210 protein-coding genes, 6 tRNA genes, 1 pseudogene, 1 riboswitch and 2 other annotated features (2 of these 220 cut by a window edge) are annotated in these 230686 nt (G+C 47.7%); of the genes and pseudogenes, 169 read left to right on the forward strand and 48 right to left on the reverse strand.

Annotated features, from left to right (window positions below; all coding sequences use genetic code 11):
• The 3 genes from AAIH57_RS10910 to AAIH57_RS10920 all read right to left on the reverse strand — a co-directional run.
• Nucleotides 1-440, reverse strand: partial view of a 5'-nucleotidase C-terminal domain-containing protein gene (locus AAIH57_RS10910; protein ID WP_430021633.1) — the 5' end (the start) only. It extends 1375 nt beyond the left edge of the window; 440 of the gene's 1815 nt are visible here — the first part of the coding sequence; the start codon lies at nt 438-440; the stop codon falls past the left edge of the window.
• Between the two features lie 179 nt (nt 441-619).
• Nucleotides 620-1036, reverse strand: coding sequence for an ImmA/IrrE family metallo-endopeptidase (locus AAIH57_RS10915; RefSeq protein ID WP_175398129.1), 417 nt, complete (start codon nt 1034-1036; stop codon nt 620-622).
• 42 nt (nt 1037-1078) lie between these two features.
• Nucleotides 1079-1525 carry a helix-turn-helix domain-containing protein gene (locus tag AAIH57_RS10920; protein ID WP_175398413.1) on the reverse strand — a complete coding sequence of 149 codons (447 nt, stop codon included), beginning with the start codon at nt 1523-1525 and terminating at the stop codon, nt 1079-1081.
• Between the two features lie 684 nt (nt 1526-2209).
• On the opposite strand from AAIH57_RS10920, the gene AAIH57_RS10925 reads away from it, so the two are divergent.
• The 7 genes from AAIH57_RS10925 to AAIH57_RS10955 all read left to right on the forward strand — a co-directional run bounded on the left by AAIH57_RS10925 (nt 2210) and on the right by AAIH57_RS10955 (nt 8211).
• Entirely contained in the window at nt 2210-2716 is a 507-nt protein-coding gene (locus AAIH57_RS10925) for an ArpU family phage packaging/lysis transcriptional regulator (protein ID WP_430021634.1), read from the forward strand.
• A gap of 65 nt (nt 2717-2781) precedes the next feature.
• Entirely contained in the window at nt 2782-4452 is a 1671-nt protein-coding gene (locus AAIH57_RS10930; RefSeq protein ID WP_430021635.1) for a GAF domain-containing sensor histidine kinase, read from the forward strand.
• A 17-nt stretch (nt 4453-4469) separates the two neighbouring features.
• Nucleotides 4470-5201: a response regulator gene (locus AAIH57_RS10935; RefSeq protein WP_430021636.1), complete on the forward strand. Its 732-nt coding sequence runs from the start codon at nt 4470-4472 to the stop codon at nt 5199-5201.
• Between the two features lie 183 nt (nt 5202-5384).
• Nucleotides 5385-5960, forward strand: coding sequence for an NADPH-dependent FMN reductase (locus tag AAIH57_RS10940; protein ID WP_430021637.1), 576 nt, complete (start codon nt 5385-5387; stop codon nt 5958-5960).
• A gap of 71 nt (nt 5961-6031) precedes the next feature.
• The gene (locus tag AAIH57_RS10945) at nt 6032-6487 is read left to right on the forward strand and encodes a VOC family protein (RefSeq protein ID WP_430021638.1); all 456 of its coding nucleotides are present in this window, start codon (nt 6032-6034) and stop codon (nt 6485-6487) included.
• A 19-nt stretch (nt 6488-6506) separates the two neighbouring features.
• Nucleotides 6507-7142, forward strand: coding sequence for a VOC family protein (locus tag AAIH57_RS10950; protein WP_430021639.1), 636 nt, complete (start codon nt 6507-6509; stop codon nt 7140-7142).
• A gap of 118 nt (nt 7143-7260) precedes the next feature.
• Nucleotides 7261-8211, forward strand: coding sequence for a hypothetical protein (locus tag AAIH57_RS10955; protein ID WP_175398135.1), 951 nt, complete (start codon nt 7261-7263; stop codon nt 8209-8211).
• A 114-nt stretch (nt 8212-8325) separates the two neighbouring features.
• Here the strand turns inward: AAIH57_RS10955 and AAIH57_RS10960 are convergent, their stop codons facing one another.
• A complete protein-coding gene (locus AAIH57_RS10960) occupies nt 8326-8808 on the reverse strand; it encodes a hypothetical protein (protein WP_175398136.1) in 483 nt (160 codons plus the stop codon).
• A 332-nt stretch (nt 8809-9140) separates the two neighbouring features.
• On the opposite strand from AAIH57_RS10960, the gene AAIH57_RS10965 reads away from it, so the two are divergent.
• The 39 genes from AAIH57_RS10965 (at nt 9141) to AAIH57_RS11155 (ending at nt 51632) form a co-directional block, all read left to right on the forward strand.
• Nucleotides 9141-10934: a DUF4127 family protein gene (locus AAIH57_RS10965; protein WP_430021640.1), complete on the forward strand. Its 1794-nt coding sequence runs from the start codon at nt 9141-9143 to the stop codon at nt 10932-10934.
• Nucleotides 10935-11667: 733 nt separating this feature from the next.
• Nucleotides 11668-12579, forward strand: coding sequence for a hypothetical protein (locus AAIH57_RS10970; RefSeq protein ID WP_430021641.1), 912 nt, complete (start codon nt 11668-11670; stop codon nt 12577-12579).
• 69 nt (nt 12580-12648) lie between these two features.
• Nucleotides 12649-12849 carry a hypothetical protein gene (locus AAIH57_RS10975; RefSeq protein ID WP_430021642.1) on the forward strand — a complete coding sequence of 67 codons (201 nt, stop codon included), beginning with the start codon at nt 12649-12651 and terminating at the stop codon, nt 12847-12849.
• On the forward strand, nt 12849-14312 hold the full coding sequence (locus AAIH57_RS10980) for a phage tail sheath subtilisin-like domain-containing protein (RefSeq protein ID WP_430021643.1): 1464 nt from the start codon (nt 12849-12851) through the stop codon (nt 14310-14312). The genes AAIH57_RS10975 and AAIH57_RS10980 overlap by 1 nt, the downstream gene beginning before the upstream one ends.
• A gap of 130 nt (nt 14313-14442) precedes the next feature.
• Nucleotides 14443-14850, forward strand: a complete 408-nt coding sequence (locus AAIH57_RS10985; protein WP_110897169.1) for a phage tail tube protein — start codon at nt 14443-14445, stop codon at nt 14848-14850.
• A 179-nt stretch (nt 14851-15029) separates the two neighbouring features.
• A complete protein-coding gene (locus tag AAIH57_RS10990) occupies nt 15030-15464 on the forward strand; it encodes a phage tail assembly chaperone (RefSeq protein WP_095288941.1) in 435 nt (144 codons plus the stop codon).
• Between the two features lie 243 nt (nt 15465-15707).
• Nucleotides 15708-17204, forward strand: coding sequence for a hypothetical protein (locus AAIH57_RS10995; RefSeq protein WP_430021644.1), 1497 nt, complete (start codon nt 15708-15710; stop codon nt 17202-17204).
• Between the two features lie 54 nt (nt 17205-17258).
• Entirely contained in the window at nt 17259-17888 is a 630-nt protein-coding gene (locus AAIH57_RS11000; RefSeq protein ID WP_430022123.1) for a LysM peptidoglycan-binding domain-containing protein, read from the forward strand.
• The gene (locus AAIH57_RS11005; protein WP_430021645.1) at nt 17885-18871 is read left to right on the forward strand and encodes an XkdQ/YqbQ family protein; all 987 of its coding nucleotides are present in this window, start codon (nt 17885-17887) and stop codon (nt 18869-18871) included. The genes AAIH57_RS11000 and AAIH57_RS11005 overlap by 4 nt, the downstream gene beginning before the upstream one ends.
• Nucleotides 18864-19274, forward strand: a complete 411-nt coding sequence (locus tag AAIH57_RS11010) for a hypothetical protein (protein ID WP_175398143.1) — start codon at nt 18864-18866, stop codon at nt 19272-19274. Before AAIH57_RS11005 ends, AAIH57_RS11010 begins: the two co-directional genes overlap by 8 nt.
• Complete coding sequence (locus AAIH57_RS11015) at nt 19267-19722, forward strand: DUF2634 domain-containing protein (protein ID WP_175398144.1); 456 nt, start codon at nt 19267-19269, stop codon at nt 19720-19722. Before AAIH57_RS11010 ends, AAIH57_RS11015 begins: the two co-directional genes overlap by 8 nt.
• A 4-nt stretch (nt 19723-19726) precedes the next feature.
• Nucleotides 19727-20866, forward strand: a complete 1140-nt coding sequence (locus tag AAIH57_RS11020; RefSeq protein ID WP_175398145.1) for a baseplate J/gp47 family protein — start codon at nt 19727-19729, stop codon at nt 20864-20866.
• A complete protein-coding gene (locus tag AAIH57_RS11025; RefSeq protein ID WP_175398146.1) occupies nt 20859-21452 on the forward strand; it encodes a YmfQ family protein in 594 nt (197 codons plus the stop codon). The genes AAIH57_RS11020 and AAIH57_RS11025 overlap by 8 nt, the downstream gene beginning before the upstream one ends.
• Nucleotides 21452-22675 carry a tail fiber protein gene (locus AAIH57_RS11030; RefSeq protein WP_175398147.1) on the forward strand — a complete coding sequence of 408 codons (1224 nt, stop codon included), beginning with the start codon at nt 21452-21454 and terminating at the stop codon, nt 22673-22675. Before AAIH57_RS11025 ends, AAIH57_RS11030 begins: the two co-directional genes overlap by 1 nt.
• A 143-nt stretch (nt 22676-22818) precedes the next feature.
• Nucleotides 22819-23250: a phage tail terminator family protein gene (locus AAIH57_RS11035; RefSeq protein WP_175398148.1), complete on the forward strand. Its 432-nt coding sequence runs from the start codon at nt 22819-22821 to the stop codon at nt 23248-23250.
• A gap of 21 nt (nt 23251-23271) precedes the next feature.
• On the forward strand, nt 23272-23508 hold the full coding sequence (locus AAIH57_RS11040) for a hypothetical protein (RefSeq protein ID WP_175398149.1): 237 nt from the start codon (nt 23272-23274) through the stop codon (nt 23506-23508).
• Nucleotides 23508-24824, forward strand: coding sequence for a phage tail sheath family protein (locus tag AAIH57_RS11045; protein WP_430021646.1), 1317 nt, complete (start codon nt 23508-23510; stop codon nt 24822-24824). Before AAIH57_RS11040 ends, AAIH57_RS11045 begins: the two co-directional genes overlap by 1 nt.
• Nucleotide 24825: 1 nt before the next feature.
• Nucleotides 24826-25284, forward strand: a complete 459-nt coding sequence (locus AAIH57_RS11050; RefSeq protein WP_017690162.1) for a phage tail tube protein — start codon at nt 24826-24828, stop codon at nt 25282-25284.
• Nucleotides 25285-25507: 223 nt separating this feature from the next.
• The gene (locus AAIH57_RS11055) at nt 25508-25930 is read left to right on the forward strand and encodes a phage tail assembly chaperone (RefSeq protein WP_430021647.1); all 423 of its coding nucleotides are present in this window, start codon (nt 25508-25510) and stop codon (nt 25928-25930) included.
• A 201-nt stretch (nt 25931-26131) separates the two neighbouring features.
• Complete coding sequence (locus AAIH57_RS11060) at nt 26132-28228, forward strand: hypothetical protein (RefSeq protein WP_430021648.1); 2097 nt, start codon at nt 26132-26134, stop codon at nt 28226-28228.
• Nucleotides 28229-28924, forward strand: coding sequence for a LysM peptidoglycan-binding domain-containing protein (locus AAIH57_RS11065; protein WP_430021649.1), 696 nt, complete (start codon nt 28229-28231; stop codon nt 28922-28924).
• 13 nt (nt 28925-28937) lie between these two features.
• A complete protein-coding gene (locus AAIH57_RS11070; protein ID WP_430021650.1) occupies nt 28938-29948 on the forward strand; it encodes an XkdQ/YqbQ family protein in 1011 nt (336 codons plus the stop codon).
• Nucleotides 29949-29954: 6 nt separating this feature from the next.
• On the forward strand, nt 29955-30212 hold the full coding sequence (locus tag AAIH57_RS11075; RefSeq protein WP_430021651.1) for a DUF2577 family protein: 258 nt from the start codon (nt 29955-29957) through the stop codon (nt 30210-30212).
• Nucleotides 30209-30622 (forward strand): DUF2634 domain-containing protein, encoded by a 414-nt coding sequence (locus AAIH57_RS11080; RefSeq protein WP_430021652.1) that lies wholly within the window; start codon nt 30209-30211, stop codon nt 30620-30622. Before AAIH57_RS11075 ends, AAIH57_RS11080 begins: the two co-directional genes overlap by 4 nt.
• A complete protein-coding gene (locus AAIH57_RS11085) occupies nt 30615-31673 on the forward strand; it encodes a baseplate J/gp47 family protein (RefSeq protein ID WP_430021653.1) in 1059 nt (352 codons plus the stop codon). Before AAIH57_RS11080 ends, AAIH57_RS11085 begins: the two co-directional genes overlap by 8 nt.
• Complete coding sequence (locus tag AAIH57_RS11090; protein WP_430021654.1) at nt 31670-32215, forward strand: putative phage tail protein; 546 nt, start codon at nt 31670-31672, stop codon at nt 32213-32215. The genes AAIH57_RS11085 and AAIH57_RS11090 overlap by 4 nt, the downstream gene beginning before the upstream one ends.
• A 1-nt stretch (nt 32216) precedes the next feature.
• Nucleotides 32217-35564, forward strand: coding sequence for a hypothetical protein (locus AAIH57_RS11095; RefSeq protein WP_430021655.1), 3348 nt, complete (start codon nt 32217-32219; stop codon nt 35562-35564).
• 18 nt (nt 35565-35582) lie between these two features.
• Nucleotides 35583-35987, forward strand: coding sequence for a hypothetical protein (locus AAIH57_RS11100; RefSeq protein ID WP_430021656.1), 405 nt, complete (start codon nt 35583-35585; stop codon nt 35985-35987).
• A gap of 138 nt (nt 35988-36125) precedes the next feature.
• Nucleotides 36126-36257 carry a CD1375 family protein gene (locus tag AAIH57_RS11105; protein ID WP_430021657.1) on the forward strand — a complete coding sequence of 44 codons (132 nt, stop codon included), beginning with the start codon at nt 36126-36128 and terminating at the stop codon, nt 36255-36257.
• Nucleotides 36258-36327: 70 nt separating this feature from the next.
• Nucleotides 36328-36825 (forward strand): phage holin family protein, encoded by a 498-nt coding sequence (locus tag AAIH57_RS11110; RefSeq protein WP_430021658.1) that lies wholly within the window; start codon nt 36328-36330, stop codon nt 36823-36825.
• 372 nt (nt 36826-37197) lie between these two features.
• Nucleotides 37198-38136: a glycoside hydrolase family 25 protein gene (locus tag AAIH57_RS11115; protein WP_430021659.1), complete on the forward strand. Its 939-nt coding sequence runs from the start codon at nt 37198-37200 to the stop codon at nt 38134-38136.
• Nucleotides 38137-38941: 805 nt separating this feature from the next.
• The gene (locus tag AAIH57_RS11120) at nt 38942-40591 is read left to right on the forward strand and encodes an ABC transporter substrate-binding protein (protein ID WP_430022124.1); all 1650 of its coding nucleotides are present in this window, start codon (nt 38942-38944) and stop codon (nt 40589-40591) included.
• A gap of 162 nt (nt 40592-40753) precedes the next feature.
• Nucleotides 40754-41758, forward strand: coding sequence for an ABC transporter permease (locus AAIH57_RS11125; RefSeq protein ID WP_175398161.1), 1005 nt, complete (start codon nt 40754-40756; stop codon nt 41756-41758).
• 48 nt (nt 41759-41806) lie between these two features.
• The gene (gene nikC, locus AAIH57_RS11130) at nt 41807-42703 is read left to right on the forward strand and encodes a nickel transporter permease (RefSeq protein ID WP_430021660.1); all 897 of its coding nucleotides are present in this window, start codon (nt 41807-41809) and stop codon (nt 42701-42703) included.
• Between the two features lie 561 nt (nt 42704-43264).
• The gene (gene htpG, locus AAIH57_RS11135) at nt 43265-45145 is read left to right on the forward strand and encodes a molecular chaperone HtpG (RefSeq protein WP_175398163.1); all 1881 of its coding nucleotides are present in this window, start codon (nt 43265-43267) and stop codon (nt 45143-45145) included.
• A 923-nt stretch (nt 45146-46068) separates the two neighbouring features.
• Nucleotides 46069-47484, forward strand: a complete 1416-nt coding sequence (locus tag AAIH57_RS11140) for a deoxyguanosinetriphosphate triphosphohydrolase family protein (RefSeq protein ID WP_430021661.1) — start codon at nt 46069-46071, stop codon at nt 47482-47484.
• 18 nt (nt 47485-47502) lie between these two features.
• The gene (locus tag AAIH57_RS11145) at nt 47503-48558 is read left to right on the forward strand and encodes an MsnO8 family LLM class oxidoreductase (protein WP_430021662.1); all 1056 of its coding nucleotides are present in this window, start codon (nt 47503-47505) and stop codon (nt 48556-48558) included.
• A gap of 345 nt (nt 48559-48903) precedes the next feature.
• Nucleotides 48904-50616 carry a methyl-accepting chemotaxis protein gene (locus AAIH57_RS11150; protein WP_430021663.1) on the forward strand — a complete coding sequence of 571 codons (1713 nt, stop codon included), beginning with the start codon at nt 48904-48906 and terminating at the stop codon, nt 50614-50616.
• A 44-nt stretch (nt 50617-50660) separates the two neighbouring features.
• Nucleotides 50661-51632, forward strand: a complete 972-nt coding sequence (locus AAIH57_RS11155) for a TRM11 family SAM-dependent methyltransferase (RefSeq protein ID WP_430021664.1) — start codon at nt 50661-50663, stop codon at nt 51630-51632.
• 125 nt (nt 51633-51757) lie between these two features.
• On the opposite strand, the gene AAIH57_RS11160 is transcribed toward AAIH57_RS11155, so the two are convergent.
• Nucleotides 51758-52714, reverse strand: a complete 957-nt coding sequence (locus AAIH57_RS11160; protein WP_430021665.1) for a D-2-hydroxyacid dehydrogenase — start codon at nt 52712-52714, stop codon at nt 51758-51760.
• Between the two features lie 188 nt (nt 52715-52902).
• Here AAIH57_RS11160 and thpR point away from each other — a divergent pair, with 188 nt between their 5' ends.
• Both thpR and AAIH57_RS11170 read left to right on the forward strand, forming a co-directional pair.
• Nucleotides 52903-53508: an RNA 2',3'-cyclic phosphodiesterase gene (gene thpR, locus AAIH57_RS11165; RefSeq protein WP_430021666.1), complete on the forward strand. Its 606-nt coding sequence runs from the start codon at nt 52903-52905 to the stop codon at nt 53506-53508.
• Between the two features lie 130 nt (nt 53509-53638).
• Entirely contained in the window at nt 53639-54499 is an 861-nt protein-coding gene (locus AAIH57_RS11170; protein WP_430021667.1) for a cell wall hydrolase, read from the forward strand.
• A gap of 298 nt (nt 54500-54797) precedes the next feature.
• On the opposite strand, the gene AAIH57_RS11175 is transcribed toward AAIH57_RS11170, so the two are convergent.
• Nucleotides 54798-56018 carry an MGDG synthase family glycosyltransferase gene (locus AAIH57_RS11175; RefSeq protein ID WP_175398172.1) on the reverse strand — a complete coding sequence of 407 codons (1221 nt, stop codon included), beginning with the start codon at nt 56016-56018 and terminating at the stop codon, nt 54798-54800.
• A 356-nt stretch (nt 56019-56374) separates the two neighbouring features.
• Between AAIH57_RS11175 and AAIH57_RS11180 the strand changes: the two genes are divergently transcribed.
• Together AAIH57_RS11180 and AAIH57_RS11185 are read left to right on the forward strand one after the other, a co-directional pair.
• The gene (locus AAIH57_RS11180; RefSeq protein ID WP_175398418.1) at nt 56375-56956 is read left to right on the forward strand and encodes a TetR/AcrR family transcriptional regulator; all 582 of its coding nucleotides are present in this window, start codon (nt 56375-56377) and stop codon (nt 56954-56956) included.
• A gap of 203 nt (nt 56957-57159) precedes the next feature.
• Entirely contained in the window at nt 57160-59442 is a 2283-nt protein-coding gene (locus AAIH57_RS11185; RefSeq protein ID WP_430021668.1) for a YhgE/Pip family protein, read from the forward strand.
• A gap of 459 nt (nt 59443-59901) precedes the next feature.
• Here AAIH57_RS11185 and AAIH57_RS11190 read toward each other — a convergent pair whose 3' ends face one another.
• Complete coding sequence (locus tag AAIH57_RS11190) at nt 59902-60123, reverse strand: hypothetical protein (protein ID WP_175398174.1); 222 nt, start codon at nt 60121-60123, stop codon at nt 59902-59904.
• Between AAIH57_RS11190 and gltB the strand changes: the two genes are divergently transcribed.
• Both gltB and AAIH57_RS11200 read left to right on the forward strand, forming a co-directional pair.
• Entirely contained in the window at nt 60115-64713 is a 4599-nt protein-coding gene (gene gltB / locus AAIH57_RS11195) for a glutamate synthase large subunit (protein WP_175398175.1), read from the forward strand. The genes AAIH57_RS11190 and gltB overlap by 9 nt on opposite strands.
• A gap of 224 nt (nt 64714-64937) precedes the next feature.
• The gene (locus tag AAIH57_RS11200) at nt 64938-65093 is read left to right on the forward strand and encodes a hypothetical protein (protein ID WP_175398176.1); all 156 of its coding nucleotides are present in this window, start codon (nt 64938-64940) and stop codon (nt 65091-65093) included.
• A gap of 104 nt (nt 65094-65197) precedes the next feature.
• On the opposite strand, the gene AAIH57_RS11205 is transcribed toward AAIH57_RS11200, so the two are convergent.
• Nucleotides 65198-65566, reverse strand: a complete 369-nt coding sequence (locus tag AAIH57_RS11205) for a helix-turn-helix domain-containing protein (RefSeq protein WP_175398177.1) — start codon at nt 65564-65566, stop codon at nt 65198-65200.
• A 335-nt stretch (nt 65567-65901) separates the two neighbouring features.
• On the opposite strand from AAIH57_RS11205, the gene AAIH57_RS11210 reads away from it, so the two are divergent.
• The 24 genes from AAIH57_RS11210 to AAIH57_RS11325 all read left to right on the forward strand — a co-directional run bounded on the left by AAIH57_RS11210 (nt 65902) and on the right by AAIH57_RS11325 (nt 90421).
• Complete coding sequence (locus tag AAIH57_RS11210) at nt 65902-66336, forward strand: hypothetical protein (RefSeq protein ID WP_175398178.1); 435 nt, start codon at nt 65902-65904, stop codon at nt 66334-66336.
• 153 nt (nt 66337-66489) lie between these two features.
• On the forward strand, nt 66490-67254 hold the full coding sequence (locus AAIH57_RS11215; RefSeq protein ID WP_430021669.1) for a tyrosine-protein phosphatase: 765 nt from the start codon (nt 66490-66492) through the stop codon (nt 67252-67254).
• 58 nt (nt 67255-67312) lie between these two features.
• A complete protein-coding gene (locus tag AAIH57_RS11220) occupies nt 67313-68062 on the forward strand; it encodes a YveK family protein (RefSeq protein WP_413034713.1) in 750 nt (249 codons plus the stop codon).
• Nucleotides 68043-68726, forward strand: a complete 684-nt coding sequence (locus AAIH57_RS11225; protein ID WP_430021670.1) for a CpsD/CapB family tyrosine-protein kinase — start codon at nt 68043-68045, stop codon at nt 68724-68726. Before AAIH57_RS11220 ends, AAIH57_RS11225 begins: the two co-directional genes overlap by 20 nt.
• A gap of 265 nt (nt 68727-68991) precedes the next feature.
• Nucleotides 68992-69900, forward strand: a complete 909-nt coding sequence (gene galU / locus AAIH57_RS11230) for a UTP--glucose-1-phosphate uridylyltransferase GalU (protein WP_127538123.1) — start codon at nt 68992-68994, stop codon at nt 69898-69900.
• Entirely contained in the window at nt 69897-70568 is a 672-nt protein-coding gene (locus AAIH57_RS11235) for a sugar transferase (RefSeq protein ID WP_413034711.1), read from the forward strand. Before galU ends, AAIH57_RS11235 begins: the two co-directional genes overlap by 4 nt.
• Nucleotides 70569-70587: 19 nt before the next feature.
• Nucleotides 70588-71550, forward strand: coding sequence for an NAD-dependent epimerase/dehydratase family protein (locus AAIH57_RS11240; protein ID WP_430021671.1), 963 nt, complete (start codon nt 70588-70590; stop codon nt 71548-71550).
• A gap of 25 nt (nt 71551-71575) precedes the next feature.
• Nucleotides 71576-72769 (forward strand): glycosyltransferase family 4 protein, encoded by a 1194-nt coding sequence (locus AAIH57_RS11245; RefSeq protein WP_430021672.1) that lies wholly within the window; start codon nt 71576-71578, stop codon nt 72767-72769.
• Nucleotide 72770: 1 nt separating this feature from the next.
• Nucleotides 72771-74075, forward strand: coding sequence for an O-antigen ligase family protein (locus AAIH57_RS11250; protein ID WP_430021673.1), 1305 nt, complete (start codon nt 72771-72773; stop codon nt 74073-74075).
• Nucleotides 74072-75235, forward strand: coding sequence for a glycosyltransferase (locus AAIH57_RS11255; protein ID WP_430021674.1), 1164 nt, complete (start codon nt 74072-74074; stop codon nt 75233-75235). Before AAIH57_RS11250 ends, AAIH57_RS11255 begins: the two co-directional genes overlap by 4 nt.
• A complete protein-coding gene (locus AAIH57_RS11260) occupies nt 75228-76310 on the forward strand; it encodes a glycosyltransferase family 4 protein (protein WP_430021675.1) in 1083 nt (360 codons plus the stop codon). Before AAIH57_RS11255 ends, AAIH57_RS11260 begins: the two co-directional genes overlap by 8 nt.
• 39 nt (nt 76311-76349) lie before the next feature.
• A complete protein-coding gene (locus AAIH57_RS11265) occupies nt 76350-77495 on the forward strand; it encodes a glycosyltransferase family 4 protein (RefSeq protein ID WP_430021676.1) in 1146 nt (381 codons plus the stop codon).
• A 42-nt stretch (nt 77496-77537) separates the two neighbouring features.
• Nucleotides 77538-78740, forward strand: a complete 1203-nt coding sequence (locus tag AAIH57_RS11270; protein WP_430021677.1) for a glycosyltransferase family 4 protein — start codon at nt 77538-77540, stop codon at nt 78738-78740.
• Nucleotides 78737-79633: a glycosyltransferase gene (locus AAIH57_RS11275; RefSeq protein WP_430021678.1), complete on the forward strand. Its 897-nt coding sequence runs from the start codon at nt 78737-78739 to the stop codon at nt 79631-79633. Before AAIH57_RS11270 ends, AAIH57_RS11275 begins: the two co-directional genes overlap by 4 nt.
• The gene (locus AAIH57_RS11280; protein WP_430021679.1) at nt 79633-81018 is read left to right on the forward strand and encodes an oligosaccharide flippase family protein; all 1386 of its coding nucleotides are present in this window, start codon (nt 79633-79635) and stop codon (nt 81016-81018) included. Before AAIH57_RS11275 ends, AAIH57_RS11280 begins: the two co-directional genes overlap by 1 nt.
• On the forward strand, nt 80984-81982 hold the full coding sequence (locus AAIH57_RS11285) for a polysaccharide pyruvyl transferase family protein (protein WP_430021680.1): 999 nt from the start codon (nt 80984-80986) through the stop codon (nt 81980-81982). The genes AAIH57_RS11280 and AAIH57_RS11285 overlap by 35 nt, the downstream gene beginning before the upstream one ends.
• Before the next feature lie 60 nt (nt 81983-82042).
• Nucleotides 82043-83437 carry a sugar phosphate nucleotidyltransferase gene (locus AAIH57_RS11290; RefSeq protein ID WP_175398189.1) on the forward strand — a complete coding sequence of 465 codons (1395 nt, stop codon included), beginning with the start codon at nt 82043-82045 and terminating at the stop codon, nt 83435-83437.
• Nucleotides 83434-84765 carry a UDP-glucose dehydrogenase family protein gene (locus tag AAIH57_RS11295; RefSeq protein WP_430021681.1) on the forward strand — a complete coding sequence of 444 codons (1332 nt, stop codon included), beginning with the start codon at nt 83434-83436 and terminating at the stop codon, nt 84763-84765. The genes AAIH57_RS11290 and AAIH57_RS11295 overlap by 4 nt, the downstream gene beginning before the upstream one ends.
• A 36-nt stretch (nt 84766-84801) precedes the next feature.
• On the forward strand, nt 84802-85719 hold the full coding sequence (locus AAIH57_RS11300) for an LCP family protein (protein ID WP_175398191.1): 918 nt from the start codon (nt 84802-84804) through the stop codon (nt 85717-85719).
• Between the two features lie 28 nt (nt 85720-85747).
• Nucleotides 85748-86320 (forward strand): VanZ family protein, encoded by a 573-nt coding sequence (locus AAIH57_RS11305; protein WP_246311071.1) that lies wholly within the window; start codon nt 85748-85750, stop codon nt 86318-86320.
• Between the two features lie 83 nt (nt 86321-86403).
• Nucleotides 86404-86922 carry a hypothetical protein gene (locus AAIH57_RS11310; protein WP_430021682.1) on the forward strand — a complete coding sequence of 173 codons (519 nt, stop codon included), beginning with the start codon at nt 86404-86406 and terminating at the stop codon, nt 86920-86922.
• 549 nt (nt 86923-87471) lie between these two features.
• Nucleotides 87472-88380, forward strand: a complete 909-nt coding sequence (locus tag AAIH57_RS11315; RefSeq protein WP_430021683.1) for an ABC transporter ATP-binding protein — start codon at nt 87472-87474, stop codon at nt 88378-88380.
• Nucleotides 88373-89167, forward strand: coding sequence for an ABC transporter permease (locus AAIH57_RS11320; protein WP_430021684.1), 795 nt, complete (start codon nt 88373-88375; stop codon nt 89165-89167). The genes AAIH57_RS11315 and AAIH57_RS11320 overlap by 8 nt, the downstream gene beginning before the upstream one ends.
• A 177-nt stretch (nt 89168-89344) precedes the next feature.
• Nucleotides 89345-90421, forward strand: coding sequence for an AI-2E family transporter (locus AAIH57_RS11325; protein ID WP_175398196.1), 1077 nt, complete (start codon nt 89345-89347; stop codon nt 90419-90421).
• Nucleotides 90422-90524: 103 nt separating this feature from the next.
• On the opposite strand, the gene AAIH57_RS11330 is transcribed toward AAIH57_RS11325, so the two are convergent.
• On the reverse strand, nt 90525-91874 hold the full coding sequence (locus AAIH57_RS11330; RefSeq protein ID WP_175398197.1) for a hemolysin family protein: 1350 nt from the start codon (nt 91872-91874) through the stop codon (nt 90525-90527).
• A gap of 367 nt (nt 91875-92241) precedes the next feature.
• Here AAIH57_RS11330 and cls point away from each other — a divergent pair, with 367 nt between their 5' ends.
• Complete coding sequence (gene cls / locus AAIH57_RS11335; RefSeq protein ID WP_430021685.1) at nt 92242-93681, forward strand: cardiolipin synthase; 1440 nt, start codon at nt 92242-92244, stop codon at nt 93679-93681.
• 345 nt (nt 93682-94026) lie between these two features.
• On the forward strand, nt 94027-94935 hold the full coding sequence (locus tag AAIH57_RS11340) for a YitT family protein (protein WP_347382332.1): 909 nt from the start codon (nt 94027-94029) through the stop codon (nt 94933-94935).
• 70 nt (nt 94936-95005) lie between these two features.
• Here the strand turns inward: AAIH57_RS11340 and ligD are convergent, their stop codons facing one another.
• From ligD to AAIH57_RS11365, 5 genes are all read right to left on the reverse strand, one after another.
• Nucleotides 95006-95896, reverse strand: a complete 891-nt coding sequence (gene ligD, locus AAIH57_RS11345) for a non-homologous end-joining DNA ligase (RefSeq protein WP_430021686.1) — start codon at nt 95894-95896, stop codon at nt 95006-95008.
• A 40-nt stretch (nt 95897-95936) separates the two neighbouring features.
• A complete protein-coding gene (locus AAIH57_RS11350; RefSeq protein WP_430021687.1) occupies nt 95937-96893 on the reverse strand; it encodes an RNA ligase family protein in 957 nt (318 codons plus the stop codon).
• Between the two features lie 43 nt (nt 96894-96936).
• Complete coding sequence (locus AAIH57_RS11355; protein ID WP_430021688.1) at nt 96937-98034, reverse strand: GerAB/ArcD/ProY family transporter; 1098 nt, start codon at nt 98032-98034, stop codon at nt 96937-96939.
• A 178-nt stretch (nt 98035-98212) separates the two neighbouring features.
• Nucleotides 98213-99082, reverse strand: a complete 870-nt coding sequence (locus tag AAIH57_RS11360) for a VOC family protein (RefSeq protein ID WP_175398202.1) — start codon at nt 99080-99082, stop codon at nt 98213-98215.
• A 274-nt stretch (nt 99083-99356) separates the two neighbouring features.
• Nucleotides 99357-100259, reverse strand: coding sequence for a Ku protein (locus AAIH57_RS11365; RefSeq protein WP_175398203.1), 903 nt, complete (start codon nt 100257-100259; stop codon nt 99357-99359).
• A gap of 193 nt (nt 100260-100452) precedes the next feature.
• On the opposite strand from AAIH57_RS11365, the gene AAIH57_RS11370 reads away from it, so the two are divergent.
• The 7 genes from AAIH57_RS11370 (at nt 100453) to AAIH57_RS11400 (ending at nt 106597) form a co-directional block, all read left to right on the forward strand.
• Complete coding sequence (locus tag AAIH57_RS11370) at nt 100453-100749, forward strand: hypothetical protein (RefSeq protein WP_217506571.1); 297 nt, start codon at nt 100453-100455, stop codon at nt 100747-100749.
• 4 nt (nt 100750-100753) lie between these two features.
• On the forward strand, nt 100754-100930 hold the full coding sequence (locus AAIH57_RS11375) for an H-type small acid-soluble spore protein (protein WP_127538296.1): 177 nt from the start codon (nt 100754-100756) through the stop codon (nt 100928-100930).
• 187 nt (nt 100931-101117) lie between these two features.
• Entirely contained in the window at nt 101118-101600 is a 483-nt protein-coding gene (gene tsaE, locus AAIH57_RS11380; RefSeq protein ID WP_175398204.1) for a tRNA (adenosine(37)-N6)-threonylcarbamoyltransferase complex ATPase subunit type 1 TsaE, read from the forward strand.
• A gap of 2 nt (nt 101601-101602) precedes the next feature.
• Complete coding sequence (gene tsaB / locus AAIH57_RS11385) at nt 101603-102451, forward strand: tRNA (adenosine(37)-N6)-threonylcarbamoyltransferase complex dimerization subunit type 1 TsaB (RefSeq protein ID WP_430022125.1); 849 nt, start codon at nt 101603-101605, stop codon at nt 102449-102451.
• 28 nt (nt 102452-102479) lie between these two features.
• Nucleotides 102480-102992, forward strand: a complete 513-nt coding sequence (gene rimI, locus AAIH57_RS11390) for a ribosomal protein S18-alanine N-acetyltransferase (protein WP_376768991.1) — start codon at nt 102480-102482, stop codon at nt 102990-102992.
• Nucleotides 102989-104044, forward strand: coding sequence for a tRNA (adenosine(37)-N6)-threonylcarbamoyltransferase complex transferase subunit TsaD (gene tsaD, locus AAIH57_RS11395; RefSeq protein WP_175398422.1), 1056 nt, complete (start codon nt 102989-102991; stop codon nt 104042-104044). The genes rimI and tsaD overlap by 4 nt, the downstream gene beginning before the upstream one ends.
• A gap of 87 nt (nt 104045-104131) precedes the next feature.
• Nucleotides 104132-104472 (forward strand) — a binding site (T-box leader).
• Nucleotides 104473-104526: 54 nt separating this feature from the next.
• Nucleotides 104527-104828: a binding site (T-box leader), on the forward strand.
• A gap of 212 nt (nt 104829-105040) precedes the next feature.
• Nucleotides 105041-106597: a 2-isopropylmalate synthase gene (locus tag AAIH57_RS11400; RefSeq protein ID WP_175398206.1), complete on the forward strand. Its 1557-nt coding sequence runs from the start codon at nt 105041-105043 to the stop codon at nt 106595-106597.
• Nucleotides 106598-107165: 568 nt separating this feature from the next.
• On the opposite strand, the gene AAIH57_RS11405 is transcribed toward AAIH57_RS11400, so the two are convergent.
• Complete coding sequence (locus AAIH57_RS11405) at nt 107166-109121, reverse strand: ATP-binding cassette domain-containing protein (protein ID WP_430021689.1); 1956 nt, start codon at nt 109119-109121, stop codon at nt 107166-107168.
• A 282-nt stretch (nt 109122-109403) separates the two neighbouring features.
• Here AAIH57_RS11405 and AAIH57_RS11410 point away from each other — a divergent pair, with 282 nt between their 5' ends.
• From AAIH57_RS11410 to AAIH57_RS11510, 21 genes are all read left to right on the forward strand, one after another.
• Entirely contained in the window at nt 109404-110027 is a 624-nt protein-coding gene (locus AAIH57_RS11410; RefSeq protein ID WP_430021690.1) for a 5-formyltetrahydrofolate cyclo-ligase, read from the forward strand.
• A 29-nt stretch (nt 110028-110056) separates the two neighbouring features.
• On the forward strand, nt 110057-110548 hold the full coding sequence (gene moaC, locus AAIH57_RS11415; protein ID WP_175398423.1) for a cyclic pyranopterin monophosphate synthase MoaC: 492 nt from the start codon (nt 110057-110059) through the stop codon (nt 110546-110548).
• A 37-nt stretch (nt 110549-110585) separates the two neighbouring features.
• A complete protein-coding gene (locus AAIH57_RS11420) occupies nt 110586-111071 on the forward strand; it encodes a MogA/MoaB family molybdenum cofactor biosynthesis protein (protein WP_024630749.1) in 486 nt (161 codons plus the stop codon).
• Between the two features lie 185 nt (nt 111072-111256).
• Nucleotides 111257-111505, forward strand: a complete 249-nt coding sequence (locus AAIH57_RS11425) for a twin-arginine translocase TatA/TatE family subunit (protein WP_175398209.1) — start codon at nt 111257-111259, stop codon at nt 111503-111505.
• 78 nt (nt 111506-111583) lie between these two features.
• Nucleotides 111584-112366: a twin-arginine translocase subunit TatC gene (tatC, locus tag AAIH57_RS11430; RefSeq protein WP_175398210.1), complete on the forward strand. Its 783-nt coding sequence runs from the start codon at nt 111584-111586 to the stop codon at nt 112364-112366.
• Nucleotides 112367-112763: 397 nt separating this feature from the next.
• Nucleotides 112764-113045: a co-chaperone GroES gene (groES, locus tag AAIH57_RS11435; RefSeq protein ID WP_090918205.1), complete on the forward strand. Its 282-nt coding sequence runs from the start codon at nt 112764-112766 to the stop codon at nt 113043-113045.
• 73 nt (nt 113046-113118) lie between these two features.
• The gene (gene groL / locus AAIH57_RS11440; protein WP_175398211.1) at nt 113119-114750 is read left to right on the forward strand and encodes a chaperonin GroEL; all 1632 of its coding nucleotides are present in this window, start codon (nt 113119-113121) and stop codon (nt 114748-114750) included.
• 421 nt (nt 114751-115171) lie between these two features.
• Nucleotides 115172-115522, forward strand: coding sequence for a DUF6597 domain-containing transcriptional factor (locus AAIH57_RS11445; protein ID WP_430021691.1), 351 nt, complete (start codon nt 115172-115174; stop codon nt 115520-115522).
• 3 nt (nt 115523-115525) lie between these two features.
• Nucleotides 115526-116014, forward strand: coding sequence for a DinB family protein (locus AAIH57_RS11450; RefSeq protein ID WP_430021692.1), 489 nt, complete (start codon nt 115526-115528; stop codon nt 116012-116014).
• Nucleotides 116015-116195: 181 nt separating this feature from the next.
• A complete protein-coding gene (locus AAIH57_RS11455) occupies nt 116196-116483 on the forward strand; it encodes a hypothetical protein (RefSeq protein ID WP_175398213.1) in 288 nt (95 codons plus the stop codon).
• A 211-nt stretch (nt 116484-116694) separates the two neighbouring features.
• Nucleotides 116695-117270 carry a GNAT family N-acetyltransferase gene (locus tag AAIH57_RS11460; protein ID WP_175398214.1) on the forward strand — a complete coding sequence of 192 codons (576 nt, stop codon included), beginning with the start codon at nt 116695-116697 and terminating at the stop codon, nt 117268-117270.
• Between the two features lie 310 nt (nt 117271-117580).
• Nucleotides 117581-118432 (forward strand): rhamnulose-1-phosphate aldolase, encoded by an 852-nt coding sequence (gene rhaD, locus AAIH57_RS11465; protein WP_430021693.1) that lies wholly within the window; start codon nt 117581-117583, stop codon nt 118430-118432.
• 307 nt (nt 118433-118739) lie between these two features.
• Nucleotides 118740-120179, forward strand: a complete 1440-nt coding sequence (locus AAIH57_RS11470; RefSeq protein WP_430021694.1) for a 6-phospho-beta-glucosidase — start codon at nt 118740-118742, stop codon at nt 120177-120179.
• Nucleotides 120180-120544: 365 nt separating this feature from the next.
• Nucleotides 120545-121375: a BglG family transcription antiterminator LicT gene (gene licT / locus AAIH57_RS11475; protein WP_430022126.1), complete on the forward strand. Its 831-nt coding sequence runs from the start codon at nt 120545-120547 to the stop codon at nt 121373-121375.
• A 208-nt stretch (nt 121376-121583) separates the two neighbouring features.
• Nucleotides 121584-123464, forward strand: coding sequence for a beta-glucoside-specific PTS transporter subunit IIABC (locus tag AAIH57_RS11480; RefSeq protein ID WP_430021695.1), 1881 nt, complete (start codon nt 121584-121586; stop codon nt 123462-123464).
• A gap of 298 nt (nt 123465-123762) precedes the next feature.
• Nucleotides 123763-125580, forward strand: a complete 1818-nt coding sequence (locus tag AAIH57_RS11485; protein ID WP_175398425.1) for an APC family permease — start codon at nt 123763-123765, stop codon at nt 125578-125580.
• Between the two features lie 345 nt (nt 125581-125925).
• Complete coding sequence (locus AAIH57_RS11490; protein WP_430021696.1) at nt 125926-126888, forward strand: carbohydrate ABC transporter permease; 963 nt, start codon at nt 125926-125928, stop codon at nt 126886-126888.
• On the forward strand, nt 126885-127706 hold the full coding sequence (locus AAIH57_RS11495; protein WP_430021697.1) for a carbohydrate ABC transporter permease: 822 nt from the start codon (nt 126885-126887) through the stop codon (nt 127704-127706). The genes AAIH57_RS11490 and AAIH57_RS11495 overlap by 4 nt, the downstream gene beginning before the upstream one ends.
• Before the next feature lie 276 nt (nt 127707-127982).
• Nucleotides 127983-129347, forward strand: coding sequence for an ABC transporter substrate-binding protein (locus AAIH57_RS11500; RefSeq protein WP_175398220.1), 1365 nt, complete (start codon nt 127983-127985; stop codon nt 129345-129347).
• Between the two features lie 470 nt (nt 129348-129817).
• Nucleotides 129818-135391: an S-layer homology domain-containing protein gene (locus AAIH57_RS11505; protein WP_430021698.1), complete on the forward strand. Its 5574-nt coding sequence runs from the start codon at nt 129818-129820 to the stop codon at nt 135389-135391.
• Between the two features lie 211 nt (nt 135392-135602).
• The gene (locus AAIH57_RS11510) at nt 135603-135815 is read left to right on the forward strand and encodes an immunity 17 family protein (RefSeq protein ID WP_095289042.1); all 213 of its coding nucleotides are present in this window, start codon (nt 135603-135605) and stop codon (nt 135813-135815) included.
• A gap of 178 nt (nt 135816-135993) precedes the next feature.
• Here the strand turns inward: AAIH57_RS11510 and AAIH57_RS11515 are convergent, their stop codons facing one another.
• Both AAIH57_RS11515 and AAIH57_RS11520 read right to left on the reverse strand, forming a co-directional pair.
• Nucleotides 135994-138582, reverse strand: coding sequence for a glycine betaine ABC transporter substrate-binding protein (locus AAIH57_RS11515; protein ID WP_430021699.1), 2589 nt, complete (start codon nt 138580-138582; stop codon nt 135994-135996).
• A complete protein-coding gene (locus AAIH57_RS11520; protein ID WP_175398223.1) occupies nt 138548-139777 on the reverse strand; it encodes a quaternary amine ABC transporter ATP-binding protein in 1230 nt (409 codons plus the stop codon). The genes AAIH57_RS11515 and AAIH57_RS11520 overlap by 35 nt, the downstream gene beginning before the upstream one ends.
• A gap of 493 nt (nt 139778-140270) precedes the next feature.
• On the opposite strand from AAIH57_RS11520, the gene AAIH57_RS11525 reads away from it, so the two are divergent.
• Nucleotides 140271-140846, forward strand: a complete 576-nt coding sequence (locus AAIH57_RS11525) for a GbsR/MarR family transcriptional regulator (protein ID WP_175398224.1) — start codon at nt 140271-140273, stop codon at nt 140844-140846.
• Nucleotides 140847-140943: 97 nt separating this feature from the next.
• On the opposite strand, the gene AAIH57_RS11530 is transcribed toward AAIH57_RS11525, so the two are convergent.
• The 5 genes from AAIH57_RS11530 to AAIH57_RS11550 all read right to left on the reverse strand — a co-directional run bounded on the left by AAIH57_RS11530 (nt 140944) and on the right by AAIH57_RS11550 (nt 146141).
• Nucleotides 140944-142572 carry a helix-turn-helix domain-containing protein gene (locus tag AAIH57_RS11530; RefSeq protein WP_430021700.1) on the reverse strand — a complete coding sequence of 543 codons (1629 nt, stop codon included), beginning with the start codon at nt 142570-142572 and terminating at the stop codon, nt 140944-140946.
• Between the two features lie 149 nt (nt 142573-142721).
• On the reverse strand, nt 142722-144008 hold the full coding sequence (locus AAIH57_RS11535) for a DUF5050 domain-containing protein (RefSeq protein WP_430021701.1): 1287 nt from the start codon (nt 144006-144008) through the stop codon (nt 142722-142724).
• A gap of 20 nt (nt 144009-144028) precedes the next feature.
• Nucleotides 144029-144388, reverse strand: coding sequence for a MurR/RpiR family transcriptional regulator (locus AAIH57_RS11540; RefSeq protein WP_430022127.1), 360 nt, complete (start codon nt 144386-144388; stop codon nt 144029-144031).
• A gap of 21 nt (nt 144389-144409) precedes the next feature.
• Nucleotides 144410-145243 carry an ABC transporter permease gene (locus AAIH57_RS11545; RefSeq protein WP_430021702.1) on the reverse strand — a complete coding sequence of 278 codons (834 nt, stop codon included), beginning with the start codon at nt 145241-145243 and terminating at the stop codon, nt 144410-144412.
• A complete protein-coding gene (locus tag AAIH57_RS11550) occupies nt 145236-146141 on the reverse strand; it encodes an ABC transporter ATP-binding protein (protein WP_430021703.1) in 906 nt (301 codons plus the stop codon). The genes AAIH57_RS11545 and AAIH57_RS11550 overlap by 8 nt, the downstream gene beginning before the upstream one ends.
• Before the next feature lie 459 nt (nt 146142-146600).
• On the opposite strand from AAIH57_RS11550, the gene AAIH57_RS11555 reads away from it, so the two are divergent.
• Both AAIH57_RS11555 and AAIH57_RS11560 read left to right on the forward strand, forming a co-directional pair.
• Complete coding sequence (locus AAIH57_RS11555; protein WP_430021704.1) at nt 146601-148436, forward strand: HSP90 family protein; 1836 nt, start codon at nt 146601-146603, stop codon at nt 148434-148436.
• Nucleotides 148433-149491 carry a hypothetical protein gene (locus AAIH57_RS11560; protein WP_430021705.1) on the forward strand — a complete coding sequence of 353 codons (1059 nt, stop codon included), beginning with the start codon at nt 148433-148435 and terminating at the stop codon, nt 149489-149491. Before AAIH57_RS11555 ends, AAIH57_RS11560 begins: the two co-directional genes overlap by 4 nt.
• 96 nt (nt 149492-149587) lie before the next feature.
• Here the strand turns inward: AAIH57_RS11560 and AAIH57_RS11565 are convergent, their stop codons facing one another.
• Nucleotides 149588-151702, reverse strand: coding sequence for a beta-lactamase family protein (locus AAIH57_RS11565; RefSeq protein ID WP_246311050.1), 2115 nt, complete (start codon nt 151700-151702; stop codon nt 149588-149590).
• A 256-nt stretch (nt 151703-151958) separates the two neighbouring features.
• A complete protein-coding gene (locus AAIH57_RS11570; RefSeq protein ID WP_430021706.1) occupies nt 151959-153209 on the reverse strand; it encodes an MDR family MFS transporter in 1251 nt (416 codons plus the stop codon).
• A 132-nt stretch (nt 153210-153341) separates the two neighbouring features.
• On the opposite strand from AAIH57_RS11570, the gene AAIH57_RS11575 reads away from it, so the two are divergent.
• Nucleotides 153342-155201 (forward strand): ABC transporter substrate-binding protein, encoded by a 1860-nt coding sequence (locus tag AAIH57_RS11575; protein WP_430021707.1) that lies wholly within the window; start codon nt 153342-153344, stop codon nt 155199-155201.
• A 39-nt stretch (nt 155202-155240) separates the two neighbouring features.
• On the opposite strand, the gene AAIH57_RS11580 is transcribed toward AAIH57_RS11575, so the two are convergent.
• Complete coding sequence (locus tag AAIH57_RS11580; protein ID WP_430021708.1) at nt 155241-156743, reverse strand: serine hydrolase; 1503 nt, start codon at nt 156741-156743, stop codon at nt 155241-155243.
• Between the two features lie 288 nt (nt 156744-157031).
• On the opposite strand from AAIH57_RS11580, the gene AAIH57_RS11585 reads away from it, so the two are divergent.
• The 6 genes from AAIH57_RS11585 (at nt 157032) to AAIH57_RS11610 (ending at nt 165688) form a co-directional block, all read left to right on the forward strand.
• On the forward strand, nt 157032-158246 hold the full coding sequence (locus AAIH57_RS11585; protein ID WP_175398234.1) for an outer membrane lipoprotein-sorting protein: 1215 nt from the start codon (nt 157032-157034) through the stop codon (nt 158244-158246).
• A gap of 437 nt (nt 158247-158683) precedes the next feature.
• Nucleotides 158684-159871, forward strand: coding sequence for an alanine racemase (gene alr, locus AAIH57_RS11590; protein ID WP_430021709.1), 1188 nt, complete (start codon nt 158684-158686; stop codon nt 159869-159871).
• Between the two features lie 262 nt (nt 159872-160133).
• The gene (locus AAIH57_RS11595) at nt 160134-160415 is read left to right on the forward strand and encodes a CopG family ribbon-helix-helix protein (protein WP_056699650.1); all 282 of its coding nucleotides are present in this window, start codon (nt 160134-160136) and stop codon (nt 160413-160415) included.
• Between the two features lie 3 nt (nt 160416-160418).
• Nucleotides 160419-160769 carry a type II toxin-antitoxin system PemK/MazF family toxin gene (locus tag AAIH57_RS11600; RefSeq protein WP_024630714.1) on the forward strand — a complete coding sequence of 117 codons (351 nt, stop codon included), beginning with the start codon at nt 160419-160421 and terminating at the stop codon, nt 160767-160769.
• 232 nt (nt 160770-161001) lie between these two features.
• Nucleotides 161002-163191 (forward strand): alpha-galactosidase, encoded by a 2190-nt coding sequence (locus AAIH57_RS11605; RefSeq protein ID WP_430021710.1) that lies wholly within the window; start codon nt 161002-161004, stop codon nt 163189-163191.
• A gap of 235 nt (nt 163192-163426) precedes the next feature.
• Nucleotides 163427-165688, forward strand: coding sequence for a Tex family protein (locus tag AAIH57_RS11610; RefSeq protein WP_430022128.1), 2262 nt, complete (start codon nt 163427-163429; stop codon nt 165686-165688).
• 145 nt (nt 165689-165833) lie between these two features.
• On the opposite strand, the gene cmpA is transcribed toward AAIH57_RS11610, so the two are convergent.
• Both cmpA and AAIH57_RS11620 read right to left on the reverse strand, forming a co-directional pair.
• On the reverse strand, nt 165834-165977 hold the full coding sequence (cmpA, locus tag AAIH57_RS11615) for a cortex morphogenetic protein CmpA (protein ID WP_095289070.1): 144 nt from the start codon (nt 165975-165977) through the stop codon (nt 165834-165836).
• Between the two features lie 216 nt (nt 165978-166193).
• Complete coding sequence (locus AAIH57_RS11620; RefSeq protein ID WP_175398237.1) at nt 166194-166550, reverse strand: hydrolase/acyltransferase; 357 nt, start codon at nt 166548-166550, stop codon at nt 166194-166196.
• Between the two features lie 120 nt (nt 166551-166670).
• On the opposite strand from AAIH57_RS11620, the gene AAIH57_RS11625 reads away from it, so the two are divergent.
• The 3 genes from AAIH57_RS11625 to AAIH57_RS11635 all read left to right on the forward strand — a co-directional run bounded on the left by AAIH57_RS11625 (nt 166671) and on the right by AAIH57_RS11635 (nt 167461).
• Nucleotides 166671-167141, forward strand: a complete 471-nt coding sequence (locus AAIH57_RS11625; RefSeq protein ID WP_175398238.1) for a SprT family protein — start codon at nt 166671-166673, stop codon at nt 167139-167141.
• Nucleotides 167142-167290: 149 nt separating this feature from the next.
• Nucleotides 167291-167366, forward strand: a tRNA-Asn gene (locus AAIH57_RS11630).
• A gap of 6 nt (nt 167367-167372) precedes the next feature.
• Nucleotides 167373-167461, forward strand: a tRNA-Ser gene (locus AAIH57_RS11635).
• Nucleotides 167462-167565: 104 nt separating this feature from the next.
• Here the strand turns inward: AAIH57_RS11635 and AAIH57_RS11640 are convergent.
• A complete protein-coding gene (locus tag AAIH57_RS11640) occupies nt 167566-168264 on the reverse strand; it encodes an ArsR/SmtB family transcription factor (protein ID WP_430021711.1) in 699 nt (232 codons plus the stop codon).
• 157 nt (nt 168265-168421) lie between these two features.
• Between AAIH57_RS11640 and AAIH57_RS11645 the strand changes: the two genes are divergently transcribed.
• Nucleotides 168422-169021: a flavin reductase family protein gene (locus AAIH57_RS11645; RefSeq protein WP_175398429.1), complete on the forward strand. Its 600-nt coding sequence runs from the start codon at nt 168422-168424 to the stop codon at nt 169019-169021.
• Nucleotides 169022-169217: 196 nt separating this feature from the next.
• The gene (locus tag AAIH57_RS11650) at nt 169218-169889 is read left to right on the forward strand and encodes an MgtC/SapB family protein (RefSeq protein WP_175398240.1); all 672 of its coding nucleotides are present in this window, start codon (nt 169218-169220) and stop codon (nt 169887-169889) included.
• A 31-nt stretch (nt 169890-169920) separates the two neighbouring features.
• On the opposite strand, the gene AAIH57_RS11655 is transcribed toward AAIH57_RS11650, so the two are convergent.
• Together AAIH57_RS11655 and AAIH57_RS11660 are read right to left on the reverse strand one after the other, a co-directional pair.
• Nucleotides 169921-170817, reverse strand: a complete 897-nt coding sequence (locus AAIH57_RS11655) for a Cof-type HAD-IIB family hydrolase (RefSeq protein ID WP_175398241.1) — start codon at nt 170815-170817, stop codon at nt 169921-169923.
• Between the two features lie 27 nt (nt 170818-170844).
• Nucleotides 170845-171597 (reverse strand): annotated as a pseudogene (locus AAIH57_RS11660) (DeoR/GlpR family DNA-binding transcription regulator); the annotation flags it as partial.
• Nucleotides 171598-171909: 312 nt separating this feature from the next.
• On the opposite strand from AAIH57_RS11660, the gene AAIH57_RS11665 reads away from it, so the two are divergent.
• From AAIH57_RS11665 to AAIH57_RS11680, 4 genes are all read left to right on the forward strand, one after another.
• Nucleotides 171910-171981: transfer RNA gene (locus AAIH57_RS11665), tRNA-Glu, on the forward strand.
• Between the two features lie 88 nt (nt 171982-172069).
• Nucleotides 172070-172145, forward strand: a tRNA-Lys gene (locus tag AAIH57_RS11670).
• 17 nt (nt 172146-172162) lie between these two features.
• Nucleotides 172163-172245 (forward strand) — tRNA-Leu (locus AAIH57_RS11675).
• Between the two features lie 209 nt (nt 172246-172454).
• Nucleotides 172455-172871, forward strand: a complete 417-nt coding sequence (locus AAIH57_RS11680) for a helix-turn-helix domain-containing protein (RefSeq protein WP_430021712.1) — start codon at nt 172455-172457, stop codon at nt 172869-172871.
• 90 nt (nt 172872-172961) lie between these two features.
• Here the strand turns inward: AAIH57_RS11680 and AAIH57_RS11685 are convergent, their stop codons facing one another.
• The 6 genes from AAIH57_RS11685 to AAIH57_RS11710 all read right to left on the reverse strand — a co-directional run bounded on the left by AAIH57_RS11685 (nt 172962) and on the right by AAIH57_RS11710 (nt 178063).
• A complete protein-coding gene (locus tag AAIH57_RS11685) occupies nt 172962-173924 on the reverse strand; it encodes an urease accessory protein UreD (protein WP_430021713.1) in 963 nt (320 codons plus the stop codon).
• Nucleotides 173839-174561 (reverse strand): urease accessory protein UreG, encoded by a 723-nt coding sequence (gene ureG / locus AAIH57_RS11690; RefSeq protein ID WP_175398244.1) that lies wholly within the window; start codon nt 174559-174561, stop codon nt 173839-173841. Before ureG ends, AAIH57_RS11685 begins: the two co-directional genes overlap by 86 nt.
• Before the next feature lie 64 nt (nt 174562-174625).
• Entirely contained in the window at nt 174626-175321 is a 696-nt protein-coding gene (locus AAIH57_RS11695) for an urease accessory protein UreF (RefSeq protein ID WP_430021714.1), read from the reverse strand.
• A gap of 316 nt (nt 175322-175637) precedes the next feature.
• Nucleotides 175638-177356, reverse strand: coding sequence for an urease subunit alpha (gene ureC / locus AAIH57_RS11700; protein WP_430021715.1), 1719 nt, complete (start codon nt 177354-177356; stop codon nt 175638-175640).
• Nucleotides 177353-177742, reverse strand: a complete 390-nt coding sequence (locus tag AAIH57_RS11705) for an urease subunit beta (protein WP_430021716.1) — start codon at nt 177740-177742, stop codon at nt 177353-177355. Before AAIH57_RS11705 ends, ureC begins: the two co-directional genes overlap by 4 nt.
• A gap of 18 nt (nt 177743-177760) precedes the next feature.
• Nucleotides 177761-178063, reverse strand: a complete 303-nt coding sequence (locus AAIH57_RS11710; RefSeq protein ID WP_430022129.1) for an urease subunit gamma — start codon at nt 178061-178063, stop codon at nt 177761-177763.
• Nucleotides 178064-178323: 260 nt separating this feature from the next.
• Here AAIH57_RS11710 and urtA point away from each other — a divergent pair, with 260 nt between their 5' ends.
• The 5 genes from urtA (at nt 178324) to urtE (ending at nt 183187) form a co-directional block, all read left to right on the forward strand.
• On the forward strand, nt 178324-179574 hold the full coding sequence (gene urtA / locus AAIH57_RS11715) for an urea ABC transporter substrate-binding protein (protein WP_430021717.1): 1251 nt from the start codon (nt 178324-178326) through the stop codon (nt 179572-179574).
• Between the two features lie 148 nt (nt 179575-179722).
• Nucleotides 179723-180628 (forward strand): urea ABC transporter permease subunit UrtB, encoded by a 906-nt coding sequence (gene urtB / locus AAIH57_RS11720; RefSeq protein ID WP_430021718.1) that lies wholly within the window; start codon nt 179723-179725, stop codon nt 180626-180628.
• A 22-nt stretch (nt 180629-180650) separates the two neighbouring features.
• Nucleotides 180651-181742, forward strand: coding sequence for an urea ABC transporter permease subunit UrtC (gene urtC / locus AAIH57_RS11725; protein ID WP_430021719.1), 1092 nt, complete (start codon nt 180651-180653; stop codon nt 181740-181742).
• Nucleotides 181705-182514 (forward strand): urea ABC transporter ATP-binding protein UrtD, encoded by an 810-nt coding sequence (urtD, locus tag AAIH57_RS11730; RefSeq protein WP_430021720.1) that lies wholly within the window; start codon nt 181705-181707, stop codon nt 182512-182514. The genes urtC and urtD overlap by 38 nt, the downstream gene beginning before the upstream one ends.
• A complete protein-coding gene (gene urtE / locus AAIH57_RS11735; RefSeq protein ID WP_430021721.1) occupies nt 182492-183187 on the forward strand; it encodes an urea ABC transporter ATP-binding subunit UrtE in 696 nt (231 codons plus the stop codon). The genes urtD and urtE overlap by 23 nt, the downstream gene beginning before the upstream one ends.
• Nucleotides 183188-183209: 22 nt before the next feature.
• On the opposite strand, the gene AAIH57_RS11740 is transcribed toward urtE, so the two are convergent.
• From AAIH57_RS11740 to AAIH57_RS11750, 3 genes are all read right to left on the reverse strand, one after another.
• On the reverse strand, nt 183210-183863 hold the full coding sequence (locus tag AAIH57_RS11740; protein ID WP_430021722.1) for a hypothetical protein: 654 nt from the start codon (nt 183861-183863) through the stop codon (nt 183210-183212).
• Nucleotides 183864-183919: 56 nt separating this feature from the next.
• On the reverse strand, nt 183920-184123 hold the full coding sequence (locus AAIH57_RS11745) for an XRE family transcriptional regulator (protein WP_430021723.1): 204 nt from the start codon (nt 184121-184123) through the stop codon (nt 183920-183922).
• Between the two features lie 268 nt (nt 184124-184391).
• The gene (locus AAIH57_RS11750; RefSeq protein WP_175398255.1) at nt 184392-185093 is read right to left on the reverse strand and encodes an urease accessory protein UreF; all 702 of its coding nucleotides are present in this window, start codon (nt 185091-185093) and stop codon (nt 184392-184394) included.
• 424 nt (nt 185094-185517) lie between these two features.
• On the opposite strand from AAIH57_RS11750, the gene AAIH57_RS11755 reads away from it, so the two are divergent.
• Nucleotides 185518-185600, forward strand: a tRNA-Leu gene (locus AAIH57_RS11755).
• Nucleotides 185601-185741: 141 nt separating this feature from the next.
• On the opposite strand, the gene AAIH57_RS11760 is transcribed toward AAIH57_RS11755, so the two are convergent.
• The gene (locus AAIH57_RS11760) at nt 185742-186218 is read right to left on the reverse strand and encodes a glutathione peroxidase (protein ID WP_430022130.1); all 477 of its coding nucleotides are present in this window, start codon (nt 186216-186218) and stop codon (nt 185742-185744) included.
• Nucleotides 186219-186595: 377 nt separating this feature from the next.
• A riboswitch (cyclic di-AMP (ydaO/yuaA leader) is annotated at nt 186596-186769 on the forward strand.
• A gap of 116 nt (nt 186770-186885) precedes the next feature.
• Between AAIH57_RS11760 and AAIH57_RS11765 the strand changes: the two genes are divergently transcribed.
• Nucleotides 186886-187284, forward strand: a complete 399-nt coding sequence (locus AAIH57_RS11765; protein WP_430021724.1) for a hypothetical protein — start codon at nt 186886-186888, stop codon at nt 187282-187284.
• A 147-nt stretch (nt 187285-187431) separates the two neighbouring features.
• A complete protein-coding gene (locus AAIH57_RS11770) occupies nt 187432-188115 on the forward strand; it encodes an HAD family hydrolase (RefSeq protein WP_430021725.1) in 684 nt (227 codons plus the stop codon).
• A gap of 159 nt (nt 188116-188274) precedes the next feature.
• Here the strand turns inward: AAIH57_RS11770 and AAIH57_RS11775 are convergent, their stop codons facing one another.
• Entirely contained in the window at nt 188275-189570 is a 1296-nt protein-coding gene (locus AAIH57_RS11775; protein ID WP_430022131.1) for an Nramp family divalent metal transporter, read from the reverse strand.
• Nucleotides 189571-190003: 433 nt separating this feature from the next.
• On the opposite strand from AAIH57_RS11775, the gene AAIH57_RS11780 reads away from it, so the two are divergent.
• The 16 genes from AAIH57_RS11780 to AAIH57_RS11855 all read left to right on the forward strand — a co-directional run bounded on the left by AAIH57_RS11780 (nt 190004) and on the right by AAIH57_RS11855 (nt 204343).
• Complete coding sequence (locus tag AAIH57_RS11780) at nt 190004-190423, forward strand: organic hydroperoxide resistance protein (RefSeq protein WP_175398258.1); 420 nt, start codon at nt 190004-190006, stop codon at nt 190421-190423.
• Nucleotides 190424-190628: 205 nt separating this feature from the next.
• The gene (locus AAIH57_RS11785) at nt 190629-190874 is read left to right on the forward strand and encodes a zinc ribbon domain-containing protein (RefSeq protein WP_024629326.1); all 246 of its coding nucleotides are present in this window, start codon (nt 190629-190631) and stop codon (nt 190872-190874) included.
• Nucleotides 190875-191024: 150 nt separating this feature from the next.
• Nucleotides 191025-191303 carry a hypothetical protein gene (locus tag AAIH57_RS11790; RefSeq protein WP_175398259.1) on the forward strand — a complete coding sequence of 93 codons (279 nt, stop codon included), beginning with the start codon at nt 191025-191027 and terminating at the stop codon, nt 191301-191303.
• 151 nt (nt 191304-191454) lie between these two features.
• A complete protein-coding gene (locus tag AAIH57_RS11795) occupies nt 191455-191877 on the forward strand; it encodes a thiol-disulfide oxidoreductase DCC family protein (RefSeq protein WP_175398260.1) in 423 nt (140 codons plus the stop codon).
• A gap of 97 nt (nt 191878-191974) precedes the next feature.
• Nucleotides 191975-192838, forward strand: coding sequence for a DUF6612 family protein (locus AAIH57_RS11800; protein WP_430021726.1), 864 nt, complete (start codon nt 191975-191977; stop codon nt 192836-192838).
• Between the two features lie 224 nt (nt 192839-193062).
• Nucleotides 193063-193446, forward strand: coding sequence for a VOC family protein (locus tag AAIH57_RS11805; protein ID WP_430021727.1), 384 nt, complete (start codon nt 193063-193065; stop codon nt 193444-193446).
• 169 nt (nt 193447-193615) lie between these two features.
• Nucleotides 193616-194839: a ParA family protein gene (locus AAIH57_RS11810; protein ID WP_430021728.1), complete on the forward strand. Its 1224-nt coding sequence runs from the start codon at nt 193616-193618 to the stop codon at nt 194837-194839.
• Nucleotides 194836-196140, forward strand: coding sequence for a CpaF family protein (locus AAIH57_RS11815; RefSeq protein ID WP_430021729.1), 1305 nt, complete (start codon nt 194836-194838; stop codon nt 196138-196140). The genes AAIH57_RS11810 and AAIH57_RS11815 overlap by 4 nt, the downstream gene beginning before the upstream one ends.
• 18 nt (nt 196141-196158) lie before the next feature.
• A complete protein-coding gene (locus AAIH57_RS11820; RefSeq protein WP_430021730.1) occupies nt 196159-196923 on the forward strand; it encodes a type II secretion system F family protein in 765 nt (254 codons plus the stop codon).
• Nucleotides 196924-196935: 12 nt separating this feature from the next.
• A complete protein-coding gene (locus tag AAIH57_RS11825; protein WP_175398266.1) occupies nt 196936-197805 on the forward strand; it encodes a type II secretion system F family protein in 870 nt (289 codons plus the stop codon).
• Nucleotides 197806-197816: 11 nt separating this feature from the next.
• A complete protein-coding gene (locus tag AAIH57_RS11830; protein WP_175398267.1) occupies nt 197817-198005 on the forward strand; it encodes a Flp1 family type IVb pilin in 189 nt (62 codons plus the stop codon).
• Nucleotides 197989-198660 (forward strand): TadE/TadG family type IV pilus assembly protein, encoded by a 672-nt coding sequence (locus AAIH57_RS11835; protein ID WP_430021731.1) that lies wholly within the window; start codon nt 197989-197991, stop codon nt 198658-198660. The genes AAIH57_RS11830 and AAIH57_RS11835 overlap by 17 nt, the downstream gene beginning before the upstream one ends.
• Nucleotides 198661-198728: 68 nt before the next feature.
• Nucleotides 198729-200873, forward strand: a complete 2145-nt coding sequence (locus AAIH57_RS11840; RefSeq protein WP_430021732.1) for a hypothetical protein — start codon at nt 198729-198731, stop codon at nt 200871-200873.
• A gap of 28 nt (nt 200874-200901) precedes the next feature.
• Complete coding sequence (locus AAIH57_RS11845; protein WP_175398270.1) at nt 200902-201933, forward strand: TadE/TadG family type IV pilus assembly protein; 1032 nt, start codon at nt 200902-200904, stop codon at nt 201931-201933.
• Between the two features lie 16 nt (nt 201934-201949).
• On the forward strand, nt 201950-202459 hold the full coding sequence (locus tag AAIH57_RS11850) for an A24 family peptidase (RefSeq protein ID WP_430022132.1): 510 nt from the start codon (nt 201950-201952) through the stop codon (nt 202457-202459).
• 99 nt (nt 202460-202558) lie between these two features.
• Entirely contained in the window at nt 202559-204343 is a 1785-nt protein-coding gene (locus AAIH57_RS11855) for a DUF6382 domain-containing protein (protein WP_430021733.1), read from the forward strand.
• On the opposite strand, the gene AAIH57_RS11860 is transcribed toward AAIH57_RS11855, so the two are convergent.
• Both AAIH57_RS11860 and AAIH57_RS11865 read right to left on the reverse strand, forming a co-directional pair.
• A complete protein-coding gene (locus AAIH57_RS11860) occupies nt 204332-205243 on the reverse strand; it encodes a TIGR01777 family oxidoreductase (protein WP_430021734.1) in 912 nt (303 codons plus the stop codon). The two genes, AAIH57_RS11855 and AAIH57_RS11860, sit on opposite strands and share 12 nt — an antisense overlap.
• 150 nt (nt 205244-205393) lie before the next feature.
• Nucleotides 205394-205864 (reverse strand): DUF2621 domain-containing protein, encoded by a 471-nt coding sequence (locus AAIH57_RS11865; protein WP_175398273.1) that lies wholly within the window; start codon nt 205862-205864, stop codon nt 205394-205396.
• A gap of 167 nt (nt 205865-206031) precedes the next feature.
• On the opposite strand from AAIH57_RS11865, the gene AAIH57_RS11870 reads away from it, so the two are divergent.
• On the forward strand, nt 206032-207159 hold the full coding sequence (locus AAIH57_RS11870) for a deoxyribonuclease IV (RefSeq protein WP_413034615.1): 1128 nt from the start codon (nt 206032-206034) through the stop codon (nt 207157-207159).
• A 22-nt stretch (nt 207160-207181) separates the two neighbouring features.
• The gene (gene purU / locus AAIH57_RS11875) at nt 207182-208075 is read left to right on the forward strand and encodes a formyltetrahydrofolate deformylase (RefSeq protein WP_430021735.1); all 894 of its coding nucleotides are present in this window, start codon (nt 207182-207184) and stop codon (nt 208073-208075) included.
• Nucleotides 208076-208152: 77 nt separating this feature from the next.
• Here the strand turns inward: purU and AAIH57_RS11880 are convergent, their stop codons facing one another.
• Nucleotides 208153-208638 (reverse strand): hypothetical protein, encoded by a 486-nt coding sequence (locus tag AAIH57_RS11880; RefSeq protein WP_430021736.1) that lies wholly within the window; start codon nt 208636-208638, stop codon nt 208153-208155.
• 433 nt (nt 208639-209071) lie between these two features.
• Here AAIH57_RS11880 and tkt point away from each other — a divergent pair, with 433 nt between their 5' ends.
• From tkt to AAIH57_RS11905, 5 genes are all read left to right on the forward strand, one after another.
• Nucleotides 209072-211114, forward strand: a complete 2043-nt coding sequence (tkt, locus tag AAIH57_RS11885; protein ID WP_175398276.1) for a transketolase — start codon at nt 209072-209074, stop codon at nt 211112-211114.
• 145 nt (nt 211115-211259) lie between these two features.
• The gene (locus tag AAIH57_RS11890; RefSeq protein WP_175398277.1) at nt 211260-211577 is read left to right on the forward strand and encodes a pyrimidine/purine nucleoside phosphorylase; all 318 of its coding nucleotides are present in this window, start codon (nt 211260-211262) and stop codon (nt 211575-211577) included.
• 182 nt (nt 211578-211759) lie between these two features.
• Nucleotides 211760-213115: a glucose-6-phosphate isomerase gene (locus tag AAIH57_RS11895; RefSeq protein ID WP_175398278.1), complete on the forward strand. Its 1356-nt coding sequence runs from the start codon at nt 211760-211762 to the stop codon at nt 213113-213115.
• A gap of 168 nt (nt 213116-213283) precedes the next feature.
• Nucleotides 213284-213916, forward strand: coding sequence for a YigZ family protein (locus tag AAIH57_RS11900; RefSeq protein WP_095289361.1), 633 nt, complete (start codon nt 213284-213286; stop codon nt 213914-213916).
• Nucleotides 213917-213921: 5 nt separating this feature from the next.
• Nucleotides 213922-214524, forward strand: a complete 603-nt coding sequence (locus AAIH57_RS11905) for a TetR/AcrR family transcriptional regulator (RefSeq protein WP_430021737.1) — start codon at nt 213922-213924, stop codon at nt 214522-214524.
• A 158-nt stretch (nt 214525-214682) separates the two neighbouring features.
• On the opposite strand, the gene AAIH57_RS11910 is transcribed toward AAIH57_RS11905, so the two are convergent.
• Entirely contained in the window at nt 214683-215084 is a 402-nt protein-coding gene (locus AAIH57_RS11910; RefSeq protein ID WP_175398280.1) for a secondary thiamine-phosphate synthase enzyme YjbQ, read from the reverse strand.
• Between the two features lie 404 nt (nt 215085-215488).
• Here AAIH57_RS11910 and cysT point away from each other — a divergent pair, with 404 nt between their 5' ends.
• The 8 genes from cysT (at nt 215489) to clpP (ending at nt 222425) form a co-directional block, all read left to right on the forward strand.
• Complete coding sequence (gene cysT, locus AAIH57_RS11915) at nt 215489-216304, forward strand: sulfate ABC transporter permease subunit CysT (protein ID WP_175398281.1); 816 nt, start codon at nt 215489-215491, stop codon at nt 216302-216304.
• Complete coding sequence (locus AAIH57_RS11920; protein WP_430021738.1) at nt 216301-217098, forward strand: sulfate ABC transporter permease subunit; 798 nt, start codon at nt 216301-216303, stop codon at nt 217096-217098. Before cysT ends, AAIH57_RS11920 begins: the two co-directional genes overlap by 4 nt.
• A 1-nt stretch (nt 217099) precedes the next feature.
• Nucleotides 217100-218164, forward strand: a complete 1065-nt coding sequence (locus AAIH57_RS11925) for a sulfate/molybdate ABC transporter ATP-binding protein (protein ID WP_175398283.1) — start codon at nt 217100-217102, stop codon at nt 218162-218164.
• Between the two features lie 25 nt (nt 218165-218189).
• Entirely contained in the window at nt 218190-219254 is a 1065-nt protein-coding gene (locus AAIH57_RS11930; RefSeq protein ID WP_430021739.1) for a sulfate ABC transporter substrate-binding protein, read from the forward strand.
• A gap of 143 nt (nt 219255-219397) precedes the next feature.
• Nucleotides 219398-219844: a hypothetical protein gene (locus tag AAIH57_RS11935; protein ID WP_430021740.1), complete on the forward strand. Its 447-nt coding sequence runs from the start codon at nt 219398-219400 to the stop codon at nt 219842-219844.
• Between the two features lie 170 nt (nt 219845-220014).
• Nucleotides 220015-220797, forward strand: coding sequence for an MBL fold metallo-hydrolase (locus AAIH57_RS11940; RefSeq protein ID WP_430021741.1), 783 nt, complete (start codon nt 220015-220017; stop codon nt 220795-220797).
• A gap of 159 nt (nt 220798-220956) precedes the next feature.
• The gene (locus AAIH57_RS11945) at nt 220957-221826 is read left to right on the forward strand and encodes an RNA polymerase sigma factor (RefSeq protein ID WP_430021742.1); all 870 of its coding nucleotides are present in this window, start codon (nt 220957-220959) and stop codon (nt 221824-221826) included.
• 17 nt (nt 221827-221843) lie between these two features.
• Nucleotides 221844-222425: an ATP-dependent Clp endopeptidase proteolytic subunit ClpP gene (gene clpP, locus AAIH57_RS11950; RefSeq protein WP_175398288.1), complete on the forward strand. Its 582-nt coding sequence runs from the start codon at nt 221844-221846 to the stop codon at nt 222423-222425.
• A gap of 133 nt (nt 222426-222558) precedes the next feature.
• Here the strand turns inward: clpP and AAIH57_RS11955 are convergent, their stop codons facing one another.
• The gene (locus tag AAIH57_RS11955) at nt 222559-223983 is read right to left on the reverse strand and encodes a PLP-dependent aminotransferase family protein (protein ID WP_430021743.1); all 1425 of its coding nucleotides are present in this window, start codon (nt 223981-223983) and stop codon (nt 222559-222561) included.
• Between the two features lie 120 nt (nt 223984-224103).
• Between AAIH57_RS11955 and AAIH57_RS11960 the strand changes: the two genes are divergently transcribed.
• Both AAIH57_RS11960 and AAIH57_RS11965 read left to right on the forward strand, forming a co-directional pair.
• Nucleotides 224104-225042: a DMT family transporter gene (locus tag AAIH57_RS11960; protein WP_175398289.1), complete on the forward strand. Its 939-nt coding sequence runs from the start codon at nt 224104-224106 to the stop codon at nt 225040-225042.
• Between the two features lie 40 nt (nt 225043-225082).
• Nucleotides 225083-225397 carry a hypothetical protein gene (locus AAIH57_RS11965; protein WP_175398290.1) on the forward strand — a complete coding sequence of 105 codons (315 nt, stop codon included), beginning with the start codon at nt 225083-225085 and terminating at the stop codon, nt 225395-225397.
• Nucleotides 225398-225554: 157 nt separating this feature from the next.
• On the opposite strand, the gene AAIH57_RS11970 is transcribed toward AAIH57_RS11965, so the two are convergent.
• Nucleotides 225555-226358, reverse strand: coding sequence for a Cof-type HAD-IIB family hydrolase (locus AAIH57_RS11970; protein WP_175398291.1), 804 nt, complete (start codon nt 226356-226358; stop codon nt 225555-225557).
• A 238-nt stretch (nt 226359-226596) separates the two neighbouring features.
• Nucleotides 226597-227598 carry a lipoate--protein ligase gene (locus tag AAIH57_RS11975; RefSeq protein WP_175398292.1) on the reverse strand — a complete coding sequence of 334 codons (1002 nt, stop codon included), beginning with the start codon at nt 227596-227598 and terminating at the stop codon, nt 226597-226599.
• Nucleotides 227599-227810: 212 nt separating this feature from the next.
• Between AAIH57_RS11975 and cobD the strand changes: the two genes are divergently transcribed.
• The 3 genes in view from cobD to cbiB are tightly spaced (at most 41 nt apart) and all read left to right on the forward strand, a layout consistent with a single transcriptional unit that may run on beyond the window.
• Nucleotides 227811-228941 carry a threonine-phosphate decarboxylase CobD gene (gene cobD, locus AAIH57_RS11980; protein ID WP_430021744.1) on the forward strand — a complete coding sequence of 377 codons (1131 nt, stop codon included), beginning with the start codon at nt 227811-227813 and terminating at the stop codon, nt 228939-228941.
• On the forward strand, nt 228938-229732 hold the full coding sequence (locus AAIH57_RS11985) for an adenosylcobinamide amidohydrolase (RefSeq protein ID WP_430021745.1): 795 nt from the start codon (nt 228938-228940) through the stop codon (nt 229730-229732). The genes cobD and AAIH57_RS11985 overlap by 4 nt, the downstream gene beginning before the upstream one ends.
• Nucleotides 229733-229773: 41 nt before the next feature.
• On the forward strand, nt 229774-230686 hold the 5' portion of the coding sequence (cbiB, locus tag AAIH57_RS11990) for an adenosylcobinamide-phosphate synthase CbiB (RefSeq protein WP_430022134.1). Its footprint extends 68 nt past the window's final position; only the first 913 of its 981 coding nucleotides appear in the window; it begins with the start codon at nt 229774-229776; its stop codon lies off the right edge, out of view.

Genomic DNA, 230686 nt, shown 5'->3' on the forward strand with positions numbered 1-230686 from the left:
GTTCCGTCTTTTTTCTTCACATTGGCACTGAGCATTGGAAAGTTCATCATATCTGCAAGTTCGATGAGGTGTTCGGAGCCGTAGTTGAATTCATGGTTACCCGGAACGATGGCCTGATAGCCCATTTCGTTCATGACTTTGACGATACTCTCGCCGTTCACGAGTGTTGCAAAGGTTGTGCCATGCACCGCATCTCCTGCATCAAGCAAAAGGGTGTTGGGGTTCTCGCTGCGGTATTTGTCCGCAATCCCGGCCACTTTGGCATAGCCCATCGCAGGCGAAGCTTCGACTGCGCGTGCATGTGTGTCATTCGTATGTAGAATCGTAATGTGTTTACCTGTGCCCGGAGTCGTGTCCGTTGCAGCAGCCGCAATTCCTACACTGCCAAACAGTAAGCAAACCGTTAGCAGAAGTGAAACGTATGTCTTCCAGAGTTTCATATGAATCGGTAACCTCCCCAAAATATGATCTGCTTGAGCTCGCACAGCTCAAATTGTATTTTAGCAGACTATGTTTCGGAAATCTCGTGATTTACGTAAAAATAGGTAACCTGAAAGTAACATCTAATCTGTCAGATGGGAAATAAAGTTTAAATTCTACAAGAAAGAAACATATGTTCTTATATGGAGTAAAAAAAATGCTGCGCTTCACGCGGCAGTCCTGTACGCAAACAGAATTTCTCCAGGGATTCATCCGGTTCCGGCTTGACCCCTGAGGTCAGTAATTGAATGGCAAAGCGATTGGCCTGTCTTTCCAGCTTGCCGGGAGCAAAATAGGAGTGCTCTTCCAAAAAGAAACGGTTGATGCCTTTGTGCAATCGGTCGTGTCCAAGTTCATGAGCACATACAAACCGCTGCCATTCCGGCGGCAGTTCACTGTGAATCACAATAAACCTGCGACGGAGCTTGCGGAAATACAGCCCTTTGGTGGACTTGCCCAAATTGGTGAAACGGATCTGTATTCCAACGGCTCTGGCAATGCTGAAGGGGCAGTTTGTCCGATGTTTGCGAATCAGCTTTGTTACAATGTCATCCATATCATCTCACCTGCTGCTTCATTTTGATCAGCTTGCTCTGCCTCATGGGCGCTTGTCCGGTTCATCTGTTTTTTTGCGCTTGTTCATCTGTTTGGCTTCCCAGAACAGACCTGTCAGCACATCCTTGATGCGTTTTTTGTCCTCATCATCCAGTGGAATTCCGTCAAACATCAGGTCATCCTCGTCCTCCAGCATTTTCTTGAAATCGCGGCGGTCCTTATAGGTCGCCCATTCCGGGATATCCTGAGGTTCGTTTACTGCGCTTGCTGCTTCAATGTATCCAGCCTGCTTCATCATGTCGGCATAGGAAACGGAGAGGGCATCTGCCAATTTGCGGATCGTGGCGGGTTTCGGAACACCGCGGACTCCATTTTCAATGCGTGAAATTTGTGAGTTGCTTATTCCTGCTGCTTCGGCGAGCTGATTGATGCTATAGCTCTGCTGTTCCCGCAGTTGTTTCAGATAAGGGCCAAAAGCGTGCTCCACAATTCATGCCAACTCCTTCAATTTGTATAAGTGTATTTCATTAGATACTAAGAAACCCTTGATGCTGTGTTAACGCTCTAATATCTGCTGGTACCCCGTTTCGGATACGGATCGTTCTTCCAATCGCCGTTATCCCCAGATTTCCTTGATCCCTTGTTGAAGGGAGAAATCCGGTGATAAATGCGAACGCTATCGCTTTTTCAGAATCGATTCCGTCTCCTCCACTACTTTAGCACTTATACGAGAATTCGTGTTCGCATTAACATTCAAGTACCTTCTTAATATTAAAAATGGAAATTCGCTTATACGAGGATCTGTGATTATCTGTACTATAACGTATATATACCATTAGGTAAAGGGAATTGAAACATTTATGCCAAAAGGTATAGGAAATGAGAGCGAGGGTTTTATTTTATCGTCAAAATGACCCGAAATGAAGGTTTACTCCAATCTCCAATAAGTGGTATCCTCAAATAGAAATACGAACAAAATACGAACACAACATTAAAATGAAACCATCTGTATGTACTGGAAACCGGAATCTTCATGGTTGCTAGCCCTTCGGAAGTGATTCCAAAAGGCAACAAAAGAAACCTGGACAATGGCCGTTACTATTTTAGCAAAATGCACAACCCTAATAAAAGAAGAGATGTTTAAGGAAACCAAACCTTAAGGAGGAGAACGAATATGGAATTATTGCTGCCCGAACTGGATCGACGCAAAACACAAACTGCCGTGGAAGCGGCGCTGGAAAAATACCGGATTTACAAGACGATTGCTTTTGAAGAACGCGAGGTGATGGTCACGGCGAGTTATACGGAGCGTTTCCATGGTCCCACCAACGTCACTGGGGATTCAACGGCCAGAACGGCGATCTACAATGTCGATGTACAGCGTGCACGTCAGGCGTATTGCGATACGATTGATTTTATCGTGTCTCGTCTCAGTGAGAAGGAACGGGTGCTGGTTTGTGAACGGTACCTGAAAGATGATGATGTGTTTGATTACAAAGTGTACAACCATGTATTTGATCCGCCTGTGAGCAAGGATACGTATACCAAAATCAGAACCCGTGCCTTCTATAAAATGGCGCTTGCCTTATCCGACCGGGGATTGATCAATGTGGAGCCATTGTCTGTATCCCGAAAGAGCCGTCAGAAACTTGGCAAAGACGAGCGCAAGTTCATCCTTTAAACTCCCCTGATGATTGTATACAATAATTGAACAACAACAAGCGCAATCGAAGGAGTGGAATCTGCATGTCGCAAGAAGCCGGAATGCAGGAAATGTACACGCTGAAGACCATTGCGGAGACGCTGAATACGTCCAATGACCTGAGTCCGATGCTGGATACAGTGGTAGGCAAGCTGCTTGAGCTGACCGGATTAACGACAGGTTGGGTGTTTCTGATTGGTGAGCGAGGAGACTATTCCTGCGTTTCTGACCATAACCTGCCACCAGCCCTGCTGCATAAAGAGAAGGAGCCCATGCGCTGTGGTACATGCTGGTGCGTAAACCGTTTCTGGGATGGAAGACTCGATAATGCTGTCAATATCATAAATTGCAAACGGATTGAGGATGCGACAGAGCATCAGTGGGGAGATACCCATGATATCACCCATCATGCAACGGTTCCGCTGCGTTCAGGCGATAAGATGATGGGACTGTTGAATGTTGCGGCACCGGGGAAAGAGCATTTCAGCGACAGCGAGCTGGCGCTGCTGCAGGCTGTAGCCTATCAGATCGGCAGTGCCATGGAACGGATGCGATTGTACAGTGCGGAGCAGAGACGAGCAGATCTGTATGCCAGGCTGGGAGAGTTCAGCAGATCGCTGGGCCTGAAAATGAACGAGTGCAGCAATGCTGACGACATGGCCAGAACAGTTGTAAAACTGCTTGTGCAGCACTACGATTGGCCTTTTGTCGCACTGTTAGCTCAAAAGAATGGAACTTTATCCGTACAGGCTGCGCATGCCAATGGCTTGGGGGAGACGAAAACACTCTGCGAGATTCCTCCAGAGGTGGGACGCCGGCTGCATCGTGTGATTGATTCTCATCGCGCTGCACAATTATCATCAGCGGAGATTGGGGAGTTGGCTGCGCTTTGCGATACATCGCTCCCCGTATCCGCGATGTCTTCGGGCCTCGCCGCTGCCATTCCATTAAGTCCTCCTGGGGAAACGGCTGTGCTGGTTGTGGGGCTCGGATCAGCGAGTGATCTGCTTCAGGCAGATCGGGAGGTCATGGATGCACTGGCAGAACATATTACAGCTTCCTGGGAAAGTCTGAGACTGGTGGATAAACGCCGGGAGTTAACCCGTCTGGAGGAACGAAACCGGCTCGCTCGGGATCTGCATGATTCCGTAAACCAAATGTTGTTCTCTCTTTCATTGACCGCCAAGGGAGCGGAGCGCATGTTATCCGGTTCAGCGGAGCTGCATCCGGCAGCTGAAGCCATGAGAGATATCCGTTCGTTATCCCAGGAGGCGTTGAAGGAAATGCGTGCCTTAATCATGCAGCTTCGCCCGGCGGGATTGGAATCCGGTCTGCTGAGTGCACTGCAAGAATATGGTACAGGGCAGGGTTTGCAGGTCATTGTAAACCGAACGGGTATGCGTACCTTGCCTCGCAGTATTGAAGAGGGACTCTGGCGAATTGGACAGGAAGCCCTGAATAATGTACGCAAACATGCGGGAGTAACCGCAGCAGATATTACCCTCCAGTTAACCGATACCGAAGCGGTACTAGTGGTTGCGGATCGGGGAAAAGGTGGAGCCAAAAAGCGGCAAGCCATGCCTGCCAGCTCGCTGGGTCTGTCCATTATGAGAGAGCGTGCCCAATCGCTGGGAGGCAGGCTCGAACTTGCAAGTTCATCCCGTAAGGGAACATCGGTAACGGTAGTTATTCCACTCCCGTCCGAATTGGGTTAAAGTCAGGGGGAGAAGACATGCCGATTACGATTTTACTGGCGGATGATCATGCCATGGTGAGACGCGGACTGCACGTATTTTTGTCCACGCAGACGGATATGAAAGTGGTGGGCGAAGCCTCCAACGGGCAGGAGGCGCTTGAGCAGGCGGAAAAGCTGCAGCCTGATGTGGTGCTGATGGATCTGCATATGCCTGTGCTGGATGGGATTGAGACTGCCAGACGCCTGCGCACGCTTTTGCCTGGAATCCGCATTATTGTACTAACGTCGTTTGCCGATCAGGATCATGTTATTCCTGCCGTACGGGCTGGGGTAAAAGGGTATCTGATGAAGGATATTGAACCGGAAGATCTTGCCGTTGCTATAAGGAATGTGTATGCAGGGCAGGCTGAACTTCATCCTGTCGCAGCCGGACAGTTGATGCATGTGATGGCATCATCTGACGTGTCGCTGCAAGAACAGCAAAGTGTAAGTGCGGATCCATCAGCAACCGGGCAAATTCAGGAACAGCAGAAGCTTAAGCAGCCTCTGCAAATGAACGGAACATCGCCAGGTCCGGATATGCTGACGCGCCGTGAACAAGAGGTATTGGGCCTTATTGCACGGGGATTGAGCAACAAAGAAATTGCGGTGCAGCTCGTAATTACGGAGAAAACTGTAAAGACACATGTCAGTCATTTACTCGACAAATTGGGGCTGGCTGATCGTACTCAAGCAGCCATTCATGCCGTGAAAAACGGCTGGGTCTGACCCATTTGGGCTCCATTCTCAGCCTAAAGTCGTAGAAACTCAACCGAAAGGTTGAGTTTTTTTGTGCTGCAAGTTAAGTCTATCTGCTGACGAATTGGAAGATAAAGCAAGGTAAGATAAGAACAGAAGAAATGAAGGTTGATGATGGAAGATCTCACAAAAACAAGAAGGAGTGTGGCATAGATGAAGATTATCATATTGGCAGGCAGCAACCGCAAGAATGCAACCAGTACACGTTTAGGAGAATATGCGGTGGAGGTCATCCGCAGTCAGAGACATGAAGCCAGCCTGTTTGATCTGTACCAAACACCGGTTCCATTCTACGCACCGGATGAAAAGCAGGCGGATGATGACAATCTGGCAGAGCTGAACTCGCGCATGCTCGAGGCGGATGCCATTATTTTATCCACACCAGAGTATCACGGCAGCATCAGTGGGGTACTCAAAAATGCGCTGGATCACCTGAGCCAGGCTCACTTTAGCGGCAAACCGGTGTTGTCCATCAGCTCTGCGGGGGGAGCGGTAGGTGTGAGTTCCCTTTTGCAGCTGCAAGCCATCGTTCGCAATCTGCATGGTATTAACGCACAGGAGTGGATATCCATTGGTGGTGCACAGCGCAGACGGTTCGAGGCTACCTTTGACGGATACGAGGAGTACGAAGGCAGCCAGGACATTGAGGATCGAATTCAGCGGGTAATCGGTTCATTCCTGAGTCTGGCCCAGACATTAACAACTGCACGGAACTCATCCGGAAGCTGAGAATTGTTGATTTTCACCTTAAAAGCTAAAGAGATAGTAACAGAAATAGAGAGAGAAAAGAGGTCATCCACTTGATAAAAGGCATATTTGAAACGCATTTGAACGTGACAGATTTGGAGAAATCACATCATTTCTATGAACAGATTGTTGGATTGCCGCATGCCTATGGGCAGAAGGAACGCGGGAGCTCATTTTACTGGATCGGTGGAAAAGGTAACGCCATGCTGGGATTATGGCAAAAGGACCCCTCGCAGGTGCAGCGGCAGCATTTTGCTTTTCACGTATCACTGGAGGACATGAAGCATGCTGTCACGTTTCTGGAGGATAAAGGGATCGAGACACACAACTTCCTTAATGATGATATTGGGGAGCTGTACGTATTTGGCTGGATGCCGGCTGTGTCGGTTTATTTTACCGATCCGGATGGTCATTCCCTCGAATTCATATCCATGCTTCCGGATGAAGCGAAGCCGGAGTTGGGTATGGTGCCATGGAGTCAATGGGAGAAGATGCACGGACGGGCGTGATTGAGCAGGAGGTAGTCAGATGATATTTGAAGAAGTGAAGCTGTATACCGCTCGTTTGGCAGAGACCAAACATTTCTATAAAGAAACGCTCGGACTGAACGTGGTTACTGAATCCGATTCTTCATTCACCCTGCAGATCGGTTGGACGAACATGATATTTGTACACAGCGAAATGGAACAAGAGCCCTTTTACCACATTGCCTGGATGATCCCGACGAACCGTTTTCAGGAGGCCAAGGCCTGGGCAGCGGCACGTGTAGAGCTCAGCACGCAGGAGGGGGAGAACGAGACCTATTCTGAGAACTGGAATTCCCATTCCCTCTATTTTGAAGATCCGGCTGGCAACATTCTGGAACTGATTGCTCATCACAGTGCGCATAATGAGAGTGACCGTCCTTTCACGACGGAAGATGTTTTGCACGTTTGTGAGGTGGGGCTTGTATCAGAAGATGTATTGTCCACGGTAGGAGAATTGGAGCAAATGGGACTGAAGCGGTGGGGAGCGATCAGCAATACCTTTGCCCCGGTAGGGGACGTAAACGGTTTGTTTATCGTGGTGAAGAAGGAAAGGGTTTGGTTCTTTTCGGAACAAAAGGCGCAGATCTTTCCGCTGGAAGTTGTCATTCAAGGTGTCGGCAGGCTGCAGATTGGGTAAATGATTGAATCTGGAAGCGAAACGGGCATATATGCACGATTTGATTCATTTTATAGAAGTAAACACAATGTAAACATGATGTGATGAAGTTCATTTTCGGTGAAGGAGTGATGACGTTATGGATCGACGTTTGTTGGAGGAGGGCCTGATGGTCATCGTTTCGAGTCGGGAGCGTACAGGTGATCTGTGGCATGCCCATTACGGAGCAGGAGCGATAGCAGCCTATTTCTGGGTTCGGGAAAACCGTCTGTCTGCCCTCGCGGCGGGCAGCGTTACCGCAGAAGCGAAAGCGATGCTTCGCAAACACGGAAGTGATCAGCGGCAAAATTCCTCAAGTGGTGAAATGCTCGAAAGGGAAGAAGCCGAGGCGCGGATCACGGAAGCGCTGGATCGTACGATCGGCGAACTTCACTGGGTTGGACACCAGGCGATCTATGGCGCACTCACCTTGAAATCTATCCGTGAACTGGATGGATGGGGAACGGAGCAGGATATCGAACGGATGGTTGAACTGATCGATTCGTTTGAGAAAACCATACCGGGAAGATCGTGGCTGAACACAACGGTTAAGGAAATCCGCAATCTGCAGATTGATGAGACAGACGAATTTCCTGATATCGAAGGACCAGAGCAGCTGTCCCGGTTGATTCTGGATGAGCTGGGAGCCTTCCCTGCCATCTATCAGGCAGAAGCCCATCATGATCTGATCGGCCATATGCTGACCTATGGACATGCGCTCAACATCTTGCATGAGCTGGGCTATCCGGCACTGTTCCACAAAGGAATTCCACCGTTCCTGACGATGGTGAAGGCCCTGCGCTTGAGCCGGGAAGCAGTCGGTGAGAACGGACAGTGGACACTGCAATCTCCGGTAGATGTGCTGCCATTGGTTCCTGCCGAACGCTCGGTGGCTCTGCCGCATGAGCTGGAATACTGGCATACTGACCGTCGCTCCCGCGATTGGAACGAGGGCCATGTATTCAAATTTCCGTTCAGCTTCTATCATCATGCGAGAAATGGGAACTCGTTCCCGGAGAGCTGGGAAAATTTCCGATATATTATTGCATAGGGATATAACATTAAGGTGCTCACTTATGGCAATGAAGGATGCCTAGTAAGCAATGGCAAACATATAATTAATAAAGAGTTACTGCCTGAACTGGCCAGTGCTCTTTATTTGTTTTTAATGGGACCAGAGCTCAAGGATGAATAGGATCAGAATCACTCTGGACACGAGTAGGAATGGTTGTTTAATGGAAGGTTTGTGAGCAGCCCAGACTCCCCAGGAACTCATAAGCGCAATACTTTCCCAGAACACCAATAATGGAACGCCTTCGGGTGACAATGGAAAGGATAGCTCTGGAAGCCCGGAGTTTCGGGATCCCATAAGAACAGTGGTCATATATACGGGTATGAGGGAGAGGACCATATAGAGCAGCGTTTGCAGCCAGAAGAAATAGATCTTTAAAACGCGCAGCAGAATGACAGCGAGCAGGAAAAACAGTACAACGACTGAGGCGAATGTTGCAGCAGTCCATCCAAGGAGTACTTCTGTCACAACGTCCGTTTCTTTATAGAGGATGTACATCGTCACGGCATACATGACAGGTCCTGACAAATAACTGGGTATGGCTATCCACAAATAAAACCAATCCGATTTTTTCATGAGATCCATCCTTTATAAGGGTCTAATGTATATGTATTAGAACGTAATATATGAGGAGAACGTTTGATGACTACATAGCGAACACATGGAACCGACTTTTAACCTCCCGGAAGGCGGCGACAATCAGGCGTAAACCGTACGGATTACCGTCAGCACAAGCGAAAAAAGGGTGTAAGATTGTATTATCGGATTAGCAGCAAGGAACACATGCCGATAGCACATACGCTAATGTACAGCCGGCCTGGTGGCCGGTTTTTTGATGCGGTGATGGTGTGCCTGCTCTAATCGGGTATTTATGTAAGACGAATTTAATAAACAGGAGGTTACGTGATATGAAAACCGTTTTGTATGTTCCACTGGATGATCGGCCAGCTAACTTGGATGACGTCATTGTTCAAGGGAGGGCAGCAGGCATCCATATCGTTACGCCGAACCTGGGTGATATTCAAAACCGTCTTGATTCGGAAAAAACGACAGAAGGCACAACGCTGCTCGGCACGTCTGCACCTACGTATGGCATTCCGACCAACATTTATGCGTTTATTCTGAAGCATGCTGCCCAAGTCGATGGATTCATTATTTCATCCGATATGCTGGCCTATGGGGGCCTGATTGGCAGTCGTCAGCTTCGGGAGGACGGAGGAGGCACCTATCCGGAATATGACGAAGAAACGACTCGGTTGCTAAATGTGATCCAAGTGATCAAAGAAAAATATCCGCGTAAACCGGTGTATGTCATGGATACGGTTATGCGGTTAGCGACCACTTCATTTGCAGACGGTCTTGCTTTGGATGCTTACAACGAGTCCCGTGCACTCATGCAGCAGCCGCGTCAAACGTATACCGAATTTGAAGACATTATAAACGGCTACAACCTGTCTCCGGATGGAGTGGAGTATGGCGAAACGACTTATTTCAATAAAGAGCAATATTACAATACCAGACAGCATAAATTCAAAACGAACCTGTACATTCTGGATCAGCTCGCCCGCAAAGGGTACATTGATTTCCTCGCTGTAGGTGTCGACGATGCCAATACACAGGGGGTTCAGATTAATGAAATTAATTATGTAGAGGCACGGATTAACGAATGGCTGGGGGGAAATGAAGGACAAAATCCGGAGCGGGCCATCATCCTACCGGATGCGGATGGTCTCGGTCATGCGCTGGTCGCGCGGATGGCGAATCAGCTGCTGCGAGGAGGTACGAAAACACGTTACGCTGTGAATTATTACGGGCCGCACGGTTCAACGATTATAAATACCTACGAATATATGAATGTGCATGAGAATGTCTCTCGTCACATTGATATTGTAGGTGGAGTGCTGGTGGCGGATGCAGCTTATCCGGTAGATGATGAGGAAACTACTTCGTTTGACATCTCTTCGGAACTGGATCGCATGACAAGCCGACCTCCAGGGAAGCCGGATAAACAGCATGGTGTGGATATCGAGATTATTGCGATTACGGCACTGGATCAAGTCCAAGCGGCAGTTGAACGGCTCACAAGTATTAGCGAGCAAGGATTGCCAGCGGTACTGATTGATTTTGTCGGAAAAGGACCTGCCAATGTGGATGTCGCGGAAGCACTGCTAAACAGTCCCTATACCGGCCGGGTTCTGGGGTACAGCGCATGGAATACACCAGGGAATAAAATTGGCCTTGCCGTGGGCATGGGACAATCCAGATATGCTTTTATCACGACAGAAGGTCGTGCTTCTGCTCTTCGCGATGCTGTGACTGCACATGGATCCTTGCTGTTTAAACGTTTCCTGAAAGATTACTATTATAAAGCTGTAGCGATTGCAGATATCCGCACGTACTCCAGGGCTCATACACTCTATACCAATGTGGCTACTCTGGCCGATCAGAATATGGTGCTGTTCAATTCCGAGGAAGATTATGCTCACCTGCAAACCTTGCTTCGGGATCTGATGCAGACCTATACTGCGGGGCTGGCCAACAAAACAGCCTTTGCTCCGGGTAATGTGGCCATCAAACAAATCCACGATTGCGATGTGTCGTATGCGAAATACTGCAATGCAGCACTCGCATATGCAAATCCGGATTTCATCTGGGGACGTGCGTTTGAGATTACCTTGAATCCGCAGGTTACCCTGAAATAATGTGATCCTATAAACTTTACACTAGACTACTACGATTGCAGAACCATCTTACGATCACTGTTATACCCGGCTTTTTGTGATTCCCTTCTCTAAAGGGAAAAATCCGGTGATAAACGCGACCGCTCTGCTTCTCCAGATTGATTCTGCACTCTTCGTTCTCGTGTAAATGTTTCAGTTCATCTTATGTTGTGAGAAACGTGGACTCGTCTTTTTTCCACCCAAGACACGCCTTAAACCACACGGAAGTCATACGATTCACCATCCGCGCTAGGGAGAAAAGGGTGTAAGATTGTATTATCGGATCAATCGCAAACGGACACACACCGAAAGCACATACGCTAATGTACAGACCGGCCAAGGGGCCGGTCTTTTTGATGCGGTGAATCGTGTCCGGCATTGATTTCGATATTCACTCAGTCCATAAAGGGGGAGTCCTTTGCTGCCGTATTGAAAGTTAAATTCAAGATGTACACCGTTACGGAGATAGCAGAAAAAACCTAAAGAAGCGAAGCTAAAAGCTTTTTGAAAAAAAAGCTACTTCGGAAGCATATGCTTCGCCTTTATCACCGGATTTCACCTTTGTAAAAGGGAACCAAAGAAAACTGGGGATAAGAGCGATCGGAAGGTTGTTCTGGCTAGCGGAGTTTAAGAGTGTAGTATTTTTTTATTTAACTTATTGGCTGCATCATGCGAGCAGATGACAAACTTGCAGCTGAAGGGGGCGAAAATGAATGTGTCTATGAAAAGTGAGACGAGCTTAACAGCTACAGGGACAAGTCAAATGAGTGTGGCTGTGAGACAGACACTGAAGCAAAAGCTTGCGGCACTTGTTCCGGCATGGAATGGCCGGGTGCTGGATGTACTTTCACAGGGGGAGGTGCTGACTGGACCTTGCGCTGTGATTGCTTTTGCCGAAGAAGTGCCGAAGTCTGCCTGGGCGGGATATCGACGGATTATTAAAATTTCCCCATATGTACGCCCGGAAGATGGAGGAGCAGAACAGCTTGAAAAGTGGTCCGCGGAGCTGGTAAAGGGCCTGCATCAGGTGCGGCTGGAGGATGAGGAGGGTGCAGCTTTTACCTGTATCTATTTCGGTTCATCTGACTGCGACCGGGTGGACGCTGGATCAGGCATGATGACGCGAAGTCTGCGGTTCGGGATGTATATTCCTGAATCCACCGATAACCATACTGCTCCAGGTACACCGGATTCCTGGATGGCTGCGCTTCAGGACTGGACACAGTCAGCGCTTGGTTCCGAATGGTCCGTGTATGCTAACGTCTGGCCCGGAGGTTATGAGACACCTTCCGTGCTGTGGAGATTGACGGGTTACAGCTCAGCTGCAGCGGGCACTTCGGCGCTGGAGATACGAAAGCAGTGGACGGGACATGTTGTGGCTTCCGATGAAGGGGTCACCCGTCATACCGTTACACGTCTGGTCGAACAACTGGCTGTACAGCCCCGTATTGCTCTGGCGAATACAGAGGATACCCGGTACCTGACTGTGGAGGAAGCTTTAGCTGATTTGCAGGCAGATGCCTACCTGAATGGGCAGATTCGTCTGACGCTGCAGCAGCGAATTCGTCGTCCGGGGACGGATGTGCCATTGATCCGCGAGATTCATCACAGTAAGGGAATCGAATAGTCAGGAATGGCAAGGAACTGTCCCTAGGTTGGAAAAGAATTTGTAATTTAAAGATGAGGTGAAGTGGCAATGGCAAGCACCGCGAAGAAAAGTAAACAGGCTGACCCGCAGTATACGCGGGCGGAAATGATGAATCATGCGGAAGCCCTCTTTGCCGTTAAGGCAGAGGTGCTGCATGGTGCGCTGTACGAAGCAGCGCAGCAGACGTTTTCCATTGAAGAAACACAAGTAAGAATCAACCAATTTATGAAAGCGAAGGTGAAGGGATAATGGCAGGTGGAACATGGGAGCAAACGAATCGTCCGGTCCTTCCGGGCTTATATATGAATTTTCAGGCGGCAGCATCTTCAGCCATTCAGGCAGGGAATCGGGGAACCGTTGTTGTTCCGATCAAGGCAAACTGGGGTCCGGTGGGCACATTTGTGGAAATCGGCAGTGAAGCGGCTATTGAACGCATTTTCTCGGCGCATGCGCTGGATAATGGTACAGCCTATACGTCCTTGAAGCTTGCACTGCTGGGTGGACCTAAGAAGCTGCTCGCCTATCGGGTAACGGGAGCCACGGCAAAGGCTGCCAGCCTTACGTTGAAGGACAGCAGTGATGCGGACGTACTGCAGCTGGATGCCAAGTATCCGGGAGATCGTGCGAACGGATTCTATGTCACCATTCAACCGGGTGTGATTGATAACACGAAGCATGAAGTGCGCCTGTTTGAAGGGAACCGGATGCTGTACGCACTCCTGACTGCGGATATTTCGTCAGCTTCTTTGGCCAAACAGATGAATGAGGATGAGTCCAATGAGTGGGTGAATGCTCAGGCGATTGGCGATGGTACGGGCGTGGTTGCGACCGTTTCGGGTGCGGCATTCAAAGGCGGTGTCAGTGGCAACGATGATCTGACGAACGCGGAATATATTGCAGTACAAGGTGCGCTGGAAGGCGAGCAATTCGATGTATTGGCACTGGATCAGGCGGCGGATGCGCCTTTGCTGGCAAGCTTTGCGGCTTGGGTGAAACGTGTACGCAGCGAAGGCAAACCGGTGATGGCTGTATTTGGCGGGACTACCGCAGACGATACGTCTACAGCAGCTGCACAGAAGGCTGCCGCACGTTCACTAACGTTGAATCACGAAGGCGTGATTAATGTCGGTACTGGTGTGCGTCTTGGCGATACTTACTACAGTTCAGCGGAGACATCTGCATATGTCGCCGGTCTGATCGCCGGACAACGTCTGAACGAATCGACAACGTATGCTGCGACTCCATTCGATGACGTGACACGACGCTGGACTCGTATGGAACAGGAGCAGGCCGTACAAAATGGCGTGTTTATTTTCTTCCATGATGGACGTCAGGTGAAGGCGCTACGCGGTGTGAACACGCTCGTGACCCCTGCTGCAGGACAAAACAACGCATGGAAAAAAATCCGTTCCATTCGTGTCATGGATGCGATTAACACGGATTTGCAGCGCTCTGCAGAAGATGCGTATATCGGTAAGGTGAATAACACTGAAGAAGGCCGCCAGGCACTGATTGGTGCGATGAAGGCCTATCTTGTGCTGCTCGCACAGAGCAATGTGATTGAGGCTGAGGGATATGATGTCATTCTCGACCCAGCCTATTATGGTTCTGCACCGATTCTGAAGCCGGAGGCTGATCAGGTATTCCTGCAGTGGAATGTGAAGCTGACCGATGTGATGGAGCAGTTGTTTGGTACATTTTACGTGCAATAAGTCGAGTGTAGGGAAAGGTCCGGGGCTAAGCGTAATCGAAAGATTGTTCTTACCACGGAGTTAATCTGTGTAACCATGAATTAGATCAAATTATAGATACATTTCAAATGATCCCAAGGAGGAATTAACCATGTTGGATGCATCAAGAGTTATTCTCGGTACCCATGGTCAGCTGCATATCGATGGTGTGTGGCAGACGAACATTAACAAGTTGGAGGCCAGTGTGGAAATTGAAAAGCGTGAGCTGAACCTGGTCGGAAACGACTGGAAAGTTCACAAAAATGGTGCGAAAAAGGGAACAGGCACGATGACAGGTTACAAGGTCACGTCGGACATGATCCAGCGCGGTTTCACCAAGTTCCAAATTATCTCGAAGCTGGACGATCCAGAGTCGTACGGACATGAAAGTGTCCTGCTTAAGGGCTGCATGGTGGACAAAATCCAGCTCGCAAACTGGACAGCGGGTGAGGAAGTGCCGGAGGAAACAGGCTTTACGTTTGAAGGATTTGAACTGTTGAATCCGATTGTTGCCAACTAAGATCAAGGATGGCCTTATAAGGATGACCTTGTAATGGAATTTGTCTGATCAAGCATATGAGCAGGTTGATATAACAAGATAGGGACACACATGCTGGCTGAGAGAATCTCGGTCTATTTGTTGTCCCTAATTGTTGAAATGAGTTATCCAATTGTGAGATGAGAAGGAGATTTCGCCCTATGAGTATGAATGAAAACATGTCCGAAGAACAGATTTTGGACCAGCTGTTTGAAGCAGCAGAACGTTTGCCGGAGGAGAATGTGCGCATTCAGCGTCTGGATCTGCTGCTGACCCTGCGTGGACTGACGTCCTCCAAAGTGGATCAGATCCGTGAGCGCTGCACGATTCGCAAAACGACGAAAGGCCGCACCGAGGAAAAGGTGGACACCGAAACGTTTAACGCACTGCTGATTTCCGAAGCAACGGTAAAAATGAATGTCCGCGGCCTAGAACTATCTGGTTGGGGAGATAACCGTATCACCGGCCGCATGAAGCTGTCCGGTGGGGAACAGGCTGTTCGCCGTATGTTGCTTGCAGGTGAATTGGATGCCGTAGGCGACAAGGTGCTGGAGCTGTCCGGCTTCGGTGTGGAGATTGAAGACCTAAAAAACTGATTCACTCCGGCGGGATGACCACGTTCCTGTATCACATGTGGGTTCGTCACCATCTTCGTCCCGGAGAGTTTTGGTCTTTGCCGCGAGGCGAGCGCTCGCTGTTGATTGCGTTCTCGGAAGAGGAACTTGAAAACAGTTTAGAAGAGTAATTTAGATGTTTGATTGATAGGGGGGGTATGATTGATAAGTAAATTTATGGATAAGGCCCTTAGAGCGTTTAATTCTAATAGGATGAATGTCTATTTGAACAAAACTAAAAAGAAACAGAAACATTCTTTTAGTTCACCAGCAATAAAATTGATTCAAAATATTGTTTCGAAAAATAAAAAAGTTAATTCTAATAATAATTTTAGACAACCTAACTTGTTGAAACGTAATAAAAATTTAAATAACTACATCCAGCGAATCGGTTCCTTGGTGATGACCGCAGCAAACCAGAAGTCCTATCACAAAGGTTACAATTCTTTTGATTCTCCCAAGGAGAAATGGACAGAAAAACTTAAAAAAAATACATCCGATAAATTAAATCAAATAGGGGATGGCTTCCTCTCAAGTTTAAAAGGCTTCAACTCATGGACAGCAGATAAGTACAACTGGGCAAAAGACGGTACAGCTTCATGGGTTTCCAACAATTATAAATGGGCCAAGAACGCAACATGGTCAAAGATGCAGGGAGCTGGATCGTGGACAGCGGATAAGTATAACGGAGCAGTTTCATGGACCTCTAACAATTACAAATGGATCAAGAACGCAGCATGGTCGAAGATGCAGGGAGCTAAATCGTGGACAACGGATAAGTATAACGGAGCAGTTTCATGGACCTCTAACAATTACAAATGGATTAAGAACGCAGCGTGGTCGAAGATGCAGGGAGCTAAATTATGGACAGCGGATAAGTATACCCAAGCAAAAAAGGGTGTTGCTTCTATGTACTATGGCGCAATTAATGGTGGGCGGAGTATACTCAACAATTCTAAAAGTTGGATAAATTCTAAAGGCGTGGCAGTTAAAGAGTGGTATGAAAATTCTAAAGAAAAAATCAAACAATTCTTTGAGATATCTGATTGGATTATCAAAGGTAAAGAGTATGGCCAAAAAGTAATGGAGGGTCTTAAAAATTTTGGCTATGGATTAAGTTACAAAATGCAGGATATGTGGGATCATCCATGGACTAAGCGTGTGAGAAAAGTAGGAAATAACGCATTTAAGATTTTAGATTTTGTAGGAAGTATAAATAAGGTTGTACAGGCTCCTACACCAGAAGAGAAAATGATCGAAGTAAGTAAATTTATTGGGAGTAAAGTAGGATCTGCAGCCTTAGGTACTCTATTTGGTTGGGCAGGAGGGCTCATTCCAGGTGCGCAGCCAGCTATCCCTATATTTGTTGGTACTGGAGCATTCTTGGGAGATAAGGGGGGAGAAAAACTAGGAGAATGGGGCGGCAAGGCTTTAACTAATATCTGGCCTAAAAGTTGGTGGCCCATTAAAAAGGAAAAAACTAGCAGCGTAAAACCAACCCCAAATATGGACCTTGATAAAGCCAAAATGAAAAGTATGGTATCTTCCTCAACAAAGAAATCCTTATCCAATCAAATTCATGTTAGTTTGCCAAATGGTGCAATTCAGATATCTAATAGTAATCATAAGATGGATTATAACGATCTGGTAAATCAAATCAGTAACCAGTTTGTGAAGGAATTACGAAAAGCCATGGAAAACCGTAAAACCATTATGGCCTAAACAGAAAGGAGGCCTGTTATGAGTGTAATTAAAGACAACGTGGAAGGAATCCAAATGGAATTCACCCTGAAGGACGGGACGACATCGTTCAAATTCCCGGTGAAGCCGGAGGAGCTGACAATTTCAAGGTCCAAAGGATTTGAAACGATCAATATGCTAGAGTATGGCGAGTTTGATTTTGCACAGGGAGAGAAGGTGAAGGAGATCACCTTCTCTTCTTTTTTTCCAAAAGAATATGACGCGTCCTATTGCATGTACGAGCCTGTACCCGATCCGCGGGTGGCGATGAATATCCTGAATACGTTTCTGGTATCCAAAAAACCACTTCGTTTCATCATTTCCAACACAGGGGTGAACGTACCGGTGTATCTCATCTCGCACAATACGACCTTTCGGGGCGGCGAGAGTGGGGACATTTATTTTGACATTACGCTGCGCACCTGGCGGGATTCCAAAGTGGAGAAGGTTGGTGCGGCAACATCAGGAAGCAAGTCGGGTTCTCGTACCGATCTGAAAAAAAGCAGTAAGACGTACACTGTTAAATCCGGTGATTCGCTGTCCAAAATTGCAAAGCTTGAGCTGGGCAGCAGTTCCAAATGGAACGAGATCTACAAGCTCAATATGAAAACCATCGGCAGTGATCCAAACCGGATCAAACCCGGGCAAAAGCTGGTGATGCCATGACCTACAAGGTCATTGTGGACGACAAATATGACATCACCAAGCTGGTGGAGACGATTACGCTGAAGGACTCGATGGACCAGATTGCGTATCAGGCCAACATCCGGCTGGCGGTGTCTGCATCTTCCGGTTTGCCTGCGATAACACCAGGGATGGCGGTGCGGATCAGCGGGGTTCCTTTTGGCGAAAAAACCATGGTTCATCTGCTGCATCCTGCGGTCATCTGGGAGGTGGAGAGCTCGAATAGCGGCACCAAACGGTTGTCTCTCACGGTGTACGACCGGATGATCTATCTGGAAAAATCGGAAGACGAGTTTCTCCTGCCCAAAGACCAAACGGCCACGCAGCGGCTCAAAACGTACGCCAAGGAGTGGAAGATTCCATATGGAACCTTGCCAGACACCAAAACGAAGCTGGGCAAAGCGGTGTACCGGTCGCAGACCATCTTTTCGATGATGTTTGCCGATCTGAAGGAAACCGCGAAGTCTGGCGGAGACATGTATCATCCCCGGATGACGCCGGGAGGGCTGCAGCTCTTCAAGATAGGCAGTAATGCGAAGGTGTACGAGCTGGATCGGCTGATCGATCTGACCCAGATGCGTACGCTGGAAGGCGCGGTCACCAAAGTAAAAGTCATGGCTGCGTCAGAATCCAGTAGCGGCAAGGAAGTTCCATCGAAAGTGCTGGCGATTGAGCAGGAGGGCGTGGAGGAACTGGGAACATTGCAGAAGCTGATCGAGGACGATCAGGTGAAAACGGCGACAGCGGCCAAGAAGCTGGCGAAGAGCCGTCTGACAGGCATTCAGGAGACCTTTACCGTTTCGGCACCGGATGTGAATACGATTCGTGCTGGAGATGCGGTACTGCTCAAAGGCCTGAAGCTGATCGTCATGTCCGTCAGCCGAGACCTATCGGCCGGGCCTGGTACGATGACGCTGGAGCTGGGCACGGCGGAGCTGGTGAAAAGGAGGTATTACCTTGAATAAGGAAGATCCGTATGGGCATTTTGCCGAGGTCATGCGGGGTGCGATGAGTACGCATACCCGTCAGGCCGTAAGCGGCATGGGAGCGGTGCTGGGTACAATGACATCGTCCGGCGTGAAGCTGGATGATTTTAAGCACGAAGTGAAGGATTATCTCGTGGCCGAGCTGCCGGGCACGCTTGGATTGCCGGAGCGCGAGGCTGCTGGCGCGATCTCCGGAATATCTGACGTGGCGAATGGCGGAACGACTGGCACGGGAAGGTTTCTTTTGCAAGAAGGGGAAGTGGAAGAAGCGGTGTGGTCTCTGGGGAAAGGCCTGAAGGCTGGGGACCGTGTGCTGGCGATGCGGGTGAATGGCGGTAACGACATTGTGGTGCTGTGTAAGGTGGTGAGTGCGAATGCCTAGTTTGTTCCCGGAAACGGGTGTGGTCTGGGGAGATGAAGAGGACCTGTCGGGTGCGACTTCGGAAGAGGTACGCTTTGGACGGAGCTGGCGATTCGATTACGATGCGGGGGATTTTGTGGTGACCCCAAGTGGCAAAGTGGCTGCGGCAGGTCCGCAGGAAGCCTGGGTGCAGTGGTGCATCAAGGCGGTGAAAACGCCGCGGTACAGACATGTGATTTACTCCCGGAACTATGGCTCGGAGCTGGAAGAGTTGGTGGGTCAAGGGGACAGCCGGGGTGTGATGGAAAGTGAGATTACCCGAATGGTGACGGAGACGCTGCTGGCTGATCCACGCACGGATTCGGTAGACCAGTTCACGTTCGATTGGAATCGGGAGCAGTGCATGTTCTCGTGCTGGGTGGCGAGTGTGCAGGAAGAGATGTTTATTCTGGAAAGTGAGGTGATCTGACGGGATGGCTGAGATTCCGCGTTATTTGGAGGACCAGACGGAGGAACAGATTATGCAGCGCATGCTGGATCGTCTGCCCGCGGATCTGGATAAGTCGGAGGGATCGTTTCTGTGGGATGCGGAGGCTCCGGTTGCGTTTATGCTATCCGAGGCGGCGTTATGGGCGCAGGAGCTGCTTCGGCGAGGGTTTGCCAGTACGGCTGCGAGCAGCGATCCTAATTTTCGTTCGGAAGAGCTGGATCTGCGGGCGGGAGAGCATGGTATTACGCGGCGGGCCGCGGTAGCGGCACAAGGCACGGTGAGGTTCACGGGTACACCGGGGAAAGTGGTGCCAGAGGGTACAGTTGTGGCTACGCTCGCGGATGAGGTATCTGGCGAAGCTTCGCTCGAATACGAGACCGTTGGGAGCGTAGAGCTTGGTGAAGATGGATTCGGTGTGGTTGGTGTGCGGGCGCTCGTTGCCGGAAAAGAAAGCAATGTGCCGGCAGGCACGTTAACCGTGCTGTCTACACCGGTAAGTGGCGTGACGTCTGTGGTGAACGCGGACGTTATCAAAGGCGGTGCGGATATCGAGGCAGATACGGCGCTGCTGGAACGCTTTTATGCCAAAGTCCGCAACCAGGGGACAAGCGGCAACAAGGCACAGTATGTGCAGTGGGCCAGCGAAGTGCCAGGTGTTGGCGCGACACGTGTAATTCCGTTATGGAAGGGGCCGGGCACGGTAGGACTGTATCTGCTGGATACGGACAAACGTGCTGCAGGCAGCGATCTGGTGGCGGCCGTGCAGAAGTATGTGGACCCGACGCAGGATGGTCAAGGTGAAGGCGTTGCTCCGGCAGGTCCGGTGGTGTCGGTCATGCCAGCCGAGGAAGTGCCCATGAACATTGAGGTGAAGTTGACGCTGGCGAGTGATGCAACCTTGGCGGATGTCCGAGCATTGATCGAACGCGGGGTGATCGCGTATTTGAAGCAGCTCGCTTTTGCCGATCCGCTCGTGCGATACACCCGTATTGCCGCGATCCTGCTGGACATTCCCCCGATTATCGACTATTCGGAGCTAACCGTAAACGGCGTAAGCGACCAGAATATCGAGATGACCGCGAGTCAGGTGGCGGTACTGGGGACGGTGGATGTCCATGAGTAGTCTGCCGGGGGTTGTGGCTTCTACAATCTCAAGCCCGAAGGGGAAAGAGCTGTTCTCGTATTTGCCGAGTTATTATGAGACTTCACGTGTTATGCAGGCCGATATGCAGTCCAAAGGTACTGAGATGGATCTGCTGTATCAGGCGCTGGATGAGACATTGGATCAGTTTTTTGTCCGTACGGCGACGTGGGGATTGGATTTCTGGGAGCAGGAACTTGGCCTTGAGACGGATCGACTCAAACCCGTGGAGCAACGACGTGCCGTGGTGGAGTCGAAGCTACGCGGTGCCGGGACATTTTCCGGCAGGCTGGTTGCAAATGTGGCTGAGGCATATGCTGGAGGCAAGGTGGACGTGACGTTTCAACCGGAGGCGTGGAGCTTTACGGTGAGCTTTGTGGATACGATGGGTATCCCGCCCAATATCGATGATCTCAAACGCGCGATTGATGAACTGAAACCGGCTCATATGGCTGTGGAGTATGAATATCGCTATCTGGTGTGGGACGATTTGGATAGGAAACAGGTAACTTGGGATGAACTAGACGCTGCGTCCTTGACGTGGAATGAACTGGAGGTGTGGGCGTAATGCCACAAGAAACGGATCGACTGAAATTGCCTCTTCCCTTGGGGAACGAGACCGTAACCCGGGAGAGTATTAATGGGATTTTTGAGAAAATTGATAGAGGTGTTGCGACACAGGCAGATTTGGATACGCTTCGCGAAGCAGTCAGCCAGATGGATATTCCTGATGCGTCTTTGACGCAGAAAGGGAAGGTGCAGTTGTCTAGCAAGACGGATGGCACGTCCGAGACGGTGGCGGCAACTGAGAAGGCGGTAAGGGATGCGAGGGTGGCGGCTGAGACGAATGCGAAGAATTCGAGTTTGCCAATAGCAGGTGGGGATGTTGGTTCTGGATTAGCAGGACCGCTCAACCTTGTATCAACTCCTACTACTAATCATGTCTACATGGGTTACTATCCTGAAGGGAAAACGGCTGGAAGAAAGGCTTATATAGGATTTGGCAGCGGCACAGCCCCAGCAGCTTCAGATTTTACAATCTCTAACGAACGTGGTGGAAATATTATCTTTCGGGATGTGAATGGGGTCACGAGTGTCGCTGATTTAAAGCAATCTGTCAGTAACGGGAAAGCATCAATTGCCGCTGCGATTACTGGCAAGGGAGTACCAACAGCGGCAGACGCACAATTTGCAACGATGGCGAGTAATGTAGCGAAGATACAACAAGGACGATACCAAAACTTAAATATCACCAACAGTCAGAGCGATGTAACGATAGGAACATCTTATGAGGGGACTAAATGGACTTCATTTGCGAAATTTCCTGCCGGAACAAAGCTGATTACAATGATTACAGGTTCAATCAATTTCGGAAACAGCTATACTCCAACGAGAGTAAATCAATATGCAGCAAGTATGGATATATGCCTATTCGATACTAATGCTAACAGAATCAGTCTTCTGAGTATATCAGGTGGTAATATAAACAACGACAATTATAGCTGGTACAATTTTGATATAGGTGCAACTTTGACTAGTTTATTTTTGGATTCGACGAGAAAGAACGTTGGTTGTAGCGGTTCTATTAAATATGTATCTTACCAAAACGGCAACTCAACTAGAAACAAACCATACACTGCTATTAATATCCCACCAGGCTTCAACGTGGACGGTGAGTTGGAACTGGCACTGTATATCACAAAATCTAATATAACTGACGGTGCCTGGGCAGGAGGTCAAGGTACTGGAATTCACTATTATAGTAGTAGTACTACTATAGTGTCAGTATAAAGAAAGTGCTTTAAATTTTACCTGGTGGAGCTGATTATATCTTTTATAAGACATGCTTAAACGTATATATTCTTCTTCAGAAGCAGTCTCTGTTTGACCGGATAGTCTAGCTTAGATTTCACCACTAAAAAAGGAGGTGAACCATGACCACAAACCAACTAACCACAGCCATCGCAACTACATTAGCGCAGCATTTCCCTAACATCCCAATCCATCCGGCAACTGGCAGCATCAGCCCCAACCCAGACTCCAAAGGCATCACCTACCGCCTACTGTCAGCCCAACTTACTCGGGAACGCAGCGATCGCTTCGTGCAATCCCATGCATATGAAATCCGCTGGCTCGAAGCAGACAATATCCCAGCAACCCTGCCGGACGAGTTATTTGAAGCACTGGAAACGATCAGTGTAGAGGGAACACCCTATCGCGCAACGGAACTGCGGTGGGAGACGGAGAACGACAATCCGCGATTACTGGTGTACTATACCATGCGAACCACCAAAGTATCAGAGTCCGGTACTACCATGCAACATCTGGAACAGCGACATACCGCACTTAAAGCAGCTAACGAATAACAACCAAACGAGGAGATATCCATGAAAGGAATGGGAGGCGTATTTGCGATGTTTACGAAGAAAGAACCTGAAAGTAAGCTCTCGGAAACCAAACAGAAAAACAACCAGAAATACAGCAAAGCACAGTTCGCTGAATCCCGGCAGTTGAGCCGGATAGAGAAAGACATTCTGGCAGCCGTACTGCGGGAGAATGTGACATACACAGTAGAAGAAGCGCAGCAACACATCCAACAATTTATGAATGAGGAGGCACAATAATGGCTGGAGGAACATGGACAACACAAAACAAGGTACGCCCCGGCGTATATATGAATTTTGCATCGGAGGGCTCGCTGCCGGGTACGGTAGGAGAGCGAGGAACAGTGGCTTTGGCGCTTCCATTGTCATGGGGAGAAGCAGGTACGATCCTGACCATACAGGCAGGTGAAGATGTACAAGCCAAATTGGGCTATGACTGGACGGCACCTCAACTGCTGCTGATTCGAGAGGCATTGAAACGGGCACAAACATTATTACTATATCGTTTAAATGCAGGGACACAGGCTAAGGCCACGCTGGAAGAACTAACGGTTACAGCCCAACACGGCGGCGTGCGGGGTAATGATCTGGCAGTTGTGATCTCAGCCAATATCAATGAACCGGACCAGTTCGATGTTACGACGCTACTTTCAACTAAAGAAGTGGATAAACAAATGGTGTCCACCATTGAAGAGTTGAAACCCAATGCATACGTTACATTTACTGGCGAAGGTGCCCTTACAACAACAGCTTCACTTCCACTAACAGGCGGATTGGATGGCACAGCAACGAACCAGGAGCATGCAGATTTCCTAACCAAGCTGGAAGTGCTGGATTTCAACACTGTGGGTCTGATCTCAGACGATGCTACCCTCAAATCTGTGTACACTGCATACATCAAGCGGCTGCGCGATACCGAGGGCAAGAAGGTACAGCTAGTGCTGGCAGATTATCTAGCTGCGGATCACGAAGGTGTAATTAGCGTCAAAAATGGCGTTGTGCTCGCAGACGGTACCGTCCTAACTCCTAAACAAACCGTAGCATGGACAGCTGGCGCAACAGCTGGAGCTAATCTAAATGAATCTCTTACGTTCCGTGCCTATGACGATGCCGTTGATGTTAACGGCCGATTGACACACAGCGAGACAGAAGCAGCCTTGCGTAATGGTGAGTTTGTCTTTACAGCGAGCAGTAACCGGGCAGTTGTAGAGCAGGATGTGAACACGTTCCGTTCGGTAACGCCGGATAAAGCACGTCATTTTGCCAAAAACCGTGTTGTCCGTGTACTCGATGGCATTGCCAATGACATGAAACGCATCTTTGAGTCCTATTACATCGGCAAAGTGAACAACAACGAAGATGGGCGCAGCCTGTTTCGTTCCCAATGTGTTACCTACCTGAAGCAGTTACAGGATATCGGGGCAATTCAAAATTTTGACTCCAACACAGATATCACTGTGACTCCAGGGAATGAAACCGACAGCATCCTGATCGAGGTTCAGGTCCAACCAGTAGATTCCGTTGAAAAAGTATACATGAAAGTGAAGGTGGTTTAAGATGGCATTTTTGAAAGCAAGCGATACGATCTCCGGCCAGGAAGGCCGCGCATATGCAACCATTAACGGACAGACGGAAGAAATGTTCTACGTGAAGACACTCGAAGCAACCGTGGAGAAACAAAAGGCAGAGGTCAAAACACTGGGCCGCCGCGGTGTACAGCACAAAGCAACCGGTTGGTCCGGCTCAGGTTCCATGACAATCTTTTATACGACATCCCGTTTTCGCGAGCTGATGCTCCAGTACATGCAGAATGGTGTGGACACCTACTTCGACATTGAAGTGACGAACGAAGACCCTTCGTCTACCATTGGCAAACAAACCGTGACTCTCAAAGGCGTCAACCTCGACAGTGTGATCATGGCATCTTTGGACACCGAGGCAGAGGCACTGGAGGAAGAAGTGAGCTTTACCTTTGAAGATGTCGATATGCCTGTGTCATTTAATCTTCCGAAGTAATCATGAAATGGCAAAGATATTAGCCGTAGATCTAAAACGAGTTCAACTTTAGCGGCGGGTTTGTAAAAGAAACCTGTTCAACTTGCCTGTGTTACGGGCTATTTGGCGTTTCCAAATTCTTATGCAATCTCTCTTCGGAGGAGCATTACATCAACAGTACATTACACATGCTCTTCGCTGCTTCTTGCGGTGGGGAGCCTAACTTTAAGAGGAGGAACGAACAATGAGTGGATTGAGTATGTTTTTTGCACAAAATGCAGCGTCGGATACAACAGAGGAGTTTATCGTATCTCCCCGTTTTAAGGATGAGAAGGGTCAACCGGTTGCCTGGAAACTGCGCAGCATGACCGAGGACGAGAACCAGGAATGCCGCAAGGCTGCAACTCGCAAAATCAAGGGCAAGAACGGTGTCTACACCCCCGACATTGATGCCAACGATTATATGGCTCGCCTGATGAGCGCCAGCGTAGTCTATCCCGATTTGAAAAATGCCGAGCTTCAGCGCTCATATGGCGTGATGGGGGCTGAGTCGCTTTTGCGAAAAATGCTGCTACCTGGGGAATTTGCTGCACTCGGCGAACAGGTCCAGAAGCTGAACGGCTTCAATCAGGATATGAACGAACTGGTGGATGACGTAAAAAACTAATTAAAGAGGGCGATTCGGAAGCCAATCTGGCTTATTACGCTCTCCATGAATTGAACATTCTCCCGCATGAGCTGATGGCACTCTCTATGCGTGAACGTGCGGCGATATATGCCATGATCTCCATCCGCGTGGAAGAAGAGAAGAAAGAGCGGTCCAAGAACCGTGCGAGGAAAAAATAAAGGGGAAAGGAGGGAGAAATGAATGTCCGAAACAAGGATCGATGTAATCAATCCTCCATCCATGAATAATCTGATCAACAACTTGAATCTGGTCCAGGTAAAAACAACCGAAATTTTAAACAATTTCAACCAGATTAACCGGATTAGTATGAATCAATTTAACCAGACGAACATATCCAATCACTTTAATCAAGTCAACCAGCAGCTGAATGTAACCATTAATTTGATGGAAGAGCTGGAGGATGCAGCTGATGATACGAGCGATGCTCTGGGAGATAATCTGAGCAAGCTCTCCAAATGGCTGCAAATGTTAAAGTCGGCTGGAAGCGTTGTGTTAAAAGCGGCTGCTGAGGAAGAAGACTTCAAGCACCGTTACATGGTTGCTGCTGAAGATCCGGTGCTCGGGGAAGGAATATACAATAAGTTTCGAGATCAAGCCTCTAAAAGCGGCCAAGATGTCAATGATTCACTCAAATCTTCTCTAGGCTTCTTGCCTTTGGCGCAGAACACAGGGCAGGTAGATCAGCTCAATGAGTTGACCCAACGTTTAACCATGTTGTCACCGGATGGTAAAAGCCTATCAGATGCGTCAAAAGCAATTGTTAGTGCCATGAACGGGAAAAACACAGATCTGGCGAATCAATTTAACATTCCAGAAGGTGCATTGAACGGAGCGGGATTGGGTGAATTTATTCAAGCCAAAGATCTCGACGGCTTCATTCAGGGTTTGCAAACGGTTCTTGAAATGCAAGGTTATACCCAACAGGCCTTTGATACGATGCTTGATTCTCCATTACAGAAATGGACGGCTCTTGTGAACCAGTTCAATGGGATATTATCTGAAATCGGCACGAAAGCGTTGGAAGCACTATCTCCGGTACTTGATCGGCTAAATGAAGCAATAAGCTCAGGTCAGTTCAGTGGTCTTATTGAATGGATTAGTGGGGCATTTGCAATCATCGCTCAGGTGGTCGCTTTTATTGTGGATGGGTTCATCAATTTTGCTACAGTCGTGCAAGAAAACTGGAATATCATTGCCCCTATATTGACCGCTATCGCGATGGTGCTGCTCTACAATATAATTGTTTCGCTTGGCATTGTGATAGCCGAAGTATATTCGCTCGCAGCAGCATGGCTGGTAGCTAACTGGCCTGTTTTACTTGTGATTGCTGCAATTGCATTGCTCATCTATATACTACAATTATGCGGTGTTACAGCTGGAGATATGGTTGGGGCAATTGTCGGTTATTTCTATATGGTGTATGAACACGTGAAATCGATTTTCGCATCTATTCTCAACGTTGTTATGTCATGGGCTGAATTTTTCGTTAATTTAGTCAGAGATCCGGTCTATGCAATTCGAAAATTATTCGTCGACATGGGGTTAATTGCATTACAGATTCTATTTAATATCACAAAGGGCATTGAAGACTTTGCAGCAGGATTCAAAGATCAGATTAACTGGGTCATTGAGGGTATAAACAAACTGATACCTTACCTGAATAAGATTTTTGGTACAGATTGGGGAGGTATTGAGCTCGTCACAAACTCTAATGTTCATTCCATGAGCAACAAAATACAAGGTTTGATGAATGATCTGCAGGCGAGTGCACCTGAAAGTCAAAAGGATGTCGTAGATTTGTGGAGGGCGGATGCCTCAGCGGACTATAAAGGCGCATTTGATATGGGCTTTGATGAAGGACATGATTTGGTAGATAAAACAACAAATAAATTCTCCAGTAGTTCAGAAAAATTACCTGGGAAATTTGGTCAGGGTTATACACCCAAAACACCTTCCATGCCAACCATTCCAACTACACCTGCTCCCGCTATGGTCCCCAATAACAACATGAGCAACATTAACAAAATCAACAATATCGGACAGGTAGATAAAATTGGTGACGTGGATGGTACGGTGGATGTAACCAGTGAAGATCTGAAATTGATGCGTGAGCTTGCTGAGATGCAGGCTATTCAGCGATTCGTCAGTCTGACACCAACCGTTCAGGTTACCACAGGAGATATCAACAGCGGACATGACGTTGACAGCATCATTAGCAAAATCACCGATGGACTGAACAGTCAGATCGTCTCCAGTGCTCAGGGGGTGTATGGATAAGTGGAATATTATATTCAACTAAGCTTTAATAACCGCTCTGAATACATGTTTTTCCCGGTGACACCAGAGAGCATTGAGTTTTCGGATTCGGGAGACGGTAGTACGTTTAACGTGAGCGCTTTGGGTGAAATTAACGTGATCAAGTCGCCCAAGCTGCGTGAAGTTAGTTTCAGCGGAATTTTTCCGGCAGACTACAGCCCGTATCATCTGAATTACGATGCAAGTCATCCAGCAGTACAGAAGGAATATTACCGTGATCCGTATGAATATGTGAAAAAGATTATTCGCTGGATGCAGACAGGCAGACCCGTCAGGCTTTTCTTTTCCAGTGCAAGGTACACCATTAATATGGCCGTTTCCATTGAGAGCTTCGACTGGAAGGAGTCAGCGGGTACGGTAGGCGATATCCAGTATGATATCAAGCTGAAGCAGTTCGTTTTCTATGCCGCCAAAAAAGTAGTGCCACTCAAGGACAATAAGGACACTGCTGTTTCGAAAACAAAAACTAAATCCTCCCGGCCCAATGAAAAAATCCAGGCCAAGACCGTCACACTCAAAGCAGGAGATTCCTTGTGGTCTGTTGCCAAAGCCCATTTGGGAGATGGATCTCGCTGGAAAGAGCTGCAGAAACTGAACGGCATCAAAGATGCACAACTGAAGAAGCTCCCCATTGGACTGGTGATCAAGCTACCGTGAAAGGAGAGGGAACATGCAGCAGCAGATCAGTTTGGATAACAAGCAGGGAAAGTTGAAGGAGCAATTATGGCTGGATGATAAGCTGGGTAACATCTGGGATATTAGTGAGATTGCTGGCGAAATTACCTACAAAACCTCCCGCATTGGCAAGCCATCCTCTCTGGAATTCACGCTGATCAAGGGGAGCTTGTTCCAGAATTCGAAGTTCACATATGAGAATGGATACGTCGTGAAGTATGTCAGTAACGAAGTGGGGATATTTTACGGGTATATCTTCTCGGTGGACAGCGGCAAGGATGAAAGTGTCAAAATCAAAGCCTACGACCAGACTCGCTATCTGACCGCGAACCAGACGTACCAGTTCGTTAACGCAACCGCTGCGGATGTGATCAGACGAATTGCAACAGACTTCCAGTTGAAGATGGGTGATCTGATTCAGCCGAAATACGTCATTCCGCGTATGTTATTTGATAACAAGAAGCTGATCGACATGATCTGTGAGGCACTGGATAGGACGCTGATTTATGGCGGGAAAAACTATATCTTTTACGACGACTTTGGCAAGTTGGTGCTTCGGGATGTGGAAGAGATGCCGTACGGCTTTGTTATTGGAGATAGCAGTCTGCTTACGGATTACAGCTATACCCGGTCGATTGACGACCAGACGTATAACAAGATCAAGCTGTATCGGGACAACAAGGATACGGGAAAAAGAGAAACGTTCGTCCATCAGGACTCAGGCAGCATCCGTCAATGGGGGCTGCTTTTTTTGTACCAAAAAGCGGACGATGGCCTGAATGAAGGCCAGATTGACGCCATGCTGAAAACCCTGATGACGCTGCGTAACCGCGAGACGCAGACGTTGAAAGTGGATGCGTTAGGCGATTTCAAAGTCAGGGCAGGCAGTTATGTCAATATTCAGATTGAGGAACTGAAGATTAATCAATATTTCCTGGTAGACGAATGTACGCACAAGGTACAGGGAGGCGTGCACACGATGTCGCTGGATTTGAAGGTGGTGTAACAATTAATGATGCTGGATGTAATTAAAAAGGCGGCTGTAGCCGCCGTGGATGCCAAAGCCCCCGTTCAGGTCATGTACGGAACAGTGACGAGGACACAGCCCTTGGAGATTACCGTTGAACAACGGCTGACATTGGCTGAGCCTTTTCTGGTGGTTCCGGAATCCGCAGCGAGGAAGAATTGGACTGTTGGTGATCATGTCCTGCTGCTCCGGGTGCAAGGTGGGGACAGCTTTGTTGTGCTGGATAGACTGGTGAAGCCATGATTCCACAAGGCGCACAAATGAGAGCGGAAGATCAAGAAGAAGCGGCTGTGCTTCCAAGTCTGACTTATGTGCTTCAACCTTTTGGGGAGCGCATTGGAAGGCTGCAACTGGACGGTAAAGAGGCAGTAAAGCAAGCCGTGTACAAGGCATTGTCCACTCGTCGCTATGAGCATCTGATCTACTCATCGGATTACGGCATGGAATGGTACTGGGAGGGTATGGCCGGAAGATCCATGGTGGAATCGGAACTGGAACGCTGGATTCGGGAAGCGCTGCTTCCGGATGATCGTATTTCAGATGTAACGGAGTTTGATTTTGTCCACGAGGCAGATGGGGTACGGGTGTCTTTTACCGTAGAAACGGATTTTGGTAGCTTCAGGGGAGAGACGGAGGTGAATATGAATGTATGAAGAGCAGACGTTTGAAGTCATTTTAGATCGAATGCTGGACAGGGTGCCGGATGATGTGGATAAACGTGAAGGCAGCATTATCTATGATGCGCTTGCTCCAGCCGCTGTGGAAATGGCTCAGATGTATATTGAGCTGGATATTAACGCCAATCTGAAATTTGCGGACACCGCTTCCGGGGAGTATTTGGATCGCGCGGTGGCCTGGTCTGGCATTACTAGGAAAGCGGCGACGAAGGCGCGTTGGGTCGGCAGCTTCAAAGATAACGCGGGTAAACCCGTTGAAGTTCCTTTGGAGAGTCGTTTTTCCACAGGAGATCGGGTGTACTGGGCTATCGAACGAATAGCGGCAGGGCAATATGTGCTGGAATGTGAAGTCGCTGGAGCGGAAGGTAATGAATATACTGGCGCGCTGCTGCCCATCGATTATATAGCTGGCCTGACATCAGCGGAACTGACCCAGCTGCTTGTTCCTGGTGAAGATGAGGAAACAGATCAGGCTCTCTATGACCGATATCAGGACAAAGTCTCCCGTCCGGTAACGAGTGCCAATAAATATCAATATGAATTGTGGGCACGGGAAAACTCAGGCGTTGGCAAAGCGAAGGCTTTTCCACTGTGGGACGGTCCGGGCACGGTAAAAGTGGCGCTGTTAAACAATGAGATGCATGCACCCGCCGAGGCGGTGATTCACGCGGTACAGGAATATATCGATCCAACCCAGGATGGGATGGGCGAAGGTGCGGCTCCAATTGGACCCGTTGTTACGGTGGTGGGGGCTGAAGAAGTACCCATTGATGTGGAGGTGCAGGTCACACTAGCCTCAGGCTCAACGTATGAGGGTGTTAAAACGCTCATTGAAGAGGGCGTTACTACCTATCTGAAAGAGCTGGCATTTGCAGATCCATTGGTTCGATGGACACGAATTGCCAATGTCATTCTGGATATACCGCCTGTGATCGATTATAGCGATCTGTTGGTGAATGGCGGCATGTCCAATCTGGAGATTGCACCCGGTGCAGTAGCCGTTCTCGGGACGGTGAAGGTCACATGAGTAAAGCTGAGGTGTTGATGTCCCTTTTACCCCCGTTGTATGAAAATGTGCTGGAAATGCAGTTGCTTACGGAGATCGAAGGCGAAGAGTTGGATAAGCTTGCGGCGGGATTGGAAGGCGTATTGGACCAGTTCTACCCGGAGTCTGCAACATGGGCATTGGAACGGTATGAGCGCGACTTGCAAATTCCAACGAATCCAGCCAAGCCGGAAGATCAGCGCAGATCTGTGATTATTTCCAAAATGAGAGGGAGCGGTAAAGTTTCCGGCTCCATGCTCAAAAATGTGGCACAGGCGTATGAAAGTGGCGGAATTGATGTGTCCGTATCACCCGAGGAATATCTGATTCGAATTCGCTTCATAGACACATGGGGATTGCCGCCCAACTTGGACGATCTGAAGGCAGCGATTGAGGATATCAAACCGGCACATATGACTGTGGAATATCGACTCCGGTATTTGACGATTGACGAAGTGGAGAGCATGACGTTGGCTGAGATCGAACAGACCCGGCAGGATAAATTTTCAGGAGGTGGAGCTTAGAATGAATGAACCGAAAACCCCAAATCTCGGGCTAAATAAAATTGACCGCAGCTCGCCATCGACAACCTATTTCGATCTGGACAAATATTTGGACCAGAACTGGGAGAAGGTTGATGGTTTTGCAGAGCAGGTAAGGGAGAAGGCCGAAGAGACGGCTGCGCAGGTTAGTAACATCCAAGAGCGACTTGATACGGAAAAGCGTAGATCCGTGACACTGGAGCCAGGATTACAAGTTATTAATGCTGAACGTACCTCGGCGTTTAAGTTGGAAGGTTTAAAGGGCCGTACGCTGGTGAACTTGTTGGGGCGTGCAGGTGGCATGGAGAGTTTAACAGGTATCGCTTCTAGTCGCGTCACAACCTTGTTGGATACTGCGAATAAGACGTCAGGCTCTAGTGGGCTTAAAGTTACGAATGGTTCCAGTGCCTCAAGTGAGTCTGCTGGAATCGCTTATGTGCCTAAACTGGATCTTAAAGCAGGCAGCTATTACGTTTTGATAGCAGAAGCAAAAAATGGGAATGCGGTAGAAGGTCTCCAAATCGGATTTGGCGGCGAATTTGCTGGTCCATATTCTCCAGCAGTCAAGGCCTCAGATAAATTTACGACGTTATGGACAAAGAAACAGCTTTCAAGTGTAACGTCCGGGAATATGGATATGGCGGTAGTGGGTCCCGAGAGCCAATACGGGTATTTTGACGATTTACGTCTCTATGAAATCAGCGCCACCGAATACGCTGCACTCGACAACTTGACGCCGGAACAAGTTAGCGCTAAGTATCCATACGTTGATAGCGATCAACCCGTGCGAAATCCGTATGCGATTCGTTACGGAGAGAATTTGTTACCTCCGGTTTACGAGTGGGCGGATCAAACTGGCAGTGCTGCATACTCGACAATAAATGGGCCATATGATGTAACGATTATTTCACCTGATCCAGTAGCTCGATTTTATTCATACGTATTGAACGTTATTCCGGGGAAAACGTATTCCCTTAATGCTGAAACAGACGCGAATAAAATTCAATGGGATTACTATAAAACATGGGATTCCGCGACCTCGACAGGTGAAATGATTGGTAGTCGGGATAAATTTACCGGATCAGAAACTACTTTCGTCGTTCCGTCTGGTGTAACCATTATCCGCATTTACTTGTTTAACGATTCAGTGGCTGGAACGTTCAACATTAAAAATTGGATGCTCACGCTCGGCACGACAGCCAAAACGTTCAAACCACGTGAGGACGCTATGCTCGCATTGCAAACGGATCTATACGCTGATCCATTAACCGGGGCGAATGCTGACGAAGTGTTCAAGAAAGACGGGCAATATTTCAAGCTGGCGAAATGGAAGAAGGTTGTTTTGGACGGCGGCATTAATTGGTCTTATAGTGCTTCATCCTCCTCTGCTGGGTACAAGGGAATAGCCTGCTTAAATTTAACAACCAATTTCGTTGCTCGTAGTGCGATCATCACTAAATACAACGGTTCATTAACTCTTACAAAGCAAGACGGACAAATAGACGGCGCAGATCAAAATAACGGCATCGGTGGGGGGAATCTTTACTTATCCGTTCCTAACGCAGACAGCGGATGGGGAGACGCATACACACCGACAGCTGACGAGATTAAGGCGTATTTCATGGGATGGAAAATGTATGCTTCCGATAGATCAACCACATATGACGGTACTGGAACAAAGTATTGGTATCCAATCTCTCGCTTGTTGGATACCTTTGATGCGGCATACAGAGTCACCGCGACAGTGCCGACTACTACAGCCAACAAAGATACGTATACGCCATACCAACTCATATATCAACTTGCAACGCCAACTGTCGAGCCGATCACGTCAGAAGGACAATTAACGTTAATTGAAGGCAATAACCAAGTTGAAGTCGGAACGGGTATCGTGTTGCGTGAAAAGGTTAATCCTTACGCCAATTCTGGTATTGATCAAGCGGGTATTAATGCCCCGAGTTCGCCAAACTATCCGGGGACAGGGCTAAAAGCTAAGGTGAGGAAACTCCGAACAATATACAAGAATGGTATAGAGGATAATAATTGGGCCATTAAACCGAGCGCGGGCATTAATGGCGGCGGCGAAGAATACGCGGATATTAAACTATCTCAATATGATCGATCAGCCACTTACACGGTAACGTACTTTATGCTGGACACGTCTCCGATTGCTTCATTCATCGGAACGATAGATGAGACGGAAAAGGCATTACTCGATTCTTTGATTAAAGATTTGAAGGACGTTAATACCGCAGTACCTTCTGTTATCGGAAAAGCTAACGTGTTGGTTGCTCAAGGACTCAACGATGCTAAGAATTACGCAGATTCCAATTTCCGTAAACCGTCTGAAATCGTTAATGCAAACCTCGTTAAAAATTCCACCGGACAAATGGGTCTTACGTATTGGACTAATCATGGTGATGTGCCGTTCTTGTCATACGAAGGTAATCCAACGGTTGGTAGTTTTTTTGGCGTAGTAAACGCGATAAGCGCGCAACAATACGCCGTTTTGGACAGTGAAAATATCGGAGTTACGCCGGGAGGAACATATTTATTGCAAGGAATGTTCCATACCGCAGGGTCGAATTCAAATGCATCCGTGCGCATTGAAGTTAAGGACGGCAACCCGGCGGTTGACGTGAATATCGCATATTTAAGCGCTGACCCAGCGAAATGGTGGCATAGAAAATCAATGTTTATCGCAATCCCCGCAGGAGTGACGTCCGTTAAATTACGGCTTGTACTATCTAACGTCAACTATGCAACGAAAGGATTCTCTCGAATCAGCTTAACAGAAACGATTCAGGATGTCCCTTATTCTATGGATAGAGATATCAGAGCGCTTTACGAACAAAACGAATTGGTAAAGCAATCTGGCGTTGATGCGAAAAATCGTATCGTGGGTGCCATTAACGCCAAGGGTGGAAGTGCATCCGCGAATGATACGTGGCCTACGCTTGAAACAAAGGTAAGGGGAATTGAAACAGGGCCAAAATATGCAACAGGTTTGGTGACGACGGGAGCAGGCGTCTTTACGATTAATGCTTATGACGGACAAACTTACTCCACAGCCATTGTAATCGTAACAGGATTGGGGTTTAAGCCGAATAGAATTGTTATAGAATCTGTGGCTAATCAGTCTTATGGGTTCGTGACAACATTCCCGTCATCCAGTGGTCTAAGCCCTGATGGAAAACAAACCTATTTTATAGGCGGCTTGAATTACGCTAACTCTAAAGTCGATGGAGTTAACTCTTATGTGGTTGACGGTGGATTTAGGTTGGGCGTATACGGGACGAATAGGGAATTCCGCTGGCACGCTTACGGATAAAAGGAGATGAGAGCAGTTATGGAGATTGGCGCAAGAATTTATTATGGCAAAGAGACAGGCATCGTCATCCAAGAAGTTGGAGAACGTTCGGGAGTAGTCGTAGAAACGACTACAGAGCAAGACTTTGCTGCGTATATTGCACTTGCTGAGCGCGTTCCTGATACCGTAGGTATGATTCAATTTGAATACAAGGAACATGAGCAAGATCGAGAAATAGGTGGACGTATTGCTCGTATTGATTTGGAAACGTTAGAACCTTTGTTTATGTACCCGGATTCTAACGAACCAGAGGTACCGCAAGAACCGCGTCCGGCCAAAAGTACACAAGTGAAACAAAGAAGCGAACAACTGGCTAAGAAAGTACACTCAATCAAACGCGCTCATGGAGCTACATGCTATGATGCTGAGTTTGATGCCACCTGAAGAAGTGGCACCTACGTTAGAAGCTCCTGCCGAAGATGTCTAAGTGGAACAAGCACTAGAAGAAACGGCAAATGAAAGAATAAGCTTGCGAAGCTGCCAATCAGGTGGGGAATTGCACTCATGAGAGGGGGTGAGACTATGTTAGCAGTTTACGTTGCATTGATCCAAAAAGGTGTAATAACTATTGATGCTGTTCCTGCATCGAGTCGGTCGAAGGTAGCCGAAGCTATTGCAGCAGCAGAAACCGAACGAAGCAAAAACAATGTCTGATAAGCGTTCCAAATATGGAGCGCTATTTTTATGCCTTCCCTGCATTACCAAAATCGAAGGAGGTGAAACCATGGAAAAATGGGACACCATATGGAAATCTTTTATCGCTCTGCTAAGCAGCTCAGCAACCTACTTCTTCGGCGGATGGTCAGGCGTGCTCGGGGTACTACTCGTATTCGTCATCTTGGACTACCTAACCGGCATAGCTGCCGCGGGGGCGAGTGGTAAGCTTGAAAGCAATGTCGGGATGTTCGGCATCGCGCGAAAGGTATTTATATTTGCAATGGTATCGGTGGCTCATCTGGTGGACGGTGTTCTGGGAGACGGACATTTGTTCAGGGATGCGGTCGCCTTTTTTTATATCGCAAATGAGCTGTTATCCATTATTGAAAATGGGGGCAAACTGGGAGCACCGATTCCTCCTGCGATCCGGCAGGCGATTGAGGTGCTCAAGGGCAAGGGAGGAGACGGGGGGATTCCCGGTAACTATACTCCTGATTCCAGAAATTCTTTTGTACAGTCAGAGCATAAGGACGTGGATCAACATATTAGGGATGACACGAAGTAAGGACTCAGCATTCATTCCAATGCGCCCTGTGACAAGAGATAGAGCACTACTGAGTCGAAAGTATGTGCCACTAGCTACAAGTAGTGAAAGAGACGGAATCGATTCTGAAGAAGCGGTAGCGGTCGCCTTTGTCTCTGAATTTTACCCTTTAAATAATGAATCATAAAAATTTGGAGACAACAGCGATCGGAAGAACGATCCGGATCTGGAACGGTCACGTGCCGACTAGGTATGTTTCCCCTTAGTGGGTTAATAGATAGCCAGCAGACCTTTGCTTTTACCATCAACAAGGGACACGCACACAAGCAACCCCAAGCCTCCCGGCATCAACTATATACAAACGGCAATTGCCGCATAAAGGGTGTGAGAAACATGCAAACCAGAAGCTCAGGCAACACGCAGGGCATTGACGTCTCACGTTACCAGGGCAACATTGACTGGGCCAAAGTGAAGGCAAGCGGCATGACGTTTGTGTTCATCAAGGCAACCGAGGGACAGACGTATACCGATCCGAACTTTCAGAAAAATGTAAGCGGCGCACTAGCGGCAGGCATGCTGGTCGGAACGTACCACTTCTTCCGCGCAACCTCCACGGATGGGGCCAAGGCGGAAGCGGCGCATTATGCCAATACACTGAAAAAAGTCGGAGGCGCCAAGGCACTGCAGCTGCCACCGGTCATGGATTACGAGAATAACCCGGGCAATCTGAGCAAAGCACAGATCAACACGGTAGCCAAAGCCTTTTTAACTGAATTGGAGCGTCTTACGGGTGTAAAACCAATCATATATACGGGCAATTCATTTGCCAGCAATTTTGACGCCTCGCTTGGCACATATGATCTGTGGATTGCGCGTTACAGCAGCACACGTGTGCCGGATGATCAGCCTGCCTGGAAACGTTGGACGTTCTGGCAGTATACGGACTCGGGTAAGGTGAATGGAATTGGCGGCAATGTGGATATGAATGAGTTCGAGGGATCGGCAGCCGAGCTGCGGGCCAGATATGCAGCAGCAGCACCGAAGCCAACAGAACCATCCGAGCCGACAAAGCCAATAAAACCGACTGAACCACCGAAAGGGGGCGAACCGATGACAGCCGAAGAGAAAGCAGCGTTTGATGCGCTGAAGGCTCAGGTAGACAAACTGCAGGCACGTCAGCAGATGGAAGTTCCGGTGTGGGCCAAAGCAGCTGTAGATGCAGCCCTGGCTTATGACACCAAAAATCCGCTGTTTAGCATCGACAACGGGGCAAGTTATGATTTTTACCGTTTTCTCACGGTCATGTACCGCAGAGGTTTGTTCAAGAAGTAAGTTAACTCAGATCTGATAGAGATATGATAGACGTTAACAGTACGTGGGATCGAGGGGACACATCGGCATTTTTCTGTCGAATGGTGTTCCTTTTTTGTGTTTTATGTAACTAAAATTAACGCGTGAATAAAGTTAAAGACTTATGTCCGTAAAACTCTTGTCTAATTGATGAATGTGATGTAAAGTAAGTTACACGAAATTGTTTTCAACCACTGTTTATTTACATAAACCTCCTCACCATGACAGAACCATAACATAACAAGTTATTGTAATGTCTCCCTGTTGTACAATCCTGCATCTGTGAACACTCACATCCATGCGCAACTCAAAAACTGCCTTCATGATAAACCACTGACGTGCTTCATCCTTATAGGAATTAACCATTCATTATTAGATGCTGCCCGATCCTTCCAATCGCAATTACAAACTCAATTATCAAACAAACAAATTTTCACTAAAGACGTTCCTTATCCCATACTTTTTGTTTGCTATCCATCATTTTTGCTCTCATCAAGAGTAGAAGACTACTATTGCTAATTGACCTCAGTTCAATTTTTGAGCAACTAGGCTATTTTCCCGACTCTATACATCTCGTTCTTCATTATTTGATCCATATATTACATCTGTAAATTCGTCAAAACAAACTTTTAATCCTATTCTACTACAACCACTATCACTGGTATCACAGGCATTTAAAGCCTTTTACAGATACAAGCAAGCACCGAACCAATGGCTATCATTGAAGTTTTTTTCACGCCAGCATCACACACATTATGAGACAGGGAAGGGTGTTGTACGTATGCGAATGAGAAAAAAATGGATGTCCGGAATCATGGCGATGGCCATGAGTACAGTCTTGATCCTATCGGGCTGCTCCAGCAATGAGGGGGCTGGGAATTCACCTGCTCCGGCCGAAGGCAGCGAACCTCCAGCAGAAGTGACCGAGGCTCAGGATACGATGATCATGGGCCGCGGTGGCGATTCCGTGGCGCTCGACCCGGCAATTGTAACAGATGGAGAGTCGCTCAAAATTGGACATCAGGTATTCGACTCATTGCTGGACTACAAGGAAGGCGAGACAGAAGTGGTGCCTGGTTTGGCAGAGAGCTGGGAGATTTCGGCGGATGGCCTGAAGTATACGTTTAAGCTGAAGTCCGGTGTGAAGTTCCATGATGGAACGGATTTTAATGCCGAAGCTGTTGTCTTTAACTTCAACCGTTGGAGTGATCCGGCGAGTGAATATAAATTCGAAGGGGATTCCTTCGACTATTATGATTCCATGTTTGGGCCAGAGGATGGCCGTGTCATCAAGGAAGTTAAGGCGATTGACGAGACGACTGTTGAGTTCACACTGAACCAGCCGCAGGCGCCTTTCTTGCAGAACATCGCGATGACACCATTCGGTATTGCCAGTCCAACAGCGATTCAGGAGAAAAAAGAGAATTTCAAAAGCGAGCCCGTGGGCACAGGACCATTTGTATTCAAAGAGTGGAAGCGGAACGACTCCATCACCTTGGAGAAAAACCCGAATTACTGGAAAGAAGGATTGCCGAAGCTGAACAAAGTCATTGTTCGTTCGATTCCAGACAACACGGCACGCTTCAATGCGCTGCAAAATGGCGAGATTGATGTCATGGAAGACCTGAACCCGGATGACCTGTCCATCCTTGAAGGCAACAGTGAGTTGCAAAAGATCGAGCGTCCACCGTTCAACGTGGCATATATCGGCTTTAACTTTAAGAAGAAACCTTTTGACGATGTAAAAGTAAGACAAGCCCTCAACCACGCCGTGAACAAGCAGGGCATTATTGATGCTTTCTTTGCTGGACAGGCTCAGCCTGCGGTGAACCCAATGCCGCCAACGCTGTGGGGTTACAACGATTCCATTGAAGATTACCCGTATGATCTGGAAAAAGCTAAAGCATTACTGGCCGAAGCCGGCTTCCCGGACGGATTGCCTGACCCGGTGACATTCTATGCAATGCCTGTGTCGCGTCCTTATATGCCTGACGGCAAGAAGGTGGCCGAAGCGATCCAAGCCGATTTTGAGAAAATCGGAGTGACCGTCAACATCGAATCGCCGGAGTGGGCGACATATCTCGATGATGCGAAAGCCGGGGAGAAGGACGACATCTACATGCTCGGCTGGACCGGAGACAACGGAGACCCGGATAACTTCCTGTACACGCTACTCGATAAAGACGCGATTCCGGGCAATAACCGCAGCTTCTACGTGAACGAAGAATTGCATGTGCTGCTGACCGATGCACAGAAAGAAACGGACCAGGACAAACGCGCCGAGCTGTACAAACAGGCTCAAGTCATTATCAAGGAAGATGCACCGTGGATTCCACTTGTGCACACGACACCTATTCTGGCAGGTAAAGCCAACCTGAAAGGTTTTGTACCTTCCCCACTGGGAAGTGAATCGTATGCAAATGCCTACTTTGAATAAGTCCTTGTAAGTTGACTGACTACATTTATTCATTCATAGCGCTGGTGGACATGTAATGCTTGGCAGAACCCACATCTGGTTGTAACTATCTAAAGCATTCTTGTCTGTCGGCGCTTTTATGATTACATTTTGCATGATACGTCAAAGGCAGGTGAATGTGAAATGAACAGCTATATTGTCAAACGCATCCTTGTGCTTCTGCCCGTTTTGCTGGGCATGACCCTGATCGTCTTTTCTATTATCCACGCCATTCCGGGTGATCCTGCAGAGACCATACTTGGGCAAAAGGCAACCGAGCAGTCCAAGCAGGCCCTTCGTGACCAGCTCGGACTTGATAAACCGTGGTTTCAGCAGTATTTCGCCTACCTTGGCGATTTGCTTCAGGGAGACCTGGGCACATCCATCCGCACCAAGGTGCCTATTGCCCAGGAAATCGTGCCTTATCTGACAGCCACCCTCGAATTAACGATGGCGAGTATGTTATTTGCGGTCATTATAGGCGTTAATGCGGGGATCGTCAGTGCATGGAAGCATAACTCCTGGTTTGATTACTGCTGTATGGTCATTGCGCTCGTTGGCGTGTCGATGCCGATTTTCTGGCTGGGTCTGATGGAACAATGGCTGTTTGCCAACAAGCTGCACTGGCTGCCTTCCATTGGACGAATGAATGCGCGTGATCCCGTTGAAGCCATTACGGGTCTATATGTACTTGATACGATGATTGCCGGGCGTTGGGACCAGTTGTGGACCGTAACCAAACATCTGATTCTGCCAAGTGTAGCACTTGGAACGATTCCGATGGCCGTTATTGCCCGGATGACTCGCTCCAGCATGCTTGAGGTCATGAGCTCGGATTATATCCGCACCGCGAAGGCGAAGGGACTCGGTCCGTTTTTTGTCGTATATGGACATGCCCTCAAAAATGCCTTTATCCCAGTCCTGACCGTTATCGGCATACAGACGGGTTCTTTGCTCGGTGGTGCGGTGTTGACCGAAACCATCTTCGCCTGGCCGGGTGTGGGACGCTATATATATGAAGCCATTAGTTCGCGGGACTACCCCGTGATTCAGAGCGGCATTCTGATCGTGGCCTTTTTCTTCGTGGTGATTAATCTGATTGTCGACTTGCTCTACGCTGTGTTTGATCCGCGGATTAGCTATAAGTAGGAATGGTCCATCTCATCTTTCATTCATATCCAAGAAGGGAGACGCCGCATGGCCAAATTATCAACCAACACCGGACAAACTATTGACGCCGCATCGGCACGTACATCCAGTCCATGGAGGGAAGCCTGGAGAACATTTCGCCGCAATCGGCTGGCGCTCGCTGGACTGATCATTATCGTGTTTTTCATCCTACTGGCCTTCCTTGCTCCATACATTGCCCCTTACGATTACAAGGAACAGGTGCTGACAGACCGGCTGCAGGCCCCTTCGGCAGAGCATTGGTTTGGCACTGATGATCTGGGGCGTGACGTGTTTTCCCGTGTATTGCATGGTGCACGCATCTCGTTATGGGTGGGATTCTTCTCGGTCATCGGTTCCATTATTGCGGGAGCATTGCTTGGTTTGATTGCCGGGTTTTACGGAAAATGGGCGGATATGCTCATCTCACGTCTATTCGATATACTTCTGGCGTTCCCGGGCATTCTACTCGCCATCGCCATTGTCGCGATTCTTGGCCCATCTCTGCAAAACGCATTACTTGCCATAGCCATCGTGAACATTCCGACCTACGGACGGTTGGTGCGTTCACGTGTACTTAGCTTGAGACAGGAGGAATTCATAACATCTGCCCGCACACTGGGTGCGAATAATATGCGGATATTGTTCCGTCATATCCTGCCGAACAGCCTTACTCCGCTGATTGTTCAGGGTACGCTGGGCATTGGGACAGCCATTATTGAGGCAGCAGCACTGGGGTTTCTCGGCATGGGAGCACAACCGCCTGATCCCGAATGGGGCAAAATGCTCTCGGATTCCCGTCAGTTTCTGCAAAAAGCACCGTGGACGCTTATCTTTCCCGGGCTTTCAATCATGTTGACCGTACTCGGCTTCAACCTGCTCGGGGATGGGCTGCGTGATACCCTTGATCCAAAGATGGTGAAATGAGGATGAGCACCGGCCTTTCAACGACCTGATCTTTCATTCTTTTTATAAGGTTTATTCTGTCATTGAGCTCAGTAAGCCCTGAAAGCCGGTTCGAGTTTGATTCGAACTGGCTTTTTGTATTGTCTGATTGATTACGTTAAAATCAAATGAGCGCGTACAAATGAAGTGTTAATCACCCATTTTGTTAAAATAACGCCCAGCGTATTGACACCCAATTTTGCCATATGTTATATAAAAGAAAGGGTTTAGCACTCCAGTCTTCTGAGTGCTAACAAATGATGGTTTTTACTACAGGACTACATATGGAATGATTAATTTATTTCATAGAACGAACTTAGATATTATACGGGAACGAAGCGTGCAGAAACAATCTGGAGAAGCGAAGCGTTCGCCCTTATCCCCGGATTTTTCCATCTAAAATATGGAATCAAAAAAAATGGGGATAACAGCGATCGGAAGATGGTTCTGTTTAGCGAAGTGGTATGGTGTAATATTAAGGAGTTTGTTCTATAACTCCAATTCAATCATTCTATATCCAAATTGAAAGGAGAACACCCATTCATGGCCAAGAAACAGTTCCAGGCAGAATCCAAACGTTTGCTGGATATGATGATCAACTCCATCTATACCCAAAGAGAAATCTTTTTGAGAGAATTGATCTCCAACTCCAGTGACGCCATTGACAAAATATATTACAAAGCTCTCACCGACGATACTCTCGTCTTCAACAAAGAGGATTACTACATCAAGCTGACCATCGACAAAGAGAACCGTACGCTCACGCTGACCGATACCGGAATCGGGATGAGCCAGGAAGAGCTGGAGAACAATCTCGGGGTTATCGCGAAGAGTGGTTCCCTGGCATTCAAGAAGGAAAACGAAGCCAAAGACGGCCATAACATTATCGGACAGTTCGGGGTTGGCTTCTACTCCGCGTTCATGGTGGCGGACAAGCTGACTGTAACGAGTAAAACACTGGGCAGTGACGAAGCGTGGAAATGGGAATCCGAAGGTGCGGACGGATATACGATCTCACCAGCCGAGAAAGATTCCGTAGGTACGGAGATCGTCCTGACGATTAAACCGAATACCGAAGAGGATTCGTATGATGAGTTTTTGGAAGAGTATCGCCTGAGATCCATCATCAAGAAATATTCCGACTTCATTCGTTACCCGATCAAGATGGATGTGACAAGTCAGCGTCCGAAGGAAGGTACGGAGAACGAATTTGAGGAGTACAAGGAAGAGCAAACCGTCAACAGCATGGTGCCGATCTGGCGCAAAAACAAAAGCGAGCTGACCGAAGAAGACTACAACAACTTCTATATGGAAAAACGCTACGGTTTTGACAAACCGCTCAAACACCTGCACATCAGCGCAGATGGCGCAGTTGTTTATAATGCAATCCTGTTTATTCCGGAGAACACGCCGTTTGACTACTATACAAAAGAGTATGAAAAAGGCCTTGAATTGTACTCCAACGGTGTCCTAATCATGGACAAATGCGGTGATTTGCTGCCGGACTACTTTGGTTTTGTGAAGGGTATGGTGGATTCGGAAGACCTGTCCCTGAACATCTCCCGTGAAATGCTGCAGCATGACCGTCAGCTCAGCCTGATCGCGAAGAATATCAAAAACAAAATCAAGAGCCAACTGCAAAGCTTGCTGAAGGATGATCGTGAAAGCTACGAGAAGTTCTATCAAGCGTTTGGACGTCAGTTGAAATATGGCGTATACAGCGACTATGGCGTAAACAAGGATACGCTGCAGGATCTGCTGCTGTTCTCTTCTTCCAAAGAGAAAAAGCTGGTGAGCCTGGACGAATACGTCTCCAGAATGCCTGAAGACCAAAAGTATATCTACTATGCATCCGGTGAATCCATTGAGCGGATCGAGAAGCTGCCTCAGATCGAGGGCGTACTCGATAAAGGATATGAAGTGCTGTACTTCACCGAGGACATTGATGAATTCGCGATCAAAATGATCATGAACTACAAGGAGAAAGAATTCAAATCCATCTCAAGCGGTGACCTGGGTATCGAAGACAGCGAAGACAAAGAGAAAAATGAAGCAGAGGACAACGACAATAAAGAGTTGTTTGAAGCAATGCAAGCACAGCTCGCAGGGAAAGTAAAAGCCGTGAAAGCTTCCAAACGCCTCAGAAGCCATCCGGTATGCTTGTCCACCGAAGGTGAATTGACCATCGAGATGGAGAAAATCCTGAAAGCCATGCCGAACAGCGAGAATGTACAAGCGGATAAAGTGCTGGAGATCAACGTGAATCACGATGTCTTCAAGTCCCTGAAAGACGCATTTGCACAGGATAAGGAAAAACTGAGCCTGTACACTAGCCTGTTGTATCATCAAGCATTGCTGATCGAAGGCTTGCCAATTCAGGATCCGGTAGAGTTCACAAACGACATCTGCAAAGTGATGGTATAACCGCCTCGCCGAGCATTGAGCATTAAATTACGCGCGCAGCTTAACGCTGTCAGCATTTCCTATGAATAGGGCAGCAGGCGCAGCGCTGACCATCTCCACCCGACAGGGCAATTCCGTCCCTGTCGGTTTTTTATTTTCTCCCCCACTAAGGACAAAAATGGGAGACGGTGGGTCATGGGAGCGCTGACTGCAATGTGCGATTGTCTAATCAAAGAATAGGGTTTTATCTTTTCAAACAAATAATGAACCAACGGAGTAGTGAAGGGGACGGAATCGATTCTGGAGAAGCGAAGCGTTCGCGTTTGTCTCCGGGTTTTTCCCTTGCAAAGGGAAATTCAGAAAACCTGGAGACAACAGCGATCGAAAGAACGATCCGTAACCGGAACGGCCACCGATACACATTAGTACTTATTTTCTCTCCACCACCAATAGAACGAATGAAAGACAGAGGAGCAGGGGAGCGATGACTGCAAAGTACAATGAAGAATCATAAGAAAAAAGGTTGTGAGCTTTTTAGACTATTTAGTTGGAATACAGCGAAAGTAGTGAAGGGGACGGAATCGATTCTGGAGAAGCGAAGCGTTCGCGTTTGTCTCCGGGTTTTTCCCTTGTAAAGGGAAATTCAGAAAACCTGGAGACAACAGCGATCGAAAGAACGATCCGTAACCGGAACGGCCACCGATGCTCATAAGCTCGTATTTCTTCCTATCTTTAGATTCTCTAGAAGGTTTCTCATTTTCATGTATATCATTATTCATTTAGGTGCACGGACGATAGTCTGTCAGGGTATAATAAAAGAAGAAGACTGTACATCACAGTTTGATGTGAGAAGAGATGACAATCGCAGACAGGTTTTGCTTTTCGAAACGACTGATGTTGTGTATAATCACTCAAAATAGAGACAGTCGGCTAGGAGTGATCACATGCAATGGAACGATCTGAGAGAACATAGACAATACCCTGAACTTACGAAACTGGATGGGGCACGTGCAGCATATGAGCGAGACTATTCCAGACTGATTCATTCACCGACCTTCCGTCGGTTGCAGGGCAAATCCCAGGTGTTTGGTGCCGGGACAGGCGATTATTACCGCACCCGGTTGACCCACTCGCTTGAGGTGGCGCAGATCGCCCGAGAGGCGGCACGAAGCCTGCTTCGTCGTTATCCCCAAGTGGATTGGAGCCAGGCGGACAGCCCGGGACTTATTATTGATTCGGAAGTGGTGGAATGTGCCGCGATCGCGCATGATTTCGGACACCCGCCTTTTGGACATAAAGGAGAAGAAGTGCTGGACGGCATTTTGGATGATCTGATCAACTCCGAGGTCAAGAAGATCATGAAGAAGAGTCGGGGAGCCAAGTCACCCCAACAGGAGCCGGAGATTCGCGCGGAACTGAAGCGGAAATACGAGCATTTTGAAGGCAATGCGCATAACTTCCGTCTCATCATGTTCCTAGAGAAGCGCGAAGATATTGATGGACTGAATCTATCCGATGCCGTGCTCCTCGGAATTAACAAGTATCCTTATCCTGGGACCGAGAGCAAGAAGGGCATGTACCATCATGAGTGGCAATATATCCATGAGATCCGTAATCGGTGGAACATGCCGGTAGGCAAAAAGACGCTGGAAGCCCAGCTCATGGACCTTTGCGACGATATTGCCTATTCCGCGCATGATCTGGAGGATGGGATCAAGGCAGGCAAAATCGAAGTGCATGAACATTTCCTGCAGGATCCGCATATCCATCGATTGATTGTGGATAAGATCACGACGCTGGAGGACCTGTTCTGGAACGGATGGACAAGAGAGGCGATTGGGCAAAAAGTAGAAGAAGTGCTCGCTTCGTTCCTGCGTGTCTGGAATGAGAAGATGCCATTCTGCGAGCATGATTACTCCCGTACTCGCCGCGAGGTCAAAGCCTACTGGGTCAGCCTGTTTGTAGGCAGTCTGGGCGTAATTGACGACGGAGACTGGAAAAAGGTCACGTTTGTCCGTGAAGGTGCCGAGGATCTTGATATGCTGCGTACGGTGAGTGTGCTCAAAAGCTTTGCCTGGGTAACCATGATTCGCGACCTGCGTGTGCAGCGCCTGCAAAAACGCAGCGAATGGATGATTAAGCGGCTGTGGGATGCGTTCCTTGATCCGGAAACGTCCAAATCGATTATTCCATCCGACTGGCTGCAACGATATGAGAAAGATCAGGCCAAGGCGCATCCAATCTGGACCTGGGAGCATATGGTGATTGATTATATTGCGGGTATGACCGATGCGTTTGCCGAGAAAATATACAATGAATTATATGGCCTGAAGGTGGGTTCCATCTACGATTTGGACTAGGGATAAGGAGTGAAACGCTTGGATACAAACACAGGCGAAGGCGCAAACAACACATTAAGCCAGGCATTCAGTCTGGGCGTGCTCGACCTGGTACCAAGGTTGAATGGCGCATCTGCGGAACAGGCTTTGCAGCAGTCCGTAACATTGGCCCAACAAGCCGAAGCCTGGGGTTATACCCGGTACTGGACGTCTGAACATCATGATATGGATGAGCTGGCATCAGCATCACCTGAAGTGCTGCTCGCGCATATCGGGGCGAGGACCAATTCGATCCAGCTTGGTTCTGGTGCCGTTTTGCTACCACACTACAGTCCGCTTAAGGTGGCTGAGTCCTTTCGGCTGCTGGGCGCACTCTATCCGGGGCGGATTGAACTGGGTCTTGGGAGGGCTCCGGGTGGTGGGCCGCATGCAACTATGGCACTCAGCGGCAATTACTTGCAGCATGTGTCCAAATTACCGGAATCACTGGCCGCACTGACCGAACTGCTCGAAGACCGATACACCTATGAGGAGCATCCGGTATCGGCCCGGCCAATCCCGGAACGTCCCATCTCCCTGTGGATGCTGGGCACAAATGTCAAAAGTGCTGAATTTGCAGCACAGTTTGGGATGGGATATGTATTCGGTCAATTCATGAGCGATGCCGATGGTACGGAGGCTGTAAGGCGGTATCGGGAGGGTTTCAAACCTAGCAAAACCATGCATGAACCAAGAGTTATGGTTGCGGTTAGTGCATTGTGTGCGGAGACAGAGGCAGAAGCTCAAGCTTGGAGTCGAGAAATGACAGATCGGCGCAAAAGGAGTGGACAAGCTGTATCAGCTCTGCCGTCCACCAAGAGAGAGTATGACAATAACACGAATAACAATACCCCCAACAGCGAAGCGAGAGGCATGGATGATGGCGAGGCGCGCAAACACTTTGCTGGAACAGCACCGAAGATCTGGGAACAATTAAGCCAGGTAAGTGAGCGACTGGAGACGAAGCGCTTCCTCGTTGTTACGGCTGGTCCGGATTACGAACGGAGACTTAAGTCTTATCGATTGTTGGCTGAGGCGGGGAAGGTATTCGTTTGAGTGAGTGACGGTTGCTCGGTTCGTTAGTATCTGCCCTGCCAACGGTCAACCTTGCACATCTGAAGGGCTGCAGATCGGGTTTACCCGTATGCTGCAGCTCTTTTCTTATTTCACTTTTGTGCACGTTACATAATGTATCATTGTTGAAATGTGGTGTGTACGAGGCACAAGATTTTACAAAACAGATCATGTTCTAAACAAAATAATGTTATAATACTTTACGTCAGTTTACCTATGGATATATGATGAAATAGTATTTTACAAGATGCCAAAAGAAGGGTAAAACCGAGACCAAAGTACCGGAAATTCGGATCGGTTCCGAATAAGGCATAAGGGGGAAATCACATGTTCAGCAGATTCAAGATCAGGAGTATCGGTCTGCGTATCAGCATCGCGTTCTATTTGTTAATCCTCTGTTTAATTCTCCTTAGCGTCACCGTCATTTCCCGGTTGAATGCAATGGAAGCCAACACCAATGAGATTACGGGCAACTGGATGCCTTCGATTCAGCAGATTAACCGGTTGAACTATACTACGGAGCATATTTTGTCGTTGAGTTACCGCCACTTTGATGCTCAGGACGAAGACAAGGCTGGGCTCGCTGAAGAGCGTACCAACTATATTCGCGAAACGGTGCAGACCATTAAAATATACGATCAGCAGGAGAAAGCAGCAGATGAACAGGAGCATTGGGATGCATTCAAGACGAAGTGGGCAGCTTACCTCAAGCTGAATACCCAAGCGATCAATTTGAGTGATGAAGGACAATCCCAACTGGCCAAGGAAGTATCGGAAAAAGGAGCTGATTCCTTCGATGCTATGCAGGTCGATCTGGATTATCTGGTGGAATACAATCAGAATCAGTCGGATCTCTCTGCTGCGCAAACGATCAGGTCTGTGCAGGATGGAAGAATGATCATTATTGTTGGGGTACTGATTATGATTGCGATTACGGCTATTGCGATTCCTATTATCCGTTCCCAGGTTGTTAAACCGCTGCTGCGGGTCATCAGTGCGGTGAAGCTGATTGCAGAAGGTCAATTGAATGTGCAGGATGTACATACCAAACATGAAGACGAAGTAGGGCTTCTGGCCAAAGCGGTAAATATGATGAAAGGTAATCTGACTTCCATGGTATTGAATGTCAGACGTATTGCAGAAGCGGTGAATCGTCAGAGCAATGAGCTGGCCATTTCTTCGGAGGAGGTCAAGATCGGCAGTCGCCAGATTGCGATAACGATGGAAGAGTCCGCCAAGGCAGCGGAGAGTCAGGCGGTAACCGCAGTGGAATCGGCACGTACCGTTGAGGGGCTGAACGAGCACATTCAAAAGCATGCTGATCAGGGAAACCAGCTAAGTCTGATGTCAGATCGTGTGCTGGAGCAGGGGTTGAACGGAAGCAAGGCCATGGAGCAATCGGTGCAGCAAATGCAGCAGATCGCTGGTGCTGTCTCGGCTTCCATGAACCGGATGGAACAGCTAAACCGTAAAAACGAGGATATTTCCAAGCTGGTTCAGGTCATTCGTGACATTGCTCGCCAAACCAACCTGCTGGCATTAAATGCTTCCATTGAGGCGGCTCGTGCGGGAGAGAGCGGACGCGGGTTCGCCGTTGTAGCAGCAGAAGTTCGGAAGCTGTCTGAGGCTGTCCAGACTTCAGTGGAGGAGATTACGGTGATTACCGAGGATATCCAGCAGGATTCCCAAGGCGTAGTTGCAGAATTACGTACGGGCGTTCGGGAGACTGAGCTGGGACAAGAGCATGTGCGTACTTCGGGCAATCTGTTCCAAACTATTAACGAATCGGTAGAGGGAATGGTTCAGGTCATAGGTACAATGACCGCTGGCCTGGAAGGCATGCAGGAAGCGAGCGGGCGCATGAATGATTTTAGCCAACAAATCTCTGCTGTATCGGAACAATCCGCAGCCAGTGTGGAGGAAGTTTCTGCCTCGGCGGAAGAACAAGTAAGCTCCATGGAAACGATCGGCGGCAGCATTCAAACGCTGAAGGAACTGTCTGACGACCTGCTTGCTTCCATCGAGAAATTAAAAATATAAACCTTCTTCTTATAATAGAAGAAACATGAAGGACGGCTATGGTTTTGACTGATTCAGAAAGAAGTTTAACCCACAAAAAATATGTGTATACTTTTGCCTGTCATGAAAATGAACGTGAATTATGTACGCTTGAGCTTAGTACAATGTTTGGTTTGGATTCGGCGGCACATTTGGATTCCAGGTCATATGTCCGGTCCAATATTAACGTTCCACCAGGCAGAAGTCCATTTATCCATGGGAGGCTGGATGTGTTATCGGAAGCTGACACGGTGAATGACCTGCTTCCAGCTGCTGCGCGTATCCACTTGCTTCCGGAACAAACGTTCAAGGTAGTTTGTCTGAAAGAAGGAGATCATATGCCTGACTATGACCGTTCCCGCCAGTTGGAGCGAGAAGTGGGGATGTGCATCAGAGGCAAGGCACAGATGAAACAGCCGAAAGTGACTTTTGGACTAATAAAGACAGGTAAAAAATGGATCTTGGGTCAGTGGACAGTTGCGGATCGCTCGTGGCAAAGTCATCAGCAAAAGCCGCAAAATTATTCAACCGGTCTCGGCGTTACACTAGCGAGAGCGCTCGTCAATATAGCCATACCGAAAGTGGAAAACCACCGGCTGCTTGATCCATGCTGCGGCATGGGTACGGTAGTCATTGAAGCTCTGTCCATGGGCATCGAAACAAGAGGAAACGATCTGAATCCTTTGGCGGTTCAGGGAGCGCGAATCAATCTTCCGCACTATGGCTATGATCCGGCTTGCATCACGCTTCGGGACATGAATGAATTAGACGGTACTTACGACGCGGCAATTTTGGACATGCCCTACAATCTGTGCTCCGTTCTCCCGGATGAAGAACAGCGGCGCATGCTGACAAGTCTGCGTAGGCTGACGAAACGAGCCATAGTTGTATCCACCGAATGGGTGGAAGAGCATCTGCTCGCAGCGGGATGGGAAGTGAATCAGTATTGCACCGTTCGTAAAGGAACGTTTATACGTCACATTTGGTTATGCACATAGTTATATAATAGAAGAAACCTCCATGCCGGAATGAAACAATTTCCGATGTGGAGGTTTTTTTATTTCGATTTTTAGAAATAATAGTAAAGCATTTGTACAATTATGCATGGAAAATAGCGGATGAATTAGTATTTATGACTATAGTCAACCAAGTTGCGTGGGAGTGTTTTGCCAGCCAGATGAGCTTCCAGATTTTCTACAAAAATATCCAGCGCACGATCGGTATATTGCTCCGTACTTCCTGCGATATGGGGAGTAATTAACACATTGTCCATTTTCCATAACGGGTGTTCTGCAGGAAGGGGCTCTTCCTCAAATACATCGAGTGCAGCAAAGGCAATATGCCCACTGTCCAGGGCATGAAGCAGCGCTTCCGTGTTCACGCTTGGACCTCGTCCTACATTTACGAAGCAGGAACCTGGTTTGAAATGTTCGAATGCAGTCTGATCATATAAATGGTGGGTTTCGTCAGTAAGGGGCAGTATGTTAATGACATAATCACCTTTTCCCAAAGCTTCATGCAGTCCGGACATGTCGTACATGTGGTCCACATTAGAGACGTCCTTGCCGGAACGGCGAACCCCAATCACATTCAGGCCAAAGGCCTTGAGAATACGGGCTGTCTCGGTGCCGATTTCTCCTACACCTACAATAACGGCTGTTTTGCCGTGCAGTTCTGGCAGAGGTTTGCCGGGAGCTTTCCACTCGGCTTCTTGTTGATGAAGCATGGCTTGTCTCAGCCAGCGGCTATGCGATAACATCATGCCTATAATAATTTCGGTGATTGGAATGGCATGTACGCCATTTGCACTGGTCACCTGAATGTTTTTTTGTTCCAAATCCGAAAATGGGAGGTTATCCACACCAGCGGACCAGACCTGGATCCACTTCAGTGAACTGTCTTCATTTAGTGCATGTTCAGTGACAAGGGGAGACCAGCCTACAATGATTTCAGCTTCCTTTAACTCTGCTGGGTCAATTTCCTTGGCTTTGCCAACGGTCAGTGAATAGCCTGGTGCGGCATCTAAAATGCGCTGCTTCTGCTCCGTAGATAAAGATGGAAAACATACAATTTTACCCATAGTGTGTAACCTCCTGAATTCAATTGATTTTGTGAGTTAAGTGTAGCAGATTTGAGAAGATTATGCAGAAAGGCAGGAATACAGCCTCATGTGCAAGTGCCGACACTTGTGTCAATCTATAATTACCCAGCTTGAAACAATACATAGGAATATGAAATAATAGAACGAACTTTAGAGAGGTGTATACGATGATGAATAACTATTCATATACGGATCTACCATCACGGCGGGAAAGATTGTTTACAGCGATTCGCCTTCCGGCAGCTGTTCAGGAGTCCATCCAATTTGATGCAGGGCTGGTGAAGAACAAGCTCGACTTTCGCAAATGGACGGATCATCGGGATTATCACATTACCTTGCAATTTCTGGGTGATACACTCGTGAGTGATATCGGGCATCTGCGCAAAGCGCTGCGCACAGCCAGCAGTGGATTTCAGCCGTTTGAACTGCAAACTTCCGGGTGGGGGACTTTTGGTCTCAAGGATGCACCGAAGGTTTTGTGGAAGGGTGTGGACGGAGAACTGGAGTCATTGAATCGACTGCACAATAAGATTGTGGAGGCCACATCGGCTCTTGGGTATGTATCAGAATTAAGACCGTATTCGCCACACATTACAATTGCGCGAAAATTTCTGGGTTTGCTTCCAGGAAATGAAGATAAAGGGATTAATGGAGTGCTTCCGGAACATTCCTTGGGTGCTAAATCATGGCTGGTAGAGGACTTTGTACTTTATGTGACAAGGCTGGGACAATCGCCAATGTATGAGGTTGTGGATACGTTTTCATTTTCCTGAAACTCGTTTTTATGACATAAAATCACATTGACATTACGTTTATCCCTATGTAATATTAGCCATCGTTATTCAAATTCTTTTTTTTGGGTTACTTAGTTAAGGGAATTGTTGCGACAGGAGGAATCTTCGAATGGATATCATAAGCAAGAATCGTTGGGTAGCACCGATGTTATCTGTGCTGCTTGTATGTATAGTGGGGGTTAATGTAGTTCAGGCAACTGGAAAGTGGAACGAGGCAAGTGATAGTAGACAGATGACTGAACTTGCGTCTTCTGTGCAAAATAACGGATCAACTTCTTCTGAAGGGGACAGGCGAATGATGGTAGACGGGACAAGTCTGTCTGCTGAACCATCGGTTCATTCTGCAAACTGGACAGTTTCACTGCCAGCCAAGGACTGGCTTACGGCTGCTCAGGAAGAGCAGGAACTGAACGAAGCCAAGGCCAAACAGAAGGCCAAAGCTGCGGCTGCGGCGAAAGCCAAAAAAGAAGCTGCCTTGAAATTGGCCAAAATAGAGAAGGCCAAAGCGGCTGCTGCATTAACAACTCCCCCCCAAAAACTTTACTTTACGCGGACCAAACTTCTGACGCAGGAAGAATCGAAACTTGCAACCTGGTCATACAGTGTGTCCGATAAAGAGCTGCTTCTGCTGCAAAAAATTGTCATGGCAGAGGCGGAAGGTGAACCGTACGAAGGCAAAGTGGCAGTTGCCAATGTTGTCTTAAACCGGCTGCGGTCAGCCAATTTTCCCGATTCCATTTACAAGGTAATCTATCAGAAATCCCAATTCAGTCCAGTAGCCAACGGGCGTCTGAAGCGTATGGTTCCCAATGAGGACAGCGTAAAGGCAGTCAATGCTGCATTGAACGGGCAGAAGGAAGTCGCCGATGATACGTATTATTTCCTTTCATTGACGCTTGCCGATGATCTGACAGTTGCCCATTCCAAGAAAAAAGTAAAAACGATTGGTCATCATACTTTTTACAAGTAATTGACCTGTAAATTCTGCAAACAGGCGGGGTAGTTAACTGTGTTTACATTACACTAGCCCTGAAATGTCCTGAAACGGAGTTTTATTTCAATATTTGAAATGATCTTTATATTCTAAATTACCCTTTTTTCTGGTAAATCATACGTCATATGAAATGAAATTGAAGAAGGTTCCCTTCCAAAATGCGGAGGGGAACCTTTTTGTGTGCTTTTATATTTATGGTATCAGATCTTAGACCAGGACTTGCTTATCCTCAACCAACACCCTCGTAGAGACGTTACAAGGGCCCTTAGAAGCCTTAGAATGGAATTCGGGTACCTGACAGCGTCGTGGCAGGAATTCCGGCTTTGAAGCGTTCCTTGGACGTGGAGGAGAACTCGGCTGTAGCCGGGAACAATAATTCATGTACAGCCTGTGCACAAGACGTAGGATCATAGGATTGTCGGTTCCATGGTTTGCGCACAACTTTCAGCTGGCTTTCAGCTTCATGCGGTGTCTCGGCCCGCTCGCATAATTGTCTGAAGCGCTTGGTAATCACGTCTGATGAATGTATAACCTGACCATATCCGGCTTGTACAAAATACTCACAGTTTTCTTCTTCCTGGCCTGGGAGCGGTGGAATGAATAACATGGGCAGCCCTTTGGCCAAGGCTTCGGTGCAAGTCATGCCGCCTGGTTTTGTAATGAGTACATCGGAAACGTCCATCAGCTTGCTTACTTCACGGGTGTAACCGAGAATGCGGATGTTCGGATGCTGGAAGCAGGACATCTCCTTCATTTTGGCGATCATTTTCTCGTTGCTTCCGAGACAGAACACGAGCTGTATCCGATCCGCCCAGGAGGTTAATAGTTTCATATGCTCTTCGTCAAAAGAAAGTCCCCAGCCACCGCCCATCAGCAGTGCCGTTGGCATGTTTTGCAAACCCATTTCCTGACGGAGGCGCACTTTGTCACCTGCTTCCCAAAAATCAGGATGCACGGGAATTCCCGTCACCTGGATTCGGGACGGATCGACTCCGCGGATTTCGAGCAGTGCTTTCACCTGAGGGGTAGAGACGAGATACTGGTTTACTTCCGGGTTGATCCATGTGCCATGTACATCGTAGTCAGTGATAACGGTATACAGTGGGATGTTAAGCCCCTGACGTTTCAGCCGGGAAATAACCGCATTCGGAAACGGATGGGTGCAAATTACGGCATCCGGCTTCAATTGGGATACAACCTGTGCGGTCTGAGTATAAAAAATCCGATGCAGAGCGAGTTTGGTGAGTCCGTTCAACGATTTATTATATTGTGTCCGATACAGCATGCTGACGAGTTTGGGCTGGACGGATAATGTTTTTCGATAAGCGGAAAAAATAAGCGGAGCCACCGTCGGATTCAAAAATTTGCCGAGTTCGATGACACGACTATGGACATGTGGACTGACCTTTTTGATGCCGCTTGCCAGTGCATGGGCGGCTTGGGTGTGACCGGTGCCGAAACCTTCGGATAATAAGAGCACTCTTGGTTTTCGCATGAGTTCACCTTTATTCATAAATTTAAATTTGATAAGTTCCCCGTTATGCCGTACCCTTCATTACTACATGAATATACAGCGAAACGGAAAATGATGTTCATTCCATAAATATTTACACGGAACTCGATGTTCTGAGACAGTCCATCTTCGTTCTATCCGTATTATTGGAACCATCATACACTATAGACGACGATTGAATCACTTTCCACTGCATTTCGGTTAAAATAAATTAACACAAATTTGTAATGTTAGGGTTGCAATCTGTTGACGAAGGTGATAATGTAAGTTTTGACCGAATGACCAGATTGTATTTTTGGTCATTTCATGAGGTGAATTCAATTAAAGGAGGGGATATGATGGCTCCGATTGACCGGAGGCAGCAGGTCATCCATGCAGCAGCTCAGTCGTTCGCCATGTTTGGATACAAAGCTACCACGATGGATCAGGTAGCCAAGATTGCGAATGTTGGCAAAGGAACAATTTACACCTTTTTTACGAACAAGGAGCAGTTGTTTGATCAGATTCTGGTAGAAGTGATCCAGGAGATGAAGAACATTGCTCACCGTGAAGTTCATCAGGAAAGTGCCTTTTTTGATAACCTGTTTCGTGTGCTGGATTCATTGCTGGAATTCCGTCGTGACCATGACTTACTGATTAAGTTGTCCCAGGAGCTCAAGGATTTTGGAACAGTTCAGGCCAAGGAAGGACTGGACAAGGTGGAGAAGGTCATTTCCGATTTCTTGTCCAAGGAGCTGGAGAAAGCCAGAGACAGCGGTGAGATCCGGGATTGTGATCCGCAAGTAGTGGCCTTCATGATGATCCGGTTGTACACCGCGCTCACCTCCGATTGGAACAAGCAGCATGAACCGCTCAGCAAAGAGGAAATCAAAAATTACTTTCGCCTTTTCTTAATGGAAGGAATTGCTGCCATCACTTAATTTGAAAATTCCCTACTATAATATGGGTTATTTACTAACGAGAGGGCAGTGAGGCTTGTCGAGAGACAGGTTTGTTTTTTTGTCTTGAATTGACCGTTTGAGGAAAATGGTCATTTCGTATTTCAGCAATTTGCTGAATTGATTCATTTTTTTACATGAAGTTATTCCTGCTCACGGAGCAGAGAGTTAGGGGAGAAAATGACATGAAATCTTTATCCGTGTTTTTCAAGGATGTGGGATCGGCCGTGAGAAACCCGAAGGTGTTGATCCCCGTCATTGCAGTTATGTTTATCCCGATCCTGTACAGCGGCATCTATCTGGCTGCCTATTGGGACCCATATGGTCATGTTGACCAGATGCCGGTGGCTGTAGTCAATCTCGACAAGGGTGCAGAACTCGAAGGCAAATCCTTGCAAGTGGGCGACGATCTGGTAGATGAGTTGAAGAAGAATGGGGATTTTGAATGGGAGTTTGTCAATGCGTCGCAGGCCAAAGAAGGCATGCAGAACGACAAGTACTACATGCAAATCACGATTCCTGAGAATTTCTCCTCCCAGGCAACGACGCTGCTTGATGATAAACCGCAGCCAGCTGAACTGATCTACGAACCAAATGGCAATTATAGCTTCGTAGGTGCACAGATTGGCAAGACGGCGATCAAGGATCTGAAAGCGAAAGTATCTGCCAAGGTGACTGAGGCTTATGCGGAAACGCTGCTCGACAAGTTTACCGAAGTGTCTGACGGACTGGCGGAAGCCGGTGATGGTGCGGGTGAACTGAATACGGGAGCAGGCAAGCTGGATGATGGTGCGGTCAAGCTGAAGGACAATTTGGCCAAACTGGCATCCGGAACGCTGGAACTTCAGGATGGTTTATCACCATTGAGCGACGGAGTTAACGCATTGCATACCGGGGCGGCCAAGTTAGAAAGCGGAACAAGCAGTCTGGTATCCGGTCTGCAGCAGCTCCAGACGGCAGCCTCGGATCAACTTCAAAGCGGGGCAGACCAATTAAAGGATGGCAGTGACAAACTGGCAGCAGGCCTCCAGTCGTCTCTTGATGGCACTGGCAAGCTGCAGACAGGACTGCAGTCATCCGAACAGGGCAGCGCGAAGCTGTCCGAAGGTCTGCAAAGCGCAGTGCAGGGTAGTGGCACTTTGGCGGCAGGTTTGCAGTCAGCCGTAGATGGCAGCGGCAAGGTGGCAGACGGCGCCCAAGGTGTGGCAGACGGATTGAAGCAGCTGGCTGCATCCAATCCGGAGCTGGCTGCGAGCGAGGACGTACAGAAGCTGCTCGCAGCAAGTGAGGCCGTAGCAGAAGGCAGTGCGCAGCTGCATGAGAGCGAACAGAAGCTGGCACAAGGTGCTGATCAGCTTCACCAAGGCAACCAGCAGCTCGCTGCAGGTGCGACAGAGCTGCATAGTGGCCAGCAGCAGCTTCTGACTGGTGCAGACCAGCTCGCCGATGGGCAGCAGCAGCTGCTGGCTGGAGCCAACCAGCTCAGCGAAGGCGGAGCACAGCTCTCCGACGGACTGAAGCAGTTTAGCGGCAAGCTGGGCGAAGCGGCAAGCGGCGGTACTCAGCTGGTGGACGGAGCCAAGCAACTTGGCACAGGTACAAGTGCCCTGCAAACAGGTGTAGGCAAGCTGAGCGGTGGTGTGAGTTCCCTGACTGACGGTTCCAAACAACTTGGAGATGGAGCTGGTGAACTGGCTGACGGTTTGACCGAGCTCAAAGATGGCTCAAGTGAACTGGCGACCAAGCTGAATGATGCCGCTCAGAAAACGTCTGAAGTGAAGAAAACCGATGACGTGGTCAATATGTTTGCTGAACCGATCAACTCAGCTGAGAACGAAGCGGAAGCCGTGTCCAACTATGGTACAGGATTAACACCGTTCTTCCTGTCCATTGGATTGTTTGTCGGATCCCTGATCTCGACCATTATTTTGAAAATGCGTGATACGTCCGTACCCGGCGCATCCGGCTGGAGCCGTTTTGTAAGCCGTACGCTCGTATTTGGTTCCATGAGCATTTTCCAATCGGTTATCGTTGCAAGCTTCATGCTCTATGGTCTTGGTTTGGAGACACACAGCGTACCGCTGTTCTATCTGTTCACGATCATTACAGGACTGACATTTATGCTGATTGTTCAGGCGCTGGTAACCTGGCTTGATCTGCCTGGACGTTACGTGGTCATTCTGCTGCTGGTATTCCAGCTTGCGGCAAGCGCAGGTACTTTCCCGGTAGAATTGATTCCATCCTGGCTTCAGGCGTTTACCCCATGGCTGCCGATGACTCACAGCATTATGGGCTTCAAAGCAGTCGTATCCAGTGGGAATATCGATGTGATGTGGCATCAGGCAGGAATCCTGGCGATCTACGCAGGAGTATCCGTTCTGTTGACACTGGCATTCTTCCTCTGGAACGGCCGGCGTCCGAAAAAAGAAGCCGAAAAGGCCGAATCAGGTCAAGTGGTGACAGCATAGTTCTGAAGTATTGCGGAGTATTAGCTCGTATCCAAAAATAAACTTTGTTGCACAGTATCAAAATTATGCAATATAGTAGTCAAAAAGTGCAAAGAGCTTGTGACCCCAAAAAGGGTCGCAGGCTCTTTTTGTATACAAATGCATGTTCGGGCAGCACTTTGCTCGAAAATGAATGGAGATTTTGGTGATAGGAAGCAGAAACACAGGCTGTATATGGAATGATTTTCTTTTGTCAGCAGATAAATTCAGTTGTACTCTAACATAAAATGTGTATAATTATTCGAAAAAGAGATGATTTTAAACGTCATTACACTAAAGCTGTACTGCAAAACATTTCTTATCAGAGGTATTAAAAAGTTTAAATTGCGCTGATGTTAGGTCAGTGTTAAAATAATAGAACTATATCAAAAAACGTCGCTCCATTTCAGCAGTCGTGCCAGCGATTGCGAGTAATTATATTCAGTGCTTTCTACCCGGCTTGCCCGGAAGCACTTCTATCAATGACTTCTTCTCCTGCAGCAGAAGTACTTTTAACTTGATGACCTGATTGCGGTCACCCCGTTCATTCCAGCAGGCTCTTATCCAAAAGGCCCGCTCCTCCCGTTTCATTGTTGCTTGTTGCCTATGTTCTTGATCTTTCCGAAATACTTCATTATAGAAAGGTTGCGTTCCATGAGACACATCGGATTACCTCCTAAACAGGGTTTGTATGACCCGCAGTTCGAAAAAGATGCATGCGGTATGGGTTTTGTTGCCAACATCAAAGGAGTACCTTCACACGATATCGTAAGTCAGGCACTGACCATGCTCAGTAATATGGAGCACCGCGGAGGACAGGGCAGTGAGCCGAATTCCGGTGACGGAGCCGGTATTTTGATTCAGATTCCACATCGTTACTTTGCACAGGAAGCAGAGCGTCTCGGTTTTGCGCTGCCAGAGCAGGGAGCATATGGTGTGGGGATGCTGTTCCTTTCTCAGGATCCTGAGATTCGTAACGCACACCAGGAGAGCCTGAAGAAGATCATTGAAGAAGAAGGACAGACGTTCCTCGGTTTCCGGGATGTGCCGACCTTTGATGAGATGCTCGGTCGTTCTGCACTGGCTGCGAAGCCTTATGTTCGTCAGGTGTTCATTGGCAGATCAGCAGATCTGAACGATGAGCTGGCGTTCGAGCGCAAGCTGTATGTGATTCGCAGACGGGCTGAGCTGGCTATTCGTTATTCCGCGGATGAGAAAGAAGGCAGTTCGTTCTACCTGCCGAGCTTGTCTTGTCGCAAAATTGTTTACAAAGGCATGTTGACCACTGAACAGGTTGGACAGTTCTATCTTGATTTGCAGGAAGATCTGGTTGAGTCGGCGATTGCACTCGTACACTCCCGTTTTAGCACGAATACATTCCCGAGCTGGGAACGTGCCCACCCGTACCGTTTCATGATCCACAACGGTGAGATCAACACGATGCGTGGTAACGTGAACTGGATGCATGCACGTCAATCGCTGTTTGAGAGCGAAGTGTTCGGCAACGATATCTCCAAAGTGAAGCCGATTATCAATCCGGACGGTTCGGATACCGCGATGTTTGATAATACACTCGAATTTTTGTATTTGAGTGGACGTTCATTGCCACACGTGGCCATGATGATGGTTCCTGAGCCTTGGAGCACGGACGAGGGAATGGATCCGGCCAAAAAGGCATTCTACGAATATCACAGCACAATGATGGAGCCTTGGGATGGACCGGCAGCGATGGCCTTTACCGATGGTTTGCAGATTGGTGCAACACTGGACCGTAACGGTCTTCGTCCGGCGCGTTACTATGTAACCAAAGACGACCGCATTATTTTGTCCTCCGAGGTTGGAGTGCTTGATATTGCTCCGGAAGACATTCTTTACAAAGACCGTCTGCGTCCAGGTCGTATGCTTCTCGTGGATACACAGGAAGGCCGCATCATCTCGGATGAGGAAGTAAAAGCTCTCATTGCAGCCGAAAATCCGTATCAGGATTGGCTCGATGAGCACTTGATGGATCTGAATGAATTGCCGGAAGCACCGGAACTTCCCGATCCAAAACATGATAACGTGACCCAGCTTCAGCTGGCCTATGGATATACATTTGAAGAACTGCGTAAAGTGCTGGAGCCAATGGCCTCCACAGGTATGGAAGCTACAGGTTCCATGGGTTATGATGCACCGCTGGCAGTGCTGTCGGATCGTCCGCAGCGTTTGTATAACTACTTCAAACAAATGTTTGCACAGGTAACCAATCCGCCGATTGATGCGATCCGTGAAGAGATCGTAACGTCTACGGCAACAACGATTGGACCGGAGCGCAACCTGCTCAATCCTGAACCGGAAAGCTGTCGTCAGATACGCCTGGATACGCCGGTTTTGTCCAACGAAGATTTCGCTAAGATTCGTCACGTGCGTCGTCCAGGATTCCGCTCGATGACCATCCCGATTTTCTTCACGGCCAAAGAAGGAGCAGAAGGACTTCGCAAAGCGATGGATTTGCTCTTCGAAGCAGCTGACCGTGTCATTGATAAAGGGCATAATATCCTGATCCTGTCTGACCGTGGCGTGGATGCTGAGAATGCAGCCATTCCGGCACTGCTCGCAGTTGCAGGTCTGCATCACCACCTGATCCGTCAGGGTACAAGAACCAAAGTCAGCATTTTGCTGGAATCGGCAGAGCCGCGTGATATTCATCACTATGCATTGCTGCTGGGCTACGGTGTAAGTGCCGTGAACCCTTATCTGGCGTTTGAAACGCTGGATGACATGATCCAGCAAGGGCTGCTTCGCGGCATCTCGCACGAGAAGGCTGTCAAAAACTACATTAAAGCCGCAACCAAAGGTGTTATTAAAATATTGTCCAAAATGGGAATCTCGACGATCCAGTCCTATCGCGGCGCACAAATTTTTGAAGCGGTTGGCCTGAAGTCTGATTTCGTTGATCGTTACTTTACATGGACACCTTCCCGTATCGGCGGTATTGGTCTGGAAGAAGTGGCTGCTGAGGTATTGACCCATCACAATCGGGCCTTTACGGACAAAGACGGCAATGACAAAGTACTGGATTCCGGCGGTGAATATCAGTGGCGTAATGATGGGGAAGAACATCTGTTCAATCCTCAAACGATTCATACGCTTCAGCATGCAGTTCGTACAGGGGATTACAACCTGTACAAAAAGTATGCCAAACTGGTACAGGGTGAAAATGATCAATTGCTGACCATCCGCTCCATGCTGAAACTGAAACCGGTGGGACCTGCAGTTCCTCTGGAAGAAGTGGAATCCGTGGAAAACATCATGCGCCGTTTCAAAACGGGTGCGATGTCCTTCGGTTCGATCAGTAAGGAAGCACATGAGGATTTGGCAATCGCCATGAACCGTGTTGGCGGTAAATCCAACACAGGTGAGGGCGGGGAAGATCCGGCTCGCTTCATTAAAGATAGCAACGGCGATTCACGTCGCAGTGCAATCAAACAGGTTGCATCAGGACGTTTCGGTGTTACCTCAAACTATCTCGTGAATGCTGACGAGATCCAGATTAAAATGGCACAAGGCGCGAAACCGGGTGAAGGTGGACAGCTGCCAGGACGTAAAGTATATCCTTGGGTCGCTGAGGTTCGTGGATCGACACCAGGTGTTGGTCTGATCTCACCTCCACCGCATCACGATATTTACTCCATTGAGGATCTGGCTGAGTTGATCTATGATCTGAAGAACGCCAATCCGCGTGCGGACATCAACGTGAAGCTGGTTTCCGAAGTCGGCGTGGGTACCATCGCAGCGGGTGTAGCCAAAGGACGTGCCGACATTATCCTCGTAAGTGGATATGATGGTGGTACGGGTGCATCGCCACAAGGTTCGATCCGTCATGCCGGTATGCCATGGGAACTGGGCCTTGCCGAGACACATCAAACGCTGATGCTGAACAATCTGCGTGACCGCGTTGTTTTGGAGACAGACGGTAAAATGCTGAATGGCCGCGACCTGGCGATTGCTGCATTGCTTGGAGCGGAGGAGTATGGTTTCTCCACAGCACCACTCGTGGCACTGGGATGTATCATGATGCGGGTTTGCCAGATGGATACATGTCCGGTAGGTGTGGCAACGCAAAATCCGGAGCTGCGCAAAAATTATATGGGTGATCCGGCTCACGTCGTTAACTTCATGCGTTTTGTCGCTGAAGATGTACGCGAAATTATGGCTGAACTCGGATTCCGGACCATTCAGGAAATGGTTGGTCGCACGGATTGTCTCGAGACGGTTGAAGCTGTAGATCACTGGAAGAAAAAAGGTGTGGATCTGTCTGTGCTGCTGCATGTGCCTGAGATGCCGGAAGGCTCTGCACGTTACCGCACACAGCATCAGAATCACCAATTGGAAGAGACGCTGGATATGCAGCAGTTGCTGACGCTGGCTCAGCCTGCAATCGAATCCGGTCAGCCGGTTGAAGCGGTACTTCCAATTACCAACGTTAACCGTGCAGTCGGTACGATCCTGGGTAGTGAAATTACCCGGAAATACGGTCTTGCCGGATTGCCTGAAGATACGGTTCAATTCAAATTTGTCGGCTCTGCCGGACAAAGCTTCGGGGCCTTTGTACCTAAAGGTATGACCCTGACGGTTGAAGGGGACTCCAATGACTATGTAGGTAAAGGATTATCCGGAGGTAAACTGATTGTTATGCCTTCGCCTAAAGCAACGTTTGAAGCAGAGGATAATATCATCATTGGTAACACGGCTCTGTACGGGGCAACCAGTGGTGAAGCCTATATCCGCGGTATCGCCGGTGAGCGGTTTGCGGTGCGGAATTCCGGTGCCAAGGTGGTTGTTGAGGGTGTAGGTGACCACGGTTGTGAATATATGACCGGTGGACGCGTTGTCGTTCTCGGTGATACAGGTCGTAACTTTGCAGCCGGGATGTCCGGAGGTATTGCTTATGTCTATGATCCGGAAGGCACATTCCTGCAACGTTGTAACCTGGAAATGGTACTTTTGGAGCGGATTGAAGATGTAGCGGAAAGTGCAGATCTGCGTGGCATGATTCAACGTCACGTGGCGTATACAGGCAGTGCTGCAGGTCAGCGCATCCTGGATCACTGGCAGGATTCCGTGAACCAGTTCGTTCGGGTTATTCCGAAAGACTTCAAACGGATGACAGAGCAGATCGAACGTGTTCAGGCGACTGGATTGACAGGAGAAGAGGCTTTGCTGGCTGCATTTGAAGCCAATATGCGTGAGCTTGCACGTGCAGGTGGTTAATCTTCTCCTTTAGCAGGAGTGCATGAACAGGTTGTATGAAGAATAATAGGAGCTTTATGGCTGCCAATCAGGCGCTGTAGAGCTCCTATTTGTGTTTCGACAAAATTAGAACCCGAACCAAAAACGCTATCGCCATGAGACGACAACATTGAGGAACATTCTCAAGTATAATAAGGCTAGTTTTGGAGTGCAGGGAAAGTATATAGATAAGAGAGGTTAGCGGAATGAATATGAAGAATCCAAACAGGGGCGAACGTAAGCCGACGAGTAAACAAGTTGAAGCAACCCAGATGGACATCAAGAAGGTTTTACTGCAATGCGGAATCGACCCGGAGCGTTGGAACGATTTCATATCCTCCGTCAACAATGAGCACCAATGACAAAAATACTACATAAAGACGAAGAACTGGAGGGAGTTCAAGACACAAAAAAACCCAGGAACCGAAGAGATGACTACTCGGGACTGGGTCTTCCTTTATTGGCATTAATCCATGCTGCGCTCCATTCGGACAAAAGCAATAAAACGACGTGCCTCTTCTTCTGTTAAGGGTTTACCATCAATCATCAGGTCAAAGCGCTCCAGCACTTCCTTATCCGATAATTCAAGGGAGTCCACAAATTCCCGGACGTCTTCATCCATAACCACATCGCTCTGCTTTGTACGCCCAATGAGATAATCAATGGATACGCCAAAAATGTCAGCAAGCCTGGTTAATACTTCAAAATCCGGCTTACGTCGATTTTTCTCATAATGGGAGAGAGCAGCCCTGGTAATATGAATGGAGCTCGCAAGTTCTTCTTGAGTAAGTCCCCGCTGTTCCCTTAATTCAGCAATGCGATTTCCGTAGTTCATACGCTTTTTCCCCCTGAACGCCATGTCAAATATATATTATAACAATCCTGAGCTATTTTTTGATCAGGGCAGCTTTCCTGCAAAATGATGACATCTGGACAGACCTATATCCAAAATAGGTCTGTCTAAGTACATCTCATATTGTCGTAAATCAAAAGAACCATGTCCAAATACTGCTTGACATGATACAATTTGTATCGTAAATTGAACGTATGGAAGTTACAAAATGTATCATTTGGAATAATTTAAGTGTCTCCAAGTTGCCTATGCAATATACCCGTGAGAAGGAATAATGGCAACACTTGAAGGCTAATCCATTCTAAAGGAATGAAACCATGAATTCAATGATTCAGGAATGGGCCGATCTAGATTTAAATGTCCATATGTACATTCAGGAGTTTCAGGGTAAGACAGTAGATCGCAAACGACGTCCCGTTCTCTTACTTGGGATGGATACAAGAGCGATTACCTTCCTGAGTGACCTGGTTTTACCGGTATCGTCAACCATGTTGATTGGTTTGGATGTAGAAGATCGCCAAGTATGTTTAAGGCTTCAGGCAAGCTTGCAATGGAAACAGCCCTTTGGGGAGCTCACATTGTATCATTCAAGCCTGCATATTCAGCAAGAGCAGACACTATATATAACTGGACAGTTAAATAACATGCTTCGCGAAGTGCAGTTTCCTTCGGTATCCCGATTTGCATATGAAAAAGCAGCGGAGCAACCAAATTTGCAGGAAACCTATCATTATATCGATTTTACCATATGAAGCCTGGCAAATTCTAAACATTTTCTGAACAAGCATGTACTTAACGCCATTTTACTATATTTCATAGCGTTGTGCATTAGTTCTTTAACACCAAAAGCATTTTGCGCGATGAATAAAAGGGCGAGGGGGATCATACATTGAGGAAGTTTGGATATGGTTGAAATACACTGCCACATTTTATCAGGTCTTGATGATGGTCCTGTTCATATGGAACAGTCCATCGACATGGCTGAAAAGGCGGCAGCCTCGGGAGTTACCTCGATCATTGCAACTCCGCATCACCTGAACGGGCATTACAATAATGAACCGATTGTGGTCAATCAGGCAGTGGATCTGCTTCGAGCAGAGCTTCACAAACGCAATATCCGCTTGGAGATCCGCCCCGGACAGGAGATCAGGGTACATGAGACTCTAATTCGAGACTTACACGCAGGAAGATGCTGCACACTCGCCGGGAGTCGCTACATGTTGCTGGAATTGCCCTTTGGCTACATTCCCTCGCAGTTCACCGGAATACTCCATGAACTTAGGGTAGCCGGTATTGTCCCTATTATTGCTCATCCGGAAAGAAACATTCCAATCCAGAACAATCCTGGCTTATTGGTTGAATATCTCCATCAGGGCGCATTGATTCAGATCACAGCCCAGTCCATCATAGGACTTTTCGGTCGAAAAGTTCAGAAATGGTGTTTTCATTTTTGCAAAGAAAACCCGTTTCATTTCATTTCATCAGATGCTCATGACATACAAAATCGGTCATTTGCCATGAATGCTGCATATGAGCAGCTTGAACGACGATTTGGGCGTGACTTGGTTGAGCGATTGAAGAATAATGCTTGGTCGTTATGGCACAACCAATGTATAGAGAGAGAGCATGAAAGACCCCTGGTCCTAAAACGCAGGTTGTTGTTCTGGTAATCAGTCAGATCAAAAGAACGACCATCATAATTGCCGAGTTGAATGGGAGGAATAAAAGGTGGAACTGAAAGGGTATATGCAAATTTTACGAAAACGCATTTGGATCATCGTAGCCTTTGTTGCTGTTGCCTGCATTGGAGCAGGTGTCAAAAACTACTTTTTTACCGTACCAATTTATGAAGCGAACGCGAAATTGATTGTCAATCAGGCTTATAACGCAGAAGGTATCCCTAGTCTGGATATCGGTTCAATACAAACGAACATTAAAGTCATCAATTCTTATATGGAGATCATTAAATCATCAGCAATCCTCGATAAAGTAGCTGCTACATACCCCGATCTTGGCATGAACGGCAACCAATTGGCACAAAGAATCTCGGTGGCGACCGCGAATGAATCTCAGGTTATGAGTTTAACAGCCACCGGTTTATCTTCTGAAAAAGCAGCCAAAACAGTTAACGCCGTTGCCAAAGTGTTTGAATCACAAATCCCCGTAATTATGAAAGTGGATAATGTAACCATCCTGAGTGAAGCCAAGCCCACGGAATCGTCACGACCCATTAATGTAAATCCAATCGTTAACATCCTAATCAGCTTCCTGGTAGGGCTTCTACTGGCTATAGGTTTTGTATTCCTCTTGGAATACTTGGATGACACTTTGAAAACGGAAGACGAATTGGAAAAAGAACTGGGTATCCCGGCTCTCGCTGTCATATCCAAAATCAAGAAGGAAGAAGCTCGCAGTTCTAAGCAGACAACATCTCATAAACAGGTAGGTGATGGCCAGTATGCCACGGTTAACCAATGATAAAGGGAGCCTAGTTACCATGGCTAACCCCAAGTCCAGTTCATCTGAGGCTTATCGGAAATTGAGAACCAACATCCAATTTTCATCCATTGATAGCCAGATCCAAACGATTATGATTGCTTCTGCTTTGTCCGGTGAAGGTAAAACCACAACAATAGGTAATCTGGCTGTAACCTACGCGCAGGAAGGAAAAAAGGTTCTGCTTATGGATACTGACCTGCGTAAACCTGCCGTGCATCGCATATTTAATGTTCCCAACCATGTAGGGCTGACCAGTGTATTGTCTAGTCAATATAAAGTTACGGAAGTTTTGAGAGAAACGGATGTGGAAGGATTACATGTTCTCTCTTCCGGCCCGATTCCCCCTAATCCTTCCGAAATGCTAGGTTCTCGTAAAATGACAGCTCTGCTTGAGAGTCTGAAGGAAGAATATGATGTCATTCTGTTTGACACTCCTCCTGTTCTGGCCGTAACTGACGCTTTAATCATCAGTTCATTGTGCGATGGCGTAATTCTTGTAGTCAGTGCGGGCAAGGTGAAGAAGGATCTGGTCAAAAAGGCAAAGGCACATCTTGAACATGTAAATGCACGGATACTCGGAGCTGTACTGAATAATGTGCAGGTACCCAAAAGTCGGAATGCCGACTATATCGAGAATGTATAAATGATGCATGTTTTAAATAAAAAATAGGATTGTTAAGGTCATGTCTACTACACCTTTATCAAGGTAGGCACTCGGTCACACTGTGGGTAGTGTACCTTAGACGTAAATCGTCAAGGGTGTGACGTGAGGTTGGGTTGAATGCCCCTTTATGAAATTGAAAGTAAGAATTGCATCAATTTATTTCAAGGTTTCATGGATTAATTGGATTAATTGGTTCAACTCATACTTTTAAACTATAAAAAAAAATTAGGATAGGGTGGTATTTATGACTAAAGTGAGGAAAGCAATCATTCCCGCAGCCGGTTTGGGGACCCGATTTTTACCCGCTACAAAGGCAATGCCTAAAGAAATGCTCCCTATCGTAGATAAACCGACGATTCAATACATTGTGGAGGAAGCAGTAGCTTCCGGTATTGAAGACATTATTATTGTAACAGGCAAAGGGAAGCGTGCCATTGAGGATCATTTCGACAGTGCGTTTGAACTGGAACACAATCTGCTGGAAAAAGGTAAGCTGGGTTTGCTGGAAGAAGTCCGGAAATCCTCCAACGTTGATATTCACTACATAAGGCAGAAGGAAGCACTTGGTCTGGGGCATGCAGTCTGGTGTGCGCGGAATTTTATCGGCAATGAACCATTTGCCGTGTTGCTTGGCGATGACATTGTCGTGTCCGAAGTACCGTGCACCAAGCAGTTGATTCAACAGTACGAGAAAGTTAATCAATCGGTGCTCGGTGTGAAAACGGTAAGTCCGAGTGAAACTTATCGCTATGGAATTATTGACCCGCTGCATACTGATGGAAGGCTCTCTTCTGTAAATAGCATGGTAGAGAAGCCGCCACTCGGCTCTGCACCTTCCAACCTGGCAATCATGGGACGATACATTTTGACACCTAAAGTATTCGAGTATTTGGAAGAACAAAATGTTGGTGCTGGTGGTGAAATTCAGCTTACAGATGCTCTGCAGATGCTTAATCACGATGAGGGAATCAGCGCGTATGATTTCGAAGGTTCCAGATTCGATGTGGGCGAGAAACTGGGATATATCCTCACTACGCTCGATTTTGCTCTGAAAAATAACGAGCTGCGTGCACCCGTCTTAATGGCGATCGAAGAAATCCTGATGAAGGAAAAATTGAACCAAGTGCTTGTTGCAGGAGGGGATGGTCTGTGAATCTATCGGGACCAGAGTACTATGGAAGCGGCGGAGAAGCCATAGCCAAAGAAGCGAATGGAAAACTGCTTGACCAGCCGTACTCACAACGCGTTGGCGGGTATGCAGATGTGATCAAGCCATTCATAGATTTCTTTGTAGCTGCTTTGCTATTGCTGCTTACATCACCGATCATGCTTGTCATAGCGGTGATGATCAAACTCGATTCCAAAGGACCGATTATATTCAAACAGGAGCGTTACGGAAAAAACGGAATCAAGTTTAATATTTATAAATTTAGAACGATGCGAACGGATGCACCGAAGTATGGGTTATCTCCAACGACAAGCACTGATCCCAGAATTACACGTCTGGGCCGATTGCTTCGCAAAACGAGTCTGGATGAGCTGCCGCAATTGCTTAATATTATCAAGGGTGATATGAGCTTCGTAGGTCCCAGACCAGAAATGAAACGCATTGTAGAAGAAAATTATACGGATCTGGAGCGCAGACGTTTTCTTGTGAAACCAGGTATAACCGGATTGTGGCAGGTGAGCGAAGCTCGCAAGGAGCCCATTCATCACAATCTGCAATATGATTTCCATTATATCTCCAACGTCTCGCTTCAGTTAGACATTAAAATTATCTTTAGAACCGCCATGGTTATGATTAAAAGCAATACATTTTGACTGATGGAGCGTGAACGTATTGAAACATATTGTAGTGACAGGCGCAGCCGGCTTCTTGGGCTCACACCTGGTCAAATCACTAATTCACCAAGGTCACCAGGTTACAGGAATTGATAACCTGTCGACAGGAGTATCCAGGAATCTGCAAGAGGTGGCGAATAGCCCCCTCTTTTCTTTTCATGAAGCAGACGTTACTCTGCCCGATTCACTTGATTTTCTGATGGATCAATCTGTGGATGAGGTGTACCATCTTGCATCAGCTGCTTCACCCAAATTCTATCAAGCGGATTCGATCGGTACCATATGGGTGAACACCAAGGGAACCTATCATTTGCTTGAGCTCGCTCGAACCAAGGGAGCGAAGTTTCTATTTTCAAGCACGAGTGAAGCTTATGGAGACCCTGAAGTGCATCCACAGCCTGAGAGCTATCGTGGCAATGTGAACACTTGGGGCCCAAGAGCCTGTTACGATGAGGCTAAACGTTTGGGCGAAGTTTTTTGTTATGAATACTACACGAAACACAGAGTTCCCGTTAAAGTAGCGCGCATATTTAATACGTATTCCTCCGGATTGCGTAATGATGATGGCCGTGTCATTTCTAATTTTGTGACCCAGGCACTTACGGGTCAGGATATAACCGTTTATGGGGATGGCTCGCAAACCCGTTCGTTCTGTTATGTGGATGACAACATCCGTGGTCTGCAAAAACTGATGGAAACGGAAGAGGCAAATGGAGAGATTATCAATATCGGCAACCCAACGGAGTACACTGTCCTTGAAGTGGCGTATTTGGTGAAAAAGTTGGCCCAATCCGACAGCAAGTTGGTATATCTGCCATTGCCTCAGGATGATCCTAAAGTCCGTCGCCCTGTGATCGATAAGGCACGGAAATTGCTCGGCTGGGAGCCGGAAATTTCACTGGAAACCGGATTGAAGTTAACGATTGAGAATGTTCGTGCCACGCTACAGGAAACCCCATGAAGCTGATTAAAGTGAGATGAGATAAGTGCATAAAATATTGATTGCCCACAGTTTGTATCCACCGCATGTCATTGGCGGGGCTGAAATATCAACGCAAATATTGGCACAGACGCTCAACCCAAGTTATGACGTCAAAGTCATGACTGTTGGCGGTCATAAGCATGGCGAAGTAATCACAGAAACGATTAACGGAATTGAGATATTACGGTTACCGTTTAACAATCGGTATTGGATCGGTGATTCTGCCAAACAAGTATCAACTCCAGATAAAGTGCTATGGCGAGTACAAGATATTTTTAATAGGAAGCAATATCAGCATATAAAACAATATCTTTTACAGACTAAGCCATCGGTCATTCATACTCAAAATATTCCGGGGCTGAGTCTGGCGATCTGGAAGGCAGCTTATGAACTAGATATTCCGGTAGTGCACACCCTCCGGGATTTCTCATTAATTGAGCCTATTAAGATATCGGCATACTCCAGAATGTACAGACAAATTTCCAAGAGATTTAGCCGCATGATCTCGACAGTGATTGGTATATCAGGGCATATTCTCAGAACGCATACGGATATGGGGTTTTTTGAGCGCTCTTCCAAACATGTGATCCATAATATTGTTGAGAACAATGAGGCGGTTCAGAATCTGTATGCCGGTAAAGAGGTACATCATGATCAGCCGCTGGTAATTGGGTACTTTGGGCAACTGACCGAAGTGAAAGGTGTTCAATATTTAATTGAAGCGGTAAAACGGCTAAATGAGCAGGTTGTAGGTAAACTGTTCATTTTTGGGGATGGTCCGATGATGGGTCAGTTGAAGGAAATGTCCGGATCAGACCCAAGAATTATTTTTATGGGAAAACTGGATAAATCACAAATTGCCCAAAAAATGAGGGACATGGATCTTATCATTGTACCTTCCACTTGGGATGAACCATTTGGTAGAGTGGTCATTGAGTCTTATCAAGTAGGTACGCCAATTTACGCATCAAAGGTTGGAGGAATGCCGGAGATTCTATTGGATGGCGAACAATTCTCATTTGCTCCCCATAGCGTAGACGAAATCGTAAAAGCCATTCTTCACTATTTCAATCTGTCAGAGCTAGCTAAAAGCCATTTGAAAAAACAATGCTTTGCGCATTGCGAGTCCTTTAATGAAAATTACCTTCTTAAGGAACATAGTGATATCTATGAGAAGCTAATTAGGCGTGGAGGTTAACATGCAAATGATTTCACTGAATGCCAGATCTCATCCATTCGTTCAGGTGAGATCAGAAGCTCCATCCTCGCTATTTTTGGTTTCGATGCATATTTTGCTGATTTATTTATCTATCTACGGTTTGGTGTCCATTTACGTGGATAATATCGTTATCAGAACTTTGAAAGATGTAGGTATGATCGTGGTTTCTCTTTTTGCATTAAGTAAAGTGTATCGACAACATACGTCCTTTCTAAATCCGTTCTTGTTTGTGCTCGGCTCAATTATCGTTCTCGGCTCATTTAATCTGTTGATGGGTTCGAGTGTGGTGACGCTAATATATGGTCTGAAAATAACTTTTTTACCTTTGATGATGATGTTTACAGGTATGCTATTCGCTAAATACGGCGGAGTCTACGCGTTCGCCAGAACTAACTTGATTATTTTCATTTTGTTGATTGCAGGTTGGTTAATTCAGTATTCGCTGGGCATTGAGAAGTTAATATCGATGGGGTTTGTTTATGGCGTAAATATCAAGAACTATCTGGAAGGTGTACCCCGACTATCTTCCATCACATACTCACCCGATGGCTACGCGTATACCTTATTGATCACCGGTCTGATTGCGGAGCGTACCAAATTAGCCGTAAAGTACAACATGTTTCGAATAAGTATTCAGCTACTGACGATTAGCTTTTTGTTACTGTCGACCATTCGTTCAGCTTTGGTACTATGGATTGTATACCAACTGGTCATGTTTTTTTTGAAAATTCGAAAGTTTAATCAAAAGAATACATTAATACTTGGCTTCACCTTTATGTTGTTGCCTGTTGGTGTATTTGTTGGTACCCGCATGTTGAATGCCTATAACCTGTTGTCCGTCTCTTCTTTGCTCGATCGATTTAATAGCTGGGGAAGCAGGCTGACCTCTCCGTTATCAATGCATGGGGCTGTAGGCAACGGTATTGGATCTGTTGGTGCTGCCAGTCGGCGAACTCATATGATTGGGTTGAACTCAAATAACTTTGCAGTCGATAATCAGTATTTTTCTTTTTATGAACAGACAGGGTGGATAGGCCTAATATATTTTGTTGTCTTGTTTATTCTGCTCGCTGTGGCACTTGTTCGTAAAACGGATTTGTTGTCTTCATCAGATAAACTTCGTTTACCACAGATGGCTACTGCACTATTAGCCGGGATTGCAGCTGCAAGTTTAACAACTAATGTACTTGAGATGTTTCCAGCCAACGTATTTTTCTGGATTGTTATTGGTATGGCCCTTGTAGGGTCTCGTGATGATTATGATAAGCCTCAGGAAGCGGGATGAGCGCAGTGAAAATTTTGCATATTGGAGAATACGTTGTTGGTGGTATGGCAACCTATCTGAATGAGGTTGTTGCATATCAGCGGCAACATTTTGATGTCTATTTGCTGATGAGCGCCTACAATAGTGCCACAAGTTTTGATTTGGAGCCAGATCGTATTTTGCAGTACAAATACAAGCGTCATCCCAAGCACTTTCTTTCGGCTATGTGGCAGATTCGTCAGACGATTCGCAAATTACAACCGGATATCATTCACATTCATAGCTCATTTGCAGGTTTACTCGCAAGGGGCTTGTTTTTCGTTCAGCCGAGAAAGGCTCGTATTTTTTATTGTTCTCACGGCTGGGCATTTCTTATGGATACGAAGCCATTATATAAAAAAGGATACTTGCTAATCGAGAAATTGATGGCCTATAAAACGGATGTAATTATTAACATCTCTAAACATGAGCTAGAAAGTTCCATACAACTTGGGCTATCAGCTTCTAAGTCTAGGTTGGTGTATAACGGTGTTCGTGAACGAGAAGGTAAAAGTCTGATTCCACTGGATGAGGCAGAAAGAGCAACTGATGTTGTGCAATTATTGTTTGTAGGTAGGTATGATCGGCAAAAAGGACTGGATTTGCTGCTGCAAACATTAAATGAAAATCCTGAATTGCAGAATTATATTCGTTTAAATGTCATTGGAGATAGTGTGCTCGAGAATAACGAATGGATCTTTCCGGACAATGTTATCCGTTTGGGTTGGGTGGATAATGCAGATATTGATCGCTATTATCAGCAGTGTGATGCAGTAATTATGCCTTCTCGCTGGGAGGGATTTGGATTGGTTGCTGTGGAGGCTATGAAAAACCGCAAGCCTGTTATTGCAAGTCGGCGTGGAGCTCTGCCTGAATTAGTTGAGCACGGAGAAAGCGGATATTTATTTGACATTGAACATTCTCATGAACTGCTGCACATTCTCAAGCATCTTAATAAAGATGAACTGAAAAATATGGGCGAAGCAGGATATGCCTTGTATAAAAATAAGTTTAGTGCCGAGCGGATGAATGAAGAGCTGGTGAATCTCTATCAGCATGCCTATGCAGACAGTGTAGTCCAGGGAGCTTCAGCACCAGGTCGGTTGGAACTTTCTAAGAGAGCTGGAGATGTACATGACTAAAATATTTATTAATGCACGATTTCTTACCCAAACGATTACTGGAGTTCAACGATATGCACTTGAACTTGTGAAAGAGATGGATGAAATGATTGATCGGGGAGAAATCGATTCTTCCAAATACGAATTCTGTCTGCTGTCTCCTTCAAATATAGTTACTCGACCTGACTTTAAGCATATTCATCACAGAGTGGTCGGTAAACTAAAGGGACACCTCTGGGAACAGCTAGAGCTGCCTTTTCACGCGAAGAATGACCTCTTGATTAATCTGTGTAACACGGGGCCGGCTTTTAACAAAAATCAGATTGTAACCATTCATGATGCTGCTGTTTTCAATTATCCTAACGCATTTTCATTTGCATTCCGCTCCTGGTACAAATTCCTAATGGTTCGTCTAGGCAAAACCTCAAAAAAAATCATCACGGTATCCCACTTTTCCAAGGGAGAGCTCATGCAGCACTGTAAAATAGCGGAGCACAAGCTGGCTGTCACTCATCTGGGCATCGATCATATTCATCGGAAAAAGGCTGCTGAAGGAACGAAAGAAAAATATGGAATTCAATCTCCGTATATTCTGGCGGTTAGTACAATGAATCCTTATAAAAATTTTAATTTGATTTTTGATGTGCTGCCCGAGATCGAGGCTCATCATCTGAACATAGTTATTGTCGGCTCCAAGAACAGTAAGGTTTTTGGCGAACAAGCATGGACTGAATCGGATGCAGTAAATTGGGTGGGCTATGTTACGGATGAAGAACTAAAGGCACTATACGAAGATGCTGCCGGTTTTATTTTCCCTTCTTTATATGAAGGGTTCGGTTTGCCGCCGCTGGAAGCAATGGCAACAGGCTGCCCAGTCATTGTATCCTCTCGTGCCTCTATCCCTGAAGTATGCGGGGATGCAGTTCTGTATTTTGATCCTAACAATCCCAAAGAAGCCGCTTCACGATTAATTGAGATTACATCAGACCCAGATTTAAGCCAGCAGTTGTCGCATAAAGGCAAAGATCATTCAGGTCTATTTTCCTGGAATAAATGTGCAAAAGACACGGTGAATATCATTATAAGCACAGTGTAAATAGTGAACCCATATGGTCTTTCAAGGGAGATAAATCGCATGACTAAAGTTTTTGTCGCAATAGATTTTCCGCCAGAAAAAGGAGGGATTCATGATTATGCCTATGGGCTAATCTCTCAGATTCCTTCAGAAGAGGTTACGGTTTTAACAAATAAAATCAAAGATACGGTGGAATCGAATCAGTTTGACCGGAAAGCAGACTTTGAGATCATTCGGAAGAGAATATACTGGAACTCCAACAAGGTTCTGCTAATCCTATCGCAAGTTATTTTAATTCTACAGCTTATTATTCTGAAATGGCGTAAAAAGACGAGTGAGATTCACTTTGTTAATGTGTTTCCGGTAGGCGTTGCCGGACCGTTCATGAAAGCATTCTTTGGGGTGAAATACTTTCCTTACGTTCACGGCCTGGATGTTATGGGAATGGTAAACAGCAAGCTATTTCCACTCCTAATGATGATTCTTAAGCGGTCTGACAAGGTGATAGCGAATAGTCAGTATACCAAATCCAAGTTGATAGAACTGGGAATACAAGAACATCAGATCGTGATCATTCCTCCGGGCTTGAACGTAAGCAAGTTAAGTGGGGATGCCGAAGTAATGGAAGATGTCCGAGACAAGTATGATCTGTATGGAAAAAAAGTAATGATTACCGTCTCTCGTCTGGTGGAGCGCAAAGGGCATGATGTCACACTCAAAGCAATTCGCCAAGTCATTAAGCATATCCCGAATCTTAAATATCTGATATGTGGTGATGGTCCTTATAGAGGTGAATTAGAACGTCTGGTAAATCAGTATGATCTCGATTCCATAGTTATTTTCACTGGTGGAATAAGCGATCAGGAACTTCATCAATTATATGAATGCTCAAATATATTCATCATGCCCAGCCGTGATATTAAGGAGAAGGGTGACGTTGAAGGCTTTGGCATAGTTTTTCTTGAAGCCAATTATTACAGACTGCCCGTCATTGCAGGTAACAGTGGCGGAGTTCCTGATGCAGTAAAGGACCAAATAACGGGCTATCTTGTAGATCCTTTGAACGAGAAGGAGATCGCAGACCGGATTCAAGAGTTATTAATGAACGAAGGATTGGCAAAGACCATGGGAGATAACGGTTATGAGTGGGTTGTTAATCATTGTCTGTGGTCACACCGAGGGCAGTTGCTGAAACAACTAGCCTAATTAAATCCACAATCTTCATCTCGTAACTTAGGAGGATTAAGGATGAGAATATGTATCGTCACCCATAGGGTGGTTAAAGGAGAAGGCCAAGGCAGAGTTAACTACGAGGTTGCAGTAGAATCTCTGAGACAGGGGCATGAAGTCATAATGATTTCCAACGAAGTTGACCCCAGGTTGCTTGAGAATAAAAACGCCACATGGATTAAAGTATTACCATCCCTGAAGTTGCCACAGTTGTTGCGCTACCAAATATTCGCATTTGAGAGTGCAGTTCATATTCGGAAGCTGAGGAAAGAAAAACGGGTCGATCTTGTGATGGTTAATGGTTTTATCACCTGGGCTAGAGGGGATATTAATGCGGTTCATTTTGTTCATAGTACATGGATTAAATCCCCCGTACATAGTTTCCGTGTCCATCGTTCACTTAAACGTTGGTATTTCGGTTTGTATACGTTGATAAATGCCTATCTTGAACGGCATGCTTTTCGCACAAGTGGAAAAATCATTGCTGTCTCTGAGAAAGTGAAAAATGAATTAGTTAATATTGGTATTAATCAAGATAAGGTACAGGTTATTAATAATGGAGTAGACGTTCGTGAATTCTACCCCAGTGAAACGGCTAGCAAAACGAAAATGGACCTTGGCTCAAACCAGATTGTAGGTCTGTTTGCCGGGGATATAGGCAATCCGCGCAAAAACCTCGATACTGTATTGAAGTCAATGGTATCGGTCCCTCAATTATCACTCGTTGTAGCTGGCTCCACTCAGGGGAGTATCTACCCTCAAATGGCAAAAGATTTGAAAATTGAGGATCGGGTTCATTTCTTGGGGTATCGAAAGGACATGGGACATATCATGCGCAATGTGGACCTCTTTATTTTCCCTTCCAGATACGAGGCCTGTAGCTTGGTTGTACTGGAGGCTCTTGCTTCGGGGATAGCGGTTGTCATCACGGAAGAATCGGGTGTAACTGAAATCATAGAAGGGTCCAATGGAAGTGTGCCTCCCGGAGTTGTATTGGATGATCCAAACGATATAACAAAATTGGCCAATGTTTTGAATGATCTCATTCAAGATCCAAGTCATTTGGCGGAGATGGGCAAGTCCTCCAGGAAAGTTGCCCTTGTAAATGACTGGAGGAAAATGTCCCTTAAATATTTAGAAAGCTATGAGGATTATCTGAACAAAACCGGAAGTATCACTACAGGACTTAAAAGAAAACAAAGCATAGAGGTGGAATTATGAAAGCTTCAGTAGCCATATGTACGCACAATAGAGCCAAGGACACGGTTGAAGCGGTCCAGAGTGTGTTGGCACAAGAGAGCTGCAATTTTGAATTTGAAGTTTTGGTTATTGATAATAATTCCAGAGATAACACCAAAGAATTATTTCATGAATCACTGTGGCCAACGCAAGTGCGATATATAATGGAAAACCAATTGGGTTTATCGTATGCCCGAAATCGTGCGATAAGAGAAGCTAAAGGGGAGTTTATCTTATTTCTTGATGACGATGCGTTAGCCTCCTCTAGCTGGATTGAAGAAGTTATCAATGTATTTGAGCGCGATGCAGCCATAGGTTGTGTTGGTGGGAAAATAGACCCGATATGGGAAGGAGGGAAGCCTGACTGGATTCCAGAAGAGATCATCGGGCTATATACACTGATGGATTTCTCTGATCATGTCGTGGAAATGAAACCTCCGTACTTCCCTTTTGGTGCAAATGTTTCTTTCCGGAAGAGCGTATTCGACAACATTGAACCTTTTCGAGAAGATTTAGGGCGAGTCGGAAACAACTTGCTCTCAAGCGAAGAGAGTGAGCTGATTAGTCGAATTCGGGAGAAATACAAGATATATTACACTCCATACGGTTCGGTTCAACATAAAATCTCCAAAAGCAGGCTTAACAAACGTTGGCTATTAAGGCGAATGTATTGGCAGGGAATTAGTGATGCCACAAGGTATAACAAGAGCAGCTGGGGGTTATTCAAACATGTTGCGCGAATCGCACAGGCAGGATTACTTATTCTGTTGTGCATGAATAATGTTCAGAAAGTCATGAGTCAACTTGTAAAAATATCATACCGGAATGGAACAATCGTGGGTTCTTTCCGTAATGGCAGAGGATTGAACGCCTAATGAACATGGCCGTTGCCAAAAACAGACGTGACTACAGCATGATTCAAAACATTCTTATGACCAGTTTTGCCAATATTCTCATTATGGGTGTTACAACACTGACGTCCATTGTGACAGCTCGCATGTTTGGGGCTGCGGGTAAAGGCGAGCTTGCCGCTGTGCTGTTCTGGCCTGCATTTATATCAGGAATTGCAGCTCTCGGGTTACCGACTTCACTAATCTACAATGTTAAAAAACACAGTGATCAATTGCCCACATACATTAGTATGAGTTTTGCCGTCCAGCTTCCCATTAGTCTAATTGCCGGCATAATCAGTTGGTTTGGTATTCCCTTATGGCTCTCAGGATACTCCGAATCCGTAGTTACCATTGCACGTTGGTATACGGTCTCCATGGTACCTATTCTATTACTTATGGGAGTGTTGGCGGCATCAGCTCAAGGCACGGAAAAGTTCCATATTTATAATCTGTCCCGACTGCTTGCACCTCTTTTTAATTTGTTTGGACTTGTTGCACTATGGGCTGCAGGGTTATTAACTGTGGAGAAAGCCATCATGATCAGTTTTGCTGCCAATATTCTGGTTCTGCTTGGTTACATGTTCATGATGCGACAACAGATTTTCGGTTCGATCAATCAATTAGTCGCCCAATTCAAAACTTGCATTCACTTGTTTAGTTACGGCATTCGCGTGTATGGAGTAGAGTTGTTGGGAACGTTGTATAACCAGTTCGACAAAATTATTATTCTGGCACTTTTAACACCGATGGATTTTGGTTTATATTCTGTTGTTTATGCGCTGTCCCGCATGTTCAATGTAGTACAGATGGCAATCACGAATGTGATATTTCCCAAAGTTGCAGGAATGGAACAGGAGAAAGTGCTGACACTCGTAGGAAGAGCTTTTCGAATCAGTATGGTTCTTATGACGATCATCATCATACCCAGTATGCTGATTGGTCGTTTTTTTATTGGCCTACTATTTGGACCTGAGTTTCTCCAGGCGAGCAGTACCTTTTATCTGCTTTCTCTTGAATGCATTGTAGGCGGGGGATCATGGATTCTGGCTTCAGCTTTTAATGCACTGGGTCGACCAGGCGTAATTGTTTTACGTCAGGTTATTGCACTTGGTGTGACGATTACCCTGTTTTTTGTGTTAACTCCGTTGTTTGGACTGTTTGGGATTGGCCTCGCCCTGTTGCTGGGCTCATTTGTACGTATTTTGATGTCACTCATATCCATATCTGTCATCTTCAAGATGCCGATTCGCAAAATGCTCTATGACCGAGCAGATATTTCATTCCTGAAGGATCGTTTAAGAGAGAAAAATATACTCAAAGGAGCCGGAAAAGATGCCAAACTTGCAAAAGACTCATCGCATGGATGAGTTGAAGAAGAAGCTTGAGCAGATATTGGAGATCATGCCTCCTGAGTCCAAAATCTATTATATTGATTATCCTGTGCATAGCAATTGTGGCGATCTGTTGATTATGAAAGGGACGGAAGCCTTTTTCAAAGACTATCGAATAAAAGTTGCTGAACGTTACAGTGTTCACGATTACAATGAACAAACGGTAATCCCGAAAGACCATATTATTGTGCTTCATGGTGGTGGAAATTTCGGTGATTTATACGAAGCACATCAGCGTCTCAGGGAAAATATAATCCGAAAATATCCCGAGCATCGGATCATTATTCTTCCTCAAACGATCTTCTTCAAGGAGGAAACAGCTCTGCGTAAAACGGCTGAAGTATTCAGCCAACATTCCGATCTTCATTTGTTTGTACGAGATGAACCCTCTTATCAGATAGCAACGGAAAACTTTAAAGGGTGCCACGTTTCATTAATACCAGATATGGCACATCAATTGTGGCCGATCGAGAGAAATAGCTCTCCGCGTAAAGAACGATTGAATTTTTATAGAACAGATATTGAAAAAGCCGCAGAACCCTCCCATATGGTTGCAGATCAGCAAGGAGATTTCCTGGATTGGCCTACCTTGTACAATCGGTACGAGCGCAAACTGGTATATTGGCTGGGACTTGGACTTCGGAAAGGAAAAGGCAGACGGCTGCTTCAGAAGATCTGGATGAAGTATAGTGATTATTTGGTAAACAAAGCGATTCGTTGTTTTAGTGAATATGAGATGATCCATTCTTCCAGATTGCATGGTCACATCTTGTCCTGTTTGATGGCAAAGCCCAATCTTCTAATTGATAATTCCTACGGTAAAAACTCCGGATATTATCGAATATGGACCCACCAGGTCAACACGGCAACATTGGATTTATCTTCTAAGAAAAGTGCAAAGATCGATCATAATTACATTGAGTCAACCGTGTCTGTGTAGGTTGCACATCAATTTCAAGGAGCATCCGTTTTTTGAAAAATATAGAGTGGAGTGATCATATTGCGAATCGTGCTTCTCTCAGGAGGATCGGGGAAAAGGTTGTGGCCCTTGTCCAATGATACACGTTCCAAGCAGTTCCTCAAAGTGCTTGAAGGTCCCCAGGGGCAGTCGGAGTCAATGGTGCAGCGGGTATGGAGACAGTTACAGCAGACCGGATTGAGTGAACAGGCGACGATTGCAACGAGCAAGCCACAGGTGGAGATTTTACAAAGCCAACTGGGTGAGGAGGTTGACCTTGTGGTTGAGCCGGAACGCAGGGATACCTTCCCTGCCATTGCTTTAGCGGCTGTCTATCTCTACTCGGTGCAGGGTGTCAGCTTGAACGAAACCGTAGCCGTACTTCCGGTTGACCCTTACGTGGAGGAATCTTTCTTTTATAAAGTTATGGATCTTGAACAGATCCTGGCGGAATCCAAAGTGGATTTGGCATTGATCGGAGTGAAACCCACCTATCCTTCGGAAAAATATGGTTATATTGTAACGGAACCAAGCGAAACAAGAGAAAAAGAGCATATGCAATATGCCAAGGTAACCCGTTTTCAAGAGAAACCTCGCGAGGCTGAAGCAGCAGAGATGATAAAACAATCTGCCCTTTGGAATTGCGGGGTTTTTGCGTTCAAACTCAATTATCTGATTAATCTGCTGATCGAGCTTGAGCTGCCAATTCAGTATGAAGAGATGCTCAAGCAATACGGAAGGTTGGAGAAAATCAGCTTCGATTATCAAGTCGTTGAAAAGGCCTCTCAAATTGTAGTTACACCCTACGATGGGTATTGGAAAGATCTGGGAACATGGAATACGCTGACAGATGAAATGAGCACCAACATTGTGGGCAAGGGTGTAGTTACAGAGAGTTCAGTAAACACACATCTGGTCAATGAGTTGAATATCCCGGTATGCGTACTGGGCGTTTCAAACGTGATTGTTGCTACGAGCCCGGATGGTATCCTGGTCAGCGAGAAAGAGGCAAGCCCACAAATCAAAGAACTCCTTAAAGATAGTACGGAACGTCCCATGTATGAAGAACGCCGTTGGGGCTGTTACAAGGTTCTTGATTATACACGGAATGCTCAGGGTGAAGAGGTACTAACCAAACGCATTATCATTGGGGCCGGTAAAAATTTATCTTACCAGTACCATCTGAAACGAAACGAAGTATGGACAGTCGTTTCCGGACAAGGTGAATTGATTCTGGACGGTGATATCAGACAGATTAATCAGGGCGATACCATTTCAATTCCGTCTGGCGGAAAACATAGTGTGAAAGCTGTTACAGAACTTGAAATTATCGAAGTCCAGATGGGCAGTGAACTGATCGAAGAGGACATTGTAAGAATTGAAATGGAATGGGCAGACATCATCCAAAATTGTGTGAACTGGGGGAAAACAAGATGAATATTGCAGTAATTGGAACAGGGTATGTAGGTCTTGTATCGGGAGTCTGCTTTTCGGAGATCGGCAATCGGGTCATCTGTGTAGATAACAATCAGGACAAAGTAGATATGCTTAATGCAGGTGAAGTTCCCATTTACGAGCCTGGACTCAAAGAACTCATGGTCGCCAACAAGCGAGCAGGCAGGTTATCCTTTACGTCCGATATCGCTGAAGCCATTCGTGAATCCGATATTATCTTCATCGCAGTAGGAACCCCCTCTTTGCCAAATGGAGATGCCAACCTGGGGTATGTCGAGCAGGTAGCCATCGAGATTGGGACCCATCTGGAGAGCTATAAAATTGTTGTGACCAAAAGTACAGTGCCTGTGGGCACCAATGATCGCGTCAGAGAACTGATCCAGAGTATTTCCACTCAACCGTTTGACGTTGCGTCTGTCCCTGAATTTTTGCGAGAAGGCTCTGCAGTGAAGGATACGCTGAATCCGGATCGTATCGTGATTGGTACGGACAGTGAACGGGCAATCAAGGCACTCAAGAAACTTCATCGCCCACTAACCGAAAATCTCATCATTACTGACATCCGGTCAGCTGAAATGATTAAATACGCGTCCAATGCATTCCTCGCAACAAAAATATCATTTATTAATGAAATTTCAAATATATGTGAAAAGGTTGGCGCGGATGTTACGCGTGTAGCCGAAGGCATGGGATATGATAAACGAATCGGTTCTTCATTCCTGAAAGCTGGTATTGGTTATGGAGGGTCTTGTTTCCCCAAAGATACACAGGCTCTGATTCAAATCGCGGACAAAGTTGATTATGATTTCAGACTTTTAAAATCCGTTGTTCAGGTTAACCAGGATCAACGATTTAATGTGATTCGCAAACTTGAAGAGATTTTCGGTACCGTTAGCGGTAGAACCATTGCCGTCTGGGGACTTGCTTTTAAACCGGATACGGATGATGTAAGGGATGCACCTGCTATCGATATTATTAGGTATTTGACAGAAGCGGGGGCTGTTGTTAAGGCTTATGATCCGATTGCCACAGCCAACTTCCGCAAAGAAATGGATGTCGCCTCGATCGCATGGGAAGATAACCCGCTGAAGGCTGCCAAAGGAGCTGATGCACTTTGCGTGCTGACGGAATGGAAGGAGTTCTCCCAGATGAACTTGATGGAACTTGCGAGCATGATGAATGAAGCGATTATGATTGACGGGCGTAATGTCTACAACAAAGAACAAATCCATGCTTCTGGGTTCCAATATTACTCTGTAGGCCGCCCTGGCCTCAATCATGCAGAAGGTAAAGCCGCAGCGATCATCTAAACAGGAATATCATCATAACGTGAGTGAGGACATACCATGAAAAAGTGGATGAAAATTTCGATCTGGGTGGTTTCCATTTTTGTCATTGCTGTGTTTGGGTATGCGATGTATTTATACCAATCCGTGAAGTCTACAGCTGATCAGATTTACGAGCCGCGTGATCCAGCGCAGCCTGTCTCTATTTCGGACAATAGAGGCGGGCTGCCAGTAGATATCAATAGCAAGGAGCCATTCAATGCTCTTATTCTGGGAGTGGATGAACGTCCGAACGATCCGGGGCGCTCGGATACAATGATCGTATTAAGTGTGAATCCTGGAAAAAAACAAGTGCTCATGTTTAATATTCCGAGGGATACACGAACCGAGATTGTTGGCCACAGCACAGAAGACAAAATCAATCATGCGTATGCCTTCGGCGGTGTAGACATGTCGGTGAGAACCGTAGAACAATTTCTGGATGCCCCCATTCATTATTATATGAAAGTGGACATGGAAGGTTTTGCGAAAATCATTGATCTGGTCGGGGGTGTAGATGTAAATAATCCATTTGCATTTGATTATGAGGGTCATCGTTATGAGCAGGGGAATATTCATTTGGATGGTGTGGCTGCCTTGGGTTTTTCGAGGATGCGGTATGATGACCCCCAAGGAGACTTGGGGCGTAATGGACGGCAACGTGAGGTTTTGAAGCAAATGATGAAAAATACGATGCAATTCTCCAGTGTACTCAATCTTCAAAATATGCTGGATGAGTTGGGTACACATGTCAGAACAGACCTGACTTTTGATGAGATGAAGGAACTTATTCTTGATTATCGCAGTGATCTCGAAAATGTGGACACAGTGGAAATCAAGGGTAAAGGCGAAAAGATCAACGGAATCTACTATTATATTGTGGAACAGCAGGAGCGAGATCGCATTCACGGGATAATTGAAGAGAATTTAAAGAATTAAGAATCTTCGATGGGCAACGAAAGTGGTGATGACAATAATTGTGGAGGAGGGCTCCAGAAAAAGGAGACACGGTCGCAAACGAAGAGTGTACGGTTTTATTCTGTCCCTGCTGTTGATCGCAGCCTGGGTTTTGGTGATCTGGTCCATGTCCAACCAATCGTATCAGCAGCAGACCATCCAGCCTTGGCTGCATCAATGGTCCGAAAAAGTCAAAATCGGATTTGTATTGCCAGATGTGCAATTCACTTACGGAGAGCATGATTATTCTTTGAGACAGAGACCTTATGACTTCGCCGAGTTTATATTTCGCAAGAGTGCGCACTTATTTGTGTATGCAGTGCTGGCCGTGCTTGTCTTCGGCGGACTGCGGTACAGGAAAATGCATATGCTGACCTGTATCGCTGCTTCCCTGATTGTTGTAGCGATTATTGCCTCTATTGATGAGTATATCCAGCAGTTCAGCCCTAACCGGACAAGTTCGATACGTGACATCGGAGTGGATCTGATTGGTGGCTTCTGCGGAATTACAATTTATGTGGCGATGAAGACCATGATCCGGAAACGAAGATCTCGCAGGCATTCGTCAACTCCAAACAAGTGATTTCCCAGGAAATGCTCTGTGCCAACCAGCTTCTACTTTCCTGCTATCCATCATAAGAATGGAGTAGGACAGGAGGGGTGGACATGCTGCGAAGACGCAATCGCAATGCTTTGTTCAAAAAGATCGGGTTCATCGCACTTGTGCTGCTGCTGTTATGGCTTATAGCCAAAACTATTCCATATCTTTTTCGTGCGGATGCTCCGGATGAAGCTGCTTCGGTGGTTGAAGAGTTTTACCATTATGAGCAGGCGGGAGATTTCGGCAGTTCATGGGAACTGTTTCACCCACTGATGAAGGAACGTTTCTCCAAAAGTGCCTATTTGCAGTCCAGAGCACATATTTTTATGCAGCATTTTGGCGTGGAAACATTTGAGTTCGAGATGGAAAAACCGGAGCGGGAATTTGATGTCACGGTGATTGACGGCGTAGAGCCATTTGCCGAGGCTTACAAAATCGGAATAATCATGAAGTACAGAAGCACCTTCGGTCAATTGGATCTTGTACAGACCTGCTATGTGGTGAAGGATGGGGAGGACTGGACATTGCTCTGGTATTACCCTGGAAAGGGTGGGGAGCAGCACTCCGGTGAAAGCCATAAATGATCTTTGAGGCGGGTAGGCGGATGATATTGATCGATACTTTGCATCATTTTGTATCATTTTCCCGAAGAAAAGCTCTATAAATGCGAGACTTTTGTCGCATTTATAGAGCTTTTTTTGCGTTTCGGCCCTATTTAAAGGGCGATGGGCTTGACAATAGTCCTGGGGTCAAGTAAATTACGAGGTAGATACAAAATGTATCAAAATTCAGCTTCTAACGACAAATAACAGGGACGACATCGCTCCTTGTTGAGGGGAAGGAATTTCAGTGATCGAAACGAGCCGCTTTTACTGTGTCAGTTGTGGGATGATTGTGTCGGTTGGTAGAGGCTCTGTCGAATCAAAGGAAGAGGGCTATGGAGGCAATCACGTATTTCGCACCGGATTTTATCGGAGTGAAATGCCGCTTGGATGCTGTGGAGCGTGTCAGATCCATACAAAGCGCAAGGAGAACACCCAGTTTACGGGACAATATACTAAAGATTATGATACACTATGTTCATATGAGAAACGGGCATGATTTATTAGCCTGTCGATGAGGGAGGGAATTGCATGCAGCAGGAGCCGGTCGTCCGACTTCAGGGCGTCAGTAAAATCATATCTTCCCGATCGTTGGTCAGCGACCTGACTCTGGATATTTCTCCGGGGCAGGTTTTTGGTTTTTTAGGGCCTAATGGTGCCGGGAAAACAACAACGATCCGGATGATGGTTGGACTTATGTCCATTAGTAAGGGAGATATTTTCATCTCGGGACATAGTATCAAAAATGAATTTGAGCAGGCGGTGGCCCAGGTAGGTGCCATTGTAGAGAATCCGGAAATGTACAAATTTCTCACCGGATATCAGAACCTCGTCCATTTTGCCCGTATGTCGCCAGGGATTACCAAGGAACGCATTGCGGAAACCATTGAGCGTGTGGGGCTTACCGCCCGTATTCATGATAAGGTGAAAACCTATTCTCTGGGCATGCGTCAGCGTCTTGGTGTCGCCCAAGCCATATTACATAAGCCGAAGTTGCTTGTGCTGGATGAGCCAACCAACGGCCTTGATCCGCAAGGGATTCGGGAACTACGGGATTATCTTCGTCAGCTCACCCAAGAAGAAGGCATCACGGTCTTTGTGTCCAGTCACCTGCTGTCCGAGATGGAACTCATGTGTGATACGGTCGCCATTATCCAAAATGGTAAGCTGATTGACGTGAGAAACCTCAAAGCTGAAGCTGGAGCGGATGCACTCGCGGAAGTGGCCTTTGAGGTGAATGATACACAGCGTGCTTCAGAACTTATTCAGGATGCGACTGTTCAAGGCAACATGCTTGTGGTGCGCCTTTCGCGTGACCAGATTCCGGATTTCAATGCCAGACTGGTAAGCGAAGGCATTCAGGTATACGGGATCCGTAACGTAACGCACACACTCGAAGACCAATTTTTACAAGTGACTGGGGGCGGAGGTATTGCCTAACTTTGGTAATCTTTTATTGAATGAAAATATGAAAATATTCCGGCGGCCCCGCACGTGGATCATGCTTTCATTTTTGGCGTTAATCTCGCTGTTGTTTCCGGTGCTGCTGAGAGAAGGCATGGCAGCCGGTGACGTTTACTTCTGGGAAGCAGCTATCACTACGGTTCAGATCGTGTTCTTCCTGAATACCATCTTCTGTGTTGTCATTGCAGCTGAAGCGGTAGCAGGGGAATTCACATGGGGGACCATCAAGCTGCTGCTCATTCGTCCATGGTCACGAAGCAAGATTTTGGCCTCAAAATACGTGACTGTCATTGCGTTCAGTCTGCTCAGTACGATTCTGATCCTGTTGCTCGCAACGGGCATGTCCTATCTGCTATTCTCCCATGATGGATCTGTGAGCGGGAGCGGCAGCTCGGCGTCATATGCGTTTGAGTTATGGGCATATCTGTATGTCGATCTGTTTATTACGCTGGCTATTGCTTTTATGGTTTCTTCCGTGTTTCGTTCGGGGGCACTGGCGATTGGTCTGTCACTGTTTATCATGTTCACCCAGAGTATATTCGCCTTGATTTTCAATCCGGATCGGTATGAATGGGCCAAGTATGTCCTGTTTAATAACATGGATCTCAGCCGGTATATGAGTTCAGGAATGGACTTTGGATTGCTCGGCGGGGGTAACGCGGGAATGACCCTTGGTTTCTCCGTTGCTGTACTGGCGGTTTATTATGTCATCTTTATGGTCATTTCATGGGTGGTTTTCAATAAAAGAGATGTGGCAGGCTAACCGCCTGCTGCTTTTTTTTTGCCCATTTCACTCACTGAGAAAAGGAGACCTCACGATAACAGACTCCAATTGTGGCAATACTTGCGTTTAAGGGTACATATAATCAAGTGACCGTCAAAGGGTGCACCAGATTATCGCCGCAATACTGGGAGCGCAGCGTATGGAGGGATCAATTTCTTGATAAACAATAAGTTTTACCGAATTTGCACAGCCATTATTTTGCTGCTGCTCATTGTCTATTTGGGAGATAAAGTGAATTTTATTTTCCGCCCGTTAACATCACTAATACATATCATCATTATTCCGCTACTGATCGCGGGCTTTTTCTATTATTTACTTCGGCCGCTCGTTGACTACATGGAACGACATCGGATGAAGAGGGCTCTGTCCGTTCTCATTATTTATGTCGTGATTGCCCTGCTGATTGCCGGATTCAGTGTGCTCGTATGGCCCTCACTCCGGGAACAACTATGGAACTTTATTGAAAATACACCGGTTTTGATGTCCTCACTTAGTGCTCAGCTAAACGAACTGGAGAGAAGCGGCTTCCTGTCCAAATATCTGCCCGAAGATTCGGATATCGTTTCACGATTCTCTGACTTCCTGACACAGGGAATTGCGCAGGTAACGGATTATCTATCGGGGCTGTTCTCGGTTGTATCCAATCTGGTCATCATTTTGGCGACATTTCCGATTATGCTGTATTACATGCTGAAGGAAGGCAGCAAGTTTGGCACCAATCTAACCCTGCTTCTGCCGAGAGGTTACCGGAAGGACGGGGAAGAGACCGTTCATGAAATAGATGAAGCGCTGAGCAATTTTATTGTAGGGCGAGTGATTGTCAATGTCGCGCTGGGAATCCTGATGTACATCGGTTTTCTTATCCTCGGATTGCCTTATGCGCTATTGCTGACGGTCGTATCCATCATATTAAATTTCATTCCTTATGTCGGTGCGATCCTGGCAGCCATACCAATTGTTATTGTAGCCTTTATTGAATCTCCATCCATGGCGATCTGGTCGCTGGTCATTATCGTGGTGGCGCAGCAGATTCAGGATAATCTGATATCTCCTTATGTCTATGGCAAGCAGCTGGATATCCATCCGCTGACAACCGTCATTTTATTGCTGGTAGGTGCTGACCTTGGCAATATCCTCGGCATGATCATTGTGATTCCGTTGTATATGATTATCAAGATCATTTTCCGCAAGATTCAGAATCGAATTGTGGAGGATAGAGCAGAGAATACGTGAAGATGAGCATATCTTTTTTGATGAAATACCAAAAGAGCACTTCCGCGAGGGAAGTGCTCTTTTATATTCCAATACGGCATTAACGTGTGATTAACTGTATCGCTTATGAACTCTTTTCGGATTCGTCATCCGTATACTCAGACATAACGAGCGGCTCTTTAGGTACAACTGCCACTTTATAGAACCGGTTTTTGTCTTTTTCCAGAAGAACAAAGGTCAGGTTCTCGAACTCATACTCATCCTGCTCGTTCATCTCCGGACGGTGGCTGTAGAGCCATCCACCAATCGTATCCCATTCATCGGCATCGAGGTTCGACATAAACATGTCGTTAACCTTGGACAGGGATACCTTACCATCCATAATGACATAGTTTTCGTTGATGACCTGGATGTCTTCCACTTCGTCCGCATCGAACTCGTCGCGGATCTCGCCGACAATCTGTTCAAGCACATCTTCAATCGTCACAATACCTGATGTTCCGCCGTATTCATCGACCAGCACGGCGATATGAACGCCATCCTTTTGCATTTTCTTGAGCAGATCCTTAACCGGAGTCGTTTCATGAACAGCAGATACGGGCTGGATCAGTGAAGAAAGATCAACAGGTTCATCGTTTCCGTAAAGCTCAAGGAAGAATTGTTTGGTATTGATGATACCGATAATATCGTCTTTGCTCTCGTTCACAACCGGGAAACGGGTGTACTGCTCTTCACGAATGATCTCCAGGTTTTCCTCGTTCGTTCTATTCACATAAAGGCAGACCATATCGGTCCGGGGTACCATGATTTCTTTGGCTAACATTTCATCAAAAGCAAAAATCCGGCTTACATAACCGAACTCAGCTTGGTTGATTTTACCACTTTCAAAGCTTTCATTAATAATGATCTGCAACTCTTCTTCGGAGTGTGCATCTTCATGTTCAGAGGCAGGTTTGATTCCGAACAGTTTCACCAGTTGGTTCGCTGAGCCGTTCAACAGCCAGATAAAAGGATACATAATTCGGTTAAACCAGATGATAGGTGTAGACGTCAGCAGTGCAACAGTCTCGGCTTTCCGGATTGCAATCGTTTTTGGAGCGAGTTCACCAACCACAACATGCAGATACGTGATGGAAGCAAACGCGATAACAAACGATAAGAACGAAGAAACCGCCTCAGGCATTTTCAAGCTTTCAAACACAGGGTGGAGAATCTTCTCTACCGTTGGTTCACCCAGCCAGCCCAGTCCCAGAGATGTGATCGTGATTCCAAGCTGGCAGGCAGACAAATAGCCATCCAGATTGGCAACGGCCTGTTTAACAGCCAGCGCACGCTTGTTCCCTTCTGCAATCATTTGGTCGATCCGGCTCGGACGAACCCGTACCAGAGCGAACTCCACTGCAACAAAAAACGCCGAAAGTCCTATCAAAAACGCAACCATTACTAAATTTATCGCATACCTCTCACTTTCCATTCACTGCTCTTCTCCTTTAGGTAATAAGTTTTTAACGAATATTATATCGAATTTAACGCCAGAAGACCACCTCCTGCGGAGCAAAAGAGGAAGACTATGGAAGGTGAAATGCTCTAAATGGCGGTGTGATGCGGTTTCTCAGACTTGATGGAGAATATGTAGATGCAAACACAGTCAGAATAGACAGCCATTTCAGCATAGCAGGCGGGCAGTAAACCCTAAGATTAGTTTGCGTATGTAAAGTTTTATCTATACGGACGTTACGAATAGGTCCAACATTGGGTATCTATGATTAGCTATATGCTTTATCGTCAAAACTGATGAAGTGAGAGAGAAAGGCAAGATTGTCATCGAGGGGGAAGCCGGGATGTTTTGGCTGGTCATTATTTTACTCGTTTTTATTTTCCAGGCAGCCACCATTATCATATTGGAGTTCAGAAATCCGTCCAAAGCGGTGGCCTGGCTGTTTATTTTGTTTTGTGTGCCTCCGATTGGTTTTATCGTGTATTACTTCGTGGCACAGGATTTCAACAAACGAAAAAAAGTACGCAAAGCCGGATCGAGAATTTTCAGGGAGATTAAGGAAACGATATGGGAGCAGGCTCATATTGTGAAGGAAGCAGCCGAAATGCCTGACAATCGCTTTATGCACCAGCAGCGGTTGTTTAATCTGCTGTCCCATCTGTCGGAGAGCCCTATCACGGGCTGCAACAGAAGCAAAGTGTTAACGAACGGGAAAGAGGCCTTCCCGGCCATGTTAAGGGAAATGGAGAAGGCGAAGCATCATCTGCATGTGGAGTTTTACATTTTTCGTGATGATGCAATCAGTACCAAGTTTCAGGAAGTGATGATTCGCAAGGCACGTGAAGGTGTAAGAGTCCGGTTTATCTGTGACGGTCTTGGCAGCCACAAAATGAGCCTGGGTTTTATCCGCAAGCTTCAGGATGCCGGGGTGGAATTCCATTATTTCCTTCCTCCGCTGATTGCCACCATTGATCGCAGGGTCAATTACCGGAATCATCGGAAAATTATCGTCGTGGATGGAAGGGTTGGATTTGTGGGTGGCATTAATGTCGGGGATGATTACCTCGGAAAATACCAGAAAATGGGGTTCTGGCGGGATACGCATATGCAGCTGGAAGGTGACGCCGTTTATTTCCTGCAAAACACATTTCTTAACGACTGGAAGCTTGCTTCCGGTGAGCAGATTACCGAAAAACAGCTGAAAGAACTATTTCCGCCTCATATATGCAGCGGGGACGAAAAAATTCAGATTCTGGCCAGTGGACCTGACCAGGAGTGGGATGCGATTCAGGAAATGTGTTTTGGAGCCATCTCGGTAGCCTGTGAACGCATTTATATTACGAGTCCTTATTTCATTCCGGATCCTGCCCTGTATGAAGCGCTCAAGACTGCTGCTGTAAGCGGGGTGGATGTAAAGATCATTATTCCCTATCAGTCTGATTCACGGCTTGTGCATCTGGCCTCCCTCTCGTACGTGGAGGAATTGCTCCGTGCAGGGGTGGAGTTTTATCAGTATCGAAAAGGATTTGTACATGCCAAAGTCATGATTGTGGATGAGCTGCTTGCCACCGTGGGGACAGCCAACATGGATATGCGCAGTTTTTTCTGCAACTTTGAACTTACAGCCGTTCTGTTTGAGTCCTCCTCCATGGATCGTTTGATAGCGGATTTTGAAAAGGATTTGAAGGTGTCCAGCAAGATCGACCTTAAGGCATTTCAGGGACGTTCACGAGGACAAAAGGGGGCAGAAATCCTTTCTCGCATGCTTTCTCCGCTGCTTTAGCCGTTTTACGTTCGATTTCTGAAGATAAATTCACTTTTTTTGAATTTATCTTCTTTTTGCTAACTATTTTGCTCAAATTTGATCTTTTATGATATAATAAATATATAAATCATGTCTTGGCGAAGGAGGGGAGTCTGCGGGAAACAGGCTCCCTTTTGCTCTCTTTTCGAAGTGTAAACCGGAATTAAGACATATTTGAATCCATTTCATATTGCCTTTAGTTACTTATAAGAAGGGTACTTATAGAGTTAAGCGAGATCGTTTTCTACTATATGTAGGTTCCCCTTTCAGTATTTAAATGCTTTATGAAATTGATTCACATATCAATCAAACGGGGGGGATACCATGTCCAATGTAACGGTTAAAGAAATAACATCGAAGCCGGATCGGAATGTAAAAAGCTCGGTATTTACGCTTAAGCTCCTGCAACGTATTGTGATGATTCTGATCGGTGCTGCACTGATGGCTGTTTCACTTGAAATATTTCTCGTGCCCAATGGCGTAATTGATGGAGGAATCACGGGGATCTCGATTATGGTGTCAGAGCTTACGCATCTGCCGCTGGGGATTTTCCTGACTCTGCTCAACTTGCCTTTTCTGATTCTCGGCTATAAACAAATTGGTAAAACATTTGCGTTATCCACGCTGCTCGGGATCGTGGTGATGTCCATCGGGACCTCATTATTGCACCGTGTGCCGGCATTGACACCGGGTGAACCACTGCTCGGAGCGGTATTTGGCGGATTGATTCTGGGTGTGGGTGTCGGGCTCGTTATCCGGTCTGGCGGATCGTTGGACGGTACGGAGATTGTAGCCATTTTGCTGAGTGAGAAATCTCCGCTGTCGGTAGGACAGATTGTTCTGTTTATTAACGTCTTTATTTTCGCAGGTGCCGGATTTGTATTCGGTTGGCCGAATGCCCTGTATTCCATGATTGCCTATTACATCGCCATGAAGATGATTGATATCGTTAATGAAGGACTGGATCAGTCCAAATCGGTATGGATTATCAGCGAGAAGTATCGCGATATCGGTTCAGCGCTGACAGACCGTCTCGGTCGTGGCGTTACTTTCCTGGATGGAGAGGGCGGATTCAGCGGGGATGAGAAGAAGATCATCTTTGTCGTTATCACTCGTCTGGAAGAAGCGAAGCTGAAGTCCATCGTCGAAGATTGGGACCCGCAAGCGTTTGTGGCAATCGGTAACATTCATGACGTCAAGGGCGGACGTTTCAAGAAAAAAGGTATCCATTAGCGAGTCTTACTCGATGTAACATGCATATAATAAAAAAAATGGCCGGCACCCTTGGTTTGAGGGTTGCCGGCTATTTCCTTTTCAGATGCTGAGTGATCAGCTCAACAGGCTGGGGCTCAACGGATGCAATGAGATCGCCTACCTGCTGCAACCGCTCCACAATATTCATCAAATGATAGTCTTTGACCGAGACGTTGTTTCGGACTTCTTCCCAAGTGAGCGGAGTGGATACGGTACCCCCGGGTTTTGCACGTGGCGTATACGGAGCTGCCAGGGTTTTGCCGCCATAATGCTGCAGATAGTCAAAATAAATCCGGTCCCCGCGATCCTTTTTGAGTCGCTCCAAGGTGAACAGATCAGGATGCTTCTGGGTAACATACTTGCCAACAAAATGACCAATATCCCGCAGTTCATCGAAAGTAACACCCTGACGGATCGGAACGATGATCTGTATACCTGTTGCCCCAGAGGTTTTGGGTACAGATCTCAATCCCAGGGAAGTCAGCGTTTCTCCAACAATCAAGGCGGCCTGCATAATGCGGGGTTCCTCTTCAAGTGAAGGGTCCAGATCAATCATCCATTCGCATGGCAGATGGCTCCCCACGGCATGCAGAGAGGGATGAAACTCTAGGGCAGCAAGATTGCCAAGCCACAGCAACTCCGGCAGGCGATCCATCACGACATAGCGGATGCCTTCGTGCATCTCGGTACGCACAAAATCCGGAATCGGTTCGGGTACATTTTTCTGATAAAAAAATTCACCGCCTGCGCCATGCGGATAACGAATAGTGGTTAGAAGCCGATTTCTTGTGTACGTAAGCAAAAAGGGTGCGATGGCCGCAAGCTTTTGCAAGTAGATGGCTTTGGTTACCCCTGCCTCAGGCCACAGCAGCTTGTCCGGATTGGTTACGGTAAGCTCCGTGCCTTCTATAGTAATGGTGCCTTTTATCGTACGGGCCATATAAACACCTCCTCTATACAACATGAACGGTTATATAAATTCACACTTCGATAACGAGTTGACTGGCAAGACAATCATCACGTGAGACCTCTGCGAATGTTTGTATACTCGGGTGGCGCAGGGTCCGATGCTGAGTCAGTTCCATGTACTGCACCTTGACGCCGATTCGGGGCTCTATCCACGTAGTCTCTGCACTTCGCTCGGGCACATTGTAAAAGGGTCTTTCCTTTTGAATCAGAGGTTCAACTTCTTCTGTAAGTTTACGCCAGGTGGCGGAGTTCAGCTTGCCAGTGCCCACATGACCAATATAGACAAAATGCGGTCCATCATATACGCCAACGGCAATGGCATTAACGATGCCGCTCCGGTAGGTGACCCCGCCAATCATGGCGTAGAGATCATGCATGATTTTGACTTTCTGCCAGCGCTGATCCTTGCCGTTGATAGCATAGGTGCTTGTAAGATCTTTGCAGACAATACCTTCCATCTGGTGCTGCCTCATAACCGTGAGCAAAGAGGAGGCATCGGAGGTGTTGGTCACTTCCTGTACGTGTGAGCCCGTGTTAAGCACCTGGTGCAGGAGGCGCTGGCGCTCTGCAAGCGGCTGGTCGGTGACCCATGTTCCATCACAGAACAAAATATCAAAAACCATATACGTCACCGGAATCTGATGCACGGCTTGGGCAATTCCGTCAGGTCTACTCATGCGGTCCCGGCGCAGTACATGGTAAAAGGAAGGTTTCCCCGTTTCCGGGTCTAGCGCAATAATTTCGCCATCCAGGATATAAGAGGGAACGCTGCACAGGTTTCGTGCGGAAACCAGCTCGGGATATTGGACAGTTCGATCATGCAGTCTGCGATTTATCAATTTGAGTTCATTGCCATCCTCGTAAGCAAGCATGCGAACGCCATCCCATTTCACCTGAGCAATCCAGTTGGGTCCGATTGGAATGTTGTCCCGGGATATAGGCTCAAACGGGGTCAAAGGTGTGAACATGTGCAGGCTCCTTTCTGTCTAATCTGCTGCGAGCTGTGGATATTTATATTTTGGATAAACGTGATTTGAATTGATGTACCAGAATGAGCAGTACAGGGAGTGCGATGCCGCAGGTAAGATCCCAATCAATCCAATAGGGAATAATCACCTTGAGATAGAAAATTTGATTTGGAGAAACCAGAATGGACATGGCCAGAATTAGAAGAGCTGACGGCAGGATAAGTGAACGGTAGCTGGATAGGCTGAACAGATGTGTAATTCCTAAGACAAAACTGTAGAAGAACAGAATGCTTTTGAAAAAAACAGCGATAATCCACACGGATGCCATGAAGGCTTCAATCCGCTGCAGAAAGTTGCCTATATTAATCTTTTCCGACAGTTGAAATGAAGCGAACCAATGATGCTGTGTCATAAAGGGCCCCATCACGAGAAGACAAATGGTCAGCGTCAGTGTTAGCATCAGACCGCCAATAAGTCCTGCCAGAAGGATATCCTTCTCCAGGTGTGGCTCCTGCTTGGCGTAAGGAAACAGCATCATGAAAATACATAACTCACAGTACGGATAAGTAAGTACTGCAATGAAGCCCCGGAATGGATCAAGGAAGCCTTGGGCAAGAACAGGCTGGATATTTTCCAGTTTGAGATGAGGAAGAAGACACACCGTCAATATAAGCAGAAACAATACAACTAATGGGAGAAAAACCTCGGCACTTCTGGCTATACACTCCAGACCGCATATAAGTCCCCATACCAGAGGGCAGACAAAGAGCAGATGTACAATCCACAGTGGTGTATCGTGTAAGATCTGGGTGGACATGAAATCGCCGATTTCCCTGACGAATGTGGATGTACTGATCAGAAAATAAAACAAATAAAAACAGCTGAACAAACCCCCGATCCAAGGTCCTAATGTTCGAAGTGCATTCTCAACCAAATTCAGCCGGGGATGAAGTTTGTAGGCTGCCAGCATGATGGACAGAATCCCGATTCCCCCAGCGACGCCCAGCAACGCAGATATCCAGGCATCTTCGTGCGCGAACGAAGTGATCATGGCTGGAAATACGAGAATCTGTTCACCAATTGTACAGAGGAACAGTAAGGCGCCAAGCTGCCTTACCGTCAAACGTCCCTTTTCAACCATTTGGATTCTCCTTCGTTTGTCGAGCTGGATATTAGGTTAGGATGCGCCAATTTCACCAAATATATAATAAAAAAGCCCGGACATTGGCAATCTCATAGAAAAGAGCTGCACACTGTCCGAGCTGTCTCGGTATAACATGGGATTTATGAATTTATAAGAAAGTCATCAAATAACAGGTTTATCCGGCTGTGATCAAGCGAACACGTATATTTTGCGGGTCGGTGGTAAACCAGCTGCCATCATGTTCTTCAAGAGCGGCACCTTGCTGCCGCAATTGTTCCAGAGCTTGCTGCAATGGTTCCTGTCCGGCGTATACGATGGTAAAATAGTCGATCCCTGTGGCACGGTCCGGATTCACCGGCGCGCCTGTCCCAGCCCAGATATTCAGGCCAATGTGGTGGTGATACCCGCCGGCGGAAACAAATAGAGCTGACATACCAGCGAAATTGCCTACGACATCAAAACCGAGCACACCTGTATAGAAGCGGCGGGATTCTTCCAGGCTGCGTACATGAAAGTGTACGTGACCGATAACGGTTCCAGCAGGCAGGCCATTCCAAGGCTCATTCTCGGAGAGGTCAAACAAACTCTGCACATCCACCGGATCGCTTGACATGATGTAGTTATTGTCTGCATCCCGTCTCCAGGTATCACGCGGACGGTCTGCATAAATTTCAATTCCGTTCTGGTCCGGATCAGAAATATAGAATGCCTCACTCACCAGATGATCGCCCTGACCAATCTCAATGCCGGAGGCAGCGAGGTTGCGAAGGGCAAGACCAAGTGACTTGCGGTCAGGCAGCAGAATGGCGAAATGATACAATCCGGCGTGTGAACGAACAGGCAGAGTCACCGCATCGGTTAGCTCTTCAAGACGCACCAGGGACTGTTTGCCGTCAGCAGTCATCGTTGCCACCCCTTCGTGACGTTCCAATACTTGGAGTCCGACCACTTCCGTGTAAAATTGAATGGATCGCTCCAGGTTGCTGATTTTCAGGCTTACTTCGCCCAAATGGGTGGTGCTGGGGATTTGATATGGGGTAGTCATAAGAGTATCCTCCTAATAAATAAATGGTTTTATTCATCTCATCTAAATGACAATGAAGGTATGGTAACGTTAATGAATTCTGAATCATAAAGGCTAAACTTTATAATTATAAATAAGTTACTTTTCATAAGTTAATATAAAATATAAATTATCTTTCGTCAATTGATTTTTCAGATTGGAAAGAGGAGTCACTGTTTTGGTAATGGAAGTCTGAACAACAAAAATCCGGCTGCCAGAGCCGGACGGATCGTGCTGAACTCGATTATATTTTTCGTTATGTTTTGGATTTGGACGCGGCTCTTTTCTTTTTGGGGGGAGCTTCTGTGTCCCCTCCGACAACAGCTTGAACGGTCTTTTTGGGAGCGCGTTTTTTGGGTTTGGCTGTCGTTGTTCCAGGGTCAGCCGGAATGGGCTTGACAGCCTCGATACTGGCCTGCAGTGCAGCCATGAGATCCATGACATTTGCTTCCGGTTTGGCCGGTGCAATCTTGATTTCTTCACCTGCAACTTTGTGATTAATAAGTTCCAGCAGTTTTTCACGGTAGTCGTCTGTATATTTGCCGGGTTCAAAAGGCGTAGACAGCTGGTCAATCAGCAGTTTCGCCATCGTCAGCTCTTTATCATTGACATTTTGGGCTTCGGGCAGGTTTGGCACCTGGGAAACGGGACGAATTTCATCCGGATAGAAAATCGTTTCCATGGAAAGACAATCCTCTAGCACGCGAATTGCAGCCAGGCTGCTTTTCGAACGAATGGAAACCTTGGCTATGCCAATTTTTCCGGTATCGCGCATGGCGGTCATTAGCAGCTGATAGGCGTTTCCGCCGGCCTGGTCCGGGGACAGATAATATGTTTTCTGAAAATAGATCGGATCGATCTCGGTCAAGTCCACGAAATCCAGAATGGTGATGGTTTTGCTGGCCGAATCATTCAGTGCCTCCAGCTCGTCTTTCTCGAAGAGTACAAATTTTCCTTTTTCGTATTCATAACCTTTGGTGATTTCTTCCCATTTCACATCCACTTCACAGGAAGGACATTGTCGTACATAAGCGAGCGGACTGCCGCAGACTTTATGGATGTATCGCATGGAGATGTCTTTGTCTTCGGTAGCCGAGAACATTTTGACAGGGACATGCACGAGACCGAAGCTGATTGCACCTTTCCAGACCGTATGCATGGGTCGGCTCCTTTCCGGGGTACCTTTTTATTAGTAGTATGGGCATCTCGGTGCCGGGATAATCGTCATCAGTACGAATTCGTATGGTTCAGGCTGACTGGGGGATGATAACAGAAACATGCTTGAAAAGCAGAGGGTTTTTAAGCATGTGAAGCAGGAAGTGAACGAAATGAACAAGCCGGGAGGTGCCGAAATGAAGAACAGAAGGGATGAAGAAGAAGCACACAAGCATGCCTTTTCTCCATATCCCATTGCCGGGGCTGAGGATTCCGAAGCGTTCCATACGCCAGCTAGTGCGGTGAACTGGGAAGCGGTGACTTCTGAAAAGCTGCCACTTGACCGGGAATCATTCATGCTCGACATCGATCGGATGGTCAATGAAGGGCTAGGTGGAGGTCAGGTTACCGAGGATAACGGCTTTATTGGTGAGAGTACGACTGACACGATGATTCGTGAACCACATGATGATCCGGAAGGAGAGTATGAATAAGATGATGGATGTGAAACGCGCCAAGGCAATCTACGATTCGAAAGATACCATTGCCGTGACACTTGAAGGGGATCCGGTCTGGATCGAACATGTGGATGAGGCCAACGGAATGGCAACCGTTCAGGTGGGCAGCAATCCCGGTAATACACAGACGGTTCGTGTGGATCGCCTGGAGGAGTAGAGAGTAAACGACAGGAAGAAGGATGTTCAGGTAAAGCCGGTGCCGTCAGGTGCCGGTTTATTTGTCTTTGGGTCTGGCCGGTCTCGCTTTCGCTTCCAATCCCCGGTGTTGCGGGGGAAGAAAGGGACCGATATAATAAGGTTCAAAGTGAACTCAGGCGGCTGGACCGCCAAAGGTGGGGCGTATATTGAATCAGAAGCATGAGCAGTGGGTGTATCACTCCCATGGCATTGCAGATACAGAAGCGCTCGCGTCCGCACTTGCCGAACAGGCAACCGCCGGAATGGTAATTGCACTGGACGGTGATTTGGGCGCGGGCAAAACGGCATTTTCACAAAAGTTTGCCTGGCATTTGGGTATACGTGAAGTGGTGAACAGCCCGACGTTTACGCTAATCAAGGAATATGAAGGGCGTTTGCCTTTATATCACATGGATGTGTACCGTATTTCACTGGAAGAAGCGGACGAGCTTGGACTGGATGAATACTTCTATGGTGCCGGAGTCAGTCTGGTGGAGTGGGCCAGTATCATTCCCGAGCTGCTGCCTGAAGAGCATCTGCATGTACAGATAGAAACGACCGGTCCGGAGGATCGCACGATTACGCTGGATGGATACGGTGAGACTTATGCCGCCATATGCCGGCAGTTCAGACAGAATGGAGTCAAATGATGATGGAAGATTTACAAAAAAAGCCGCGTCAGCGGTTTTTGGCGTTGGATACGTCCACCGCGGTGATGGCTGCCTCGGTGATGGAAGATCACGCGCTGCTGGAGGAGCGTAATGAACGTGCCGAACGGAATCACTCCGTGCACGTCGTGCCTGTAATGGAACAGCTGCTGGCAGCCAGCGGCACAGAGCCAGGCAGGCTGGACGGCATTGCCGTCGGCATTGGCCCAGGCTCATACACGGGCATCCGCATTGCGGTGACCGCGGCGAAAACGCTCGCCTGGGCATGGGACATCCCCGTTGCCGGGGTGTCCAGCCTGCAGGCAATGGCCTGGGGCGGCTGGCACCGCGGCCTCGCGGCCAAGGCCGAAGCTGCGGCAGAGGATGCCGCAGCAGGGGCTGGCGGAACGCCATCCGCGGACCAGGGCGGCACAGGTGCCGCCCCTGTCCACTGGATCGTTCCGCTCGTGGATGCACGGCGCGGTCAAGCCTACACCGCGCTGTTTGCCTCCGCCGGGAGCGATGCGCCCCGGCGGCTGGCGCCTGATGCCATCCGCCTGGTGGACGGATGGCTGGAAGCCCTCGCCGCCCGCATGGCGGAGGCGGCGCCGGAAGAGCGGCCCGCTGCCGTCTGGATTGTCGGCGAGACGGGCCCGCATGCGGCAGCAGCGGCTGAGCTCCGCTGCCCCGCAGGAACGGCGCTCCAGCTCGTTCCCTATGAGCTGGAAGGCCGCTGGATCGGGCGCCTCGGCGCCGAAGCGCTGCTTGCAGGGCAGCGCGATGACGTACATGCGCTGGTGCCGAATTACACCCAGCTGGCTGAAGCGGAAGCCAATCTACTGCGCAAAGGCTGAAGAAAGGGTGGCGAGCCGGATGGACGGTATGGAAGCGTACGGGCAGAATGCAGCGCTTCAGTTCAGACTCATGACATTGAATGATATCCCTGATGTTATGATTATTGAATATGAGGCTTTTACAATGCCCTGGACGGAAGAAGCATTTCGAAACGAATTGACGAATAATCATTTTGCCAAATATATGGTCATGGAACTGGACGGTACGGCCATTGGATATGCCGGAATGTGGACCATTATGGATGAGGCCCACATTACAAACATTGCTGTCAGACAGGCTTACCGTGGGCGCAAGCTAGGCGAAAAGCTTTTGGATGAGCTCATGAAGACAGCGGCATATCTTGGCATGGAGCGAATGACGCTGGAAGTCAGGGTGTCAAACCTTGTTGCCCAGCGTTTGTATGAGAAAAAAGGGTTTGAATCGGCAGGTCTTCGCAAAGGCTATTACTCCGACAATCAGGAGGATGCGATGATTATGTGGGCGAATTTGCCGCCTGCTGGCCGGAGCGGCGAAGAGGAAGGAAGCGTAACGGATTCATGAATGAACTGAGTGATAAACAACAATCAGCTCCATCCTATATTTTGGCGGTGGAGACCAGCTGTGATGAAACATCGGTTGCCGTGGTCAAGGATGGAAAAGAAGTGCTGTCCAACCTGATCTCCAGCCAGATTGAGACACATAAGGCATTTGGCGGAGTTGTGCCTGAGGTCGCTTCACGCAAGCATGTCGAAGTAATCACCCTGATGATGGAGCAAGCCATTGACCAATCCGGCATCCGCCCCAGAGATTTGAGTGCAATTGCGGTGACCCAAGGACCGGGACTGGTTGGTGCATTGCTGGTCGGTATCGTTGCAGCCAAAACGCTTGCCATGGCCTTGGGCAAACCGCTTATTGGCACACATCATATTGCCGGCCATATTTATGCCAACCGGCTTACGCATGAGCTGCAGTACCCTGCGATGGCACTTGTTGTGTCTGGCGGGCATACGGAGCTTGTGCATATGGAATCTGAAGGCAAGTTCAAACTGATCGGCCGCACACGGGATGACGCTGTAGGTGAGGCCTATGACAAGGTAGCACGAGCACTGGGGTGCCCATATCCAGGCGGCCCTCATGTGGACCGGATGGCGTCCGAAGCAGAGCAGGTTGTGCCATTACCTCGGGTATGGCTGGAAGCCGGTTCATATGATTTTAGTCTCAGTGGTTTGAAATCGGCTGTGCTGAATGCACTCAATCAGGCCAAAATGCGCGGAGAAACACTGGAGCCATCGGCCGTTGCACGCGGGTTCCAGGAAGCTGTCGTGGAGGTTCTGGTGGAGAAAGCAGTAAGAGCCGTTCGTGAATATGGATCACGCCAATTGCTGCTGTGCGGAGGTGTAGCGGCTAACCGCGGCTTGCGCTCTGCATTGCAGGAGCGTTGTGCCAAGGAGGGACTCGAATTGTTGATTCCGCCGATGGAGTATTGTACGGACAACGCAGCGATGATCGGAGCTGCCGCATATCTGAAATGGCAGCGGGGCGAAATATCGGAATTTGATGCCAAGGCAGATCCGGGATTATCCTTGGAGGCCTGGTCTGTCCAGTCCGTGTAGACAAGCATTTGAATTAAAGAGTTGACAGCCGATATGTGAAGAATGTATATTAGTTACAAATTTAAACAGGATATTGAAGTCCTGAATTAAAACGCAATGAACAGGAACAGTAGGGTACATCCGGGTCATAGAGAGCTGCGGGGTGGTGCAACGCAGTCGAAGGAAACCTGAAACTCGCCTGGAAGCGGAATGATGGAACACGGTAACTCTCTGGAGATTCCGAAGTACATCGTTACGGGTCGCCTCCGTGATTGGGCCATTGTAGGGTGAATAATCTGCATTTTGGATATGAGCTCTGCAATGACTAAGGGGACTTTTAGTCATCCTTGGGGAATAGAACCGTATGGACGCATACCGGAATCTGCCTCAGGTGAATGGAAAAGTCAACAAGAGTGGTACCGCGAAGGTTATAGCCTGTCGTCTCTTGCAATATTGCGAGAGAGGGCAGGCTTTTTTGATTGGAAAAATGGTTTTTACATACGATAAATGTAATGAACGGGAGCAGTAGAACGATGAAGCGCTCAGAGAGCTGCGGGGTGGTGCGACGCAGTGGCTGATATCGTTTGAATCTCGCCCGGGAACGGAGCTGTGGAAGCAGAAGTCCTGTGTACACGGCAACGGCTGACCTCCGTTATAGGGTGTTTCTCCAGAACAATCCTTTACACGCTTCAAACAGCGTACTAATGGTGAGACTGGAGACGACGAGGTGGATGATTCACGGCGCAGGCCGGGATCGTCAAGCAAGAGTGGTACCGCGGAGGGGAAATAACCCGCCGTCTCTTAGATGAGATGGCGGGTTATTTGTGTTTGCTGCCGGCAGCAGGGTGGGCAATGGGATTCCAATAATCATGGTTTGAAAAAAAATGAGTCCGGCGTGCAAGTCGACGTGCACATCGGCATGGAATGCGAATGAATAAACATAGAAAACGGGAAGCGAACGCCTCGTTCCGATCCCCAAATCCAATATACAATTAAATTTGATGGAGGTTGATGAATATGACAACGAACAATAACAAACGCATGATTGAGATTTTTGATACGACACTGCGCGATGGAGAGCAGGCACCGGGAGCGAGTCTGCAGCCTGAGCAAAAAATTGAACTGGCACATCAGTTGGCTTCTCTGGGTATTGACGTCATCGAGCCTGGATTCCCGATCTCAAGTCCGGGTGAGTTCGCGGCGGTCCAGGCGATATCGAGACAGCTGCAAAACGTGGAAATTTGCGGATTTGCCCGTGCGGTCAAAGGAGACATCGATGCCGCGGTGAAGGCAACTGCTGATGCAGCACGTCGCCGAATTCACCTGTTCATCTCTTCTTCGGATATTCATATTGAGCACCAGTTGCGTCGTCCGCGGAGTGAAGTCGTCGCTACTGCACGTGAGATGGTGTCTTATGCACGCCAATTCACGGATATCGTGGAATTCACTGCCATGGATGCAGCCCGCACCAAGATGGATGATCTGATCGAGATGGTTGAGGTAGCTATTGAAGCTGGCGCCAGCATTATCAATCTGCCGGATACGGTCGGTTATGCGCTTCCGCATGAGTACGGAGAAATGTTTCGCCGTGTCCGCGAAGGGGCAAGAGGCGGCGATCAAGTGAGGTACAGTGCCCACTGTCACAATGATCTGGGACTTGCGGTGGCTAATAGCCTGGCTGCGATAGCGAATGGGGCTTCCCAAATCGAAGTAACGATTAATGGGATTGGAGAGCGTACAGGAAACTGTGCCTTGGAAGAGCTGATTATGGCACTCGAAACGCGCGGAGATGCCATCGGTGCCACGACGAATATCAAATTGAATCAGCTGTACGAAACCTCCCGCCAGATCAGCCGGGCCATGCATTTCCCGATTGCTTACAACAAACCGGTCGTTGGACGCAACGCGTTCCAGCATGAATCCGGAATCCATCAGGATGGACTGCTGAAGAATCGGAACACATATGAAATCATGGATCCTGAAGCACTGGGTATTCCGCGCAGCATGATTATTCTGGGTAAACATTCGGGTCGTCATGCGCTGAAAGACCGCGTTCGCAAATACGGATTTGAGCCTGATGAGCAGCAAATGGAGCAGCTGTACGAAGTATTCAAAGAAACTGCCGATCAACAGAAGGTGGTCAGTGACGATCAGTTACTGCAAATGGTCAGCCAGACGATGAACATCCCTGCGCAGGATTATGAGCTGGTCGAACTGCAGGTAACGGCAGGCAGCATGACTGATCGGATGGCAGCTGTTCGAATCCGGACAGGTGCAGGCGAACAGACGTATTCTGCGGTTGGCAGTGGTCCGGTAGAAGCGGCCATCCGTGCGATCGGTCAGAGTATTTCCGATGATATTACCTTCGTGGACATGGAGATCCATGCACTGAGCGGGGGAGAAGAAGCAACGGCAGAGGCGGCTGTTGCGGTGGAACGTGCAGGGCGGGAATTCAGGGGGACTGCTACACACAATGATATCGTTATGGCGGCGGGTCTTGCCTATGTGGCGGCATGTAATGCAGCTGGGCTCAAGGCAGAGTCTTCTGAAAGTGACAAGTCGGTACATGTTTAAACAGGTTGATAGTTGATGGAGCTAAATAAAGAATAATGTGGTTCATTACGATTCTGAAGAGCAGACCTTATTTACAAAGGTCTGCTTTTGTCTTATTATGTGTAATAATCTATATGGGGAAAAAACGATCTGTCAAGATGTGATTATAGTTATCCACATATTCAGGATAATTTGTGGGTAACTAATGCAAAGTCAATCCAGCAAAGTTTTCGAAAATAAAAGGGTTTAGGGGATAGTGTGTAGTTATAATATCCACAAAACTGTGGATAACGTGGATAACTCGGTGGATAAATATGGTTTTTATTCAAAAATGCGATTCTACCGCTGTATAATTAACTTGAGTGGATTGCTTGCTATCTTGCTTATCTGTGGATAAATAGGAGAAGAGTCAGCTGAAAAATATTTTTCAAAATTCGAGTAAATTTGACAAATGAAAAAAGCTGAATATAAATTCTTATGTTTATTAATAAATTAACGAAAAAGCCGATCCCATCAAGGAATCGGCTTCTACTGTTTCTTTATTTTGCTTGCGTAAGTTGAATGTTCTGGAATCATAAGAAATGAGAGATCAGGATTCCATAGCCAGGGCTTCCCAGTCTTCGTATGCCTTGGCGAGCTGAAGCTTGCGTGTTTCTGCATCATTCTGGAGTTCCTGCAGTTTCATATAATCCTGATACACCTCTGGAAGGGCCATCTGGGCTTCAAGCTCCGTAATTTCTGTTTCAAGATCGGCAATCTGCTGTTCCAACGCTTCCTGTTTCCGTTGCCGGTTACGCTCCTCGCGTTTGGCTTGCTTGTCGGCTTCGAATGAAGCGGCTCCCGACTTTTCCGTTGTTTCCTGTTCGGATTTGACAGACCGCTTGGAAGAAGCGAGCGTTGCTTCTGCAGCTTCACGTGCAATGTCCTCCAGCTCCTGCTTTTTCTCCATATAGTCATCATAGTTTCCGAGGTAATGCTCTGTTCCTCCTGGGTGCAGCTCCACGATACGTTCGGCCATTTTGTTGAGGAAATAACGGTCATGGGAGATGAACAGCAGTGTGCCTTCATAGTCCATGAGTGCCGCTTCCAGCACTTCTTTGGCGAACAAGTCGAGATGGTTCGTAGGCTCGTCGAGAATCAGCATATTGGCTTCTTTGAGCATGAGCTTGGAAAGGGAGACCCGGGCTTTCTCCCCACCGCTCAGCGATGAAATCTTTTTGAGTACATCATCTCCGCTAAACAAAAAGTTGCCAAGCACGGTGCGGATTCTCGCTTCCTCCATGCCAGGATAGGCACTCCAGAGCTCTTCCAGCACGGTATTGTTAGGATTCAGGCCCGTCTGTTCCTGATCATAATAGCCGATCTGGACTTTGGTTCCCCACTGGATCTCGCCGCTTGCCGGACGCAGGCTTCCGGTGAGGCATTTTAGCATCGTGGATTTCCCGATCCCGTTGGGTCCAATCAGGGCCACCGTTTCCCCGCGCCGCAGATCAAATGACACATTTCGGAATAAGGGAGAAGCTTCGTCGTAAGCAACAGAAAGATCGTCTACACGAAGCACTTCCTTGCCGGACATGACCGCGGTCTCAAACGAGAAATGTGCCTTTTTCAAATCACCCATCGGCTTATCCAGACGTTCCATCTTGTCCAGTGCTTTGCGGCGGCTTTGAGCACGTTTCGTTGTGGAAGCACGTACAATATTTTTCTGAACAAAGTCTTCCATCTTGGCAATTTCGTCCTGCTGCTTCTCGTACTGCTTCATCTGACTCTCATACTCAGCAGCCTTCAGTTCCATATACCGGCTGTAGTTGCCTGTATATTTTTTGGAGCGATGCCGTTCGATCTCCACAATGGTAGTCACAAGCCGGTCAAGGAAATACCGGTCATGGGACACAACCAGCAATGCCCCCGAATAACCTCTCAGATAATCTTCAAGCCAGGTTAGCGTCGGGATGTCCAGATAGTTGGTAGGCTCGTCCAGCATGAGCAGATCCGGTGCCTGAAGCAGAATGCGGGCAAGAGCAAGACGTGTCTTTTGCCCACCACTCAGCGTGGCAATCGGAGTATCAGGCGAGAATTCACCAAAACCCATCCCGTGTAAAACGCTGCGAATGCGTGTTTCCATCGCATACCCGCCGTGGTCTTTAAACCAATCGGAGCGCTGAGCGTAGCGTTCAAGCAGGTCCGCATATTTTTTCTCGTCCTCCATCTGGGCGGGATCGGCAATATCCTGCTCCATTTTGCGCAGTTCCGTCTCAGCCTGGGTGAGATGGGCGAAAACATGCATCATCTCTTCCCATATGGAGCGGTCGGATTGCAGGCCGCTGTTCTGGGCGAGATAACCCAGTGTGGTTTCTTTGGATTTGAAAATTTGCCCGCCATCATAGGACATTTCGCCTGCAATGATTTTGAGCAGGGTGGATTTGCCTGCACCGTTTACACCGACGAGTCCGATGCGTTCACGCTCTAATATTTGTAGGTTCACGCCGTCCAGAATCGGATCGACACCATAACGTTTAATAATTCCGGATACTTGCAGCAGCATATAATTAAGTTCCTCCATAGGTCCTGTTCTTGATTATTCAACTACATTCCAGTTTACATGAAATACAGATCAAATGCACCGATTAGGAGAGCCCCGGCGTGTAGTCTTTTTGTTCAATCAGTGATAAACTGAAAGAAGGCATGTTATTACATGAGGATTTTGCAGAAAATCACTCATTTTAATGATTTCAACGAGATGACAACTGGTCTTAACATATAATTGTTTTTTTGTATTGACGCTTTTTTAATTACCTTCCACATCAACAGGAGGTTATTCAGGGACATGCAGGATCGGACGGAACAAAAAAGCCAGCTTCGTTCCAGACTAAGGCAGAGTCGTGATCGGATGGATGAAACGCTTCGTCAGCACGCGATGATGGAAATCAGCCTTGTAGCCAAACGTGAGTTGCGGCGGCTTCGACAAGATAAACAGAGACTGACCATTTTCAGCTACTTGTCTTATGGAAGCGAAGCACCCACGACCTTTCTGTTTGAGGATGGCTGGAAGCATGGCGACAGGATGTTCGCACCGAAAGTGCTGGCCAATCCAGCACGAATGGAATTGCGGCGTGTGAGAGGCGAGAAGGATATCGAGCCTGGCGTGTGGGGGATTCCTGAACCCAAAGACACCTGTGAAGTGCTTCACCGCGAGGACTGGCCGGACATTGATCTCGTCATTGTACCGGGTCTGGGATATGATCCTCACGGTGGGCGAATCGGTTACGGAGGCGGTTATTATGATCGCTTTGCCGAGATACTTGAAGCGGAGTGTTATACGGCGGGTAGAAGGCCGCTTCTTGCTGCATTCGTCTTGCCGGGACAGCTGCAGGATGAAATCCCGATGGACCCGCTTGATCTGCGTATGGATCTGTTGATGACAACCGAAGGTATACTACATATCGAATAAAGGGTTGTGATGTATTGAGCTCAAATGCTATGAATGGATCGGATTCGGGCGAAGGAAAGCTGACTCATTTTAACGAGCAGGGACGTGCCCGAATGGTGGATATTTCGGGAAAGGAAGTCACTGTGCGAACGGCAGTGGCCGTATCCAAGGTAACGATGAACCCCTCTACGCTTGAAGCGATACGGGAGGGCCGCATCGGAAAGGGCGATGTCCTAGCCGTGGCTCAAATTGCGGGGATCCAAGGTGCCAAAAAAACGTCCGACTGGATTCCCATGTGCCATCCGCTCGCGCTGAATGGTGTGGATATCCGTTTTGAGGACAATGGCCTGGATGAATTATCGATCCAGGTTACCGTCAAAACCGAAGGCAAAACCGGAGTCGAGATGGAGGCACTTACGGCGGCCTCGGCGGCGGCATTAACGATCTATGACATGTGCAAAGCATTGCAAAAAGACATGATTATCGGACCAACCCTGCTGCAATCCAAGAGTGGTGGCAAAAACGGTGATTTCAACCGATAAGGGACATTTATTTTCATAGAGGAGAAGGGTGATCTTTATGGTGTGGAGAACAGCAATCCTGACAGCCAGCGACAAAGGGGCCCGCGGGGAACGTGAGGATACAAGTGCACAAGTGATCCGGGAGCTTGTGGAAGAAGAACTGGGTGGGGAAATCGTGGAGTACCGCATCGTTCCGGATGAACCCGATGAGATTATTGCGGCTTTGATTGAGATGACTGACTATTTTCATGCAGACCTGGTACTGACAACCGGAGGTACGGAGCTGGCGATTCGTGATATTACGCCGGAGGCGACACGTCGGGTCATTGAACGTGAAGTTCCTGGAATGGCCGAAGCGATGAGATACAGCGTCATGGGCAAAAATCGTTCAGCGATGCTGTTCCGGGGTGTGTGCGGTATTCGTGGACGTACGCTGATTGTTAATTTGCCGGGTACTCCGAAGGGTGTGCATGAACATCTGGCAGCGATCATGGATCAGCTTCCTGAAGCACTTCTGATGGTTACAGGGCAATTCAAGCAATAAAAGAACCACTCACCCAACAGCAGCGTAAAAGAAATGTTCATTCATACTCCTTAGTTGATTTTGCGGGTTATGTAAGTGGTTACATCTGTGGTATGATGGGCTTAATTCTAAAATACAGCAGAGGCATCTATGAGTATATGGCCGAGTGTACGCATCTTCGAAGCTTGAAACGAGGAGGAATATCAATGTTTAGTTCCATTGGACCAACAGGTTTTATTTTGCTGGCCGTGATCGCGTTGTTGTTGTTTGGACCCAACAAGCTGCCGGAACTGGGACGTGCAGTCGGACGTACCTTCCGTGAATTCAAAGAAGGCGCACGTGACATTATCTCTGATGATGATTCGTCCACTCGCAAAGAGCAGGATAAGGACAAACCGCTGGCAGCGGAAAGTCAGCCCGCCCACAAGCCTGCGGACAAGCGCCTGCCGGAGTAGTCTTGACGGCAATGAATGAGAAATCCCTTCCTGCCGGAAGGGTTTTGTATTTTAAGCTGGCAACAATGGAGGGCAGGAATGACGCAGCAGAATGAAGAAATGACCATTGCGGAACATTTGAGCGAGCTGCGCAAGCGGCTGATCTATGTGTTGAGCGTTTTTATTTTGGGCCTGGTGGCAGGCTTTTTTGTAGCAGACCCGGTGTACCGTTATTTGACCAAAGCAGAATCGGCTCAGGGTTTTGTGCTGCATGCTTTCTCTTTCTGGGATGGAATTGGAATCTACATGAAGATTGCCGGGTTGTTTTCCTTAATTATTACATTGCCGTTTACAGTATTTCAGATTTGGAAGTTTGTCAGTCCAGGCTTGAGACCGCGTGAGCGAAAAGCCACGTTGAAGTATGTGCCTTATGTATTTCTGTTATTTCTGGTTGGACTGGCCTTTGCGTACTATGTGGTGTTTCCGATGGCACTTGCCTTTACATCTACGATTACGGAAAAGATGGGGCTTGTGGAGACGTACGGGATGAAGCAGTACTTCAGTTTCCTGTTTGGCATTGTGCTGCCGGTATCGCTGTTATTCGAGCTTCCGCTGCTCATCATGTTCCTGACAGGGTTGCGAATATTGAATCCGATCAGGCTTCGCAAAATGCGCCGGGTAGCCTATTTTGTCCTTATTTTTATCGCAGTGGTCGTGACACCGCCGGATTTCATATCCGATCTGCTCGTCATGATTCCCTTACTGCTTTTGTATGAAATCAGTGTGTTTCTGTCCGCCATTGTATATCGCAAGCAACTTGCAGCCGATGAAGCGGCAGAGTCCCGATATGTTCGTGCCAAAAATGAGCAGAGCGCAGGTTAAGAGGCATTTTCCTGTGCTCTTATTCTTATCTTCTTTTAGACAGGATGCTTACATTGTACTGAGATTTTGGTGTATTAGTTCTGGGACAGGCAGGCATATTTTGTCCAGCAATGGATACAATGGAGAAGGGCAATCTGCTGGTTCGGTTGTAGGGTTCACTTGTGGCTCTGAACCGGGGGCTATTCAACAAGGGATACAGTACTTAAGCACGTCATTTCGGTGTCCTGATGTTAATGCAGCGTAAATTCTCATATGAATTCATGAAAAGGACTTGAAATCATGCTTCAAGTTGAGTATCATAAAGTTGGTTGTTAGCACTAAACACTGTCGAGTGCTAATACATATGGCTACAACCTACAATGCAACGTTATATAATTTCAAAAGGAGGCTATTTTTCATGATCAGACCTTTAGGTGAACGCGTATTGGTAGAACCACTGGAGCAAGAGCAAACAACTTCTTTCGGGATCGTACTTCCGGACTCTGCTAAAGAAAAACCGCAAGAGGGCAAAATTATTGCCGTTGGAGCGGGTGCACTGAAAGACGGCGTACGTGTAGCTCTGGAAGTGAAAGAAGGAGACCGCGTAATCTTCTCCAAATATGCCGGAACAGAAATCAAATTCGAAGGTAAAGAATATTTGATTATGAAAGAGAGCGATATCCACGCGATTCTCGACTAATTCAAATTTAATCGGTTAACCGAACCATATAGCAATACCATTTTACACAATATACTAGGGAGGTTTTCTTACCATGGCTAAAGACATTAAATTTAGTGAAGACGCTCGTCGCTCCATGCTTCGCGGTGTGGACGCATTGGCTAACGCAGTAAAAGTAACACTCGGTCCTAAAGGCCGTAACGTGGTTCTGGAGAAAAAATTCGGAAGCCCGCTCATCACGAATGACGGTGTTACCATTGCAAAAGAAATCGAACTGGAAGATGCATTCGAAAACATGGGTGCACAACTGGTTAAAGAAGTAGCAACCAAAACCAACGATGTTGCCGGTGACGGTACGACAACAGCTACTGTACTCGCTCAAGCGCTGATCACAGAAGGTCTGAAAAACGTAACTGCAGGCGCCAGCCCAATCGGTATCCGTAAAGGGATCGACAAAGCGGTAAAAGCGGCTGTTGCTGAGCTGCAATCCATCTCCAAACCGGTTGAAACCAAACAATCCATCGCACAAGTTGCAGCAATCTCTGCAGCTGACGAAGAAGTAGGCGAACTGATCGCTGAAGCTATGGAAAAAGTGGGTAAAGACGGCGTTATCACTGTTGAAGAATCCCGTGGATTCGCAACAGAGCTGGAAGTGGTTGAAGGTATGCAATTCGACCGCGGTTACATCTCTCCATACATGATCACGGACACGGACAAAATGGAAGCTGTTCTGGACAACCCGTACATCCTGATCACAGACAAAAAAATCTCCAGCACACAGGACATCCTGCCATTGCTTGAGAAAATCGTACAACAAGGCAAACCGCTCGTACTGATCGCTGAAGATATCGAAGGCGAAGCGTTGGCGATGCTGGTTGTTAACAAACTGCGTGGTACATTCAACGCTGTAGCTGTTAAAGCTCCAGGCTTTGGTGACCGTCGTAAAGCAATGCTGCAAGATATCGCTGCCCTGACTGGTGGCCAAGTAATCACGGAAGAACTGGGTCTGGACCTGAAATCCGCTGTTGTGGAACAACTGGGTACAGCTCGTCAAATCCGTGTAACCAAAGAAAACACAATCATCGTTGACGGTGCTGGTAACAAATCCGATATCGATGCACGTGTTAGCCAAATCCGTACACAACTGGAAGAAACAACTTCCGAGTTCGACAAAGAAAAACTGCAAGAGCGTCTGGCTAAATTGTCCGGCGGCGTAGCAGTAATCAAAGTCGGTGCGGCTACTGAAACAGAATTGAAAGAACGCAAACTACGCATCGAAGATGCCCTGAACGCAACTCGCGCTGCGGTTGAAGAAGGTATCGTATCCGGTGGTGGTACAGCGCTTATGAACGTATATCACGCGGTTGCAGGTGTAAGCCTGTCCGGCGATGAGCAAACAGGCGTGAACATTGTCCTGCGCGCTCTGGAAGCTCCAATCCGCACGATCGCGGCTAACGCTGGCGAAGAAGGTTCCGTAATCGTGGAACGTCTGAAAAAAGAACAAGTGGGCGTAGGCTTCAACGCTGCTACTGGCGAATGGGTGAACATGATCGAAGCAGGTATCGTTGACCCTGCGAAAGTAACTCGCTATGCGCTGCAAAACGCTGCTTCCGTAGCAGCTATGTTCTTGACAACTGAAGCGGTTATTGCTGACAAGCCAGAACCTGCAGGCGCTGCTGGCGCTCCTGACATGGGCGGCATGGGTGGAATGGGCGGCATGATGTAAGCAAAGGTGTAAAAACCTTGTCATACATCTAGCAACTCATATTCATGAGTAAAAGAAGATCCCAAGAGATGTGCACTTGTATAAGTGACCTCTTTTGGGATCTTTTTGTTTTGTTCTGTGACAAAAGGATGGGCAGGCTAATTACGGGAAATCCAATTTGATGTACCTTTCATCTGATTTTCAGATTCACTTAAGGTAGCCAAGGTAAGATGAATCTTGTAAACCCCTTCTCGTGTTAAATAGATGTGTGACTGGCCCTATCGGATTGTCCTCCGGCAGGGCATTTTTTTCCTAAATTATCCTTTTGATGATATGATATAGAATGAAATAGATGGATAGAAAAAAACTATACGATGGGGGAGGGAGGCCAGCAGTGGACGCCAGGTTGCATCCGTTGTTTTAACCGATTCAGATTAACGGAATGGATCTACAAACGTATTACATTGAACAACCACCATCTCCCGTGTTAACAGCTTATATAGCGTGCTTCTGGGAATCGGGCATAACTCCTTATGCCGGTTATAACTTGACGGAAGGTGTGCCCAGCCGGGTATTACCGGATGGTTGTACGGATATCCTGATAACATACAATGCTGTCTGTGAGCAGCACTCATTTGCTTACTGTGGCAATTATACAGAGCGGAAGTTGTACGGCGAAACCCCGTTGACCGCTGCCAGAGAGCATCGAAGGAGGTTGTCCGAATTGTACAATAGACCAACCGAGCCTTCGTTTATACTGGAATCGAGAGAATATAACATAAAGGAGACTTAATCTATGAATGGAACAATGCAAATTAGGGATCACTTGTTGGACGAACTGGAGACAGGCGTAAGAACCGGAGCGTCTCTGATTCGCCTGATTCGTCCGGAAGACTGGGCTTACCGTCCTCAGGAGAATATGCGTTCACTGGTGGAGCTGGTCCACCACTGGATCCAGATCACGGCATCAGATCTTGCCATTATGCAGGAGAAGAGTGAATCGGAAGTAGGAACGATAGAGAATAGTCTATCCGGCATAGAGGATATTGAACAACTGGAAGCCACGCTGTGGCGCAATTTTGAAACGTACAAAGCGTACATCGTATCACTGAGCGAAGAGGATCTGTTGAACCGCTCCACCAAAGCCTTCTATATGGAACATGGACATGTACAGGTTAAATGGCAAATTGAGACGGTAACACATGTATTTCATCATCGTTCCCAGTTGTACAACTATCTTAAGCAACAAGGGCATGAGTTAAACTTCTTCATGTTATATGCATAATAGTGAGGCCCCGAAGGCAGACACTTTCTTGTGTCGCGCCCTCGGGGGCTTTTTTGTGTTATTAGTCTATACAAACTATGAAGTCTAGCAAAAATAGACGTAATTCCTCGGTCAATTTACCGTTACAATGCTAGATTTCAAACATAGAATACCGTATCAAAGCAAAAAGGAGGTGATTTCGATGGCCATCCTTTTACCACAACAGTTTTACAACCTGGCTGCAAGCGTAGGGAAATCGTATTACGAGAATCTGTTTGGAGGTACAAATGCCAGCATCACGGTCAACAATTTTGGTCCTTTTCCGGTAGACCTGGTTGTAACCCGTGTCAACGCACCCGTTATAACGTATACGATTCCTGCGGGTAACAGTCTTACGTTGTCGGTTCATTTGCTGCTCGTCGCTGCTTTGTTGACTACGGCGGCAGGTGCTTCTACAGGTACGATCCAAATCGCAACATCTGATTTCTAATTGATGCAGCATGCTTTGATGAGCTCCTTGCCCGACATGATGTGGGCAAGGGGCTTTTTTTATCTTTGAGAGAATCTTAGTTATATATATGAATAGAGTCCACAGCATGCTACTCCTATATATTCCCTCGTTTTGTTTACGAGGGAGGCAATTCGAGTAATTTATAGTAGAGGCATTCGGTAGGGATGCACAGAGGCAGGAGGGGTAGAATATGAATCAAACAAATGGAAGCAATATCAAGACGAGAGATACGTTTCTTGAAACGGAACGGCTCGAATTCTCTACATGGAGCGAAGAAGACCGCCCCTTGGCTTCGGCGCTATGGGGCGATCCTGAGGTGACAAAATGGATTAGCAGGAAAGGGTTTCTGAGTGAGGATGAGATTGAGGCCAGACTTGCACAGGAAATGGAAAGGCAGCAGGAAATGAAGGTACAGTACTGGCCTCTTTTTGATAAGGAAACAGGTGTGTTCGTGGGGTGCTGCGGATTGCGGCCTTACGCACCAGATGAAAAAATCTACGAACTGGGTGTCCACCTGACCAGGGATCACTGGGGAAAAGGATACGCACTGGAAGCATCTAAGGCGGTGATCCGCTATGCATTTGAGGAATTGGACGCCCATGTGCTCTTCGCAGGGCATCATCCTGAAAATAGCGTCTCTAGACGTCTGCTGCTGAAGCTCGGTTTTATATATAAGAACGATGAATTTAACGAACTGACTGGCAAAATGCATCCGTCCTACATTTTGACGAGATCAGACATGGAATCGTTGCACTTAAACGGTTGATCTTCCATTTTTCATTGTTTTTTTATTCGATTTTCAGCTTCTATTAAGGTAGAGGGGGTAACATATTTCTTGTAAACCCCTTCTCGTGTTAGATAGATGTGTGACTGACCCTGCCGATATTCGGCGGGGTATTTTTTTGATTTATTTTTGAAGTAAACAAAAAAACAAATATAAACAAAACATAATAAAGATATATCATGGTTTAATCATTGACTAGTAAAGATAATCAAAGGTATAATGAATGTGAAAAAAGGAACTTACTATGTACGTGAGAAGTATCATCATCTTTCAAAATGAGGAGAGAATGATCATGAACGTGACCCTTACCAACGAAACGACGCAAGTGGCAGGTTGGAATATACCTTTTGTCCGTGAGATGGCAGAGATTACACAGCATATGTGGAAAAATGGCTGGGATGAGCGCAATGGCGGCAATGTCAGCTATCTGCTGGAAGAAGAGGAAGTCACGAGATATATCGATGTCAATCAGGTCATACGCCGAATCAAACCGGCATTTTCGGTACATGAATTGGCAGGCAAGTACTTCATCGTGACCGCTTCGGGCAAATATTTCAAAAACGTGCTTGCTGATCCGGAGAGCAATCTGGGTTTGCTGCGTGTATCGAATGATGGACAGGAGCTGGAAGTACTGTGGGGCCTGAAGACTGGTGCGAATCCGACAAGTGAGCTGCCCACACACTTTATGAGTCATATTGAACGTCTGAAAGTGGATCCGAACCACCGGGTAGTCATGCACAACCATGCCACTAACGTGCTGGCGATGACGTTTATCCACGAGCTGGATGAAGCGAAATTCACAAAAACCCTGTGGCAGATGTGTACAGAATGTGTGGTCGTCTTTCCGGACGGCGTAGGTATTATTCCTTGGATGGTGCCAGGGTCGAATGAGATCGGCCGTGAGACAGCGAAGAAAATGAAGGAGTATCACGCGGTCATCTGGCCGCAGCACGGGATCTTCGGGACAGGAACAACCATCGATGAGGCCTTTGGTCTCATTGAGACGATTGAGAAAGCAGCCCAGGTCTACATGCTGGTTGCTGGTCATGAGATCCAGCAGAGAATTACGGATGAACAGCTGACAACATTGGCTCAGTCGTTCGGGGTTACCCCGCGACCAGGCATATTGGACTCGAATGTTTAGCGAAGAGACAAGTAGAGATTGCGATTCTTGTGGAAGGCGCGCTCCCCGAGAAACACCTAAGAAGCTTCTAATTGGTGAGAAAAGCATAAGGAAAACATCTATACTAATAGAATTGACAACTGCCCTAAACCTTGGTAAAGTTCTATAAAACCGCAAAATGCATTCTGGGAATGTTACCGATATGGGCATAACCTGAGCTGGCTTGTTTACGCTATATGTGTAGACAGGCTGGTTCGGGTTTTTTTGTTGCCTTGGATCGGAAGACGTGGTTGTACATTAGTTAATGGAGCTGAAAGGAGAGTTCGGTATGAGTAATTTCAAATTTCCCGAAAACTTTTTATGGGGTGGTGCGATTGCCGCCAATCAGGCGGAAGGGGCTTACCTGGAGGGTGGCAAAGGGCTGAGCATCGTGGACCTCCTGCCTTCCGGAGAAAATCGCAGAAGCATCATGAAGGGGAACGTACCGGGATTTAAGCCACAGGAAGAAGAATTTTATCCTTCACATGAAGCAATAGATTTTTACCACCGTTATCCCGAGGATATCGCGCTATTCGCTGAAATGGGGTTCAAGGCGCTCCGCGTTTCCATTGCATGGGCACGCATTTTTCCGAGTGGGGAAGACGCGGCGGCAAACGAAGCTGGGTTGCAGTTCTACGACAACCTTTTCGATGAAATGCTTAAGCACGGAATTGAACCGGTTGTTACGCTTGCCCACTTCGATGTACCAGTCAACCTCATTGAGAAGTACGGGAGCTGGAGAAACCGCAAGCTGGTGAATCTGTTCGAAACCTATGCCAAAACTGTATTTACGCGTTACAAGGGGAAGGTTAAATATTGGATGACGTTCAACGAAATCAACATGTTGTTGCATTTGCCGTTCCTGGGTGCCGGCTTGGCTTTCAAGGAAGGAGATAATGTAAAAGAAATTCAGTACCAAGCGGCTCATCATCAGCTGGTCGCAAGCGCACTAGCAGTTAAGGCCTGCCATGAGATCATTCCCGGGGCAATGATTGGCTGCATGCTAGCAGCGGGCAGCTTCTATCCGTATACCTGCAATCCGGAGGATGTGTTCCAGGGTATGGAGAAGGACCGGGAGTCTTACTTCTTCATCGACGTGCAGTCGCGAGGAGCATACCCAGGTTATGCGAAACGCTTCTTTAAGGATCATGGTCTGAACATCGTGATGGAACCGGGGGATGCTGACATTCTGAGAAATCATACCGTTGATTACATCGGATTCAGCTATTACTCCAGCCGAACGACGAGTACGGATCCGGAAGTGGTCAAAAACATGACCAGCGGTAATGTATTCGGTTCTGTTGCCAACCCTTACTTGGAGAAATCCGATTGGGGATGGACTATCGATCCGAAAGGTTTCCGCATAACAGCGAATCAACTTCATGATCGCTATCAAAAACCACTCTTCGTGGTCGAAAATGGCCTTGGCGCCAACGACGAAGTTAGTCCAAACGGAGAAATTCACGATGATTACCGTATTGATTACCTGAAGCGGCATGTTGCTGAGATGGGAGAAGCGCTGCAGGATGGCGTTGAAATTATCGGTTACACCAGCTGGGGGCCAATCGATATCGTGAGCGCATCGTCCGGCGAGATGAAAAAACGCTACGGTTATATCTACGTAGATCGCGACAACGCAGGTCATGGAGAATTGAAGCGAATCAAGAAAAAAAGTTTCCATTGGTATAAAAAAGTAATTGCATCCGGGGGTGCCGATTTGGAGGCATAAGACAATAACTTGTTCATTAGGAAGGTTCACCACGGCTGGTGGATCTTCTGAGTAACAGGGTTCCTGTGAAAGCGTTGACATATCCTTGAGTTCGCGATATACTTTACGCAATTATATCGTTTTGGGATTGTTACTACATACCATGTAGGCAAAACCTAAGCATGCAAAAGTAGGCGTCGGTTTATTTGTCGTTCGTACCGGTTGGTCAATCTCTATGAGCGTACTAACCTTGCGGCAAAAAGCTGTCCGTCTTCCGGGAATAACGTTTCAGGACGTTTATCCGTTTTGTGATGCTTCAGGTTTTTTTTGCATTTCCAAAAGGCGATAGGTTGCAGTTACGAGTGGATCGTGAATGGGGGATGGAAGTGAAAATAGCCAAGGTCATTAACAACAATGTAATCAGCACATATCAGACAGACGGGGCTGAGCTTGTCGTGATGGGACGAGGAATTGCCTTCAAGAAGAAACCGGGAGACAAAGTAGACGAGACCCGCATCCAGAAGGTATTTGCCCTTAAGAACAAGCAGACTTCTGATAATTTCAAAATGCTGCTGCGTGAAGTTCCGATCGAACTGGTCGAAATTGTAGAAGAGGTCATCACCCATGCTAAGGATAACATGGGTAGAAACCTGAATGAAAATATTTACGTGTCCTTGACGGATCATATTAATTTTGCGATCGAGCGATATCGCGAAGGCGTCGAGATCAAAAATGTGATGCTATGGGAGATCAAGCAACTCTATAAGTCTGAATTTATTTTAGGATTGAACACGCTGGAACAGATCAAATCCAGACTTGGATACGAACTTCCCGAAGATGAGGCTGCCTTCATTGCGCTGCATATTGTTAATGCCGAAATGAATGAAGAAGTCGTGACCACGATGAACATGACCAAATTCATTCAGCAAATCATCAATATTGCGAAATATCATTTCAAGATGGAATTTGACGAGGAATCCCTTAGCTATTTTCGGTTCATCACCCATCTGAAGTTCTTCTCGCAAAGGGTATTAAATGGAACGCACTACGACAACAACTATGACCATATCTACGACATGATTAAAGAGAAACATCAAGAAGCAGCGACCTGCACGGAAAAAATCCAAATGTTCGTCAAAAAGGAATACGATCACGACCTGACGAACGAGGAAAAACTGTATCTGACTGTGCACATTGAAAGAGTGGTTAATCGTTAATAAATAAATGTTGACAAATATGGTTTTATAATTATATTATGTGATTAACAGGAAGAGAATATGATTTAACTGGGATTGTTACTGGTTATGCAGGCAAAACCTAAGCCATGAAAAGGTATGCATCGTTTGTGCACCTTTCTTCAAGGCTTAGGTTTTTTGCGTGCAAAAAATCAAAGACCTGTCGCCAAAAAACATGGGGGTGCAGATTATGAGTCATGAAAAGCTGGCCAAAGAAATCGTTCAGCTGGTCGGTGGAGAGAAAAATGTCGTTTCTCTGGTGCATTGCGCAACGCGGTTGCGGTTTGTATTAAAAGACGATGCTAAAGCCGACAAGAGCAAATTGGAAAAATTGGATGGTATCATTGCCGTAAAGGAGAACGGTGGACAGTTCCAAGTTGTCGTTGGCAATACGGTACCAGAGGTATACAGCGCTATCGGAAAAGTGAGCAACATTTTGGATGATTCCTCACCCAAGGAAAAATCGGGTAAATCCGTCAAAGGCATTGGCGGCATTATCGACGTGATTTCAAGCATCTTTGCTCCGCTTTTGGGTGTCATGGCTGGAGCCGGTATTTTGAAGGGACTTTTGCTGATCGCCAGCAATGCAGGCTGGCTTGAAACAACGGATACAAGCTATATCATCCTGTATGCTGCTGCGGATAGCCTATTTTACTTCCTGCCGATGCTGTTAGCGGTTACAACCGCGCGTAAATTTCAGGGTAACATTTTCGTTGCGCTGACCATTGCAGGCGCATTAATATATCCGACCATTATTACGTTGAAAAATGAAGGAACACCAACCGATTTCTTTGGCATTCCGGTGGTTATGATGAGTTATTCATCGACTGTTATTCCCATCATCATCTCGGTTATCGTGATGAGTTTATTGGAGAAATGGTTCAATAAAGTTATTCATCAGAGCGTGAAGAACTTCATTACGCCGCTGCTGCTCTTAGTCATCATGGTACCGCTGACGCTAATTGCATTTGGTCCATTCGGTGTGTATGTAGGTAACGCCATCGCCTCAGCTCTGGTTGCTGCATTTGGTTTCAGTCCTATGCTTGCGGGAGCCGTAATGGGTGCGGGCTGGCAATTATTCGTTATTTTCGGGGTGCACTGGGGCCTGGTGCCAATCTTCATCAACAACGTTGCAGTGCACGGCCGTGATGGCATTAAGCCTGCCGCAACAGCTTCGGTATTCGCTCAGACGGGAGCTGCTTTTGGGGTCATGCTTAGAACGAAAAACAAAAAGCTGAGAACTCTTGCAGGGTCCTCCACGTTAACTGCTTTGTTCGGAATCACTGAACCTGCGATCTATGGAGTTACGCTTCCGTTGAAACGCCCATTTATCGCGGGACTTATTGGAGGAGCGATCGGAGGCGCGATTATCGGTCAAGCGGGGACTCAAGCTTTTGCATCCGGTGCGCCGGGGTTGCTCACCCTGCCGATCTTTTACGGCCCAGGCGGCCAAGGTTTCCCGGGATTGATTATCGGAATAGTCGTTTCCTTTATCGTATCGGCAGTATTAACGTATATTATGGGCTTCAAAGATCCTGTGGGTGAAGAAGAGGACAAGGGCGGTACAGCAGAGAAAACCGTTCAATTGGTACCCTCGAGACCAGCAGCAGATCAACTGGTGCTTAGCCCAATCGAAGGCAAAATCGTTGATCTGACGGAAGTTCCAGACCCGGCCTTTTCATCCGGCGCTATGGGTCAGGGCGTTGCCATTGAGCCAAGCGTAGGGAGAGTGGTTGCTCCATTTGATGGTACGGTTACTGTTGCTTTCAAGAAAAAACACGCTCTGGCTGTCGTATCCGACAGTGGTGCGGAAATATTGGTTCATGTCGGTGTGGACACCGTCAAATTGGATGGGCAGCATTTTGTCTCGCATATCCAGGAAGGCGATCGGGTGAAAGCTGGAGATCTGCTGCTAGAGTTCGACATTTCACAGATCAAGGCTGCCGGGTATCCTACGGTAACACCGATCATTGTAACGAACTCGGCTAATTACCAGCAAGTGCTGCCAGTTAAAGCGGATGGAGAGGTTAACACGCAAGAACCGCTGCTGAGCCTTTACGGTTCAAAGTAAAACTAAATTTCAAAGACGTTCCCTATATTCAAACCGTTAGCAATCACTTTCAACAACCTAAATGGCCTTTGGTTCTTTGAACCGAGGGTCATTTTCTTTTTTTTCGGCTAACAAACGTCGTTTTGGTTCAAAAAAGTTCAAAACGCTGATAAAGAACAGCTTTGTTATTCATTATTGAATCGTAGGATGCATTATCACACGCTGGCGATTTTCGGGTGAAATGACGTATTGTCATTGGCCCTGCGATTTTGCATAATAACAATGCTTCACAGATGAGAGATGGAAGGAAGTTATGATGATGCTTGGCAAAATGAAGAGAATCTTAATCGGCAGACCGATGAAATCGACTGAACTGGATGCAGAAAAATTGGGGAAATGGAAGGCACTCGCCATTCTGTCCTCTGATGCGCTATCCTCCGTTGCTTATGGTACGGAACAGATTTTATTGGTGCTGGCAGCAGCCGGATTTGCGGCCCTATGGTATTCTGTGCCTATCTCCATTGCTGTGCTGGGATTACTCGTCATTTTAATTTTTTCCTATCGACAGACCATATTTGCTTATCCAACGGGGGGCGGCGCTTATATTGTAGCCAAGGATAATTTGGGTACAACACCGAGCCTGATTGCCGGTGGATCTCTGCTGGTCGACTATATTTTAACGGTTGCCGTAAGCTCGTCCGCCGGGACGGATGCCATCACCTCGGCCTTTCCCGTGCTGCATGACTACAGTGTTGTGATTGCGCTAATTATGATTATCTTTCTAACCATAATGAACTTGCGGGGAGTCACGGAGTCGGCGTCAGTCCTGGCCATCCCGATTTATCTGTTTATCTTCTCGATTGCCATTTTGATTATATCAGGCGGAATTAAGTTTCTTGCTGGTGGCATGGAAGCAGCCGCGCCTGAGTTCGGAACAAGTCTGTCTCATGTGAGTATGTTTCTGCTGCTAAAAGCATTCAGTTCAGGCTGTTCGGCTCTGACTGGCGTGGAGGCAGTAAGTAATGCCATCCCGAACTTCAAACAACCTGCAGAGAAAAATGCAGCCGGAACGCTAATGCTCATGGGATGCATTCTCGGGGTTATGTTTATCGGAATCACCTTGCTGGCCTTCGGTTACGGGGTGAAGCCTGATCCCCACGCCACGGTCATTTCACAGATTGCCGAAGCGACTTTTGGCAGGGGATGGATGTACTTTATCATCCAGGGTGTGACTGCGCTGATCCTGTTCCTGGCAGCGAATACGGCCTATTCCGCATTCCCTCTGCTGTCCTTCATGATGGCCAAGGACAAATATATGCCTCATATGTTTATGGTTAGGGGAGACCGGCTGGGCTTCTCGAATGGCATTATTTTTCTGAGTGTTATGTCGGCCTTGCTTGTTGTTGGATTCAAAGGAAATACGGAAAGCCTGATCCCGCTCTACGCGGTGGGTGTGTTCATTCCATTCACGTTGTCACAGCTCGGCATGATGATTCGGTGGATCAGAGTCAAGCCGTCTGGCTGGCAGATGAAACTGTTGGTAAATACAATTGGTATGCTGACTACACTTTCAATTACATTGATCTTCATTTTCACCAAGTTTACGCAAACGTGGGTCATTTTTATCTTTTTGCCGCTCGTCGTATATGCCTTCATGCGTATTCACCGCCATTACTGCAACATTGCAGATGAACTGCGCATTGATATCAAACTAGATAAGCCGGCCAAAAAAGGCAATACCATCGTCATTCCTGTGGCTGGCATCACGCGGGTCGTCATGAACACAATCAGCTACGCGCAGACCATGTCGGATCACGTAGTCGCCTTGTATATCGGGTTCGATGATGAGGCTATTCGCAAAATGGAGTTGAAGTGGGAGGAATGGAATCCTGGCGTTCGGCTGGTTGTTATTAAATCGAGATATCGCAGCATTATGGGTCCGCTGAAGAAATTCATAGATACCGTGGAATGGAAAACGGCCGAGACTGATCACATCACGATTCTAATTCCGCAATTCATCACCAAGCATTGGTGGCAAAATGTACTGCATAACCAGACCAGCTTCATGATTCGCGCCTATCTGATTAACTACAAGGACGTCATCGTGACAACGGTCCCGTATCATCTTAATCGGTAGATTGCTGCGTCTCCCCTTTGTCGACGGTTCATTTGGACTTATTGTAGATTATTGTAAAAAAAGGATGAGGATATTACGGCATCCCTGTTAATATTTTGTTTACACAACGAACCGCAGGAATACTCCCGAAATGGGGGTTCTTGCGGTTTTTTTCGTTCGTTTATAAGTACAATCTGGCTAGGTGAATGCTCGCTCATCGGGTAAAGTCCCTTGTCCACGATTAACGCTGCGTTGATTCTGAGTGAATTCTGCTGTGACATTTGAGTCTTACACTAGATCATGTGGTGTTGAAGTTCAAGCGAAGTTCACACACCGAATGCGTAGACCAAGGGGGAAGAAAATCCGATGAGTGAACTTGACAACCGGATCAGCTTGCCCGCCGCCAGACGGCGCGTATCCGATACCAAAGAGCGCCGGACAGCTTCGCTGCGAGTGCAGCGGATGCGGGAGAATTTGCTGGCCTATGGTTTCCTGGCACCATCGCTGCTTTTGTTTGCAGTGTTTCTGTTTTATCCGATGTTCAAGTCCGTATATTTGAGTCTGCACTCCACAGACCCTACCGGGCAGATCGCGGCCTATGTGGGATTGGACAATTTCAAAGCCGTGTTTCAGTCAGGACTGTTTCTGCAGGGCATGAAAGTAACGCTGCTGTTTGTCCTGTTCACCGTGCCAACCGGCATCCTGGCTGCTTTGATCCTGGCTGCATTGACCCACAACCGTTTCAAAGGCATGCGCTTGTTCCAGTTTGTATTTTCTCTGCCCGTTGTATTATCTGTCGGTTCATCGGCCGTCATCTGGAAATTTCTGTTCCACCCGACTCTGGGCATGTTGAATTATCTGCTCGGCAAAGTGGGCATCGATCCCATCCCTTGGCTGACCAGCCCGGATTGGGCGTTAATCTCTATTTCCATCATGACGATCTGGATGAATCTCGGATTCAATTACATTATCTTGTCCAGCGGATTGCAGGGCATCCCGGATGAAATTTACGAAAGTGCGAAGATTGATGGTGCAGGTCCTCTGCTTACGTTTCGTAAAATCTCCATGCCGCTGCTTTCACCAACTCTGTTTTTTGTTACGGTTGTATCGATTATTGGTGCATTTCAATCGTTTGGACAGATTAACATATTAACCCGTGGTGGCCCAATGGACAGTACCAATGTATTCGTCTATTCCATCTATCAGGAAGCCTTCGTTAATTTCCGCTTCGGAACGGGAAGTGCACAGGCACTCATCCTGTTTGCGGTCATTATGCTGCTGACCCTGATTCAGTTCAAGTGGGTGGAAAGGAAAGTACACTACCAATGAAAACACCTTGGATGAAGACGCTGTTGTATGTACTGCTTACCATCTGTGCAGCGCTTGTGCTCTATCCGGTGCTGTATACCTTTTTCATGGCAGTCATGACACCCGAGGATGCGAGCGCCTATCCGCCGCATATCATTCCGCAATCGATCGATTTATCCAACTTTACCGAAGTGTTTGATATCGTTCCGATTGGTTCGTTTATCGGTAATACGTTCCTGGTTGCGGGTCTGACGATGCTCGGGCAGCTGATAACAGCCAGTATGGCTGCATATGCCTTTGCCAAAATGCAGTTTAAAGGAAAAAACATCATTTTCAGCATGTTCGTTGCAACGATGATGATCCCTTGGGAAGTCACCATGATCCCCAATTATCTGACTATACGCAGTTGGGGGTGGCTGGATAGTTACCAAGGGCTTACCGTACCGTTTCTGGCAACGGCATTTGGCACATTCCTGCTGAGGCAGTTCTTCATGCAGCTGCCGAAGGAGTTATTTGAGGCGGCGAAGATCGATGGATGCGGGCATATCCGGTATTTCGTATCGCATGTCCTGCCACTTTCCCGTCCTGCACTTGGAACACTGGCCATCTATTCATTCCTGAATATGTACAACTCCTATCTGTGGCCACTGCTTGTTACAAACACCCCAGAGATGAGAACGGTTCAGATTGGAATTTCGATGCTGGAATTCCAGGAGTCCACGGCATGGAACCTGGTGTTTGCCGGAACTGCACTTGTCATCTTGCCTTCCCTGTTGCTGCTGGTTTTCGGTTTGAAACAGCTTGTCCGCGGTATGGCTGCAGGCGCGCTGAAAGGCTAATTAAGTCAGGCTGGCGGGTTTTGATACCAAGGAGCGAATAAATAAGGCGCACTCTTAAGATCATTTATTGAGAAACTGCGAAAGTAGTGGAGGGGACGAAGTCGATTCTGAAGAAGCGAAGCGTTTGCGTTTAGCACCGGATTATCCCTCTAAAGAGTGGAATAAAAGAATCCGGGGATAACAGCAATCTGAAGAACGATTCGTGACCGTAACGGCCACCTTGCAGAATTCCCAAGATTGATTTTTGAAATGAGCCACAAAAAAAGGAGAGAGATTATGCGTTTGAAAAAAAGAGGGACATTTGCTTTAATGCTGGCTGCACTAATGTTGGTTATATCCGCCTGCGGCGGCAAAACAGAGACAAGCAGTCCGGCGAGTGGTGCTCAAGCGGATGCGGCAGCTGCCGAACCGACTCAACTGACATGGTGGCACTCGATGTCTGGAGCAGGAGAGAAAGCCATTAACCAGCTCGCTTCCGATTTCAATGCAAGTCACCCAGACATTCAGGTGAAAGCAATCTATCAAGGGAAGTACGATGAGAGTTTGAACAAACTGAAAGCATCCATGGGATCGGACAGCGGTCCGGACATCATTCAGGTATACGAGATCGGCAGCAAGTTTATGATCGATTCAGGCATGATTACACCAGTACAGGACTTTATCGACAAAGACAAGTTTGACCTGTCCAAACTGGAGCCGAACATCATCCGTTATTACACGATTGATGGCAAACTGAACGCGATGCCTTTTAACACTTCGAACCCGATTCTGTACTACAACAAGGACATGTTCAAGGCAGCAGGTCTCGATCCGGAGAATCCGCCGAAAACCTATGAAGAGTTTGAACAGGCTGCGAAAGCTCTGGCGAAAGACGGCAAGCCGGGTGCATCCATGGCGATCTATGGCTGGTTTATGGAGCAGTTCTTTGCGAACCAGAATGCAGATTATGTAAACAATGGTAACGGAAGAGATGCTGCAGCGACGGAATCCCTGCTGAACTCCGAAGCGGGTGTGAAAACACTGACGTGGTGGAAGAAGATGATTGATGAGAAGACCCTCTCCAATCTGGGTCGCAGCACAGACGATACAACCGCAGCATTTACGGCAGAGCAAATCGGCATGACACTGGATTCTACCGCTGGATTGCGCAAAATTGTAGAAGGCGCTGGCGACAAGTTTGAACTCGGAACAGGCTTCCTGCCTCGTCCGGCAGATGCCAAAGAAGGCGGCGTGGTAGTTGGTGGCGCAAGCTTGTACATCATGAACAACAAGTCGGAAGCACAACAGCAAGCTGCCTGGGAATTCATCAAGTATTTGGCGACACCTGAAGTACAGGCCAACTGGAGTGTTGCGACAGGATACTTCCCAATTACGACAGCAGCCTACGATCAGCAAGTATTAAAGGATAATATGGCGAAGTACCCGCAATTCCAGACAGCAGTCGACCAATTGCACGCTTCCGCTGATTCGACAGCAACATCCGGGGCCGTAATGGGTGTGTTCCCCGAAGCCAGACAACTTGTCGAAACAGCGATCGAAACTGTACTGAACGGACAAGGTACACCGCAAGAAGCGCTGGATGCTGCAGCAAAACAAATTACAGACAAGATTGCACAGTATAACAGTACAGTGAAGAAATAAGAAAAGTTTAGTAATCCAACGGAATCATCCGTTAGGTACAGTATCGAAGTATTATATAACAACACAGCGTATGCGGCGCTCATAATGGAACGTCGCATCGTTTTGCTGTGTCTAAAAGTATGATCAAGATTCGGGTTAACACTTCTTTTAATATTAAAATGTTATCAGTTTATGTCGAGAAAAATATTTGATTGTAACAGTATGTAATAATACCTAACTTAAAATGGTCAAATGCGCATGGCTTAATGATTATTTCGAGACATAAAGTCACGTTTTTCATCAAAACATGGTCCTATAATTGATTTTAAAACATTATTTATTAAAACTGTGTAAAGTATATGTCCTAATTTATATCAAATGACAAGAATATAGTTTACATCATAAAGGAGTTCAGTTATCTTATATATGAACCAATGTACAAGCTCTTTGAACAAATGATTGCAAATTCGAAACATGGGGGTAGGAAAAGGATGTATAGTAAGCAAATAAGGAGTTGGCTCAGATTATTCTTAGCCATGGTACTTCTCATCACAGGGGCTATTCCGGTTGGGTTATTTAACAGCAAGGCAGCTGCTGCGGACGAGCCGTTGACGGTTGCTCAGGCACTAGCTATGGAATCAAATGACTCATCCGCCACGGTGGAAGGTTATGTCGTAGGAACGTTTAGTAATGGTCCAAACGTAAATCTGAATTCACCATTTACACTGGATACTAATTTTGCAATCGCAGATAGCCCTGAAGAAACAAATATCAGCAAGATGATGCCTGTTCAGGTGCCTACATCTGCTCCCCGAAGCATTTTCGGTCTACAAAGCAATCCTTCCTTGTATAAATCCAAAGTTCGTATTAACAATGGCACGTTGTCTCAATACTTTAGTTCCAAAGGTATACGCTCTGTTACCTCAACTACCACCTTCCAACTGATTGATGAGACACCTGAAACCAAAGCGGCAAACGTTACCGCTAGTCCCTCCTCAGGTACGGTTCCAGCTGGAACAAAGGTTACTCTTGCAACAACCACAGTTGGTGCCGCAGTCTACTACAAGCAAAATGACGACACCGACTACCTCCCATACACCGTACCCATTACAGTAAATGATGCAACTTATATTGAAACCTATGCAGCAAAAGACGGTCTAGAAAATAGTGATGTTACCAATTTCGATTATACAATCGTGGATAATACGCCAATCTCCATCTCCAGTGCCAGGAACCAATCGGAGAACACCCCGGTTACCGTTCAAGGGATTGTGACCTACCGGGAAGAGTCTGGAGGTATGGCCAATCTGTACATCCAGGATGAGAATGCCGGAATCGTCGTTCGGGGAACGGATTCCACAGTAGAGCCGGGAGACCGTATTGAAGCGTATGGCCCACTCACTATTTATAACGGTTTGCTTCAGATAGAGAAAGACAAGGCCGGGTTCCCAGGCGGTTACATCAAAATTCTGGACAAGAATCAAGAAATTCCAGCACCGATCACTCTGAAATCCAAAGACTTCATGCCGGCTGAGGGCGGAGGCAAGGGTGCAGGCGGTATTTTTGAGGGGATGCTTGTCGAAGTGAATGAAGTCACAGTGACAAGAAGCAGCAGTTCTACCTTCTATGCGACAGATGCCGATGGTGCAGAGATTACGATCTATGCGAAGAATAGTCCAACGGCACTGGCAGCAGGCAAAACATACGAAAAAGTGACAGGTGTCATGACTTATCACACAAGCTATGGCCTTGAGCTCATTCCACGTACAGCAGCAGATGTTGTCGAAAATTTGCTCTCCGTAACAGCCAGTGCTCCGTCCGGTGGTATTGTCAAAGGATCAAGCGTGACCTTATCCTCACCAACAGCAGGAGCGAAAATTTATTACACGGTTGATGGAACAGAACCAACCCAAACATCTATCCTTTATAGTGGCCCAATCACAGTAGACGAAGATACGGTTGTTAAAGCGATCGCCGTATCAGGGGGAAACACAAGTGATGTATATAGCTTTACGTACACCGTTCTTCAGGAGCTGGACAACCTGAGAATCCACGATATTCAAGGAGCATCTCATAACTCTCTGTATGATGGTCTGGCTGTCCAAAATGTTGAAGGTATCGTGACTCATGTTGTCAATGCAAGTTCGTTCTATATGCAGGAGATTCCTGGCATGGAAGATGACGACATAAATACATCCGAGGGCATCCTTATTTATAAATCTACTCATGGAATGGCGGTAGGCAACAAAGTCAGCGTATCCGGTCAAGTGAAGGAATATGCGACAGCAGCGACCGAGCTGGCGACAACTGAAATTGTTGCTACAGCAGTTACGGTTGACGGTGAAAATCAGACGCTGCCTGAACCTGTAATCCTTGGGAAGAATGGCCGTATGATCCCTACCGTAATTGATTCCGATCAGTTCGGTGAGTTTAACCCAGATATGGATGCAATTGACTTTTACGAAAGTCTGGAAGGCATGAGAGTACAGCTTGATCAAGCCACGATTATCGGTCCGTATTCTAGTGAACCAGGACTGGCAGTCGTAGTAGATAATGGTGAAAACAATCCGTTACGAACGCCTGCAGGAGGCGTCATTCTGACAGGAGATGGTGTGGAACCATTCGAGAGCTCCCTGAATCCACAGCGGCTGTTTATCAATAAAAAGCCTTCTCAGGCCGTTAAAACGGGGGACAAGCTCGCGGATTCTGTCAAAGGTGTGATGACTTACGCTAACGGCAATTATAAGGTAGCTCCGGAAGGGAATTTGCCGGCAATTATTTCGAGTGACCTTAAACAGGCAACAACGGTCATTAAGCAAGCTGATGATAAACTGACGATTGCAACCTTCAACGTGGAGAATTTCAGTCAGAAGGATGCTGCAAGAGCAGTGAAAATCGGTGGTATTGTGGTCAACAACCTTAAGAATCCTGACGTTATTGGTATCATGGAAGTACAGGATAACGATGGAGCAACCGACAGCGGAACAACTGCTGCGGATGCGAGCTTCCAGACCTTAATTGATGCAATTGCTAGTAATGGTGGTCCTACTTATAAGTACACGGATATTGCTCCGGTAAACAATCTGGATGGCGGGGCTCCGGGTGCCAACATTCGTGTAGGCTTCCTGTACAACGAGGCGCGTGTTTCCTTGAAACAAGGAAATAAGGGAGATGCTGCAACAGGAATCCAAGTGGAATCGGATGGAACGCTGTCCCTGAATCCAGGGCGTATTGATCCAACAAACGATGCATTTGCCAGCTCACGTAAACCTCTTGCAGCTGAGTTCGAATTTAATGGAGAACGAGTAGTCGTGATTGCGAATCACCTTAATTCCAAAGGTGGCGATCTGAAACCGTATGGAAGTATACAGCCTGCGACACGAAGCAGTGAAATTCAGCGTGCCAGACAGGCAGCGGCAGTGAATGGTTTTGTGAAAGAACTCTTAGATAAAGATCCTAACGTAAATATAGCTGTGCTTGGGGATTTCAATGACTTCCAGTTCTCGAAGACATTGAATATTATCGAAGGCAATGAACTGGACAATCTGGTGAATAAGCTGCCAGAAAATAAACGCTATTCCTACATCTATGATGGCAATTCACAAACACTGGACCACATTTTGGTGAGCAAAAATCTGTCTGAAACGGCAGCCATTGAAGTGGTGCATGTGAATGCGGATTTTGAAACAGCTGATGGACGCGTCAGTGACCATGATCCTCTGCTTGCACAATTGAGCATTGGCAGCAGTGAAGAAGAGGGCGACTTCAACCTTCGTGTATTGCATACCAACGACACGCACGCGCACTTGGATAACATTCCGCGCCGCGTAACGGCGATCAAAGAAACACGCAACGAGAACACCTTGGTGCTGGATGCCGGAGACGTGTTTTCTGGAACCTTGTATTTCAATCTCTTCAATGGTCAAGCGGATCTGGAATTCATGAACATGATCGGATACGACGCAATGACCTTTGGTAACCATGAGTTCGATAAAGGCACAAGCGTGCTCAAGGAATTCATTGAAAAAGCGGAGTTCCCATTTGTAAGTGCCAATATCGACTTTACGAAGGATGCCAACCTGGGCAGCTTATACAAAGATACCATCGGACAATCAGCTGAGAATGCTGAGATCTATCCGGCTATCATTACGGAAGTAGACGGCGAGAAGGTCGGAATCTTCGGCTTAACGACTACGGATACCGTATCCCTGTCCTCACCGGGAGATGATCTGAAGTTCGAGAATTACATTGCAAGTGCACAGGCAACAGTTGCCATGCTGGAGCAAGAAGGCATTAACAAAATTATTGCACTGACTCATCTGGGGTACTCGGAAGACCTGAAGCTGGCAGAAGCCGTGGAAGGCATCGACATTGTAGTGGGTGGTCACTCACATACGATTCTAAGCGAGCCAGTTGTGGTCGAAGCTCATGCTGAACCGATTCTGGTTGTCCAAACAGGAGAATATGATGTGTCCCTGGGTCAACTGGATGTCACGTTCGATGCAGAGGGTGTGTTGAAAACGTGGAATGGCAAATTGCTGAGCCTGGATGCAAAGGATTCCGCGGGTAAATATGTATATCAAGATGACCCGGCAGCAAAAGCAAAGCTGGCAGAATATGCACCACTGCTGGAAGACTTCAAGAAAGAAGTTATCGGCAAAACGAACGTATTCCTCAATGGAGAACGTGGTAACGTGCGTAAGCAGGAAACCAACCTAGGTAACCTCATGACAGACGGCATGCTGGAAAAAGTGAAATCCATCGTCAAGGAAAACGACGTGAAAGGATATGTGGCCATTCAAAACGGCGGCGGTATCCGGGCATCGTTCCAGAAAGGTGACATTACGTTGGGTGATCTGCTCACCGTTATGCCATTCGGTAACAATCTGTCTGCACTGAAAATGACAGGTAAGGAAATTACAGCTGCACTCGAAAATGGTGTAAGTGGTGTGGAAACAGCTGAAGGACGCTTCCCGCAAGTATCGGGCATGCGCTTCTACTATGATTCCACCAAACCGGGCGAGAAAATTGATTCTGCGACCAATACCGTGACGCAAGAGGGTCAACGCGTAGTGAAAGTGCAAATCAAAAATGCGGATGGTACGTACACGGATATTGATCCAAACGGATATTATATCGTGGCAACGAACTCCTTTATGGCGAATGGGGGAGACTTCTACCGCGCCATGAGAGCAGCGAAGGATGCCAACCGCTTCTATGAACTAAATCTGGTAGACTATGAGGTCTTCCATGAGCATCTGGATCGAGTGGGTGTAGTCAATCAGACAACAGAAGGACGCAGTACGGATCTGAAAGGATCTCCGCTTCCAGGTGATGGGAACGGAAGTAATCCTGGTAATGGTGGAGGCAACAATGGCAGCAATCCGGGCAGTGGCAATAGTGGTGGAGGCACAACGACACCAACGACACCAACAACACCAACAACACCAACAACACCAACCAATCCGACCACTCCAACAACGCCATCAGTTCCTGGTAATGGAAATGGTGGAACGACAACACCGAATCCGGGCGTCATTCTCAAGGATATCGGCAATCACTGGGCAGCTGCTGCAATCGAGCAGGCCATTTCCCGGGGAATTGTGAACGGATATGCAGACGGTAATTTCCGTCCTAATGCTTCGGCTACACGTGCTGAATTTGCGGTAATGCTTGCGAGAGCATTCGAACTTCCAGCCAGCAGCAAAGCGTTAACGTTCAAGGATGCTGATAAAATCCCGGCGTGGGCACAATCGTTTATAGCTCAGGCGGTTGAGCAAGGCATTATCAGCGGATATACCGATGAGACATTCCGTGCATCAGGCAAAGTATCACGTGTGGAAATGACAGTCATGCTGGTAAGAGCGCTGGGACTTCCGATCGAATCCAATGCAACGTTAAGCTTCACAGATGCAAATCAAGTTCCGGCATGGGCAGTTCCTTACATTGCAGCAGCTTATGAAGCAGGATTGATTAAGGGCAAAGGCAATAACAAGTTTAATCCGCTTGCGAATGCAACCCGTGCAGAAGTGGTGACGCTGCTGATGTCGGCAAGTGAGCTATAACCAGAATCCGTATTAAAGAAATGATGCTTCGCAATCAGAAACAGGTCAGGTTTGGTCAAATGCCTACAAATCTTAAAAGAGTTTAACTTCTAGCACTCGATTAAACGGCTTGCAGATCATAATCTGTAAGCCGTTTTTTTACTATTAATTACTGTTCATTTTCACCATGAGCGAGTATAGTAAACAGGATTATATTGGAAGGGGTGATGATATGCAGGATCAACCAATCTTGCTTGCATTGGTTGCCATAATCGCAGGGATTTTCAGCATGTTGGGCGGTATGAAAAATTGGGATTGGTTCATGAGTACCTTTCAGGCAGGACTTTTCGTGAAAACGATTGGGCGACAGGCAGCAAGGGTAGTCTATGGCATTTTGGGTGTAGTACTCATTACAATTGGTGTGTTATTGTTACTTATCGGATAAGGTAGTAGTTCAGTTCAAAGTATACCTACATAGCTCCACTAGAAGTACATCTCAAATGAGATCTAGCCTTAATGAAATCAGGTTGCTCGAATTCCAGAAAAAGCAGCATATAAAAAAAGACCACCGAAAAATTCGGTGGTCTTTTTTCCAAATTGAGGTTGATTCAACTCGATCTGGTTTAATTATCTTTTAAATCTGCAATGGAATTGATGTCCATGTAGGCTGGTACAACCAGACCTGTTTTGGCACCGTCCATATTCGGACCCAGATCATCGATCTGATCCTTATATTTGTTGTAATAATCTGATGAAGTAAGTGGCAACCATGCGGCTGGCGTAGCATCTACATCACCGTTGGCGATGCCCGTCCACATTGGACCGATTTCAACTTGAAGGGAAGTTACATTGTAACCGAGTTTTTCCTTCAGAATATATTCCAGCAAGTTGGTACTTGCAATTTCGGAGTCCCAGGCCACATAACTTAGTTTGATGGATTCGCCATTCACTGGAGTCAGACCTTTGGTCCACTCAGCCACTTGGTCACTATGCTTCTCTGAATAAGCAGCAGCAGCTTGCTGGGCATCTTCTCCATTTTGAATAGCGATCATCATTTCACCCATCTCTTCAGTTGTCCAAGAGAAGCGATCCAGGAATTCATAAGCGACCGGTTTGTCTTCCTTTAACCCTTTACGGGCAATCGTATGAATCTGTTCGGCTTCACCGTAGACACCTTCCGGATCCTCCAGGTATTTCAGGTCGTATGCGTTGAACATCCAATGGGGTGTCCAGCCAGTAACGATAACCGGTTCCTTATTCTTAACAGCTTTATCCAGCGTAGCTGTCATTGCGGCTCCTGAACCTTCAACCAGTTTCCAGTTGGACAAACCGTATTTCTCAATGGCACTTGCTGTGGATCTCATAATGCCTGCACCTGGATCGATACCGATGATCTGATGGTTCACTTCATCGCCTACATTGGCATTAGCTGTTGGCGCGGAGGAAGCAGCACCGGTTTCCAGATCTTCAATCGAATTCACGTCCGTCATGTATGAAGGAACCACGAGACCTGTACGTACTCCCGTCATATTAGCACCCAGATCATCGACCTGGTCTTTATAACGATCCCAGTAGTCAGCGTGAGTTAACGGAAGCCAAGCTGCTGGCGAGGCGTCTACGTCGCCTGAGGCAACACCCGTCCACATCGGTCCGGCTTCAACCTGCAGGGCGTTTACTTTATAGCCCAGTTTGTTTTCCATCACATATTTCAGCAAATTGGTGCTGGCGATCTCGGAATCCCAAGCAACATAGCTCAGTTTGAATTCGTCGCCATTAACAGGAGTCAGACCTTTAGTCCATTCGGCAATCTGATCGGCATGTTTCTCCGCATAATCTTTGGCCGCTTGCTCTGGAGAAGTACCGCCCTGAATGGCAATCATCATTTCGCCCATTTGATCCGATGACCATTGGAAGCGGGACAGGAATTCATAAGCGACAGGATGATCTTCTTTCAACCCTTTACGTGCAATGGTGTGAATTTCTTCAGCATCACCGAAGGATTTCTGAGGATCTTCCAGATATTTCAGATCATATTTGTTGAACATCCAGTGCGGAGTCCAGCCTGTAATAATGATCGGTTGTTCAGCTTTAAGCGCTTTGTCCAGTGTCGCAGTCATGGCTGCACCAGATCCTTCAATGAGGGTCCAGTCGGATAGATTGTAATCTTCAATCGCTTTTGCAGCGGACTTCATGATCCCTGCACCTGGATCAATACCAATGATCTGGTAATTGACTTCTTCACCTACAGCGTTTGCTGCTGTGTTGTTGCCACCGGCAGAAGAACTGTTACCAGTGAAATATTGGGAAAAGCCTGCAACGAGTACAACGAGTGTAGCAGCTGCAGCAATCCATGCTTTCTGTTTGCCAGATAAACGAGAGGTCTTTTTGCGACCAGGCATGAACAGATTTTGTGTGAAACGATCGAGTACAATCGCGAGTACCACGACAGCCAGACCCGCTTCAAAACCCTTACCAATTTGAAGCTGTGTTACCGCACGGTATACTTCCGCACCAATACCCTGTGCACCGATCATGGATGCAATGACAACCATGGACAGCGACAGCATGATCGTTTGGTTGATACCCGACATGACAGTAGGCAAGGCGAGTGGAAGTTGTACTTTGAACAACTTTTGCATGGAAGTTGAACCAAACGCATCAGCAGCTTCGACCAGTTCGCCAGATACCTGTTTGATACCCAGGTGAGTCAAACGAATGGTTGGCGGAATCGCAAATATGACAGACGCGATTACACCTGGAACTACACCAAGACTAAAGAACGTAACGGCTGGCAGCAAGTAAACAAATGCAGGCATCGTCTGCATGAAATCAAGCAGAGGCGTAATAATGCGCGATGCAGTTTTGCTGTATGCGAGCCAGATTCCGACCGGTACACCAAGCAGGATGGAGATCAATCCTGATGTAATAACCAGGCCGAGTGTATCCATGGATTGAGCCCAATATCCCAGGTTATCTACAAGCAAGAAACCGATAACCGTAAACAGGGTAAGTGGCAGCCGGCCAACAAGGAACGCCAGTACACCAAGTATGGCAATAAACAGGAGCGGATGTGGGAGCATGAACAGCCCTGAGAAAAATCCGACAACTTCCTGAATAATGATAGAAATTACATTAAATAATCCGGAGAGCGAGGAGCTCATCCAGTCAACGATGGCTTCAATCCACGACGCTAGTGGTATTTTGGGAATCATTCACGAGTTCCTCCTTTACTGCAACTTCACCGCTAAGAGCACCCAGCAGGGCACCGCGGACGATAACACCTTGCAGACGGCCATTCTCACCGACCACAGCGAGAGGCACATGGGCTGAACTTGTAATTTCAAACAATTCGTGGATCAGAGTTTCAGGTGGAACTGTTGGTCCATCTGTAATCAGAATGTCATTCAATGTTTTGCTCTCGCGCATCGCACGGGATGCATCTTCTGCAGTGATGACACCAAGCAACTTCTTCGATCGGTCAATGACAAACAGGTTGGATATACCACGTTCGCGCATTAATTCGAGGGCAACACGAGGACCACGGTCAAGCGTAATCGTTTCAGGGCGCCGCATAACATGAGCAGCCGTGAGGACTTTGGACAAGTCCACGTCTTCGACGAAGCGGGCCACATACGAGTTGGCCGGTTGAATCATAATTTCTTCCGGAGTACCGATCTGCACGACAGCGCCGTCCTTCATGAGGGCAATACGATCGCCGATGCGCAGCGCTTCGTCCAAGTCATGGGTAATGAAAATAATGGTCTTTTTCATTTTATCCTGAAGCTCAATCAGTTCGTCCTGCATATCTCGGCGAATCAGTGGGTCAAGCGCACTGAACGCCTCATCCATTAAAAGCACTTCCGGGTCATTGGCAAGTGCACGAGCCAGACCAACACGCTGCTGCATCCCGCCACTCAGCTCATCCGGCATCTTGTCTTCCCAGCCTTTGAGCCCAACCAGTTCGAGTGAGGTTTTCGCTTTTTCCCGGCGAACGGCTTTATCAACCTTTTGGATTTCAAGTCCATACTCCACATTATCAAGAACGGTACGGTGCGGGAATAACGCAAACTTCTGAAATACCATACTGATCGTTTTCCGGCGCACTTCGCGCAATTGTTCTTTGTTCATTTTACGTAGGTCCTTGCCATGGACGAGAATTTCTCCGGATGTCGGTTCAATCAGGCGATTGAACATACGAACCAGCGTGGATTTACCACTCCCCGAAAGTCCCATGATGACAAAAATCTCACCTTGCTTAATCTCCATGTTGACCCGGTTGACACCAACCGTTATCTGTTTTTCTTTGGCCAACTTTTCTTTTCCCCAACCTTGCTCCAGTAATTGCAGACCTTGCTCGGTTTGGGGGCCAAACAGTTTACTTACATTCTTTACTTCAAGTATGGTCATGTTTTCACCCCTTCTGATGTGTTGTGCACTTCGAACGGCTTTCAGCATCCACAAGCCCATACACTTGTGCGCCCAGCCACGAAATCCGGTAATTGTTGCTTCGCTTCCCGTCTTTCTGGGTAACGTTATAAATTGTAACAATACTTAACCAGTATAGCAACCGAATAAACAGTACATAATGTTTGTACAGTAAAAACTGTACAAAGTTTTCCGTCCGAATGCTCTATTTTACTCCTTATTATGGCTAATAAGCCGCCTTTACATTTGATATTGCTTTTCCTACAATAGAAAATGAGCTAATTTAAGCTGTTTTTGGTTAAAAGATAGTCGTAGGCAGATGCAACCGGTTAAGGTTCCATTTTCATACATTGGGTGAACGAAGCCCTCTGGCATATAGGATGTCCGGCCGGATGCTTTCCCATGTAAGCAGAATCTTGTATGGTTGCAATTATTTGTGCCAAGACTGGGAATGTTCAGAATGGAGGTTGCAAGCATGGGCTTGGACCATTTACAAGAAGAACAGCAGGCAACCGTTCTTAGAATCCGGAAACGCGTCATTGAAGCTATCGGGCGCAATATGGATCTATACGGCGTTACGCTGTCCACGGGACACTTATATGGATTGCTTTTTTTTGCAGACAAACCAATGACCCTTGACGATATGGGCCGGGAAATGGAAATGAGCAAAACAAGCATGAGTACCGGCGTACGTACACTGCTGGATCTGAAAATGGTAAATAAGGTATGGAGCAAAGGCTCACGGAAAGACCTATATGAAGTGGAGTATGACTGGCACCAGACGTTTACGGATTATTTTGCGATCAAATGGAGAAAAGCTGTGGAGAGTAACCTTCAGGTACTGCGCAAGTCAGTTGAGGAGCTAAATCGATTGATTAAAGACCTGGACGAGCATGCAGATGCCGAACTTCTTCACATTCTAAAGGAAGACAAAAATAAAGTGTTACAGGCGGAAGCATATTACAAATGGCTGGATCGACTGATCGACACCATGGAAGATGAAGAAATCTACAAACTGGTTCCGCGGGAAGAAATTCAAGACAACTCCTAGCACGAAACCAAAAGGCGCTCTCCTGAAATGGAGGCGCCTTTTTTTTGCTTGTCTATTTATAATGAAGAAAATAGATCAGACATCATTCCTAAATCGACTAGAATTGTACAATTAATCCAGTTTGAGACAGGGCATCATGCTGTTCTGCGATATGTACAAGTTCGTCCATAATCTGGTGGCGTCCCGAAGGTGTCCAGCTCTTAGTGAGCCAACTCGAAATATCATGCACATTGCCGCCCAGTACAGCAGGCGAACGGTTCCATGAGGACGTTTGTTTCATACGTCTGAGCAGTTTTTCACTGGCTGGATGCATCGAGAGGCGGTGGATAAACAGGTGGTCTGTGTCCAGTAAAGGAATGCGCTCCGCAGGGTAATCGACCCACTGGTGTTCTGGCGGAGCAATCTGTGCAGGCTTCAGCATTAATTCAGTGTACAACAAATGACTCAGGGGGTGATTGATCGTCCCCTGAAGCCGGATCATTGGCGGCTTAACCTCGACAAGTGTAACTCGTTCATGATCGAAAAACTGCTGTAGACGTCGGGCTACATCCAGCGTTCTGAATGCGAGCTGTTTGAGATTGGCCAAAGCCTGTTTTTCCCGTCCAACCAGTTCGGCAATACGGACATGATGCTGCTTCCAGTCCTGGACGTGCTCAAGGAGAATAGTTGGAGCAATGCTTTTCAGCTTATCGTAATAGGGTGCATGGTATGAGTCAGCAATAATCAGATCGGGCCTCGATTGACGCAGCTTGTTCCATTGCAATGTGAGCTCACGCTGCTGTTCACTCTCGCTTGGTTCCTGATCATTGAATCCGTTTATACTCGCTATCGCTTCCACCCCAAGAGAGGACAAATGGTTCTCCAGACCGAGGACGGATGCCGTAGCTATCCGTAATTGATCTCTCTTTATATATACACTGGGCGCAATGCCCACGGCTTGTTTGAATTTGCGGTTAAAATAATACTCGTTGCCGTAACCTACGGATTCAGCGACATCTTTGATTGAGCGATGCTCCTGCTGCAGCTGTTTTTTGGCTTCGTCAATTCGCAGGCGATTCAGGTAATCTGTAGGTGACATGTCTTTGGCCTTCTTGAAGCTGCGGGAATATGAGCTCGGTGTAAGTCCGGCGATTTTGGCCAAATGGTCCATACTGATTCCTTCACCCATGTGTCGGTGCATATACATAATGCTTCGCTCCAGTGCAGGATCGACCTTCTCCTGGTTGACTTCTAGGCGATTCTCGGAAATGTACTGCAGCAATTCGTGAAGCTGGGTGTGTATGTTAATAAAATGTTCCTGCTGGACGCCCTGATAGGCTGTGTATAATTGTTCAAAGCGCGACACTATCTGCTGTTCATGGCGAACAGGCATTGGACCTGTTGACCATTGGAATGGTAAACCGGGCTCGGAGGCCATGGTCCATTCACCCCGTACTTTCTGCAAACTTACGTTGTTTATGCTTAAGAGGATACATTCCGTAATTTCGGAGCGTGAGGCGGCCTCAATGGTTGTACCTTTTTCCAGAACAAATAATTGGTTGGTGTGAGCTGTGTGGACTTCATCATTCAGCACCAGAATACCTTTTCCTTGCAAAATAAGACACAGCATAGGCCGGGAAACCGTCATGCCATGCACGCGGAAATTCTCCCCACGGCGCACACGGCACATGGAAGAGAGGAGTGGTAGAGTTGAGGTTTCAGCAATGAAGGGAAGCTGTTCATTCATACGGACCATCCTTTGTCTCATTTTCTTAATGATAACAATTATCATTCTCATATGGAAGATATTTTTGAAAAATAGTTGTGAACATAAAAAAGAGGTTACCGAGAGCCACAGGGCTTCAGGGTAATCCTCTTTATGTTTATTAAAACAGTTTAGTTTGGTGTTACCAATAGGATATCGTCCAGGAATACGTCACTTAACACGTTGTTGCCTGTTCCATTTGCCTGAATATGATACAGGCGATAGAGATCATTCGCGTTGACATAGAACATGCCTGGTACGCCATCTCTAAAATGGAAGCTGTCCCATTCGTCGCCAACCAGTTTGGTCACTTTGAGCGCCGAACTTACGGAGTAGAGACCGTTGTTGCTGGAGATGTAAGCAAGTGTTGCTGTGCCATTGGTCAGCTGGTTCGAAACGTAATTGACGTTGCTCAAATTCAGATTCGCAGTCTTGGAAACCTTATTGCCGGAGACCGTTTTGGCGTACGCTTTTTTGTCTGCATCAATGATGACGGCCTTGTCTGTGCCAAGTGCACTGATTTCTCTGATGCTCTTGCTGTGGAGCTGGAATGTTTTGCCCGAGGTCGTAAGGGCAAAAGCTTTGCCTGTCGCATAGTTGTAATCCTTGTTACTGTCCAAACTGATGCCTTTGTTGTATACATAAAACGAGTTACTCCAGCCCCCGGAATAGACCGCATTGACATCCAGTTTTGCTTTTGGATTAACCGCGGTGGCCTTTCCTGTACTGTAGTTCACTTTGTACATCACCACTGCATTGGTGGAGTAGTAAGTTTCATAAGGATTGGTGTTGACCATCAGCTGCAGAGCATTTTTTGCCGGATTCATAAAGTAATTGCTCTCTACTGCGCCTGCGGCAATCCGCTGCACCGCTCCGCTGCCATTAGTCGCTTTGGAGACAATCCAAGTGTTACCGTTAACGAGCGCGTTATAATATACACGGCCTTTTATGACAGCAAGCAGTGGGAAATCGGTATCCGCTTTGTCTGCAATCTTTTTGACGGAAGAGGGTGCACCATCACCATTTGCACGATAGATCGAACCTTTGGCATCCATATAATAAATGAACCCGTTGTCCGTATCGTAACGCAGAATGTTTGTTGCAAACGTTTCGGGAGTATCGCGCGACCCGTCATTCGGCACCCGAAGCAATGTTGTGGAAGTTTCGGATGAAGTGTAGTAAAGGTGTGACCCTGCTGCAACAAGGTCAACGCCCTGGAAATCAAGCAAAACTTCTGTGGTACTGCTGCCATCACCGGATACTTTGTACAATATGCCGTCAGAGTCGTAATACACGGTGGATTGACTGAGGGAAGCTGCATGTGCGGCGGTTCCTCCACCCAGCATGGCTGCAGTGATCAGTGTAAACAATAGAAATGTACTAATTGTGCGCTGCATGCCTGTAAACCATTTGTTCATAAAACCATCGACACCCTTCATCAATATGTATGTAGTTCATTCCTTAAGTTATATCGGTAAACTAGGGAAAAAATGTTATATCCCAGACAGACCAAAACCTCAGCCTGATTATAAAGGGAAGGAACGGAATCAATCGCTGCGAGCACATCTCCTTGTTCGGTGAATGAATGATGCAGAGGAGGGATCGGGGCAGGAGCCCGTTGGTAATCGAGGGCAAGCTTTAACTGAAAGTCTGGGTACCCTTTGGTACCCAGCTTTTTGCATAAACGAACAATGGTTAATAAGCTTGTATAGGTGGCTTGAGCCAGTTCATGAGCAGTAGAATCAAAAACGACTTCGGGATTGCTCAGAATATAGTCTACCGTCCATTTGGGAGGAATATGATCCCACTTGTGCCATGGTCAGATCTGACTCTCAGCCAACTGCTGGCGGCTGTTCCATAGCGTAACCAAACGAAGCAGTACGAAGCTGATGAGCAGAAGTGCGGCCCCGATCAGAAGAAGCACCAATGGGCTGATGAGCAGCATACCGCTGGCCTGACCAGCAATGAGTGCCAGCAGTGGAATAACGACTAGACCTCCGAGCTGATATGCTTCCTGAAATCCACGGACTTTGGCCGAGATCAACACATTGAACAGAATAACCATAAGACTGCATGTCGGAACAACCCACAGTACGAGAATGACCCAATTCAGATTGGGAAACATCATTGCTTCGAACATGGGGTACATCAGGATGTTGGCAATGATCCCATAAATGAGAAAGGTAATCCAGGACAGCATGATCGAAGGAATCAGAGCAGCAAGTACCTTGCCTTTGAACAGGGTATCCATGCTAATTGGTGTGAATAGAAGGCCTTCTAGCGTTTTGCGTTCCTTTTCACCCGCGAAGCTGTTAGCCGTCAGAATGCTGGAAGCCATCACTGGAATAATGAGAAACAGCGGTGCAAACATGTATAAGGCCAGATAATAGACGATGCGATGGTTATCCGTAGGCATGGAAGCCAGCTCCGGAATCTGTCCCGAACTGCTCAATGTATCCAGACTGTCGAGCAGGAACCCGAGATTTCCAATGGAACGAAGTTCAACTCTGGAGGCCATCCACATGAGTACGGCAGGCATGATCACCCCAACAATGAGTGGAACAATCAACATGGGGAGCCAGAGCTGGATGCTGGCTGTGATGGCCCGGATATCTTTGCGCACAAGTGCTCTTATCGCTTGACGGTTATTCATGATGGTGTGCCTCCCTAATGGCAAAATAGATGCTCTCCAGATCACTGCCGATAATGCGTGCCTGATAAACTTGTCCATGCGTGGTTAATTTCCTTAACAGCATGGGAATTTCATTACGGGACTGGAGCTGAAATACCGCTTTGTCAGCGGAAATGATCTCCGGATTGAATCCTGCTACCACACTCCACCCTTCAGGCATGGCGACTTCCACCTCGAGTCGTGGTGTGGTGAGGTACCGGTTCACGATTTCCTGCTCGGATCCTTCTTCAACCTTTCGACCCTTTTCCATAAAAATATAACGATCACATACGGCCGAGAGCTGGGACAGTACGTGGGATGAGACCAGAATCGTCATCTTCTCCTCCTGGTTCAACCGACGAATAATGCGCAGTACCATATGGATTCCATCTGGGTCAAGTCCATTGGTGGGTTCATCCAGAAACAAAATGGACGGGCGATGAAGCAGGACTCTCGCAAGGCCCAGTCGTTTCTTCATGCCTGTGCTGTAGGTGCCCACTTTCCGGTGCTGATACGCCTGCAATTCGAACAGTTCCACAAGCTCATCAATTCGTTTGTTGTGATGCTGCACACCAAAAGCCTCGGCGAAGAAAATCAGGTTGTCGCGTCCGCTCATATTTTCATACAATCCGCTCTGTTCGGTGAGTGTACCGCACATCGCCAGCACCTTCTCCGCTTGGACGGAGGGATTCAACCCGTTGATCATTACGGACCCGCTGGAAGCCCCGAGAACGCCGTTCATAATCCGGATCAGTGTGGTTTTGCCCGATCCATTGGGACCAATCAGCCCGGTAACACTGCCTGGTTGAATTGTGAAGCTGACATCATTCAGCGCCTGATGCCCCTTAAACTGCTTGGATATGCTGTGAACTTCAATCATATACCTTCACCATCCGTTCTGAATTTGAAGATATTACGTCGGGCCGGACAAAATCGTTCAAATGAATCGAAAAAAAGATAAATAATCAGTCTAAAGACCCAGGAGGGGGAGGGCATTTCTGCCCTAAAGTCCGGCAAAATCGGGTCTCAGGTTTGTTTTCAGTCTCTCTTGTTCATTGTATTGTGATAAAAAGGATGCAATATCCCGTTTCATTGCCAACCATAACTTGGTAATCAAACAGGAAGGCCTTATTCGTATGATGTATGCCTGAATATTCATCTAACGCCGGTCTTGGTTACCACCAGGGCCGGCTTGACGTTGCCAGTTTACGTTTCCAAGCGATGAAGTGCCAATGTTTTAGAAGTACATAACTACTATTTTTTAATTCGTCTAACACATCATATATACGTATACTGTATTGGCGATCCGATGTGTTTGGACTAGAGGAAGGTGAACGAAATGGCAGCATCCAATGAGTACCGTTTTCAGGTGAACCTGAGTGGTATGATCCAGATTTTATCGAATCATCTCTATAGCAGTCCCAAAGTATTCCTGCGTGAGCTAATGCAAAATGCGACCGATGCCATCACGGCACGAAGCGAAGCAGAGCCCGGATTTCAGGGAGAAGTGCGCGTGGAGCTGACTGGTGCAGGCGAGCAGTTAACGATGATGGTGGAGGACAATGGCATCGGATTGACCGAAGCGGATATACACGAATTTTTGGCGATGATCGGACAATCCTCGAAGCGTGGGCAGCAAGCCCTTCTGGACGGTGAGACTTCATTTATCGGCCGATTTGGGATCGGCCTGCTGTCCTGCTTCATGGTGAGCAATGAAATTGTCATGCTGACCCAATCCGCGAAGGGTGGGCCTTCGATGGAGTGGAGGGGCAAGCCTGATGGCACCTATACCATTCGGCAGCTCGAGACACAGTTATCTCCGGGGACGAAAGTGTATTTGCGCTGTACGCCAGAGGCCGCTCATTATTTTGAACCGGAATATGTAAAAGAAACCTTGTTCTATTATGGGGCCTTATTGCCTTATCCAGTGACACTTCAGAGCGGAGGAGTACAGGACATCGTCAATGCCGAGTCGCCTGCGTGGCTGACGCAGCCGGAACTTGCCAAAGGGCGCAAAGCGGAAGTGCTTGCCTTTGGTGGACGCCTGCTCGGGGAGACGTTTGAAGATTTCATTCCGCTGACAACAGATTCAGGTCGTACCGGCGGGATTGCATTTGTCCTCCCACATGCCGTAAACCTTAATGCCAAGCGATCCCACCGGGTCTATCTGAAGCGAATGCTGATCTCGGAGAAGGCAGAGAATATTTTGCCGGAGTGGGCGTTCTTCGTGAAGTGCCTGATCTGGACAGATGAGCTTCAGCCGACAGCTTCGAGGGAACATTTTTATGAGAATGAAAAGCTGGAAGAAGTACGCACGGAACTTGGCGATGCACTTCGTCAAGGGCTGGCTGACATGGCAGAGAATCAGACGGAACGTCTAAAGAAACTGATTCGCCTGCATGCACTCTCGATGAAGGCACTGGCTGTGCAGGATCAGGCGTTTTACGCGATGATTCACCGCTGGCTGCCATTTGAGAGCACTCGGGGGCACCGGGAACTCGGGGAGTTAATGGATGAAGGAGAGACGTTATACTTCACCACGACAGTGGATGAGTATCGCCAGATTCACCATGTGGCCTCTGCACAATCCCTGTTGGTTATTAATGGCGGGTACATCTATGACAACGAATTAATGGCTGCGCTGCCGCTTGCGGTAAGAAATGTGCATACCGAGCGATTGCAGCCGGATCAGGTTTCGCTCAGCTTTACCGATGTACCGCCGGCGGAACGCAATCAATATTATGATGCTTTACGTCTGGCTGATGCTGCACTTCAGCGTTTCCGCTGCCGGGCTGAGGTGAAAGGGTTCAAGCCGGAAGACCTGCCGGTCCTATTCACCCTATCGCAGGAATCTTCTACGCTTCGTGCATTGGAAAAAGCGAGTGAGGAGAGTACAGACCTGTTCTCTTCCGTACTTGGCTCGTTATCCGCTGGAATCAGCTCTGCTGGATACTCAACCTTGTATCTGAACGTGAATAATCCAATCATTCAGCGCGTGTTAACGACGCCAGATTCCCAAATGACGCCGATTGCCATCGAAATGCTCTATGTGAACGCCCTGATGATGGGGCATTATGCCATGAACCGACAGGAGCTTGAGGTGCTGAATCAGGGTATCGTTCGTTTTATTGATTGGGGTTTACGCGCAAATACGGATCGCAAGGGGGATGCATGATGAATACAGAGATGGATTTTGAGGATTTAATGGATGAGGCTTATGGCTTGCCTAACGGAACTGCGAAGCTGGGCATGCTTGAAGAAGCGGCCCGAGTGGCTGACGTAAACGGCATGGAGGAAGAAGCATACGAAGCGCGATCCGAGATTGTGGAGACAGCCACGTTCTGTGGATATCCGATGAAAGCTCTCATTGCTTTTTCCTGGCAGCTGGGCAAGTTTGATCAAGAGCCGGAGCGTTATGACGAAGAGACACTAATGTGGTCATACAAATGGATCTTGGGCGAACTCTCCAGTTTTCCCGAGGTTTCTCGCGATAAGATGATGGAGCTGCTGGAGGACTTCGGACGACGTTTCAAATCCTTTGGCTACAGTGAGCGTTCCTACTGGTATTATCGCTTCCGCATATTCATGGATCTTGGCGACTTGGAGGAAGCGGGAAGCAGCTATGCCAAGTTCAAAACGATGGACCGCGACTTTATGAGTGATTGTGAAGCCTGTGAACAGGATGAAATCATGCGCTACTGGATCCTTGTGGGAGACGATGAGAAGGTCCTGGAAGCGGCCAAGCCAATCTTGAAGGGACGGATGAGCTGTGCAGAGATTCCGCACCTGACTTTATCTGAAGTGCTGATGCCGCTTTATCGGCTTGGACGGATTGAGGAAGCGGACAAGCATCAGCAGAAGGGTTACCGGTTGATTAAGGGTCAAAATGATTTTGTACAGAGCTTTGCAGAACAGATGGATTATCTGGCACGAACCAATCCGTCGAAGGGAATCGATGTGTTGGAAGAAAGTTTGGTACTGGCAGTGGATCATGAGGACCCTTTTGCCAAAATGATGTTCTACGCCAGAGCAGCCCAATTGCTGCGCCGCTGGGCGGACGAATCGCCAGAATACCGATTGCGCCTTCCTGCTTCCTTCCCGTATGAAGGGGATCCCGGAGACCTGCGCACATTGGCTGATTATTTTGCGGACCATGCCAATGCAGCTGCAGCCAAGTATGATCAGCGTAATGGCAATCACCATGTTTCTTCAATGTTGATCGGAGTATAGCTAAAACAGGATAAGAAACAGGCTTGTTCGAAGAAGGAGATACTCCTTCCGAACAAGCCTGTTTAACGTGTCTGCATATGAGTTATGCAGCTGTAATTATGGTGTCTCCGTATTGGCAGATGAAGGCTGCTCCTCAACAGCTTCATCAACATTGGAGGTTTCTGGTTGAGGCTGCTGAGCCATAAGTTCAGACACAATCTTATCTGTTGGTTGCGTAAACAGTTGATACATGATGGCTGCCTCTTCTTGACGAATAAGCGGTTTGTGAGCGAGGACATCCACAGAGCCATCCTCCAATACTTTCACTTCGGGTCCGTGGATACCGAGCTTAACCATCATCTGGATTGCGGGTACAGCCCATTTATCCGAATGGCCAGCAAGTTTCACATCCTGGAACAGCTCATTTGGATATTGCAGCTGCAGTGATCTCCAGATCATAACCATGGCTTCCTGGCGGGTAATAACTTGATCCGGCTTGAACTGTTTCGAATCCGCACCTGTGATCATGCCGGATTCATAACCGAGCTGGATGTAGCCTGCTGCTGCATGATTGGCCCAGTCCGTATCAGCTGGCGGTGTTGTTTTGCTTGGCTTGAGTCCGCTCATTTTCAGAACGTCTTCAATGAATTCAGCACGTGTAACGGCTGACTTGGGTTGAAAAGCTTCGCTTGCATCATTTTCATAGTGACCAAGCGACTGTAATCCATAGATGGCCTCGGCATAAGGGCTCTCCGGACGAACATCCCGGAATCCCTGAGGCTGCTGTCCTTTTTTCTCATATCCCAGCGGATTGAGGTAAGGCTCCTTCATATAAATCGTTCCGTCTGCATTCTCCTTAAAGGCTGTGAATTGACCAGTTAACCCATCCTTGAACAGGTTCTCATCCACTTGAATCAGGGGGCGTTGGCCCAGGAAGGCATCCGAAATACTCAGTTGGCCCAATTCTGTGCCGCCTTTCAGAGAGCTAACAATCGTGCTAAGTCTTAGATCGGCGTACAGCCCAGCAAAGCGCTGCAGCTCATCTGTAGATTGGGGTGTGAACTCATTGAATTCGACCGGCTCCGCATATTGTGGGAAGAAGGTCTGGATGAAAGCCGGGTAGAACAGATTGCGAAGAGCTCCCGCCTGGTTGTACGTAAGGAAGACGCCTGTATTTTGCTCAGGGATGAGGAAGAGATAAGAGCTGAAACCGACCAGGTCGCCTGCTTTGGTAATAATTTCGGGACTGCTGCCTGCACCAGGCAGCTGGAATGCAGCTTCAAATCCATACGTTGTATCCGGAAGTACCGGATGGATGGAAGAGCGATATTGCTCCATGCTTTTGACAGTGGATTCCTTCAGAATACGCTCATTGTCCTTCACACCATCATTCAGGAAAGCGATCATGAAATCCCCAATGTCTTCTGCTGTGGACAACATGCCTCCTTGCGGCATCGGCGTTGGGGAGAGGGTGTACAGATCAAGCGGATTATGTAACGCGTCATAGCCTGTTGCAAGCTGGTCCTTGAACTTGTCACTCAGCACAAAACTGCTGTTATCCATACCCAGTGGTTTGAAAATGTGCTGCTGCATGTATGTTTCAAATGGTTCGCCGCTGACATTTTCTACAATCATACCGAGCAGCAGAAAAGAGAAGTTGTCGTACATGTAGGCGCTGCCAGGTTCTCTAACGACAGGAGGCATGTGCTGCTGTGCATATTCCTCCATGGTGACCGTTTTGTTGAAATCAGCGTGGATGTCTTCCTGCTGGGGATCGCGAATCTCGAATCCGGTGGTGTGTGTAAGCAGGTTTTCCACAGTGACGGGTTTGTCGAAAGGATTATCGAATTCAAGTCCCTTTACATAGGTCTGAAAATCCGCTTGCAAATCAACCTTGCCCTGCTCTACCAATTGCATAACGGCTGCTGCCGTAAATGTTTTGGAGACCGAGGCTACGCGAAAAGCAGTACTCTTCGGATCGACAGGTGTTTTGTCCTCTTGATCGGCATAGCCATAGCCTTTTTCCGCGAGTACTTTGCCATCCTTGACCACAACAACGGAAGCGCCAACATACTGGGCCTTGGCTTCGGGAGAATCGAAAAACGTATCGAGAAATGCTGATGCTGATTCGTTCGTCAGCGCTTTGGTTTGTCCTTTTTCACTGACCGGGGCTGCTGCGGTTTCCGCATGAACCGCTGGTGCCCAGAGACTTAACGACAAGATGAAGGCCATGAAAGCTCCTGTTAGCGAGGTGGTTCTGAAGCGGGTCCTTCGATTGGGTAGATGCATGTAAACACTCCTTAACGTAAATTTTGGAAAAAAGCCTGATCACTGTGTATTACTTCCTATTGGCAAAGTAGGTTTCACAAAAGTGGATTGCGATGTGTTTTTCATTCCATCCAGATTGCAAACAGAAGCGAATTAGAAAAGGGAACAAAGCCGTATAGCAAAAGGGAAGCCAAAAGGCTTCCCTTTCTCTGTCATCAGCTCATGAAGCTTCTGCACATGGCAAGGACTCACTGGGCCCCGTTAAGGGCTTGAGCGATTGTCGGAAAAATATGAGTGCAGAGGCACCAATGATGACATACAGGCCTGCCATAGCATATGAAGGCAGAAAAGCTCCAATCGTTAATCCCAGGCTGCCAAGCAGGGCAGCTGCATTATAACTCATGCCATCTGCGGCCATATAAGCCGCCCGATTCGAATCGGGAATCATCCCGGCAAGAAGAACCTGGCGTACCGGCGAATACATGAGTTCGCCAATCGTCAACAGAACAGCAGACCCGATTAGGAGAAGAGCCCAGTTGCTGAATGCTAATACGGCAAACCCGGCCGTGTAGAGGCACATGCCGACTGTCATGATGGATCTGGACTGGAAACGTGCCATCCATTTCGAGAATGGGATAGCGACCAAGGCGACCATTACCGTGTTGATGGCCATGATTAGACTGAACATGTGCAATCCTGAAATATCCCAATGGAGCAGTTGGGCACTGAATTCACTTTTGAGACGGACAGCGATGTATTTATCCATTTGGAACTCGAGAGAGACGGCCAGCACCGATGCAGTGAAAAAGACCATGAACCGTTTGTCCCTGAGTACACTTCCATAGGTCTTCAGCATGTTTTTTCTGATCGGGGTGGCGACCTGACTGGAGTCCGTTCTTTCCATGCTTTCCTGAATGAAAAACATTAGGATGAACAACGTGATCAAGCTCTCTGCAAATACCAGACTGAACAGGACGAATCGGAAGGAGTCGAATAATAATCCGCCCATCAAAGCTCCAAACGTAACAGCTACATTGGTCGTCCAATACTGTAATCCGTATACATAATGTCGCTCATGTTCACTGCTTACGTCCACGATCATCGCACCTGCGATCGGAATGGTGATGCCGGAGCTTAGACTGCTAAGAAAAAACATGACGCAAGTCAGTTCTACCGAATTCAGCCAGGGTGAATTCGCTGCAGCCAGCCAGAACAAGGCGAATACTTGCGCACATTGAGCAATAACCATCATTTTTTTGCGTCCAATCCGATCTGACCAGTACCCTGCGCCCAAGCCAGCGATCATGGAGGAAACAATATTGACTGTCAACAGCAGGCCAGCCCAACCTGCCCCCATCTGTACGCTCAGATAAATCGCCATAAAAGGGATGATGGATTTCTGTGTCAGGTCCGTAAAAAAATCAGTGATAATACGAATTTTGATATTGCGGTGCAAATCGGCATATTTCATCAGATGCAATTCTTCCTTCCCGTTGGTCATGTGGATGTTACTGAGTATAATGGAGGAAAACCTGAAGAAAAACTGTAGAAGCGTGTGAAAGGATTTCGTATTTTAGCAAGGGTAGAAGGGCAGGGGGATTCAGTGGAAGTAGCAGACCATTATATTCAATTGCGTATGACCTTTTCGAACGTTCATGATGAGGAGGAATTGCATACGACAATTGGTGAACTGGCACAACATTTGTGCTGCACCATGCGCAATATGAATCTGATTATGAACAAGTTCATGGATAACAACTGGATACAATGGAATCCGAAGCGCGGCAGGGGCAAAAAGTCTGTACTCGTCTTTTGTGTACCCCTCCTTGAGGTAGCCAGAGAGAGGTTTGATCGCCTTCTGCAAGGCAACAGGCTGGAAGAAGCATATGAATTGGCCGCCAGACTGCCGTTTTCGTTACGGGAAATGTTGATGCAAGGATTACAGGACCAGTTTGGTCTTCGTTCAGACCAGGGTGCTATGGGAAGGATTGACACGCTGCGGATACCACAGAACTTTCCGTTTGAGACATTGGATCCGACCCAGGCTGCCATGTGGGGAGAAGTGGGCATTGTAGCTGAGGTTTTTGATCGATTGGTACGTTACAATGCTGAGCGTCAGATGTGTGAGCCGAGTCTTGCCGTGGCATGGGAGAGCAACCCGGAAGGGACGGAGTGGACATTTTATTTGCACAAAGGCGTTCTTTTTCATCATGGCAGAGTACTCGAAGCAGACGATGTAAAGTTCACGTTTGAACGAATTATTTTGGATATCGACAATCCCTGCCGGCCGTTGTTTGGCACGATTGCGAAAATAGAGACGTTTGATGCTCTGACCGTACGTTTTGTGCTGCATAACCCAAATTTCATGTTTCCGGATCTGATGAGCAGCATGTGTGCATCAATTTTGCCCCGGGATGTGGAGCCCGACCGGATGCATCCCATTGGAACAGGACCTTATCGTTTAACGCGTAATCACCCCAGACTGCTGGTTCTGGACGTATTCCCTTCCTATTTCAGAGGGCGTGCCTACATTGATCGGGTTGAGGTGTGGCAGCTTCCGCAGTCCGGACTGATGGAGTCGGTAATCAAGCAGGACTTGTTTCCGGATGGACAGCCTCATGCAGTTCAGCATGAAGTTCAGGGCGGAGTCTATATGACATTTAATATGCGAAAAGAAGGTCCGCAGCAGGATATATATTTTCGCCGGGCTGTGCAGCAGCTGTTGAATCAGCAGGAGATGATGGATGCGTTCCCGGGTACGGGCACACAGCCTGCATATAGTCTGGTACGGGAGCATTTTTGGGAACCAACGGATGCAGAAATTGTGGGCTGCTCTATACAACAGAAGCGAACGGAGGCGTTGGAGTCCAACACGAGAACCTCGTTGATCAGAGCTGAAGAGCTGTTGAAACGAAGCAGCTATGCAGGCCAAACGCTGCGGTTATGGGTGGAGGATGGAAAGAAGATGGAGACGGACATGCTCTGGTTCGTTCAACGTTGTGAACAGATCGGATTGCATGTAACCGTAGTGCCAGGTGATCCGGTTAGTGCGGTGTATCATGATGAATTCGGATCATGTGATCTCGTATACACAGGAGAGGTATTCGATGAGCATGCCATGCTGGGCCTGTTGACCATGTATACTTTTCAGAATACGCTGTTCCTTGTTGCCATGGATGATGTTTGGAAAAGGGAATTGGATCAGGAGTGCAGGCGCATCGTAGGAATTCAGGATGGTGGCGAGCGATTGGCAGCATTGCTGGAGTTGGAAGCCAGACTTGTTGACGAGGCTTTGCTGCTCCCCGCATACAGTTTCAGGGAAGAACACGCCTATCATCCCTCACTCCGCGATTACAAGGTTGTCGGATTTGGGATGCCGGATTTGCGCCGTTTGTGGGTGAAACGTAAACCGGACGCCGAGAATGAGGAAACGAGCTATCCGGCTTACATCCCGCTGTGGTAAGGTGAGCCACAGGCGGGATGAGCCTTGAAGAGCGAGCGGTTATTCTGCGCTTTTCTTAGTAAACTCAATAGGTTTCGTACCCGGTTCCATTAGAAATGGAATGGAAATGGAACGAGCTTTATTCTGTTCATCCATCTGAAAAGTGAACGTGATCTTCAGTCCAAACAGAACAAGCAGGACAGAGAAGGTGTCATTTCCGGTGTATTCCATAGGCATTTCCATGTCATTGAAAATAGCCTCTAATCCATCCTCTTTTTGTTGAATGGACATCTCTCCGTAGCCAGAATGATTGTAAATGCCTACATAAGTAGTTATAGGCCGGTCAAGGGGTTCGGCTTTCACTTCATCCTCTCTTTCCTCCGTGCTGGCTGCTGGTTTCGCTTGCGGATCTAAGGTATCTTGAGTTTCCGTTACTTCAGACTCGGGCGATTCCTCACCCCCCATCAATTTGGCCAATTTACCGCTCCAATCCACGGGTTCCTTACCAAGGAGACGATCCATGATGTTGAACGTAACAGTATATGGAATGATGCTCCCATTGGTATTGCATAGCACTACGATCCCGATCTCTTCCTCTGGCATAAAGGCAACCTGCGAACTAAAGCCATCAATGGCGCCGCCATGATGAATCAGCTGATGGCCGCGGTAAGGTTCGATGAACCAGCCCAGTCCGTAAGTGCTGACAGGCAATTCTGGGCCTTGAAAGGGAGAATCACACGGCATCTGGGGACTGTACAATTCTTCCATTTGTTCCTTGGAAACCAATTGTTGCCCATCATGCTGTCCCTGATTCAATTGCAATCGCAGCCAGGCGATCATGTCTTCCAGATTGCTGTTGATGGAACCTGCCGGACCCACGGCATCGATGTTTCGATAAGGAATTCGTAGATGTTCGCCGTCTTTTTCCATATACGGAGCGGCAAAATCAGGCTGAAGCTGCATTTGATCCACCGAGAACAGGCTGGACTTCATCCCCAGCGGCCCAAACAGGTGATCCTGAACGAGCTTCTCCCAGGACGTTTCCTTCAACTTACCGACCAAGTAGCCTGCTGTCATGTACATCAGGTTTTGATATTGCCACTTATTCCTGAAATCCTCATTCGGTTCAAGATACTGTAGAGCGTTTACGAGTTCCTCTCTGGTCCGTGCAGAGTTGTACCATATCATCTCATGTCTAGGGAGTCCCGAACGATGGCATAACATATCGCGGATAGTCAGGCGTTCTGTGGCCACAGGGTCGAACATTTTAAAATCTTCCATATATGTTTTAACTGGCGTATCCCATTTCAGCAGTTCCTGATCGACAAGCATGGCAGCTGTTGTTGCTGTAAAAGCTTTGGTACTGGATCCGATGGCAAACAGGGTATGTGGAGTCACTTCAAGTTTGGATTCCAGATCGCGGTACCCGTAGCCTTTTTGCCAAATGACTTCATCCTTGTGAATAACAGCGACGGCTGCGCCAACACCTTTCCATAATTGCAGCTGTTCAGCTACAAATTCATCCAATCCGTCCAGTAATGATCGATGTTTTGTGGTGGTCATTAGTATCCCTCCAATGTAAATGTGAAGTAAGTTCAGAAGAAAACAAAAATCGGTATGTAGTGTCATGCATGAGATTGTTCTATATCAACTATGCCTTTTTTGGGTAAAGTTAACATCCGACCGGAGACTGATTTGTCTGGCAACACTTGTCCTAACAAGGGGATTGAAAGCTTGTCAAACCAGTCCGCATAAATCGAACAAGTCCCTCATAGACATGTACTAATCAAGTAGGGGTTCTGCTGTACGCACAATCCTGAAGTGAAAACATGTGCTAAAGGGGATGATGTCATGCGCCGAATATCATGGATGCTTGCCATGGTATTGGTCTTATCGGCCTTACTTGCCGCCTGCGGGAAGAAGGATGCGGCAGCCGTGGTCAAAGATCTGAACGAAGTCGTAGGAGAGATGGAAAGTTACCAGGGAGCAGGTGTCATGACACTGCACACCGGAGATACGCCGCAGCAGTATAAGGTCGAGGTGTGGCATCAGAAGCCTTCATATTACCGAATTGCTCTTACCAATGCCAAAAAGGATGTTACCCAGATTGTACTGCGGAACGATGAGGGCGTATTCGTCCTGACACCAAGCCAGAACAAAAGCTTCCGCTTCCAGAGCAACTGGCCGGATAACCAGGGTCAGGTCTATCTCTATGAGACGCTGATTCGCAGCATTACAGGCGATACAACCCGTCAGTTTGCGGATGAAAAGGAAAGTTATGTATTTGATGTAGCTGCCAATTACAATACGCATGCGCTGGTCAGACAGAAAATCTGGCTGAACAAAAGTGATTATGCGCCCAAGCAGGTGGAGGTATCCGACTCCAACGCAAACGTAGTGGTTGATGTCAAATTTGATAGCTTCAAATTCGGTGCCGAATTCGGCAAGGATGCATTTGATATGCAGCGGAACATGACAGCTGGGACAGAAGGAAACAGCGGAACGGATACAGGCAGTAATCCGGCTGAACAGGCAGGGGAGAATGGCACCAAGGAGCCGGCAAGCTCTGAGACTGACCCGGGCCAAGAACCTGCTACTGGTTCAAGTGAAGGAGTCAGTGACGGACAAACTGGTGTGAACGAGAACAACGAACAGCAAGAAGCTCAAGATCAGGCCAGTGCCGATCCGGGTACAGAGGAGCCTACCATGACGGAACCGGAAGGGTCAGACAGTTTTGGCGTGATTGAACCGACATACGCTCCGGAAGGGGTCAAGCTGAAAGACGATCAGATTGTAGAGGAGTCCGGCGATTATTCTGTCATGCTCCGCTACGAAGGAACGTATAATTATACGATTTTTGAAGCCAGACCACAGGACAGAGCTGTTTCCCTCGCCCCATCTCGCGTTGTGGATCTCGGATTCACGCTGGGAATGCTGAGCGGAGATGCATTACAGACGCTGACATGGATGACGGATGGAATCGAATACAGAATAACAAGTGCGGATCTGCCTGAGAGTGAAATGGTCCAGATTGCAACATCCATGCAGGAGCAGTCAGGCAAATGATGTTAAAGGTATAGTAGACAGGGCATTAGGAATGATAAAGAGCATCGGGGACTTGTTCTCCGGTGCTTTTCGATGTACACAGATAGGTTCCTGCAGCATATTATGAGAATAAAAGCTTCCCATGCCGTAATGTGTACAGCCTCAGAAGGTGAGCAGAGACTGGGCAGGTTGACCCAATAATACAAAACACGCTTCTATGCGGGAGGAACCGGGTAAGTAATCGGTATAGGCAGATAGGACATGACGTGAAGATGCATTTAGTATTCATGTTGTATCGCTTATCAGCCTGTTTCTTCATCCGTCTCCGGCTTCGAAATCATGTTTGGCACGTGTTTGGAGTCGCTGTTCTTTTGCTCATTTGACAGTCACATGCTTGAGCATTACGATGGAGTCTGATATGTGAGCCGGATTAAGATGACTAGAGAAGGTGACAGAACGTGCAAGGACAATATCGGCCGACCCAAGCGGAAATCAACTTGGATCATTTGAGCAACAACGTGGATGCTTTCCGCTCAGCCCTGCCGCAAGGCATGAAGTTTCTAGCTTGTGTTAAGGCCAACGCCTATGGACATGGAGCTGTGGAGACGGCCAGAGAACTGGAACGAATCGGAGTGGATTATCTGAGTGTCGCTTTTCTGGACGAAGCGCTTGAACTGCGACAAAACGGAATCAAGGCTCCGATCTTGGTATTGGGTTATACGCCGCCTGAAGGCATTGCTGTGGCCAGGGAACATGATGTGACCATAACCCTGTTCAGCAGGGAAGTGCTTGAAGCGATTCGAGATCTGGATACAGGATCTTCCCATAATAAACTGAAGGTTCATATCAAAATCGACAGCGGTATGGGACGGCTGGGTCTGCTTCCTGGTGAGGAAGCTCTTGCTTTCATACAGGAAGTGGCAGCCATGGAGCAGGTCCTGCTCGAAGGCATGTTTACCCATTATGCCAAGGCGGATGAAGAAGACAAGACCTATACACTGGAGCAGTATCGACGGTTTCGAAGCGTGGTTGAAGCGCTGCGGGATCAGGGATGTGTCATCCCGATTATACATACGGCGAACAGTGCCGCTGCCATTGATACACCGGAATTATCCTATAACATGGTTCGAGTGGGCATCAGTCTGTATGGGCTGTACCCTTCAGCCGAGGTGAATCATCAGGTAGTGAAGCTGATCCCGGTATTGACACTGAAGACGAAGGCGGTTCTGGTCAAAACGCTGCCGCCTCATTGGGGCGTCAGCTACGGAACCCGTTATGTGACTCAAGGGAACGAACGAATTGCGACCCTGCCTATCGGCTATGCAGACGGATTTTCAAGAATGCTGACAGGTAAAGCTCAAGTGCTTGTACGTGGCCGCCGTGTTCCCGTCGTCGGTACGATCTGCATGGATCAGTGTATGGTGTCGCTGCAATCTTTCGCTGAAGAGGCGGAAGAAATTCAAGCCGGCGAAGAGGTTGTTCTCATCGGTCACCAATCTGATGGTGTCATCACCGCAGATGAAGTGGCTACCCAGCTTGGTACGATTGCCTACGAGGTGATCTGCATGATGGCCCACCGGATTCCGCGAATTTATTTCCGGAACGGTGTGGAAGTCGTCAAGGTTAATCCTCTTTTGACATCCTGACAGGTCAACTGGACGCTATTTCCATTAAACTTTTTTTCGGAACAGAAGGAAAACTGTCGGAGCATCTCGAATGTTGTTATATTGACGAGGATGAAAAATCCTGAAAAGAGATGTTTGGTCTGTACGAATATTGCCCCCCATGTTTATAATGGAGTACAGCATACTTGATATACTCGGGGCATATATATTCCTTTGTATAAAAGTTCTGGAAAAACGTAATACTGGTTCACAATGGCGAAAGGTTTGTGGGGGTGGAAGATAGGTGGCCAACTTGCAGAACACCAAGCGGATTATGATCAGTTTGCCTGATCATCTCCTGCAGGAAGTGGATGGCATCGTAGCGCTGGAGAATTCCAACCGCAGCGAATTGATTAGGCAGGCCATGAAGCTGTATTTGACGGAGCGGAAGAAACGTTACATCCGTGAGTCCATGCAGCGCGGGTACATGGAGATGGCAAAAATTAATCTAACCATGGCATCCGAGGCCTTTCACGCGGAGGAAGATGCGGACAGCACTCTGGACCGCTTAGTTAGCGGGGTGTAGACATTGATCGTAAAACGCGGTGACGTTTTTTTTGCGGATCTTTCTCCCGTTGTCGGTTCCGAGCAAGGTGGAGTCAGGCCGGTGCTGGTCATCCAGAATGACATCGGTAACCGGTTCAGTCCAACTTGTATCGTGGCGGCTATTACCGCCCAGATTCAGAAGGCAAAGCTTCCGACGCATGTAGAGATTGATGCTGCAGCACATGGCTTTGACCGGGACTCGGTTATCTTGCTCGAGCAAATACGGACGATTGACAAACAAAGACTGACTGACAAGATTACCCATCTGGACGAGGAGACCATGAAATTGGTCAATGAGGCGTTGCAGATCAGTCTGGGTTTGATCGATTTTTAGGGTGCAAGGCAGTCTGTTTGGGCTGCCCGCCATCCGCCCGTAACGGGATGTTCCTTGCGGGGAACACACAATTACAGACAACAGATCATAGGAGCGTATTGCAGCCCAAGGGCAGCGGTACGCTCTTTTGATTAAACAAAAAATGAAAGCGTAGAACATTGGCAGGCTTTTCGTTATAATGGAACCTGAGAAACCGTTTACGCCATGACGTATATAGAGGTGGAGGAGACATATGAGCATTTATATTAACCAGGAGAAATTACAATTTCATTTACAGACCCGCAAGGCGAGTTATGTATTCCAGGTGCTGCCTTCGGGATATTTGGTACAGCTGTATTATGGCAAGAAATTACGCGACACGGACCTGAGCTGGCTGCATGTTCGGACCGAGCGTGCTTCCTTCAGCCCGAATCCGGTACCGGAAGATCGGACGATTTCATTTGATACATTACCACTGGAACTGCCAGTCTATGGAACAAGTGATTTCCGTAACCCGGCAGTTCAGCTTCAACTTGAGAATGGTTCAAGCGTTTCGGAATTCACATATGTTGGCCACCGATTGGAAAAAGGAAAACCTGCCCTTCAGGGATTGCCGGCAACCTACGTGGAAGCTGCAGATGAAGCGGATACGCTGGTGATTGAGATGGAAGACCGCGTGGCAGGAGTCCGCATTGAGCTCTCCTATACAGCTTATTCGTCCTTCAACGCCATTACGCGGTCCATGCGTATCATAAATGAGAGCGCTGCCTCGGTGAACGTGGCGCGCGCACTAAGCACATCCGTAGACTTCCCGCATGCCGATTATGAGCTGCTGCAGCTATCGGGTGCGTGGACGCGGGAACGCGATATTGTTCGTCGCCCTCTTGCTTCCGGCTTGCAAGGCGTGGAGAGCCGTCGTGGTTCAAGCAGCCATCAGCAAAACCCGTTTATTGCGCTCATGACTCCAGGTACGGATGAAGATCAGGGAGAAGTGTACGGCTTCAGTCTCGTTTACAGCGGAAGCTTCACAGCCCAAGCGGAAGTGGATCAGTTCCACACTACGCGTGTATCACTTGGCATTAACCCGTTTGAGTTCAGCTGGAAGCTTGAATCCGGAGAAGCTTTCCAGACGCCTGAGACGGTCATGGTATATTCTGATGCAGGACTGGACGGCATGTCCCAGTCTTATCATGAACTGTATCGCGAACGGCTTGCCCGCGGCAAGTTCCGCAATGCGGAGCGCCCGGTACTGGTGAACAACTGGGAAGCAACGTATTTTGGCTTTAATGCAGACAAGATTGAACAGATTGCGCGTGCAGGACAGAAACTCGGTATTGAGCTGTTTGTGTTGGATGACGGCTGGTTCGGACATCGCGACAGCGACAACTCCTCGCTGGGTGACTGGATTGTGGACAAGAACAAGCTGCCGCAGGGGCTTGAGGATTTGGCCAACCGGGTAACCGGACTGGACATGCAGTTTGGACTGTGGTTCGAGCCTGAGATGATCTCGCCAGACAGTGACCTGTACCGGGAGCACCCGGACTGGTGTCTGCATGTGCCTGACCGTCGCCGGACAGAGGGAAGACAGCAGCTGGTGCTGGACTTCTCCAGACAGGATGTACGGGATGAGATCGTACGCATGCTGAGTGACGTGTTGGGATCTGCACCGATCTCTTATGTGAAGTGGGATATGAACCGGAATATGACGGAAGTGGGTTCTGCGCTGCTGCCAGCGGATAGACAGCGTGAGACGGCACACCGCTACATGCTTGGATTGTATGAAGTGATGGAACGCATTACATCCTCATTCCCTAATATTCTGTTTGAGAGCTGTTCTGGTGGCGGCGGCCGCTTCGATCCGGGAATGCTGTATTACATGCCACAGACGTGGACAAGTGACAACACGGATGCGGTGTCTCGTTTGCGTATTCAGTACGGAACGAGTCTGGTGTACCCGGTAAGTTCCATGGGATCGCATATCTCTGCTGTACCGAATCATCAGGTTAACCGCATTACATCGCTGGAGACCCGTGGAAATGTTGCCATGTCGGGTAACTTTGGCTATGAGCTTGATCTGACTCGGTTTACCGAGGAAGAGAACGCTATTGTAAAGGCTCAGGTGGAGCTGTACAAAGAGATTCGGAATACCATTCAGTATGGAACGTTCCGTCGTTTGCTCAGTCCGTTTGAGGGGAACGAAACGGCATGGATGTTTATTGCACCGGACGGCAGCGAAGCGGTTGTATTCTATTTCCGTGTGTTGTCTGAACCGAATGCGCCGCTTCAACGTCTCAAGCTGAAAGGACTGGATCCGGATGCGGATTACCGTCTGAAAGGCAGCACCGAGACGTATACAGGAGATGCCTTGATGTATGGCGGAATTTCTGTAGGCCGTGCATCGGGTGATTATCTGAGCGAGATGTTCCGATTTGAACGGGTATAGTTAATCCAGCGTTTAATGCAGTGCTTTTCGGGGAAGACCGGAATACGTCGGGGTGACGTTTTTCGGTCTTTTCTCATGCGTTAGGTGAAGTTATGAAGCAGGATCTGGATTGTAAGAACTTGTAACCGGGATGAATGCTGGAAAACTGAACGGAATTTTGTGATAATATAGGGAAGAGCAATCTGCTTGAATGCAGGTTCGATACAGTGATTACTGCAGCATAGCTGCCCTGAACATGCTTGATCTGAAACGATTCAGGAAGGAAAGAGGGATTTATTTGTCTGAACAGGGAACGGTTCTGGAACCCAATGAAGAAACAATAAAGGCGGAACGCCAGGAAAGAATCATCAAACAGGTAGCCAAGGAACTGTCACTGTCCTTGAAGCAGGTGCGCACGACGTCGGAGCTTTTGGACGAAGGCAATACGATTCCGTTTATCGCCCGCTACCGTAAAGAAATGACAGGAGAGCTGGATGAGAACCAGCTGCGGTCCATCGAGGAACGCATCGTATACTTGCGTAATCTAGAGGATCGCAAAGTGGAAGTCATCCGTATTATAGAAGAACAAGGCAAGCTGACGGGAGAACTGAAAAAGTCCATTACCCAGGCTGTGAAGCTGCAGGAAGTAGAGGATCTGTATCGTCCTTATCGTCAGAAGCGGAAAACGCGTGCCAGTGTCGCCAAAGAAAAAGGCCTTGAGCCGCTGGCTGTATGGATTTGGAGCCAACCTAAACAGGGAAATGCTCTGGAAGAAGCCTCGCGTTACATCAATGCTGAACTCGGAGTCGAGGATGCTGAATCAGCTCTCCAGGGAGCAAAAGATATCCTGGCCGAGAATATTGCGGATGACGCAGCGATACGTGCATGGATTCGCCGGTACACATTGGATCACGGCATGCTGACTTCGGAAGCGAAGGATGCTGAGCAGGAATCTGTATACGAGAACTATTATGACTATCGTGAATTGGCCAAAAAGATGCCTCCGCACCGGATACTCGCCATTAACCGCGGGGAGCGTGAGAACATTCTGAAAGTGGGTCTCGATGTACAGCCAGAGCCTGCCCACCGTCATATGGAAGGTCAGATTATCAAAGGAGCATCTGCGGTACAGGATATATTGCGCGCTGTGATTGAAGATGCCTATAAGCGCCTTATTGCTCCGTCGATTGAGCGTGAGGTTCGAGCTGAACTGACGGAAAAGGGTGAAAGCCAGGCGATCTCGGTATTTTCTGCCAATCTGCGCAATCTGCTGCTTCAGCCGCCAATTCACGGCAAACGTGTGCTTGGTGTCGATCCAGCCTACCGTACGGGCTGTAAACTGGCCGTAGTGGATGACACAGGTAAACTGCTGGAAGTGGCTGTCACTTATCCGACACCGCCGCATAACAAGAAACGTGAAGCGGCTGAAGTGTTCCATCGGATGATCAAGCAGTACGACATCGGCCTTATCGTTATCGGTAACGGGACGGCTTCGCGTGAAACGGAACAGTTTGTGGCCGAGATCATTCAGGAAAATGGTGATGAGAGTCTCGTGTACCTGATTGTCAATGAAGCCGGAGCAAGTGTGTATTCCGCCTCCAAGCTGGCACAGGAGGAATTTCCGGATCTGGACGTGGCGGAACGCAGCGCAGCTTCCATCGCCCGTCGTGTACAGGATCCGCTGGCTGAACTGGTCAAAATTGATCCCAAAGCCATTGGTGTAGGCCAATACCAGCATGACGTTTCCCAGAAGATTCTGGAGGAAAGTCTGAAAGCAGTCGTAGAATCTGCGGTTAACCATGTCGGCGTGGATGTTAACACGGCTTCGCCGTCCCTTCTGTCCTATGTTGCCGGCGTGAATGCCACCATTGCCAAAAATATTGTGAAGTACCGCGAAGAGAACGGACGGTTCACGAACCGTCGTCAATTGCAGAAGGTACCTCGCCTGGGTGCCAAAACCTATGAGCAATGCGTAGGTTTCATGCGGATTGGTGAAGGCGAAAATCCGCTGGATCGTACGCCGATTCACCCGGAATCCTATAAGGTCGTCGATCAGCTGTTCAAGGAACTCCAGGTTGAACTGGACAAGCTGGGAAGCAAGGAACTATCCGTGCTTCTCTCGGAGCAGCAGCCTGAACAACTGGCTGTCAAACTGGACGTGGGTGTGCCTACACTTCGCGACATTCTGGATAGCTTACAGCGTCCTGGACGTGACCCGCGTGAAGAAATGCCTCTGCCTATTTTCCGTACGGATGTGCTGAAAATTGAGGATCTGGTCGAAGGCATGGAACTGCAGGGTACCGTTCGCAACGTTATTGATTTTGGGGCTTTTGTGGATATCGGAATCAAAAGTGATGGGCTTGTCCATATTTCACAACTGAGTAACGGTTATGTCAAGCATCCGATGGATGTAGTTTCTGTTGGTGATAATGTAACGGTATGGGTTATGAATGTGGATACCAAAAAAGGCCGGGTCGGCCTGACGATGAAAAAGCCTGCCTCGCAGCAGTCTTCCTAATCCAAAGATCGGAGAACAGCCTTCCCTGTAATGGGAAGGCTGTTTGTTGTCGGCTTTAATGGTATTGTCGTCCGTTCCATATTCTTCGAATGAGTTATTGAAGGGAGAGAGACTTGTATGTGGACATAAAGAGTGAGGTCAGGTTCTAGAGTTCACGATCCGCGCTGCGCGGTGTGCCATTGGCAGGTTTGTTCCGGTAAAAAAACCAGCATTCGTTCAGCAGCTTGATCTGTCTGCTGTCCTTTTTGTGAAATGCACGCATCAGTTGATTGCAAAGCCATTGAGGCAAGGGTATCTCCTCCTCTTGCATAATTCATCTGTACGTTAGCATATGTGGCAACAGCCTGGACTGTGCGGATTAACCCGTGGTGAGCCAGGAAAAATCAATATCCAGCCTCGTCATTCGACGATGTCGGTTCAGAATATGATAAAAAGCGCAAAATCCCGTTTAGGAAAATGCGCTTTCAAGTTCGGTTATTCAGGTGAAAAGATGAGGAATAATGAATCAGAGCGATTCCATTTCTTCTTCGTACCATTGTTCCAATTGGGCCTGAAGCGCCCGAATTTCAGTGAGTAAGGAAATCAACGGATAGTGAGTCTCACGCAGTGCGGCGAAACTTTGCTCCAGCGCATTGATATAATCCAGCCCGCCGATGATGCTCAGCTGCTCGTTCAGAAGATCAAGATTGTCACATTCAGCGATGGCCCAGGGCAGCACAGGTACATCTGCTGCGGTAAGTTTATCAATCTCTTTGTGCAGGCGCAGGTTGAGTGCACTGAGCTGATAGGCGTAATCGGCAGGCATTTCCACAAACTGCAGTTGATGTTCCTGCTGCAGGATGACATAGCGCATTGTAGGCATAACGAGTAATAATCTCCCCTCATACATTCTACTTGACAGTGTAGCCTACGAAACGGTTAAAATTCAAGTATTATACCGGAAATTGAAACGGTCCGAGGGGTGTGAAAGGAGGGGAAACGGTTGGATAATGCCGAATTGCAGCGGTGGATTGAGCAGGTATCTCTGGAGCATTTCGGGGTTCCGTTCACCCACGAGGCGCTGTTTAACCGACGTCTGACGACAACCGGCGGGCGATATATGCTTAAGAGTCATCGAATTGAGATTAATCCACATCAGCTTGAAGCGTACGGGCGGGATGATGTCGAGAAAATCATCAAGCATGAATTGTGTCACTACCATCTCCATATTCGTGGACGAGGTTATCGCCACAGGGACCCGGAATTCAAGGCACTTTTGCAAAAGGTAGGGGGTTCGCGGTTCTGTCAGTCCCTTCCGGACGGCAAGGGCAGGAAGCCGCTGCCATATCGTTACAAGCTTGTATGCAAGAGCTGTGGTACGGAATATTTGCGCAAACGGAAAATGGATCCCAAGCGTTACAGATGCGGCAGGTGCGCCGGCAAGCTGGGTCTTCATCATATTACTAACGAGTAGCTACTTATATAAACAGATCCTGCTGAAGATGGGGATAATGCACCTCATGGATTGGCGTTTTTCCGGGTATTTACAGTTGGGAAGAAAGTGTAGACAAGGCTGTTGACTTGGCTTATTAATCATGATAAATTAAGTTTATTCGAGATTATTCCCTGATAGCTCAGTTGGTAGAGCACTCGACTGTTAATCGAGTTGTCACAGGTTCGAGTCCTGTTCGGGGAGCCATTTCTTGGAGAGATACCCAAGTGGCTATAAGGGGACCCTCTGCTAAGGGGTTAGACTGCGTAAGCGGTGCGAGGGTTCGAATCCCTCTCTCTCCGTTTTGATTTACACGAATAGAATCCCCTTCACGATGAATCGTCTAACGAGTCATCGTGAAGGGGATTTTTTTCTTTTTCTCATTTGGTGATCGTCACCGCTTCATCTACAGTGAGATTCCCAAGACCTCGTATAAACCCTTCTTGCCGGCTTCCGTAACTTCAACCGAACGGCTGCCTGGTTTCTTGCGTGTCCAGTTCAGCTGAGCGAGCCTGCGTTCCAATTGTTCTCCCAGCAGTCCGGATATGTGATGACGTCGTTCGCTCCAGTCCAGACATTTACGGGCAATGGCCCGCCGGGACCCCGGTTTCACCTGAAGTTCAATTCCGAATGAAGTGAACCATTGAACTCCTTTCTCCGTAATGTGATAATCCTTGGCCTGGTCTTCTTCTGGCTCTACGAGGTATCCTTCTCGCAATAAGGCATCGCACAAAGAGACCCCAAGCTTTCCAGCCAGATGACCATAACAGGTACGAGCAAAACTCAGGTGCTGCAGCTGATTGGACTGTTTGAGAGACCGCACCTGAACAGGAGGGGCGATACTGCCCATCGTTTCAATCAGAAAAGCAATCTCCTGGCCTGCCAAACGATAGTAGCGGTGTCTTCCTTGCCGTTCAACGACAAGCAGTCCGCCTTCAACGAGTTTGGCAAGGTGATTACTCGCCGTTTGGGGTGTGACACCAGCCATATAGGCAAGCTCACCCGCTGGCAGTGCCTGTCCACCCAGCAGTGCTTCGAGAAAAACAGCGCGACTCGGATCAGCAATTAATGAGGCGATAACAGATATATTTGGATATGCATTCATACTTCGATGATACTTGAACTATTGGCGTATTACAATCAGGACAGGCTTTCGCAGGGGTAGAGCTCTCCATGGTGAAGGCCCGAATGAAGGAGACAGGAGATGGAGTATACACATGAATCAGAAAAATATGAGAGAACGATCTTCCGAAGGATCGGAAATGGATCAACACGAAACGATTAACCCAAGCATTTTATACTATGGAACACCAGTCTTGATACTGAGCACGCTGAACGAAGATGGGTCAACCAACCTGTCTCCATTGTCCTCTTCCTGGGCACTCGGAGATTGTCTTGTCATTGGCTTGGGCATTCAGGGGAAAGCGTATGAGAATTTAAGAAGACACCCTGAATGTGTAGTTAATTTGCCGGATGCGTCCATGTGGAGGAAAGTAGAATCTTTGGGACGGTATACGGGTACATATCCGGTTCCAGAGGAGAAGAAACAAATGGGTTACGAATTTTGTTCCGAAAAATTTAAAGCAGCGGGCCTAACCGCACAAGACTCGACTCTGGTTCAACCTCAGAAAATAGCGGAGTGTCCGCTTCAGATCGAGGCATCGGTGCAGCATATCCGCACGCCGGAGCATACGCCTTATATGGCTGTTGTTGAGGTAAAAGCACTGAAGGTACATGCACAACAGAAGCTTATATCTGGACCGAATAAAATTGATCCGGCGAAGTGGGATCCGCTAATTTATAATTTTCGCCATTACTTTGGTTTGGGGGAGAGACAAGGGGAGAACTTCCGTGCTGAATAGGATCGGGGTAAAAGAAAGAATAGAAACATCCTATGTAATGCAGAATGTACAAGTGGAGGCCATGCAGGTCTTCACTTTTTTATGTGCCATTTTGAATCGGAAGCAAGCCGGCATAATTCATTATTTTATTGGACAAGGAATGGGTAAATAGTAAAGAAAGATGCATGTAAGCATATACATAAGAGAGGTGATGAGTATGGAAATGGAATATCTAATGCGAGTTCTCATAGCGGGGATTTGCGGAGTACTTATCGGGTATGAACGTAAAAACCGGATGAAAGAAGCGGGGATACGGACTCATTTTGTGGTTGCTGTAGGTGCAGCACTTATGATGATTGTTTCGAAATATGGATTTCAGGATCAGGCCGGCTGGGACAATCTGTCGCTGGACCCTTCCCGAATTGCGGCCCAGGTCGTTAGTGGGGTGGGCTTCATCGGAGCCGGGATGATCTTCACGCAGCGTCACACGGTCCGGGGATTGACGACAGCCGCGGGCATCTGGGCAACGGCGGGAATGGGACTGGCTGTAGGTGCTGGGCTTTACTGGACGGGAGCGGGTGTAACCCTGCTGATTGTCCTCGCTCAGATGCTGCTGCATCGGCCCACACGCTGGCTTGTTTCGGCGAGAACAGAAACGCTGACCATTCATCTGGGACAGGAATCAGAGAGCCTGAAGGCCATATTGGCACTGCTGGGGCAGGAGAAAATTTCGGTCATCGGATTCAAAACGGAACGGCAAACAAGCGCAGACTCGGGTGAGGAGACTGTGCTTGAGTTCACCGTGCAGATGCCCGGTTCGTACCGGGGAGAGCAATTGATCGTTATATTGCAGGGTGTGCCACATGTAAAAACAGTAGAATTGAAGTGAAATAATCACCATTCCCTGGCAGCAGCAGGGGTTATTGACCGCCTTCAACCATGCTTTCAGGTCGGGAAACCGGTTTTCCATCCAGTACACAGTGAATGGCATGAGCGACACCATGCTCCACATTGGTCAAAGTTATAGCCTTGGCAAGTGCCTGGATTTCCGGTTCGGCATTCCCCATGGCGATGCCGAGGCCTGCCATTTTCAACATGGAAACATCATTGAAATTGTCACCGATGGCTGCTGTATCTTCCATAGGAATGTTGAGATGAGCCGCCAGTTTGGTCAAGGCATTGCCTTTGGATACATCGGGATGCTGCATCTCGAAATTATGTTCAGAGGATACTACCATGGCGACATCGGATCTAGAAGCAAAGTACGCTCTTCCTTCCTGCAGTTGATCCGGGTCGAGTGAGAATGCCATGATATTGTAGATATGGGCTTCCGCAGGAATCTCCTGATGGGAATGGACACGATGGTAGTCTTTCTTGTCATAGTGCTTTTTAACGGCGCGAATCAGGCGCTCTACATCCTCGCCAGGGCTTGTGCCCAGAATCCGGTCCATCTCGGCGAGCATGGCTTCGTGGCTGCTAATGGGAGCGTAGATCCCCTGCTGGGTAGATGCTTCATAATAGCACTCATGATCTTCCAGCCATTGCATAACGGATGCTGCCGTCTCACGTTCAAGCGGAAGATGATACAGACGTTTCCCGTCGGCATCATGAATGGTAGCTCCGTTTGACCCGATGACAGGTGTATTAATCCCGCCTTCCTGGCAAATGCCCACAACGTCAGAGTAGACGCGTCCTGTTGCAATCGTAACCTTTAACCCTTCTTGCTGGGCCCGCTGAATGGCAGCTGCATTTTCCGGACTGATCTGACTGTCTCTGTTCAATAGTGTTCCGTCCAAATCCGTGGCAAATAATTTCATATATTTACAACTCCTTATCTTCGTTGGTTCAGGAATGAGAATCTCGACCTGTTGTTCAGCTAGAAAGTTACGCCAATCGTCTGAAGGCCATTGATCGGTAATCAGTACATCCACCAGTGACCAGTCGGCAAAACGATAGCCATACCGTTTATCAAACTTGGAACGGTCAGCGAGCACGATGACCTCCTTGGCAGCCTGCATCATTTTTTGCTTAATCTTGCCTTCTTCTTCGGAAGCGCTGAATCCATCCATCGTAATCCCGCCAATTCCGATAAAAGCTTTATCCACATAGTAATGGGAGAGCGTCTCTATAACCGAGGCTCCATAGACATAACGCTGTTCCTTGTCGACTTTACCGCCGAGTAAACGAATATGGACAGCCGAGTGATTGGAGAGAAGATCAGCAGAATGAATGGAGTTGGTGATGACCGTGCAGGATTTTCCATCCAGATGTTCAGCACAGGCCTGTACCGTGGTGGACGAATCCAGAATGATGTTCTCGCCTTGGCGCACCATGGCTGCAGCGAGTTTCCCGATGGCCCGTTTTTCTTCCGAAACATAGAGCAGGCGATCCTTGTAGGAGATATATTCACGTGGAGGAGAGGGGAGGATCGCCCCACCGCGTGTGCGGATAATGGCATCCTGTTCTTCCAGCTTGATTAGATCCCTGCGAGCCGTATCCCGCGAGACGTCAAAGAGGGAGACGATCTCGTCGGCCGAGATTCGGTTATGTTTGCGAAGATGTTCGATAATCAGCTGCATTCGTTCTTCTTGAAACAAACATGCCGCCTCCTTGCTAATGATTGACCGTGTAATAACTGATATTCTAATTATAAGTATTTGTAATTGTATTTGCAATATTGTAAGTGAATATAAGTTTTTATAAGTAGTTTGTTCTATCTTTTACAAAATGTCAGCATTCTGTTGACATTGGTATGATAGCCGATATAAGGAGGGGGCTATATAACAGACAATCAAGGTCATTGTTTTTGAAAAAAGCTCATAAAGAAAAATTTCAAAAAAAGTGTTGCACTATTTTATTTTATTGTGGTATACTCATTCTTGTCGCCAAGAAAGACAACTTGTTAATAAGGCCCGTTGGTCAAGGGGTTAAGACACCTCCCTTTCACGGAGGTAACAGGGGTTCGAATCCCCTACGGGTCATATCTTCACCACCTTTTTATAAGGAAACCTCGCAAGTCATTGTTCTTAAAACAAGAGATGATATGGCACATCGGTGAAGTTACAGCAAGAGCCATTAGCTCAGTTGGTAGAGCACCTGACTTTTAATCAGGGTGTCGAAGGTTCGAGCCCTTCATGGCTCACCATTTTTACATTTGAATATGCGGTCGTGGTGGAATGGCAGACACGCTATCTTGAGGGGGTAGTGGGCGTACGCCCGTGGAGGTTCGAGTCCTCTCGACCGCATTACATGAACAACATCGAAGATAGACTCTCATGGTTATCCATGAGGGTCTATTTTTGTATTCTGCTATATGCCGAGTGAAATGCACCCTGGCGATTAAGGGGCTGAGGATTCATAGACGTTGTGGTATAATTATCTATATTGTGTTGCTCGAGGATAGGTTATGTTTAAGATGAGATTTTAGATTATTACGGTTGGAAGGCGGTCCTGTATGCAGTCGATATATGAGCGAATTGAACACCTGATTGCCGAACGAGGGATGACGAAGAAAGCGTTCTGTCAACAACTGAAGATTAGCACCGGAAATTTGGGTGATTGGAAACGCGGGAAGTCTATTCCGAGTACGAATAAACTGATTGAGATCGCTTCGTTTTTTGATGTGAGTCTGGATTGGCTCATGATCGGGCGTCCATCCAAGGAAGCGATGGTGCGGGAAAAACGGGAAGATTATTTTTTTGACGTGTTGCGGCAATTGGATTGCCAGGAAAGTGAATTATCGACTGTGGAACAGTCTTTTATTAGTGAATATATTGAATTTACCCGCTATCGCAAGTCTAAGGAGAGCAGAAATGCTGATGACTATCGGTACAAGGAAGATCATAAACCTGAATCAGATGAATCGGTCTAATGCAAAACCTCTGAACAACCCGGATATATATTCCGGAGCTGCTCAGAGGTTTTTTTCATTGTTCCCATTGTGCCTAGTACCATGCACAGTTCATTTGCGGAATGCAAGAATCTCACTGCCTAATAAATCGGGTCGAATCGTATTCCAGATCTGCAGGCATTGTTCCTGAAGTTCCCAGGCAGCCATGCCGAGCAGACGAACCCCTATTCCTCCACTGGCGAGCAAGCTGGCACCGGCAAGCATTCGGCCGTCTGGAGGCAAGGCAGACCTGATGCGTTCCAGTTCTGCAGCTCCGAGCCCGGGGGCGATCATCCAGAGTGCGGCAGTATGGGTGAAACCCAGCAATGCAGCTGATTGTTTTGGAGCATCGCTCTCCGGCTCCATGCCGAATCGATCCCACACTGCCAGCTGATCACCTTGCCATATCTCGGTTAAATTTCGATATTTGTTGAACTGGAACGATTCACCTCGGTGAATCCGTCCAGCTGACCAGACGTCTGCATAAGCGAGAATGGCCTGCTCTTCCAGATGGAAGGTGGCGGTGAGTGAAGAGGAACTGCCTTTGAATGGAATAACGCATTCCGGAAAATATTCAAGCACAGCCCCCTTTTGGATCTGGAAGTGATGATTAACCGACGAGGGAAGCGAAGGCGTGGGATGGAGCCGTGTAGCTGACGTGCTGCTCAGCATCACATGGGTGCCTTCGTCCAAATGCCACTTGGAATGATAATGGTCTCCGTTAAGAACACCGGGGGAGACGTCGGATGTGTAGATGCATAAACCACCCCCGCCGCCCGGAGGGCGAAAGGATCGACTAAATCGGAGAGGGGCGCTGTAAAAACGATCCGTCATGACCGTGCGTCCCCCTTGAAGAGCGAATGTGGCTCGAAGCTCGCTGCGTCGCATCACGGCTCCTTCAGCATGAGTGCCCGCCTTAGTCGTGGTTCCTTCCAATACGGAAGATGAATTAATGGGTGTGAGCTGAGCCATGGTCATGGCTGTGTGAATGCTGATGCGCAGCGGCAGCATCGTCATCCATGTATTGATGTTCAAGCCAGTGCACGATCTCGGATACGCCTTCACCGCTCATCAGGTTCGACATTACATATGGGCGTCCTTCCCGTACGCGCTCGGTATCATCCTTCATGACTTGCAGGCTTGCGCCAACATAAGGGGCGAGGTCGGTCTTGTTGATCAGCAGCAGATCTGAGCGTGTGATTCCGGGACCGCCTTTGCGGGGCAGTTTTTCCCCTTGGGCAACGTCAATGATGTAAATGAAGACATCAGCGAGTTCCGGGCTGAATGCAGCAGAGAGGTTGTCGCCGCCACTCTCGATGAAGATGAGTTGCAGATCGGGAAAACGTTCGACTAATTCATCCACAGCTTCGAAATTCATCGAAGCATCCTCACGAATGGCCGTATGTGGGCATCCGCCTGTCTCTACGCCGATAATGCGTTCAGGTGCAAGGGCGTTTTGGCGCAGCAAGATCTCGGCATCTTCCTTGGTATAAATGTCGTTGGTAATGACTGCCAGGCTATAACGGGTACGCAGTGCCTTGGAAAGCTTCTCCACGAGAGCGGTTTTACCTGAGCCTACCGGGCCTCCAATACCGATTCGCATAGGTCTGCTGCGATCGAATGCCTTACGTTCCCACTCCGGATGATGCGTATGATTAGCTCCTCCACACATAACAAATTCCTCCTTGGTTATCTTCTTTATTTTAATAGAAAATCGATATTGATCATGATTGCTGTTAGGACATAAATAGACGGGCAGGTAAGCTTTCATGCCGCATGGCATAGATTTCCTGGGCAATACCGAAACTGTGCATGTCTTCCGGGTCGTGGTCCCGAATCTGAATCCATTCGGACTCGATGTCGTTTAACAGTTTTTGTATGAGCATCTGGGCCTCGGTCTGCCCGATCGGCAGGAGACGCAAAGCACTGTTTACATAAGCATTCACAGAGGTATACAAATGTCCGGTAACCGCCTCGTCCAATCCAATCTCCAACTGATAGTTGATATACCCATGAATGGTGGTTATGCCGCAAAAAGCACTGTGTTCCTGCACGGCTTTGTCAATGAGTGAGAAGTCCATCCAAGGGTAGAGAGAACGGGCGAGTTTCAGAAGTCGCTTGCCCATCTTGTGTCCGCTTTCCCTGATTTCGCGGGGGGTACGCTGGGCGTGCACTCGCTTGTCATAGAGCGCAAGTAGGGCTGCATTCCGTTCCTCCAATGCGTGGTAGACTCCTTTAATAGCGAGCCCGTCAAGCCGAACAAGACTGGAATGAAGCTGGCTGCGAATGAATTGTTCGAGCTCGGCGGTTGTTCGAATGGTACCGTCATGAGTGTATGCTTCCAGGCCAAACGAGTGGGAGAACCCGCCAATGGGCAGGGCAGAGTCAAGCAGTTGAACATAACGAAGCAGCTTCGTACCGCTATGCATCATGACGAGTGTCCTCCCTTTTTTTTTTCTATCTTATTTCCCTTCCCAATCAAAATCTAATATAAAAATAATTTGAGAATATAGGATGGACATAAGTTAACACGATAACGAAGAGGCAGGACGAACCTGAAGAAGCGGAGCTGAAAGCTTTCTGCAAGAAAGCTGCATCGAAAGCATTGACTTCGCCTTTATCACAAGATCTACCTCTATCAAAAAGGGTTCAAAGAAATCTGGGGATAACAGCGATCGGAAGGTTGTTCTGCCAGCGTAGTGGCAAGTGTAACAGTCCTTGTATATTCTTGTTATTTTATATTAGATCTCAAAACATGAAATAACGCTGTGCCATTGGCAGCTCCTCTGCAGGTTCACAGGTGAGCAATACTCCATCAGCGCGAACCTCATAGGTTTCGGGGTCCACTTCAATATGAGGTGTCACGTCGTTGTGAATCATGTCCTTTTTGCTCACCGAGCGGCAACCTTTGACGGGTTCCACCCGCTTGTTCAGTCCAAGCGTTTCCTTGATGCCGGCATCAGCCGCAGCCTGGGAGACAAAAGTGATGGATCCTTTGGCGATCGCGCCACCATATGATCCGAACATCGGTCTGCCGAACACGGGTTGAGGTGTCGGGATCGAAGCGTTTGGGTCACCCATTTGGGCGAAGGTAATCATGCCGCCTTTGATCACCATTTCGGGTTTAACCCCAAAATAGGCTGGGTTCCAGACGATCAGATCAGCTAGCTTGCCCACTTCCACAGAGCCGACGAGGTGGCCGATTCCGTGAGCGATGGCTGGATTGATGGTGTATTTGGCGACATATCTCTTGATCCGATCGTTGTCGGATGGTGAGCCTGGCTTTAATTCCAGCTTGCCGCGCTGTTTCTTCATTTTGTCCGCAGTCTGCCACGTACGAATAATGACTTCGCCTACCCGGCCCATCGCCTGGGAGTCCGAACTGATAATGCTGAACACACCGAGATCGTGCAAAATGTCTTCAGCTGCAATCGTCTCGGGACGAATCCGGGAATCAGCAAAAGCAACATCCTCAGGGATTGCCGGATCCAGATGATGACACACCATCAACATGTCGAGATGTTCTTCAACCGTATTTCGCGTATATGGGCGTGTCGGGTTGGTAGAAGAGGGGATCACGTATGATTCGCCAGCAGCTCGGATGATATCCGGTGCATGTCCACCCCCGGCACCTTCGGTATGATAGGTGTGTATGGTGCGGCCGTTAATGGCAGCGAGTGTATTCTCCAAAAAAACCGTCTCATTCAAGGTATCGGTATGAATGGCTACCTGGATATCATGTTCTCCGGCGGCAGTCAGGCAGGCATCTATGGCGCTTGGTGTTGTGCCCCAATCTTCATGCAACTTCAAGCCGATCACGCCAGCTTCAATCTGTTCAATGAGCGGGGCTGTGGTCGAACTGTTGCCTTTGCCAAGATATCCGATATTCATGGGGAAAGCCTCAGCGGACTCCAGCATGCGGTGAATATGCCAGGCTCCGGGTGTGCAGGTGGTTGCTTTCGTACCTGTTGCAGGTCCTGTGCCTCCGCCAATCATGGTCGTTACGCCTGAAGACAAAGCCGTTTGAATCTGCTGTGGGCAAATAAAATGAATATGGGTATCAATCCCGCCGGCAGTTACGATCATGCCTTCGCCGGCAATGATTTCCGTGGAAGCGCCGATTACAAGCAGGGGGTCAACCCCATCCATGGTATCCGGATTGCCGGATTTGCCGATGGCACAGATGATTCCGTCGCGGATACCGATATCCGCTTTTACAATACCCCAATGATCAATAATAATGGCGTTGGTAATCACAGTGTCCGGTGTGCCATGTCTGCGAAGAGCCGATGCGGACTGGCCCATGCCATCCCGAATGACTTTCCCGCCTCCGAATTTGCTCTCATCTCCATATACAGCGTAATCGTGCTCAATCTCTGCCCAGAGCTCCGTATCTGCCAGCCTTACGGCATCCCCGGTGGTGGGTCCGAACATGGAAGCGTATTGTTCGCGAGTCATGCGTTTCATGATGGATCGCCTCCGTCCTGTACAGGAGGTGGTGCGAATGCCTTCAGGAAAGCTTCAAGCTTCTGCGGATCTGGCGGCTGATCAGCCGATCCTTCCGTTAATCCGTTAAATCCATGAATCTGACGTTTGCCGCCAAACGTGGTCAGTTCAACCGGCTTCTCTTCGCCGGGCTCGAAACGAACTGCGGTGCCTGCCGGGATATGCAGACGATGTCCGAAAGCCGCCGTACGGTCGAAGTCGAGCGCAGCATTCACTTCATAGAAATGAACATGAGAGCCGACCTGTACAGGGCGATCTCCGCGATTCAAAACTATGAGTCGTATCGTTTGGCGATCAGGATGACAGACAATCTCATCCTGTTTTAATCGATATTCACCTGGGATCATGGCAATCTCCTGCCTTTCTCAGCGTATGGGTTCATGCACGGTAACCAGTTTTGTCCCATCAGGAAATGTGGCTTCCACCTGCACTTCCGGGATCATATCCGGTACCCCTTCCATGCAGTCGTCACGTGTAAGAATAGTACCGCCATATCTCATCAATTCCGCTACGCTCATTCCGTCTCGTGCTCGTTCCATGAGCTCGGAGGTTAACAAGGCGATAGCTTCGGGGACATTAAGTTTAAGTCCGCGTCCTCTGCGTTCGCGCGCGAGATTGGCGGCTACAGTAATCAGCAGTTTTTCTTTTTCCTGCTCCGTCCAGTGCAAGGGCAATCCGACCTTTCCCATAAGAGTATATAGCTTTATGGATCGTGTTATATGTTAAATATACTCACACAGGGTGAATCCTTTGTCAATACGGTTTGAAACATATTAGCAGCATGCATGAAACGAGTAGGCGTGAAATAAAATTATGTAAGCATTATTGACATGGAGAGTCGGACACTCCATAATTTGGATCAACGAACATTTCGGGATTAAATGTCCTTAATGTTCGTCAATAGACTAAAAAAAGGGAGTGTAGGCTATTGAAGAAGAGGTCGGTCAAATTATGGGGTATTTTGCTCGGTGCGGTCATTGCTTTGACGGGATGTGTAGAAGGGGGAACACCACCTGAAACTTCAGGTTCCGGTGGAACGGGAGAGACTGCTGCATCCAATGAGACAATCAAGGTAGGTATTCTTCATTCCTTAAGCGGAACGATGGCGATCAGTGAGGTGTCTGTCAAGGATGCCGAGATGCTTGCGATCGAAGAGATCAATGCAGCTGGTGGCGTCCTGGGTAAACAGATCGAGCCTGTCGTTGAAGACGGCGCTTCGGATTGGCCGACTTTTGCGGAAAAGGCAGGAAAATTGCTTCAGCAGGATAAGGTAGCCGCTGTATTTGGCGGGTGGACCTCGGCGAGTCGGAAGGCCATGCTCCCGGTGTTCGAACAGAATCAGGGTCTCTTATTTTATCCGGTGCAATATGAAGGATTGGAGTCATCTCCCAACATTTTTTATACAGGAGCAACAACGAATCAACAAATCGTGCCGTCAGTAACCTGGTTGCTGGAGAACAGAGGCGAGAAATTTTATCTGCTTGGCTCGGACTATGTTTTCCCGAAAACAGCCAATCAGGTCATCAAAGCTCAATTGGCAGCTGAAGGTGGAGAGGTGGTTGGTGAAGAATATACGCCGCTGGGCCATACTGATTACAGTACCATCATTAGCAAAATCAAGGCTGCTAAGCCGGATGTAGTTTACAACACACTTAACGGAGACAGTAATGTAGCCTTTTTCAAACAACTGAAGGATGCGGGCATCACTTCGGAGCAGATGACGACGCTGTCGGTAAGTGTGGCGGAAGAGGAGATTCGGGGAATTGGTGCTGATGTGTTAAAAGGGCATCTGGCTTCATGGAACTACTATCAGACAACAGATACTCCTGAAAACAAAACATTTGTTGAGAAATATAAAGAAAAATATGGTGCGGACCGGGTAACGGCTGACCCGATTGAAGCGGGATACGTAGCAGTGTATCTGTGGAAAGCAGCTGTCGAAAAAGCGGGATCAACCGATGTGGAGAAGGTTAAAGAGGCGGCAAAAGGACTGGAGTTTGATGCTCCGGAAGGAAAAGTGACCGTAGACGGAGAGAATCAGCATATCTACAAAACCGTCCGGATCGGGGAAGTGCAGGAAGATGGTCAGTTCAAGGAATTGTGGAACTCCGGTTCACCTGTCAAGCCAGACCCTTATTTGAAAACCTACGAATGGGGAGCTTCTCTTAGCGGTCAATGACACGATGCTTCATGTCCAAACTTCTGAATTCAAGGATGAGGGTGGGACAACACACCCTCTCACAACGTTACATTAAAGCGTTAATGCGAGTTTCTGTGATATTTATATCTGTAATGAGAGGCTTTCGGCATGGGAAAGGGGGATGGCAATGGATATGTTTGTTCTGCAAATGTTCAATGGGCTCAGCATCAGTTCGATCCTGCTGCTGATTGCGCTGGGGCTCGCGGTAACGTTTGGTCTCATGAATGTCATCAATATGGCTCACGGTGAGTTGATTATGATTGGTGCCTATGCAACATATGTGACGCAAAATCTGTTCATTTCGTATGCTCCGGCAGCGTGGTTTGAAGTGTACTTTATCGTGGCTCTGCCGATCGCGTTTGGTGTGGCGGCACTTGTCGGCTGGCTGCTTGAAGTGGTATTGATTCGACATTTGTATGGAAGGCCTCTGGACAGTCTGCTGGCTACATGGGGAGTGGGGATGATGCTGCAGCAACTGGCACGTACCATTTTCGGGGCGCCAAACGTTGGTGTGTCCAGCCCATCCTGGCTTAATGGTGGTCTTGCAATCTCTGACGGCATTATATTTCCGTATAAACGACTCTTTATCATCGCACTCGTTGCAGTGGTTCTGCTGTGTATGTATCTGTATATATACCGCACATCTTCCGGGAGACGGATGAGGGCTGTCATGCAGAATCGGAGCATGGCGGGATGTCTCGGGATTTCTACCCGACGGGTGGATGGCATGACCTTTGCTATCGGTTCGGGAATCGCGGGGGTTGCGGGCTGTGCTCTGACGTTAATCGGGCCGATTGGTCCTTCGCTCGGAACCTATTATATTGTAGATGCATTTATGGTCGTGGTTCTCGGAGGGGTTGGCAAACTGGTAGGAACGGTCTGTGGCGCACTTGGGATTGGCATGTTCAATACGTTATTCGAAACCTACACATCTGCTTCAATTGGGAAAGTGCTGGTGTTTGTATGTATCGTTGCTTTTCTGCAATGGAAGCCGCGCGGGCTGGTTGCCATGCGGACGCGCAGTCTCGACTAACACGAAAAAAGGGGGTTATCTGATGTCGGCACTTCTGAAGTCAGGCAGGTTGAAAACGAGAATCATATGGGCGGTCGTGCTTATCCTGATGTGTCTTGCCCCATTAATCTCTACGGAATTTCGGCTCAGTTTGCTGGCCAAATTCCTCGCACTTGCCATTTTGGCGATAGGGCTTGATCTGATCTGGGGTTATGGTGGGGTTCTTAGTCTGGGACATGGGGTGTTCTTTGGGCTTGGAGGTTACGCCATGGCCATGTATCTGAAGCTGCAGGCCAGTGGTACTTCCCTGCCTGATTTCATGGGGTGGAGTGGTCTGACGGGTCTGCCCTGGTTCTGGGAACCGTTCCGGTCGTTTCCGGTGGCGCTATTTCTGGGCATTGCCCTTCCGGCGTTACTAGCTTTTGTTTTAGGTTGGTTTACGTTCCGTAACCGGATTACCGGTGTGTATTTTACCATTTTGACTCAAGCACTTGTACTCATCACGGTGACCTTGTTTATCGGCAAACAGGAGTGGACTGGTGGTACGAATGGTATAACCGGATATAACTCGATCTTCGGTTTTACGCTGCATTCTGCAGGGACAACGATTGCGCTGTACTATATCACACTTGCGATCCTGGTGCTCACATATCTGCTGTGCAGGAAACTGGTGAACAGCCGGTTTGGTCAGGTGTTGGAAGCTTCACGGGACGGAGAAAACCGGGTACGTTTCCTTGGATATGATCCGGCAGGATACAAAACGCTAACGTTTGCCCTTTCCGGGGCACTTGCGGGGATAGCAGGTATGCTTTTTGTTCTGCAGGTTGGTATTATCTCGCCTTCCATGATGGGGATTGTCCCCTCCATTGAAATGGTATTGTGGGTTGCCTTGGGCGGTCGCGGCACACTGATTGGAGCTGTGATCGGGGCGGTTGTGCTTAACGCTGCCAAAACGGGGATAAGTGAGGCGTACCCTGAAGGTTGGCTGTTTGTTCTGGGCGGGCTGTTTGTAACAGTTGTTTTATTTATGCCTAACGGACTTGTCGGAGTTTATCGTAATGTCGTTCGATTGCTGAAGCGGAGAGGAGAGGTTGTGCATGTCCCAGTCAGTCAGGAAAAACCTGAAGTCTACTGAGGCCGCATCTGTGTTGCTGGCTGAGGATATTACCGTGGCTTTTGGCGGATTCGTTGCAGTTAAAGGCATGAACTTGAAGCTGCATGCGCATGATCTGCATTTTCTGATCGGCCCCAATGGTGCGGGGAAAACAACAATGCTGGATGTGATTTGCGGAAAAACAAAACCTCTCTCGGGCACTGTGCAGCTGGATGATGGCACGGAGCTGACACGTCTGAAAGAGCACCAGATCGTTCGGAAAGGCGTGGGGCGCAAATTCCAGGCACCGTCCATCTTCGGAGGGTTAACTGTACAGGAAAATCTGGCTTTGGCAGCGGAAAGTCAGCGTTCCCCTCTACGGACTCTTCGAATTCCGCGGTATGGGAAAATAAGTGCTGCGATGGAACGGGTTATTCAGCAGATCGGTTTACAGGATCGTGTGTATACACGAGCAGGAGCACTCTCTCATGGAGAGAAGCAATGGCTCGAAATTGGCATGCTGCTGCTTCAGGAACCACGTGTGTTGCTGCTGGACGAACCGGTTGCGGGAATGACTGATGAAGAGACGCATAAAACGGGCCGTTTGTTACAGGACATTGCACAGGAACGTTCGGTTGTGGTTGTGGAGCATGACATGGAGTTTGTCCGTGAGTATGCGGCAAAGGTGACGGTGATGCATGAAGGCAAGCTGCTGAAGGAAGGGACCATGGCGGAGGTACAGGAAGATCCTCGGGTAGCTGAAGTCTACTTGGGCAAAAGGAGGGATGATCATGCTGTCATTGCAGCGAATTGAATCTGGTTACGGAGAAAGCAATGTGCTGCGTGGTGTGAATCTCGATGTGCAGGCTGGACAGGTGGTATGTCTGATGGGCCGTAACGGTGTCGGCAAAACAACACTGATGAAAACACTGATGGGCCTGCTCAAAACCCGGAAGGGGAACATTCAGTGGAAGGGGCAGGATATATCCGCTTTGGACCCGGCAAAACGGGCCAAGGCCGGCATTGGATATGTTCCTCAGGGGCGTGAGATTTTCCCGCAGCTCACAGTAAAGGAGAATCTGCTGCTCGGTCTGGAGACAGCCGCACCGGGAGTGAAGGCGTTCCCTGAGGATGTGCTCGCGATGTTCCCGGTCCTTGCCACCATGTATGGACGTCAGGGTGGAGATTTGAGTGGTGGCCAGCAGCAGCAGCTTGCCTTTGCGCGAGCGCTTGCCTCGCGGCCCGGTTTGTTATTGCTGGATGAACCAACCGAAGGCATACAGCCTTCAATTGTTGAGGATATCCGGCAGGTCATCCTGCAAATCAAGGCAAAAGGCGACATTTCGGTGCTGCTCGTTGAACAGAGCATCGACTTTGTGCGCGGTGCTGCGGATTATATCTACGTCATGGACAAAGGTGCAATTGCATTGCAAGGTTCACCGAAGGAACTGGATATGTCTCAATTTGAACACCATCTGTCGGTATAAACCGGAGTGTGTCTGGTCCCGGTCATGATCGTTTGTCCAAAATATTGGAGTACTTAGGGTATAGGCGTCGAATGCAGTCTGGACAGATGTCGTGCGTAAATTCGGCGTGCGTGTGTTTCTCCAGGTAACTTTCAACTGAATTCCAGATGTCTTGTTCATCCTTGATTTGTTTGCAGACCGCGCAAATGGGAAGCAGTCCGCGTAGTGTGCGCACCTCTGACAGAGCTTGCTTCAGCTGCTGTTCGATCTGCTTCTGCTCCGTGATGTCTGTGTGCGCAATCAGGGCAAGTTCTATCGGAAGCGAAGGATCTGACTGGGGCAGAGGCGTTAGTTCCAGACGGAACCACCTTATGTCCAGGTTCGCAAATTGCAAGGATATGTCGTATGTATGGCAATGGTCAAAGGAGTGCTGAGTCTTCTCAAAATGCTGGATGATTGCCTCGATTCTCGTTCTCTCCTCATAAGCTGCCCATGTCTGAAGCAGATGAAGATAATGAAACGTTTCGGAAGACAAACGGTAGATGTCTGATCTATTCTGTTCCGAATACAATTGCCCAAGTCCATTTTGCCATGCGGTATTGCAGCTGCGGATTCTCCAGTTGCGGTCGACGATAATGAGTTGATGTCGTATGGAATGGAAGGACAATCTTTCCAGGTCAGTCGTAAAGTAGCTCATGAATGGGCCCTCCTTGGCAATCAGTTAAAGGATAGGGGCGGCATGGTAATGGCGTGTCATCGCAGTTCATCCGGAATTTGCAATAGCTCTGCGACCTGGTTTCGGAACCGGGTTGCTTTTCGTGTGCCATGAATGAGGTTGGATAAACGGTACGGCGGGATGCCGTGCTGTTCACAAAAGGTTTTTTGATCCATCTGAAGCTCAGTCAGGCGTCGTTTGATGGCCCATCCGAACGGAGTCACGGGTTTCTTTTTGTTCAAAAGGGTTCACCCCTTATCGAAGTATTCAACCCGCCTCCGGTTGTGTGAAATAATGGAAGATACGAGCTGTGTATCTTATTATATACGTAATTACGTCATGTAACAATTATAAAATGATAAATTTTAGTGTTTTTGTGTCATTTAATGACGTAAAAACGTGTATAAGACTAGGGAGAATGACAAAAAAGCACGTCAGCAAGGAGGTTGCTGCGTGCTTTTTTATCGTCCGAGGAAGTGTGAGGAAGCGAGTGTCTTGGGGTGAACGGGGTTAGGCCCGGTAGGCATGAAGCCCTGCGCCAAGCATATGGAAGCTGGGGAACAACGATTTCATGGACATTGAGGTTGGCTGTGCCGGTCCATCCGCAGCAGAGGCGCTAACGGTATTCCATTCATGCTCCAGGTCTGCGGCCAGGCGAACCAGCAGTTCCTGCGTAGTATCATTATCCAGAGGGAGGACTTTAGATGCTTCGGATATACATGCACTCATGGCTGAGTGCAAATAACCCATGACCGCTTCCTCGACGGGGATTTCGAGGTGGTGGTTGATCCAGGCGTGAACAGTGGAGAGGCAGCCTACAGACTCGTATTTGGCAAGGGTGTGTTCGAGCTGGCTGAATTCAATCCAGGGATGAAGAGCCCGGGCCAGCTTGATCAGTCTTTTGCCCATGGCGGTGGCTTGATCCCTTAGATCAGCAGGAGTTCGCTGAACGTGAACCAATTTGTCAATGAGAGCCGTTCGCCATGTGTCGTTATGATCTGTTGCACTGTAGATGCCCTTGATTGCCATACCTTCAAGTCGAACAATGCTGGGGTGCAGCTGGCAGCGCATAAAGGATTCCAGATCTGCAGCATTTCGAATACTACCTTCAGAGATATGCACATCCATACCAAAGGAATGGGTAAACCCTCCGACCTGGATGGAGGAATCAAGCAGTTTAACATAATCGAGCAGCTTATTCCCACGGTTCACGGTCTTTCGCCTCCTACGTTCGTTAAATGTTATATTAAATAACATTTATACTCCTTTTTGGTTCCTCTTATGCTTTTAAATCCGAATTATATGATATATATATTCACATAAATATCCGTATTTTGTCAATAAAATCTTTGGAATTCGGTTAAAACAATTTAAATGTTAACATACATAACTTTTTAGGTAATGTAAATGTAGGGAAAGGGATGGGGACTCGAGAGATCATCTTATTGGGATGCTAAATTACATGAATATAGATGGAAAATGATTTGAAATTTAATGTATGCAATCGGTAAGCGATCATGACGATAAGAACCGATATTTGGAGAAAAAACACAGGAGAATGACACTTTTTAGAAAGTGCTTTACTTTTATATCATAACCCTGTATAATCATTTTTGTTGCCGATTATTTACGACATGCGGTCGTGGTGGAATGGCAGACACGCTATCTTGAGGGGGTAGTGGGCGTATGCCCGTGGAGGTTCGAGTCCTCTCGACCGCATCATAAAGTACGATAAGAAGAGGTTTTCCGATGGAGGAAAGCCTCTTTTTTTTGCGTTTGTAGATAGCGTAAAAAAGGCCATCCCCAGTAGAACCTGACTTCCTGGGGTTCTGTGCTGATGATGGCCGCTGTGTGGTGCCTTTATTTCAACAACTTCTCGATATCTGCCTGAATTTGGTCAGGAGTCGTTTTTGGAGCATAACGCTTCACGACACGTCCGTCCTGATCGACAAGGAATTTGGTAAAGTTCCATTTGATGGCTTTGGAGCCGAGCAGTCCCGGTGCTTCTGTAGTCAGATGTTGGAAGAGAGGATGAGCGCTTGAGCCGTTCACGTCGATTTTCTCAAACATGGGAAAGCTTACACCGTAATTCATCTGGCAAAACTCGGCAATATCATCGGATGATCCTTTTTCCTGGGCGAACTGGTTACTCGGAAATCCCAATACTTCAAACTGACGATCTTTGAATTTGTCGTAGAGTTCCTGCAGACCTTCAAATTGCGGGGTCAGTCCGCATTTGCTCGCCGTATTTACAATCAGCAGCACCTTGTTGCGATATTCGGACATTTCCACTTCCTGTCCCCGAAGGGTGGTGACTTTGTAGTCATAAACGGTTATGATGTATCGCCTCCATATAATAATAGTTGAGTTCATTATTCGTATACTTATATTATATTGTTTACAATTAGATAATGCAAAATTAATAAAAAGATATTTCCCCTTTATTGGATGTTTAAATGATCCTTAAATTCCAGACATTTTTCATAAAGACGAGAATTAGTGAGCTTTATCGAGATGGATGGAGAATGGGAATGTTGTAAGCGCTATTATTAATAAGTAATGGCATAAATTCGTCATTTCGGTGATCTGTACAGACTTTACACCAACATGGCGCGGGTGTATGATTCATATCGTAATTTCTATTTCAATTAAACTTAACATGAAAAACGAAACAAACGATAATATCGCTCTGATCAATACACGAAACTGGAACGATGTTTTAATCGCTGAGTTTCCATTCATTCATGGGTGGGAAACGGGGGAACCAATCGGAATGGCTGTGCAATGCAGCTGGTCCATGGGGTGAATTTTTCGGTGCAAGCCGGAAATAGGGCGACTCTCGCGCCCGAATCCGTCAGCTAACCTCGTAAGCGTTAAAGGGAGAGGCAACAAGCCGTACGCATATTCATGGCGTCTTCGTCATGGGTTATTTAAGAAGCGTTCGGGGAGGCCTTGGTCCCCCACGCTTCTTTTTTGTTGTCTTTTCACGCCAAGGGAGGAACGAATGATGGATAATGAGATGATTTTAGTAACTGCACCGAATGAAGCGGGGCGCAAGTTTATCAAGCTTTTGATGTACAAAAAAATGTCGTTTGCCGTTCTGACCAACAGTGCAGGGGAAGAGCGGAAACTCCGGAGAATCGGAGTGGAGAACGTGATCCGCATGAATACTGCGGAAGCGCAGAAATGGTTTCTGCCGCAGTCCAGCGTAGGCAACGTTTTTATTTTTGAGAACAGTCTGAACCTGACCTGCAGGTATTTGCAGATCTGCCGTTCATGGACCTCGAAATCGCTATGCGTGATCACCGAACAGAGCCATCCCAAAGGGATTTACCGTGGAATGGGAGCAGACCGGATTGTATATTCCCTCAATGGAGAGGTTGGCTTTTTGCTCAATGGTTAATGTGATGACTGCCGATTGATCCGGTGTGAGGTGCCTGTTATAATTGAATTTATGGAAAAATGGAATTCTGAGGAGACTCATGCATGATGATGGGTCTTCTTTTTTATTGATCAAGGTTGCGTTCATGGCTAACAAGGAGGAATAGGCGTGCCGGATGTACGTGGATTAAAGTGGTTGTTTTTTGATGTAGGAGACACGTTGGTAGACGAATGGGAGCCGGTAGATGATATTATCGGGCAGTTCGTAAGAGAAGCCTGTTCACTTGGATATCCGGTGAAGATTGAGATGGTGCGAGAGATATTCGCCTCCTGTTACCGTAAATATGAGCAGTGGCCCATGAAGGTAGCGATTCGGACATTAATTAGTGATGAACGTCATAGGGAGCAGATTCAGGAGAAGCTGAAGTTCCGGAAGGAGCTGGAGAAGCCTTTCGCTGCTGCTGATGCTGTGCTGAAGGAGTTGTCACGCCATTATCGGATTGGCATTATTGCCAACCAGAGCCCGGGGACAGCTGAGCGACTGGAGAGTTATGGTTTGCGCAGGTACGTCGATGTACTGGCCTGTTCGGCAGAAGAAGGCGTATCCAAGCCGGACCCGGAGCTGTATGCAGTGGCCCTGAAACAGGCTGGATGCGAGCCCGGGGAAGCTGTAATGATTGGAGACCGGATTGATAACGATATCATTCCTGCCAAGAAGCTGGGGATGCGAACAATTCGGATCCTGCAGGGTTATGGACGGTTTCAGCCTGAACTGGAGGGTCAGGAGCACGCGGACTGGACGATCGAAAGTTTGGAACAGCTAATTCCTTTACTCGTGTCTAATGAAGAATAGCGGGTAAAGTATATTTATAGAAGCCTAGCGAGCGTCATCAAATTGTGGACAAGGCAAATGTACGGCATTATAAAAGGCTGATCGCTTCAAGTATAGCTACTTGAGGAGATCAGCCTTTTTTGAGTTGACATCCGGCTACCGGGACCCTGTTCCCTCTTATTAGAACAGCATAATGGTCTGGATGATCAGATAGACATTTAGGATAACGATCACGGCAGCGATGATCCAGGAGACGATTTTGAGCCACAGTTTGTTGGCGAATGCCCCCATGCTTTTTTTGTCACTTGTGAACATCACGAGTGGAATGACCGCAAATGGCAGCTGCAACGATAGGATCACCTGGCTCAATATCAGCAATTCTTCCGTTCCGTGCTCCCCGGCGATGGCGGTCACAATAACAGCAGGGATGATGGCAATTAATCGGGTCACCAAGCGGCGCAGCCAAGCCGGAATCCGAATGTTCAGGAAACCTTCCATGACAATCTGTCCGGAGAGTGTGCCTGTTAGTGTAGAGTTCTGACCTGACGCCAGCAGGGCGACACCAAACAGGATGCTTGCAATGGTCGTGCCCAGCAGTGGTGTAAGCAGGTGGTAAGCATCTGTGATCTCAGCAACCTGAGTCATGCCTGCACTATGAAATACAGCTGCGGACACGATGAGTATGGCTGCGTTAATAAACAGGGCCAGCGTCAACGCGATGGTTGAATCCATGGTGGAGTACCGGATAGCTTCTCTTTTTCCTTGAGGCGTCTGTTCGATCTGACGAGTCTGTACGATGGAAGAATGCAAATACAGATTATGCGGCATGACCGTTGCTCCGATAATACCGATGGCGATATAGAGCATCGCTGGATTTTGCAGTATCTCGGCACTTGGTACAAATCCGGTGAGTACTCCGCCCATATCCGGTTTGGCAAGGAACAGATCAATCCCGAAGCACAGGGCAATGGTTGCCATCAGCACGATAACCAACGTTTCCAATGCGCGAAATCCCTTATTTTGCAGCAAAAGGATAAGCAGGACATCCACGGCCGTAATAATGACGCCGTATAACATGGGGATGTTGAACAGCAGCTTCAGCGCGATGGCTGAACCGATGACCTCGGCCAGATCGGTAGCTGCAATGGCCAGTTCACACAAAACCCATAACATCATAACAACCGGCATACTGAACCGCTCGCGGCAAGCCTGAGCCAGATCCCGTCCTGTAACAATACCGAGCTTGCCAGCGAGTGACTGCAGTACCACTGCCATAAGATTTGAGATCAAAATGACGGATAAAAGGGTATAGCCGAATTGTGAACCACCGGCAATATCTGTTGCCCAGTTACCCGGGTCCATATAACCAACAGCGACCAGATAACCGGGGCCGACAAAGGCGAGGAATTTTTTCCACCAGGCGGCGTTTTTCGGAACCTTCATGGAGCTGTGGGCTTCCCCGAGTGAAGGAGCCATGCCTGCTGCAGCCAACGGCTCAGCCGAAGCAGAGTTGAATGGATTTTTTTTGCTCATGCATAATCACCTGACTTTTTAATATTGATTGTATTGATATTCCGAGGATGAAGGCGGGAAGCTTTCATTTGATATGTCTGAAAATATATGTCGTTACTTACATTGTACTCATTCAATAATTTTTGTCTAGTGCAACTTTTATGTAGATGGACAAAATGAACTGAAAAGGGAAACGGCCTTTAGTATATTACCCAACCTTGGGAAGTTTACAAATTTATGCCCCAAATAATATATGACGATATCGAGATGGAAGGCAGATGCATGAAAAGGGCACGGATGCAGAAACTGATTGTAACCAGCAAACGTTTCAAAATGAGCCAGAAGTTTAAATTGAAGTGTAGGCAGCAAAAATATTGGAGTGAAGGAGAGATTTCTAATGGAAGCTTTATATACAGCAACAGCAACAGTCAAAGGTGGACGTACGGGTTCAGTGACATCATCGGATGGTGTGCTCAAACACGATCTCAAAATGCCAAAAGAGCTGGGCGGCTCCGGTGGAGAAGGTACGAACCCTGAGCAGCTCTTTGCAGCGGGATATGGTGCATGTTACGAAAGTGCTCTTGCAAACGTAGCGCGCAAGGCTGGCGTAAAACTGGAAGATGTGGTTGTAACAAGTAATGTATCCATTGGAAAAGACCCTGCAGATGATGGATTTCAGCTGTCGGTTCGTCTGGATGTAAGCATGCCAGGTGTCGACCACAGTCAGGCAGAGGATCTGGCTCGCAAAGCTCATGATTTTTGCCCGTATTCCAAAGCCACACGTGGCAACATCGACGTTGTATTAAACGTTGTCTAAACCTGTACTCGCTGGAGTAAAAAGCAAGATATATTAAGCAGGCTATCATGGGATACCTGTATACGGTACAAGCCCTGCTGGCAAACGGCAGGGTTTTGTATTTTATATTTCAAATGAAATGCAGGAGATTGCAGGTCAGATCGCGTACTCTTTTACATAATTATACTCTTGCTCCATGCCAGGCATCTGAAAAGGGGGAACGCAAATGAGTATTGAAGAGATGATTGAGCGAAGGTTTGTATGTACGAAATGTCGGGGAACAGATTGCAATATCAAGGAAGTGTCCATGTCGGGAGCCGGCCTTAGCAAAATGTTCGACATTCAGCATAATCACTATTTGTTTGTAGCCTGTTCTTCCTGTGGTTATGTGGAGGTATTCGACCCGGATGTGTTAAAGGGTAAAAAACAGGGTCAGGTGGGAACGATTTTGGATATTTTATTCGGCGGATAGAGTGGCATAACTTGGTCAGCTTGGAATCAATTCATAAAAGCAGCACAGTTCGTCCCGCCCTGAGTTGACATCGAACAAAAATTTCTTTAATATGACTTAGTACTGAGAAGTGTCATGCAGGAAACAAATTTGAATTGACAGGTGATATCCATGTCTTATAGACCAAGTATTGCAAAATTGCAAGTAGCTAGCAAAAACGAAAAAGACGGATTGTATGAATTTACAATGAAGCTGGTAGATGGCACACAGTGCCGCGTATTCTACTCCAAATCTCCGGAATGGAAGATGACAGCGATCAGCCGTCTGCAGAAAACGCCTTGTCCGGTATGCCGCAAAGATTTTATTTGCAAATGCATGGATCAATGGGCAGGTGACCTGCATCAACAAATGATTGAAGACGAGTGGATGGAAAAGGCGATTGCTGAGTAATTGCCGAACAGATACGAGCGTAGGCTTAAAGCCTGCGCTCTTTTTCTATTCTATTTTATGTTTAACATGTATAATTTTCTGCGAGTGCCGAACGTGAAGGGTAAAAATGGGTAAGTTAACCTAACAGCCATAATAAGAGGAGGTCTCGATTATGACATCAATTCGAGCGGATCAGCATCTGGGACACCCGATTGTACTCGTGGACGGGGTTTGTCACTTCTGTCAGGGATTAACCAAATGGATTATCAAACGTGATCCGGAAGGGAAATATCATTTTGCATCACTTCAATCTGATGCAGCCAAGGATTTGCTGAAAAAAGGGAATCTTTCGACAGACAGCATGGATACCTTTGTACTCATTGAAGATGGCCAGTATTATACACGTTCAACAGCTGCGCTGAGATTGGCCAAAGGATTGAAATTCCCATATCCATTATTATATGTTTTCATCATTGTGCCCAAATTCATTCGTAATGCGGTATATAACTGGGTAGCTCGCAATCGTTACCGGTGGTTTGGGAAGGACGAGGCATGCATGCTGCCAACACCAGAGATCAAGAATCGATTTTTATAAATAGCTATGGTACAGCACATTGTATCCGCAAATATGATTAATAAAGGAAACATTTGGGTAATGAGTACGGATCATATTTATTTGGGAGGAAAAACATTTGAAGAAGTGGACTACACTCATTATCGGGGCATTATTGGCAGTAAGCATGACAGCGTGCGGAAGCGATGCAGATAACAGCACTGCAACGCCGCCGGCAGGTAACGAAACGACAAATGAGGGCAATACACCTGCGGTAGAGGAAACAAAGATTCCTACACTGGAAGAATTGATTACCAAAACCAGCGAAGCTGCCAAAGAAATGAAAAGCTTCTCAAGCGATGCAACCATTGATCAAAATCTGAAACTGGAAGCTGGCGAACAGTCGCAGGATCAACAGGTTAAAACATCGCTGAAGATGGATATCATCAAGGATCCGATGATGATCTATCAGGAAATGAACATGGAAATGTCTGGTCAGGAGGCCCAAAACGTGAAGCAGTATATCACTGCCGATACGATCTATTCGCAGGTGGGAGAGCAATGGGTTAAAATTCCTGATGATCAAACGAGACAGCTGATTGAGCAAATGCAGGCAAGCATGAACCCGGAAGGTGAACTGGAGCAATTCAACAAGATTGCGGAAGACACCGAAATTACCGAAGAGGGCGACAATTATGTCATTAACGCTGACGTATCCGGGGATAACGTGAAGGAATTGGCTCAATCCGTAATGGAGCAGAACGGATCGGACGCCCAAACGCAAGCGATGCTTGAACAAATGAATATTACGAGCATGCAGATGAAATATATGGTGAACAAGGAGTCTTATCTGCCTGTTGGTACGGATGTAAACATGGTTATGGAGATGGAGCAGGAAGGACAAAAAATTACGATGGACATGAAAATGACCAGTACCTTCTCCAACCATAACCAGGTAGAAGCGATTGAAATTCCGCAGGAAGCATTGGATAGCGCAAAATAGGGAGTGGTAAGACTATAGAAATGATCCATTTGCCATCAATGTAACTTCATGTATAAGTTGAAGACATCTTTGATACGAGTATGTGTAAACCCAGGGGGTTGCCATCTTGAATCAGGGGTGTTTTCTTTTTCTCCAACAACTGGTCAGGGAGCATGATGTTATAGTATAGTCGTGGAAGCGATTAAACAATGTGATGTCATATGAAGTGGAAGGAGATTCAAGCAATGATTGAGTATGCTCATATACACCATGTTAGCCTGGCTGTACGTGATCTGGAAGTTGCCAAGCAATTTTATTCGGGATTGCTCGGTATGCAGGAGATTGAACGTCCACCGTTCCGCTCAACAGGTACGTGGTATGCGATTGGCAGTCAGCAGCTGCATCTGCTTCAGCACCCTCAGGGACATACGCTGCGTGAGGCAGGGATTGATACAACGGACGGTCATTTTGCAATCTGGGTGAAAAGTCATAAAGACACGATAGCCTGGCTGGAACAGCAGGGGATTGAGTACGAAGCGAGACCGGATAGTGTTGCCGGGTTTGCGCAGATTTTTATCCTGGATCCAGACCGCAACATCATTGAATTTGCTGCACCTTATCATTCATGAGGATGGCGGCAGAGAGTTGTTTGTATAAATCTCTTGCTCGTCCAGAAATTGTATGCTATATTATCCATACATTCATAGCACGTGACGGAAGCACCGTCCATATTCTGCATTTCATGCGGATCGTGGACGGTGCTTTTTTTGTGCTTAGGTACAGGGAGGGAAGGAGAAATTGATTGTACTGAAGGCCGTACTTGCTTCAAAAGACAGAGAGTACATCAGTGCCTGGCTTGATTTTGTACAGGGGAGTCCGTTTGGTGCAACGATGCGATTTACCGCCTTTTCACAGTGGGAATCGTTTCAGGAGTATATGCATGAACATGAAGGACAGGAACTGCCGGATCTGGTTATTGCAGAACCTGAGTTTCTGAATCCCTGGCTGGAGAGTATGGGTGGAGAGCCGGGTGTTCCTTGGCTGCTGCTCAGTGAAGGTCATGAGGATGTGGAGGAAGATAAGCGATTGATGAAGTATCAACCTCTGCCCACATTGTTGGATGCGGTTCTGAATGCAAGCCGGCAGCCGCGTCGCAAAAAGGTGCATCGTCCAGGACAGCAAACCATCTCCATTGGAGTGGTGTCAGCTTCTGGAGGAAGCGGAAAGACCGCTGTTGCACTGCATATGGCGAAGCAGCTGGGGCTGGCCGGATACGCTGTGCTTTATCTTAATCTGGAGACGCTGGATAGCGTGCTGCCATTTCTGGAGAAGGGATTAAAACGCAGTGTACAGCGTATGCCAGATGCAGAAACGGGGTTGTCCCGACTGTTGTACGACCTTAAGGTCAGCAGAAAGGGATCAGGCAAGCAAGGGCAGACACAAACTTCTTCCAAAGGGATCGATGGTTACGTACTCCGGCATGAAGGGCTGAAGGCAGATGTCTTCTGGCCATTATCAAACCGGAAGGAATTGCTGCAAATGTCGTGTGAAGATACGACGGGACTTATTCAATACTTATCCATTGCTGGGCAGTATGACGTGCTTATTCTGGATGGAGATTCTGATTGGGATGGCCGTAGTGAAGGCATTTTGGAAGCAGCAGATGCATTGGTATGGCTGGTTGAAGATGATCTGTCAGCCATGCACCGATGGGGACAGTGGATGCTGCATGCGGAGCGAACAAAGCCGGATCTGCATCAAAGTGTGCTGGATCGTGCCTGCTTTGTTGTGAATAAATACCGGGATAGTGTAGTTAATGCTTTACCACGACCTGATCTGCAACTGAATGCGGTGCTGCCTTATATCCCTTCCTGGAAGCAGCTTAGCCAGGAGGAAGTGATGCTAAGTTCTCCCATATTTCAGCGCGAAATAAAGAGGCTGTGTGCCATGCTTGTACAGGATGGAGAAGAAGATCTGAAACAGACGGGTCGCATCCACAATGGGGATGGGTGGGTATTATGAGCGATGTATCCAATAGAATGATGGACCGTGAAGAACAATTCCAGAACATGCGTCGGGAAGTCAGGGCAGGCCTGGATTTAACGTCTGCTGCCGGAGACAAGGAACTGTGGCAGGGGATTGAGCGAAAAGTGCTGTCTGATCCGATGCTGGATGATCTGACTTCTGGAGAACGGCACACATTGGTGCAACGGCTATTTGATTCGTTTCGGGGGTTGGATATTCTTCAGCCGCTTGTGGATCATCCTGATATCACGGAGATTATGATTAACAGTCACCGGGAGATCTTTGTCGAGCAGGAAGGGGAAGTTAGCCAAATTCAGCTCGAATTCGAATCCAGAGAACGGCTGGAGGATATTATCCAGATGATCGTCTCCGGGGTGAACCGGATCGTGAATGAGTCTTCTCCCATTGTGGATGCGCGGCTCAAGGACGGTTCGCGGGTCAATATTGTGCTGCCGCCGATTGCGCTAAAAGGTCCTACCATGACGATTCGGAAGTTCCCAAGTGAACCGATGACCATGTCGGACCTGATTGGAAAAGGTGCCTTGCATGAGGAAGCGGCAGAGCTGCTGCAGCAGTTGGTGCGCAGCAAATTCAATATCTTCATCGGGGGTGGGACCGGGTCAGGGAAAACGACTTTTCTGAATGCATTATCCCAGTTTATCCCTGCGGATGAACGGATCATAACGATTGAAGACTCAGCCGAGCTGCAGATTGTCACCGTACCGAATCTGGTATCGCTGGAAACACGGAATGCCAATACTGAGGGCAAGGGTGAAATCTCCATTCGGGATCTGATCAAGTCTTCACTGCGGATGCGTCCAAATCGTATCGTGATTGGTGAGGTGCGGGGTGCGGAGGCTTTGGATATGCTGCAGGCTATGAATACTGGACATGATGGAAGCTTATCCACAGGTCACGCAAATAATATTACGGACATGATCAGCAGATTGGAAACGATGGTGCTCAGTGGAGCGGAACTTCCAATTGCGGTTGTGCGGCAGCAGATCAGTTCAGCCATTGATATCTTTGTCCATTTATCCCGGCTGAGAGACCGTTCAAGACGGGTGACGGAGATCAGTGAAGTCATCGGCATGCAGGACGGAGAAGTGCTGCTGAATCCACTCTTTCGTTTTCAGGAGAGGGAAGAACGGGAAGGCAAGATCATTGGCGGATTGGTGCAGGTCGGAAAGCTGAAGCAGGTTGAGAAAATCCAAATGGCCGGGCTGGGAGATTGGCTGAATGAATACATAGGACGATACTACACAGAATTACCAGAATCAGATAACAACCAGAATTAAAGCTATTGGAAGGTGATCATGTTGGGTGAATCCAGACAGGCATTAACGGATTACACCGTATATACGCTATCCCGGAGACAACGAATTGTCTGCATGCTGATTAGTGGAGTGTTATTTTTCGGTGTCGGTATTTTGTTCTATCATCACTGGCTGGCTGGAATTGTTTTGGCTGCGGGATGCATATGGGTGCCAAAAAACTGGACAAAGGTTCTGCTGGAACGAAGAAGAATGACTCTGAGCTTGCATTTTAAACAAGCGTTATATGCGCTATCTTCCGCATTGGCTGCGGGGAAGTCGGTCGAAAATGGTTTTAAGGAATCGGTTGAGGATCTCCGGATGCTCAATCCCGAAGCGGATACCGATCTAATCCGTGAGTTCACGATTCTGCGGACACGGATGGAGTATGGTCAACCCATTGAGGAGGCGCTGCAGGACTTTTCGGACCGGGCCAGTATCGAGGATATTACGAATTTTGCCGATGTATTCATCACCTGCAAGCGGACGGGTGGAGATCTGGTTGAGGTGGTTCGCCGAACCTCTGCTGTAATTGGCGAGAAGCTGGACATTCAACAGGATATTATGGTCGCGGTGGCTCAGAAAAGGTTTGAGTCCAAGGCGATGTTCGCCGCTCCGTTTATATTTCTAATCTTTTTGAATTTGACGGCCAAGGATTTTATGGAGCCGCTGTACAGCGGGATGGGGTATCTGATCTCCAGTGGGGCCTTGGCAGTACTTGCCTGCTGTTATCTGTGGATTACACGCATTATGGATATCAAAGTATAAGGAGCTGATTCGATGCTGCTTCCCGTTATATTCGCCGGGTTGCTCGGAGCGGGATGGCTGGTGCTGGATCGAACGCGAGGACAGACCTACCGACATCTGCGCAAACTTCAGATGGAAGGATTGCGTCTGAACAGGCTGCATGGTCCCTTTCTGTTTTTACTGGACAGATTCGAGGCAGGCCGCAGATTGCCTGTGCTGATGTTCCGCATGCAGCATGCCATTCAGAAAATGTACGGCATACAGCACAGTGGAGAGAAAACGATGCTCTATAGTGCTGAAATGTTGACTTATGCTTGGCTGATGCTGCTTGTGGGCTGTCTGCTATCCCTTGTTGGTGATATGGGTCTCGGAGGCATGGCAGGCGGGCTTGCCCTTGGTGCTGCACTGCCTTTTGCACTCTACAAGGATCTTCATACCAAGGTGCAGCGAAGGGATCAGGATATTCTCATGGAGCTGCCCGAGTTGTTAAACCGGATTGTATTGCTGGTAGGTGCCGGAGAAACCGTACAAAGGGCTATCGTTCACTGTGTTGCCAGTCAGGGTGACCGCGACCACCCGCTGTACAACGAGCTGCGAAAGACCGTTGGCGATTGGAATAATGGTTACTCGTTTCAACAATCGTTTGAACAGTTCAGCCGCCGGTGCGGTGTACAGGAAGTCACGATCTTCACAACGACGGTGCTGCTGAACTTCCGGCGTGGGGGAGGTGACTTTGTACTTGCGCTGCGGGATCTGTCACATGTGTTGTGGGAGAAACGCAAGGCTGTCAGTCGGGCAAAGGGAGAACAGGCTTCTTCCAAACTGGTGTTTCCGATGGTTTTGATCTTTTTTACGATTGTGGTCATGATCGGAGCACCTGCTTTTATGATGATGAATATGTAGGGGGAATTGGGATGCAGGAATTGATGAAAAGCAAGGCAAGTGCATTTTGGAAGGAAGAGGACGGGCTAGGAACGCTGGAGCTGATTCTGATTATTGGCGTGATTATCATTATTGCCTTGATTTTCAAGGATCAAATTAAAACCTTGGTCACTCGGTTACTTGGTCAAGTTAGTAAGAAGAGTGATGAATTTTTTGAGTAAAAGGTTCAAAAAGGAGGATGGGAGCTTCACAATTGAAGCTTCCCTGGTCTTCCCGGTGGTGCTGTTTATTCTCGTGTTAATTCTGTTTTTCTCCATGTACATGTACCAAAAGACCTTTTTAAACCAACATGCATATGCAGCATCGGAACGTGCCGCCTACAGTTGGGATAACAGTCACAAGCAGGCCATGACAGGTGAAGTTGTGGCAGGTGAACATGACAATCTGTACTGGAGACTAACGGATGACCGAATGCTCGGAGCCTTGTTTGGGTGGGCCGGCGCGGATAATCAGATTAGTGTTCCGGTGCCAGCAGGGGATGGAGAGAATCTCACCGAGAAGAAATTATCCCAAGCAGTACAAGGCATGCCGAGTGGCATGCGTGGAACAATTGAGTATCAGAATTCTCTGGTGCAGCGAAAAGTTACGACCCAGCTGGAGCAGGTTATAACTTTACCGCTGCCATCTTTTTTATTTGATTCAGGTAACAATGTTCTGACGCAAGGATCATCCGCAGTTGTAGAGCCGACAGAATTTATCCGAACGGTGGATCTGATCCGTTATTATGCTGCCAAGTTTAAGGGGAATGGTGGAACCGCAGCAGGTACAGCAGCTGAAGCAGGGCAGGTTCTACAGCATTTTGGCAAAAAACAATAAGCAGAGAAAGGAGGAGAGCAGCGCTGTTCAGAAAAAAGAATGGTGAATCTGGAGCTGTAACCCTGTTCTTGATTTTAATCCTGGCTGGGATCTATATGTTTGTGGCTGTGTTCATTGATTATGCACGGATAGCCGCTTTCAAAGTACAGGCAGAACGCATGACACACGCGGCGATGAGATCGGTGATGTCTGCATATGATACTTCGCTGCGGGAGTATGGCTTATTCGGGTATGGGGACAGCGGTGGTGAAGCTATTATGGCGAAGGTACTGAATGATAGTGTGAAGCCGCCCGTGGTGAAGGACGGGTTTCCAATTTTGGATATCCAGTGGGATACAACTACCCTGAGCATGGAGCGCGAACTGGGCAGGTATGACATTTTCAATCGCCAGATCCAGGAGGATATGAAATATCGGGCTCCGGTTGATTTTACACTAGAAGTGGTCAATCGCTTCAAACCAATGTCGGAGGAAATGAAAGAAGCTGCACATACCGTAGACTTGCTCAAAAAATTGCAGAAGCTGTATGACAAGCGCGAGGAATTGCTGGATGAGGCGATAGCCAATCAGACGGATGCAGCCAATAAATTGAAGGATCTTCCGGCTTTGATTATGAGCCCCCCTTCGCCTGCCATTTACGATGAGATGATGGAAGAAACACCAGAGACTGCTGCCGAGATCGCGGCACGGTATACGGATTTTTTGAGCAAAAAACAAGCAGACGAGGGACTGCCATTCAACCAGCAGCAATATATCCTGGAGCTCGCTCGTTACAGGACAGGTGTAGGTCATGTGGTGACAGGCATAAGCACGGTCCTGCAACCGGCACAACAGGCTCATCAGTCGAAACTGGAGGAAGCTCAGTCCAAAATTGAAGAAGCGCGCAAAATTAACGAGGAAATGAAACGGGTCATCACTGAGGGAGAGAATCGTCCACAGAATGCGAGTTATGAAAAAGTAGGGAATTCGACCCTTCCCGGACAAAGTCCACCATCTACCGGATCGGGCAGCGAAGCGAAAAATACACGCTCGCTTGCTTCCGAGCTAGTCAGGGCTGACTCGTTGTTCGACCAGTTGAATGAACGGATTCGTTCGCAAACTTCAGATTTTAATAATGTGAGAAAAGACAGTGTCGAACTAAATACACAGCTTCGCAATGTCACTGGTCAGAGTGGTGTTCCGGTTAAGCCAGCGGTTAGACAGGCCAGTCAGGTCACGGAACGATACATGGACACTTATGTACGAAGCGGTCCGTCCAATGTCATCCTTCTCAGTAAACAGCTGCTGGAGGATGGTCGGGGATCTGATGCCCAGCGCAAGGCTAATGACAAAGAGTCCAAGGGGAAATTGAAAGACATGCAGCGAATTTTGTCACAGATTGAAAGGGGGCGCTCCGGATCAACGGAAGCATTCAAGCAATTAGAGCAGTATTACAATGCAAATATTGCATTTAACCAGGCAAGCCGTGAGGAAGCCAAGAAGGCAGAAATTGCAGGCGACCCGTACGATGCTGGCGGTGACTCCATGAACGGAATGGACAGTTTGTTTGGCGGAATGTCTGGTCTTCTGGATCGTCTTGGGGATGAATTGTTTCAGAATGAGTATGCACTCGCCTATTTCAATTCGATGGATTTTGGGCAATTGCTGGATTGGACTGAAGGGAACGGGGATTCAAATGAAGTCTTCAAATTGGAGAATCAGGAACTGGAGTATATCATCTACGGTTTTCATAATGCTTCAGGTAACATTGCCGCTGCATATGCAGAGATTTTTGGCATGCGTTTAGCAATTCGAACGGCAGAGGGCTTGATTGAAAACAGTAAGCTCGGCAATCCGCTTCTGGTGTTATCTGCAGCAATTTTATATGGGATTACACACGCCATAGCGGATATGGTGAAACTCGCCAAAGAGGGTAGTGTGGAGCTGTCCAGATATATCAAGGTCAAGCTTACATACAGGGACCACCTAAGATTATTCTTGTTAATGCATAGTAACAATGAACGCAAGATGTCCAGAATGTTGGCTTTGATCCGAATGAATACAGGCGTGAATCCGGATGAAAAACAAACATATGCTTCAGGTAACATCCGCAGCAGTATCAAATTGTGGTTTTTACCCGGAGTTGTGAAAAGTATAGGTGCGATTATGGGTAATGCAGACCAGGTTGAAGATGGGCGATTATTCATAGATCGGAAGACGGATTATTCCTATTGAATAATGCAGTTTTTTCAATGGAGGGATTATGGGGAAGCAGCATCAGCAGAAAAAGGAATGTGCACGATTGCGGATTTGGTTAGGAGAGTTGCGCAAACGGGGAAGATTAAAATCCCTGCATGAGCAGGCATGCTCTCCGAGAAAGGAACAAGGCAGCATCGTATTGGAAGCTTCACTCGTTCTGCCTGTGTTTCTGTTCTTTGTCATGTTTCTGATCTATATCGTGCAAATGACATTGATCTCGACAGCCTTGCAGATCACAGCAGGTGAAGCTGTGAAGCAGCTCTCCACCAAGATATACCCGGTCTCCCTTGTGTTCACTCCCTCAGATTCGGCTGGCGGCGGAGAGACGGGCAGTGACTGGAAAATACCTGAGTTATCCCTGACCGAGTGGGCTGAAGAGTACGCCTCATCGCTTCCGGAACCGTTAAGTCATTGGGTGCGTGCGGCTGCCGCCAGCGGTGAACAACCTTTGCAGGAGATTAAGACATCCGTTACGGAGACTGTACTTGATCCAGCCGTGAAACCTTTGCTTCAACCATTTATTGATCCGGTATTGCTGGATATGGAGCGTGTACATGTTAATGGTATATCTGTGCCGGATCTCAAAAACAAAACCAATCCGTATTTCAGGTTGGAATTAAGTTATGAACTGCCGATCAAAGTGCCCTTCCTCGGCAAACCATTGCGGATTCAGGCTGCAGCCGCTGAGCGCGTATGGATCGGGGATACGGGGGAGGGCTCGAACAGCGGTGAGGGAAATGGGGACGCCTCAGGTTCAGTAACCGTGTTATCCAAGCCGGAGCCGGCATACATAGGGAACAATGCAACAATCAAGGTTAAGTTAGAGCCTGGGGCCACTGCGAACTTAACGATATTTTACAAGTCGGGGGAGAGCACGGCTAAACATATCGGCTGGGCGACAGCAGACGAGAATGGTGTAATTGAGTGGAACTGGTTTGTAGGTACACGTACAACGGAAGGCACATGGACATTTGTAGTGGAAACCGCTGATGGAGTCAAGACAGAAACCGAGTTTAATGTGGCTTCCAGAAAATGAGGATATATAAGGGGTGATGGAGGTGGATTGGTTCTATATAGCCTGTGGTTTATACGTGATGGCTGCCTTTGTAACAGATGTGCGATCCATGAAAATTCCGAATCGGCTGACCTTGCCTGTGAGCGCCTTGGGTGTGTTGGCCCATGGCATTTGGGGAGGTTGGGAAGGGTTACTGTTTTCTGCTGCCGGATTCGCAGCCTGTTTCGGCATTTTGTTTCTAATGTACGCTATCGGGGCAGTAGGTGCAGGAGATGTGAAACTGTTTGGCGGGATTGGGGCTTGGGTGGGGCTTTCTTTTGGCATCCACGTTATTGTGTATTCTGTTTTATATGCCGGGGCAATTGGATTAATTATTCTTTTGTTCCGCAGGGATTCAGCCAAACGGATTCGTCACATGGCAGGTGGGCTTGCAGGTTTTTTCATGATGGGTTCGCTCAAACTGGTTAGCAAGGAGAAAACGTTGAAATTCCCGTTTATGCTCGCTGTATTACCAGGCTTTATCAGTGCCTGCGTCTATATGATTTAATAAAAATATATCCGATACGTAAGATGAATATGAATATAAATATGAATTACACACCCTAACGGAAAGTGCAGAAAATATCAATGGAAAGAGAGGATTGGCATGTATGGATTAACGAAAGATTTTATTCGAAACGGCGGCGCATTTATGGTTTTGGAAAAAGCGGAAGGGCTGCGGATGGACGAGTTAAGCCGTGTACAGACTGGCATGATGTCCTCCAATCATATTCCACGGTTGCTGCCTCTTCACATACGTGAGATGGATCGGAATGTCAGTCTTCAGTATGATATTTCCGGATATAAAATGTTGTCGCAGGTTTTGAAAACAGGCAAAATCCAGCTGCATGTGCTGTACGGTCTGTTGTTTCAACTCGCAGATACTTTCACGGAATGCCGTCAATACATGCTGGAACCTCGTAAATTAATGCTGCAGGAGGAGAGTATATTTTTAAAAGGATCACTGGAGCAAGGAGAGCTGGGCATGGTTTATGTGCCTGTCCAGGACTCGTCGTCTGCAGACTCGACTCCGGGACAATTCCGCGAGCTGGTAATCAGACTGATGGCTCATGTGCAGGAATTGCAGGGGGAAGGAATTCAGCGAGTCCTGCAATTATGTGATAACGAACGGTGGGATATTGGACAACTGCGCGATTTATTGCTGGAGCTATATGCGAATGAGCAAGAAGGCTCAGGTAGTTCTTCATTCCTGTCATCACGTGTCATTGAAACAAGAGAAAACGGGAGTGTAAACGAACGACTTGCTCACGTTGAACCAGTGGATGTTCTTCCTCAAGTGCCACGTTCGTTTAGGCAGAGTGACCTTTCAAAGATCGAGCAAGGAACAATGCGGGACGAACAGTCCAATCTTCGTCAGCTCTCGGCCGCTTTACCAGAACAGGAAGAGGTGAAAGGTAACAAGGTAATCTCAAGCTTTCTAAATACACGTCCCTCTAGGGAAGCTTCACCACCATTTGCAGGCAGCGTAGATCCATCATTGCACCAGTCTAGCGGAATTCCTCATGAGGAAGACATGGAAATGGATCCGAAGACCGGAACGTCTAAAGTGACATATATCATCCTTATTTGCATGGTCAGCATAGCCTTGGTCTGGAGATTTGCATACATGGAGCAGCCCGGGCAGACACCAATGATCATATCCACCGTTTTAAGTCTTGCATTACTTGCGGTTGCAGGCTGGGCATGGGTTACTAAAGGGAAATTCAACTTGTCAAAAGCCGTACAGCTTAAGAAGATTGATCAAGCTACTTTTCTGGGGTCGGGTAAAAACAAATATAAAAACGAAGAGGAAGCAGAGGGGATGTATCAGGAAAGCTGGCGCTGGAATGCTTCTGATCCGAAGGTAGAAAACAATCCGCCTGAACATGGGTATGCAGGTACAACTCTGAATTCCTGCTTTCAACAGTTACATACAGAATCAGAATTTGTACCCATGACTCAATATTCCGATTATGCCGCTGTATCAACAGCTGATTTAAACCAAAACGATCTTGGAACGGAGGCTACCGTAAATTTGCAAAGTATCTCCGTCGAAGCAGGGAAGGATACATCTCCAGCATCTCCAGCCTTCTATCTGGAGCGCAGATCGGCAGCAGGTGATCAGAATGAACGGATGGATGTACGTGGAGCTTCTTTTGTGATAGGCAGATCGGCAGAGATGGTTCAGTGGGTGGATGCGACAACGGGTGTGTCCCGGGCTCATGTGGAACTGAGCCGGAACAAATCCGGCTATGTTATTAAGGACCTTGGCTCCGTGAATGGAACCATTCTTCAGGGCAAACCGCTGGCACCTTATAAAGAATATCCACTGGAAGATGGGGACACATTTACTTTGGCCGAATCCGTTTATACCTATCGTTCAGTCGGATAAACCGCGATGTTTCAAATCTTCCAGGGCATCGGTGAGGGTTGGAAAGGTGAATTGAAAACCATAATCCAGTGCCTTCTGAGGGATGACACGCTGCCCCTGAAGCAGTACAACAGAGAGTTCTCCAACCACGGTTTTAATCAGGAATCCGGGGACCGGGAACCAGTGTGGTCGGTGATATACTTTGCCAACCGTGCGTCCAAACTCGTCATTGGTCACGGGATTCGGAGCGGAGGCGTTCACCGGACCCGAGATTTCCTTATTATGAATCGTAAAATCAATAAGCCTAACAATATCCAATATGTGTATCCAGGTCGTCCACTGTTTGCCACTTCCAATTCTGCCGCCTACTCCAAGCATATAGGGCAGCTTCATTAACGGAAAAGCTCCTCTTTTATGACCAAGAACCAGGCTTACACGAATTTTGACAAGTCTCACATTGTTGATGGCATCCGCAGCGATCTCCCATTGCTCAGCAACACGAGATGGAAAGTTCATAGATTTTTGCGGACAGCTCTCATCAAATGTATCTGTTTGGGAGGTTCCGTAGATGGCCATGGCTGATGCCTGAACAACAACTTCCGGTTTATGTTCCAGCTTATCTAACAGCCGGGCTACCTTGGATACAGTCGTTACCCTGGATTCAACAATCTCGAGCTTGGCTTTGGTCGTCCAGCGCTGATTCAGTGTTTCTCCTGCAAGGTTGACCAACGCATCCAAACCCTCCAGTAAGTGAGGCATCTCCTCTAACTGTTCCCAATTAATATATGTAAGGCGTTCGCCGGGATCATGAAGATCAGGCAGTTTGCGAGTAATAATCTGAACCTGATGTCCTGCTTGCAGCCAGTAATCTACAAGTGCACTTCCTACAAATCCTGTTCCTCCACAAATGGCAATCTTCATGTTTCTGCCCTCCCTGTAATTATGATATTTCATAAATTGGATCAACAAACAGCCCCGGCGGTAAGCAATGCCTGACTGGGAATGACTTACCTGATGGAGCTTGTGTGTTGGACAATGAGTGGACTATTCCATCCACGTTTTGGATTTTCCTTATTTATTCATTAAATGTTTGTAAGGCGAATAATCAATTTTGTTTTTCTCCAGAAATTTAACCAGAAACTTATTATCACGCTTGGGTGTGGCTATAATGTATCCTTTAATACAATGATCTCTGGACACCTCGGTTGCTTTGTTTTCAACAGCGATTTTACCAATCTCTGCAGCAATGGAATGTTTGGCGATATCGCGAAACGGTCCCGGTACGGGCTCTACGAGTTGATCCAGGAAAGCCTTGGCCTCATCCGTCCATAAGTGGCGGCTCGTTTCCACCCAATAATTTTGCCAATCCAGTTTGGACTTGCCGTCTGCTTTTGGGAGCACTTTCAAAAACTTGCGCATCATAAAAAATCCGCCGACACACATGCTGCCAAGCAAAAGAAAGGTCCAGAATGCAATCGTATTCATAAACCAATTGCTGGGGGAACTGCTGGCCAACGTCATAGCGTAGGATTCGAAAATCATTGCGGAGTCACCTCGGTTCATTGATTTTCACGGAAAGACGGATTCCGCCCACCATGTTCCAAATTAGCTGTAAAAAATAGCCTGTATCCCGAATTATAGCGCATTTCTAGATTTATTTCGATAATCGCGTTAGAATAAGGGATAATTCAGAAAAAGGGGGATCAATGATGCTGAAAATCGGCTCCCACGTGTCCTTTTCGGACAAGGGATTATTGAGTGCAACGAAGGAAGCGTCCTCGTACGGTTCCAGTTCGTTTATGATATATACAGGTGCTCCGCAGAATACGCGCCGCAAGCCTATTGAGTCCATGTATATTGAGGAAGGCAAGCTTGCCATGCAGGAGGGCGGAATGGAAGATATTGTTGTCCATGCGCCATACATTATTAACCTTGGTTCTTACAAAGAAAACACGTATGAGCTGGCTGTGAGCTTCCTTCAGGAAGAAATTCGCCGGACACATGCCATTGGCGTCAAAAATATCGTGCTGCATCCCGGCGCTTTTACGGACAAGGATGCTCATTATGGCATTGGACGGATTGCCGAAGGATTGAATGAAGTGCTCGACGGTGTTAAAGAGACCGATGTCAAAATCGCGCTTGAAACGATGGCTGGCAAAGGAACCGAAATGGGCCGCAGCTTCGAAGAGATCGCACAGATCATGGAGAAAGTAACACACAACGAACGCCTTGCCGTATGTATGGACACATGCCATATTCATGATGCAGGCTATGATATTGTGAATGATCTGGACGGTGTGCTTGAACAATTTGATCGCACGGTAGGGCTTGACCGCATCACAGTAATGCATATTAATGATAGTAAGAACCCTGTAGGTGCACGTAAGGACCGCCACACACCCATTGGATCGGGCTGGATTGGTTTTGAAGCCATTAATCGTATCGTCCACCACGAGGCACTTCAGGGACGTCCGTTTATTCTGGAAACACCTTGGATTGGCAAGGAAGCCAAGACACAGCGTCCAATGTATGAAGTAGAGATTGCATTGCTTCGTGGAGATGTGACTGGTCGATTTGGTCCGGAATTCCTGACGGAAGTGGAACAGCTGCAGCACTTTTTCCAAGGAAAAGAGATCGACTCCCGTTCCTATATTCTCGATATTTGGACACTGCTCAAGAATGATGCCAAAGCCAAAAAAGCGGATCCGCGTGAACCGCTGGAGCGGTTGTATGATCTGGTGGCGGAAGCCGCATTGTTCCCGCATTTGAACGAAGAGCAACTGAATCAACGCTTGATCGCCTGGCTTGCAGGAAAAGAACTGCTGGTCACGGCCTAATTGAAGGAGGAAGAATAGCCCGATGGAGATTCACGCTAAACAAGCACGTCCTGATTCCAAAAACCGCGCCGATCGGGCGCGGATGCTTATTTCCTGTCCGGACGGTCCAGGAATTGTTGCTGCAGTATCCCATTTCTTGCACCAGCATGGTGCAAACATTGTCCAGTCGGACCAGTACACTATGGACCCGGCCGGGGGCATGTTTTTCATGCGCATAGAATTCGATTTGCCACAATTGACAGCAAGCCTTGCCAAGTTGGAATCTGATTTTGCGGAAGTGGCAGAACGATTCAAGATGGAGTGGTCTCTCTCTGCGGTCAGCCGCAAGAAGAAACTCGCTATCTTTGTATCCAAGGAAGATCACTGTCTGGTTGAATTGCTGTGGCAATGGCAGGCAGGGGACCTGGATGCTGACATCGCTCTCGTGGTGAGCAATCATTTGGATATGAAGGACTACGTTGAATCTTTCGGTATTCCGTATCATCATATTCCGGTTACTGCCGATACGAAGAAGGAAGCGGAGCAGCGTCAGCTGGACGTCATCGGTAATGATATCGATGTCATTATTCTTGCGCGTTATATGCAGATTATTTCCCCGATGTTTATTGAGCATTACCGCAACCGGATTATTAACATCCATCATTCGTTCCTGCCAGCATTTGTTGGCGGCAAACCGTATGCCCAGGCATACAACCGTGGTGTTAAAATTATTGGGGCAACAGCTCATTATGTGACTGAGGAACTGGACGGCGGACCGATTATTGAGCAGGACGTTCAGCGTGTAAGTCATGGAGATGATGTAACCGAATTGAAACGGATCGGGCGTACCATTGAACGCGTCGTACTTGCACGTGCGGTGAAATGGCATGTCGAAGACCGCATTCTGGTTCATGAGAATAAAACCGTTGTATTTTAATCTTTCACTTTAATACTGTGCAAGGTTGATTCGGGACTACACGAATCTGCTATGCATATAAGAGAAAAGGCGATTACCTACTCGTTAGCCGAATGGGGGGCGCCTTTTTGCCGTTTCCATATTCGTCCGCACACACCAAGGAGAATACCAAACAAGAGATGTCCCATTACCCAAAGAGATATCGCTCTGAAGTCTAATAGTCCGGGAACACGGGAGGATAACTGGGAGAGAGGTATATACAGCAGAGAAGAAACGGCACCGATTAGAATTCCTCGAAGCAACGGATGTCCCGAACGCTGAATCCAGCAAAAATAGAAGATGCCAATAATTATGGAAACGCCAAGATGAAGGGTGAATTCAATCCATTCAGGTAATGTTGGCGGAAGCCAGGGGACAAAGTCGACATTCAGCAGCAGGGTATAAACCTTTTCGCCGGTGTAAGCCTGAATCGCTTTAAGAAAAAATCCAAGGAATAAGCCGCTAATCACGCCTGTTAAAGACCCCGATATCCAGGGTAATGGATGATTTAGCGACTTTTGCTGCAGCGAATAATGTTCCGGCACGAGACAAGCCTCCTTTTATCCTGAAGTAACACAGACATAGAGTTTTCGAATCAGATGAAGGACTATTATATTGTCAGATATATTGTCAGAAAAAAACTTCGAGCTCTAGAAAGTGTATGGTTTTCCGGTTAAAGGTTATACTTCTTCCGATGGATTTGCGAGGCTTGCCAAGTCGGAACTGGGCCGAAATGCTCTGCAGAACAATATTATTCAGCACTGGAATAAGCCCGTCTCACCCACAAACAACCGAATTTTCCGGAACTTCTAAAAGAAGGTTATGGAAAAGCTTCACGCCAAGTGATACAATACAAAAGTGAATAAGTCAAAATGAAACATTCAAGCGGATTCACTTAAGTTATATACGGTTTGCTTGTATGATGAGAGGGATTCGCTTGCGCACCCGACTTATCTAAAGACATGAGGAGGACAAACCATGACTGACAAGAACGAAGCGATTCAAAAGGACGAGAACAACACAATCGACAACCTGTCGATCACAACTGTACGTACTCTGGCAATTGATGCAATCGAGAAAGCAAAATCTGGACACCCGGGAATGCCTATGGGCTCCGCTCCAATGGGTTACCAACTTTTTGCAAAAACGATGACACATAACCCGGACCACCCAACTTGGGTTAACCGGGACCGTTTTGTGCTGTCTGCAGGACATGGTTCCATGTTGCTGTACAGCTTGCTGCACCTGAGCGGCTACGATCTTCCTATGGAAGAATTGAAACAATTCCGCCAATGGGGAAGCAAAACTCCGGGTCACCCGGAATTCGGACATACTGCTGGCGTTGACGCAACGACTGGCCCACTGGGTCAAGGGATTGCAATGGCTGTAGGTATGGCAATGGCTGAAGCTCAACTGGGCGCGACATACAACAAGGATAAGTTCAACGTAATCGACCACTACACTTATGCAATCTGTGGTGACGGTGACCTGATGGAAGGTGTATCCCACGAAGCAGCTTCGCTGGCTGGACGCCTGCACCTGGGTAAACTGATCATGTTGTTTGACTCCAATGACATCACCCTTGATGGTGAATTGAATCTGTCTTCTTCCGAGAGCATCGCAAAACGCTTCGAAGCTTATGGCTGGCAAGTATTGCGTGTAGAAGATGGTAACGATCTGCCTGCAATCGAAAAAGCAATTCAAGAAGGTCAAGCGGACACGCTGCGTCCTACACTGATCGAAGTGAAAACCGTAATCGGTTATGGTAGCCCGAACAAACAAGGTAAAGGCGGCCATGGCGGTACTCACGGATCCCCACTGGGTGCAGACGAAGCGAAATTGACCAAAGAATTTTACAAATGGGTTTACGAGGAAGATTTCCACGTACCTGCTGAAGTTCGCGATCACTTTGCTCAAGTCAAAGACCGTGGTATCTCTGCAAACAAAGCTTGGGACGAGAAATTTGCCGAGTACAAAAAAGCATTCCCTGAGCTGGCAGCTCAGTTCGAAACAGCAATCAACGGTGACCTTCCGGAAGGTTGGGACCGCGACCTGCCTAAATATGCTGCAACAGACAAAGCACTTTCCACTCGTGTTGCTTCCGGTAACGCACTGAACGGTCTGGCGCATAATGTGCCTCATCTGACTGGTGGATCTGCTGACTTGGAAAGCTCCACAATGACACATCTGAACAACATTGGAAACTTTACTCCAGAAGATTATTCTGGCCGCAACATCTACTTCGGTATCCGTGAATTCGGTATGGCGGGTGCAATGAACGGTATGGCACTGCACAGCGGTGTGAAAGTATTCGGTGGTACATTCTTCGTATTTACCGACTACCTGCGTCCGGCTGTTCGTCTGGCTTCCCTGATGGGTCTGCCTGTGACATACGTATTGACTCACGATAGTATCGCTGTTGGTGAAGATGGTCCTACGCACGAACCAATTGAGCAATTGGCTTCCCTGCGTATCATTCCTAACCTGACGGTCATCCGTCCGGCTGACGGTAATGAAACATCTGCAGCATGGGCTTATGCGCTTGAGAACAAGAGCAACCCGGTTGCACTGGTACTCACTCGTCAAAACCTGCCGATCCTGGAAGGAACAGTAGAAGGCTCCCGTGAGAACGTAAAACGCGGTGCTTATGTTGTTTCCGATGCAAAAGACGGCAAAGCTGTAGCACAAATCATCGCTACAGGTTCCGAAGTGCAACTGGCTGTCAAAGCTCAAGCTGCACTGGCTGAACAAGGTATCCAGGTTCGTGTAATCAGCATGCCGAGCTGGGATCTGTTCGAGAAACAGGACAAAGCTTACAAAGAATCCGTCCTGCTTCCGGATGTTAAAGCTCGTCTGGCGATTGAAATGGCTTATCCAATGGGCTGGGAGAAATATGTTGGCGATCAAGGCGACATTCTCGGAATCAGCACATTTGGTGCATCAGCGCCTGGCGACCGTGTTATCGAAGAGTATGGCTTCACAGTTGATAACGTGGTTAGCCGCGTAAAAGCATTGCTGTAATAGCTTGAACAACGCTGCTATGGATGGGATGGCGTGATCTGTCCTGTTCATGGCAGCAAAGTTATTTCCGGCAGAGAAAGGATGAGTATTCATCCTGATCTGTTTTGCCTTTTGTTTTCATTAACTTCAGGGGGAGCGGGTACGCATGTCACAGTTTGATCAAGTCAGTGTAGTAAAAGAGGCCAACATTTATTATGATGGTCAGGTAACCAGCAGAACGGTTATTTTGGGGGATGGCAGCAAAGTGACTCTGGGCATCATGCTTCCAGGCAGCTATGAGTTCGGTACGGATTCCCGTGAAATTATGGAGATTCTGTCCGGTGATCTGAGAGTATTGCTTCCCGGAGAAGAAGAGTGGCAAGAGATTCAAGGTCAAGCTACGTTCCACGTGCCTGCCGAATCCAAATTCAAACTGGAGATACGCAGCGTTACCGACTACTGCTGCTCGTACCCGGCGGAATAATACAAGAAGGGTAGCCAAAACCGCAATCAGCGGATTTGGTTTACCCTTTTTGCTTCTGGAATTGAAGTGACAAAGTTCAAGCTGCAAGCTTGTCAGCCCCGTGGATTTGAAGTATTCTTATGCTAAGTTGTTTGAATGGAAAACGGAAAAATAAGCTACCGATATCAGGAGGTTTTTAGATCATGGCAAAAAAAGTGAAGTTTGATTACAGCACTGCCTTGCAATTTGTGAACCAGCATGAAGTGGACTATTTCGCTGAACCGATTCGTTTGGCTCACGAGCAGCTCCATAACGGAACAGGAACAGGATCGGACTACCTGGGCTGGATTGACCTGCCAACCGCTTATGACAAAGAAGAATTCTCCCGTATTCAAAAAGCGGCTGCCAAAATCCAAAGTGATTCCGAAGTGCTGATCGTTATCGGTATCGGTGGTTCATACCTGGGTGCACGTGCAGCAATCGAAATGCTAACACACTCTTTCTATAACAACCTGCCAAAAGAGAAACGCAAAACACCTGAAATCTATTTTGCAGGAAACAATATCAGCTCCACGTATGTAACTCATTTGCTGGATCTGGTGGAAGGCAAAGACTTCTCCGTAAACGTGATCTCCAAATCGGGTACGACAACCGAGCCGGCCATTGCTTTCCGTATCTTCCGTGCAGCACTGGAGAAAAAATACGGTAAAGAAGAAGCCCGCAAACGTATCTATGCTACGACGGACAAAGAGCGCGGCGCACTGAAAAAACTGGCGAACGAAGAAGGATATGAGTCTTTCGTTATTCCGGATGATGTAGGTGGACGTTACTCTGTTCTGACAGCAGTAGGTTTGCTGCCGATCGCTACAGCTGGCATCAGCATCGAAGAAATGATGCAAGGTGCGGCTGATGCATCCAAGGAATACAGCAACCCGAACGTAGCTGAAAATGAAGCATACCAATATGCAGCTGTTCGTAACGCGTTGTATCGCAAAGGTAAAGGCACAGAGATTCTCGTAAACTACGAGCCGTCCCTGCACTTTGTATCCGAGTGGTGGAAACAGCTTTACGGAGAGAGCGAAGGTAAAGATTTCAAAGGAATCTATCCTGCATCTGTAGACTTCTCAACAGATTTGCACTCCATGGGTCAATTCATCCAGGAAGGCAGCCGGAACATCTTTGAAACGGTCATTCAGGTAGCTGAAGTGTCCGATCATATCTCGATCGAATCCGACCCGGATGATCTGGATGGTCTGAACTTCCTTGAAGGCAAAACGATGGATTTCGTAAACAAAAAAGCGTTCCAGGGCACTCTGCTTGCTCATACAGATGGTCAAGTACCAAACCTGATTGTGAATATTCCGGATATGTCTCCATATTCTTTCGGATATCTGGTATACTTCTTTGAAAAAGCATGTGGCATCAGCGGATATCTGCTGGGCGTCAATCCATTTGACCAACCAGGGGTAGAAGCTTATAAGAAAAATATGTTCGCATTGCTGGGCAAACCAGGCTTTGAAGAAGAGAAAGCAGCGCTTGAAGCGAGACTTTCTGAATAATTCATGGTTTGACTCATATAGTTAAATAAAGCGTGTGTAATGACACCCGGGCTTCATTGTGAGGTAGAATGCAATGTGCCCGGGATGTTTAAACCAAGGCAGTTCATCCGCGTCCGCGCGGGGAACTGCTTTCTTGTAAAATGGATTAAATCGGAAAGTTGGATTGAAATGCTTGAACGTTACCGCACGGTTCGAGGACCGGGCAATCTGGAAATTGTCATCAAGAAGTCGCGATTTATTGGTCATATTATGCCAGTTACAACGGAAGAAGAGGCGGTTGCTTTTATCGATGAAATCAAGAAGAAGCATTGGAATGCCACTCATAATTGCTCCGCATACATGATTGGGGAGAGAGATGAGATCCAGAAGCAATCCGATGATGGAGAGCCAAGCGGAACTGCCGGGAAACCCATTCTGGAAGTCATCAAAAATCAGCAGCTTAAAAATGTGGCTATTGTGGTTACGCGTTATTTTGGGGGAATCATGCTTGGAGCAGGCGGTTTAATCCGTGCCTATACGGATGGCGCTGTAGCAGCAATTGAAGCTGGAGAAGCCATTACCAAAGTGCTTCATCGTGAAGTGTTTGTAGAACTGGATTACACATGGCTGGGTAAAGTGGAGAATGAATTAAGAAGCCGGGAAGTCCGTACAGGTGAAACTGGATTCACCGATAAGGTTACGTTGACTTGTCTTCCGCCGGATAGTGAAACCGAGGCATTTATCGCCTGGATCACGGATTTGACGCAAGGGCAATCCCGGATCACGGAGGGACAGCGGCTTTATTTTATTGAAGGGGAATAAAATATATGGCTAGAAGAGCAGTCGAACAAGAGTTGTCGAGGGAGCGGATCCTGGAGGCGGCGAGGCATCTTTTTATTACCAAAGGATACCGCGCCATTTCGATGCGAAGCATCGGCCAGCATCTGGGCTATAGTCATGGGTCGCTGTATTATCATTTTAAGGAAAAGGCAGAATTGTTCTATGCCATCGTGGTAGAAGATTTTAACCATCTGGGACATTTGCTGCTGCAAGCGATGGTCAGGCCAGTCGTGGGCGGTATAAGCAAGGTAGAGCACATCATGCTGGAATTTATTCGTTTCGGTCTGGAGAATCCGTATCAATACGAGATTATGTTCATGATTCGGGACGAGGAGTTGTTGTCCTATTGTCGTACGGAGCAGGGAAGATGCTTTGAATTGTTCGCTTCGATTGTTAGGCAGTACATGAATGAAGAAGGCTGTACGGCTGAGGATATTCAATGTGTGCCGCGCACGCTGTTTTTGTCCATGCATGGATTCATATCGTATTATATTCAGGATCGTGTAACGTTTGCTGAGATTGAACCGTCGGCGCTATCTCATGTCAAAGTGCTATGCCGCAATCTACAACACCAGCCTGGCGTCCAATAAAAGGCGCTTTTGTCGCACTCCTATACTTCAGGGCGGTGAATTGTCATAACATTAATTCTTTATAACGTTGTCTCGCGAAAGTTTAATTGCGCGGAAGACCAAGACAGGCGGATCATAGCCCTAAACCAGGGTAGACCGCCTGTTTGTGTTTTGCTGAACTACCCTTCCATGATCTTGATAAAATACTCTCGCTCGCGAGGTCCGTCGAATTCACTAAAATAAATCCCCTGCCATCTGCCCAACAATAATCTGCCTTCATGAATGATCACTGTTTGTGATGGTCCGGTTGTAATCGATTTCAGGTGAGAAGCCGTATTCCCCTCGGCATGTCGATATTGGGGATGTTCCCAAGGGTATACTTCATCCAGACGAAGCAGCACATCATGCTTAACATCCGGGTCAAAATTTTCATTGATGGCGATGCCTGCAGTTGTATGGGGACAATAGACAAGTACAGTTCCGCTTTGCACACCGCTGCTCTGGACAATCTGCGCCACTTCCCTCGTAATATCCTTGATCTCATCCCGTTTGGAAGTTGATAAATGCTTCGTATATAACATTCTTGCACCACTCCTTCTACATGTGTTTTGTCCTCTAGATTGTACCTTAACCACTCCATATCAAACAAACCAAGTTAAAGGCGAATATAAGATTTACGCAATGACAGCGATCGAGAAATGGTACTGCAATCCGTGCAGGTTTGAGTGAAATTTTACCGTCCGACTTAAGTTGACTTATTATTGTGTAATCTTCCTACATTCATCTTAGATAAGCCCCATTTATATACAATAAAAGCATTGACGATTAGCACTGCAAACTGGTAAAGTATCAGATAAGCAAAAAAACCAAGTAGACTAATGGGAATAATATTAAAGTGATATAATTCAACTTAGGGAAATGAATGTACCAAAGCAGGGAGACTGCCGACCGGATATGGAACCGGAGGCTGGGAGGGAATGCAGCAATGAATACCGTTCTTCGTCACAAGGGATGGACTTGGGGATTCCGCAGTACTGTATTGCTATACTTTATCGTACTCATTGTGCTTCCGATTATCGGTGTGTACGTCAATTCCTTCTCCGAAGGATGGAGCAATTTTGCCGAAAGCATTATGGATCCGATTGCATGGAAAGCCGTATTGCTGACGGTTCGGCTGGCTATAGTTGCCACACTGATTAACGTAGTTCTGGGCACGATGATTGCCTGGGTGCTTACGCGTTATCGTTTCTTAGGAAGATCGTTTCTGAACAGTCTTGTAGATCTGCCTTTCGCACTTCCGACTGCGGTTGGTGGACTGATGATTATGCTGCTGCTGGGTCCGGTCAGTGCCGTGGGCAAACTGGCTGAAACCATGGGTTTTGAGATTGTGTTTCATCAGCCGGCGATTGTCATTGCGATGACCTTTGTAACGTTTCCATTTGTGATTCGTGCGGTGCAGCCTTTGCTTGAAGAGATCGACCCTTCCGAGGAAGAGGCCTCCTACACTATGGGGGCATCGAAGGCTCGTACATTCAGGCAGGTGATTCTGCCATCGATGGCTCCGGGTATGATCAGCGGTGGTATGCTCGCTTTCTCCAGAGCCCTTGCAGAATTCGGTGCAGTTGTACTGGTGGCGGGCAATATACCGGGCAGAACGCTGACGGCTTCCGTGTTTATCTACGGCGAAATTGAAAGTGATAACCCTACGGGTGCAGCGGCTGTATCCGTGCTGCTCCTGACGCTCTCTTTCCTGATCCTCTGGCTGATTAATCTGGTGCAGATGCGGGGGAGAAGACGATGAGGCGGTTATTGATCGGACTGACGTTTGCGGTATTTATTATACTTCTGATTATTCCTCTGGGACGTATTTTTATCGGAGCATTTGAAGATGGTGCAGGAGGTTTCCTGGATGGGCTGATGCGCCCTGAGGCGCTGCACGCCTTGATGATGACTGGACTTGTTGTGCTGGTCGTCACGCTGTTAAATACATTGTTCGGCATTATGATGGCAATTTACCTTGTACGTGCTGGTTGGCTTAGCGACCGGATCAAAGGGTTGCTTAACAGCATTGTGGACCTGCCTTATGCGGTGTCGCCTGTCATTGGCGGGTTAATGATTGTATTGCTGCTGGGGCCGAACAGCATCATGGGTGCTTTTTTTGAAGGAATAGGATTCAATGTGGTCTATGCCTTCCCTGGCATGGTCATTGCAACGTTGTTTGTCACCTTTCCGCTGATGGTCAGGGAGGTTATGCCTGTCCTGCAGGAACTCGGTTCACAGCAGGAAGAGGCTGCGTCTACACTTGGCGCTTATGGATGGAGAACGTTCTGGAGCGTTACCTGGCCATCCATCCGCTGGGCTGTTGTATACGGACTTGTCCTTACCGTGGCGCGGTCGCTCGGGGAGTTCGGTGCAGTCCTTGTGGTGTCCGGCAATATTATGAACAAAACGCAGACGGCAACAACGCTTGTTTATCAGGATGTTGAGAATTTTAATGTCTCTGCCGCAAATGGTGTGGCATTGGTACTGGTGACCTTTTCCGTTGGGCTGCTGCTCATGATGGAATGGGCCAAAAAGCGAAAGGAAGTGCATTGAGATGCATGTGGAAGTCCGTGATCTGAACAAACATTTCGGTCAATTTCATGCGGTAAAAGATGTCTCGTTCGATATTGCCAAAGGCCATCTGATCGGTTTGCTGGGACCCAGCGGAGGCGGGAAAACGTCCATTCTGCGCATGCTCGCTGGTCTGGAAAGCCCCGGCTCAGGGGAAATTCGCTTTCACGGTAAGGTCGTGAATCATCTGCCTCCGCAGGAGCGGGGAATTGGATTTGTATTTCAGAACTATGCACTGTTTAAACATATGACTGTATTTGATAATATCGCCTTCGGACTCAAGGTCAAAAAAACACCCAAAGCCCAGATTCGTGAACGGGTCATGGAGCTTGTTGAACTGACCGGGCTGAAAGGTTTTGAACATCGCTATCCGCATCAACTGTCCGGTGGACAGCGTCAGCGTGTAGCCTTTGCACGGGCTTTGGCTCCAGAACCGCAGCTGCTGCTGCTGGATGAACCTTTTGCGGCCATTGACGCCAAGATTCGCCAAGAGCTGCGTTCGTGGTTGAGAGAGTTGATCGAGCGGGTCGGAATCACTTCGATATTTGTAACCCATGACCAGGATGAAGCGATCGAAGTCGCCGACGAGATTATGATTATCAGTCAAGGCCGTCTCGAGCAAAAAGGAACACCGTGGGATATCTACAAAAATCCGCAGACGCCATTTGTGGCAACCTTTATCGGAGAATCTACCGTTGTGGAGGATGCCTCACAGCTGAAAGGGTTTGAACATGCGGTAGAGGGAGAACATACACGTGCGCTGATTCGTCCGGAGTATATCGAGATTGGTCTGAAAAACGAATTCTCGATGCTATCCGCTACCGAGAAGGGCATTGTGAAGCATCTTCACTTCCGTGGTAGTGAGTGGATGGTTGAAGTCGAGGTACAGGGTCACAAGCTGATCACATACCGTTCTCTTGAGAAAACAACGCTGGAGATCGGTCAACAAATTCGAGTGCTTGTGCACCGGGCTTACCTGTTTAATGACACGGATAGCTGGGTTGTCGAGAATCGTTTGAAGGAAGATCCTATGCCGGTCATGATCTAAAATGCGCCCGAAAGAGAGGCTGCCCATGCAGACGATGAAGAAAAAAAGAATCCCCTCCTTATATGCTGTCCTTATGCTTCTGCTCGTCTGCATGACCGTAGGATGCAGCAACCAGGAAGCGGAAGGCGAACAGAACGGACCCTCTGCAGGTGAACAATCCAATACGCTGGTCATTGGTGCATACAGTGTAGCCAAAGACGCTGTGGGAGAGCTGCTGCCGAAGTTCAAGGAGGAATGGAAAGCCCAAACCGGACAAACGGTTAACTTCCAGGAATCCTATGAAGCCTCTGGTACCCAGGCAAGAGCTATTGTTGGTGGGTTCGAGGCCGATGTAGCACTGCTCGCCATGGAAAGTGATATCGACAAACTGGTCAAGGCCGATCTGGTGACCTCCGATTGGAAACAGGCTCCGAATGACGGCATGATTACCCGCTCCATCGTTGTTCTCGGAACAAGAGATGGCAATCCGCTTGGTATTCGTGATTTTGAAGATTTGACCAAGCCGGGAGTCAAGGTACTGTATCCCAATCCCAAAACGTCAGGCGGAGCCCAGTGGGATATCAATGCGATCTATGGAGCAGGATTGAAGCTGTCAGAAGCAAATGGCCAGAAGGACCCTGCCGCTGCCAAAGCTTTTCTGGAGAAGGTGCATAAGAATGTGGAGTCACTGGACAAGAGCGGCCGATCTTCCATGGCAGCATTTGAATATGGTGTCGGCGATGTCATCGTCACTTATGAGAATGAATTGCTTGCCCGCATTGCCCAGGGTGTAAAGTATGATATCGTTGTACCGAAAAATACGATTCTGATTGAAAATCCGGCGGTCGTGGTGGATAAATATGCGGATAAACACGGGAATCGCGAATTGGCTGAAGCTTTTGTGGATTATCTGCGAACACCTGAAGCTCAGCGTATTTTTGCCAAGCATGGCTTTCGTTCGGTAGATCCTGAAGTGTTTGCGGAGACCGAATCCACGTTTCCAACGCCTGAAGGCCTGTTTGATATCAACTACCTGGGTGGTTGGGACGAAGTGCGCAGTACATTGTATTCCAAACGCGGAGTTTGGTATCAGGTGCTCGCGGGATTGTGATTGGTGGCGTGTTATCCAAGGATTGACATGAGGCCTTCATTTCGCTGAATATAGTAGAGATGAAGGCTTTTTGCTGTAAATGGAAGTCATAGAGTAGTGTGCAGATCATGTGTCTGGAGGGTCTTGCAGAAAGGAGTGAGATAATGAGTACAGAGATCAGATTATCCCAGAGTACGGCAATTCGGTTGGAACAAGCCCGTGGTAAGGGCATGTCTGACGCTGCGATCCTGAGAGCTATACAGGCCAAGGACGTGGCAGCTTTTGACGCGGTATCCGAAGAGGATTACAAATACGATGAATTTTTCTCGTATGCGGACGAGCACGGCGAGAACCTGGAAGCAGCAGTTCAAGAAGGCTATCGGATTACATTTAATACCCGAGGCGGACTGGGGATCTGGATAGAGAAGGCTTTTGGATTACAACCAGAGAATGATTTCACGGTCGGTGAGGGTATTGTGCATGGACTGAAGCTGAAACCGGAGCAGGCAGAGGTGCTGGCGAAGCGTCTCGCCTCGAATTGGGTCATTACGGATTCGAAGGATGTGCCTGAGGGTCAGGAACTGACACTTAAATTGCGTGCCTTGGTCTAGGCGACAAGCGGACCGAACGGAAGTTACATACGCTGACTACATGGAGTCAGAGATCAGGCTTTCCCTGGTGCAGGATTTGAACTGCTTAGGGAAGGCTTTTTTTTGCAAAAGCAAAGGGTGAGGATTACAATTTAGGAAACCAAGTTTGGATGAGAGAGGGGATCACCATATTGAATCAGCTGACATTCTTAGGAACCGGGGATGCCATGGGCGTGCCGCGTGTCTACTGTGATTGCGCAGTCTGCACAGAGGCCCGCCTAACCGGGATCAACCGGCGTAAACGCTCTTCTGTTCTGATCCATTCAGATGGCGAAGGGGTATCGTTTATGATTGACTGCGGACCAGACTGGAGATCACAGATGGAGGACCAAGGATTGCGTATGGTGGATACGTTATTAGTGACACATGCGCATTTTGACCATATTGGAGGTTTGCCGGAATGGGCGGATGCCTGCCGCTGGCTGGGGGTTAAGGGTAAACTGTACGCACCACGTGAAGTGATCGCAACCATTCAGAGTCAATTTCCTTGGCTGAGCCGGCACATGAACTTTCTGGAAACGGATGATGATATCCAGCTTGGCGGATGGAACGTGCATTCCTGGAAGGTCTGCCACGGTAAAAACGGTTATTCCTATGCGTATCGTCTAGAACGGGAAGGGTATAGCTGGGCGTATTGTTCGGATGCCATTGATCTGAAGGAGACAGAGAAAGAGCCACTGTACGGGCTGAATCTTTTGGTGCTGGGAACGAGCTTTGTCCATGAGCTTGCGGAGTTTTCCACACGTTCCGTGTATGATATGCGGGAGGCGCAGGAGCTGCTGCGGGAAGTGAAACCAGAGCGCACTTATTTTACCCATATGTCTCATGACGTGGATGTACAGCAAAACTACAATTTGGACTCAGGTATTACGCTGGCGCTTGCAGGCATGAAGGTACCACTTGGGACACTTTAAATTGAAATTCGTTTAGATCAACTGAAAAATAAATTCAGAAGAGCGTATCCTTTGCAGGAGGTTCTTCGTTTACATAGTGTAAGACCATAAGAGTAAGTCGTCGAAGAGTAAGTCATTGAAGCAAGATCAATCAGGAACCAACAAAGGGGGGCCCCCAACATGGCCTTTGTGAAGTCCGTGGATTGCAGAATCAACAGACCACATGATAACAGTAAACAGGTTGAACCATATATCCAGCCCGGTAATCAAGCCGACTGCACGCTGGAACAAAATATTGAAAATGCGCTGCCGAGCCTGCTGGGTTCCCTGTACGCCTATTGTCTGTCTTTGACAGGTTCAGTCTGGGAAACAGAGGATCTGGTTCAGGATACCTGTGTGAAAGTACTGTCGTCTTCGGCAATGCATACCTTCGGTACGAAGCAGGAGATGAACTGGGAAGCTTACCTGATCCGGATCGCACGCAACACGTGGATTGACGTGATCCGAAAGCGGGAGAAATTGGCTTCCAAACTGGATAGCATGAAACCGTTAATGCAGGAGTTTGCAGAGGAAGAGCGATTTGAGGAGATTGAGTCAGCTATACGAATCCTTGTTCATGAGCTGCCGCCGTGGCAGCGAGCGATATATATATTACGCGATGTAATGAGTTATACGACGGCAGAGACTGCGGAGATGCTGGATACATCGGAAGGAGCGGTCAAAGCTGCGCTAAATCGGGCCCGTTCTGCCCTGGATCGTGTGAGACGCAGTCGCCAGGAAATGGAGACCGAAGAAGCGAGTGGAGCAGGTGAAGATTCACAAAACGCGGAGCAGCTGCGAAGTTATTTGATGGCTTTTCGTAGTGGAGATACCGCACGTCTGATTGATCTGTGCCTGAGCCGTACCGATGACCCAATGGCAGTGGCAGGAACGATCCTGCAGCAGTCTTTGCCGTCTCAATCGATGCAGCCAATGATGTACGGGTATTCCTACTCCAGCGTGAACTCGATGTCATATGGAGGAGGATACGCGGTCAACATGGTTGCTTAAACCGGGAGGCAATAGGCATGAACCATGTACCTTATGTAGTGGAACAGACAGCCCGCGGCGAGCGGAGCTATGATATTTATTCACGATTGTTAAAAGATCGGATCATTATGGTATCCGGAGAGATTGAGGACCAGATGGCGAATGCCATCGTGGCACAGCTATTGTTTCTGACCGCAGAGGACCCGGAAAAGGATATTCAGATGTATATCAACAGTCCTGGTGGATCCGTAACTGCCGGATTTTCGATCTATGACACGATGCAATTTGTGAAGCCGGACATATCAACGATCTGCACAGGCATGGCTGCGAGCTTTGGTACGATTTTGCTGGTCGGTGGAACCAAAGGGAAACGACTGGCTCTGCCAAACAGTGAGATCATGATCCATCAACCGCACGGGGGTACGCGCGGGCAGGCATCGGATATGCTGATTCACGCAAACCGGATCATTCAGCACCGTCAGCGGCTCAATAAGCTGCTAGCAGACCATACAGGACAATCGCTGGAGCGGATTGAGCGAGATTCGGATCGGGACTATTTCTTGACCGCAGAGGAAGCGGTAGAGTATGGATTGGTGGATAAAGTGATATCTAGCACCTGAGTAAGCAAGCTTTGCAATTTCACAAAATAGGAACGAATAATGGAGCCCGGAAGGTCATTTGACTTCCGGGTTTCTTGGTTCGTTTACTGTAACTTCTCTTTAATTACCGCAATCAGTGAAAACGTAGTGGGGCCTAATCATTCCTTTTAGCGAGCTCGACGAGTCTGTGCATACCTTCACGGATCTGCTGTTCGTGTGCATAGGAGAAGGACAAGCGCAGCTTGCGGCTGGCGGAAGCATCCGAAGGATCAAAAACCGTTCCCGGTACAAAAGCGACGGAATGCTCCATACACTGGTGAAGCAATCGGCCCGTATCAACGCCTTCCGGAAGCTCCACCCAGATATTGAGTCCACCCTCAGGCTGGGTCCAGGTCCAGTCCGTTTCCTGCAGGCACTGTTCCATGACTTCCATTCGTAATTGTATGGCGGTGCGCAGCTTGGATAAGTGCTGATGCATGCGTGGAGATTGAAAATAACGGAGAAAGAGCTTCTGGTTCAGAAGGGGTGATCCGTTATCCGCCAATGCTTTTACCGCCTGTAATCCAGGCATAAACCGGGGGCGGCACATAATTGCTGCAATTCGCAGACCCGGTACAACATACTTGCTGTAGCTGCGAATGTAGAGTGTATGCCCTGTCGTGTCGTACGTAAAGATCGGTGCCGGAGGTTTATCCTTAAAATAAATATCATAAGTGCTGTCGTCCTCGACGAGAAAACATCCATATTGTTCCGCCAGTTCAGGCAGTTGTTTCCGCTGTTCGGTTGGAATATTAATGCCGGTTGGATTCTGAAAGGTAGGCGTCATATAAAAAAGGCGCGGCTTCTCCGTCTTCATCAAATGCTCAATCTGCTCCAGGTTATAACCCTCCGGATGAATATCCGTAAAGATCAGGCGTGCACCCTGTTTGCGGAAAATTTCCATGGCAGGTCCGTAGGTTGGTCTTTCCATCAGAACCCGGTCACCCGGTCTGACCAAACTACGGGAGATCAGATCGATGGCCTGCTGTGCGCCCGAGGTGATGAGCACTTCTTCTGCCGAGATATAAAATCGTTCTTGCAGCGTCAGGTGGCTTGCCAGCGCACTACGGAGTTCCACATCACCCTGAATGGTAGAGTATGTACCGAGCAGGCGGGGATACTGATCCAGCAAATCCCGCATGAGTTCTCCCCAGTATCGGTTGGGCAGCAGGGCCGGGTCGATCAGTGACTTGGAAAACTGGTATTCCGCTTCAAGAGACTGCACGCGAGCGAGTGAATCCCAATGCAGCCAGGCGGAGACAGCAGGGTCATCTGCCTGATCTGCTACAGGCGAAGGGTCGGCAGGGCTGACATAGTAACCGGACTTGTCCTTGACGTATACAATCCCGCGTTCCTTTAACTCCTGATATGCTTTGAAAACCGTAAGCCGATGTACACCGAGCTGTTCGGACAGGCTTCGCACAGACGGAAGTTTTTCATGTTCGGCCCACTCTCCCGCCTCGATACGTACCACGAGATAATGAACCACCTGCTCATATAGTTTGAGGCTGTTATCTGTCATCAACATGGCTTTGCCCACCCGACTCACGCTCCTTTTGGACTCTATTGTAACAGGAAATGAGATTGTTCTGTTCTGTTTTATTCATTCTGTTCTGTAGACAGTGCTATATGATGGAGAACAGATGAAGGAGGGGCTAGCATGGTTGCAGCAGCATTTACGGTAATGTGTCTTATTTTTGGAACAACGTTTCTGGCGATTAAAATTGGAGTGGAGGCAGGCATGCCGCCTTTTCTATCGGCCGGATTGCGCTTTATTATTGCAGGGGCCTTGATGTTTGCATGGATGTGGATGAAAGGAAAGGTAAACCTGTCGCTGCTGTGGCGAAAAGAAATGCTCCTGACCGGAGCAGGACTGACCTTTGGCACGTTTGCGACCTTATACTGGGCGGAGCAATATGTAAGTTCTGGCGTAGGGGCCATCCTGTCGGCAACAGGACCGCTGATGATTATGGTGATGCAGACCGCTTTGTTACGGCAAAAAACATCTGCCCGCATGATTGCAGGCTGTCTGATCGGTTTCGGGGGAGTGGTTCTTGTCGTTTTACCGGGTGTAACCATTGGTGGAAGCTCACTGTGGCTATGGGGCTGTATCGCCGTTCTTGTTGGAGAAGTATGTTATTCTGCAGGTGCGCTCTACTCCAAAAAGGTGATAAACCAGTTCAAGGAAGCGAGTCCTGTGGCAATTAACGCGGTGCAGATGATGTACGGAGGCTTGTTGTTATCGGGACTCTCTGCCGTAACGGAATCGTGGAGCACAGCTGCGCTTGATTGGTCTCCGGCCGTTTTGTCCCTGATCTATTTGACGGTGATCGGTTCAATGGTTGGACATAGCCTGTTCTACTGGATTATGTCCCGTACCAACCCGTTGTTCCCGGCAACCTGGTTGTATATTTCCCCTCCGATTGCGGTCGGCCTTGGAGCAGTGGTTTATAATGAACATGTAAGCTGGATCACCTGGATCGGTGTTGTGCTTATTGTTTCAGGCTTGCTGGCGATGAATGAGAAAGTGATGAGCTGGCTGAAAAAAGGAAAACAATCCAATTCCTTGGTGCATACTTCCAAACCTGTGGTAAAATAGGCATTACTATTTTTACATAGGAATGAGGCGAGGAATAAAGTTGAATAGACAGAGACTCGGTGCGATATTTCTGTTTGCGGGAATTTTCCTTTATGGCATTATTCATATTGCAGCTGTTATACATGTCCCGTTAGTAACCGTCTGGGCGACCAGATGGGGGCGTTATTTGGAAGCTGTGTCCGAGACAGGTGGCCTCATTGGATTGGTTGTGGCGATCTTATTGTTTGTTGCAGGCGTGGTAATTCTGTTGACTGTTCTCATGGCTGATTTCCCCAAAGGGAAAATGATGCAAGAGATAAGGGAGCGGAACCGTGAGTTTGAGGAACGGTACGGAAACAACATACGAAATTCATAACTTAATTCAATGTTGAATGACTTCCACATATGGGGGGCATCCCGATATCAATAGAGATGAATTTTAGGATATCAACAAAAAAACAGCCTCTGGTTCAGCGAATTTATTCGCTGCCCAAGGCTGTTTTTTGCTTACAATATTACCTATCGTTCTCGTATTACTCCGCGTTCAGCACAAATTTCTCAATGACCTGCTTCACGCCGTCTTCGTTGTTGCTTGCCGTAATGTAATCTGCCAGCTCTTTGAGGGCAGGGATCGCATTACCCATTGCTACGCCAAGGCCTGCGACTTCCAACATCTCATGGTCATTCCAGGAATCCCCGATCGCAATGCACTCGCTCAGTTGGTGGCCAAAGTGATCCGCCAAGAAGGTGAGTGCATGGCCTTTCGTTCCCTCGCGATGCATGATTTCGAGGAAGTATGGTTTAGACTTGGTGATATGCACTTCAGATCCGAGAAGCTCACGCAGATCAGCTGCCACCTCATCGAGATAATCCGGCTCATCAATGATGAGCAATTTCGGTGTTTTTTGCTCAATGACCTTAATGAAATCCGGTTCGATATGGTACTGAGTACCATTCAGTTTGGCATAGTCACGCAGCTTGTCATTTTCTTCACGGGCATACAGCTTATCATCAATGTACGTTTGCAGATGCAAATTATGCTCCAGGCAATAGTCGAACAACTTACGGGAAGCGTCCTGTGGAACATAGCGCTCGTAGAGTACTTTTTCATCCAGCAAGTTTTTCACCAAGGCGCCTTGATACGTAATGATTGGCACGTTCAGCTTCGTTTGGCGAGCGAGTGCCTGTGCAGAAGCATAGGCACGTCCTGTTGCTAGGGTAACGACTACACCATGGGCAACCGCTTGTTCCAGGGCAGTTTGTGTTGCTGGGGTTACTTCCTTGTTGTCGTTGATGAGGGTATCATCGATGTCGATTGCGATTAATTTGTAGGTCATCTGAGTTTCTCTCCTTTTATCTGTATCTATAATATGAACGAATGGATATGAATTACACGAGACCACTCCAAATGCAGAATCATCTTTCGATCGCTGTTATCCCCGGATTTCTTGAATCCTTTATACAATGGGGAAATCTGGGGATAAAGGCGAACGCTTCGCTTCTTAAGATTGATTCTACTTTTTCCGTTAAAGTGTAATCCTGGAATACGTTCTAAAATTATGCTCACATCTAAGTCTATTCTTCGAGGAAAACGAGGCCGATAAAGTCCTCAAGCTCCAGATTGCCGAAGTAGTGTTTCACATCAAGGCCTTCAAGCGCTGTACGCACTTCGGATTCCTCATAACGCTTGCCACGCAGCATGTCTTCGATATCCGCCACATCACCTACGCCGAAGAAGTCACCGAAGATTTTGATATTCTCGATTCGTCCGTCCTTGATGTTCATGCGCAGATCAATAATGCCGACCGGAAATTTGCGGGTATGCTTCACATTGCTCTCCGGCGACAAACCATAGTTCCAATCCCAGTTGCTGTAACGCTCGGCGGAGATTTCCTTGATCTTGTCCCAATCTTTCTCCGTGAGTTCATATTGGGGAACATCCTGCGGCTCCATGCGGAAAATGTGACGTAACAGCTCGTCCCGGAATTGCTCAATGGTCAGGTTGCTGTCAATTAGATCCCGAATGTTGGCTACCCGGCTGCGTACGGATTTGGTGCTCTTGGATTTGAACTTCTCCGGATTTACGTTCAGGGATGCCTGCACGTGGTCCAGATTCAGGTCAAACATCAATGTCCCGTGACTGAACATGCGTCCGCGCGTGGAGAACTGGGCGTTACCCGAGATTTTCTTTTCTCCGACCTGAAGATCGTTGCGTCCAGTCAGTTCGGCATTGACACCAAGCTCCTGCAAAGCTTCCACAACAGGTTGAGTGAACTTGCGGAAGTTGTGGAAGGATTGGCCGTCATCCTTGGTAATAAAACTGAAATTGAGGTTGCCCAGATCGTGGTAGACGGCTCCGCCACCCGAGAGGCGACGTACGACCTGCACGCCGTTATCCTGAACATATTCGATGTTAATCTCTTCAATGGTATTCTGATGTTTTCCGATAATAATGGACGGGCGGTTGATGTAAAACAGCAGATAGCTGTCATCCATCGGCAGATGCTTCAGAATGTATTCCTCAATCGCGAGGTTTACAGAAGGATCTGTAATGCCCTGGTTATCAACAAACAGCATGGTCATTCCTCCATTAATGTATGTGAGGGACGATTATCCCTTATGTAGTGTTACGCCTGCGAATCAAAATTCCTCTTCTATTGTAAACGAATTGTCGATTGGACACAAAGGAATTGAAGCAGGGAGCGCATCGCTCAGACAAATCAGGATTGACCCATCACAGTCACGCCATCCATAATAAAAATGACATGCAGAAAGGATGACGGACAAAAATGAGCGGTTTCATTGAAGTTTTCGGACATGGCGGTGACGTGGAGACTGCTGCGTCAAGGTTTGGCGGGAATCCTGGGGATTTCCTCGATTTTAGTGCAAATATTAATCCTCTGGGTCCGCCCAAGGAAGTACTGAAGGCGTTGGAGCAGGGATTGCAAACAGTACTGCGTTACCCTGATCCCGCACACCGGGCTTTTAAATCATTGCTCGGCGAGCGTCTTGGCCTGTCAGAGGAGTACATATCTGTAGGCAATGGTGCTGCAGAAAGCATGGCTCTGATCTTGCTGGGGCTCTCACCCCGGAAGGTGGGCACAGTGGAACCCGGATTTTCGGAATACCGTTCCTTGTCCCGGCAATTCGGGGCAGAAGTACATCATGTCCTGGGACGGGAAGAACTTGAATGGCGAGCGTTGCCTGAGGATATCGAAAAACTGATGGAACAGGTGGATCTGCTATTCCTTGGACAGCCCAATAACCCTAATGGTGTGCAGTATTCCGTAGAAGTACTCCATCGGCTGGCTCGCCATGCAGAGAAGACGGATACCGTCCTGGTGATCGATGAGGCATTTATGGATTTTATCCCTGAAGCACGGCGGCAATCCCTGGCCTCCCGATTACAGGAATATCCACAGGTCATCATCATTCGCTCGATGACCAAGTTTTATGCCATACCTGGCCTTCGGCTGGGCTACGCGATGGGTCGTCCGGATCTGATTCGTGCGATGACGGAGAAACAGGTGACCTGGAGTGTCAATGGACTGGCACTGATCGCGGGAGAAGCTTGTCTGTGCAGTGGGGAAGCCTTTGAACGGGATACACTGGAACAGGTTTCGCTTGAACGAGAGAAGTTGACGTCCGGCCTGGAGACTTGTGGATTTGACGTGACACGCGGAGAAGCGAATTTCATACTGGCCCGTGTGCCGCAGCCGTGGACAGCGGCAACCATGCAGGCGGCTCTTGGGAAACGCGGTATTCTGATTCGCAGTTGTGCCATGTACCCGGGACTTGAAGAAAGACATATCCGTTTGGCGGTCAAGGACACGACGTCGAATCTTCGTCTGGTGAACGAAATTAAAGGTATCATCGGACAAACGATACCGGGAATGACGGCAGGGGGGACGGAGCCATGACGCTGCCATTTTTCCAGTACTATACCCATGCGAAAGCAGAACAAGACGAATATCGTTCTGCTGCATGGCCGGGGCTAACCATCCGTGCGCATGAGCGTCATATTCGATCATCCATCCCTAATCGGGTAAACGCCATTTCCAGTGCGGTGTACGGCGGTGGGATGATTGAACTGGATCGCATATTCAATATTTATGTGGACAAGCATTATCGTTGTGATGACCCACAGCGTGATATTACAGACTTCCTGATGGGATGGGAGGAGCGTACAGCTGCATGTGCCGGATTACTGACAGCGGTTAAGCTTGCGCACACTTCCGTTCAGGAATATATGGGCGATGAAGCAGGGATCTTGTGCTGTACCACAGCCGGGGTTTCGAATGCTGCGCGTGCTGGTTCTGCAAGAACGGTGTTTGATGCGGCGGGGAACATAACTAAACCGGGTGAAGTTTCTGGCCTGCCCTATACGCCCGGAACGATTAATATCATGTTATGGATGAACGGCTACATGACGCCCGGAGCAATGGTTAATGCCATTCAGACAGCCGTGGAAGCCAAAACGGCAGCGCTCGCGGATTATGGTGTGGTGGATGCCGAGAACGGGCTAACGGCAACCGGAACGACAACGGATGCGATCGTGCTCGCCACAAGTCAGGTGGGGGAAAAACCACTGATTTCCTACGCGGGAACGGCTACGGTGATTGGAGCAGCGATCGGGCGGCTGGTGTATGACTCCATTACTGAAAGTTTGCAAACCGGTCAGGCGTGGAAAGAGAGGAATAGCAAGCGATGATATCTCTGAGTCAATTGGCGGGCTGGCCAATCTGGACTGGAATGACAGGAGCCTGGATTATTTTGGCGGCATACATACTGGATCGCTTCATTGGAGACCCGCGCTGGATTCCCCACCCGGTGATCGGCATGGGAAAGGGGATTTCTGCACTGGAGCGGGGGATCAGAAAACGAGTGAGCAGTGATCAGGGCCTTAAACGGGCTGGGGTCCTGTTTCCTATAGTCATTGCGGGTGGTTCCTTTGCGCTTACTTGGGGAGTGGTATACATACTTGGACTCATTCATCCCTTGGTTGCAGCTGCAGCTGAAGTGGTACTGATTGCCACCACCATTGCGTCCAAAGGACTGAAAGATGCAGGCATGGAAGTGTATCGTCATCTGAGTCAAAAGGATTGGCCTGCGGCGAGACGTTCACTCGGCATGATCGTAGGGCGTGATACAGCTCATCTGGATGAACCGGAGGTGGTGCGGGGAACGGTGGAGACGGTAGCGGAAAATATTGTGGATGCCATCGTTTCTCCGCTATTCTATGCCCTGATTGGCGGTGCTCCGCTGGCGATGGCTTATCGGGCCGTGAATACGCTGGATTCCATGGTCGGCTATAAAAATGAAAAATATATGCATCTCGGCTGGGCATCCGCGCGTCTGGATGACTGGGCGAACTGGATTCCCGCACGGATTACCGCCTTGCTGCTGATAACGGGAGCATGGTTCATGAGGCTGGATGCAAAAGGCGCAGCACGCATGGTACGCCGGGATGCCAGATTGCACCCGAGCCCAAACAGCGGATTTCCGGAGTCGGCGGTTGCGGGAGCTCTGGGCATCAGGCTTGGCGGACACAACGTTTACCATGGCGTGGCTTCTTTTCGAGCCTATATGGGCGAGCAGACCCGGCTGATGGAAGCAGAGGATATCGTGCGCACCACACGTTTGATGTTTTGGTCGGCGGGGGCCT

Origin of the sequence: Paenibacillus sp. MABNR03 (assembly GCF_050455445.1) — a bacterium.
Lineage (GTDB): Bacteria > Bacillota > Bacilli > Paenibacillales > Paenibacillaceae > Paenibacillus > Paenibacillus xylanilyticus.

Coding starts and splice junctions, on each gene's coding strand:
- AAIH57_RS10915 (WP_175398129.1), bottom strand. CDS start 1,036: ATGGATGACATTGTAACAAAGCTGATTCGCAAACATCGGACAAACTGC.
- AAIH57_RS10925 (WP_430021634.1), top strand. CDS start 2,210: ATGGAATTATTGCTGCCCGAACTGGATCGACGCAAAACACAAACTGCC.
- AAIH57_RS10930 (WP_430021635.1), top strand. CDS start 2,782: ATGTCGCAAGAAGCCGGAATGCAGGAAATGTACACGCTGAAGACCATT.
- AAIH57_RS10935 (WP_430021636.1), top strand. CDS start 4,470: ATGCCGATTACGATTTTACTGGCGGATGATCATGCCATGGTGAGACGC.
- AAIH57_RS10940 (WP_430021637.1), top strand. CDS start 5,385: ATGAAGATTATCATATTGGCAGGCAGCAACCGCAAGAATGCAACCAGT.
- AAIH57_RS10950 (WP_430021639.1), top strand. CDS start 6,507: ATGATATTTGAAGAAGTGAAGCTGTATACCGCTCGTTTGGCAGAGACC.
- AAIH57_RS10955 (WP_175398135.1), top strand. CDS start 7,261: ATGGATCGACGTTTGTTGGAGGAGGGCCTGATGGTCATCGTTTCGAGT.
- AAIH57_RS10960 (WP_175398136.1), bottom strand. CDS start 8,808: ATGAAAAAATCGGATTGGTTTTATTTGTGGATAGCCATACCCAGTTAT.
- AAIH57_RS10965 (WP_430021640.1), top strand. CDS start 9,141: ATGAAAACCGTTTTGTATGTTCCACTGGATGATCGGCCAGCTAACTTG.
- AAIH57_RS10975 (WP_430021642.1), top strand. CDS start 12,649: ATGGCAAGCACCGCGAAGAAAAGTAAACAGGCTGACCCGCAGTATACG.
- AAIH57_RS10980 (WP_430021643.1), top strand. CDS start 12,849: ATGGCAGGTGGAACATGGGAGCAAACGAATCGTCCGGTCCTTCCGGGC.
- AAIH57_RS10985 (WP_110897169.1), top strand. CDS start 14,443: ATGTTGGATGCATCAAGAGTTATTCTCGGTACCCATGGTCAGCTGCAT.
- AAIH57_RS10990 (WP_095288941.1), top strand. CDS start 15,030: ATGAGTATGAATGAAAACATGTCCGAAGAACAGATTTTGGACCAGCTG.
- AAIH57_RS11000 (WP_430022123.1), top strand. CDS start 17,259: ATGGAATTCACCCTGAAGGACGGGACGACATCGTTCAAATTCCCGGTG.
- AAIH57_RS11005 (WP_430021645.1), top strand. CDS start 17,885: ATGACCTACAAGGTCATTGTGGACGACAAATATGACATCACCAAGCTG.
- AAIH57_RS11015 (WP_175398144.1), top strand. CDS start 19,267: ATGCCTAGTTTGTTCCCGGAAACGGGTGTGGTCTGGGGAGATGAAGAG.
- AAIH57_RS11020 (WP_175398145.1), top strand. CDS start 19,727: ATGGCTGAGATTCCGCGTTATTTGGAGGACCAGACGGAGGAACAGATT.
- AAIH57_RS11025 (WP_175398146.1), top strand. CDS start 20,859: ATGAGTAGTCTGCCGGGGGTTGTGGCTTCTACAATCTCAAGCCCGAAG.
- AAIH57_RS11030 (WP_175398147.1), top strand. CDS start 21,452: ATGCCACAAGAAACGGATCGACTGAAATTGCCTCTTCCCTTGGGGAAC.
- AAIH57_RS11035 (WP_175398148.1), top strand. CDS start 22,819: ATGACCACAAACCAACTAACCACAGCCATCGCAACTACATTAGCGCAG.
- AAIH57_RS11040 (WP_175398149.1), top strand. CDS start 23,272: ATGAAAGGAATGGGAGGCGTATTTGCGATGTTTACGAAGAAAGAACCT.
- AAIH57_RS11045 (WP_430021646.1), top strand. CDS start 23,508: ATGGCTGGAGGAACATGGACAACACAAAACAAGGTACGCCCCGGCGTA.
- AAIH57_RS11050 (WP_017690162.1), top strand. CDS start 24,826: ATGGCATTTTTGAAAGCAAGCGATACGATCTCCGGCCAGGAAGGCCGC.
- AAIH57_RS11055 (WP_430021647.1), top strand. CDS start 25,508: ATGAGTGGATTGAGTATGTTTTTTGCACAAAATGCAGCGTCGGATACA.
- AAIH57_RS11060 (WP_430021648.1), top strand. CDS start 26,132: ATGTCCGAAACAAGGATCGATGTAATCAATCCTCCATCCATGAATAAT.
- AAIH57_RS11070 (WP_430021650.1), top strand. CDS start 28,938: ATGCAGCAGCAGATCAGTTTGGATAACAAGCAGGGAAAGTTGAAGGAG.
- AAIH57_RS11075 (WP_430021651.1), top strand. CDS start 29,955: ATGATGCTGGATGTAATTAAAAAGGCGGCTGTAGCCGCCGTGGATGCC.
- AAIH57_RS11080 (WP_430021652.1), top strand. CDS start 30,209: ATGATTCCACAAGGCGCACAAATGAGAGCGGAAGATCAAGAAGAAGCG.
- AAIH57_RS11085 (WP_430021653.1), top strand. CDS start 30,615: ATGTATGAAGAGCAGACGTTTGAAGTCATTTTAGATCGAATGCTGGAC.
- AAIH57_RS11090 (WP_430021654.1), top strand. CDS start 31,670: ATGAGTAAAGCTGAGGTGTTGATGTCCCTTTTACCCCCGTTGTATGAA.
- AAIH57_RS11095 (WP_430021655.1), top strand. CDS start 32,217: ATGAATGAACCGAAAACCCCAAATCTCGGGCTAAATAAAATTGACCGC.
- AAIH57_RS11100 (WP_430021656.1), top strand. CDS start 35,583: ATGGAGATTGGCGCAAGAATTTATTATGGCAAAGAGACAGGCATCGTC.
- AAIH57_RS11105 (WP_430021657.1), top strand. CDS start 36,126: ATGTTAGCAGTTTACGTTGCATTGATCCAAAAAGGTGTAATAACTATT.
- AAIH57_RS11110 (WP_430021658.1), top strand. CDS start 36,328: ATGGAAAAATGGGACACCATATGGAAATCTTTTATCGCTCTGCTAAGC.
- AAIH57_RS11115 (WP_430021659.1), top strand. CDS start 37,198: ATGCAAACCAGAAGCTCAGGCAACACGCAGGGCATTGACGTCTCACGT.
- AAIH57_RS11120 (WP_430022124.1), top strand. CDS start 38,942: ATGAGAAAAAAATGGATGTCCGGAATCATGGCGATGGCCATGAGTACA.
- AAIH57_RS11125 (WP_175398161.1), top strand. CDS start 40,754: ATGAACAGCTATATTGTCAAACGCATCCTTGTGCTTCTGCCCGTTTTG.
- nikC (WP_430021660.1), top strand. CDS start 41,807: ATGGCCAAATTATCAACCAACACCGGACAAACTATTGACGCCGCATCG.
- htpG (WP_175398163.1), top strand. CDS start 43,265: ATGGCCAAGAAACAGTTCCAGGCAGAATCCAAACGTTTGCTGGATATG.
- AAIH57_RS11140 (WP_430021661.1), top strand. CDS start 46,069: ATGCAATGGAACGATCTGAGAGAACATAGACAATACCCTGAACTTACG.
- AAIH57_RS11150 (WP_430021663.1), top strand. CDS start 48,904: ATGTTCAGCAGATTCAAGATCAGGAGTATCGGTCTGCGTATCAGCATC.
- AAIH57_RS11160 (WP_430021665.1), bottom strand. CDS start 52,714: ATGGGTAAAATTGTATGTTTTCCATCTTTATCTACGGAGCAGAAGCAG.
- thpR (WP_430021666.1), top strand. CDS start 52,903: ATGATGAATAACTATTCATATACGGATCTACCATCACGGCGGGAAAGA.
- AAIH57_RS11170 (WP_430021667.1), top strand. CDS start 53,639: ATGGATATCATAAGCAAGAATCGTTGGGTAGCACCGATGTTATCTGTG.
- AAIH57_RS11175 (WP_175398172.1), bottom strand. CDS start 56,018: ATGCGAAAACCAAGAGTGCTCTTATTATCCGAAGGTTTCGGCACCGGT.
- AAIH57_RS11180 (WP_175398418.1), top strand. CDS start 56,375: ATGGCTCCGATTGACCGGAGGCAGCAGGTCATCCATGCAGCAGCTCAG.
- AAIH57_RS11185 (WP_430021668.1), top strand. CDS start 57,160: ATGAAATCTTTATCCGTGTTTTTCAAGGATGTGGGATCGGCCGTGAGA.
- gltB (WP_175398175.1), top strand. CDS start 60,115: ATGAGACACATCGGATTACCTCCTAAACAGGGTTTGTATGACCCGCAG.
- AAIH57_RS11200 (WP_175398176.1), top strand. CDS start 64,938: ATGAATATGAAGAATCCAAACAGGGGCGAACGTAAGCCGACGAGTAAA.
- AAIH57_RS11205 (WP_175398177.1), bottom strand. CDS start 65,566: ATGAACTACGGAAATCGCATTGCTGAATTAAGGGAACAGCGGGGACTT.
- AAIH57_RS11210 (WP_175398178.1), top strand. CDS start 65,902: ATGAATTCAATGATTCAGGAATGGGCCGATCTAGATTTAAATGTCCAT.
- AAIH57_RS11215 (WP_430021669.1), top strand. CDS start 66,490: ATGGTTGAAATACACTGCCACATTTTATCAGGTCTTGATGATGGTCCT.
- AAIH57_RS11225 (WP_430021670.1), top strand. CDS start 68,043: ATGCCACGGTTAACCAATGATAAAGGGAGCCTAGTTACCATGGCTAAC.
- galU (WP_127538123.1), top strand. CDS start 68,992: ATGACTAAAGTGAGGAAAGCAATCATTCCCGCAGCCGGTTTGGGGACC.
- AAIH57_RS11250 (WP_430021673.1), top strand. CDS start 72,771: ATGCAAATGATTTCACTGAATGCCAGATCTCATCCATTCGTTCAGGTG.
- AAIH57_RS11255 (WP_430021674.1), top strand. CDS start 74,072: ATGAGCGCAGTGAAAATTTTGCATATTGGAGAATACGTTGTTGGTGGT.
- AAIH57_RS11260 (WP_430021675.1), top strand. CDS start 75,228: ATGACTAAAATATTTATTAATGCACGATTTCTTACCCAAACGATTACT.
- AAIH57_RS11265 (WP_430021676.1), top strand. CDS start 76,350: ATGACTAAAGTTTTTGTCGCAATAGATTTTCCGCCAGAAAAAGGAGGG.
- AAIH57_RS11270 (WP_430021677.1), top strand. CDS start 77,538: ATGAGAATATGTATCGTCACCCATAGGGTGGTTAAAGGAGAAGGCCAA.
- AAIH57_RS11275 (WP_430021678.1), top strand. CDS start 78,737: ATGAAAGCTTCAGTAGCCATATGTACGCACAATAGAGCCAAGGACACG.
- AAIH57_RS11280 (WP_430021679.1), top strand. CDS start 79,633: ATGAACATGGCCGTTGCCAAAAACAGACGTGACTACAGCATGATTCAA.
- AAIH57_RS11285 (WP_430021680.1), top strand. CDS start 80,984: ATGCCAAACTTGCAAAAGACTCATCGCATGGATGAGTTGAAGAAGAAG.
- AAIH57_RS11295 (WP_430021681.1), top strand. CDS start 83,434: ATGAATATTGCAGTAATTGGAACAGGGTATGTAGGTCTTGTATCGGGA.
- AAIH57_RS11300 (WP_175398191.1), top strand. CDS start 84,802: ATGAAAAAGTGGATGAAAATTTCGATCTGGGTGGTTTCCATTTTTGTC.
- AAIH57_RS11305 (WP_246311071.1), top strand. CDS start 85,748: ATGACAATAATTGTGGAGGAGGGCTCCAGAAAAAGGAGACACGGTCGC.
- AAIH57_RS11310 (WP_430021682.1), top strand. CDS start 86,404: ATGCTGCGAAGACGCAATCGCAATGCTTTGTTCAAAAAGATCGGGTTC.
- AAIH57_RS11315 (WP_430021683.1), top strand. CDS start 87,472: ATGCAGCAGGAGCCGGTCGTCCGACTTCAGGGCGTCAGTAAAATCATA.
- AAIH57_RS11330 (WP_175398197.1), bottom strand. CDS start 91,874: ATGGAAAGTGAGAGGTATGCGATAAATTTAGTAATGGTTGCGTTTTTG.
- cls (WP_430021685.1), top strand. CDS start 92,242: ATGTTTTGGCTGGTCATTATTTTACTCGTTTTTATTTTCCAGGCAGCC.
- AAIH57_RS11340 (WP_347382332.1), top strand. CDS start 94,027: ATGTCCAATGTAACGGTTAAAGAAATAACATCGAAGCCGGATCGGAAT.
- ligD (WP_430021686.1), bottom strand. CDS start 95,896: ATGGCCCGTACGATAAAAGGCACCATTACTATAGAAGGCACGGAGCTT.
- AAIH57_RS11350 (WP_430021687.1), bottom strand. CDS start 96,893: ATGTTCACACCTTTGACCCCGTTTGAGCCTATATCCCGGGACAACATT.
- AAIH57_RS11355 (WP_430021688.1), bottom strand. CDS start 98,034: ATGGTTGAAAAGGGACGTTTGACGGTAAGGCAGCTTGGCGCCTTACTG.
- AAIH57_RS11360 (WP_175398202.1), bottom strand. CDS start 99,082: ATGACTACCCCATATCAAATCCCCAGCACCACCCATTTGGGCGAAGTA.
- AAIH57_RS11365 (WP_175398203.1), bottom strand. CDS start 100,259: ATGCATACGGTCTGGAAAGGTGCAATCAGCTTCGGTCTCGTGCATGTC.
- AAIH57_RS11370 (WP_217506571.1), top strand. CDS start 100,453: ATGAAGAACAGAAGGGATGAAGAAGAAGCACACAAGCATGCCTTTTCT.
- AAIH57_RS11375 (WP_127538296.1), top strand. CDS start 100,754: ATGGATGTGAAACGCGCCAAGGCAATCTACGATTCGAAAGATACCATT.
- tsaB (WP_430022125.1), top strand. CDS start 101,603: ATGGAAGATTTACAAAAAAAGCCGCGTCAGCGGTTTTTGGCGTTGGAT.
- rimI (WP_376768991.1), top strand. CDS start 102,480: ATGGAAGCGTACGGGCAGAATGCAGCGCTTCAGTTCAGACTCATGACA.
- tsaD (WP_175398422.1), top strand. CDS start 102,989: ATGAATGAACTGAGTGATAAACAACAATCAGCTCCATCCTATATTTTG.
- AAIH57_RS11400 (WP_175398206.1), top strand. CDS start 105,041: ATGACAACGAACAATAACAAACGCATGATTGAGATTTTTGATACGACA.
- AAIH57_RS11405 (WP_430021689.1), bottom strand. CDS start 109,121: ATGCTGCTGCAAGTATCCGGAATTATTAAACGTTATGGTGTCGATCCG.
- AAIH57_RS11410 (WP_430021690.1), top strand. CDS start 109,404: ATGCAGGATCGGACGGAACAAAAAAGCCAGCTTCGTTCCAGACTAAGG.
- moaC (WP_175398423.1), top strand. CDS start 110,057: ATGAATGGATCGGATTCGGGCGAAGGAAAGCTGACTCATTTTAACGAG.
- AAIH57_RS11420 (WP_024630749.1), top strand. CDS start 110,586: ATGGTGTGGAGAACAGCAATCCTGACAGCCAGCGACAAAGGGGCCCGC.
- AAIH57_RS11425 (WP_175398209.1), top strand. CDS start 111,257: ATGTTTAGTTCCATTGGACCAACAGGTTTTATTTTGCTGGCCGTGATC.
- tatC (WP_175398210.1), top strand. CDS start 111,584: ATGACGCAGCAGAATGAAGAAATGACCATTGCGGAACATTTGAGCGAG.
- groES (WP_090918205.1), top strand. CDS start 112,764: ATGATCAGACCTTTAGGTGAACGCGTATTGGTAGAACCACTGGAGCAA.
- groL (WP_175398211.1), top strand. CDS start 113,119: ATGGCTAAAGACATTAAATTTAGTGAAGACGCTCGTCGCTCCATGCTT.
- AAIH57_RS11445 (WP_430021691.1), top strand. CDS start 115,172: ATGGATCTACAAACGTATTACATTGAACAACCACCATCTCCCGTGTTA.
- AAIH57_RS11450 (WP_430021692.1), top strand. CDS start 115,526: ATGAATGGAACAATGCAAATTAGGGATCACTTGTTGGACGAACTGGAG.
- AAIH57_RS11455 (WP_175398213.1), top strand. CDS start 116,196: ATGGCCATCCTTTTACCACAACAGTTTTACAACCTGGCTGCAAGCGTA.
- AAIH57_RS11460 (WP_175398214.1), top strand. CDS start 116,695: ATGAATCAAACAAATGGAAGCAATATCAAGACGAGAGATACGTTTCTT.
- rhaD (WP_430021693.1), top strand. CDS start 117,581: ATGAACGTGACCCTTACCAACGAAACGACGCAAGTGGCAGGTTGGAAT.
- AAIH57_RS11470 (WP_430021694.1), top strand. CDS start 118,740: ATGAGTAATTTCAAATTTCCCGAAAACTTTTTATGGGGTGGTGCGATT.
- AAIH57_RS11480 (WP_430021695.1), top strand. CDS start 121,584: ATGAGTCATGAAAAGCTGGCCAAAGAAATCGTTCAGCTGGTCGGTGGA.
- AAIH57_RS11485 (WP_175398425.1), top strand. CDS start 123,763: ATGCTTGGCAAAATGAAGAGAATCTTAATCGGCAGACCGATGAAATCG.
- AAIH57_RS11490 (WP_430021696.1), top strand. CDS start 125,926: ATGAGTGAACTTGACAACCGGATCAGCTTGCCCGCCGCCAGACGGCGC.
- AAIH57_RS11495 (WP_430021697.1), top strand. CDS start 126,885: ATGAAAACACCTTGGATGAAGACGCTGTTGTATGTACTGCTTACCATC.
- AAIH57_RS11500 (WP_175398220.1), top strand. CDS start 127,983: ATGCGTTTGAAAAAAAGAGGGACATTTGCTTTAATGCTGGCTGCACTA.
- AAIH57_RS11505 (WP_430021698.1), top strand. CDS start 129,818: ATGTATAGTAAGCAAATAAGGAGTTGGCTCAGATTATTCTTAGCCATG.
- AAIH57_RS11510 (WP_095289042.1), top strand. CDS start 135,603: ATGCAGGATCAACCAATCTTGCTTGCATTGGTTGCCATAATCGCAGGG.
- AAIH57_RS11515 (WP_430021699.1), bottom strand. CDS start 138,582: ATGATTCCCAAAATACCACTAGCGTCGTGGATTGAAGCCATCGTTGAC.
- AAIH57_RS11520 (WP_175398223.1), bottom strand. CDS start 139,777: ATGACCATACTTGAAGTAAAGAATGTAAGTAAACTGTTTGGCCCCCAA.
- AAIH57_RS11525 (WP_175398224.1), top strand. CDS start 140,271: ATGGGCTTGGACCATTTACAAGAAGAACAGCAGGCAACCGTTCTTAGA.
- AAIH57_RS11530 (WP_430021700.1), bottom strand. CDS start 142,572: ATGAATGAACAGCTTCCCTTCATTGCTGAAACCTCAACTCTACCACTC.
- AAIH57_RS11535 (WP_430021701.1), bottom strand. CDS start 144,008: ATGAACAAATGGTTTACAGGCATGCAGCGCACAATTAGTACATTTCTA.
- AAIH57_RS11545 (WP_430021702.1), bottom strand. CDS start 145,243: ATGAATAACCGTCAAGCGATAAGAGCACTTGTGCGCAAAGATATCCGG.
- AAIH57_RS11550 (WP_430021703.1), bottom strand. CDS start 146,141: ATGATTGAAGTTCACAGCATATCCAAGCAGTTTAAGGGGCATCAGGCG.
- AAIH57_RS11555 (WP_430021704.1), top strand. CDS start 146,601: ATGGCAGCATCCAATGAGTACCGTTTTCAGGTGAACCTGAGTGGTATG.
- AAIH57_RS11560 (WP_430021705.1), top strand. CDS start 148,433: ATGATGAATACAGAGATGGATTTTGAGGATTTAATGGATGAGGCTTAT.
- AAIH57_RS11565 (WP_246311050.1), bottom strand. CDS start 151,702: ATGGCCTTCATCTTGTCGTTAAGTCTCTGGGCACCAGCGGTTCATGCG.
- AAIH57_RS11570 (WP_430021706.1), bottom strand. CDS start 153,209: ATGAAATATGCCGATTTGCACCGCAATATCAAAATTCGTATTATCACT.
- AAIH57_RS11580 (WP_430021708.1), bottom strand. CDS start 156,743: ATGACCACCACAAAACATCGATCATTACTGGACGGATTGGATGAATTT.
- AAIH57_RS11585 (WP_175398234.1), top strand. CDS start 157,032: ATGCGCCGAATATCATGGATGCTTGCCATGGTATTGGTCTTATCGGCC.
- AAIH57_RS11605 (WP_430021710.1), top strand. CDS start 161,002: ATGAGCATTTATATTAACCAGGAGAAATTACAATTTCATTTACAGACC.
- AAIH57_RS11610 (WP_430022128.1), top strand. CDS start 163,427: ATGCTTGATCTGAAACGATTCAGGAAGGAAAGAGGGATTTATTTGTCT.
- AAIH57_RS11620 (WP_175398237.1), bottom strand. CDS start 166,550: ATGCCTACAATGCGCTATGTCATCCTGCAGCAGGAACATCAACTGCAG.
- AAIH57_RS11640 (WP_430021711.1), bottom strand. CDS start 168,264: ATGAATGCATATCCAAATATATCTGTTATCGCCTCATTAATTGCTGAT.
- AAIH57_RS11645 (WP_175398429.1), top strand. CDS start 168,422: ATGGATCAACACGAAACGATTAACCCAAGCATTTTATACTATGGAACA.
- AAIH57_RS11650 (WP_175398240.1), top strand. CDS start 169,218: ATGGAAATGGAATATCTAATGCGAGTTCTCATAGCGGGGATTTGCGGA.
- AAIH57_RS11655 (WP_175398241.1), bottom strand. CDS start 170,817: ATGAAATTATTTGCCACGGATTTGGACGGAACACTATTGAACAGAGAC.
- AAIH57_RS11680 (WP_430021712.1), top strand. CDS start 172,455: ATGCAGTCGATATATGAGCGAATTGAACACCTGATTGCCGAACGAGGG.
- ureG (WP_175398244.1), bottom strand. CDS start 174,561: ATGTGTGGAGGAGCTAATCATACGCATCATCCGGAGTGGGAACGTAAG.
- AAIH57_RS11695 (WP_430021714.1), bottom strand. CDS start 175,321: ATGATGCATAGCGGTACGAAGCTGCTTCGTTATGTTCAACTGCTTGAC.
- ureC (WP_430021715.1), bottom strand. CDS start 177,356: ATGAAACGCATGACTCGCGAACAATACGCTTCCATGTTCGGACCCACC.
- AAIH57_RS11705 (WP_430021716.1), bottom strand. CDS start 177,742: ATGATCCCAGGTGAATATCGATTAAAACAGGATGAGATTGTCTGTCAT.
- urtB (WP_430021718.1), top strand. CDS start 179,723: ATGGATATGTTTGTTCTGCAAATGTTCAATGGGCTCAGCATCAGTTCG.
- urtC (WP_430021719.1), top strand. CDS start 180,651: ATGTCGGCACTTCTGAAGTCAGGCAGGTTGAAAACGAGAATCATATGG.
- urtD (WP_430021720.1), top strand. CDS start 181,705: ATGTCCCAGTCAGTCAGGAAAAACCTGAAGTCTACTGAGGCCGCATCT.
- urtE (WP_430021721.1), top strand. CDS start 182,492: ATGCTGTCATTGCAGCGAATTGAATCTGGTTACGGAGAAAGCAATGTG.
- AAIH57_RS11740 (WP_430021722.1), bottom strand. CDS start 183,863: ATGAGCTACTTTACGACTGACCTGGAAAGATTGTCCTTCCATTCCATA.
- AAIH57_RS11765 (WP_430021724.1), top strand. CDS start 186,886: ATGATGGATAATGAGATGATTTTAGTAACTGCACCGAATGAAGCGGGG.
- AAIH57_RS11775 (WP_430022131.1), bottom strand. CDS start 189,570: ATGGCTCCTTCACTCGGGGAAGCCCACAGCTCCATGAAGGTTCCGAAA.
- AAIH57_RS11780 (WP_175398258.1), top strand. CDS start 190,004: ATGGAAGCTTTATATACAGCAACAGCAACAGTCAAAGGTGGACGTACG.
- AAIH57_RS11785 (WP_024629326.1), top strand. CDS start 190,629: ATGAGTATTGAAGAGATGATTGAGCGAAGGTTTGTATGTACGAAATGT.
- AAIH57_RS11790 (WP_175398259.1), top strand. CDS start 191,025: ATGTCTTATAGACCAAGTATTGCAAAATTGCAAGTAGCTAGCAAAAAC.
- AAIH57_RS11795 (WP_175398260.1), top strand. CDS start 191,455: ATGACATCAATTCGAGCGGATCAGCATCTGGGACACCCGATTGTACTC.
- AAIH57_RS11805 (WP_430021727.1), top strand. CDS start 193,063: ATGATTGAGTATGCTCATATACACCATGTTAGCCTGGCTGTACGTGAT.
- AAIH57_RS11815 (WP_430021729.1), top strand. CDS start 194,836: ATGAGCGATGTATCCAATAGAATGATGGACCGTGAAGAACAATTCCAG.
- AAIH57_RS11820 (WP_430021730.1), top strand. CDS start 196,159: ATGTTGGGTGAATCCAGACAGGCATTAACGGATTACACCGTATATACG.
- AAIH57_RS11825 (WP_175398266.1), top strand. CDS start 196,936: ATGCTGCTTCCCGTTATATTCGCCGGGTTGCTCGGAGCGGGATGGCTG.
- AAIH57_RS11830 (WP_175398267.1), top strand. CDS start 197,817: ATGCAGGAATTGATGAAAAGCAAGGCAAGTGCATTTTGGAAGGAAGAG.
- AAIH57_RS11835 (WP_430021731.1), top strand. CDS start 197,989: ATGAATTTTTTGAGTAAAAGGTTCAAAAAGGAGGATGGGAGCTTCACA.
- AAIH57_RS11845 (WP_175398270.1), top strand. CDS start 200,902: ATGGGGAAGCAGCATCAGCAGAAAAAGGAATGTGCACGATTGCGGATT.
- AAIH57_RS11850 (WP_430022132.1), top strand. CDS start 201,950: ATGGAGGTGGATTGGTTCTATATAGCCTGTGGTTTATACGTGATGGCT.
- AAIH57_RS11855 (WP_430021733.1), top strand. CDS start 202,559: ATGTATGGATTAACGAAAGATTTTATTCGAAACGGCGGCGCATTTATG.
- AAIH57_RS11860 (WP_430021734.1), bottom strand. CDS start 205,243: ATGAAGATTGCCATTTGTGGAGGAACAGGATTTGTAGGAAGTGCACTT.
- AAIH57_RS11865 (WP_175398273.1), bottom strand. CDS start 205,864: ATGATTTTCGAATCCTACGCTATGACGTTGGCCAGCAGTTCCCCCAGC.
- AAIH57_RS11870 (WP_413034615.1), top strand. CDS start 206,032: ATGCTGAAAATCGGCTCCCACGTGTCCTTTTCGGACAAGGGATTATTG.
- purU (WP_430021735.1), top strand. CDS start 207,182: ATGGAGATTCACGCTAAACAAGCACGTCCTGATTCCAAAAACCGCGCC.
- tkt (WP_175398276.1), top strand. CDS start 209,072: ATGACTGACAAGAACGAAGCGATTCAAAAGGACGAGAACAACACAATC.
- AAIH57_RS11890 (WP_175398277.1), top strand. CDS start 211,260: ATGTCACAGTTTGATCAAGTCAGTGTAGTAAAAGAGGCCAACATTTAT.
- AAIH57_RS11895 (WP_175398278.1), top strand. CDS start 211,760: ATGGCAAAAAAAGTGAAGTTTGATTACAGCACTGCCTTGCAATTTGTG.
- AAIH57_RS11900 (WP_095289361.1), top strand. CDS start 213,284: ATGCTTGAACGTTACCGCACGGTTCGAGGACCGGGCAATCTGGAAATT.
- AAIH57_RS11905 (WP_430021737.1), top strand. CDS start 213,922: ATGGCTAGAAGAGCAGTCGAACAAGAGTTGTCGAGGGAGCGGATCCTG.
- AAIH57_RS11910 (WP_175398280.1), bottom strand. CDS start 215,084: ATGTTATATACGAAGCATTTATCAACTTCCAAACGGGATGAGATCAAG.
- cysT (WP_175398281.1), top strand. CDS start 215,489: ATGAATACCGTTCTTCGTCACAAGGGATGGACTTGGGGATTCCGCAGT.
- AAIH57_RS11920 (WP_430021738.1), top strand. CDS start 216,301: ATGAGGCGGTTATTGATCGGACTGACGTTTGCGGTATTTATTATACTT.
- AAIH57_RS11925 (WP_175398283.1), top strand. CDS start 217,100: ATGCATGTGGAAGTCCGTGATCTGAACAAACATTTCGGTCAATTTCAT.
- AAIH57_RS11930 (WP_430021739.1), top strand. CDS start 218,190: ATGCAGACGATGAAGAAAAAAAGAATCCCCTCCTTATATGCTGTCCTT.
- AAIH57_RS11935 (WP_430021740.1), top strand. CDS start 219,398: ATGAGTACAGAGATCAGATTATCCCAGAGTACGGCAATTCGGTTGGAA.
- AAIH57_RS11945 (WP_430021742.1), top strand. CDS start 220,957: ATGGCCTTTGTGAAGTCCGTGGATTGCAGAATCAACAGACCACATGAT.
- clpP (WP_175398288.1), top strand. CDS start 221,844: ATGAACCATGTACCTTATGTAGTGGAACAGACAGCCCGCGGCGAGCGG.
- AAIH57_RS11960 (WP_175398289.1), top strand. CDS start 224,104: ATGGTTGCAGCAGCATTTACGGTAATGTGTCTTATTTTTGGAACAACG.
- AAIH57_RS11970 (WP_175398291.1), bottom strand. CDS start 226,358: ATGACCTACAAATTAATCGCAATCGACATCGATGATACCCTCATCAAC.
- AAIH57_RS11975 (WP_175398292.1), bottom strand. CDS start 227,598: ATGCTGTTTGTTGATAACCAGGGCATTACAGATCCTTCTGTAAACCTC.
- cobD (WP_430021744.1), top strand. CDS start 227,811: ATGAGCGGTTTCATTGAAGTTTTCGGACATGGCGGTGACGTGGAGACT.
- AAIH57_RS11985 (WP_430021745.1), top strand. CDS start 228,938: ATGACGCTGCCATTTTTCCAGTACTATACCCATGCGAAAGCAGAACAA.